We start from the raw sequence: 199108 nt of genomic DNA on the forward strand, positions 1-199108 counted from the left end.
TACACGATCTGGCGGAACCTGCCGAATGCAGCCTATAGCTTGCGCAAGGTGCGTGAGGGCAAGCCCGGCATGCTGCTCTGGCCGGTGCTGATCATGGTTCTGTTGGCCGGTGTGCAACTGGCGTTGAATGATCCCCTGGTGACGCAACGCGTGGTGACGGGCTTTTGCTGCTTTTTCCTGATCATCATGTTCCTTGGCATGCGGCGGGAACAGGATCTGCTGGAACGTGTCGCGCCGTCACAGGGCCCCAATGCGCAACCGGTTCAGCGGGTCAGCCTGTTGCGGGTGAATGCATTTGCCGCAGCCGTCGTGATCATCGTTAATGAAATACTGATCGCCACCGAAACGCTGGCCGTCTGGATCACGGTGGTGCCGGTGTTCGTGCTGTTCCTGCACGCATTCTACTGGTTCATGGTTCTGATGGTGCTGCCCATGGAAGAGCCGCTGGACGAAGGGGCGGCCTAGGGAAGGGCCGCCGTTTCCGGCCGTGCCACGGGCAGGATGCGCGGTGCCAGTCCCCGCAGTCGCGTCCAGTGCGGATCGGGCTGATAGGGCAGGGCGGTGCGCAATTCGCTTATCGGCCAGTCGTCGGGGTGGCGCAGAATGTCACGGTAAAACGGAAATACTCCGGGTCGCAGATAGGCGGACCAGTGGCAGATGCGCGTTTTGGCGGGGGCGATCGAAAACCCTGCCCGTGACAGTCGGGCCAAGGTCGCGGGATGGTCCAGTTGCAGGTTCAGTGTGTTGGGCAGGTCAGGCAGGCCACGCCCCAGGCTGCGGTTCTCGCGGAAACGGGCAGGCGGGATCAGCCGCTCCAGCAGGAAGTCGAACAGGTCGTTTTCGCGCGTCGTGACATTGATGATTTCGGCGGTGCGTCCGGCATCCGTGGACAGCGCGGTCTTTGCGGTTTCGATATACTCCGCGCCACACAGGAGGATCGCACGCCTTATGCTGTCCCCTGGCAGATCGTGCAGGGCGCTCAGGACGACGCGGGCGCCAAGAGAGTGCGCGATCAGGTGGACAGGCCTGCCGGGGGCGATTTGATGAATCGTGCGGATCAGGCGGGCCAGGGAATGACCTGCGTTTCTGGCCTGTCGGTAGGCCTGCCAGATCGTGCCGCGCCCGGCCCAGCCAAAGGCGATGCCAAGACCTTCGCCGCGATGCCCTGCACCATAGCCAAGGTGACGCGGCCAGCTGAGCGTTTTCCAGCACCGGCTGAGGGGCGAAAGCGACAGGATGTGATTGTGCGGGCAATCCAGCCCTTGTCCGGGGGCGAACTTGAACCCGTGCGTCATGATGATGATTGGCCCCTGTGCGCGCAAAGCCTGCGTCAGGGATGGGCGCAAGGGCCGGGGCGTTCCGTGCAAGGCTGGCCCTTCGGGTCCGGCATTGATTTGCAAAAACGGCATGCGATCGGGTTCCCACAACATCTTGTGGCCTCTCGATAGGAAACACATACGAAACTTTCTTGAAGAGCAGGTTAAACCCGCGTGACGGTGTTGACCTGCAACAGCAGGGCGGCTAATCCGTTTCGCGTGGCGATTTGTTACCGGATTGCGGGCCACGTTAAACAACACCGCTAAAGAGGTCAGGATGAAAGCCCCCTTTCGCTTGACCGCGTCGGGGGTTTTTTTATTGGGGCCTGCAAGGCCCGTGGAGGTCGGATATGGACAGTGAATGGAAAGCGCGCACCAAGCTGGTGCATGGTGGTACGCGGCGCAGCCAGTGGAACGAGGTCAGCGAAGCGATTTTCCTGACTCAAGGGTTCGTTTACGAAACGGCCGAGCAGGCCGAGGCGCGTTTTCTGAACGCGGGACCGGATGAATATATCTATGCCCGGTACGGCAATCCCACCGTGGCCATGTTCGAGGAGCGGATCGCGGCTCTCGAAGGGGCCGAGGACGCTTTTGCCACGGCCAGCGGCATGGCGGCGGTCAGCGGCGCGCTGACCTCGATGCTCAAGGCCGGGGATCACGTGGTTTCGGCACGGGCGCTGTTCGGATCGTGCCTGTATGTTCTGGAGGAAATCCTGACGCGCTATGGCGTCGAGGTGACATTCGTCGATGGCACCGACCTGGAGCAATGGCGCGACGCCATCCGCGAGGACACCACGGCTGTATTTTTCGAATCGGTGGCCAACCCGACGCTGGACGTTGTCGATTTGCAGAGCGTCGCGGAAATTGCCCATGCGGTCGGGGCGACCGTCATTGTGGACAATGTCTTTGCCACGCCGGTGTTTTCGCGCGCGATCGAACAGGGGGCCGATGTGGTGGTCTATTCGGCGACCAAGCATATCGACGGGCAGGGCCGCGCCCTTGGCGGCGTGATCCTTGGCACGCGCGATTTCATTCGCGGCACGGTCGAGCCCTACATGAAGCACACCGGCGGTTCGATGTCGCCGTTCACGGCGTGGATCATGCTCAAGGGGCTGGAAACGATCTCGCTGCGGGTCAGGGCGCAGGCCGACAGCGCATTGGCCATTGCCGAGGCGCTGCAGGGGCAGGCCGGGCTGGCACGGGTGATTTATCCGGGGCATCCGTCGCATGGCCAATACGATCTGGTACAACGTCAGATGGGCAAGGGCGGCACGGTGATCGCACTGGACCTTGACGGCGGGCAACCGGCGGCGTTCCGGTTCCTGAACGCGTTGCAGATCGTCCTGATCTCCAACAACCTTGGGGATGCCAAATCCATCGCGACCCATCCCGCAACCACCACCCATCAGCGGTTGCCCGATGACCAGAAAGTGGCGCTCGGCATCACGCCTGGGCTGGTGCGCTTGTCGGTGGGGATCGAAGATACCGAAGACCTGGTGGCGGACATCCTGCAAGCCGTGGCCGTCGCGCAGGCCGGGAAATGATCCGGAGTGTCGGTTCCGGCGTACTTCCTTTCGAAATTGGAAATACGCCAGCGGCGTGATTAGATATCACGGGCACCACTGAACAAGGGGCCGGAAATGAACGTTCATACGCGGGAACCGTCGGATATGCCGGATCGTGAAGAAGCCAGGGCGGCGCTCGAGCGTCTGCGCGCGTGGGCCGAAAAGGTCACGCCCGAAGAGGTGGCCGATCTCGACCCGGCCATCGCGCGCCTGCTGCCGGGGCGGCAAAGCGTGAACTATCCCGATCTGGCGCGTGTGTATGACGGCGATTTCGAGGCGGGCGATGCCTACAAGGCCACGATGCCCGATTTGCAGAACGGCCCCAGTTCGCTGATCCGGGGTGCGAAAAAGCAGTTGCAGCATGTCGGTATCTCGAATTTCCGCCTGCCCATCCGTTTCCATACCCGCGATGATGGCGACCTGTCGCTGGAAACCAGCGTGACAGGAACGGTCAGCCTTGAGGCCGGCAAGAAGGGCATCAACATGTCGCGCATCATGCGCAGCTTTTACCGTCATGCGGAAAAGACCTTCAGCTTCGAGGTGATGGAGGCCGCGCTGGACGATTATATCAGCGATCTGGAAACCATCGACGCGCGCCTTCAGATGCGGTTTTCCTACCCGGCCAAGGTGAAATCCCTGCGTTCGGGGCTGGAGGGCTATCAGTATTACGATATCGCGATGGAACTGGTCGAACGGGACGGTCAGCGGCGCAAATTCATGCATCTGGATTATGTCTATTCCTCGACCTGCCCGTGTTCGCTGGAACTCAGCGAACATGCCCGGCAGGTGCGTGGGCGGCTGGCGACACCGCATTCGCAGCGTTCGGTTGCGCGCATTTCGGTCGAATCCAAAGGCGATGACATTTTGTGGTTCGAAGACCTGATCGACATCGCGCGCAGCGCGGTGCCGACCGAAACGCAGGTCATGGTGAAGCGTGAAGACGAACAGGCGTTTGCGGAACTCAACGCGTCGAATCCGATCTTCGTCGAGGATGCCACCCGGCTGTTTTGCGAGAAACTGCACGATGAGCCGCGTATCGGGGATTTCCGGGTGATCGCGAGCCATCAGGAAAGCCTGCACAGCCATGATGCCGTCAGCGTCCTGACCGAAGGCACGACCTTTGCCGCCGACAGCATCGACCCCAAGCTGTTCAATACGCTGTTTCACGTCGGCTAGGCAGTTTTCAGAGCCTGGTTTTTTCGGTTTGCCCGGTTTTTGTGCCGTGGAGCGCATTTTTGCGTTTGAAATGGGCGTCTGGCGGTTCTGCAGACCGGCGGAGTGGTGCGCGTGGGCGGGACCGGGCCGGACTGCGTTACCGTTTTGTCATCCGGTGCGGGTACGCGTCGGAATGGGCATAACAGGGAAAGGATCATGACCATGACCCAACTTATCACGCCTTTGGCAATGTCGGCTGCCGGAATGCGATTGGCAGGGTATGTCATCGAAACCCATATGCGCGTGGCGCAGGAATTCGGCCGTGCCGCCATTGGCGCCAATCCTTTCATTCCGAAGACCAAAACGGTGCGTGCACCCGCGAAGGCCGCCGCGCCCGCCAAGCCGGCCGCGCCGAAGGTCGATGCGAAGCCACCGGCCCCCAAGGCCGAACCCGTTGTGGCCAAGCGGTCCGGGACGGCGGTCGCCACCAAAGCCGAGCCGGACAAACCGGTTGCCGATACCGTAAAACGCCCGCGTCAACCTTCGCCGCCTCCGGCGATGCCTGCCCCGGCGGCCAAGGCCGCAACCACGCCGGGCAAGAGCTGATCCCGCGATGTGCGGATTGCGCGAGGTGCAACGCAGGCATGACGAATTGGCGATGGTAAGGTCAGCTTTGATGACCTAACTTTGGGTCAGGGAGGAAACCTGAAAGCCGAAAGCGAGGTTTCCAATGGCAACACTGACCACAAATATTTCCGAGGCACCTGCTGCCCTGCGCAACTGGTTGGCATCAATCGGTACGGCACTGCAATGCGGGCTCGAAGCGCATATGAATGCTGCCTCTCGCCGCGACAAGATCGAAGCGCTCGAAGCGAAAAGCGACGAGGAACTGGCGCAAATGGGTCTGACGCGCGATCAGATCATTCACTATGTCTATCGCGATCTCTTTTACACCTGATCGGCGTTGATCGCATGAGATGCGGGGCGGCCCTGGAGCCGTGGTTGCAAATGCGACATGGCTGGCCGCCCCGCCCGTGCTCCCGGCACGAGGCCGACGATCCTGCGCAGGTCCGCCCGTGGCGGTGACAGCGCTTGTCCGTATTGTCCTTTGTGGCGCGGCAACTGGCGCTTGACACTCTGCCGGGCCAAGGCCAACTCTGCGCCTCATGTTGGATTTGCGCCCTGTTGGATATGTGGTGGGATTATTGGTTGCGACCCTCGGTCTGACCATGTTCTTCCCCATGCTCGTCGATATCGCCGAGGGGCGCGAGCACTGGCCCGTTTTTGCCGAAAGCGCGATCCTGACGATCCTTGTGGGCGCTCTGGTGTCGGTGGCCTGTCACAACCGGGTGGCCGATGCTCTGAATATCCAGCAGGCGTTTTTACTGACCGTGGGGGTATGGGTGATCCTGCCCGCGTTCGGTACGCTTCCGTTCATGCTGGGCGAGACGCAGGCCAGTTTTACCGACGCCATGTTTGAGGCCATGTCAGGCCTGACCACGACGGGATCGACCGTGTTCGTGGGGCTGGATGACCTGCCCAAGGGGTTGTTGCTGTGGCGAGGTATCCTGCAATGGCTGGGCGGTCTGGGGATCGTGATCGTCGCGCTGGCCTTCTTGCCCGTGATGCGCGTGGGCGGGATGCAGTTTTTCCGCTCGGAGGGGTTCGATACCTTTGGCAAGGTGTTGCCCCGGACCATCGACATTTCCAAGGGTGTGCTCAATGTCTACCTGGCGCTCACGCTGATGTGCGCGGTCAGCTATATCCTGTTGGGGCTCGATCCGTTCGAGGCCACGGTACATGCGCTGACCACCGTATCGACGGGTGGATTTTCAACCAGAGACGATTCCTTTGCCGCCTTTCCGGGACTTCCGCAATATGCCGGTATCGTTTTCATGGTTCTGGCCAGCATGCCCTTTGTGCGCCTGATGCAGGGGATGCGGGGCGACCTGAAACCGTTTTTCGCCGACTCTCAGGCGCGCGCGTATTTCCGATGGATTGTCTATGCTTGCGGCGCAATCGTTTTCTATGAATTCCTGGTATCGGAAACCCTGAGCGAGACGGCGGTGCGTGAACGTCTGTTCAACGTCGTGTCCATCTTTTCGGGCACGGGCTATGGCGATGGCGATGTCACGGCGTGGGGGGGGATGCCCTTTGTGGTCCTGATTATCGTCGGGGCGATTGGCGGGTGCACCGGATCGACCGGATGTTCGATCAAGGTGTTCCGCTATCAGCTTTTGTTTCGCGCGGTGGGGATGCAGGCGGCGCGGATTTTCAGCCCGCACAAGGTGACCATTCTGCGCCATGACGGGCGTGCCGTGGGCGATGATGTGTTGCAGTCGGTGATCCTGCTGTTCACCACATATATTCTGTTCTTCGGGCTGTTCTCGGTCGCGTTGGCGCTGACGGGGCTTACGATGTCGGATGCGCTGACCGGGGCATGGACCGCGATTTTCAACATCGGTCCGGCCTTCGGGGACCTGGTCGGCCCTACCGGAGCTTTGAATGCCTATCCATCCGAGTCGAAATGGGTCATGATCGTCGCCATGCTGATGGGACGGCTGGAGGTGGTTGCGGTCGTCGTCCTGTTTATGCCCGTTTTCTGGCGCGACTGAACATTTCGGTTCCGACGCCTGCGATTTTGCGACGAATGACAGGAGTGCTCATAGATGACGACATCTTCTCGCGGAACGACACGCCCGCTTGGTGCCCAGATCAGCCATATGTTGAAATCGCGGGGTGTCGATACGGTGTTCGGCATTCCCGGTGTTCACAATCAGGAAATGTATCGCGGGATTGACGAGGCCGGAATCACCCATGTTCTGGCCCGTCACGAACAGGGGGCGGGCTTCATGGCCGATGGCTATGCCCGTGCCAGCGGCAGGCCGGGGGTGGCCTATGTGATCACCGGGCCGGGCCTGTGCAATATCATGACCCCCATCGGGCAGGCCTATTCGGACAGTGTGCCGCTATTGGTGATTTCCTCTTGTCTGGATGAAACGGCGGCGCGGCGCGGGCAGCTTCACCAGATGAAGGATCAGGCCGGGGCGGGGCGATGTGTGGCCGACTGGTCGGAAACGGCGCTGTCGCCGGATGCGGCCTATGCGTTGATCGACCGTGCCCTGTCCGAGTTTGAAACGTCGCGCAAAAGACCCAAGCAACTGTCGGTTCCCATTCGCGTGCTGGAGGGCGAGGCACAGGCCGCTGCGCCGACACGCGCCGCCCTGGTGCGGCCTGTTCCGTCAGCGGACGAGATCGCGGCGGCGGCAGACGCGTTGCGCGGCGCTAAGCGCCCTTTGATCATTGCCGGTGGTGGCGCGCGACATGCGGCGGAGGCGCTGAATATGTTGCGCGATCGGCTGGGGGCGGCGGTAATGACCACCTTTGCCGGTCGCGGGATTTTCGCACCCGATTGCCCCCTGTTCTACGGCAGTTTCCTGATGCGGCCCGGTTCGGTCGAGGAGATCGCGAAGGCCGATGTGGTTCTGGCCGTGGGCACGGAACTGGCCGAGGTCGATACGTGGCGGGGGCATCTGGGGCATACGGGCACGATGATCCGTGTCGATCTGGATGCCGAGGTTCTGGCCGATCAGCAACGCGCCGAAATCCCCGTGATTGCCGATTCCCTGCTGGCGGTGGAGGCGTTGTGCAATGCGATGCCGCAGATGCAGGACAGCGATTGGAGCGCCGAGCAGGTCGCGGCAAGGCGTGCAGGCTGGCGGGCCGAGGTCGACTCCCGCCTGCCCGGAATCGGGGCCATCTGCGGACATCTTCAAAACAGCTTGCCACCCGAAACCATGATGTTTTCGGACATGACGCAGTTTGCCTATGCCGCGAATGAAATATGGGACATGCCGCGCCCCGGACATTGGCATCATCCCAGCGGATTCGGCACGTTGGGCTATGCCTTGCCTGCAGCTATCGGCGGGGCGGTCGCCCGACCGGGGGTGCCGACCATGTGCATCGCCGGGGATTACGGCTTTCAGTACACGTTGCCGGAACTCGGCGTTGCGGTTGAACTGGGACTGCCGTTGCCGATCCTGCTTTGGGACAATGGCAAGCTGAGAGAGATCGAACAGCACATGATCAGCTCTCAGATCGCGCCCAAGGCGGTTGTGGCGCGAAATCCGGATTTCCTGGCTTTGGCGAGGGCCTATGGCGCCGGGGCCGAGCAGCCGGACAGTCTCGACGTCCTGTCAGGGGCGATCCTCAAGGCGTTCAAGGCCGACGGGCCGACCCTGATCCGGGTCACGCCCGATATCGCCTGACAGGGCTGACGATCCTCAATCCCAGCAACTGACCAGAACCGTCATACCCTTGGCGTGGTCGGTCAGGGCCTCGGGTTGCAGCGGTGCGCTCGCTGCGGGAGTCGCCGGGGTGATCCCGGCCTCTTCCAGCACTTTGCGCAATGCCCCGGCGTCCAGGGCAAAGCTCACGCCTTCGGGCAGGGTGCGCCCGTTGCCGCCATCGGGCAGCAGCATCCCCAACACGGACCCGGCGGCATCCACGACCGGGCCACCGATATCGCCGTCCAGAGCGTTCAGCGCCAGCCGGTTTATTCCGCTTTCCCCGTCGAGCCCCTTGAGGTCGGCCAATTGCCCGAACGTCACGGTCGGCGCGCCCAGAATGCCGCCGTAGGAATAGCCGGCAACGGCGACTTCCGATTGCAGGCGCGGAACGACGTTCTGCAACGTGGCCACGGCCAGCGGCGCGAGCGTTTCCAGAGGGCGCAGAACCGCGATTCCAAGGCCGTCCTGTTGTGCGGCGATTTCCGCCTCGTGATCCTGATCTATGGTGATCCGGCGGCAATCCCGAACCACGTCGGCGGTGGTGGCGACCATGCCGTTGCCATCCACGTAGAACCCCGACCGCGACAGGCGCGGCTTGCGGATTTCCAGGCCCGAAACAAGGTCGATGCTTTGCGTGCCCGCGTTGCCTGCGGTGGGGTCAAGGGCCCCGTCGAGGCGGGTGAAACTTTCCTGCATTTCCCCCAACAGGCGTGTGCGGCGTTCTTCGTCACCGGCGGGCCAGATCAGGGTAAAGCCCTTGATCTCTCCATCCTGCAGCCAAGCCTGTGTATGCGAGATTACGAGGGCGCTTTCCCCGATCAGGGTAAACGCGTTGTCATTCAACGAGCGCGGGCCGGTTTCAGGCACGATCTCCAGCGTCTGCATGATGTCATACAGCCCGGCCAGCGTGTTGTTGTCGCCCCGTTGGCTGATCAGCAGAACGCGCGCGTCAACGTCGCCGACTGGCGTGTAATGGGCAAAGGGCGGTTCGTATTTTTCGAACCCGACAATATCGGTGGGCAGTTTGATTTCGATTCCGGCCTCGGTGTCGCGCACGATATCCAGCCCAAGATCGGCCAGAACGGCATTGTAGTCCTGCAAAAGCTCGGCGCGTTGCCGGGTGGTCAGGATGCCGGTGCCCTGATAGCCCTGCGCCGCCTGCCAGCGGGCCATCGCCCCGCGCGTGCCCCGGCCAAAGGCCGCGTCGATGCCGCCGTCGTAGAACCCGGCCCATTTCAGCGCTTCCTGCAATTCGGCGCGGTCTTCGCGGGTCAGGGTGCGCTCGCTGGCGCGGGCCTCAGCCGGGGTTTCGTCGATCGGATCGGGATCGGGAAGGTCGGGAATCGCGGCGTTTTCGGGGGGCGTATCGGGTGCGGGCGGCGTGGGAACCAGCGCAGGGCTGGTCAGGAAGTTCGCGCCGATGGGCCAGAATTGTTGGCGATAGTCGTTGTTGTCGGCGATATAGCTGTCGCGCGGGATCACGCCCTCGGCGCGATAGACCTGCAGGACACGCGCCGCATCGTCGGGGGAATAGGGGCCAAGCGCGATGGCGTACCATCCCCCGCCCAACGAGAACCCGTTCACATCCTCAAGCCGGGTGGCATAGCCGCGGATGCTGTTGCGGGCCTGTGCAAGACTGGGCTGCGCTTCGATCTGGACCCATGCGGTCGGGCCCTGCTGTTGCGCCTGCGCCGTTCCGATCATCAGGATTGCAAACAGCGTTGCCCAAAAAATGCGTGTCATGAATTTCCCTTAATCCTTGCCCGATCGTGTTTTCCGCGCCTCTTTTTGCGCTTGAGAGGTGTTTTAACAAATCTGTATCTGCGTGCACCCAAAATATGCCCGGTCATGCAATTGACCCTGCCGGATCGGAGCCGTAGGTAAGAGCGGCGATTTCGACGGCCCGAGCCCGGAGACGACCATGGCGGACAAGACAAGCAAACCACGCAGTTTTCAGGAAGTCATCCTGCGGCTTCAGACCTACTGGGCCGGGCAGGGCTGTGCCATGATGCAGCCCTATGACATGGAGGTGGGCGCCGGTACATTCCATCCGGCCACCACGCTGCGCTCGCTTGGGTCGAAACCCTGGGCGGCGGCCTATGTGCAGCCCTCGCGCCGCCCCACCGACGGGCGTTATGGGGAAAACCCCAACCGGCTGCAGCACTATTACCAGTACCAGGTCCTGATCAAACCCAGCCCGCCCAACCTGCAAGAACTGTATCTCGGCAGCCTCGAGGCCATTGGCATCGACATGGCTCTGCACGATATCCGTTTTGTCGAGGATGACTGGGAAAGCCCCACTCTGGGGGCCTGGGGCCTTGGCTGGGAAGTCTGGTGCGATGGCATGGAAGTCAGCCAGTTTACCTATTTCCAGCAGGTCGGCGGCCATGATTGTCAGCCCGTTTCGGGCGAATTGACCTATGGTCTGGAGCGTCTGGCAATGTACGTCCTGGGGGTCGATCACGTGATGGAGATGCCCTTCAACGATCCCGATGCGCCGATTGCGCTGTCTTATGGTGATGTGTTCCGCCAGACCGAGCAGGAATACAGCCGCTGGAATTTCGACGTGGCCAATACCGATGTCCTCTTGAAGCAGTTCGAAGAGGCCGAGGCCGAATGCGAGGCGATCCTGAGCCACGAACATGAAGACCCCAAGACCGGCCATCGGATCATCATGGCGCATCCCGCCTATGACCAGTGCATCAAGGCCAGCCATCTCTTCAACCTGCTGGATGCGCGCGGTGTGATTTCCGTGACCGAACGGCAGGCTTATATCGGCCGGGTGCGTGCGCTGGCCAAGAAATGCGCCGACGCCTTCGTTCAGACCGAGGCCGGGGGGCATGCGGCGTAATGGGAAAATTTCTGGCGGGGCTGATCTTGGTTACGGCAATCGTCGCGGGCGCGGTACTTTACTACGTCCAGATCTATGCGTTTTATGACGAGGTGTCGGGCAACGGCACCGATGACGTTCTGATGACCTCGATGGTGTCCGGCCAGCCCGAGCCGGTGCTGTATGACGATTTCCGTGCGATCGATTCCGACAGTTCGCCCATCCGCTACCGGGCCTGCTTTACCACCACCATGAGCCAGGCCATGCTGACGGAAACCTATGAACCCTACGAGCGGGCCGAACCGTTGGTTGCGCCGGGCTGGTTCGACTGTTTCGACGCCGATGCGCTTGGCGCCGCTCTGGAAGACGGTCGCGCGCTGGCCTTTTTGGGCCAGAAGGATATCGAGTACGGCATCGACCGGATCGTCGCCATTACCGAAGACGGGCGCGGTTATGTCTGGCACCAGATCAACCATTGCGGCGAGGTCGTCTTTGACGGTCAGCCCGCGCCCGAAGACTGCCCTGAACCCCCGAATGGGAACTGACCGATATGCCTGATCTCCTGATCGAACTGTTTTCCGAGGAAATCCCCGCCCGCATGCAGGCCCGCGCCGCGGATGATCTGCGCAAGCGCATGACTGACGGTCTGGTCGAGGCCGGTCTGACCTATGCCGGTGCGCAGGCCTTTTCCACCCCGCGCCGGTTGACCTTGGCGGTCGAGGGGCTGCTGGCCGAAAGTCCGACCATCGAGGAAGAGCGCAAGGGGCCGCGTGTGGACGCACCGGAAAAGGCGATCGAGGGCTTTTTGCGCGGTGCAGGCGTTTCGCGCGACGATCTTGAGGTGCGGGACGAGAAAAAAGGGCAAGTGTATTTCGCCACCATCACCAAGCCGGGCCGTCCGGCGGATGCCATCGTGGCCGAGGTTCTGGAGGGTGTGATCCGCAACTTCCCTTGGCCGAAATCCATGCGTTGGGGATCGGGCAGCCTGCGGTGGGTGCGGCCTTTGCATTCGATCCTGTGCATTCTGACGGACGAGGCGGGTGAGGCGCGGGTGGTCGATCTGGATGTCGATGGCATCAAGGCGGGCAACACCACCGAGGGGCACCGTTTCATGGGCGATGGCCGTTTTGCGGTGACCTCGTTCGAGGATTACGAGGCCAGGCTGAAGCGCGCCAAAGTCATTCTTGACCCTAAGGAGCGCGCCGATCACATCTGGCAGGACGCAACCAATCAGGCCTTTGCTGCCGGGCTGGAAGTCGTGGAAGATCAAGGGCTTTTGGCCGAGGTGTCCGGGCTGGTCGAATGGCCCGTGGTCCTGTTGGGCCGGATTGACGACGAGTTTCTGGAGCTGCCGCCCGAGGTTTTGCAGACCTCGATGAAGGAACATCAGAAGTTCTTTTCGGTACGCAATCCCAAGAGCGGGCGGATCGAATCCTTCGTGACCGTGGCCAATATCGAAACCGCCGATCACGGCGCGACCATTCTTGCGGGCAACCAGAAGGTTCTGTCGGCGCGGTTGTCGGACGCAAAATTCTTTTGGGAGAATGACTTGCGTGTGGCGCGGTCCGGTATGGATGCGTGGATCGAGCAGTTGGGCAATGTCACGTTCGAACGTCAGTTGGGAACGCAGGCGGCGCGGATTGCGCGGATTGCATCGCTGGCGCAGGAAATTGCGCCGGAGGTCGGGGCCAAGCCCGACCTGGCAGGGCAGGCCGCGCGGGTGGCCAAGGCCGATCTGAGTTCCGAAATGGTCTATGAATTCCCGGAATTACAAGGGCTTATGGGGCGTTACTATGCCGCCGCTGCGGGCCTTCCGGCCGAGGTGGCCGCCGCTTGTGAAGAACATTACGCGCCGCTCGGGCCATCCGACGATGTGCCGACCGCGCCGGTTTCGGTTTCGGTGGCGCTGGCGGACAAGCTGGATACGCTGACGGGGTTCTGGGCGATTGACGAAAAGCCGACCGGATCGAAAGACCCGTTCGCGCTGCGCCGGGCTGCGTTGGGGGTGATCCGCATCATTCTGGATGGCGGATATCGCGTCAAACTGGATAGATATATTGATGCACAACTGCTGCGCCACAAGATAAGCCTCAATCACGCCCGTGCGAGCGAAGGCGAAATCGACACGCTGGAAGAGATTCTGGAAGAGGTTGCGGAGCGCGGGGTGTTCGGGGCGGCGTTTCATGCGGTGATGGATCGGTTGCAGGGGAAAGACGGTGCGCCGGATATGGGCGAGGGCAGTTTGCTGCGCACGGTGGGCGATCTGGTGCCGGATCTGAGCACCGATTTGCTGGCGTTTTTCCATGACAGGCTGAAAGTTTACTTGCGTGATCAAGGGCTTAGGTATGACGTGATCGACGCCTGCCTGACACTGGACGGGGGTGACGACCTGAGCCTGATCGTGGCGCGGGCCAAAGCGTTGGATGACATCCTGAAAACGGAAGACGGTGAAAACCTGGTGCAGGGGTTCAAGCGGGCCAACAATATCCTGACCCAGGCCGAGGAGCGCGATGGGGTGGAATACTCGTTCGGGGCCGATCCGAAATTTGCGGAAGTCACTGAAGAAAAAGACCTTTTCGCCGCTCTCGACACGGCCGAGGCCAAGATCGCCAAGGCCAACGAGGCCGAGGATTTTGTGGGGGCGATGGCTGCGATGGCTGCGATGCGCCCGGCGGTGGATGCGTTTTTCGAGGCGGTGCAGGTCAATACGGAGAACGAGATCGTTCGTCGTAACAGGCTGAATTTGCTTGGGAAAATCCGTGATATTTGCCTGAAGGCCGCCGATCTGACCAAGCTGGAGGGCTGAGCGGGCTGCGTTTTGTACGTTTTGTACGAAGTGTACGCGCGTTTTGTACGAAAATCGGGGCCTCGGCGCGAAATTGCGTCCATCATGGACCTTCGTGCCGTCCGGTCACCTGTCGCCCGTGACCGGCTTTTCCTTGCCATGCGCGGGCGGGCGCGTATTCTGCGGCCACGCAGCGAAAGGTGCCGCAGTGCAGCATAACGACCCGGATATCACCCTGATCACCCCCTCGGCCCCGATGGCGGCGGAAACGCATGGCGGGCGCGCCAAGTGTCTTCAGCGGCTGGTGCGGCTGGACCTGCCGGTGCCGCGCACCATCGCTTTGTCGTTCCGGGCGGTTCACGGAATCGCTGCGGGCGAGTTGCCCGACATGACGCGGATGCTGGCGCCGTTTCAGGACGAGGCGTTGCTGTGCGTGCGCCCGTCTTCGGAAGACCCGGACTGGGGCGGGCCGGGGGCGGTTCTGAATATCGGGATGAACGACGCCAAGTTCGTGGAACTGAGCGACCGTCTGGGCAAGGAGGCGGCTTCGGATCTGTATCTGCGGTTCGTGCAGGCCTATGCGATTCATGTGGCGCGGCTGGACCCGGACATGTTCGACGAGATTTCCGAAGACCCCATCGAAGGGCTGGGGCAGGCGCTGCGCGCTTATGAGGACGAAACCGAGGAAGATTTCCCGCAGGATACGGGCGTGCAACTGGCCGAGGTGCTGCGCTCGATGGCGCGGGCCTGGGAGGGCACGACGGCGCGGCTGCTGCGGCAGGCCAAGGGCGCACCGGCGGATGCCGGGCTGGGCCTTGTGGTGCAGGAAATGGCGTTCGGGCTGGGGCAGGGCGAATGCGGCTCGGGGGTGATTCAGCTTGTGGACAGCGTGACCGGCGCGCGCCAGATCACCGGGCGCTACCTGAGCCAGAGCCAGGGGCGCGAGGCGCTGCATGGCGGGTCGGACGCATTGTATCTGGAGCAGGACCCGCGCGGCCCGTCGCTGGAAGAACTGGCCCCCGAGGCGTTTGCGGCGCTCAAGGAGTATACCGCCCTGATGCGCGTCAAGCTGCGCGAGGAAATGCAGGTGGAGTTCACCATCGAGAACGGCGCGGTGTTCGTTCTGGACGGGGTGCGCGTGGCGCGCAACGCCCGCGCGGCGGTGGCGATTGCCGTGGCGCTGGCCGAGGACGGGATCATCGCGCGTGAAGAGGCGCTGATGCGGATCGAGCCGCGGGCGCTGAACGAACTGTTGCACCGGCAGGTCGATCCGGAAGCGCCGCGCGACGTGCTGGCGCGGGGCGTGGCGGCCAGCCCCGGCGCGGCGACGGGCCGGATCGTCTTTACCGCCGAGGCGGCGCAGGCCGCTGCGGCGCGGGGCGAAGCCTGCGTTCTGGTGCGGCGCGAAACCAACCCCGAGGATATTCGCGGGATGCATGCCGCGGTGGCGGTGCTGACCGAGCGGGGCGGGATGACCAGCCACGCGGCGGTGATCGGGCGGGGCATTGGCCTGCCGTGTGTGGTGGGTGCGTCGGAGATCGGATTCGATCCGGCGCAAAAGCAATTGAAGATGCCCGACGGCCGGATACTGAAAAAGGGTGATACGATCACCATCGACGGCAGCAACGGCGAGGTTCTGGCGGGCGAGGCCCCGTTGCTGGAAGCGGCGCGCGACGAATCGTTCCAGACCCTGATGACCTGGGCCGACGAGGTGCGCGACATCGCCGTGCGCGCCAATGCCGACACCCCCGCCGATGCCGAGGTGGCGCGCAGGTTCCGCGCGCAGGGGATCGGGCTGTGCCGGACCGAGCACATGTTTTTCGAGACCGACCGCCTGACCGTGATGCGCGAAATGATCTTTGCCGATTCCAGCGAGGACCGCGCGGCGGCGCTGGAGCGGCTGCTGCCGATGCAGCGGGCGGATTTCATCGACCTGTTCCGCATCATGCAGGGCAAGCCGGTGTGCATTCGCCTGTTCGACCCGCCGCTGCATGAATTCCTGCCGTCGGACCGCAGCGGTATGCGCGAGCTGGCCGAGGCGCTGGACCTGCCCTTGTCGGACGTGACGCGCCGGGTGGATGCGCTTGGCGAATACAACCCGATGCTGGGGATGCGGGGGGTGCGGCTGGGCATCGTGGTGCCGGAAATCTACGAGATGCAGGCGCGGGCGATTTTCGAGGCGACCATCGAGGCCAGCCGCGAGGGGGCGCCGGTGGTGCCCGAGATCATGATTCCGCTGGTGTCGGCCTGTCGCGAAGTCGAACTGGTCAAGACGCGGATCGACCTGGTGGCGGCGTCGGTGCGCAACGAGACCGGGCAGGCGTTCACCTATCGTCTGGGCGTGATGGTGGAAACGCCGCGCGCAGCGCTGCGCGCCGAAGAGATCGCGCCGCATGTGGCGTTTCTGAGTTTCGGCACCAACGACCTGACGCAGATGACCTATGGCCTGAGCCGCGACGATGCGGGGCGGTTCATGTCGGCCTATGTGCAGCAGGGGGTGTACCCCGAAGACCCGTTCCACACGCTGGATGTGGACGGTGTGGGCGAACTTTTGCGTATCGGGGCGGAACGGGGTCGCAGGGCCTCGCCCGATCTGGTTTTGTCGATTTGCGGCGAACATGGCGGCAACCCCGAATCAATCGCGTTCTGCCGGGATGCGGGATTCGACTATGTTTCGTGCTCGCCCTTCCGGGTTCCGGTGGCGCGACTTGCTGCCGCACAGCTGGCGGTGAAAGACAAGATCGGGTAGCGCGAGAGGCGTTTCGCGCAAGATACGGCATGTCGGCCACGGGAGTCGCGACGGGAAATGTTGTCGTGAACTCGCGTGATTTGTCGTGGGCTGGACCTGCGCAGGCATTTTGTCTATGTGACGCGGATCAATCCGGGGCCCGGTGGGGGGTCATGAAAGGAGAGATCCGATGTTCAGGTTTGCTGCCATTGTGTTGATTTGTCTGGGGGGGATGGCCGCGGCGGACACGCCGGTGAAGCGGTTGTTCGACCAGGAGACGCGTGCGCTCAATCAGATGTCGCAGGCGCGTCTTGCCAGCTACATGGAACGTCCCGAGGCCGAACTGCGCTATTCGCGCGACTGGCTGGCGGGGCAATCGTTGAAACAGGGGGGCGCCCAGTGGCGGTGCCTGGCCGAGGCGCTGTATTTCGAGGCGCGCGGCGAAAGCGTGAAGGGGCAGTTCGCGGTGGCCGAGGTCATCATGAACCGCGTCGACAGCGCCGAATTTCCCGACAGTGTCTGCGGTGTGGTCAAACAGGGGACGGGGCGCAAATACGCCTGCCAGTTCACCTATACCTGTGACGGGCATCCCGAGGTGATCAGCGAGCCGCGCGCCTTCGAACAGGTGGGCAAGGTGGCCAAGCTGATGGTGGACGGTGCGCCGCGCCACCTGACGGCGGGGGCGACGCATTACCATACCCGTGCGGTCAACCCGCGCTGGGCGCGCAAGTTCCCGCGGACCGCGTCGATCGGGGTGCATTATTTCTATCGTATGCCCACGCGTTTGTCGTCGAACTGACAAACGGCACGGTCCGGGCGGCAAAAACCGGTTGACTCGGGCGCGCGCGCCATTAAAAGGCGGGCTTCATGACGAATTTCACGGGCGCGCTGCGCGTCCGGTGCAGGAGACAGCAAAATGGCGAAGCCGACGACCATCAAGATCCGTCTGAACTCGACCGCGGGCACGGGCCATTTCTACGTGACCAAGAAAAACGCACGCACCATGACCGAAAAGATGGTCGTACGAAAGTATGACCCGGTGGCGCGCAAGCACGTCGAGTACAAGGAAGGCAAGATCAAGTAAGATCGCCCGACTTTGACAGACTGACGAAAGCCGCGCCGCCCGATGCGCGGCTTTCTTGATTCCGGAGGCAGGCGAACGGGCGGCGGGGCGGTGATCCAACAGCCCGAGGCCCGTTTCATGAGTTCTCTTCAGATCCTTCCCGCAAGTGCGGCCTGTCCGGCCGATATCGACGATATGTTACGGCGCAGCTGTGCTCGGCTGCTGTGCGCCGATTACCCGCCCGACCTGTTGCGCGCGGTGCTGCCGGTGCTGGGCCGGGCGCGGCCCGAGTTGCTGAGCGCGGCGGAGTATTTCGTGGCGGTGAGGGCCGGGCGCGTGGTGGGCGCGGGCGGCTGGAGCCGGGAAACCCCGTTCGGTCGTCCCGGCGTGGCGGGGTTGGGCCATATCCGGCATGTGGCGGTGTGCCCCGATCACCAGCGGCAGGGCATCGGGCGGGCGCTGTTCGGGCGGATCGAAGCGACGGGGCAGGCGGCGGGGGTGAGGAGCTTCCTGTGCCTGTCCACGCGCAATGCGGTGCGGTTTTACGGGGCGATGGGATTTGCCGCGCAGGGCGAGGTGGAGCTGCATCTGGGGCCGGGGGTGTATTTCCCGGCAGTGCAGATGAAACGCGAGATGTAGCGTTTTCATTTTGTTGGGGGGGCTTTGCGCGACGTGCAGCGAGTGACCGGACTTGAGGCCATGAGAGACGTTCGTGCAGAGCGCCTAGCCGGTTAACCGCCGCGAAGCGGCCCGGCTATCGTCAGCCCCTGCCTTGGGCTGGCGATTTGTCTGAACTGGGCGCGCTGTTCGTTCTGTGGATGTGTTTTGCGGCCATAAAGCACTTCAAAACTACAGTTGCATCGCCACCCCAGGGGCTGACGTCAGCCTTCGTCGCGAACTTCAGCTTGGTTCGCACGGCAGCTTTCCGCTTTCCCCGAAGGACGGCGGCACGGGCGGGACGCACTCCATGCGGCAGGTTTCATCGGATGCGCCGGAGTGTGCGAGGCAAAAGAAAAGGGCCGGTCGATGTGACCGGCCCTTTGGCGTTGTCGGTATGGGGCGCGATTACTCGCGCTGGCCCAGCAGGTTCAGGAGCATCATGAACATGTTGATGAAGTCCAGGTAGAGGCGCAGCGCGCCCATGATGGCGGACTTGCCCATCCACTCGCTGTCGCCGTGATGGGCGTGGGCGAGGTATTCGTTCTTGATGTCCTGCGTGTCATAGGCCGTCAGACCCGCAAAGATCAGCACGCCGATGATCGAGATCGCGAACATGATCGCGGGCGAGCCGAGGAAGATGTTGATGATCGACGCCACGATCAGGCCGATCAGACCCATGATCAGGAAACTGCCCCAGCCGGAGATGTCCTTTTTCGTGGTGTAGCCCCACAGCGACAGGCCCGCGAAGGCGATCGCGGTGATCAGGAAGACCTGCGCGATGGAGAAATCGGTGAAGACCACGAAGATGTAGCTGATCGAAACGCCCATCACCGCCGAAAAGGCGTAGAAAAACAGTTGCGCGCCGGCCGCCGACAGGCGGTTGATGGCCGCGCCGAAGGCGAACACCATGATCAGCGGGGCAAACATGACGATGTAACGGGTAAACCCGGTGAACAGGGCGTTCATCATCGTCGCGTTGTTGCCCACGGCCCAGGCCGCGGCAAAGGTCAGCAACATGCCGATGGACATGGTGCTGTAGACCTTGTTCATATGGGCGCGAAGTCCCTGGTCAATCTGGGCGGAACGGGTGCCGGCCGCCGTCCGGATTGTATCAAATTCAGCCATCAAAGCCTCCGATAAATGTCAGACCAAACCCGTTGTCGGGCTTTGCCTGACAATATCGGTTAGCTTTGCGCCTATTTCAAGCTTTACCGGCGCAAATCGTACAGCGCGATGTCAGCTTTCGCGCCAGGTGTCGGGCACGTCCCAGAAGGGGCGGCGGGCCTCGGCCTGAGCGGCCTTGCGGGAGATGCCGATATCGCGCAGGGCGGTTTCATCGAGCCGGGCCAATGTCCGCCGCTGGCGGCGCAGCACCAGGACGGCGCGCAGTTTGCGGGCCAGCGACAGCGGGCGCAGTGCGAGGCGGGTGCGGTGTTCGGACAGGTAAGCCATAGCGATATTCTTTCGTAAACGTGATGTATTCAGTGACATTCATCTTGCATGGTGATAGTTATGCCGGACAGAAGGGCATTCGGAAAACGAATGTTTGTGGTTTCGATCATCAAAATGGGTGATGAATGAGAAATCTGGATACAACGACCCTGCGATCCTTCGTGGCTGTGGCCGATTGTGGCGGGGTGACGCGGGCCGCCGGGATGCTGCACCTGACGCAATCGGCGGTGTCGATGCAGATCAAGCGGCTGGAAGAGTTGCTGGGCCTGTCCCTGTTCGACCGGAACAACCGGCGCGTGACGCTGACCGCCTCGGGCGAGCAATTGCTGGGCTATGCGCGGCGCATTCTGGAACTGAACGACGAGGCCGTGGGCCGGTTGACCGAGCAGACCTTCGAGGGCGAATTGGTGTTGGGCGTGCCCAACGACATCGTTTATCCGGTGATCCCGCGGGTTCTGAAATCGTTCAACACGGCCTTTCCGCGGGTGAGCGTCAACCTGAGATCGTCCAGCACGGTCAGGTTGCTGGAGGGGCTGAAGAAGGGCGAGTTGGACCTGATCCTGACCACCGAAGAGGATGTCGGCCCCGGTGGCGAAACCCTGTGCGAGATGCAGTTGCGCTGGACCGGGGCGGTGGATGGCACGGCCTGGAAAAAGCGGCCCCTGCGGCTGGCCTTTTGCAAATACTGCATTTTCCGCCCGCTGGTGTTGCGAAAACTGGAGGCGGCGGGGATCGACTGGGAACTGGCGGTGGATTCCGATGACGACCGCGCGGTCGAGGCCCTGACAAGCGCCGACCTGGCGGTGGGGGCCTATTTGGTGGACAGCATTCCACCGCATCTGGAGCCGGTCACGGCAGGCGCGGCGCTGCCCGACCTGGGGGTGCAGAAAGTGAACCTCTATACCCGCAGCGGACGCGATGAGGTGCTGGAGGAACTGGCCAACATGCTGCGCAAGGGCTATGGCGCGGTGCGGCCCGTCGCCAGCGTCAACGCGGCGTGACCACGACCTTGCCGGTGGATTTGCGGGCGCGCAGCAGCTCCAGCGCCTCGGCGGCACGGTCGAGCGGCAAGACGTGGCTGACATGGGGTTTGATCTTGCCCTCTTCGTACCAGCGCATGAGCGTGGCGAGGCTGTCCGTCACCACCGAGGGGCGGAATTTCAGGAAGCCGCCCCAGTAGAGCCCCATGACGCTGAGATTCTTGACCAGCAGGTGATTGGGCTTGATTTGGGGCATCTTGCCGCTGGCGAAGCCGATGGTCAGAAGGCGCCCTTCGGGGTTGGTGGCGCGAAAGGCGGCCTCGAACTGATCGCCGCCGACGGGATCGTAGACCACGTCGACACCGCCCAAGCGCTTGCATTCCTCGCGGATGTCCTGCGTTTCGGCGTCGATCAGGTGGTCGGCCCCGGCGCGTTCGGCCACCGCGAGCTTGGTCGCGCCACGGGCGCAGGCGATCACGCGCGCGCCCATCACCTTGCCGATTTCCACCGCCGTCAGGCCGACGCCCCCCGCCGCCCCGAGGACGAGAAGCGTTTCGCCCGGTTGCAGCCGCGCGGTGTGCGACAGCGCGACATGGCTGGTGCCATAGGCGATCTGGAAGGCGGCGGCGTCGATATCGGACATCGCATCGGGCAGGGGCACGGCGCGTTCGGCGGGAAAGCAGCCCATTTCGGCCAGCCCGCCCTGTCCGGCGAACACCGCGACACGGGTGCCGATGGCGGGGCCGTCCACGCCGGGGCCGAGCGCATCGACGGTGCCGGCCACCTCCATCCCGAGGGTAAAGGGGGCCTCGGGCGTGTCCTGATAGTCGCCGGTCATCATCAGGAGATCGGCGAAATTCAGGCCGCAGGCCCCGATGCGCAAGCGCAACTCACCCGGTCCCGGTTCCGGGTCGGGCAGGGTGCAGAGGGCCGGTTCGGCCCCGGCCGATTCGATGTGGAACGCGCGCATGAAAGGCCCCCGATGGCTGTCTGATGGGTGTGCAAGTGTCTGACATGGTTAACCGAATTGCCTTTTTCATGTCAATTCACGGTCGGGCCGCCGATTGTATACTTCCAAAGAATAGGTGCCCGTTTAAATTGTCGGGCAAATGGCCGCGTCACGTTTTCGGGGTGCGAAAAATCTTGTAATTCTGCCGACGTCTGCATAACATCCTTAACGCGCCGTTGGGGTATACAGCGCCAATATGATCATATTTATTAACGTAGCTGGTGATTTCTTTTTACTGTTCTGTAGCAATTCTAGAGAAGGAAAAATCATGCCGCACCCTGTTGACGTGCATGTCGGGAAACGTATTCGCCATCGCCGGTGGCTTGTGGGGATGACGCAACAACAACTGGCTGAACATGTCGGGATCAAGTTTCAGCAAATTCAGAAGTACGAAACAGGAGCGAACCGCGTCAGCGCCTCGCGCTTGTGGGACATCGCGGACGCGCTGGGCGTCGAAGTAAGCTTTTTCTTCGAGGGTCTGGCCCCCGAGGGCAGCGCCGGCAAGGATGCCGAGAACATGCCGGCGGACCTGCTGGGGGACAAGGAAGCGCTGGATCTGGTGCGGTCGTATTACGCGATCCCCGAAAACCAGCGCCGCCGTCTGTTCGACCTGGCGCGGGTGCTGAGCGACGTGACTTGAGATTGACGCCGGGGCGGTCTACCCATGACGCGACATGCGGCATGGCAGAGGGTGGCCCGGCAGATGGATATCGACAGCATCGTAACAACGGCCCACGCCATGGCAGATGCGGCGCGGGCCGCTGTTCTTCCTTACTTCCGATCCGACAATCTGAGCGCTGATAACAAGGCGGAGGCCGGGTTCGACCCGGTGACGGCGGCGGATCACGCCGCCGAGCGGGCGATTCTGGCCGTGCTGAAGGCGCATCGCCCGGATGATGCCCTCTACGGCGAGGAATTCGGCGCGCGCCCCGGCACCAGCGGCCTGACCTGGGTGATCGACCCGGTGGACGGCACGCGCGGGTTCCTGTCGGGCACGCCGACATGGGGCGTGCTGATCGCGCTGAGCGACGCGAGCGGCCCCATCTATGGCCTGATCGACCAGCCCTATATCGGGGAGCGGTTCGAGGGCGGGTTGGGCCGGGCGCGGCTGACCGGGCCGCAGGGCGAACGGGTTCTGAAAGCGCGCGGCGGTCGCCCGCTGGCGCAGTCGATCCTGTTCAGCACCTTCCCCGAGGTGGGATCGTCCGAGGAGGGCGAAGCGTTCGGCCGGGTGGCCGGGGCGGTGCAACTGGTGCGCTATGGCATGGATTGCTATGCCTATGCGCTGTTGGCTGCGGGCCAGATCGATCTTGTGATCGAAGCCGGGTTGCAAGCCTATGACATTCAGGCCCCCATCGCGGTGATCGAGGCCGCGGGCGGGATCGTCACCGACTGGCAGGGCCGCCCGGCCCATGCGGGCGGGCGCGTTCTGGCGGCGGCGGGGCGTGAACAGCATGAGGCGGCGCTGGCGTTGCTGTCGGGCGTCTGAGCGGCGTCGATCCGGTGCCTTCCCGGATCGCTTGCGATCCGGTTCGCGCCCGACCCCGCCCCCCAGGGCGGGCGCGACCCTCTTGTTGCCCGAAGGGAATGGTGTCAGCCGGTCAGGACAATGCGCGTCCCGCGATATAAACCTGTCTGACCGCGCGATCATCGCCCATCATGATCGTGGGAAAGAGCGCCTGCCAGGTGTCTTCGGCGCGGGCGTGGCGTTGGGCGATGGCCGGGGTCGAGGCGAGATCGAGCACCACCAGATCGGCCTCCATCCCCGGTGCGATGGTGCCGATGTGATCCTGCATGTGCAACGCGCGGGCCGATCCGGCGGTGGCCAGCCAGATCAGCTGTGCGGGATGCAGGGCGGTGCCGGTCAACTGGCCGATCTCGTAAGCCGCCGCCATGGTGCGCAGCATCGAAAAGGATGAGCCGCCGCCGGTATCGGTGGCAAGGCCGATCCGCTGGCCTTCGGCGACGCGCCTGCCCATGTCGAACAGCCCCGAGCCGATGAAGGTGTTGGAGGTGGGGCAGTGGATGAGGGCGGCACCGGTTTCGGACAGGCGGGTGGTTTCGCGCTCTGTCAGGTGGATGGCATGGCCGTAAAGGCCGCGCTCGCCCAGAAGGCCGTGGGTTTCGTAGACATCGAGATAATCGCGCGATTGCGGGAAAAGCCGCTGGACCCAGTCGATTTCCTCGGTCTGTTCGCTGAGATGGGTCTGCATCAGACAGGTGGGGTTTTCGGCCCAGAGCGCGCCGAGCGCATCAAGCTGTTCGGGCGTGGAGGTGGGGGCGAAGCGCGGCGTGATGACATAGTGCAGCCGGTCCACCCCGTGCCAGCGGGCGATCAGGGCGGCGCTGTCGTCATACGCGCTTTGGGCGGTGTCGCAGAGGGGGGCGGGTGCGTTGCGGTCCATGCAGGTCTTGCCCGCCGCGGCGCGCAGGCCACGCGCCTGTGCGGCGGCAAAGAAGGACTCGGCGCTTTGGGGGTGCGAGGTGCAGTAGCTGGCGGTTGTGGTGGTGCCGTTTGCCAGCGTCAGGTCAAGGTAGCGGTTGGCGATTTCGGTGGAATAGGCAGGATCGCCAAAGCGCATTTCCTCGGGGAAGGTATAGCCGTTCAGCCAGTCGATCAGGCGTTTGCCCCAACTGGCGATGATCGCGGTTTGCGGGTAATGCGCGTGGGCGTCGATGAAGCCGGGCGAGATCAGGCAGCCCTCGTGCCGGGTGATCGTGGCCTCGGGCGCCTGTGCCGTGAGGGTATCGAGCGGGCCCAGCGCATGGATGCGTCCGGCGCGGATCAGAACGGCCTCGTGCAGCTGCGCGGCGCGCTCCGGGGCGTCGTCGAACGGGGAGCCGGTGAACGACAGGACAGTGCCGGTGAGAATCGTGTCGTCATGCATCGGGAAGGGCCTTTTGCGGTTGCCGTGTGATCGGCCTGACGATAGGCGGCGATGAACGCGGGGTAAATCGCGCAAGTCGATTGTCATTATGTGCGGTCTTGCTAGAGTCTGCCGCGATGACGCGTAACAGTGGAGGGGCATATGGCTGAAGACGACGATCAGGCAGAGCCCGATACCGAACGCGAACCCGAGCGCGAAGAAGATGCGTATTCGCTGAGCCCGCAGGCGGTGGCGCGCATCATCTATGCGGTCGACATAGGCGATCACGATCTGTTGCTGCGGGAATTGTCCGGGTTGCACGCGGCGGACGTTGCCGACCTTCTGGAACAGATCAACGCCTTTGACCGGCGCCGCCTGATCGAGCTGTACGGCAGCGATTTCGACGGTGATGTTCTGTCGGAACTGGACGAGGGGCTGCGCCAGGAGGTGATCGGGCTGTTGCCGCCCGACGTTCTGGCCGATGCGGTGCGCGATCTGGAATCGGACGATGTGGTCGATCTGGTCGAGGATCTGGAGGATCACGAACAAGAGGCGATCCTGAGCGCGCTGGAGGCGGGCGACAGGATCGCGGTGCAGCAATCGCTGACCTATCCGGAATATTCCGCGGGCCGCCTGATGCAGCGCGAAGTGGTGATGGCGCCCGAGCACTGGAATGTGGGCGAGGCCATAGATTACCTGCGCAATCAGGAGGACCTGCCCGAGCAGTTCTATCATATCATCCTTGTCGATCCCCGCCTGCGCCCGGTGGGCAACGTGACCCTGGGCAAGCTGATGGCGGCGCGGCGCGAGGTGTTGCTGAGCGACCTGGTGGAGGAGACCTTCCATGTCTTTCCCGTCACGCAGGACGAAGAGGACGTGGCCTATGCGTTCAACCAGTATCACCTGATCTCGGCCCCGGTGGTGGACGAGGACGACCGGCTGGTCGGGGTGATCACCATCGACGACGCGATGGCGGTTCTGGACGAGGAACACGAAGAGGACATCCTGCGCCTTGCCGGTGTCGGCGAGGGGCGGCTGAGCGACCGGGTGATCGACACCACGCGCCGCCGGTTCCCGTGGCTGGCGGTGAACCTCGTGACGGCGATCCTGGCCTCGATGGTGATCGCGCAGTTCGAGGAGGCGATCACGCAGGTGGTGGCGCTGGCGGTGCTGATGCCCATCGTGGCGTCGATGGGCGGAAATGCGGGCACCCAGAGCCTGACGGTGGCGGTGCGCGCCATCGCCACCAAGGACCTTACCGGATCGAACGTGTGGCGCTTCATCCGGCGCGAGGTGCTGGTGGGGCTGGTGAACGGGGTGATCTTTGCCGTGGTGATGGGGGTGGTCGGCGTGCTGTGGTTCGGGGGGCCGGAACTGGGTTATGTGATCGGTGCCGCCATGGTGATCAATCTGGTCGTGGCCGGGCTGGCCGGGACGGTGATTCCGGTCATACTGGAGCGTATCGGCGTTGATCCGGCGCTGGCCTCGGGGGCGTTCGTGACCACCGTGACCGATGTCGTCGGGTTCTTCGCCTTTCTGGGGCTGGCGGCGGCGGTGTTGCTATGAACGATCTGACAGAGGTCAAGGCGCAGGCGCGCAAGGCGGCCTTTGCCCGGCGCAAGGCGGCGCATGAGGTGGCCTTGCCGGGGGCGGCGGCGCATCTGTCCGAGGTGCTGGCCGGATACAGGGGCGTGCCGCTGGCAGGCTATATGGCGATCCGCACCGAGATCGACCCGCTGCCGGCGATGGAGGAAGCGGCGGCGCATGGGCCGGTGTGCGTGCCGGTGATTCAGGGGGCGGGGCTGGCGCTCAAATTCGCGCGCTGGTCGCCGGGCTGTGCGCTGAAGGACGGGCCGTTCGGGGCGATGATCCCCGAGCTTGACGATTTCTTCGAGCCCGAGATCGTGATCGTGCCGCTGGTGGCGTTCGACCGGCGCGGCGGGCGGCTGGGCTATGGCGGCGGGTTTTACGACCGGACGCTGGAGATGCTGCGCGCGAAACGCCCGACGCTGGCGATCGGTTTTGCCTATGCGGCGCAGGAGGCCAGGGCGCTGCCGCTGGAGCCCACGGATCAGCCGCTGGACATGATCGTGACCGAAGCCGAGGTGATCGAACCCGGCCCGGTCTGAAAGCGCCGTCCGGCGATGCGCGGTGGCCCTCGACCGCTGTTTCGCGCCTGAAAGAACGATGAGGCCCCCAAGCGACCCTCAAGATTTCCATGAAAGGCCCAGCCGCGTGGCGGGGGCGGATAAGGGGGCTGCCCGCTGGTGGCGGGCAAGCCGGGCCGGGGGGCGGCGGCACCTGAAGGGCAACTGCCCTAGCTGTCGACCGTCCGTGGCGGCGTTGCGCCTGACCTCAGTCCGTTTCGTCCCAGGGAACGCCGCCGGTGTAGCTGCGGTAGATCGTGGCTGCCTGCCAGCCCGCATCGACCGGAAGCAGCACCCCGGTGATGGCGCGGGCGGCGTCGGAGCACAGGAAGGCGGCGGCGTTGGCGATGTCGTCGGGCAGGACATAGGTGGTCAGCGCCCCGGCCTTGCGGATCGCTTCGCCGTCGCGCAGGCCCTCGGCGATGCGCTGTTTCAAGGTGTCGCTCAGGACATAGGTGGGGGCGACGCAGTTCACCCGGATATCGAACCGCCCGAGTTCGACCGACAGGATCTGGGTCAGGCGTGTGATGGCGGTTTTGCCGGGGCTGTAGGCGGGCAGGGGAAAGGCCCCCATGCCGGTGATCGAGCCGAGGGTGACGATCCTGCCCTTGCGGCGGTCTTGCATGGCGCGGGCAAAGGCGCGCACCGCGTAGACCGTGCCGTGATAGTTCACGTCCCAGACCTGACGGTGACGGTCGAGATCCATGTCCATCAGGGTTTCCGTGTTGCTGATGATCCCGGCCGAAGTGACCAGGGTTTCGACCTGGCCATGTTCGGCCTCGACCCGGTCGGCGATGGCGCTGAGGGCTTCGGCGTCTGTCACGTCGCAGGGGATGCCGGTGGCGTTGACGCCTGACGATTGCAGATCGCTTACGGCCTGTTCCAGCGCCTCGGCGTTGAGATCCAGCAACACGACGGTGCCATGATCCGCCGCCATGCGTTTCGCGCAGGCCAGGCCGATGCCATTGCCGCCGCCGGTCACGACCAGTACGTTTTCTGCCTTCGATGTCATCTTGCTCTTCTCCGTCGTGTTTCTGATCATGCTATGCGCGGGGGCCGCTGCGCCGTGTGGTCCGCAGCATCGCCGAAGACCTCGTCAAAGCGGCGTTTCAGGGCCACGTCCAGGTCGCCCATCGTGACGGGCAGGCCCAGATCGACAAGGCTGGTAACGCCATGTTCGGTGATGCCGCAGGGGACGATGCCGGTGAAATGGTCCAGATCGGGCTCTACGTTGATCGAGATGCCGTGGAAGCTGATCCATTTGCGCAGGCGGATGCCGATGGCGGCGATCTTGTCTTCGGGGTGTTCGCCCCTGGCGGTCAGGGGTTTGTCGTCGCGCGTCACCCAGACTCCGACGCGGCCATCGCGGATTTCGCCGGTGACGTTGAAGTCGTCCAGCGCGGCGATGACCCAGTTTTCGAGCTGCTGGACGAAGGCGCGCACGTCGCGGCCGCGCCTGTTGAGGTCGAGCATGACGTAGACCACGCGCTGACCGGGGCCGTGATAGGTATATTGCCCGCCGCGTCTGGAGGGATGCACCGGGAACCTGTCGGGATCGGTCAGGTCGGCGGGGTTGGCCGAGGTGCCTGCGGTGTAAAGCGGCGGGTGTTCGAGAAGCCAGATCGCCTCGGGGGCTTCGCCGCGGGCGATTCGGTTTGCCCGGTTTTCCATGGCCGCAACGGCCTGTTCATAGGGGACCAACCCGTCCGACACATGCCACTGGACCGAATTTTTGTCGTGAATCTGTGGATCATAGGGCAGCACGGCGGCAAAACTCTCCATCGGGGCCGGGGGGGTATGCTATACTAAAGTTATAAAACGAGTTCCATTTACGGGAGAGATAGAATGTTTTCAAAACGAATTGTCATGTGCGGGGTCGCTGCTAGCCTGCTGTCGGCCCCGGCTGCGCCGGTTTCGGCGGATATCGGCGACGGCATTGTCGGCGGTTTGGTCGGCGGGGCGGTCAGCGGGATCATCGTGAACGAAAGCGCCAAGGCGCGCGAGCGCAAGCGCGCGACGACGACCCGCACGCGCACGATCTATCGCTCCGCGCCGCAGAATACGGCGAAACGCGCCGAGGTGCGTGAAACCCAGACCGCGCTCAATTATTTCGGATTCCCTGCCGGGACACCGGACGGTGTGAGCGGGCGCAACACGCGCAACGCGGTGTCGCAGTACCAGGCGCATATGGGGTATCCGGTGACGGGCTATATCACCGATTACGAACGCCAGTTTCTTGTCGGTTCGTATTATCGGGCGCAGTCCAGCGGTGCCGTGACGGCGCAACTGATTGCACAGCGTGGTCAGGGCACCCGTGGGCTGCTGCATGCCTATCGCGACGAGGCGAACGGCACGTCTTCGGGCCAGATGGCGAGCACCCCGGCGGTGCCTGCGGCCCCTGCCGTGCCTGTCACGCAGGAGCAGTCGACATCGACGATGGCCGCGTTCTCGGGGACGAGCGGGGAGGCCGCCAGCGGCGGCAGCACGAAACTGGCCTTGCCGAACCTGATGGGATCGCAGGAAAACACCCGGTCTCTGGCGTCGCATTGCAATCAGGTCAGCCTGTTGACCAATTCCAATGGCGGGTTCGTCACGGAAGCCTCGATCCAGGACCCGCGTTTCGCGCTGAACGAGCAGTTCTGCCTGGCGCGCACCTATGCGGTGGCGGCGGGCGAAAAGCTGGCCAGCGGGCTGCGTGGCGTGAGCGTTGCGGAGATCGAAGAGCAATGCAACGGGTTCGCCCCGGCGATGCGCGATCTGGTGGCGTCGGTGTCGCTCAAGCCGCAGGCCGAAGTGCTGCAAGGCGCGCGCAGCTTCATTCTCGAGGCCGGAGCGCCGCCCGAGCAGCTTGCCGGTACGGCGAAAATCTGTCTGTCGGTCGGGTATCGCACCGACAACATGGATGTCGCCCTGGGATCGGCGCTGTTGCTGACGGCCCTGGGAGAAGGTGCCTATGGCGAGTTGCTGGGCCATCACCTGAACGAGGGATTCGGCACCACCAAGCGCCCCGATCTGGCGCTGGCATGGTATCAGTCCTCGTTCGACGCGCTGGAGCGGGGGGCCGAGCCGGTGTTTTCACCGGGCAATCCCGAGCGCAGTGCGCTGGTTCAGAAAGCGGCCTATCGCCTGAATGGCGTCGAGGATGGCGAGGCGGTCAATTCGGTTCAGCCGGCGTCGACCCTGCCGACATTCAATATCGACAACTGATCTGAATTCGGGGGGCTGCGGGACGCCCGCGGCCCCCTGAACGCGGGCATCCCCGGCGTCGTGCGGAAAGGATGGCCGAAAGTTGAAATTGTGCTTCACATCGCCTTGGCGCGTTGCTATACGCCGCTCACCTACCAGACACGTGCGGTCGTGGCGGAATTGGTAGACGCGCAGCGTTGAGGTCGCTGTGGGGTAACACCCGTGGAAGTTCGAGTCTTCTCGACCGCACCATTTTCATCCTGACATTCGGGCAGATGCCGGGGCCGTCATGTGGCTGGCCGGTGTATTTGTTAGCGTGGGCGAATGAAAAAGGGCCGGTGTGCCCGGCCCCTGGAGTTTATTCTTCGTCCTCGTCTTCGATGCGCTTGGGCGGGTCGTCGTAGACGGACCAGCCGTAATCGCATTCCGTGCCGGGCAGTTCATGGGCGCGGATATTGCCCTGAATGTAGGTCTTGGCGATGAAATTCGCGCTGATCGGGGCGGTCAGGAACAGGAACAGCGTGATCAGCAGTTCGTGGAACGACACCGAGCCCTTGACCAGCAGGAAATAGAGCATCGAGGCGATCAGCACCCCGCCCACGCCCACGGTGGTGGCCTTGGTGGGGGCGTGCAGGCGCTGGATCGTGTGTTCCAGCTTGATCAGGCCGAACGATCCGACAAGGCCGAAAAGGCCTGCGACGACAAGGAAAAAGGAAATCAGGGCTTCGATTGCGACTGTCATGACCTGTCCTTTCGTTACTCGATGATGTCGCCGCGCAGAACGAAGCGGCAATAGGCGACGGTGGAGACGAACCCGACCATGGCGACCAGCATCGACGCCTCGTAATAGATCGACGTGCCCTGCCAGATCCCGTAGAGGATCAGCAGGGCGATGATGTTGATGACCATGGTGTCGAGCGCAAGGATGCGGTCGGCGCTGTCGGGGCCGGTCGCGATGCGCCAGAGATTGAACAGAAGCCCCAGCCCGAAACAGCCGAAGGCAAAGATCAGGGCAGTGGTGATCATTGGAAAATCTCCTTCAGGCGCCATTCGTAGCGGCTTTTGATGGTGTCGCGCACCTCGTCGGGGTCGTCGGTGTGCAGGCAATGCACGAGGATGCTGCCGCCATCGGCGGCCAGCATGGTCGAGACGGTGCCCGGCGTCATGGTGATGGTTCCCGCCAGAACGGTGATCGCCTCGGGCGAGGTCAGGTCCAGCGGGACGGTGATCCAGTGCGAGCGGATGTTTTCGTTGCGCTTGAACATCACGATCAGCGCGACTTCGACATTGGCCACGAGGATATCCCACAGCACGATCAGGATGTATTCGATCACGCGGAACGGGCCGCCGACCTTGGCGCGGCGCGGCCAGTAGGGGCCTGTGAGCATCGGCACGAAAACCCCCAGCACGCCGCCGAGGATCAGGTTGCCGACAGTGACCTTGTTGACCAGCGCGAGCCAGACGATCGTCAGGACGATGCTGAGAACGGGGTGGGGAGAAAGACGCTTCAGCATGAGTTAGCTCTCCTCGCCCTGGCCGAGCACGGCGGTGACGTAATCGGTGCCGTCGAACAGTTGCTCGGAGGTTTCGACAAGGTAGGTGCTGATCGGGCCGGCGAAGACCGACAGGAAGGCCAGAGCGGCCAGCGCGGCCATGGTCGGGGCGAGTTCGAGCGCGCGGGCCGGGGCCGGGGCGTTATCGGGCGGCGGTGTTTCGTCGTCCTCTTGCGGATCGGTGTCTTCGGGGGCCGGCGCGAGGGCGGTGGATTTCCAGAACAGCGTGCTGCCCGCCCGTGCAAAGCCGAGGATGAGCAGCAACGAGCCCACGAGGATGGCGATCCAGCTGATTGCCATTTGCGGCGTGTCGGCCATGGCGTCGAGGATCACCAGCTTGCCCAGGAAGCCGCTGAGCGGGGGCATGCCCGCGATGCCGATGGCCCCGGCAAAGAACAGCGCGGCGAACAGGCCGTTCTGCACGATGGGGGGCTCGGCGCGCAGGAGGTCGCCGCCGGGGCGGCGGCTGACCACCAGATCGGCCAGCAGGAACAGGGCCGCCGCCGAAAAGGTGGAGTGCAGCAGGTAATAAAGCGCCGCGCCGGTGGCATAGGGGGTGAAAGCCGCGACGGCGACCATCATCGTGCCCATCGAAGCGATGACAGAGAAGGACAGCAGCGACATCAGCCGCCGCGCGCCCATGACGCCGATGGCGCCGATGGACAGCGTGACCAGGGCGGCGGGCATCAGCCAGTCGCCGATCAGCCCGTCCAGAACGGCCACGTCGGGGCCGAACACCACCGCGTGAATGCGGATGATCGCATAGGCGCCCACCTTGGTCATGATGGCAAACAGCGCTGCCACGGGGGCGGGGGCGTTGGAATAGGTGGCGGGCAGCCAGAACTGCACCGGGAACAGCGCCGCCTTGATGGCGAAGACCACCATCAGCAGGATCGCGGCGACGCGCACCAGCGAGGCCTCTTCGACCGGAAGTTCGCGCACCTTCACCGCAAGGTCGGCGATGTTGAGCGTGCCTGTCGAGGCATAGAGCGTGCCGAGCGCGAACAGGAAGAGGGTGGAGCCAGCCAGGTTCATCACCACGTATTGCAGCCCCGCCTGAAGGCGCACGCGCCCGCCGCCGTGGATCATCAACCCGTAGGAGGCGATCAGCAGAACCTCGAAGAAAACGAAGAGGTTGAAGGCGTCGCCGGTCAGGAACGCGCCGCAGATGCCCATCAGCTGAAACTGGAACAGCGCGTGGAAGTGACGCCCGCGATTGTCCCAGCCGGTAGCGGTGGCGTGCAGCAGCACGATCAGCGCCAGCGCCGAGGTCAGCAAGAGCATCAGCGCCGACAGACGGTCCAGCACCAGAACGATGCCGAATGGCGCGGGCCAGTCGCCGAGGCGGTAGACATGGGTCGCGCCATCGGCGGACATGAACAGCAGCCCTACGGTGATCGCGGCCAGCGTGATTGTGCCGGCAAAGGATGCGGCCCGCGCCAGCGTGATGTCGTGGCGCATCACAAAGGCGATGATCGGGGCCAGAAGGGCCGGAAGGACGACCGGCGCGATGATCCAGTGACTCATGCTCCGGTTTCCTTCTTGTCGGTGTCGGGCGCGTTGGGGCCGGTCATGTCGATCCTGTCGTGATCCGCTTCGAGATAGGCCCCGAGCGCGATCATCACCAGAACGGCGGTCATCCCGAAGGAGATCACGATCGCGGTCAGCACCAGCGCCTGCGGCAGCGGGTCGGTATAGGTGGCGTCACCGTATTTCGACAGGACGGGCGGCGCATTGATCGCCAGCCGTCCGGTGGCGAACAGGAACACGTTCACCGCGTAGGACAGCAGGGCAAGGCCCAGGATTACCGGAAAGGCGCGCAGGCGCAGGATCAGGTAGACTCCGCCTGCCGTGAGGACGCCGACAGAGCTGGCAACGACGATTTCCATGTTACTCCTCCTCCTGCTTGCTGTCGGCGACCCGCAGCGAGGGGTCGTAGTCCATCGGTTCGATGTTCACGGTTTCACCGGCATAGCGCGCGATCCGCGACAGGCTGTAGAGCATCAGCATCACCGCGCCCAGAACCGTCAGGAACACGCCAAGGTCGAAGGACATGGCGGTGGCCCATTCGAATTCCTCGATCGGGGGCCAGTGGATATAGCCATAGGCGCTGGTCAGGAAGGGTTTGCCGGCCAGCCACGCGCCAGCGCCGGTCAGCCCGGCGATCACCACGCCCCAGCCGATCATCGAGTGGTATTCGATCCGCTGGCGGCTTTGGGTCCAGGCAAAGCCCGAGGCCATGTATTGCATCAGCAGCGCAATCGAGATCACCAGCCCGGCAACGAACCCGCCACCCGGCTGGTTGTGGCCGCGCAGGAAGATGTAGACGCCCACCATCACGGCAATCGGCAGCATGGCGCGGGTGGCGACAACCATCATCAGGGGGTGTCGGTCGCGCGAGCGGTCGGGCGGTACGGGTTGCGCCTTGAGGCGGCTGCCCGCAGGGCCGCGCAGGAGGGCCTCCATCAGGGCGAAGATCGTCAGGCCCGCGATACCCAGGACGATGATTTCGCCATAGGTGTCATAGCCCCGGAAATCCACGAGGATCACGTTGACCACGTTGGTGCCCCCGCCGCCCTTGTAGGAATTGGCGAGGTGGAATTCGGAGATCGGGCTGAGATCGCGCGTCATGAAGGCAAAGGCCAGCCCCGCAACGGCGGCCCCGGCGGCAACGGCGATGATCCCGTCGCGCAGGCGCAGGGTGGCGCCGCTTTCGTTCGGGGTGGATTTCGGCATGAAGTAGAGCGCCAGAAGCAGCAGCATGATCGTGACGGTTTCGACCGAGATCTGCGTCAGCGCGAGGTCGGGCGCCGAAAGATAGACGAACCCGCCCGAGACCATCAGACCGATGATGCCGATCAGGATCAGCGCGCGGAAGCGGTTGCGGTGATTGATCACCACCAGCGCCGTCGCCACGATCAGCAGTAGCCAGCCCACCGCCGCCACCAGCGGGATGGGCAGCGGTTCGCGAGTGGGAGGCGTCATGGTGCCGCTGGTGAAGGCGAAATAGCCCAGCACCACCGTGGCGGAGACGAAGATCGCCAGATAGCGGCTGATCGCGCCGTTGTGCAGGCCGTCGGTCAGTGCGCGGGACAGCCCGGCCAGCGCGCCGTAAAGCGCATCGAAGATCGTCTTGGCTTCGGGGCGCGGGGTGGCCAGCCACAGGCGGTCGAGCGGGCGGTGCATCGCCAGCAGGATCGCGCCGCCCGCCACCGCCGCGATGGACATGAAGAGGGCAGGCGTCACGCCGTGCCAGATTTTCAGATGCGGGTGCAGGTCCTGCCCGGTCACGGCGTTGGCGGCCATGGTCACGACCGGCTCGGCCAGGTGCGGCAGGAGGCCGATCAGCACCACCAGCACGACCAGCAGCGCGGGCGAGGCCCACATGCCGAAGGGCGGGTCATGCGGTTTGTGCGGATAGTCGTCACGCACCGGCCCTGCGAAAACATGGAAGATGAAGCGCAGGCTGTAGGCCACCGACAGGAGCGCACCGAACGTGGCCAGCACCGGCACGATCCACGGGTTGCGGAACCATTCGGTATGCGCGGCCTCCTCCAGCATCATTTCCTTGGAGAGGAACCCGTTGAACAGGGGAATACCCGCCATCGACAGGGCGGCGACCGTGCCGATCAGGGCGGTGATCGGCATCAGGTGGCGCAGGCCGCCAAGGCGCTTGATGTCGCGGGTGTGGGTTTCGTGATCGACGATGCCCGCGGTCATGAAGAGCGCGGCCTTGAACGTGAGGTGGTTGATGATGTGAAACACCGCCGCGATGGCGGCCATTTTCGTGCCGAAGCCCAGGAGCATGGTGAGCAGGCCAAGGTGGCTGACCGTGGAAAAGGCGAGCAGCGCCTTGAGGTCGTCCTTGAACAGCGCGATCAGCGCGCCCAGTATCATGGTGATCATGCCGGTGATCGACACGATATAGAACCACGCGTCGGTGCCCGCCAGAACCGGCCACATCCGGGCCATCAGGAACACGCCGGCCTTCACCATCGTGGCCGAGTGCAGATAGGCCGAAACCGGCGTCGGGGCGGCCATGGCGTGGGGCAGCCAGAAATGGAACGGGAACTGCGCGGATTTGGTGAAGGCCCCGATCAGGATCAGGATCAGAGCGGGCATGTACCACTCGGAGGCGCGGATCGCGTCGCCCTGTGACAGGATGTCGGTCAGGTTGTAGCTGCCCACGATATTGCCGAGGATCAGCATGCCGCCGATCATCGCCAGCCCGCCCGCGCCGGTCACGGCCAGCGCCATGCGCGCGCCCTGCCGTCCCTCGGGCAGGTGTTTCCAGTAGCCGATCAGCAGGAAGGACGACAGGCTGGTCAGTTCCCAGAAAATCAGCAGCAGCAGGATATTGTCGGAAATGACGATGCCCAGCATCGCGCCCTGAAACAGCAGCAGGTAGGTATAGAACTGCCCCATCGGGTCGTCGCCCGACAGGTAGAACCGTGCATAGAGGGTGATCAGCAGGCCCACGCCGAGGATCATCCCGGCAAACAACAGCCCCAGACCGTCCAGAAAGAACGATGCCGACAGGCCCAGTTGCGGCAACCACGCGATTTCGGCCTGCAAGGTTTCCCCGCGCAGCACCGCAGGGGCCAGAAGGCCGAGGCAAACCAGTGCCAGAACGGTCGGAACGGCGGTGAATGTCGCACAGGCGTTACGTCCGGCGCGGATCATGAGGCCGGGAACCAGTGCACCGATAAAGGGAAGGCTTGCGATCAGGGGAAGGAGGTTGCTGCCGTCGTTCATGTCTGTCCCGTTCTGTTTGTCGCCGTTCGCCGTTAAAGCTGACTTTTTGGGTGCGAAACAAGCCTTTTCGTCCGATTTTTGCCGGATTGCCGCAGTGTAGCGGACGGAAGGCCCGTTGTAAGCGTGATCCGGACGCGCCGGTCCGGGAGCCGTCGAAGATGCCGTTTCAGCGAGTATACAATCGCTCGGGCGTGATGTCAGAGGGGGGCTGCCAGCCGGTCGAGCGTTTGTAGGATGTCCTCGCGGGTGGTCAGCGGGTTGATGGTGCAGAGCCGCAGCGCCGAGCGATCCTTGAGCATGGTCGAGGACAATGTGGCGAAACCCGATTCGGACAGCCGCGCGGCCCGTGCGGCGTGACCGGCGGCGTCCGATCCGCGATGAGCGAAACACACCACGCCCAATTGCGCGGGGGTGATCACCTCCCAGGTGTCGGGCTGGCTGCGCAGGTGGGTTTCGGTGAATTCGGCCAGCTCGATGCCCCGCGCCACGGCATCGCGAAACGCCTGAGCGCCGTAGGTGCGCAGCGACATCCAGAGCTTGAGCGCACGGGAGCGGCGGGACAGTTCCAGCGAGCGGTTGCCGTAGTTCACCTGGCCCCCCGTTGCCTGAACGTCGCGCAGGTATTCCGGGTTCATGGAAAAGCAGCGCTCCAGCGCGCCGGGGCGGGTGACGAGGCACAGGCCCAGATCGTAAGGCTGGAAAAACCATTTATGCGGGTCCAGCACCACGGAATCCGCGCGCTCCAGTCCGTGCAGGACGGCGCGGCCCGGTTCGGTGATCGCGGCGGGTGCGCCATAGGCCCCGTCCACATGCATCCACATGCCGTGTTCGGCGCAGATGTCGGCGATGGCGTCCAGCGGGTCGGTTGCGCCGGTATTGGTGCTGCCGGCGGTGGCCACGACCATCATCGGGCGGCGGCCCGCGGCGATGTCGTCCGCGATGGCGTTGCGCAGGGTATCGGCGGACATGCGCAAGGCGTCGTCCGAGGGCAGGATGCGGATTTCGTCCTCGGACAGGCCCATCTGGCGCAGGTTGCGGGGCAGGGAGGAATGCGTCTGATCGGTCAGGTAGGCCACGCCGTGCCCGATCTCGGAGCGTGCGACGCAGAAGCCCGTGAAATTGCCCAGTGAGCCGCCCGACAGCAGGACGCCCTCGGTTCGGTCGGGCAGGCCCAGCATTTGCGCGACCCACGAGCAGACGGTGGTTTCCACCACCGCCGGGCCCGATCCGCCGCCCCAGCTGGCGCAGATGGTGTTGAAGCCGGTGCCCATCCAGTCGCCCAGGATCGCGGCGAAAGAGGCGGGGCCGGGCACGCGGGCGAAATAGCGCGGATGGTCGCCGTGCTGCATGTTCTGCATCACCACCTGCGCCATCAGATCCAGCGTCGCATCGGGATCGACCGGGGCTTCGGGGAGGTCGCCGCCGAGCCGTGCGGTCAGATCGTCGGCATCGCCCGTGGTGATCACGGATTCGGCATTGCGGCGTTCGAACCGGTCGACGACCATATCGACGACCCTGTGACCCAGCCGACGCATCTGCTCGGCGGTCATGCCCATCGTGTCGGGGGGGATGGCGAAAGGATCGGTCTGAGTGGAATCGTCGGGCATCATTGGCGTCCTTGCTTTGCTCAAGGCTTTGCCTGTCGGGCGCCGAATTGCAAGGGGGCGGGCAGGGTGGGACGCCGAGCGCGTGCTGGCATCCCGGCGCAGTGCGCAGGTATTCGCGAATCGCGGTTGTGCGCTCAGGCGACGGTGTCGAGGCAGGGCAGGCAGGTGCGCGCGGGTGGTTGCAACTCGACGGGCTGATGGCCCTGTGCCGCGAAATGGACCAGGACCTGTGTTTCGCGATCGTGGATCAGCGCCTGTGTATTGGTGCGATCGAGGCGGAAGCTTTCAGACCATGTATTGTCGGACAGGATGACCTCGTGCCGGTCGAACAGCACATGGACATAGGTCTGCCGGGCCGGGGCGGTGCGCGAAATACCGGGACGGCCCAGCAGGGCGCGCGCCTCGATCAGGGCTTCGGTTTCGTTCAGGGCGGACAAAAGCGCCGGATCGGTTGTGAGGAACCGGTGCCGGGGGGACACGATCATGTCCTGCGCGGGCAGGCCGGGGCCGAGGGCATCCGCCCGGATCAGAATCGGGGCCTGCGCGGGATCGCTGCGCTGAGTTGCGGCGCTGCATGTTCGCTGACCGATCCAGACGACCGGTTGAAACCCGCTGTCGCGGGTCAGGACACGATCATCGGGTTTCAGATCGTTGACGGCGCAACGACCTGTCGTCGTGGTGATCATCGTGCCCGGTGTGAAACAGGTGACGGCGTTTCCGCCACGGCCTGTTTTTCCAGATATTTCTGGCGTTGTTCTGATTTGCATGCCTTGCCCGAACCTCGATTACTCTTACAACGTGGCGCGGCCGCGCCGGATACACTGCGGAGATTTCTGCAACGTGCAGGGCGTTCCGCCGGACGCGCTTGTCAGTGTGACGTCCGTTTGTGGCGGGAATTGGGACATTTTCGGGACTGGATTTGACGATGCACGGACAGGGCGCATGCCTGAGCCGTGGTGGCGGGCGTTATTCGGCGGGCTGGAAGCCTTCGATCAGCTGGCGCAGGCCGAGGGCCGCGCCGGCGATGATCGCGAGGAACGTCACGGGGGCGGAATAGCTGAGGACGGAAAAGGCCGACAGGCCTTGCCCCACGGTGCAGCCCATGGCCAGCACCGCGCCCGCGCCCATGAGTGCCGCGCCACTCATCTGGCGGCGCAGTTCGCGGGGGTCTTCGCAGGCTTCCCACCGGAAATGCCCCTTGATCAGCGAGCCGATGAAGGCCCCGAGCGCAACGCCCGTGACCGACCCCACCGCGAAGGACGGGGCGCGGGCCGAGGCGGTCATGAGGTAGAGCAGGGATTCACCGACCGGGGCCGAGAAGCTGTGCGAGACCACGGGCATGGCGGTAAAGCCGGTGGTCGCCACCCAATAGCTGCCCGCCCAACCGGCGGTGATCGCCAGACCCACGGCACAGGCCCAGAGGATCGACTTGGGTTCGGTGATCAGCGTGCGCGAGGCCAGCGCGCCCAGGGCGATCAGCGCGCCGATGGCGATCCCCAGCGGGGCCAGCGGCAGGCCGGTCTGCCGGGCGGCCAGATGGATCAGGCCGGGGGGCAGGCCATTTGTGACCTCTTCCTGAAAGAACGCCATGTTCCGCAGGTAGGACACGGGGCCATACAGCACGATATAGGCCGAAACGCCCATCACGATCACGATGACGAAGGCGCGGATATCGCCGCCGCCGAGCCGTGCGATACAGCCGTATCCGCAGTTTCCGGCCAGCGCCATGCCATAGCCGAACATCAGCCCGCCCAGGATCGAGGCCAGCGGCATCCAGCGAATCGAGAGGTAGAACGACTGTTCCGGGGCCATCATTCCGGCACCTGTCAGGGCGAAGGTGCCCATCATGGCGACGCCGATGGCCAGAATCCACATCCGCATCCGCACCGTCGAGCCGCCATAAAGCATGTCTTCGATGGCGCCCATGGTGCAAAAGCGCCCCATCCGGGCCGCCAGCCCCAGCAGAATGCCGGAAGCCGCCCCGATCAGCGCGACGAGCGTATTGTCTGTGATGAATTCGAACATGGCGCGGTCCCCTGGCCCCGAGGTGACACGCGTCAGGCCCGTGCAGCCTCGGAATCTTCGGAGCAGAATAACTCATACACGAGTTCGAGTACACGGCGTGGCCGGTTATCGGCCAGACGATAATAGATCGCCTTGCCTTCGCGCCGGGGCACGACCAGCCCTTCGAGCCTCAGGCGCGACAGTTGTTGCGACACGGCGGCCTGACGCGCCGACAGGAGGTCTTCCAGTTCGGTGACGGATTTTTCGCCGCTGACAAGGTGGCACAGGATCATCAACCGGCCTTCGTGACTGATCGCCTTGAGGAAGTTCGATGCATTGGTCGCGTTCTCGACCATGCGGTCCATCTCGGCGTCGGTCAGCGAAGTGTCGAAAACTGGAAGTGCCATTTGTCCCGGTTCCGTTTTTTTTTGCCCGTTTCGGGCGTTCGTGATCAGTTCGTGCGTGGTTGTTGCGGGTAATCGGTGTGTTTTTCAAGCAGCATCCCGAGAACCCCCCAAAAGAAATCTTCGCCCGGATAGCCTTCGATCCGGCCCAGTTCCTGCCCGCCATCGACCAGAACGAAGGTCGGCGTAAAGGTCACGGGGCGGTTGAACTCAATACCGTCCGGCGGGGCGTCCTGAATCGAAACCATGCGCAGCGGCGCATAGATGCCTTCGGGCGTCTTTGGGTAGATCGGGCCCAGATCGGTTTTCCATTCGATGCAGTAATGGCAGCCCGCGCGTTCGACCATGATCAGTTCGACGGCATGGGAAACAGACGCCATGAGCAGCCAGATGAGCGACGAGAGAACGGTAAATTTACGCAGGGCCATTGAGGAACCGATTGAAGTTGGATATTCACAAAACATAATTTGAATATGTTGAGTTAACAAGGAGCTTCGAGGATGCTGGAAATTTCCTATGCGGGGGCAGCACTTGCCGGGCTCTTGTCATTCTTTACACCCTGCATCCTGCCGATGGTGCCGTTTTACCTGTGCTACATGGCAGGGCTTTCGATGAACGAGCTGCGCGGCGAGGACGACATCGCGCCGGGGGCGCAGAAACGTCTTGTGGTGTCGGCCGTTTTCTTTGCCCTGGGTGTGACGACGATCTTCGTGTTGCTGGGCATGGGGGCGACGGCGCTTGGGCAGGCCTTCGCGCAATGGCGCCAGCCGCTAAGCTATGTCGCGGCGGGCATTCTGCTGCTGTTTGGTCTGCATTTCCTTGGAATCCTGCGCATCCCGCTGCTCTATCGCGAGGCGCGCATGGAAAGCAGCGCCGAACCGACGACGATCATCGGCGCGTATCTGATGGGGCTGGCCTTTGGCTTTGGCTGGACGCCCTGCGTGGGCCCGGCGCTGGCGGCGATCCTGATGGTGGCCAGCGGCATGGGGAGCCTGGCCGAGGGGGCGCTGTTGCTGCTGGTCTATGGGTTGGGGATGACCGCGCCGTTCATCGTGGCGGCGTTTTTCGCGCGCCCGTTCCTGAACTGGATTCAGAGCAAGCGGAAATACATGGGCTATGTCGAAAAGGTCATGGGGGGGATGCTGATCCTGTTCGCTGTTCTGATCGCGACAGACGCTGTTAACCTGATCGCGGATATGATGATTCGATGGTTCCCCGGATTCCAGTCGATCGGATGATCGGATCGCGCAATGACAGAACGATGGGAGGATTGATTATGAAACGTATGATTTTGGCTCTGGCTGTGCTCTTGGGTGGACTGGCAATGCCTGCTGTCGCGGCGGAACTGGGCGATGACGGCCTGCACAAAGAGGACTGGATGCGCGAGACATTCCTCGACCTGCGCGAGGATCTGGCCGAAGCGGGCGCCGAGGGCAAGCGCATGGCGCTGATGATCGAGCAGCGCGGGTGCATCTATTGCAAGAAAATGCATGAAGAGGTGTATCCGCAGGAGGATATCGCGGAATATATTCGGGAAAACTACTTTGTCGTGCAATTGAACCTGCATGGCGACCGGGAAGTGACCGATCTGGATGGCGAATCCATGTCCGAGAAAGACCTGCTGCGTAAATGGGGGATTCTGTTCACGCCGACGGTGATCTACCTGCCCGAAGAAGTGAAAGAGGGTAAATCTGCCAAGGATGCCGCCGTCGCGATCATGCCGGGCGCGTTTTCGAAAAGCACGGCGTTGGATATGTATGTCTGGGTCAATGAAAAGCGTTACGAGATCGAAAACGGTGAGGATTTTCAAAGGTATCATGCGCGGCGCATCAAGGAGCGTCAGGCCGGGCAAGATCAGTAAAGATACGGCGCTGAACGGGAAATAATTCACAAACCTGAATTTGTTGTTGCGTAGCGTGTGGCTGGTAGCCTACTGTATACCGAGCTATCGCAGCAAAGAACATGGTAGCTATGGGAGGAAACATGAAGCTTTCAACAACACTTCTGGCGGCAACGGTGCTTGCGGCCGGCTCTGCAATGGCCGAACCGGTTGCCCCGGCGGATGTGCAGTTTGACGAATATGGCGCTGTCGCCGAATCTCTGACCGGCCAGCCGGGAGATCCGGAGAACGGCGCGATGGTCATGAAGACCAAGTCGATCGGCAACTGTATTTCCTGTCACGAGGTCACCGCGCTGAATGACGCGCCGTTCCATGGCGAAATCGGGCCGACGCTGGATGGCGTCGCCGACCGCTGGAGCGAGGCTGAAATCCGCGGAATCGTGTCCAACGCCAAGAATACCTATCCGGATACGATGATGCCGGCCTATTATAAGGTTGATGGTTTCGTACGGCCGGGCAACGCCTATACCGGCAAAGCCCCTGAGGGTCCGCTGGACCCGCTGCTGTCGGCCCAGCAAATCGAAGACGTGGTCGCCTTCCTTGTCACTCTCAAGGAACAGTGATCCGGTTACGCTCATCAAGGAGATGAAGATGCAATTCACACGACGCGAAACTATGGCACTCGGGGCCGCCGCTGCGGCGGTGACCGTGCTGCCCATGCCTGCCATGGCCTCGGCCGTGGACGACATGATCAATGAATTCACCGGCGGTGCCGACGTGGCCGAGGGCGGTGTCGATCTGGACGCGCCCGAGATCGCGGAAAACGGCAACACGGTTCCGATCGAGGTCGGGGCCGATGGCGCCGAGGCGATCATGGTGCTGGCCGCCGGCAACCCGACCCCCGGTGTGGCGACCTTTACCTTTGGCGCGCTGGCCGGTGCGCACCGCGCCAAGACCCGTATCCGCCTTGCCGGTACGCAGGACGTGGTAGCTGTGGCCAAGATGGCCGATGGCAGCTTTGCCAAGGTTTCGAAGACCGTGAAGGTCACCATCGGCGGCTGCGGCGGCTAAGCGAGAAGGAGACAGTACAATGGCAAAAGGTGTACGCCCCCGCGTGAAAGTTCCCAAGTCGGCAGATGCCGGCGAGGTGATCGTCATCAAGACGCTGATCAGCCACAAGATGGAATCGGGTCAGCGCAAGGACAGCGACGGCAATACCATTCCGCGTTCGATCATCAATCGTTTCACCTGTGAGTTCAACGGCCAGAGCGTCGTGGAGGTCAAGATGGAGCCTGCGATTTCGACCAACCCGTATTTCGAGTTCGAGGCCCAGGTGCCCGAAGCCGGTGAATTCAAGTTCACCTGGTACGATGATGACGGCGACGTGTACGAAGACGTCAAGGCGGTTTCGGTCGGCTGATCGTTGAAAACTATAAAGGCGCCCTGCCGGTCCCGACCGGGCGGGCAGGGCAGCCCAAGGGAGGAAACGTATGAAATTCAATGCAATGACAGCAGTGGCCGCAGTTATGCTGGCTGTGCCAGGCATGGCCTCGGCGGATCCGGACGATGATAAGCTGATCATCAACGGCGAAACCGAGATCGTGACCAAGGCACCGCTGCCCGCTCATATGGAAGAGGCCAACATGGACATGATCATGTCCGGCTGGCACTTCCGCTCGGACGAAACCCAGGTTCTGGAAATGGATGATTTCGACAACCCCGGTATGGTCTTCGTCGAAATCGGCCAGGAGCAGTGGGATACCGTCGAAGGGTCCGAGGGCAAGTCCTGTGCCTCGTGCCATGAAGGCCCCGAAAGCATGACCGGCGTTCGCGCCGTTTATCCCAAGTGGAACGAGAATGCGGGCGAAGTCCGTACGCTCGCCATGCAGATCAACGCCTGCCGCGAAGAAAACATGGGGGCCGAACCCTATGGGTACACCAGCGGCCAGATGGCCAACATGGAAGCCCTGATCACGCTGCAATCGCGTGGGATGCCGGTGGATGTGGCCATTGACGGCCCGGCGAAAGAGACCTGGGAGAAGGGCAAGGAAATCTACTATACCCGTTACGGTCAGCTGGAACTGAGCTGCTCCAATTGCCATGAGGACAATTACGGGAACATGATCCGCGCCGACCACCTGAGTCAGGGGCAGATCAACGGATTTCCGACCTATCGCCTGAAGAACACCAAGCTGAATACGGTTCACGCGCGGTTCAAGGGATGCGTGCGGGATACCCGCGCCGAGACCTTCAAGCCGGGTGGCGAGGAGTTCGTGGCGCTTGAGCTTTATGTTGCGAGCCGCGGTAATGGCCTGTCGGTCGAAGGTCCGTCGGTCCGCAACTGATCTGATACTGGCCGGGGCGGCCCCGTCGCCCCGGCTTGCCGCTGCCTGCATGACATTGAAATTCGGGGCCTTCGGGCCAAGCCGCATCCGGAAGGCCGGGCGCGGGCAGGGTTAACTTTAACTATCGGAGACTGAAATGATCTCTCGTCGCGATTTTCTACAGGTCAGCATGGCGGCCTCGGCGATGGTGGGCGCAAGCGGGTTTGGCAACTGGGCCAGGCTGGCGGCGCAGCAGACGCTGACGCAAGACCAGTTGTTGGAGTTCGACACGTTCGGGAACGTGTCGCTGATCCATGTGACCGATATCCACGCCCAGTTGAAACCGATCTATTTCCGCGAGCCGGAGATCAATATCGGGGTCGGTGGCAACAAGGGCGAGGTGCCCCATGTCACCGGGGCGGATTTCCGCAAGATGTACGGGATCGAAGACGGCAGCCCGTCGCATTACGCACTGACCTACAACGATTTCTCGTCGCTGGCCAAGGAATACGGCCGCGTTGGCGGTCTGGATCGTGTGGCGACGGTAATCAATTCGATCCGGGCCGCGCGCCCCGATGCGCTGTTGCTGGATGGTGGCGACACGTGGCACGGGTCCTACACCTGCTATCAGACCGCGGGTCAGGACATGGTCAACGTGATGAACGCGCTCAAGCCCGATGCGATGACCTTCCACTGGGAATTCACCCTTGGGCAGGACCGGGTGCGCGAAATCGTCGAAGGCCTGCCCTTTGCCGCGCTTGGGCAGAATATTTTCGATGCGGAATGGGACGAGCCGGCGGAAGATTTCAAACCCTATGAATTCTTTGAGCGCGGCGGCGTGAAGATCGCCGTGATCGGTCAGGCCTTCCCGTATATGCCGATCGCCAATCCGGGATGGATGTTCCCCGATTACAGCTTCGGCATCCGTGACGAGCATATGCAGCAGATGGTCGACGAGGTGCGCGAGCAGGGTGCCGAACTGGTCGTTTGCCTGAGCCATAACGGCTTTGACGTGGACAAGAAAATGGCCGGCGTGGTCAAGGGGATCGACGTGATCCTGTCGGGGCATACCCATGATGCGCTGCCCGAGCCGGTGCTGGTGGGCGATACGATCATCATCGCCAGCGGGTCGAACGGGAAATTCATCAGCCGCGTCGATCTGGATGTGCGCGACGGGCGGATGATGGGGTTCCGCCACAAGCTGATCCCGATTTTCAGCGACGTGATCGAGCCCGATGCCGAGGTGGCCGCCCTGATCAACGAACAGCGTGCGCCCTATCAGGCCGAACTGGACGAGGTGATCGGCCAGACCGACAGCCTGCTGTATCGTCGTGGTAACTTCAACGGGTCCTGGGACGATCTGATTTGCGATGCGTTGCTGAGTGAGCGCGATGCCGAGATCGCCATGAGCCCGGGTGTGCGTTGGGGGCCCAGCATCGTGCCCGGCGGCGACATCACGCGCGAAGATATATGGAACGTCACCTCGATGACCTATGGCAAGGCCTATCGCAGCGAGATGACCGGCGAGTTCATCAAGGTGATCCTTGAAGACGTGGCCGACAACATCTTCAATCCCGATCCCTACTACCAGCAGGGCGGGGACATGGTGCGGATCGGCGGTATGGGCTATTCCATCGACGTTTCCAAACCGCAAGGCGAACGGATTTCCGACATGACGTTGCTGAGCACGGGCGAGCCGATCGACCCGGCGCGCAATTATGTCGTGGCCGGTTGGGCCAGCGTGAACGAAGGCACCGAAGGGCCGCAGATCTGGGACGTGGTCGAAAGCCATATCCGCAAGCTCGGCACGGTTTCGCTGGAGCCGAACACAAGTGTGAAGGTCAGCGGCACGTAATTCGTGCCGCGACCGTTTGACGGATACCGTGGATTCATCATATTCACGTAAGCGAATTTGATGTTGTAAGAGGAGGCTAAGGACAGATGACAGCCGACAACGAAAAGAAAGGGGCCTCGCGCCGCGCGTTCCTGAAGGGCGCTGTGGCGGCCGGAGGGGCGGTTGCCGGGGCCGGAATGGCCCGCGCGGCCGGGCCTGACCCGCTGATCACCGAAGTGCAGGAATGGGCGAGCGGACTGGGCGAGGGGGTGGATGCGACGCCGTATGGCATGCCGATCCGGTTCGAGGATGACGTGATCCGCCGCAATGTGGAGTGGCTGACCGCCGATACGATCAGTTCGATCAACTTCACCCCGATCCACGCGCTGGATGGCACGATCACCCCGCAGGGCTGCGCGTTCGAGCGTCACCACTCGGGCGCGATCGAGCTGACGAAGGACGATTACCGCCTGATGATCAACGGGCTGGTCGATAAGCCTTTGGTGTTCACCTACGAGGATCTGGAACGCTTTCCGCGTGAAAACCACGTGTATTTCTGCGAATGCGCGGCAAACACGGGCATGGAATGGGCCGGGGCGCAATTGAATGGCGCGCAGTTTACCCACGGCATGATCCACAACATGGAATATTCCGGTGTGTCCCTGCGCACCCTGCTGACCGAGGCGGGGCTGGCGGCTGCGGGCGATCTGTCGGACAAGTGGGTCTACGTCGAAGGGGCCGATGCCTCGTCGAACGGGCGCTCGATCCCGATGGACAAGGCGCTGGACGATGTTCTGGTCGCCTTCAAGGCCAATGGCGAAGCGCTGCGCAAGGAGCATGGCTATCCCGTGCGCCTGGTCGTTCCCGGTTGGGAAGGCAACATGTGGGTCAAGTGGCTGCGCCGTATCGAAGTGACACATCAGGCCGTCGAAAGCCGCGAGGAAACCTCGAAATACACCGATACGCTGGCCGATGGCACCAGCCGCAAGTGGACCTGGGTCATGGATGCCAAATCGGTCGTCACCAGCCCCAGCCCGCAATCGCCGATCAAGCACGGCCCCGGACCGTTGGTCATCACCGGGCTGGCATGGTCGGGCCACGGTGCGATCACCCGTGTGGATGTCTCGACCGATGGCGGCAAGAACTGGCAGCAGGCCCGCCTTGCGGCAGAGGGCCAGTCCAAGGCGCTGTCGCGTTTCTATCTCGAGATCGAGTGGGACGGCAAAGAGATGCTGTTGCAGTCCCGTGCCCATGATGAAACCGGGTATGTCCAGCCGACCAAGAACGCTTTGCGCGACGTGCGCGGCGAGAATTCGATCTATCACAACAACTGCATCCAGACCTGGTGGGTGAAGGAAAACGGGGAGGCAGAGAATGTCGAAGTCTCTTAAGCTGTACGGGTTGAGCGGGGTCGGCGCGGTCGCTCTTCTGACCGCTGCCTACAATTTCGCGGATCGGAACGTCGCGCCGATGCCGGCCGAGATGCCGATCGTTTCGGCCGATGCCGGGTCGCCGGACATGATGTTCATCGCGGCCGCCCGCGCGGACGAAGCCGCCGAAGCCAAGCGCCTCGGCCTTGGCCGCGAGGCCCTGCCGGAAGAGGTTGCCGCCTGGGATCTGGATGTCAGCCCGGATGGAACGGGGCTGCCCGAAGGGTCGGGCTCGGTCATGGACGGTGAAACGCTGTTCATCGACAACTGCGCGATCTGCCACGGTGATTTTGCCGAAGGCGTGGGCAACTGGCCCAAGCTGGCGGGCGGCGATGACACGCTGGCAGACAAGGACCCGGTGAAAACGGTCGGTTCTTACTGGCCGTACTTGTCGACGGCGTGGGATTATGTGCATCGCTCGATGCCGTTTGGCGCGGCGCAGACCATGTCGGTGGACGATACCTATGCCATCGTGGCCTATATTCTGTATTCCAACTATCTGGTGGACGAGGATTTCGTTCTGACGAACGAAAATTTCCTTGAGGTCGAAATGCCCAATGCCGACGGGTTCATCGTGGATGACCGGGCCGAAACCGAATATCCCCGGTTCAGCGAAGAGGCCTGCATGGAGAACTGCAAGGACAGCGTGGAAATCACCATGCGCGCCGCAGTTCTGGATGTGACTCCCGAAGAAGAAGGGGAAGCCGACGCCGAGGACGCGATGGAAGAGGCCAATGCCGACACCGCTGCCGATGAAAAGATCGAGCAGATGGCGGAGGCCGAACCCGAAGACGCGGCTGCGGAAGAAGCGGTCGCCGAAGAGGTGGCGCTGGACATGGCGCTGGTCGAGGATGGCGAAAAGGTTTTCCGTAAATGCAAGGCTTGCCATCAGGTGGGCGAGGGTGCGAAAAACCGTGTCGGTCCGCAGCTGAATGACGTGATCGGGCGCCACATGGCGGCGGTCGGGGATTTCAAATATTCCAAGACGTTGCAGTCGATGGGCGAGGAAGGTCTGGTCTGGAACGCCGAGACCATGGCGGAATTCCTGTCCGATCCGCGTGGCTATGTCAAAGGCACCAAGATGTCGTTCAACGGCCTGCGCAAGGACGAGGATATCGCCGCGGTGATCGAGTATCTGAAATCCTTTTCGCAATAAGCGGGATGGTGACAGGGCCGGCCAATGTGCCGGCCCTGCTTGATTTGGTCCGGAGCGACCTTCTGGCGTAGACTGTCAGGGTATCCTTTGGGAGGAGGAGATGCCATGCTGACACGCCGTATTTTAATGGCAACGCTGGCCGCCACTGCCGTGGCCGGAAAATGGGCTGTTGCCGCGGAACTGGGTGACGACGGGTTGCACAAGCAGCCGTGGTTCCTGGACAGTTTTCTGGAACTCGGAGACGATCTGGCCCATGCGGCAGACCGGGACAGGCATCTGATGATCCTGTTCGAGCAAAAAGGCTGTCCCTATTGCCGGGAATTGCATCAGGTCAATTTCACCCGCCCCGAGATCACCGAGTACATCAAGTCCAATTTCGATGTCATCCAGCTGAACCTGTGGGGATCACGCGAAGTCATGGATTTTGACGGCGAGGTGCTGGAAGAACGCGATCTGGCGCAGAAATGGGGGGTCAACTATACGCCGACCACCCTTTTGTTCGCGGCTGAATCTGTCGGCGCGCAGAGCGCCCGAGACGCCGAGAGCTTTCGCTTGCCCGGCTATCTGAAGCCGTTCCATTACCTTTCATCGCTGGAATACGTTGAAACCGGTGAATACAGGCAACAACCGTTCCAGCGGTATTTACAGGACAAGTTCGAAGCGCTGGAAAAACAGGGGATTGATCCGGATGTATGGTAATGTGGTGCGGTTTTTGGTGGTGAGTGTGGCTTTGGCGGCACCGGCCCTGGCCGACGAGATCGGCAACGCGGAGCGTGGCAAGGAGATATTTGAACTGTGTGCGGGGTGTCATGAGGTGGGCCGGGGGGCCGAGAACGGCATTGGCCCGCATCTGAACGGACTCTTCGGGCGCAATGCGGGGTCGGTCGCCGAAGGGTTTCGGTATTCCGAAGGCTTGAAGCGTGCCGGGGCGGACGGGTTGGTGTGGCATCTGGACAAACTCGATGCCTACCTGACCCATCCCAAGTTGTTGGTCAGCGACACGCGAATGAATTTCGACGGGTTGGAAGAGCCGCAAGACCGGGCCGATGTGCTGGCCTATCTGCGGATTTACTCGGACAATCCAAGCAACATTCCTGAAGCCGATCCAACGGCGATCCCCGCCGAGGTGGAGTTGCCCGAAGATATCTTGGCATTGGTAGGAGACGCGGAATATGGCGAGTACCTGTCCAGTGAGTGCAAGACCTGCCACCAGGCGGATGGCAACGATGATGGTATCCCGTCGATCACCAACTGGCCGCAAGAGGATTTCGTGATGGCGATGCATGCCTACAAGCGCAAGATCAGGCCACACCCGGTGATGCAGATGATGGCGGGGCGTCTGAGCGACGAAGAGATCGCGGCGCTGGCGGCGTATTTTCGGGACATAGAATAAACTGGAACGATTGGTTGTTTATCACGGGAGGAAACGGAAATGACTCTGAACAGACGAGCCTTTATCGGGACGGGCGCTGCGGCGGCGGCGATGCTGTCTGCCCCGATGCTGGGGGCGCAGAGCAAGCCGCGCGTGGTGGTCGTGGGCGGCGGTGCGGGCGGTGCGACTGCCGCGCGCTACATCGCCAAGGACAGCGATGGTGCGATTGACGTTACGCTGGTCGAGCCCACGCGCGCCTATTACACCTGCTTTTTCTCGAACCTCTACATAGGCGGTTTCCGCGAGTTGAGCAGTATCGGCCATAGCTACGGCACATTGGCTAGCGAGTATGGCGTCAACGTGGTGCATGACTGGGCAGTGGGGATCGACCGCGAGGCGAAAACCGTGACATTGGCGGGGGGCGCGGTGCTGCCTTATGATCGTTTGATCCTGAGTCCGGGCATTGAATTTGTCGAGGGGGCCGTGCCGGGCTGGAGCGTGACCGCGCAGAACAAGATGCCCCATGCCTACAAGGCCGGCAGCCAGACCGAGTTGCTGAAAGCGCAGATCGAATCCATGCCCGAGGGCGGGCTTTATGCCATGATCGCCCCGCCCAACCCGTACCGCTGTCCGCCAGGGCCGTATGAGCGGATCAGCATGGTGGCGCATCTGTTGAAGCAGATCAATCCGACCGCCAAGATCCTGATTGCCGATCCCAAGGAGAAGTTTTCCAAACAGGCGTTGTTCGAGGAGGGCTGGCAGAAGCATTATGGCGGCATGGTCGAACGGATCGGGCCGGATTTCGGGGGTGGCAATGTCAGTGTGAACCCTGATGAGATGACCCTGGATATCGACGGGAGCGTGGAAAACGTCAATGTTTGCAATGTGATACCGGCGCAAAAGGCGGGCCGTATCTGTGACATGGCGGGGATCACCGAGGGGAACTGGGCCCCGGTGGTGCCAGCCACGATGCAAAGCCGGATGGATGAGAACATCCACGTTCTGGGGGATGCGACCAGTCAGGGCGACATGCCGAAATCGGGCTATTCGGCCAACAGCCAGGCCAAGGTCGCGGCGATGGCCGTGCGTGGGGCTCTGACCGCTTCCAAAGTGTTTCCTGCCAAGTTTTCAAACACTTGCTGGAGCCTGATCGACACCGATGACGGGGTCAAGGTGGGGGCGTCCTACGAGGCGACGGAGGAAAAGATCGCCAAGGTGGACGGTTTCATCAGCCAGACCGGCGAGGACGCGGCGCTGCGCAAGGCGACCTACGAGGAATCGGTGGGATGGTATGCCGGGATCACCGAAGACATGTTCGGCTGAGCCTGTCGGGCGTTCGATGAGATCACACCCCCGGCCCGGTGCCGGGGGTGTTTCGTTAACCTTTGGCGCGACTCACCCTGAAACCCCTTGGTTAACAGGATAAATCGCGATCGGTATTGCATCCGTATCACGTCGGTATCGCGTCGGTATTTGTGCCGGTCCGGGCAGATGTTAACAGGGCGCACGGCGGAGGTGCTGGTTTCGCAGGGTCTTTGGGATCGTCCGTGGAATTGGCCCCCCGAGGCAAACCGGGGGCTGACGTTTGAGTGCAAAGATCGTATAGCGGCGCGGGTAAGCAGTACAGGAGCGCGTGAAGCGCATGAGCGACCAGACCGAGCAGACGACGCGCGACGAGGAGGCCGAGGCAAAGGGGCAGGCGATGCAGTCTGCCGATACCGATGCCGACGCAGAGCAAGCCGAGGCTGTGAGTGCAGAGCCGCGCAAGCGCGGGCCGCTGTTTTCCAAAACCGACCGGGTCAACCTGCGCTGGTTCTGGTCCCGGTATCTTCGGCACCGGGTGAAGTGGCTTGTCGTGATCCTGTTGATGATCCTTGTTCAGGGCTTGGTGTATCAGCAGTTCCTGTCGATGACCGAGAACGGGCTGCGGGTGATCTTCGAGTCAGGTGCGGTGAGCGATCTCGTGGTTGTCTGCGTCGTCGTGTTCGGGCTGTTTGCCCTGCGCGGTCTGATGTCGTTTCTGGTGCCCATCGTGGCGATCCGTGTCAGCAATGCCGCGGTTCACGATATGCGCAGCGATATGATCGACCATCTGATGTCGTTGGACCTGGCCTATTTCGAGCGGACACGCTCGGGACAGATCCTGCAGCGTCTGGTGGGGCAGACGCAGGCCATCGGGAGTTTTGTCGGAATTCAACTGGCCAACGCGGTGCGCGACCTGGTGACGGTTGTTATCGTCTCAGGCTATCTGATCTGGAAAAACCCGATCCTGTTCGGCACGGCTGTCGTGGTTTTGCCGTTCATCATCTGGGTGATGAACTATGTCTCGGATCGCGTTAAGGACACGCAGGGTCAGGCCGAACAGGCCCGTGGCGATTACATGAACGGCATCGAAGAAACCGTGAACGGGATGCGCACGGTCAAGATCGCCAGCCAGGAAGAGATGGAATCGGGCCGCCTGAAGGCCGGGACACGCCAATTGCGCGATCTCAGCGCCAGATTGCAAAGGACGCAGGCGCTGGTGATGCCGTCGATCGACCTGAGTTCGGCCTTTGTGTATGTTCTGGTGATCGGCGGCGGCGGCTATATGGTGCTGAGCCCGCAATTCGATGTCGACGGCGCCGGGATCATCACGTTCCTGCTGGGGATGGTGATGGTGTTCGATCCCGCGCGGTTGCTGGCGCAGTTCTTTGGCCAGCTGCAATCGCAACTGGTGATCCTCGACCGTATCCGCAGCATCTATGACGAGACACCCACGATCCATGACGCGCCCGGTGCAGTGTCCGAGTTCGATACGGCAGGCGACATCGAGCTGAAAAACATCCGGTTTTCCTACAGTCCCGATCAGCCCTTGTTCCGCGGGCTGGATATGACGTTCGAGGGTGGCAAGATGTCGGCCATCGTGGGGGCCACGGGATCGGGCAAGACGACGATCCTGTCCCTGTTGTCGCGGCTATACGACGTGCAGGGCGGGCAGATCACCATCGGGGGCAAGCCGATCCGCGATCTGAAGGTGAAGGCGCTGCGCGAAAGTTTCTCGGTCGTGGCGCAGGATATCGTGATCTTCAACAATTCGATCTGGGAAAACATCCGCTACGTCAAACCCGAGGCGAGCGAGGAAGAGGTGTGGCGCGCCGCCGAAGCCGCCGAGATCGCCGATCTGATCCGTGCGCGTGGCGGCGCGGCGGTCGGCCCGAAGGGCGCGCAGTTGTCGGGCGGGCAGAAGCAGCGGATCGCGATTGCGCGGGCGTTCCTGCGCGATGCGCCGATCCTGCTGCTGGACGAGGCCACAAGCGCGCTGGATCAGGCCACCGAAGAGCGGATCAAATCGGCACTGGATCGTCTGACCAAGGGCAAGACGACGATTGTCGTGGCACACCGGCTGTCCTCGATTTCCGAGGCCGACCGGATTTTCGTGCTGGAGGCCGGGGCGCTGGTGGAAGACGGGCGTCACGAAGAGTTGCTTGCGCGCGACGGGCTCTATGCGCGGCTCTACCAGGCGCAGAAAAAGGGCTATGACGGGCGCTGAAGCATCGCGATTGTCGGGTATAAATCCTTGGGGACTGCCCCTTGCAGGGGGGGGAGCGCAAGACTAAGACTCCGTTAGCACCTAGGCGGTAAAGATCGAAACATTCTCACAGGCAGGCGAACATGACAGACCCATATGAAACCTACATGAATACCCTTGTTCCCATGGTGGTCGAACAAACCAGCCGGGGCGAGCGGGCCTATGACATCTTTTCGCGCCTGTTGAAGGAGCGGATCATTTTCGTGAACGGCCCGGTGCATGACGGCATGTCGAGCCTGATCGTGGCGCAGCTTCTGCATCTCGAGGCGGAAAATCCCAGCAAGGAAATCAGCATGTATATCAACAGTCCCGGTGGCGTGGTCACCAGCGGGCTGTCGATCTATGACACGATGCAATACATCAAGCCCAAGGTCAGCACGCTGGTGATCGGGCAGGCGGCCTCGATGGGGTCGCTGCTGCTGACGGCGGGGGAAAAAGGCATGCGGTTCTCTTTGCCCAACAGCCGAATCATGGTTCACCAGCCGTCGGGCGGATATCAGGGCCAGGCGACGGACATCATGATTCACGCCGAAGAGACGCTGAAGCTCAAGCGGCGTTTGAACGAGATTTACGTCAGGCATACCGGCCAGACCCTGAAGAAGGTCGAAGAGGCGCTGGAGCGCGACAATTTCATGTCCCCCGAAGACGCCAGGGACTGGGGCCTGATCGATGAAATCGTCGAGAATCGCGCCAAGTCGGATGACGACAAGAAGTGACGGACCGGCCCGGTGCGGCCCCGGTCGCGCCGGTGATTTTGACATTGTGGTGACCTATCACCTGTCTTAAGCTGGCCAGATAGAGACGATACGACCGGTCTGACGAGGCCGATCAACTGCTGGGCACCGCCCGAAAGGTACGGAATGTCGAACAACAATGGCAGCGACAGCAAGAACACGCTTTATTGCAGCTTTTGCGGCAAGAGCCAGCACGAGGTGCGCAAGCTGATCGCGGGCCCCACGGTGTTCATTTGCGACGAATGCGTCGAGTTGTGCATGGACATCATCCGCGAGGAAACCAAGAACGCCGGGCTGAAATCCAGCGAAGGCGTGCCGACGCCGCAGGAAATCTGCCAGGTGCTGGACGATTACGTGATCGGGCAGGCCAGGGCCAAACGGGTTCTGTCCGTGGCGGTTCACAACCACTACAAGCGCCTGAACCATTCGGGCAAGAGCGACATCGAGTTGCAGAAGTCCAACATCCTGCTGATCGGTCCGACAGGGTGCGGCAAGACCTTGCTGGCGCAGACGCTGGCCCGCATTCTGGATGTGCCCTTCACCATGGCCGACGCCACGACGCTGACCGAAGCGGGTTATGTGGGCGAGGATGTGGAAAACATCATTCTCAAACTTTTGCAATCGAGCGAATACAACGTGGAGCGCGCGCAGCGCGGCATCGTCTATATCGACGAGGTCGACAAGATCACGCGCAAGTCCGAAAACCCCTCGATCACGCGCGACGTGTCGGGCGAAGGCGTGCAGCAGGCGTTGCTGAAGCTGATGGAAGGCACCGTTGCCGCCGTACCGCCACAGGGCGGGCGCAAGCATCCGCAGCAGGAGTTCCTGCAGGTGGATACCACCAATATCCTGTTCATCTGCGGTGGCGCCTTTGCCGGGCTGGACCGGATCATCGCGCAGCGCGGCAAGGGCAGTGCGATGGGCTTTGGCGCGGATGTGCGTGACGAGGATGCGCGGAACGTCGGTGAAATCTTCCAGGACCTGGAGCCCGAGGATTTGCTGAAATTCGGCCTGATTCCCGAATTCGTGGGCCGCTTGCCGGTGATCGCCACGCTGGAGGATCTGGACGAGGATGCGCTTGTCACCATCCTGACCGAGCCCAAGAATGCGCTGGTCAAGCAGTACCAGCGTCTGTTCGAGCTCGAAGACGCGCAGCTGACCTTTACCGACGATGCGCTGAAGGCCATTGCCAAGCGCGCCATCGCCCGCAAGACGGGCGCGCGTGGTTTGCGCTCGATCCTTGAAGATATCCTTTTGAACACGATGTTCGAACTGCCCGGACTGGAAGGCGTGGAGGAAGTGGTGGTCAACGAAGAGGCCGTTACTTCGGAGGCTGCTCCGCTGATCATTTATGCCGACCAGAAAAAGGAAGGCGCCAGCGCGGGCTGAGCATTGATCGTGACAGGATGAAAGGGCTCGCCTTGGGGGCGGGCCCTTTTCGTTTCAGGCCTCTTTCACGGGAACAACAGGGAATTGCTGGCAAACCGGCACTGGACCTTTGAGACCATTTGCGCCATATCGGAATGAGCTATTTCCGGAGGTTCCCCATGGGCATTCTCAACACTCTTCTTCGCGCGGTCACCTGGTGGAACGGGCAGACGCTCAATACCCAGTTCTACACATGGCGCAAGGGCGTGAAGGTGGGCGAAGATGAGCAGGGCAACGTTTTCTACAAGTCCCGCAAGGGCGATCGGCGTTGGGTGATTTACAATGGTGAAGCCGAAGCAAGCCGCGTGAGCCCCGACTGGCATGGCTGGCTGCATCATACGTTCGACGAAATGCCTGCGGACAAGCCTCTGGCGCACAAGCCCTGGGAAAAACCGCACGAAGAGAACCTGACCGGCACTGCGCTGGCCTATGCTCCGGCCGGATCGATCCGCCGTTCGCAGCCTGTCGAGCGCCGCGACTACGAGGCCTGGACCCCCGAATAAGGGCGCAAGACGCATGTCTGAAAGTACGACCGAAGTAATTGTTGGCGGGGCCGTTCTGGCCGCCGCCATTGGGTTTCTGGTTTACGCAGGGCAGGTGACCGGTTTCTCCGGTGGCAGCACTGAATACCCTCTGAGCGCCAGTTTCCGCAGCGCCGATGGCGTGGATGTGGGCACCGATGTGCGCATGGCCGGCGTCAAGGTGGGACGCGTGACCGATATAGAACTGGACCCGGCGACGTATCGTGCGCGGGCCGTTTTTACCGTAACCGAAGGGATCGACGTTCCCGATGACAGTGCCGTGGCCATCAGTTCCGAAGGGTTGCTGGGCGGCAATTACGTGGAGATTCTGCCCGGTGGGTCGCCCTTTGCCTTTGCTCCGGGCGACGAGATCGAATTTACTCAGGGTTCGGTCAGCCTTGTGTCGCTGCTGATGAAATTCGTCGCGGGCGATGATGAAGGCACTGCGGAATGATCTTGCGGGGCGCGGCATTGGCATTGGCGCTGATGGTGCCGCAGATCGCCGGTGCGCAGGAGGTTGCCCTCGGGACCGGCGCGGTCTTGCGTGGGCTCGACAAGCTGAACGGCACCGCCATCGACATGCAGCTGGCCACGGGTGAAAGTGCCGAACTCGGGAAATTGCAGGTCACTTTGCGCGAGTGCCGGTATCCGGCCGGGGATGCGGCGGGGGACGCCTATGCGTTTCTGAGTATTCGCGATGATGGGGCGGACACGCCCGTGTTCGAAGGATGGATGATCGCCTCGTCCCCGGCGCTGAGCGCGATGGAGCACCCGCGCTACGATGTCTGGGTGCTGCGCTGCAAGACCGAGTGAGGATCGCTGTCCAGCGGACGGTCGGTGATCGACACGCTGAGTGGCAAGGCCTTTGACAGACGGTCGTGATAGGCGGCACGGCTGATTTCCACCGCGCCCAAGGTGGAAAGATGCGATGTTATGAACTGTGTGTCGAACAGAACGAATCCACAGCGGCGCAAATGATCCGTCAGATGCGCCAGCGCCAGTTTCGAACCATCGGTCTGGCGGGAAAACATGCTTTCCCCGAAGAAGGCCCCGCCGAGCGTGACGCCATAGACCCCGCCCGCCAGAATGCCGCCGCAGGTGATTTCCAGGGAATGAGCGTGGCCCAACGCGTGCAATTCCAGATATAGGCGGCGGATTTCGGCGCTGATCCAGGTGTCGTGCCGGTCGGCGCAGCCGTCCAGAACCGCGGTGAAATCCCTGTTGAGTGAAACCGTATACCCCCCGCGCCGCATGCGCCGCGCAAGCGAGCGCGAGATATGGAAGCCATCGAGCGGCAGGATGCCCCGGCGACGCGGATCGACCCAGAACATTTCCGGGTCGTCGCGATGCTCGGCCATGGGAAACACGCCGGCGGCGTAGCCCTGGAGCAGAAGATGCGGCGTGATGGCGGATGAGGTGGCGGTCATGCAAATTCTAAACAGATTTCCGTGGAGTGGCGGCAGTGATTAAATCTTCAGTAGCCTCTGTTCTGCTAAAGCTGCAAGGCCGTTGCAGGAAAGGGCCAGAGGCATGACGATTCACGATTACACACCGGCAGGGTTTTTCGAAAACGATATCAACATGATGGCCAACAGGGTTCAGGCGCGTCACGCGATGCTGGTCGATGCATTCAGGCATGTCATAGCCGATTCCTCGGTCTTGTTGCTGGGGGCCGAGGATGGTCGATGGTGTTACAGTTTTGCCGCGGCAGGGGCCTTGCAGGTCGTGGGCGTGGAACCCAGCAGCGAGTTGGTCGAACGGTTTGTACGGCTTCCCGATGTGGGGATGCGGGAACGGATCGACCTGCGCAATGCGGCTCCGATCAGGGAAATGCGGGAAGAAGCCAGGGCAGGCCGCCGGTATGACGTGATCGCGGCATTCGATGTGCTGGAAGGGCCCTTTCCGCTTCATGACTGGTTCAGCGTGTCCGCGGCGTTGAAGCCCAGGCTGGTGGTGGGGGACGGATTGTTTGCCGTTTCGGAAGAACCGATAATGGCACTGGAAAAACCACGCCGCCCGACTCATGGGGCCGCGGCGACGCGGTTGATCCCCAGTCGTGGTGCCATCGAGATGGCCGCGCGGGACACGGGGTTTGAACTGGACTGGATCGACTGGACCCAGTTGAGCGACGATGCGCGTCTGGGGTTATCGGATTATTACCAGTCCGGCCCGATGCGCCGGGGCAGTTTTACACTGATGCCGCGCAGGGAGCCGACCCAGAGGTAAGGCCTCAGCCCGACTGTTCCAGATTCGCGGCCAGCCATTTTTCCAGCCAATGGATCGAGTAGTTGCCTGCCTGAATATCCGGTTCCTGCAGCAGGGCGTGAAACAGCGGTACGGTGGTTTCCACCCCGTCCACGATCAATTCGCCCAAGGCCCGGTTGAGGCGGGTCAGCGCGGCGTGACGATCCTTGCCATGCACGATCAGCTTGCCAATCAGCGAGTCGTAGTAGGGCGGGATCGTATAGCCGTCATAAAGCGCTGAATCCATCCGCACGCCCAGGCCGCCGGGGGCATGGAATTGCGTGATCGTGCCGGGACGGGGGGCGAAATCGGGCAGTTTCTCGGCGTTGATGCGCACCTCGATGGCATGGCCGTTGATTTGCAGATCGTCCTGGGTAAAGGACATCGGATGCCCTTCGGCCACGCGGATCTGTTCCTGCACCAGATCGACGCCGAAAATTGCCTCGGTCACCGGATGTTCGACCTGAAGGCGAGTGTTCATTTCGATGAAGTAGAACTCTCCGTCTTCATAGAGAAATTCGATGGTGCCCGCGCCGGTATAGTCGATGGCGGCCACGGCCTCGGCACAGGTCTTGCCGATGCGCGCACGCTCTTCTTCGGTGATGCAGGGGCCGGGGGCCTCTTCGAACACTTTCTGGTGGCGGCGCTGAAGCGAGCAGTCGCGCTCGCCCAGATGGACAGCGCGGCCCTTGCCGTCGCCAAAAACCTGAATCTCGATATGGCGGGGCTTTTGCAGGTATTTTTCGATATAGACTTCGTCATTGCCGAAAGCCGCCTTGCCTTCGGAGCGGGCGGTCATGAAGGCGTGTTCCATTTCGGCAGCCGAGTTGGCCACCTTCATCCCGCGCCCGCCACCGCCGGCGGTGGCCTTGATGATGACGGGATAGCCGATTTCCTCGCCCAGTTTCTTCGCCTCGTCCAGCGTGGCAACACCGCCGTCAGAGCCCGGTACGCAGGGCACGCCCAGCTTCTTCATCGTGTCCTTGGCGGTGATCTTGTCGCCCATGATGCGGATGTGTTCCGCCGTCGGGCCGATGAAGGTCAGGTCGTGATCCTCGACGATCTGCACGAAATTGGCGTTCTCGGACAGGAAACCATAGCCGGGGTGGATCGCCTGTGCGCCGGTGACTTCGCAGGCGGCGATGATGGCCGGGATCGACAGGTAGCTGTCGGTGCCCGGCGGCGGGCCGATGCAGACCGATTCATCGGCCATGCGCACATGCATGGCGTCGGCATCGGCGGTGGAATGCACCGCGACGGTCTGAATGCCCATTTCGCGCGCCGCGCGGATCACGCGCAGGGCGATTTCGCCACGGTTGGCAATGAGGATCTTGTCGAACATGCGCGCGCCCTTACTCGATGATCATCAGGGGGGCGCCGTATTCGACCGCCGCGCCATCCTCGACAAGGATGCGTTTGACGGTACCGGCACGGGGCGCGGGGATGTGGTTCATGGTTTTCATGGCTTCGACGATCAGCAGGGTGTCGCCCTCGGAAACTGTATCGCCGACGCTGACGAAGGACGGCGCACCCGGTTCGGCCTGCATGTAGACGGTGCCGACCATGGGCGAGATCACCGCGCCGGGATGGCTGGCGGGGTCTTCGTTGGCTTCGGGGGCCGGAGCCGCCGGAGTTTCGGCTGTCTGTGCAGGGGCCGCTACGGGCGCGGGGCCCGGTGCCGGCGCGGCCTGTACTTGTGTGATGACGTCTTTCCGGCGGCTGACACGTACATTCAGGCTGTCGTTTTCACCGTAGTCGCGCTTGACCTGAAGTTCGGTCAGGTCGTTGTCGTTCAGCAGTTCGGCCAGCGCCTTGATAAAGGCCACATCCGTTTCATGGGTTTTGTTCGGCATCGGGTTCCTCGACCGCTGGCGATGGTTTGCCATCGCGTTTGAGTGGTTTTCGCCGCTTATAGGGCAAGCGTTGACCTTAGAAAAGCGGGCAGTTGCACGGTAACATGGGGGAAATGACCCGCAATTTCGAGGGGGAAAAGCCTGAAAGCGAACCCGAGGTCAAGTCTAGAGCGGCATACCCGACAATTTCGCGACCAGTTCGGCCAGTTTGCGGGCCTGGAATTTTTCCAGCAGGCGGGCGCGGTAAACCTCGATCGTGCGATAGCTGAGTCCCAGTTCCAGCCCGATTTCCTTGGAGGTCAGGCCACGGCAGGTCAGGATGGCCACTTCGCGCTCGCGGTGGGTCAGTTCGACCAGCGGGCGTTCGTCCGAGAGATCGGTGAAAGACCAGATGCCGCGTTGAAACGGATCGTCGGGTGTCAGCGACTGGCCGCGGGCGCGGCACCAGAACAGGGTGCCATCGCCGCGTTTCATGATCCGCTCGTCGGTATAGCGCCCGGTGTCGCGCATGGCGTCCAGCGCCCGTGCCCCGATGCGGCTGTAATCCTCGATCGAGGGATAGTAACGCGCGAGGGGAACGTCGCTGAATTCTGCGACCTCGCCGCCGAAGGTTGCCGCGAATTGCCGGTTGCACCGCCGGATGATGCGGTTTTCCAGAACGACCAGCCCGACAGGGGCATAGTCAAAGGCAAGGTCGGTGATCTGCATGTGTTCGTTATGCCCCGTCTGACGGGTTGATCCAAGGGCGCGTTCTTGTCATTAGGCCGCGAAACGCATAGATGCGACGCATGCGGTCGCAGCCTACCCGCTCAAAACAAGGACAAGACATATGAAGACCATCGTTATCTGCTCTGGCGGGTTGGATTCGGTATCGCTTGCCCACAAGGTCGCCGCCGAGCGCGAACTGACCGGTTTGCTGTCGTTCGATTATGGCCAGCGCCATTCAAAGGAATTGGAGTTCGCCGCGGCCTGTGCGAGGCGGCTGGACGTGCCGCATCACGTGATCGACTTGCGCAGCGTCGGCGCGGCGCTGTCGGGGTCGGCGCTGACCGATGATGTGGATGTGCCGGACGGGCATTATGCAGAGGATACGATGAAGGTGACAGTGGTGCCCAACCGGAATGCGATCATGCTGGCCGTGGGATTCGGCATGGCCGCCGCGCAGGGGGCCGATGCGGTGGCCGCCGCGGTGCATGGGGGTGATCACTTCATCTATCCCGATTGCCGCCCGGATTTCATCGACGCGTTTCAGGCGATGGAAAACAAGGCGCTGGACGGTGTGGCCGAGGTTGATCTCTATACCCCGTTCGTCAACATCCCGAAGGCCGGTATCGTGACCGAGGGCGCGCGGCATGGCACGCCGTTTGGCGATACATGGTCGTGCTACAAGGGGGGCGATGTGCATTGCGGGCGTTGCGGCACCTGCGTGGAACGGCGCGAGGCGTTCCATCTGGCGGGTGTGGACGACCCCACCGACTATGCCGACCCGGATTTCTGGCGCAGCGCGACGGGAGTGGCGTGATGTATACGATCACCAAGGAATTCCATTTCTCGGCGTCGCATCAGTTGTTCGGATTGCCGGACGAGCATCAATGCGCCCGGCTGCACGGGCATAACTACATCGTGGTGGTCGAACTGCGCGCCGAAGAGCTGAACGCGCACGGATTCGTGCGCGATTACCTCGATCTGGCCGAATTGAAACGGTATATCGACGAAAAGCTGGACCACCGGCACCTGAACGACGTTCTGGGGGATGACGGGGTCACGGCCGAGCGGATGGCAAAGCATTTCTACGACTGGTGCCTGGCGCGCTGGCCCGAGGTGTCGGCGATCAAGGTCAGCGAAACGCCCAAGACATGGGCGGAATACCGGCCATGAGCGGTGAGCCCACCATCCGGGTGTCCGAAATATTCGGGCCGACCATTCAGGGCGAGGGCGCGCTGATCGGGGTGCCGACGGTGTTCGTTCGGACTGGTGGCTGCGATTATCGTTGCGAGTGGTGCGACAGCCTGCATGCGGTGGATGCCGAATACCGGGGCACATGGACCCCGATGACCGCGCAGGAAATCATGGCCGAGGTGGCGCGTCTGTCCGGTGGGAAGCCCTTGCTGGTGTCCCTGTCGGGGGGAAACCCGGCCATTCAGCCCTTGGGAGAGGTTATCCGGCTGGGCCATGCGCAGGGCTATGGGTTTGCTCTGGAAACGCAGGGATCGGTCGCGCGGGACTGGTTTTCCAATCTCGACATGCTGGTGTTGAGCCCCAAGCCGCCCTCCAGCGGGATGCAGGTGGATTGGCCGGTGTTCGACGCCTGCCTGCAGGCCGGGCAGGGCGCGGATATGGTGATGAAGATCGTGATCTTCGACGATACCGATTATGCATGGGCGCGCGACGTGGCTGCGCGCTATCCGCAGTTGCCGCTGTTCTTGCAACCGGGCAACCACACGCCGCCCCCACCCGAAGACGACAGCGCCACAGTGGATCAGGAGGGCGTGGACGAGCGCATGCGCTGGCTGGTGGATCGTGTGGTGCAGGACGGATGGTATCAGGCGCGCGTGTTGCCACAGCTGCATGTCATGCTGTGGGGCAACAAGCGTGGCGTATGACGGAGAACGCAAATGAGCGAAAATATCTATGAGGGCCTCAAGCAGTTGGGCGGCGCGACCGATATGCCGCAAAGCCCCGAAGAGGCGATGCTGGAACGGGTGCGGAATCCGCAGGCCGATGTGGCCTATAACGTGCGGTTCGTCGCGCCCGAGTTCACCTCGTTATGTCCGATGACGGGGCAGCCGGATTTCGCGCATCTGGTGATTGATTATGTGCCCGGCGAATGGTTGGTGGAAAGCAAGTCGCTCAAGCTGTTTCTGGGAAGCTTTCGCAATCACGGTGCGTTTCACGAGGACTGCACCGTGAGCATCGCGCGCCGCCTGGCCGAGTTTCTGGAGCCGCAATGGCTGCGGATCGGGGGGTATTGGTATCCCCGTGGCGGTATTCCGATCGACGTGTTCTATCAGACCGGGCCGATGCCCGAAGGCGTCTGGATTCCCGATCAGGGGGTTGCGCCGTATCGCGGGCGCGGCTGACGGGCGGCGCATGTCGCGCCGCCTGCCGTTGTGTGATGCGGATCAGGGGCAGCGCGCCCGGTAATAGGTGCCATCGCCGCGCGCATAGGCACACTGGCCGGTTTGCTGATTGCGTGCCACAAGCGCACCGGCGGCAGCCCCGGCAAGTGTCGATACAACCACCCAGTCGTTATCCGCGCCAAGCGCCTTGGCCGTGATCAGGCCAAGGCCACCGCCGATCACGGCGCCGGTTACCTGGCGTTCCTGTTCTTCGTTCACGCAGCCGGCGAGCGCCAGGCTGGCGGCGAGAACTGTTGTGGTAAGAGTTTTGCGCATGGCAGAGGCCTCCTTGTCTGTCGCATTTCGATCAATGCAGGGGCACCGTATCACGAGACACGCGGTCTTGCATCCTTGCGGTGCCGGACAATGTGGTCTCAGCCGGTCGAATGCCTGTCATCGCGTGGCGGCCACCAATCGTCTTCGCTGCCGGGCACCTGTTGGGGCAGGGGGCTGCCGGGGGTGAAGACACCTTCGCCCACGATGGCGGGATCTTGCTCAGTCCGATGTGTTTGCAGTTCGCGATACCCCAGATAGAGCCCGCTTCCGACGATGAGCGCCATACCCAGAACTGTGTTCGCAGGCGGCACCTCGCTCCACAGGGCATAGGCCAGCAGGGCGGCGAAGGGCAGGTAGCTGTAGTCGAAAGGGGCAACGAGACTGGCATTTGCCACCTGATAGGCCCGGGACAGGAACAGGTAGCCGCCCATCCCCAGAAACCTCAGCAGCGCCAGCGCAGGCCAGTCCGCCAGCGGGGCGAATGGCAGCGACCAGTCGAGGTGCTCAAAGCCGGGGCCCAGGGTGATGATCCGGTTGAATGCCCAGCCCATCGGCATGATCATCAGGCCCGAGAAGGCCAGGGTATGAAGCCCGACCGTCAGCGTGCTTTCGCGGTTGCCGATCTTGCGCGCAATGATCTGTGACGCGGCATAGGAGACGGCACAACTGAGCGGCAGGATCGCGATCCACGAGAAATTGTCCCCGGCAGGGTTCATCGCGATCAGGATACCGGTAAACCCCACGGCGAGCGCCCCTATCCTGTGCGGTCCGATGGTTTCCCTGAGCCAGAGCGCCGCCATGATCGCCGTGATCAGCGGAGCCGAGAAGAAGATCGTCGTCACCTCGGCCAGCCCCATGAAGGGGAAGGCGGCATAGAACATCGAAAAGCCGATGGTGAACAATGCGGCACGCGCCAGATGGAGCGGCCAGAGCGGTGTCAGAAGGCGATGCGGTGTGCCCAGAAGGACAACGAGTGGCGTCAGGATGCACACCGATACAAGGGCGCGCACGAAGATCAGCATCCAGATCGAGTAACTGTTCAACATTTCCTTCATCATCGCGTCCTGCGCGACGAAGAAAAGCATACCGAGTTCCACACACAGAATTCCGTGCCATGCACGGGACGGCATGCTGGGGCTGTCAGGGGCCAGCAACGACATGGGGCTATCCGGTTGTTCGAGGTTCGGGTGCCGGATTTGCCGGCACCTGATCCGACTACCATAGCCGTATAGCGACAGGTTTCTCGCCAGCTAGCGACAAATACGAAAAAACCCGCAAGGCGATGACCTTGCGGGTTAATTTACGGGGTTTTGGCCGGTTTCAGCGGTTCATGCGATTTTCGATCAATTCGTCCACCACGCCGGGATCGGCCAGCGTAGACGTGTCGCCAAGACTGCCGAAATCGTTTTCGGCGATCTTGCGCAGGATGCGGCGCATGATCTTGCCCGAACGTGTCTTGGGCAGGCCGGGCGCCCACTGGATCAGGTCGGGCTTGGCGATCGGGCCGATTTCCGAACGAACCCAGGTTTCCAGTTCCTTGCGCAGTTCATCGCTGGGTTCTTCGCCGGTCATCAGGGTGACATAGGCATAAATGCCCTGACCCTTGATGTCGTGCGGGTAACCGACAACGGCGGCCTCGGCCACCTTGGAGTGCGCGACGAGCGCCGATTCCACCTCGGCTGTGCCCATGCGGTGGCCGGAAACGTTGATCACGTCATCGACACGGCCAGTGATCCAGTAATAGCCGTCGGCATCGCGGCGACAGCCGTCACCGGAGAAGTAGTAGCCCTTGTATTGCTGGAAATAGGTCGCTTCGAACCGGTCGTGATCGCCCCAAACGGTGCGCATCTGTCCCGGCCAGCTGTCCTTGAGGCACAAAACGCCTTCGGCTTCGGTGCTGTCGATTTCCTTGCCGGATTCGGTTTCCAGAACCACGGGTTCGACCCCGAAAAACGGGACCGTGGCCGAGCCGGGCTTGGCTGCGGTCGCGCCGGGCAGCGGTGTGATCAGGTGGCCGCCGGTTTCGGTCTGCCACCAGGTGTCGACGATGGGACGTTTCCCGTTGCCGACCACTTCGTTGTACCAGTTCCAGGCCTCGGGGTTGATCGGCTCGCCCACGGTGCCCAGCACCTTGAGGTCGCTGAGATCGTATTTTTCGACAAAGTCGTTTCCTTGCCCCATCAACGCGCGGATGGCGGTGGGGGCGGTGTAGAACTGGTTGACCTTGTGCTTTTCACAGACGGCCCAGAACCGGCCCGCATCGGGGTAGGTGGGGACGCCTTCGAACATGATCGTTGTCGCGCCGTTGGCCAGCGGACCGTAAACGATATAGCTGTGGCCGGTGACCCAGCCCACGTCAGCGGTACACCAGAAGATATCGCCATCATGGTAGTCGAAGGTGTACTGATGCGTCATCGACGCCCAGACCAGATAACCGCCCGAGGTGTGAACGACACCCTTGGGCTGGCCGGTGGACCCCGAGGTGTAGAGGATGAAGAGCGGGTCTTCGGCGCTCATCTCTTCGGGCGGGCAGTCGGCATCGACCTTCTCGATTTCTTCGTGCAGCCAGTAATCGCCTTCCGAGCGCCAGGCGATCTGATCGCCGGTGCGTTTGACCACAAGGCATTTCACATCGTCCACGTCATGCAGCAGCGCCTGGTTGACGTTGTCCTTGAGCTTGGTCTTGCGCCCGCCGCGCGGGGCGGTGTCGGCGGTGATCACCAGCTTAGCGTCGCATCCGTTGATCCGTGCACCGAGCGCGTCGGGCGAGAAGCCGGCAAAGACAATCGAATGGATCGCACCGATCCGCGCACAGGCCAGCATGGCGTAGGCGGCTTCGGGGATCATCGGCAGGTAGATCACCACGCGGTCGCCCTTGCCGACCCCGAGATTCTTGAACACGTTGGCCATCTTGCAGACGTTTTCGTGCAACTGGCGGTAGGTGATGTGCTGGGCCTCGTCGCCGGGTTCATCCGGTTCCCAGATGATAGCCGTCTGATCGCCGCGAGTGGCCAGGTGCCGGTCGGTGCAGTTGGCGGCCACGTTCAGGGTGCCGTCCTCGAACCATTTGATCGCGACATTGCCGAAGTCGAAATTGACGTTCTTCACCTTGCTGAACGGCTTGATCCAGTCGATCCGCTTGCCATGCTCGGACCAGAAACCATCGGGATCGTTGACCGAGGCGGCATACATTTCGTCATAGCGGGCTGCGTCGACATGGGCCTTGGCGGCGAACTCGGCAGAAGGGGGGTATGTTTTATCGGACATGTCTGACCTTTACATTCTGGAATTTACTTCGAAAGGGTAGGTCGGCCCCGGCCCGCATGCAAGCGGCGTGGTGGGGGCCGATGATTTGCGTGTCAGATCGCAAGATACTCGGCGCGCAGCTCTTCGTTCGCCAGCACTTCGGAGGCGGCCCCATCAAACGCGATGGACCCGGTGTCGAGGATGACGGCCCGGTCGGCCAGTTCCAGCGCGCGAACGGCATTCTGTTCCACCAGAATGGTCGTCATGCCCTGTTCCTTGATCACGCGGAGGGTCTTTTCGATTTCGTCCACGATGACGGGGGCGAGACCTTCGTAGGGTTCATCGAGCAGAAGAACCTTGATGTCACGGGCAAGCGCACGGGCCACGGCCAGCATTTGCTGTTCGCCGCCCGACAGAGTCACGCCCTCCTGCTTGCGACGTTCGGCCAGGCGGGGGAAGAGATCGTAAAGTCGGTCGAGAGACCAGCCGATGGGCGGGGCGATTTGCGCCAGTTGCAGGTTTTCCTCGACCGTCAGGCCGGGAATGATGCAGCGATCTTCGGGAACCAGCCCGATTCCGGCGGCGGCGGCATCGTGGCTTTTCATGTTGTGCAGGGGTTGGTGATCCAGCCAGATCTCGCCATGCGTGACCTGCGGGCTGTCCATCCGCGCGATCGAGCGCAGCGTCGTGGTCTTGCCCGCGCCGTTACGGCCCAAAAGCGCAAGGATTTCACCTTCGTGCACGTTGAAGCTGATATTCTGCACGATGTAGCTTTCGCCGTAATAGGACTGCATGTCCCAGACCGACAGAAAGGCCGGGGCGGTTTCGGCGTAGTTCTTGCCCTTGGAGAAATCGGGTTTGACGTTCATCTGGTGATCTCCTTCTTACGCCGTTTCGCCAAGATAGGCTTCGCGGACCTTGGGGTGGCCTTTGATCTTGTCGGGGGTGTCCTCGACCAGCGGGGTGCCCTGGGCCAGCACCGTGATCCGCTCGGCGAGGCTGAACACCACATGCATGTCGTGTTCGATGATGGCGATGGTGATGTCGCGCTCGTCCTTGATCTGCTTGAGCAGGTCGATGGTGTTGTTGGTGTCGGCACGCGCCATGCCGGCGGTCGGTTCGTCCAGCAGCAACAGGCGCGGATTCTGCGCCAGACACATGCCGATTTCCAGCCGCCGCTTGTCGCCCCGGCTCATCGAGGCCGAGTGGAAGTGGCGTTTGTCGGCCATGTTCAGGCTGTCCAGCATGTGTTCGGCCTGATCGACGATCTCTTTTTCGTTTTCGGTGTGCTCGACCGCGTGCATGCGGAAGGCGCCGTCGCGCTTGGCGAAGATCGGGATCATCATGTTTTCCAGCACGCTCAGATCGCCGAAGATCTCGGGTGTCTGGAACACGCGGGAAATACCCATCTGGTTGATCTCGTAGGGTTTGCGCCCCAGGACCGACTGGCCGTCGAACATGACGCTGCCGGTGTCCGGGATCAGCTTGCCCACGAGGCAGTTGAGCAGGGTCGATTTGCCTGCCCCGTTGGGGCCGATGATCGCGTGGCAGGAGTTTTCCGCCACGCTGAGGTTGACGTTGCCCAGAGCCTGGAGGCCACCGAAGCGCTTGTTCACGTCCTTGACTTCAAGAATGCCCATTTCGTGGCTCTCCTTATTCCGCAGGTTCGGTGGTGGTTTCACTCGACGTTTCTTCGGGCTTGCGCCGCTTGAAGGCCCGCATGATCCGTTGTCCGCCTTCGACAAGGCCGCCGGGCAGGAAGATCACCACCAGCATGAACAGGATGCCCAGGGTCAGGTGCCAGCCCTTGCCGATGAAAGGATAGACCAGAGCGACCATCGCGTCCTCGAGGCCGTCGGGCATGAACGAGAACCAGCTGTGCAGGACGTTGTCGTTGATCTTCGAGAAGATGTTCTCGAAGTACTTGATGAACCCCGCGCCCAGAACCGGGCCGATCAGCGTACCGGCTCCGCCGAGGATGGTCATCAGGACCACCTCGCCCGAGGCTGTCCACTGCATCCGTTCGGCCCCGGCCAGCGGGTCCATCGACGCCATCAGGCCACCGGCCAGACCGGCATACATCCCCGAGATGACGAAGGCCGCCAGCGCATAGGGTCTTGCGTTCAGGCCAGTATAGCTCATGCGTGTGTTGTTCGACTTGATCGCGCGCAGCATCATGCCGAAGGGCGACCGGAAAATGCGCACCGCGAGGTAGAACGCCAGAAGCATGATGATTGCACACAGGTAGTAGCCGGTGTTGAACTGAAAGCTCCAGGGACCGGCGACCATTTCATAGGTTCCACGCATCTCGATGCCGAACAGGTTGGTCACGGGGATCGAGCCATCCGCCGTGGCCGACTCGCCCAGAATGCGGGGATCGTCCAGCGTGAGTTGCAGGCCGGTTTCGCCATTGGTGATCGGGGTCAGGACCGAGTAGGCGAGGTTGAAGCTCATCTGGGCGAAGGCCAGTGTCAGGATCGAAAAGTAGATGCCCGAGCGGCGCAGTGAAATGAACCCGATCAGCAGGGCAAAGAGCCCGGCAACGATGACCGAAAGGATAATCGCGGGGACCACGTTCATACTGAGCAGCTTGAACATCCAGACTGCCGAGTAGCTGCCCACGCCCAGAAAGGCCGCATGGCCGAAGCTGAGGTATCCGGTCAGGCCGAACAGGATGTTGAACCCGATCGCGAAGATGCCGAAGATCACGAAGCGCTGCATCAGGTCGGGATAGCCCGCGTTGAACTGCGCCAGGGCGCTGTCGGCGGGGAAAGGATTGAGGATGAACGGCGCCAGCAGGGTCAGGGCCGCCACGATGATCAGAAGCGTAGTGTCTTTTTTGTTGAGACCCAGCATGGATTAGTCCTCCATCACGCCCTTGCGGCCCATCAGGCCACGGGGACGCGTCAGCAGAATGATGATTGCGACGAGGTAGATGATGATCTGGTCGATACCGGGGATGATCGACTTGATCTCGTTCATCGAGGCAAAGCTCTCCAGAACGCCCAGCATGAACCCGGCCAGAACGGCGCCGGGCAGAGAGCCCATGCCGCCGACGACCACAACCACGAAGCTGAGTACGAGGAAATCCATACCCATATGATAGTTCGGTGAGTTGATCGGGGCGTACATGACCCCTGCCAGTCCCGCGACCGCGGCGGCGATGCCGAACATGATGGTGAACCGGCGGTCGATGTTGATGCCCAGAAGGCCCACGGTTTCCCGGTCGGCCATGCCGGCGCGCACCACCATGCCGAAGGTCGTGAACTGAAGGAAGGCGAAGACCGCACCGATGACGATCGCCGCGAAGACGAAATAGACCAGACGCCAGTAGGGATAGATCACCGCATTGGGATCAAAGCCCAGAAGAACGCCGAAATCGAAGCTTCCGGTCAGGGCGTCGGGCGCGGGGGTGGGAATGGGATTGGCGCCGTAGAAATATTTGATGACCTCCTGAAGCACGATGGCCAGGCCAAAGGTCACCAGGATCTGGTCGGCATGGGGACGCTTGTAGAAATGCTTGATCAGGCCGCGCTCCATGATGAAGCCGATCCCGATCATGATCGGGATCGAGAACAGGATCGCCAGTGGCACCGCCCAGTCGATCAGCATGCCGCCGGTTTCCGGCCCGAACCAGGCTTCGACATACGGGGTCTTGACCTTGAGGGGGTTGCCAAGAAAGTCGGTTCTGGTCTCGTCGACGGTTTCAAAGCTGAGTGTCAGGATTTTCGACAGGGTTACCGCGCAGAAAGCGCCGATCATGAACAGCGCGCCATGCGCGAAATTCACGACGCCGAGCGTGCCGAAGATCAATGTCAGGCCAAGCGCGATCAACGCATAAGCCGAGCCTTTGTCCAGCCCGTTCAGAATTTGCAGAATAATAGCGTCCATTGTTCCCACCCGTGGGTTAATAGAAGTGGCGGTTCATCCGGGGGTGACGGATTGTATCCGGCCACGGTTTCGCGTGGCCGGACACGTTGCCGGATCAGGCGCCCGGGTTGCAGCTGCCGAGGTTGCCGCCTGCGAACATCGGGTGATCCGGTTCGTAGGTGACCTGGGCTGCGGGCGTGACTTCGACCACTTCCAGAAGGTCGAACTCGCTGGTCGGGTTCTCTTTCCCGCGCACCACCAGAACGTCCTTGAAGCACTGGTGATCATCCGCGCGGTAGAGCGTCTTGCCGTTGCCCAGACCGTCGAACTCGAAGCCTTCCAGCGCTTCGCCAACACCACAGGGGTTGAAGGTTCCGGCGCGCTCGCAGGCATCCGCGTAAAGCAGCGTCTGGCAGTACACGGTATGAGCCGCCTGGCTGGGCGGGAAGCCGTATTTTTCACCGAAGGATTTCACGAACGCCTTGGATGCGTCATCCTGCAGCGACCAGTGCCAGTTGGTCGACCCGTGAATACCCTTCACGTTCTCGCCGGCGCCCTTGGCCATCAGGCGCGAGTAAAGCGGCACGACGATTTCGAAGTTCTTGCCGTTCACTTGTTTTTCGCGCAGGCCGAACTGCACGGCGTTGGTCAGCGAGTTGACCATATTGCCGCCGTAGTGGTTGAGAACCAGAACGTCGGCCCCCGAGTTCAGAACCGGTGCGATGTAGGACGAGAAGTCGGTCGCCGCCAGCGGCGTTTTTACCGTTTCAACGGTTTGCCAGCCGAGGGCCTCCGTTGCTGCGACAATCGACTCTTCCTGAGTCCAGCCCCAGGTATAGTCGGCGGTCAGGTGATAAGCCTTGCGATCCGATCCGTAGAGTTTCTCCAGCACCGGAGCGAGCGCGGCGCCCGACATGTATGCGTTGAAGAAATGACGGAACCCGTTGGCTTTCTTGTCTTTGCCGGTGGTGTCGTTCGAGTGGGTCAGACCCGCCATGAAGATCACGCCGGCCTCCTGGCACAGGCCCTGTACGGCGACTGCCACACCCGAGGACGAGCCGCCGGTGATCATGATCGCCCCATCTTTTTCGATCATCGACTTCGCCGATGCGCGGGCGGCGTCCGATTTGGTCTGGGTGTCGCCGGTGACGAATTCGACCTTCTTGCCCAGGATGCCGTTCCCTTGCAGCGCCTTGGAACTGAAGGTGTTCATCATGCCGCCGTCGCCGCCACCGTTCAGGTGCTCGACCGCCAGTTCGTAAGCGCGCAGTTCGTCGGCGCCCTCGTCGGCATAGGGACCGGTTTGCGGTACGTTGAAGCCCAGTGTGACCGAACCGCCGGTCGGTTCGTTGGTGTAAGCGGCCGCGGATGACGCCGTAAAGATCGTCGGCAGCGCGACACCGGCACCAGCGACAGCGCTGGTTTTCAGCAGACCACGACGAGTCAGGTTGCTCTTGGACATTGATATCCTCCCGTTAGATTTAGTTTGGGGTTGCACCTCCTCTGTGCTTCCCCAGACAGCACAATTGTGCAAACGCATTATCGCAAGGGCTAAGAAAATTTCGCAACAACTGCTTTTTACAAAACAATTTTTTTGTAAAAATATAGACAAGTGTGGGCTGTATTATGTAAAAATATTGTAGTGACGTCAGGGAAGTCACGCGAAACACAGGAAAAATGCCGATGCCGGGAAGCCTGATGATCGGAACGCGCATTCGCGAAAGGCGGGTGATGAACGGAATCAAACAGTCCGACCTTGCGCGTCAGGTGGGTATTTCGCCTTCCTACCTCAACCTGATCGAGCATAACCGGCGGAGAATCGGGGGAAAAACGCTGTTGCGGCTGGCGGATGCGCTGCATGTCGAGCCGACGCTTTTGTCAGAGGGCGCCGAAGCGACGCTGATCGCCGCGCTGCGGGAGGCAGCGAGCCGGCAGGGCAAGGACGGCGCCGAAATCGACCGCAGCGAAGAATTCGCGGGCCGTTTTCCCGGATGGGCGCATTTGCTGGCCAGTCTGAGCCGCAGGGTGCAGGATCTGGAGCGTACGGTCGAAACGCTGACAGACCGTCTGACCCACGATCCGCATCTGGCGGCCTCGTTGCATGAGGTGATCTCGACCGTCACCGCGATCCGCTCGACCTCGTCCATTCTGGTCGAAACCGAGGAGCTGGAACCGGAATGGCAGAGCCGTTTTCACCGGAATATCAACGAGGAAAGCAGCCGGCTGGCCGAAGGGGCCGAGGCGTTGGTGCGGTATCTGGAGGGGGCGGCCAGTATCGAGGCTGAAATCAGATCTCCTCAGGACGAGGTGCAGGCGTTTCTGGCTGGGAACGGGTTTCATTTTCCGGCCCTCGAGGGGAACGTGGATGAAACGGCGTTGGAGGACATTCTGTCGCAAAGCGATGTGCTGGTGTCCGATGCGGCGCGGCGTTTGGCGCGCGGGACGCTTTCGCAATACAGTGTGGATGCGCATCGTTTGCCTCTGGAGGATATGCTGTCCGTCGTGGCGGAGCACGGCCCATCCCCGGACAGGATCGTGGAGGCGTCCGGGTGCGATCTCCCCGCGTCGTTCCGCCGGCTGGCGGCAATGCCCGAGGATGCGGTCGGGCCGGTCGGGCTTGTGTCTTGTGACGGCTCGGGGGCACTGATTTTTCGCAAACCGTTTTCCGGCTTTGCCATGCCGCGCGATGCGGGGGCTTGCGTACTCTGGCCGCTGTTTCAGGTGCTTGTGCAACCTCAGGTGCCAGTGTGTGCGATGTTGCGTCAGGCGGGCCGGGGGCGGGACAAGGTTCTGGCGCTGGCTGTCGCCGAACAGGTGGCCCCGGCAACGTTCGAGCGCCCCGCGCTGTTGCACGCGCATATGCTGTTGCTTCCCGCCGGTGCTGAAGATGCCGAAACCCCGGCGCGAGACGTCGGGTCCAGTTGCCGGATTTGTCCGCTGCGCGAATGTCCGGCCCGGCGTGAGCCGTCAATCATGGTGGACGGGTTCTGATGTTTTGACACAGGCCCGGACATTGACGATAAATGCTTGGCGGTGAAGGCCGTATTTGATCGGAGGGGAGGCCGGTTGATTGGATAAAAAAGTGCTTCTTATCGAAGACGAACCCAATATCATCGAGGCGGTCAGCTTTATCCTGTCGCGTGATGGATGGAACGTGAAAACCCATTCCAACGGTCATGACGCTCTGGAAGCGGTTCGCAACCGGCAACCCGATCTGATCATTCTGGATGTGATGCTGCCTGGCAAAAGCGGTTTCGATATCTTGCAGGAAATCCGCGCAGACAGTGAACTGACGAAAACCCCGGTATTGATGCTGACCGCGCGCGGACAGGAAAAAGATCGCGATATGGCCGAAAAAGCAGGGGCGAGCCGGTACATGACCAAGCCGTTCTCGAATGCCGAGGTGCTAGAGGTCGTGCGCAGCATGGTCGAGCCATGAGCGCCAAGCTCGGCCCGGTTTTTCTGGAGCGCCGCACCTATCGCCGCCGCAGGGCCGCGGATGCGGCGCGGCTGTTACCGTTTCTGGGTGTCGTTCTGATCGGGGTGCCGCTGTTATGGGGGGACGAAAGCGCGGAGATGGCCAAGACGACCCGCGTGATGCTGTATTTGTTCCTGGTCTGGGTTCTGCTTGCGGGGCTGTCGGCGATCATTTCGCGCAACCTGGACAAAGGAGAAGACGACGCGCCGCCAGGCGAGATGCCGACAAGGGACGATATGTGAATGGCGACACTGAACGTCCTTGTTTTGGTTTGCCTTTTGTACGTGGCGTTTTTGTTTGCGGTGGCTTTTGGCGCGGATCATGCGGCGCGGCGCGGACGCGGGACATGGTTGCGCTCGCCGATCATCTACACGCTGTCGCTGTCGATCTATTGTACGGCCTGGACCTTTTATGGTGCTGTTGGGTTCGCCGCGCGCTCGGGGCTGGAATATGTCACCATCTACCTGGGGCCGACGCTGGTGATGGTCGGCTGGTGGTGGACCCTGCGCAAGATGGTGCGTGTAGGGCGCAGCCAGCGGATCACGTCGATCGCCGACCTGATTTCGTCGCGCTACGGCAAATCGAATATCCTAGCGGTGTTTGTGACGCTTTTGGCGGTGATCGGCACCACACCCTATATCGCGTTGCAGTTGCAGTCGGTGACGTTGTCCTTTGCGACTTTCGCGGCCAATGATCCCACCGCCGCGGAATTGCCCGATCAGCAGTCCACAGCGCTTTGGGTGGCGTTTGGGCTGGCATTGTTCACCATTCTTTTTGGCACCCGCAATCTGGATGCGAACGAGCGGCATCACGGCGTGGTCATGGCCATTGCGCTTGAGGCGGTGGTCAAGCTGTTTGCGCTTTTGGCCGTGGGGGTGTTCGTGGTGTGGGGGCTTGCCGGAGGCGTGTCGGAAACACTGGCGCGTATCGACGCTTCGCCCATCGCCGACTGGAATATGGCGGGCAGCCGCTGGATCGGCCTGACGATGCTTTCGGCGGCGGCCTTCATGTGCCTGCCGCGCATGTTTCAGGTGATGGTGGTCGAAAACGAGAACGAGGATCATCTGCGCACCGCGGCATGGGCCTTTCCCGGCTATCTGATGCTGATGAGCCTGTTTGTCATACCGATTGCGGCGCTTGGGTTGCAAACCCTGCCTGAGGGGGCGAACCCGGATCTGTTCGTTCTGACGCTGCCGCTGCAGGAAGGGCGGGACGGGCTGGCCATTCTGTCGTTTATCGGTGGCTTTTCCTCGGCCACGTCGATGGTGATCGTCGCGGCGATCGCTTTGTCCACGATGGTGTCAAACCATGTGGTGATGCCGGTCTGGTTGTGGGCCACGGGGGGCACCGCCGTTGTTTCGGGCGATGTTCGCAATGTTGCGTTGCTGGCGCGGCGTATGTCGATTGCCGGGATAGTATTGCTTGGATACCTGTATTTCCGTTTGTCCGGCGGCGGCACGGCGCTGGCGGCGATCGGGCTGGTGTCTTTTGCCGGGGTGGCGCAGTTCCTGCCTGCGCTGATGGGCGGACTGTTCTGGCGCGCGGCCAACCGCACCGGCGCGCTGGCCGGGCTTGGAGTGGGGTTCCTCGTCTGGCTCTATTGCCTGTTTCTGCCCAGCTTCGGACCCTCGGCGATCCTGCCGCAGGACGTGTTCGACAATGGTCTCATGGGGCTTGGCTGGCTGCGTCCGCAGGCCTTGTTCGGGACGCAGGGGATGGACCCGCTGGTGCATGCGGTGATGTGGAGCATGCTGTTGAATACGGCCGTGTTCGTCTTCGTATCGCTGGTGACGTTCCCGCAGCCGGTGGAACGGTTGCAGGGTGCGCAATTCGTGAATGTTTTCGAGCATTCCTCGGGAGCCGCCACCGGCTGGTCCGGGCATCTGGCGCGTAGCGAAGACCTGATGATCATGTCGCAGCGCATTATCGGCGCCCGGCAGGCCCAGGCCTTGTTTTCTGGCGCCGCGCAGCGGCAGGGGCTGGCCGGGTATCTGCCCGAGCCGACCCCGGATTTTCTGCAGGAACTCGAACGTGAGCTTTCAGGGTCCGTCGGGGCGGCGACGGCGCATGCTATGATCTCGCAAATCGTGGGCGGCGCGACCGTGTCGGTCGAGGATCTCATGGCTGTCGCCGACGAAACTGCGCAGATCATGGAGTATTCCAGCAAGCTCGAGGCCAAGACACAGGAACAGGAACGCACCGCGCGCCAGTTGCGGGCGGCAAACGAGAAACTGACCCAGCTTTCGGTGCAAAAGGACGCGTTTTTGAGCCAGATCAGTCACGAGTTGCGTACTCCGATGACTTCGATCCGGGCATTTTCCGAGATTCTGCGCGACACCGGTGAACTGAGGCCCGCTGAACAAGCGAAATACGCTTCGATCATCCATGACGAAGCCATTCGTCTGACCCGCTTGTTGGACGATTTGCTGGACCTGAGCGTTCTGGAGAACGGCCAGGTGGTGTTGAATGTTCAGATGGGGCGGCTTGGGGATTTACTGGACCGGGCCGTTTCTGCCGCGGGCGGAGATGATCGTGCGGCGTTGCAAATTCTGCGCGACCGCGACGATGAGGACGTGATGTTGACCACCGATCTGGATCGATTGGTGCAGGTGTTCATCAACGTGATTTCGAACGCGCGGAAGTATTGCGATGCCGCGCAGCCGGTTCTGACGATCTCGCTCAAGCGCGAAGAGGGCTCGTTGATGATCGACTTTATCGACAACGGGTCGGGTATTCCGACCAACCAGCATTCGGTCATTTTCGAGAAATTTTCACGTATCGGTGAAATCAAGGCGGACGGGGCCGGTCTTGGCCTTGCGATTTGCCGCGAGATCATGGCCCGGATCGGCGGTGAAATCACCTATTTGCCGGGGCAGTCCGGGGCTGCTTTTCGCGTGATTTTACCTGACTCGATTGCCAGCGAAGCACATGCCGCGCCGGCGTAAAGACCTTGGTAACCTTCCGTGCGGTAGGGTGTGGCAACACGGCTTCGCAAGGACGGCAGATAGTTGGGGATGGCCAGAGAACAACGCAATTCGGTGATTCACCGCATGGCGCAGGTCGCGCGTGAGGATTTCGACGCGCGTGCGATGTCGGCCTCCAAGGCGCTGCGTCTGGCCTTGTCACGGGTCGCGGAACGTCTGTTCAGCCTTGCGGTGACCGTTTCGACGGTAGAGCAAGTGAGCCTTGCGCAGCCGGCGATCCGGGACGGTCTGGGCGATGACGGGCTTTTATTGTTGCTGGATGGAGATGACGGGCAGCGTGGTGCGCTTCAACTGGACCGGCAGTTTCTGGCATCCTTGATCGAAGTGCAGACCATGGGCGAAGTCCGCTCCGGAGAAGCGCCTTCGCGTATCTTGACACGCACGGATGCGGCGATTGCGGCTCCGCTTGTGGACGGCATGCTGCAGCTGTTCGATGAGCAGATGAGCGAAGGTATTCCCGGTTATGTTCCGTTGGGGATGCGTTTTGGCGACATGATCGAAGACGCACGCACACTGGCCCTGACGTTGGACAAGCCCGATTACGATCTGTTTCGTATTACCGCTGATCTTGGCATCGGGGCCAGAACCGGGGTGTTGAACGTGCTGTTGCCCAGGCTTCAGCCACCCGCCGGCAAAGAGACTGCGGCGTCTTCAGGCGGCGCGGACAGCGCAGGTACACTTGAAAACAGCGCCTTGAATGCTCCCGTGATGCTGGATGCGGTCATGGCGCGGGTGTCGATGCCGCTCGACCGGATTTGCGCCCTGGTCCGTGGCCAGACCCTGACACTCCCGCGCGAGGCGATTTCGGACTCGCAGCTTCTGGGGGCGGGGAACCATCTGGTGGCCCCGGTGAAACTGGGGCAGGTCAATGGCTGGCGCGCTGTTCGGTTGCTCGGCCCGGAGGTCCTATCCGGGGCGAACCCGGCGTTGAAAAATATGGAAAAATCAGTGCGGCATACGGAAGGCGACGAAGCAGACCCCCCAACCCCAAGCGGGATGATTGCCGAGTCGCCCAAGGATGCGACATCACTTCCCTCTGCCGGTCGGCAGATCGAAGAACAGGCAGCACACTCCCAACACAGCGCATAGACGGTGGGCGAAAGCCAATGAGGTGAAACGCCGAAAGTCTACAGTTTGTTGACCGGGACCTTCAGGAAGACATTGCCTTGTTCATCCTCTGGGGGCGTTTGCCCGGCGCGCATGTTGACCTGTAGCGACGGGATGATCAGCCTCGGCATGGCAAGGGTCGCATCGCGCGCATCGCGCATCTTGACGAAGCTGTCCTTGTCTTGTCCGCCGCCGATATGAATATTGCGCGCCTTCTGTTCGCCGACAGTGGTTTCCCACGCATATTCATCGCGCCCCGGTGCCTTGTAATCATGGCCCACGAAGAGACGTGTGTCGTCGGGCAGGGACAGGATTTTCTGGATCGACCGGTACAGGGTTTCCGATGATCCACCGGGAAAATCGCAGCGCGCCGTGCCGAAATCGGGCATGAACAGCGTATCGCCCACGAATGCCGCATCGCCAATCACATAGGTCAGGCAGGCGGGGGTATGGCCGGGTGTGTGCAGGACATCCCCACGCAACTGACCGATATGGAAACTGTCCCCTTCACGAAACAACCGATCGAATTGCGAGCCGTCGCGTTGAAATTCCGTACCTTCATTGAAGACCTTGCCAAAGGTATCCTGCACGATGCGGATATTGTCACCGATGCCGATCTTGCCGCCGGTCTGCTGCTGGATATAGGGCGCCGCCGACAGATGATCGGCGTGAACATGGCTTTCCAGAAGCCACTGGACCTCAAGCCCTTCGGCCTTGACATAGGCAATGATTTCATCGGCTGATCCGGTATCGGTTCGCCCCGACGCGTAGTCGAAATCGAGAACCGAGTCGACCACGGCGCAGGCGCTGCCAGCGGGATCGCGCACCACATAGGAAACGGTATTGGTGGCATCATCGAAAAATGCCGTGACCTCTGGTGACATCTCAACCTCTCATTTTCGACTGTCGTTATATCGGATATATTGCATATGACGCAAACCCTGCGTCTTGACCTGTGTCAAGGTTATATGCCGTCCTGCGTGCAAGAGTACCTGTTGCTGACGGAGGATCGCAATGAATTCCAAAACGACTTATCGCGAACTACTGATGTCCCGGCTGGCCGAACTGGACGGTCGGTTGCATCGGATCGAATCCGAGTTGGACGAGGAGCACTCGAAAGACTGGGAGGAAGCCGCAGTCGAGCATGAGAGTGACGAAGTTCTCCAGCAACTCGGGCAAAGCGGACAGGAGGAAATTGCGCGCATCCGGGCCGCATTGCAGCGGCTGCGCGATGGTACATATGGTGAATGTGTACGCTGCGGTGATCAAATTTCCGCCGAACGGCTGAAAACGCTGCCCGAAACGCCTTTATGCAAGGACTGTGCGGCAGCCGTGTGATAGGCTGGGTCCACCGGTGTCCCCTGGTTTCGAAGCTGCCGGTATCGATACGGAGGAGAGTCGAATGGCCGATCTGAACGACCAGCTTGCAAAGCTGAAGGATGAAATCCTGAATGGTGATCCTGACACACGCCATGGTTACGAACCGCAGTTGGCGCAGTTGATCGAGGATATGCAACAGCAAGGTATGGCCGTGCCGTCCGATATTCGGTGTTTGCATGAAGAACTGGTGAGCGAAGCCATCGAAGCGCAATTCGACAACATGCCCGTTTGACATCGTTCGGTTAACGCCGGGGCAATCCGATGCTTGCGTAACGCGATTTTCTTCGTACTAATTCGTACAGATCGTGATTGTCATGACAAGCGGGGGACAGTTTGACGTCAGAAGTTCACCACGAATTGCGTGATGGTGTTGCTCTCGTCACTCTGGATCGCCCTGTCGCCAATGCGTTGGCCCCGTCCTTGCGGGCCGAATTGCGCGATGTTCTGGCAAATGTGATGGCCGATGATGCGGCGCGGGCTGTGGTGCTGCGTGGTGCGGGCAACGGATTTTCTTCGGGGGTCGATATTTCGGAATATGACGGGCCACTTGCCAGTCCGTGGATTTCCGATTTGTGCACCCTGATCGAAAACGCGCCCAAACCGGTGGTGGCCTGTTTGCATGGCGCGGTTCTGGGCGCGGGGTTCGAACTGGCGCTGGCGGCACATGCGCGTGTGGCGTCGCGTCAGGCGCGGTTGGCCTTGCCAGAGGTGACATTGGGCCTGATCCCGGGCGGGGGAGCCACGCAAAGGCTGCCCCGCATCGTCGGGGCGCAGGCTGCGTTGGAGTTCATGCTTTCCGGACAGATCGTTGCAGCCGATGACCCGCGCATGGCGCGGCTGTGCGATCGTATCGTCGAGAGCGACCCTTTGGACGCGGCGCTGGATCTGGCGCGTGATCTGGCCGGTCGCGGCACATGGCGGCGGACCTGTGATTTCCAACGCGGGTTTTCCGATCCCGAACGCTATCGAAAGGCCGTTGGGGGGATCGCGGCGCAACTCGCTGCTGTCGAGGGGCCCGAGCATGATGTGGTCAAATGTGTCGAGGCCGCGCAGCTTCTGCCCTTTGATCGGGGCCTGGAATTCGAAGGGGCGCTGTTTCAGGACCGGTTGAACAGCTCCGAGGCGCGCGCGCGCCGACATCTTTATACCGCCGAGCGCCGGGCTGCGATCTTTCCCGAAGTGGCCCGCGTGCCCCAGCCGCTGCCTTTGAATCGCATTGCTCTTTTGGGGGATGGCGCGCTGCTGGCCGAATTGGCGGTGGCATTGCTGGATGGTGGCAAGCATGTCGATTTGATCGCCTCGTCCGAGGGCGCGCCCGACGCCGTGCTGAAGCGTGTGGCGGGTATCTATGAAGGGGCGGTCGCGCGCAAGCGGCTGGATGCCAGTGAACGCGATGCCCGGCTTGCGCGACTGGCCCGGCAGGATGGTGCGAAAGAACCGCCAGCGGTGGATCTGGTGATGGATAGCGGACAGGTCGCGTTTTCGGATGACTTGTCCAGGTCATATGCAGGGGCGATATGGGCGGTATTGGGCGACGGGCATCGCGTGGCATCGCGGTCGGAGCACGTTGCAGGCCCTTCACGCTGTTTGGGGCTGCGGTTGTATCGCCCGGCGCATTCTGTGCGCCTGGCCGAAATCGCGGTTCCCGATGGTGCGGAACCGGCGGCTGTTTCGGCTGTGGCGCGCATGCTGATGGGGCTGGGCCGGACGGTGATCAGGTGTTCGGGTGCTCCGGGCGGAGTGGGCGATACGATGCACGCGGCGTTGTGCCGGGCCGGGCTGGCACTGGCGCAGGCGGGGGTGTCTCCTTACGAAGTGGATGCCGCAGCACGTGATCTGGGGTTTTCCCAGGGGCCTTTCCGAATGATGGATGCCGAAGGGCTGGAGCCTGAACTGGAGCGGATCAACCGCCTTGCGAGCCTCAAGGAGGCGCCGCCTTTGCCCGATGGGGGAGTGTTGCAGGCGCGTGTCGCCGACGGAGCGACAGGGCAGGCCGTTGGCCGTGGATTTTACCTTTATCCCGAAACGGGCGGTCCGCAACCTGACGCGGCGGTGTCGGCCTGGAGCGATGCGCAGGATACGGATGCCGATCTGAGCAATATCAGCGTGCAAGAGGCGCTTCATGCCGCGTTGGTGAATGCAGCGGCGCGTCTTGTGGTGGACAAGGTGGTGCAGCGTGCCTCGGACATAGATGTGGTGATGGTCAAGGGGCTGGGCTTTGACAGCAAACTGGGCGGCCCGCTGTTGCAGGCCGACTTGCAGGGTATGCTGCATCTGTTGCGGGTGATGCGGGAATTGGAAACGCTGGACCCGGCGCTTTGGCGCCCTGATGCCCTGATCGAGGATATGGTCAAGAATGGCCGCGGCTTTTTCGGTCGCTCGGTTTGAGACTCAAACAGAACAAGGGCCTCAGCCCAGCAGAATCCCGACAACCACCAGCATCAGTCCCAGGACCGACAGGAAAAGCGCGCCGGTGTTGATCGGCACCACTTTGCGGATTTCTTCGCGCAGCGTGTCATCGTCCAGCCCGGCCTTGCGGGCCTTCCAGACCTTTACGATGCACCATACAAGCCCCGCGAGTCCGATGAGCGAGACCAGCGCCCCAAGCCAGATCAGCCATTCCATAGCGTGCCCCTTTCGCGTTGCCATGCGCCGTCAAGCGCCTAGACGACCGGGCGCGAAACTGCAACCGTCAAGACGGATGCAGATGTATCTTGCAGGTGCCGTTTGGCGCGGTTAGGAGAGGAGCCTCTAGCGATCGGAGGACTTCATGGACGATACCAACCCACAGTCGAGCTATCGTGTCACTGCGGACGAACTGCGCCAGTTCATCGAACGGTTCGAGCGGCTGGAAGCCGAGAAAAAGGACATCGCCGATCAGCAGAAGGAAGTCATGGCCGAGGCCAAGGCGCGCGGCTATGACACCAAGGTCATGCGCAAGGTCATCGCGCTGCGCAAGCGTGACCGTGACGATATCGCCGAGGAAGAGGCGGTTCTTGAAATGTACAAGGAAGCGCTCGGGATGAGCTGACCGCCAGCAGCTTGTGCGGCCCTGCCTCGATCCCGGTCACGGTGTGATCAGCGTCACGCCCGGAATGCGCTGAATTTCCAGTACGTCGTCGTCATAGATATCGCTCAGGTGCTGGATGAATTCCTCGGTCCAGCCGGGGATGTCCAGCTCTTCTTCGATGGCCTCTTCGTCGGCGAACTTGTCCAGGAATGCCGCGATCACACGCCTTTTCTGCGTTTCGCTCATGTCGGGATGGGTTTTCAGATAGGCCTGAAAGCGTTTCCTGCCTGCTTGGGTCATGATTTCCGACAACAACGAGAATTCACCTTTGAAACCTTTGGCCGGGTCCAGTCCGGCCAGTTCCCGAACGACTTCGGCCCAGATCAGGGGTGTGTCCTCGTTGCACCAGACCGTGATCGGCAAATCGGGACAGGCGGTACGTATGCGCGCGATCATTTCCGACCAGCGAAAGCCGGCGGGGTCGCTGCCCCGCAGGAACTCGGGGAATGTCGTGAACGGTGTATGTTGAAAAATCGCGGGCAGGAAGGTGGCCGGATTGCAGATGGCCAGGAACAATTCCAGCTGGTCCTTGTGAAATATCCTGTCCAGCGTTCTGAGCCGCTGGTCGGCCGCGCCGTAAAACACCCCGGAGGATGCGGCCATCTTGGGGGTGCCGAAAAAGCCGGGGTTGGAGAGCACGATCCTGTCGGCGCTGTCGTCTTCCAGGAATGAATCGAGCAGGACTTCGCGGACCTCGGAAGACAGGCCGCCATGTTGCGCCTCCTGCAGGGTGTCGCGGATCAGTTTGCGATAGGTGGACGGGGGCGGTGCGAAAGTGCCCGCTTCGGCCAGCATGTCACTGTTGGCGTCCAGGCATCTTATCAACCGGTCCTCATCGGTCATGTGCGCGCCTGCGTGAAAAACGACGTGCATTCCTGTCCTTATCTCCTGCTTGAAACACGGCTAATATAAGCGGTTTCTCAGGTAGTTAAACCGTTTTGACATCAGCCCGGCCTGCATGCCGAATGACGCCTGAGAGCGCGCGATTCTTCGATGGCAGAGGTCCGGGCAGCCGGAAGCGCAAGGGGGGGGGCCAAGCGCATCGGGGCAGGCCGGATGCCCACCACACAATGGGAGGCTACTTGCCGAAAGAGGCAGCTATTTGGAAAACCAAAGGCATTCCGGTGTCGTTTTGTTGATAGGCCGGCTGTCTGCTGTGGTGGATAATGTAATGAAAACAGTTAATTATGGTGCCCCCACACGGACTCGAACCGCGGACCTACTGATTACAAATCAGTTGCTCTACCAGCTGAGCTATAGGGGCATACCGCCTGATCTGGGTCGGTCGAGCCGGGCAGGCCTGTTTTCGCGGTCGCTTATTGTCATAGTCGGACCGCCGTGTCGATATCTTTTTCGACCCGGAATGCAGGTTTGTGTCGCGTGGCCTGTGGATGGTTGGGGCTTGTGGTAGGCGGGATGTTCCCGCAGATTGATCCGCGGTTGCCTGTGCCGGACGGGGCGGGCGCGAAACGGGGATGACGGGACATGACGATCTGGACGGGCGAAGCGGAACCGGGGCGGCCCTGGTGGTGGGAGGCGGCGGCGCCGGTGGCGGAGTCCGACGATCTTCCGGGAACGTGCGATGTGCTGGTGATCGGTGCGGGGTATACCGGGCTGTCCGCGGCCATTGCCGCGCATGATTGCGGTGCGCGGGTCGTGGTGGTCGAGGCCGGGGTGCCGGGGCAGGGCGCGTCGAGCCGCAATGGCGGCATGTTCGGGGCGCATCCCCGGCTGGGCTGGGCGGATCTGGAACGCCGGTTCGGGGCGCAGACGGCGGATGCGTTGTTTGCCGAGGCGGGACCGGCCCTTAACTGGGCGCGCGGTCTGATCGAGCGCGAGGGAATCGACTGTGATTTTCAGCAGACGGGCCGCATTCAACTGGCCTGGACGGCGGGCCATTTCGAGAACCAGAAGAAACTGGCGCAGAGCGTGCGCGACAAGAGCGATGTCGCGGTGCGGATGGTGGAACGCTCTGATCTGAAACAGGAAATCGCGACCGAAAGCTATTTCGGCGGGCTGATTTTCCCGGAACATGGCGCCTTGCATCCGGCCAAGTATCACCGTGGATTGCTGGAGGCGGTGCGCCGTCGCGGCGTGCCCGTGGTGACGCAGGCGGCGGTTACCGGGCTGGAGCGTGCGGCGGGCGGGTTTAACGCAACGACCGCCAAGGGCCGGGTGCAGGCGGACAAGGTGATTCTGGCCACCAACGGCTACACCACCAAACCTTTCACCTGGCATATGGCGCGGGTGTTTCCTCTGTCGAGCTACATGATCGCGACCGAGGAACTGCCCTCGAACCTGATCGGGCATATCGCGCCGGGGCGGCGGATGATGGTCGAGACGCGGGCGCGGCACAGTTATTATCGCATCTCACCGGATGGAAAACGGGTGCTGTTCGGGGGGCGTGCGGCGATGGTTGAAGTGCCCCCGGAGCGTGCCGCCGAGCGGCTGTGCCGGACCATGTGCGAGATCTGGCCCGAGTTGCGGGGTGTGAAAATTTCCCATTCATGGCAAGGCTTTACCGGATTCAGTTTCAATCACATGCCCAAGGTGGGCGAACGTGACGGGGTGCATTACGCGATGGGCTTTTCCGGGTCGGGCACGGTGATGGCTCCCTATCTGGGGGCCAAGGCGGCGTATAAGGCGCTGGGCGATGCGCGGGGGGAGACGGCTTATGCCGATACAACGTTGAAACGGCATGTGTTGCATCCGTTCCGCAAGCCGCATTTCCTGAAGGCGGCGGATGTCTATTATCGCGAATGGGTGGACCGCTGGGAAACCCGGCAGGGGCGTTGAGGCGCGTTTCGTACGTTTTGTACGATGTGTACGCGCGTTTTGTACGAAACTTCGGGGGCTGACGGTCATATGTGTCCAACAGGGACGCACACCGGGGCGGCGCACGGGCCTTTAACCCAATTGCAAGACAGTCCGGGGCAGGGTGGAGCGGTGACAATTCCCGCGTAAGGACCGGACCGTTTTGACCACTTGTAAAATACCTGAGCCGATCATCGCATGGCTGGCGATCCTGTGCGGACAGGTGGCGATGGCCCGCACACCCGCGCGCAAGGCCCTGCAAAGCGGTGTGGCCGGGCGGCAACGGGGGGATGGAATCACCGGGTTCGGGCGGTGTGGTCGCCGTATAAAGAAGAAGAGTGCGGCCCGAAGGCGGAAACCGGTCCATGCGGGCGATATGGCGTTTAAACCCCCGGAAAACCTGCAACATGCCTGTTTTTCAAGGATAAGCGGCAGGCCCGTCCGGGGCGTGTGTGGTTTAAACGTCACAGACCGGACAACAACGCCACGGGCGGGGGCGGGTTCGTTGACACCTGAGGGGTGTTTGGAGCATTCCATCATCCAAGCCGTGTCCATCTTGGGCGGCGGTGGAACATGAAACTTCCTGCTTTGATGGAGGGACACCTTGAAAAAGCAACTTCTCTGCACCAGCGCGATCGCTCTCGGCGTCGCAGCTGCACCCGCAGCAGCCCAGGAATGGAACCTGGATTGGGGCGGTTATTACAACGTTGACGTTCTGTTCAACAGCACGAGCGGCAACAACATCCCGGCCAACGTCGATCTGGACGGTGCCAACATTCACCAGAACGGTGAAATCATCTTCACCCCGTCGGTTACGCTGGACAACGGCCTGACCTTCGGTATCAACGTTCAGATGGAAGCTCTGAACGCTGGCGGTGGTGCTGACGGCATCGACGAATCGTACATGTTCATCGAAGGCGACACCATGGGTCGCGTCGAAGTGGGTTCGGAAAACTCGGCTGGTTACAAGCTGATGACCGGCGCACCCGGCGTTGGCTTCGGCATCAACTCGCCGTCGCCGTCGGCCTTCCACCCGACCGCGTTCTCGCCGGCTGGCTTGCCGGGCGTCTATGGTATGGCCCGCAACGCATTCGGTTCGTCCTACACTGAAGTTGCCGGTAACAACGACACCGCGCGCATCAGCTACTACACGCCGAGCTTCAACGGCCTGACCCTGGGTGTTTCGTACGCACCGGGCAACACCAACGCCGCCAACTCGGGCCTGGTGAACCGTAATGTCGCTCTGAACGACATCTTCGACATCGGTGTGAACTACAGCCAGACCTTCGGCAATGTCGACGTCGAACTGGCCGCTCGCTGGGGTACCGGTGACGCAGGTCAGAACCTGGTGTTCGTTGCCAACCCCGGCGGTCTGCCCGGTACGGCAATCTTCACTCCGGCCGTTACCCAGCCGGGTGACCCGGAAACCTGGGGTGTCGGTGCGCGTCTGGGCGTTTCCGGTTGGACCTTTGGCGGTTCGTACGCTGAAAACGACAGCGGCCTGGCAAATGGCGTTGGCGACACCGAAGGCTGGAGCCTGGGCGTGACCTACGACCTGGCCGGTCCGTGGACCATCGGTTTCGACACCTATCAGGGTGAAGGCACTGCTGCTGCAGCTGGCTTTGTTAAAGCGACCGACGAGTACGAAGCCTACCAGCTTGGCGCAGAGCGTGAACTGGGCAACGGCGTTGCATGGCGCATCTACGCCATCCAGTCGGAAACCTCGCGTTCGGTCAACGTTCCCAACGCTTTCGCACCCGGTGTGTCGAAGCTGAAGGTTGAATCGACCACGATCGGTACTGGTATCCGCCTGAACTTCTAATCCGAAGTTTAGCAGGATCTAATGGGAAGAGCGGGCCTTGTGCCCGCTCTTTCTTGTTTCGGAGGGCCGGCTTTTCGCATAGACATGGCCCGACTGCGATGTCGCCCGTTGCGACCGCGATGCACGAACCAAAGACGCGAGATCATGAAGAAAAGCATTGTCTGGCTGGCCAGCTATCCCAAGTCGGGGAATACGTGGACCCGGGCCTTTCTGGCCAATTACCTGGCCAACGCGAAAGACCCCATCGGAATCAATGATATCCACAAGTTCGGTGTGGGCGATAACATTGCCGAGATGTATCGCCGCGTGGCGGGCGGACAGTTCGACCTGAACGATGTGGAGCAATCGGTCAGGTTGCGCGGGCGTGTTCTGGGCGGGATCGTGGCGAACAATGCCGACGTGAACCTGGTCAAGACGCATAATATCAATCGCGATGTCTATGGCATTCAGTTGATCCCGGTCGAGGTCACGCGCTCGGCCATCTACATCATGCGAAACCCGCTGGACATGGTGACGAGCTATGCGCGCCATTTCGGGCTGACGGTGGACGAGGCCGCGCACAGAATCTGCCATCCGCATAACGGCACGTCGCCTTATGAAAAGAATGTCGCCACCTTCATGGGCTCGTGGTCGGAACATGTAAGAAGCTGGACGCAGCGTTTGCCCTATCCGGTTCTGGTCATGCGATACGAGGATATGCTGGCCCAACCCGAGGTGGAATTCGCCAGGGTCGTCGAGCATTTCGGGATGCCCGTGGACCGGGAGCGGCTGGACCGCGCGATCCGGCATTGCAGCTTTGACGAGTTGAAGCGGCAGGAGGACGAGCAGGGGTTCATCGAAGGGTCGGAATACACGGATCGCTTTTTCAACAAGGGGAAAAGCGGGCTGTGGAAGGATGAATTGAGCCGCCGCGTGATCAAGGAAATCAAGCGCGGCAACCGGGATGTCATGAAGAAATACGGGTATTACGATGAGTGATCTCAAACGGATCATCTGGCTGGCCAGTTATCCCAAATCGGGCAATACGTGGATGCGCAGCCTGCTGGCGCATTATTTCATGCCGGTGGAGCACGCGCCGGACATCAACCATTTGCCGAATTTCACCACGGGCGACGTGCGCAAGGATTTCTTCAAGCGCGCCAATGGCGGTGTGCCGTTCCAGACCGACAGCGAAGAGGAATGGATGCGGGTGCGCTCCAAGGCGTTGCGTCTGATCGCGGCGTCCAAGCCGCATCATCACTTCGTCAAGACCCATTGCCAGACGATCCGCCTGTTCGATCAGGATGTGATCCCGCCGGACCTGACGGCGGCGGCGATTTACGTGATGCGAAACCCGTTCGATCTGGCGCCATCCTTTGCGCGCCATCAGTCCTGCGACATTGATACGGCCATCGACCGGATGACGAACCCGACCATGATGACCAAGACCGACGAAGGTATTTTCGAGGTTCTGGGCAGTTGGGACGATCACGTGAATGTCTGGACGCAGGCCCCCGGTTTGCCGCTGCAGGTGGTGCGCTATGAGGATTTGCAGACGAAACCCGGCCCGACCATGCGTGCGTTGCTGGGCAAGTTCCTGAAAGTGTCGGTGGATACGAAGAAGCTGACCTATGCGATCAAATCCACCAGTTTCGACGCGATGAAGAAGCAGGAAGACACCCTCGGATTCAAGGAACGCCCGCCGGGAATGGAGCGGTTCTTTGCCAAGGGGCGCGCGGGTGTCTGGCGTGAGGATCTGACCCCGGCGCAGGTGGGGCGTATCCGCGAGGCGTTTCTGCCGACGCTCGAGAAATGGTATCCCGAGATGCTGGCCGAGACCGAGGCGTTCGCCGCCGCGGGCTGAGGCAGGGGCCGCTTGCGCGCGCAGCCGGATGTATTACCTTGTGTACAGGCCCCCGATCGGCGGGGGTGATGGAAAGGCCGTGACATGAGCATTTACAAAGCGATTTCAGTGGCTTGCCTTTCAGGGCTGGCTGCCTGCGTGAGTCTGGAACCCGCCGGGGTGGCCCGGCTGGGCAGCGATCCCGCACTTGGCGGGGGCAGTTACACCTCGGGCGGGGGTATCACCGTGGCCGCCGATCTGCGCAATCAGGGCGGGCGCACGATGGTGTGCGGGGTCTGGGCGCAAAGCCGTCAGCAATCCATCCTGACCAAGCTGGTCGAGCGCAAGGTGCTGGGCACCGGAGCGGTATTTCTGGGCGACGAGCCCGTTGTGCGCGGGCTGGTGTTCATGCGCGAGGTCGAGCCGCGTGCCGATTACGGCGGGGCCGAGGCGCAATGCGTGATCACCGAGCGGCCCTGGCGCGCAGGAGACGAAATGCGCCGGCCAACCGTGCGCATCCCCGGACAGATCGTTGCCGACGAGAGTGATGAAAACGGGACGATGATCGTCGAGTTCAGACCGACGGGGCCGGGCGCGGGGCTGTAGGCCGGGGCCTGTCGGCCTGTCCGAAACCTGTTATCCTGCGGGCAGGCAATGGTGAGGCATGGCAGGATGCAGGCAATACCCCGTGGCAGGATCGCCGCCATCGACTATGCGCGGACTGTCGCGCTGCTTGGGATGGCGGTGTATCATTTCACCTATGATCTGACGGTGTTCGGGGCGCTGCCGCCGGGCATGGCCTCGCAAGGGGTGTGGCGCGAATTCGCGCGGCTGGTGGCGGGCAGTTTTCTGGCCCTTTCGGGGGTCAGCCTGTTTCTGGCCCACGGGCAGGGGCTGCGGCTGCGACCCTTTTTGCGGCGGCTGACGCTGGTCGGGCTGGCGGCGGGGGCGGTCAGCCTTGCGACCTGGGTGATGATGCCCGAAGTCTTTGTTTTCTTTGGCATTCTGCATTCCATTGCGGTGTCCAGCGTGTTCGGTCTGGCATTCCTGCGCGCACCGGGTGTGGTCACGCTGTTGGCTGCGGCGCTGTTTCTGGCGCTGCCTGCGGTGTTTCGCGCCTATGGGCTGTCACCGGACTGGCCGGTCTGGCTGGGCCTGTCCGGCCTGAACCGCCCGACCATGGATTTCGAGCCGGTTTTCCCGTGGACGGGTGTGTTTCTGGCCGGGCTGGGGGGGGCGCAACTGACCGCCCGTCCGGGAGGATTGGATGCGCTCTGCCGCTGGAGGCTGCGCGGGGGGCGGGTTCACGCGGCGATGGCGTGGCCGGGGCGGCACAGTCTGGCGATCTACCTGATTCATCAGCCGGTGCTGTTCGGCGCGGTTTATGTCTGGGCGAATTTTATCCGCTGATCGGGGGTGATGAGGCTTGCGACTCATTTATATTTCCAATATTCATGAAATATGGAAAAAGAAATCGCCTCCCGCCTCGCCACGTTAGGCCATCCGCAAAGATTGTCGATTTTTCGGCTGCTGATGCGCCGCTATCCCGACCGTGTGCCGGCGGGGGAGTTGGCGCAGGCCCTCGGGCTGAAGCCCAGTACGTTATCGGCCTATTTGTCGGCCCTGACACAGGCCGGGCTGATCACGCAGGATCGCGCGGGTACGTCCCTGCGATACGCGCCGGATATGACAGAGGTGCGACGCACCTTCGATTATCTGCTGATGGATTGTTGTCGCGGGCGGCCGGACATCTGTTCGCCCGTGTCCCTGTTTTCCCCAGAAGGACCAGAGACCATGGACCACCGGAAATACAATATTCTGTTCATCTGCACCGGCAATTCCGCCCGGTCGATTTTTGCCGAATCCATCCTGCGCCAGGTGGCGGGGGATCGGTTCAACGCCTATTCGGCAGGAACGCGGCCCTATTCCGAACTGAACCCCTTTGCTCTGGAGGTGTTGCAGGCCAAAGGGCACGATACCGACGCGTTGCGATCAAAGAACCAGACCGAGTTTCAGGGGGCGGACGCGCCGCGGCTGGATTTCGTCTTTACCGTCTGCGATCAGGCGGCGAACGAGGAATGTCCGGCCTGGGACGGGCAGCCTGTCAGCGCCCATTGGGGAATGCCGGACCCGGTGCAGGCCGGGGGATCGGATGCCGAGAAAAGTCTTGCGTTTCAGGCGGCTTACGGAACGCTTTTGAACCGGATCACCGCGTTCGTCTCGTTGCCCATCGACTCGCTTGACCGGATGTCGTTGCAGCGGGCGGTCGATGATATCGCCCGCGATGACGAGGTTTCGGCATGACTGTCTATGCGCTGAACGGACTTGGCCGGATGGGCAAGCTGGCGCTGCGGCCCTTGCTGGAGCGTGGCGCGCAGGTGGCGTGGATCAACGATGCGGTGGGCGATGCGGAAATGCACGCTCACCTGCTGGAGTTCGACACGGTGCATGGCCGGTGGGATGCGGAATTTTCCCATGACGATCAGTCGATTACAATCGACGGGGTGCGCATTCCGTTCATCGGGACGCGCGACTTGTCGGCGCTGCCGCTGGACGGTGTCGATGTGGTGATCGACTGCACCGGCGCGTTCAAGACCGAGGCGAGGCTGGCCCCGTATTTCGAGGCGGGCGTGAAAAAGGTGGTGGTTTCGGCCCCGGTGAAGGACGGGCCGACGGCGAATATCGTCTATGGCGTGAACGAGGAGACCTACGATCCGGCGCAGCACCGCATTGTCACGGCGGCCAGTTGCACCACCAATTGCCTGGCGCCGGTGGTGAAGGTGATACATGAGGAAATCGGTATAAAGCATGGGTCCATAACGACAATTCACGATGTCACCAATACGCAGACCATCGTGGACCGCCCGGCCAAGGATCTGCGGCGTGCGCGCTCGGCGTTGAACTCGCTGATCCCCACGACCACCGGCAGCGCCACGGCGATCACGCTGATCTATCCCGAGCTCAAGGGGCGGCTGAACGGCCATGCGGTGCGGGTGCCGTTGCTGAATGCTTCGATCACCGATTGCGTGTTCGAACTGGAGCGCGCGACCACGGCGGAGGAGGTGAACGCGCTGTTCAGGGCCGCTGCCGAGGGGCCGCTCAGGGGCATTCTGGGCTATGAGGAGCGCCCGCTGGTCAGTGCGGATTACACCAACGACACGCGGTCCAGCGTCATTGATGCACCTTCGACCATGGTGATCAACGGCACGCAACTGAAGGTCTATGCGTGGTATGACAACGAAATGGGCTATGCCCATCGCCTGATCGACGTGGCGCTGATGGTGGGGGGCAGCCTGTGACGGCACGGGCGCGCCCCGAGGGGATGTCGGCCTATGTCGCCGTGACGGCGGCCTATTGGGCCTTCATGCTGAGCGATGGCGCGCTGCGTATGCTGGTGCTGCTGCATTTCCACACGCTTGGGTTTTCGCCCGTTCAACTGGCCTATCTGTTCGTGCTGTATGAAATCGCTGGCATGATCACCAACCTGTCGGCGGGCTGGATCGCGGCGCGGTTCGGGCTGACGGCGACGCTTTATGCGGGGCTGGGGATACAGGTGCTGGCGCTGCTGGCGCTGGCGCAGCTCGATCCCGGCTGGGCGATCGGCGTTTCGGTCGCCTATGTCATGTGTGTGCAGGGGGCCTCGGGGGTGGCCAAGGATCTGGCCAAGATGTCGTCGAAATCGGCAGTCAAGCTGCTGGCCCCGCGCGACGGGGCGGGGCTGTTCCGGTGGGTCGCGGTGCTGACGGGGTCGAAAAACGCGGTCAAGGGCGTGGGGTTCCTGCTGGGCGCGGCGCTGCTGGCGGGGCTTGGCTTTGCCGGTGCGGTCTGGGTCATGGCCGCCGTGCTGGCGGCGACCCTGTTGGCGGTGGCGCTGGCCATGCCGCCGGGCCTGCCGCGCGGGCGCAAGGGGGCGAAATTTTCCGAGGTGTTTTCGGATTCGGCCAATGTGAACTGGTTGTCGGCGGCGCGGGTGTTCCTGTTCGGGGCGCGCGACGTGTGGTTCGTGGTGGGCATCCCGATCTATTTCTACGCCGTTTTGTCGGACGGGTCCGAGGCCGGGAACCGCGCGGCGTTTTTCCTGATCGGCAGTTTCATGGCGGTGTGGATCATCCTGTACGGGGCCGTGCAGGCCGCCGCGCCGCGCCTGTTGCGCGCCGCCAGCCGGTCCGAGGGCGACTTGATCGCGGCGGCGCGGGGTTGGGCGCTGGCGCTGTGCGTGGTGCCGGGGCTGCTGGCCGTGGCGGCATGGCTGGCCCCGCAACCCGCCGGGTGGCTGACCGTGGTGCTGGTGGCCGGTTTGCTGGCCTTTGGCGCGATCTTTGCCGTCAACTCATCGCTGCATTCCTACCTGATCCTCGCCTTCACGCGGGACGAGCGGGTGACGATGGATGTGGGGTTTTACTACATGGCCAATGCCGGTGGGCGGTTGATCGGAACGCTGCTGTCGGGGCTGACCTATCAGACGGGCGGTCTGGCGCTGACATTGGGCACGGCGGCGGTGATGGTGGCGCTGTCGGCGCTGGCGGCGGGGCGGTTGTGCCCGGTGTCAGCGGGATAGGGCGGATGCCATCGCCGGGGTCGGGAAACAGGTGGCGGGCTTGCCCGATGCCTCCTGCCAGCGGCCGATGGAGCGGCGGGTCTTGAACCCCGGCAGCCCGTCGGCACCGCCCACGTCATGCCCCATGCCGATCAGCGCGCGCTGCATCGCCGCGATGTCCGAGCGGTACATGCGCCCCACGTCGCCCCACCGGCCCTGAAAATCGCCGCTGCCGAACCGGATGCGGTCGCCCACATGGCCGACGAAGAGGGCGTAAAGATCGCTCATGTTGTAATCCTTCAGCACGTAGAAATTCGGCGTGACGACGAAGGCCGGGCCGTGGCGGCCCGCCGGCATGAGCAGAAAGCCCTGGCCGCGCCGTTCATGCGCCGGGAAGGGGCGGCCCGAGACGCGGGCGATGCCCATCGCCTCCCACTCGGAAATCCGGCGGCCCTGATCGGGGCCTTCCAGCGTGCAGGAGACCTGCGGCGGCACGCGCACCTCGAACCCCCAGTCGCGCCCGGCGATCCAGCCGTGACGCGCCAGATAGGTGGCGATGGAGGCGATGGTGTCGGCCTCGGAGCGCCAGATATCGGCGCGCCCGTCGCCATCGCCGTCGGCGGCGTATTTCAGGAAGCTGGAGGGCATGAATTGCGGCTGGCCCAATGCGCCCGCCCAACTGCTTTTCATGGCCGCGCCGGGGGCATGGCCCGCCTGCGCGATTTGCAGCGCGGCGATCAGTTCGTCGGTGAAATAGGGGGCGCGGGTGCTCATGAACCCCTTGGTGGCAAGCACCTGAAAGGCGTTGTGCGGGATCGCGGCGCGGCCATAGGCGCTTTCGCGGCCCCAGATGCCCAGAACGAAGCGTCCCGGCACGCCGGTGGTGCGCTCCACGCGGCCGAGGGTGGCGGCGTGGCGTCTGGCCATGGTCCGCCCTGTGCTGGTGGCCGCGTTCAGGTTGCCCGCGCTGAAATAGTTTGCGGGCGCGCCGAATTCCGATTGCCGTTGTGCCTTTGGGGTGCGCGGTGCGCTGCCGGGCGGCACCAGATCGGGCAAATCCCAGTTCAGCCGGACACCCGAAAACGCGCTGTCGAAGGTGGCGCGGCTGACACCCTCGGCGCGGGCGCGGGGCCAGATCGTTTGCTCCAGCCATGTGCGAAACTGCCGCTCGATGGCGGCGCGGTCCTGCGCGATGGCAGGGCCGGGGAGGGTGGTCAGGGCCACAAGCAAGAGAAGGGCGCGCAGCATGGCAAGCTCCGGTATCGGGACGCGGCCAGCATGGCGCAACCGCCCCCCGAGCGCCAGCAGGTAACGGGTGGGTCCGCCTGCCGGATGATGTCGCACTGCCCTGATCGTCGGCCCGTGGCGGCGGAGCGCACGGCAATGTGATTGTTCCGGTGGTAGACGTATTCCGATTGTGCAATATGTCCTTGCGCGGGCGACGACACCCGGATGTCAAACGGTAACGAAACCGAAACACCGGGTCTTGTTCACCATCCCTGACCGCCCGCCCGAAGGAGAGCTTGCCGATGCATCCGCTTTTGCGCCGCTACATGCCCATTCTCGATTGGGGCCGGTCTTATAACCGTGCGGCTCTGTCGAACGACCTGCTGGCGGCGGTGATCGTGACGATCATGCTGATCCCGCAATCTCTGGCCTATGCGCTGTTGGCGGGGTTGCCGCCGCAGGCGGGGATTTATGCCTCGATCCTGCCGATCGTTCTCTATGCGATATTCGGCACCAGCCGGGCGCTGGCCGTGGGGCCGGTGGCGGTGGTGTCATTGATGACGGCCTCGGCCATCGGGCAGGTGGCCGAACAGGGCACCGCCGGGTATGCGGCGGCGGCGCTGACGCTGGCGCTGATGTCGGGCGGATTCCTGGTGATGCTGGGGGTGCTGCGGCTGGGGTTTCTGGCGAATTTCCTGAGCCATCCTGTGATCGCCGGGTTCATTACGGCCTCGGGCATCCTGATCGCGGCCAGCCAGCTCAGGCATATCCTGGGCGTGCCGGCGCATGGGCATACCCTGTTTGACATGGTCAATGCGCTGCTGGCCCATATGGGGCAGATCAACGGGCCGACCGTCCTTATCGGGGCGGGCGCGACGGCCTTTCTGTTCTGGGTGCGCAAGGGGCTCAAGCCGCGCCTGCGTGCGCTTGGGGTGGGGCCGCGCATGGCCGATACGCTGACCAAGGCGGGCCCGGTTCTGGCCGTGGTGCTCAGCACGCTGGCGGTGTGGGCGTTCGATTTGCAGGCGCGCGGCGTGGCTATCGTGGGCGAGGTGCCGCAGGGGTTGCCGCCGCTCACGATGCCGGGGCTGTCGCCCGATCTGTTGGGGCAGCTATTGGCCCCGGCGATCCTGATTTCGATCATCGGGTTCGTGGAATCGGTTTCGGTCGCGCAAACGCTGGCGGCGCGCAAGCGTCAGCGGATCGACCCGGATCAGGAGCTGATCGGGCTGGGTGCGGCCAATATCGGCGCGGCCTTCACCGGCGGGTATCCGGTGACGGGCGGGTTTTCGCGCTCGGTCGTGAATTACGATGCCGGGGCCGAAACCCCGGCGGCGGGGGCGTTCACCGCGCTTGGGCTGGCGGTTGCCGCCGTGGCGCTGACGCCGCTGGTCCATTACCTGCCCAAGGCCACGCTGGCGGCGACGATCATCGTTGCCGTTCTGGGGCTGGTCGATCTGTCGATCCTGCGCAGGACATGGGCCTATTCACGCGGCGATTTCCTGGCGGTGGCCATCACCATTGTCCTGACGCTGGCGCTTGGGGTGGAAACCGGGGTGGCCGCCGGGGTCGTCACGTCGGTTGGGCTGCATCTTTACAAGACATCCAGACCGCATGTGGCCGAGGTGGGGCTGGTCCCCGGCACGCAGCATTTCCGCAATATCCACCGCCATGACGTGCTGACCGATCCGGGCGTCGTGACCCTGCGGGTGGATGAAAGCCTGTATTTCGTGAACGCCCGGTTCCTCGAGGATCTGGTGCAGGACCGTATCGCGCGGGGCGGTGGGCTGCGGCATGTGATCCTTATGTTTTCGGCGGTGAACGAGGTGGATTTCTCCGCGCTCGAAAGCCTCGAAGCGATCAACCGCCGCCTTGGCGAGTTGGGGATCGGGCTGCATCTGAGCGAGGTGAAGGGCCCGGTGATGGACCGGCTGAAAATGGTGCACTTCCTGCAGGAGCTGAACGGTCAGGTGTTCCTCAGCCAGTACGACGCTTGGATGGCGTTGACGGGCGGGCGATCGGACGCGACGGCCCGCGCCTGAGCCTTGCGCCGCCGGGGGACGGTTGCACAATGGCGCAACTGGGATATATGGGGCGTTCGTGATATGTTGCACCGCCCCGCGCCCTGACGAACTGACCGCATGATCGTAAACCGCCACGCCAAGCTTTCCGTCGCGCCGATGATGGACTGGACCGACAGGCATTGCAGATACCTGCATCGCCTGCTGTCGCGCGATGCGCTGCTGTATACGGAAATGGTGACCGCCCCGGCTCTGGTGCGGGGCGGGGCGCTGCATCTGCTGGAATACACCCCCGAGGAACATCCCGTCGCCCTGCAACTGGGCGGGTCGGACCCCGCGGAACTGGCGCAGGCGGCAAAGCTGGGCGCCGAGGCGGGCTATGACGAGATCAATCTCAATGTCGGCTGCCCCAGCGACCGGGTGCAATCGGGCACGTTCGGCGCGGTGCTGATGAAAGACCCCGGCCTCGTGGCCGAGTGCTGCGCGGCGATGATCGCGGCGCAGCCGGTGGAGGTGACCGTCAAATGCCGGATCGGCGTGGACGAACAAAACCCCGAAGAGGTGCTGCCCGAATTCCTGTCGCGCATCGTCGCTGCCGGGGTCGAACGCGTCACCATCCACGCGCGCAAGGCCTGGCTGCAAGGACTCAGCCCAAAGGAAAACCGTGATGTGCCGCCGCTCGATTACGATCTGGTGCAGCGGATGAAGGGGCTGTTTCCCAACCTGCATATCAGCGTCAATGGCGGGATTGCGTCGCTGGAACAGGCGCGCGGTTTTCTGGATGCCGGGCTGGACGGGGTGATGATCGGGCGTGCGGCCTATCACCAGCCCGCCGATGTCCTTTGCGCCGCCGACCGGGTGATCTTTGGCGCACAGGGGCCGGACAGCACGCCCGAGGGCGCAGTGCTGGCCATGCTGCCTTATATCGAGGATCACCTCGCGGCAGGCGGCAAGCTCAACCAGGTCACGCGGCACATGCTGGGCCTGTTCGCAGGCCGCCCCGGCGCACGGGCGTGGCGGCGCATCCTGTCCGAAGGTGCCACGCGCCCCGGCGCGGGCCCGGAGCTTGTCGAGATGGCCCTGGCGCAGGTCACCGATCCGGCGCGGGCCGCAGAGTAGCCCCGCCGTTTTCTTCTTGCCCGAAAATATCCTGGGGGGAGGCCGCAGGCCGGGGGGCAAAGCCCCCCTCACACCGTCAGACCAGCCGCGAGGTTTCCACCGCCGCGCGCACGAAATCGGCGAACAGCGGGTGCGGGTCGAAGGGTTTGGATTTCAGTTCGGGGTGGAACTGCACGCCGATGAACCACGGATGATCGGACCATTCCACGATTTCCGGCAGGCGGCCATCCGGGGACATGCCTGAAAATGTCAGCCCGACCTCTTCCAGTTTCTCGCGGTATTTCACGTCCACCTCGTAGCGGTGGCGGTGGCGTTCGTCGATGGCGGTGGTGCCGTAGACCTGCGCCACGCGGCTGCCCTCTTTCAACGTGGCGTCATAGGCCCCGAGGCGCATCGTGCCGCCCTTGTCGTCGCTGACCTTGCGCTTGACCTTCTCGTTGCCCTGCACCCATTCCTTGAGGTGGTAAACCACGGGGGTGAAACGCTTTTTCCCGGATTCATGGTCGAATTCCTCCGAGCCTGCGTCGCTCAGCCCGGCGAGGTTGCGCGCGGCCTCGATCACGGCCATCTGCATGCCAAGGCAAATGCCCAGGTAGGGGATCTTGCGCTCGCGGGCGAACTGGGCGGCCTTGATCTTGCCCTCGGTGCCGCGTTCGCCAAAGCCGCCGGGCACGAGGATCGCATGGAACCCTTCCAGATGCGGGGCGGGGTCCTCGGTGTCGAAAATCTCGGCATCCACCCATTCGACATTGACCTTCACCCGGTTGGCCATGCCGCCATGAGTCAGCGCCTCCTTGATCGACTTGTAGGCGTCTTCGAGCTGCGTGTACTTGCCGACGATGGCGATGTTTACCGTGCCGTCGGTGTTGTGGATGCGGTCCGAGACATCCAGCCATGTGCGCAGGTCGGGTTTGGGGGCGGGCGATATGCCGAAGGCGTCCAGCACGGCCTGATCCAGCCCTTCGCGGTGATAGGCCAGCGGCGCCTTGTAGATCGAATTCAGGTCATAGGCGGCGACCACGGCCTCTTTGCGGACATTGCAGAACAGGGCGATTTTCTCGCGTTCCTTTTCCGGGATGGGCTGCTCGGAGCGGCAGACAAGGATGTCGGGCGCGATGCCGATGGATTGCAACTCCTTGACCGAGTGCTGGGTGGGCTTGGTTTTCAATTCGCCGCTGGCGGCAAGGTAGGGCAGCAGCGTCAGGTGCATGAAGATGCATTCGCCGCGCGGGCGGTCATGGCTGAACTGGCGGATCGCCTCGAAAAACGGCAGGCCCTCAATGTCGCCCACGGTGCCGCCGATTTCGCACAGCATGAAATCGACCTCGTCGTCGCCGATACCGATCCAGTCCTTGATCTCGTTGGTGACGTGGGGAACGACCTGGATCGTTTTTCCGAGGTAATCGCCGCGGCGTTCCTTTTCCAGCACGTTGGAATAGATGCGCCCGGAACTGACCGAGTCGGTCATCCGCGCGGGCACCCCGGTGAAGCGTTCGTAATGGCCGAGGTCCAGATCGGTTTCGGCCCCGTCATCGGTGACGAACACCTCGCCATGCTCGAAGGGCGACATCGTGCCGGGATCGACATTGAGATACGGGTCCAGCTTGCGCAGGCGAACGGAAAAGCCGCGTGCCTGCAACAACGCGCCCAGGGCTGCCGAGGCCAGGCCCTTGCCCAGAGAAGACACAACGCCGCCAGTGATGAAAATATACCGTGCCATGCGCTGGCATCCCCCGTGATTGCAGGCCTGAAATTCAAGCCGGTGACGAGCCCTGACCGGCCGGATTCGACCGCAGCACCACGGGACTCAATATGTAATGGATTCGCGTGACCAAGGCAAGCAGACCGCAAGATGCTGTTGCGGCCTGAAAATCTGCCTCAAGTCGTTGTGTTCAGTCGGCGCTCGGCGTCAGCGGGGCGGTATCGTCCGCCGCCGGCGGCAGGAGCGAGTCGCCGCTGTCCGGCGCGGCGGGATCTTCGGCTGCGGGAACCGGCATGTCGGTGAGCCGGTCCAGAACCGACGAATCGGCCGATTGCTGTGCCGCCAGAATGGTCAGCGTCAGCGAGGTGACGATAAAGGCGATCGCCAGTCCCCATGTCACCTTGTTCAGCGCCGTTGCCGCCGAACGGCCCGAAATGGCACCACCGCCGCCACCGCCCATGCCAAGGCCGCCGCCTTCCGAGCGTTGCAGAAGCACCACGCCGATCAGGGCGAGGGCCAGAAGAAGGTGGATGATCAGGACGACGTTTTCCATGTGGGGCGGCCTTTGTCGGATGCGTGTGGCGTCTCGCGCGGTATCTATGCAATTCCGTGCGCGCCCGCAACCCGGCAATGTGCCGTGTCCGAATCCCGTGGTGATCCCGTGCTGCAGGGGGGCGGGTCACATCCTGTGGCGGGAAAACCGTTCGCGTTTGTCGTCATACATGCGCGCATCGGCCTGCGCCAGGAGGTGCCGGCCCGATTCGCCATCGGTCGGGAAACAGGCGCAGCCCATGCTTGCCGTCATGTGCAACGGCCCGTCGGGCAGGTCGAACGGTTTTGTGAAGGCCGTGCGCAGGCGGGCCGGAATATCGCACGGGGCCTGCCCTTCGTCGCAGCGTTGCGACAGGACGGCAAATTCGTCCCCGCCGATACGCGCGATGATGTCGCGCGGTCCGCAGGCCGCCCTGAGCCGCTGCGCCGCCTGCACCAGCAGGGCATCGCCCGCCGCATGGCCTTGGATGTCGTTGATGCGCTTGAACCCGTCGAGGTCGATCAGCGTCAGCGCGAATCTCTGTCCCGTGCGCTGCGTCCGGTGCAGGGCGGCGGCCAGTTGTTCGTCGAAGGCGCGGCGGTTCAGAACGTCCGTGACCGGATCATGGTTGGCCCGCGCGTGCAGGTCGCTCAGGACATCGCCGTCGATCCGGGTGCGCCGGATATGCGAAATGAAATGTGCCGGTGCGCCGTGCGGGTCGCATTTCAGCGTGACGTTCAGTTCCGCCCAAAGGTAATCGCCCCCGGGGCGCCAGTAGCGTTTGAGCATCGAATACCCGCCCATGCCCCGCTGGCGCAGGTCTTCGACATGCGCCTCGTCGCGCAGCAGGTCGTCGGCATGGGTGATGTCCTGAAAATACATGCGCCGCAGGGTGTCGGGGGAATGACCCAGCACCCTGGACAGCGCGCTGTCGACGGTCAGGAACCGGCCATCGAGGCTGACATTGGCCCGGCCAGCAGATGCAGAAGCGGAAAGTCGGGACAGCCATTCGAACACGAAATTCACCTCCCCCAGCAAAGGTGTTGTGTAAAATAATCTTAAGGTTTCATGATCTTCTGAAAGCGTTAACGAATGGTTAACGCGTCACGGTCCGGGCGTATCCGGCCATTGCATGGCTGTCGGGGCCGGGGCCGAACCAGCTGTGGTGTCGTGACCGCACCGGCCTGTTCCGAATGCCGCGCGAATTTCCGGTTTCACAGGCCGCGCCACCCGGCTATACCGGCGCGGGTTTCAATCTGACCACCATAGCAACCGACCACCAAGAGGATCAGCATGGCAAATGTCGTCGTCGTAGGCGCCCAGTGGGGTGACGAGGGGAAAGGCAAGATCGTTGACTGGCTCAGCGAGCGGGCAGACGTGATCGCTCGGTTTCAGGGCGGTCACAATGCCGGCCATACGCTGGTGATCGACGGTAAGACCTACAAGCTGAACGCGCTGCCCTCGGGGGTCGTGCGCGGTGGCAAGCTTAGCGTGATCGGCAATGGCGTGGTGCTGGACCCCTGGCATCTGGTCAACGAAATCGCCTCGATCCGCGAACAGGGGGTCGATATTTCGCCCGAAACGCTGATGATCGCCGAAAACACGCCGCTGATCCTGCCGATCCACGGTGAGCTGGATCGCGCCCGCGAAGAGGCTGCCAGCAAGGGCACCAAGATCGGCACGACGGGCCGCGGCATCGGCCCGGCCTATGAGGACAAGGTGGGGCGGCGCTCGGTGCGGGTGGCGGACCTGTCGGACGATGCCACGCTGGAGGCGCGCGTGGACCGCGCCCTGCAACATCACGATCCTCTGCGGCGCGGTCTGGGGATCGACCCGGTGGACCGCGATGCGCTGATCGCCAGCCTGAAAGAGATCGCGCCGCAGATCCTGCCCTATGCCGCGCCGGTCTGGAAGGTGCTGAACGAAAAACGCAAATCCGGCCAGCGCATCCTGTTCGAAGGGGCGCAGGGCGCGTTGCTGGACATTGATTTCGGCACCTATCCCTTTGTCACATCCTCGAACGTGATCGCCGGGCAGGCGGCCACCGGCGTGGGCATGGGGCCAGGATCGGTGGATTACGTTCTGGGCATCGTCAAGGCCTATACCACCCGCGTGGGCGAGGGGCCGTTTCCGACGGAGCTGGACGACGATGACGGGCTGCGCCTGGGGACGCGCGGGCACGAGTTTGGCACCGTTACGGGCCGCAAGCGCCGCTGCGGCTGGTTCGATGCGGCGCTGGTCCGTCAGACCTGCGCCACCTCGGGCGTCAACGGCATTTCGCTGACCAAGCTCGACGTTCTGGACGGGTTCGAAACGCTGAAAATCTGCGTCGGCTACGAGCTTGACGGCAAGCGGCTGGATTACCTGCCCACCGCCGCCGACCAGCAGGCCCGTTGCGTTCCGGTCTACGAGGAAATGCCGGGCTGGAGCGAGTCGACCGAGGGCGCGCGCAGCTGGGCCGAGTTGCCCGCCAATGCCATCAAATACGTGCGCCGGGTCGAAGAGCTGATCGACTGCCCCGTCGCACTTCTGTCCACCTCGCCCGAACGGGACGACACGATTCTCGTCACCGACCCGTTCGCCGACTGACCCGACCCGGCGGAGGCCCCATGGCACTCAGTTACAAGGCGCGGCGACGCTGGTCGCTGATCATCCTGCTGATCGGGCTGCCGCTGTATATTGTGGTGGCGGTGAATGTGGTCGACCTGTTCGACCGCCCGTCGATCTGGATCGAGTTCCTTGTCTATGTCGGGCTTGGCATCCTGTGGATACTGCCGTTCAAATTCGTTTTCCTGGGGGTGGGGCAGGCCGATCCGGACGTGCAGCCGGAGGATGACGACCGGCACGCGGGGGAATAGCCGCCGGCTTTCCGCGCCGGGGCACTGGGCGGCATACGGCCAAGGCATATCAGGCGGGTGTTGAGGCAGGCCGGTGTGCCACCTTGCGCTCGTTATGGTTGCATCCGTTCGATGCAGCACCTAGTCAGGGTAAAGCCGCGCAGAATCGCGGTTGGTACGGTATTGCGAGTGTGTGTCACGATGAAACGGCTGGTCCTGCATATTGGTACGCACAAGACGGGCACCACCTCGATCCAGTATACGCTGGCCCGATCGGAGCGGGCATTGGCCGATCAGGGCGTGATCTACCCCGCGCATTACGCCAATGCCAACAACCCCGGACATCATTTTCTGGCTCTCGGCACGGGGCGGGAGCGTTACAAGGCGCTGATCGAGACCATCGAAAAGGCCCCGCAAGGCACGGTGATCCTCAGCACCGAATTGCTGTCCACGGTGCCGACGGAGCGTGTTGGCGAGCTTGTCTCGCGCTACGATACGACCGCGATATGCCTGCTGCGGCGGCAGGACGAATACCTGGAAAGCATGTATCGCGAACTGTGCAAATCTTCGTTCTGTGCACAGACGCCCGACAGCTTTGTGGACAGCGTGCTGGCCGATGAGCCGCTTTTGATCTTCAGCGATTTCAAACGCATCGAGTTACGCGCGCCGCTGCCCGCGGGTTACGAACGGCTGCTGGCCGGTTATTCCGATCTGTTGGGCGAGGACCGGGTGATCGGCATTCCTTATGACGATCCGGCCTTTGGCGACGATGCGCTGAACCGGTTCTGCCGTGCCGCCGGGATCGTGGTGGAGCCCATCGGTGGCGGCCCGCGCAATGTCAGCTTTTCGCCCGAGGTGGTGGAACTGCGCCGCAGGCTGGATGCCAGTCTGGAGGACCACGAGAAACCTGCGTTGCGCCCCTTGTTCTGGAAGTTGAACGATACGATTGCGTCAGAGCAAAAAGGTCAAAGCATCCTTGGCACGGATCAGCGACGACGCATCCTGACCCATTATGCCGCTTCGAATGCCCGGCTGCGTAAGCGCTTTATCCCCAGGGCGACAGTCGATTGGCTGACTGCTCCTGAAAGTACCGCCCGCTCGGTCACGGCAACACAAGCGGCGCCGTTGGATGAGGCCCGCGCGATCGACCTGACGGCGCGTCTTTATCAGAGGGCAGACGCCGGGCAGCCATCGGCCAGGACTCACGTTGTTTCCAAACCCGCAGCGCCGCCGCGCAAATCACGTGCTGAACGCAAGACGGAAACATCCGGTCAGATCAATCTCATCGGTCTCAATTTCGCGAACATCAATCAGCTTCTGGACGATCCCGAGCGATTGCAGACCTATATGGATGCGATGGACGAATGCGCATTGAATGCAATTCGTATCCCCTTTTACTGGCGGCACCTGATCGCATATCAGGCGGATGGCACGGCGCGCGTCGATGATCGATTGGCCAGTCATTACCGCAGCTTCGTTGCGAAATTGCCGGAGCATGTGAAGATCACCGGAGTCGTGGTCAATTGTCATCCCGAGCCGGCGCGCATGGCCTATCTCGGGCAGCCGGGCTTTGCCGAGCGATATGCCGAATATGTCAGGCTTATGGTCGAAACCTTCGACTTCATTGACGATATCGAATTGTGGAATGAGCCGAACGCTTCGGATTTCTATGTGTCGGTCAAGGGGGAGGACGGGCTGCATCGCCCCTGGAACGGGTCGGAGTTCGTGGACATGGTGATCCGACCCGGTGTCGAGAGTCTGCGGCGCGCGGGATTTGCAGGGCGCATCTGCGGGGTGACATTCGCCGAGAACGGGCTTGTCGGCCATGTAAAGCGAACGCGCCCGGTCTTTGCCAACACGATGCGCGACTATGCGGATGAATTTGCGGCGGAATTTTCGGACAATCAGGGGCACGGGGCGTTCTATTTCCAGCCGGATTTCGCGCGTGACGTGATGCAGGCGCTGAAATCGCATTACCCGACTGCGCAGGATTTGCCGTTCGAGGCGTTCGGCATTCATCCCTATCCGTATTTCGGGCCGGCCCCGGATGGGTTTGCCGCCCATAGCTGGCATCTGACGCAGGATTTCCTGTCTCTTCTGGAAGACACGGGCTATTCCGGGGTGCCGGTCTGGATTACGGAGGTGGGCGCGCGTTCGCTCGATCTGTCGAAGGGATACGATTTCGACGCCGTGGCGCAGGCGGGTTTCGTAGACGATTTCATGGCGCATGCCGCTGGCGAGGCGAGTATCGAAAAGCTTTTCTGGTACAAGTACCGCGACGAGGCGTGGGATCTGAAACAGGAAAAATCCTTTGGTCTGGTCGATCACGAAGGGCGCAAGAAACCGGCCTATTACAGCTTCCGCAGCCGTGCTCTGGATTGTCTGCCGCCGCAAAGCATACGGGTCTTGCAGGACGATTTTGGCTCTGGTGCCGTGATGCAGGTCTCCAGCGTGGACAAGTCGTTTTGGAAAATCGAAAAGACCGAACCTTTTGCCTATGCGATCCCCGCCCATACCGGCACTGCAGAGGGGACTGCATTGCTGGTCTCGCCGGGGCGGGCGGTGGGCAGTGTCCTGCGGCTGGAAACCAGGCACCACCTCGCGACAGACAAAGCTCAGCGACTGAAGGCGGCTCTGCGATTCCGGCCCAAAGCGACGGGTCCGGGAAAGCCGGAAATGACGTTGGGCTTGCAGATCACCAATCTCGCCAATCCCGAAACGGGGCTGTTTCTTTCGATACGTATCAACGGTGTCAGCGGTGTCGCGGCGTTTGCGTTCGGGACAACCAGAAAGGCGCGAACCCCTGTTGCCGAGGTCGGGTTGGCCGACCTGTCGCAGTTCGCGGAGATAACGCTTGAAACCCGGAAGGGCCGGGTATGGTTATCCTGTGTGGATGGGGATGGTTCGGTTTTGACCGAAATCGACCTGTGCGCCGCGACACAGGCCTTTCTAGGACGTCGTTTGCGCGGCGCAATCGAAGTGTCCCGCACCAAGGGGCCCATTCATTTTATCGAATTGTCACGCTTTGGATTGGGACGCCAGGTCACCATCAATGATGATCGGAAGAGTGGTTCCAAAAAAGGTCCACGGTAGATGGGGGCGCGGGGGATGATCGACGAATGCGTGTTGCATATCGGAACCGGGAAAACCGGGACGACATCCATTCAAAAAGTTTTCAGCAGGAACCGGCAGTTACTTTTGGATCACGGGATTTGCTATCCCAACCCCGAAAATCACTGGGTCTGGGCCGCCGCATTTACTGATGGTGTGAAATCGCCCGGAACATTGCGTTTGCAGGAAAACAAGAAAGTTTCCTACGGCGAAGCACGTGAACTTGGGCAAAGGTTCCTTTCGAATGCTGTCGATCTGGCAAGTAAAAGAAAATCGCGGCAGTTGGTGATTTCAAGCGAGTTTTTCTTTCCCGAGTCTCCCGCTTCGATCGCAAACGCGTTCGAACTTTTGAAACAGCAGGCAGAGTCGGTAAAAATCCTGTGCTATGTGCGGCACCCGGTAGCGCGGGGCGCGAGCGTCTTTCAGCAGCGGCTGAAAATGGGAAAGATCACTTTAGAAAGTTATGCAGATTTGTCCGAGCAACTTGTTGTGGCCGACAAGTTGCTGAAAATATCCGAGGCGATTGGGCGTGAGAATTTGATCGTTGCGGCATTTGACCGTCATCAAATGCTAAATGGCGACGTTGTGGATGATTTCTTTGGATTGATGGGGCGGAGCGATGTTTTAAACCACCTCGAGCGAGGCTTGAAAACCAACGAGAGCCTTTCCAGAGAAGCCGCAACAATCGCAAACGCCTTGAATGAACTCGTTTTGAATTGCAACAAAGCCGAGCCAACGATACCCAGGGCAAGCAAGATACAGCATAGCCTGATGAAAATCGGAGGGAGCAAATTTATCCCTCCGGCGCATTTTGTGGAAGAGTCCCGGAAAATCGCGCGTGATGAGCTTTTCAAGTTGAAAGAGTATTTCGGAGTCGTATTGCCTGACGTTCAGGAGACACAGCCGGATGCGATACCCGGTCATTCGTTTTCAACAGACGCTGTAAAGGATATCGCCATTATCCTGAACCAGCTACATCTCGAAAACGACAGGTTGCGCAAGGCAAATGCCAGTTCGGACAAGTAAACAGCGCCCATTTGCACCCTTGCCCATGGCGCGGGATTTTGGAATAACCGGGGCGTAACAAGGAGTCCGCCCGAATGTCCGCGCGTATTTACAAACCTGCCCGCAGCACCACGCAATCCGGCATGGCCCGGACCAAGCACTGGGTTCTGGAGTTCGCCCCCGAAAGCCGCCGTGAGGTCGATCCGCTGATGGGGTGGACCAGTTCGGGCGATACGCAGGCTCAGGTCAGGCTGCGGTTCGACAGCAAGAAGGCGGCGCTGGATTATGCGCAGGAACATGGCATCGACGCCGTGGTTCTGGAGCCGCATCGCCGCAAGGCCAACATCCGCCCCGGTGGCTATGGCGAGAATTTCGCGACCAATCGGCGCGCTGTCTGGACGCACTGACATCCACTGATGTAAATGCGCCACAAGACCGCGCCACCTGCGGTTTTTTGACACGGATCAAGGCGGTTTTGCGTCGTCTGCACTAGCCCCTTCACCTGCATGAGTGAAGGAGACGCAACATGAGTACATCGGCCACCGCCAAGACGCAGGTCAAGTCCGCGCAGGGTGTTCCCGCCAAACCGGACACCGCCGCCAAGCCCGTTCCGGCCAGTCCCGAAAAAGAAGAACGAGAGGTCAAGTCGACCGACAAGGTGGCCGAGTACCGGCAGACCTTTGAACAGGGTGAATACCCTTACACGGACAAGCTGGGGCGCAAGGAATACGAGGCGCAAAAAGCAATGCTTCAGGCCGAGTTGCTGAAGGTTCAGCACTGGGCGCAGGAAGCGAATGAGAAGTTCGTCCTGATTTTCGAGGGGCGCGACGCCGCGGGCAAGGGCGGGACCATCAAGCGCTTTACCGAACATCTCAACCCGCGTCAGGCGCGTGTCGTCGCGTTGAACAAACCCACCTGTGAAGAACGGGGGCAGTGGTTTTTTCAACGCTATATCAGCGAGTTGCCCACGGTGGGTGAGATGGTGTTCTATGACCGGTCGTGGTACAACCGCGCGGGTGTCGAGCGTGTGATGGGCTTTTGTGAGCCGTGGGAATATCTTGAATTCATGCGCCAGACCCCCGAGTTGGAGCGGATGCTGGTGCGCTCGGGTATCCGGCTCTACAAGTACTGGTTCTCGGTCACGCAGGACGAGCAGAAACGCCGGTTCGACAGCCGTGCCAACGATCCGTTGAAGCAGTGGAAGCTCAGCCCGATCGACAAGCAAAGCCTCGACAAATGGGACGACTACACCGAGGCGAAAGAGGCGATGTTCTTCTATACCGACACCGCCGATGCGCCGTGGACCGTGGTGAAATCCAACGACAAGAAACGCGCGCGTCTGAACTGCATGATGCATTTCCTCAATTCGCTGGATTATCCCGGCAAGGATCGTTCGGTCATCACCGGTCCCGATCCGCTGATCGTTGCCACCGCGCAGCATGTTCTGCACAGCACCGATCATATTCTGGGCAAGTCCCTGCACCCGGAAGTGCGCAAGACCTGACACGCGGTAAGCCGCGTATTGCCTTGGGCCGGCTTGCCGATGGGGCGGGCCGGCCCTAAACATGCCGCATGACCCGCTGGATCGTCCTTGGCTGTGCTTTGCTGGCTGCGCCCGTTGCGCAGGCGCATCCGCATGTGTTCGTCGAGGTCGGCCTGCGCTTTGTCTCCCAGCCCGATGGTCGTCTGAGCGGTGTCGAGGTGACCTGGAGCTATGACGATTTCTTTTCCCTGCTGGTGCTGGAGGATCGCGGTCTGGACCCAGATGGCGACATGGTTCTGACAGAGGATGAGCGCGCCGAACTGACGGGGTTCGACCTGACCGACTGGCCAGACGGGTTCGAGGGCGCGCTGTTTCTGTATGACGGCGCGCGCAAGATCGCGCTTGGCCCGCCGACGCCCACCCATATCGGGATGGAGGGCGGGCGGATCGTCAGCCGTCATATCCGCCATTTCGATCCGGTGGCCGCCGATGGTCTGGTAGGGCGCCCTTACGATCCATCCTATTACGCCGCCCTGACGCTGAAAGAGGTCACGGGGTTGAGCGACGGGTGTGCGGTGAGCGTCGAGCGTGCCGACAGCAAGGCCGCCGACGCCATCGTGGCCAAGATGGGCAACAGCGCCGAAGAGGGCTTTTTCGAGGAGGCGCATGTGGGGATTCATTATGCCGATGCGTTCGAGGTGACATGCGCGCCCTCCTCCTGATCGGTGCTTTGTCGGTTCTTGCGCTGGCTGTCTGGCTCTGGGGGTTTGGCGGTGCAGGCGATGTGATGCGTTGGGCCTCTGAGGGCCAGCGCGAGGTGCAGCAAGGCATGGCCGGATATCTGCGTCGCCTGCGCGCCGGGGACTGGGCGGCGCTGAGCGGGCTGTGGGGGCTGTGTTTCGCCTATGGGTTCTTTCATGCGGCGGGGCCGGGCCATGGCAAGCTGTTGATCGGTGGCTACGGTCTGGGGGCCGGGGTGCCGGTGATACGCCTGTCGGGGCTGGCCCTGGCATCGAGTCTGGCGCAGGCGGCAACGGCGGTGGTGCTGGTATATGCCGGTGTGTTTTTGCTGGGGCTGACGCGTCAGGCCATGACGGGTGTGGCCGAGCGGATCATGGAGCCCGCCAGCTATGGCGCGATTGCGCTGGTCGGGCTGTGGCTGGCGTGGCGCGGGCTGCGCCGGTGGCGGCGTGCGGGGCGGGTGCAACTGCAAGGCTGCGGTCATGACCATCCTTCCCACGGAGATCACCACGATCATGATCACGAAGGCGATGGCACCTGCCCAAGCTGCGGTCATCGCCACGGCCCCACGGCGGAGGAGGCCGCGCAGGTCCATTCGCTGCGCGAGGCGCTGGCGCTGGTTGCCGCCGTGGCGATCCGGCCCTGCACCGGAGCGCTGTTCCTGCTGATCCTGACGTGGCGCATGGGGCTGGATCTGGCGGGGATCGCCGGGGCCTTCATCATGGGGCTCGGCACGGCCAGCGTGACGGTGGCCGTGGCGGTGGCCTCGGTCACGTTGCGCGCGGGGCTGCTGGCGCGGCTGGCGGGCGGGCGGGGGCGCAGCGCCGCCCGTGCCCTGCCGCTGATCGAGATCGTGGCCGGTGTTCTGATTGCCGCGCTTGCCCTGCAATTGCTGCGCGCGGCGGTGTAGCGGGCCTTCGTTCTTGCGCTGTGGCGTGCCCGCGCCTAAGGGCAGGGCATGACGACCCGCATGACATATCGCCAGCACGCCCGCGCCATCCTTGGCCTTGGCCTGCCGCTGATCGGCAGCCATGTGGCGCAGTTCGCCATCACGCTGACCGACGCGCTGATGCTGGGCTGGTATTCGGTCGAGGCGCTTGCCGCCGAGGTGCTGGGCGGCACCCTGTTCTTCGTGTTGTTCATCATGGGATCGGGCTTTGCCTGGGCGGTGATGCCGATGGTGGCCTCGGCGCAGGCGGCGGGCAATGAGACCCAGATCCGCCGCGTCACGCGCATGGGGGGATGGGCCTCGGTCATGTTCGGGCTGGCCTGCCTGCCGGTGATGGTGTGGTCAACGCCGGTTTTTCTGATGCTCGGACAGGATGCGAACGTGTCGGTCCTGGCGGGGCAATATCTGGGGATCATGGGCTGGGGCATTTTGCCTGCGCTTCTGGTCATGGTGTTGAAATCCTACCTTGCGGCGCTCGAGCGCACGCAGGTCGTGCTGTGGGTGACGGTGGCCGCTGTCGGGCTGAACATCCTGGTCAACAACGCGCTGATCTTCGGCAACTGGGGCTTTCCCGAACTGGGGGTGCGCGGCGCGGCAATTGCCTCGCTCTCGGTCAATGTCGCTTCGCTTCTGGCGCTTGCGACCTATGTCGCGCGGGCCACGCCGGAACATGCGCTGTTCCAGCGTATCTGGCGCGCTGATTCCGAGGCGCTGATCTCGGTCTTTCGTCTGGGCTGGCCCATCGGGATCACTAACCTGGCCGAGGTCGGGTTGTTTGCAGCGTCCTCGGTGATGATGGGCTGGCTGGGGGCGTTGTCGCTGGCGGCGCACGGCATCGCGCTGCAAATCACCTCGGTGATGTTCATGGTTCATATGGGGCTCAGCAATGCCGCGACGGTGCGCGCGGGGCAGGCGCATGGACGGGGGGACGGGCAGGCATTGCGCGACGGTGCGGCGGTGGTTCTGGTCCTGTCCTTCGTCGCGGCGGCGGTGACGGTATGCCTGTTCCTGGCCTTGCCCGAGCCCCTTATGGGCCTGTTCATGAGCCCCGACGATCCCGACCGTCCGGCGGTGATCGGGATCGGGGTGGGGCTGCTGGCGGCGGCGGCGCTGTTCCAGCTGGTCGATGCCGGACAGGTCATGGCGCTTGGCCTGCTTCGTGGCGTGCAGGACACGCGTGTGCCGATGGTCATCGCCGCGCTCAGTTATTGGGCCATCGGCGTGCCCGCCAGCTATGTGCTGGGGTTTGCGCTCGGGTTGGAGGGCATCGGTATCTGGCTGGGTCTTGCCATCGGGCTGGCCTGTGCCGCTGTGTTCATGCTGGCCCGTTTCTGGGGCTGGTCGGCGCGCGGCGTGTCGGCTGGACAAGGGCGGCGCGGCAGGCCTTGATCGGGAGTGCTCTGTCGGGGTTTTCCAGAATAGGGGGCGCGTCCGGAAGGCAATAAGCGCTTTGGTAAGTGCATGAATTTAAATGATATAATTTTCTTGCAAAAAAACACATTCTGCTGAACGATTGTTTCGGGTTCAAATGCGAACCTGAAAATATAATGAGCAAAGAGGCTCTCCGACCGTAGCAATCCAGCTGCGTTGGAGGGCCTTTTTTGTTGCCGTTTCAAATGGCCGCTCAAAAACAACAGAGGAGATAACTAAATGAAACGCCGCGATTTTCTTGGTGGGGTTGGTGCTGTCGGAACGGCTGGCATTCTCTCGACACCGGCACTTCTGACCTCGGCAAGTCGCGCTTTGGCGCAGGGCAACGATATCCCCGTCGGCCTGCTTTTCTCGCTCACCGGCGCTGTGGCCGTGGTGGAAAGCACCTTGCATGACGCTGCCCTCATGGCGATCGAAGAGATCAATGCGGCAGGTGGGATTCACGGCCGGCAACTACGTCCGATCATCGAGGACCCCGCCTCGGACCCCGCGACCTATGCCGACCGCGCCCGGCGTCTGATGATCCGCGACAAATGCGTCAGCGTCTTTGGATCGTATACCTCGGCCAGTCGGCAGGCTGTCTTGCCGGTGACGGAACAGCGCAAGAACCTCTATTGGTATCCGACACTCTATGAGGGGCGGGAGTGTTCCAGGAATGTCATGTATGGCGGCGCCGTGCCGAACCAGCAGCAGGACGAACTGATCCCCTGGGCCATCGAGAATTTCGGTCCGCGGTTCTACATGATCGGGAACAATTATGTGTATCCCAAGGAAGAGAACAACTATTGCAAGACGCTGCTTGCGAAATACGGCGGGGAAGTGGTGCACGAGGAATACGTGCCTCTGGGGCACTCGGATTTCAGTTCCGTAATCAACCGGATCCGCTCTGAGCAGCCCGATGTCATCTTTGCCACGGTGGTGGGCGATTCCGACGTGGCGTTTGCGCGCCAGTATCATGCGGCGGAACTCGATCCCGCCAAGATGCCGGTTGTCAGCCTGACGCGCTCGGAAGTCGAGGTAAAAGCGATCGGCGGCGACGCCGCGGCGGGGCACTTTTCCTCAGCGCCATATTTCATGGGGCACGGCACCCCGGAAAACGAGAAATTCGTGGAAGCCTACAAGTCCCGCTACGGGGCCGATCAGGTCACGCATTTCGTCAGCGAGGCGGCCTATTTCCAAGTCTATCAGTTCAAGGCGGCGCTCGAGAAACTGGACACGGCAAACATCACGCCGGAAACCATTCGCGATGCGGCGGTCGGGCTGACACTCAACGCTCCGCAGGGTGAAATCCTGATCGACGAAAACCTTCACACGCATCTTTGGCCAAAAATCGGCCAATGGCAGACCAACGGTCAGGCCGAGGTGCTGGTGGAGTCGACGGAGCGGGTCGCGCCCAAGCCCTATGCCGCCTACGAGGGCCAGACCTGCACGGGTGAAGGCCTGGTCAAAGCCTGAACATCTCGAGCAATTCCAGACAGGAAACAGTGTCCGGCTCTGAAACATGGGCCGGACCCGTGGGAAAGGCGTTTTCATGGACGTGATAGCTAATCAATTGTTTGCCGGGCTGAGCATGGCGTCGATCATGCTCATGATCGCCCTTGGCCTCGCGATCATCTATGGCGCGATGGGGGTCATCAATCTGGCTCATGGCGAGTTCGTCATGCTTGGCGCCTACGCGACATGGGCGCTCCAGACCTATGCGGGCCTTGGCATTCTTCCGGCACTGCCCCTGGTGTTCGTCGCCGTGGCGGCGGTCGGCTGGGTGATTGAAAAGGCGGTCGTTCAGAACCTGTATCACAGGCCACTGGACACGATCCTCGCGACATGGGGTATCGGGATCATTCTGCAACAGGCCGTTCGCCTTGGCGTCGGGGCCGAATCGCGTTTCGTCAAAGGGCCAGAATTGCTTGCCGGGAACACGGAAATCGGCCCCCTGATCATGTCGAATTATCGCTTGTTCGTGATTTTCTTTTCGATTGCCGTCCTCTGGGGAAGCTGGCTTCTGATGACGCGGACCGAGTTCGGTATGAAACTCCGGGCCATTATCCAGAACCGTAGCATTTCGGAATGCTACGGGATCGAGTCAAAGCGCGTCTACTCGATCACCTTTGCCTATGGGGCAGGGCTGGCGGGGATCGCCGGGGCGTTGATTACCCCGCTGTTCAGCACGATCCCGACAATGGGAACGGGTCTGGTTGTGGATGCCTTCCTTGTCGTGATCGTCGGTGGGCTCGGAAGCCTGATCGGTGCGGCGACGGCCTCGGTTCTGATCGGCGAAGCGACAGCGCTGTTCTCGATGATCATGAACGACACCCTGGGCCGCATTGCGGTTCTGGCGGGCATCATTCTCCTGATCCGCTTCCGTCCGCGCGGGCTTTTCCCAACAGAAACACGTCGCTGAGGAAACCAGTATGACTTCCAGATTCCACTACGATCTCGTGGCGCTCGTGATCTTTGCGATCGTGATTGCATTCGGAGTTCCGGCTCTGATGAACTACGACGGTTTCGAACTCAACACGTTCGCGCGATACCTCGCACTGGCGATCGTATCCATGGCTCTGGCGCTGTCATGGGGCACGGCTGGGCTGCTCAACCTAGGGCAGGCCGCGACCTTTGGCATGGGATCATATGCAATGGCCATGCACCTGAAGCTGCGTGCCAGCAATGGGCTGCCGGATTTCATGGGATGGAACAATGTCCCGGAGCTTCCCTTGATCTGGGTGCCGTTCGAATCCCTTGCCTTCACGTTGCTGGCCGGATTGCTGATCCCTGCTTTCGTCGGGGGGCTGATCGCGATTTTCATGTTCCGCGCCCGGATTGCCGGTGTTTTCGTGGCGATCATCACGCTGGCTTTCCTCGTGGCGTTCCAGCTTCTGGTCATCAATCAGCAAGGGCTGACCGGAGGACAGAACGGGCTGACCGGTCTGGCGCAATTGTCGCTTCCGGGCTGGACGGTCGATCCCTACAGCATGGGGTTTTACTATCTCGTTGCAGGGTGTCTGACCGTTGCGCTTGCCGCTGGTGTTTACCTGACCCACAGCAAATTCGGTCTGGTCCTTCGCGCCATTCGCGAGGATGCCGATCGGACGCGTTTCTTCGGCTACAACGTCGCGACGTATCAGACTGCGGTTTTCTGCATCTCCGCCGCGCTCGCCGGGTGGGCGGGGATGCTCTACACGATGGTGCTGGAATTCGCGTCGCCAACCTACATGGGCGTTTCGTTCAGTCTGGCGATCGTCATCTGGTGCGCTGTCGGCGGGCGGGAGTCGGTCATTGCCGCGGCGTTCGGGGCGATTATCGTCAACCTGCTGGAGGGGCGGCTTTCGGACGTCTTCGTCGAAGGCTGGCACCTCATGCTGGGCGTGATCTTCGTGCTTGTCGTCATGTTCATGCCGCGCGGCATCTACGGATTGCTGTCCGAACTCGCAACGAAACTTCGGCGGACGGGACGGCAGCAAAATGCCGCCAGCATAGACCCCTCGTCAAAAACTCAACTCGAAACCGGGCAGGAGCAATAACCATGCAGCAACTGCAAGTCACCGATCTGCATGTCGAATTCGGCGGTCTGCGCGCCGTGGACGGGCTCAGCTTTGCCGTGGAGGAAGGAGAGATCCTTTGCCTGCTGGGGCCGAATGGCGCGGGGAAGTCCACGACTTTGGATCTGATCTGCGGCAAGACCCAGCCAACGGGCGGGTCCATTCGGCTGAACGGGGTCGAAATTTCACAGATGCTGGAGTTTCGCCGTGCCCGTCTTGGAATTGGCCGCAAGTTTCAGGTTCCCTCAGTCTACAAGGATCTGACCGTCGCCGAAAACCTGTCGGTCGCAAGATCGCGGCGACCGGGGCTGTGGAGCGCATTGACGCGTTTCTCTCTTTCGGACGTGCGAGAGACGGAAGGGATACTGGAACGGGTCGACCTGAGTTCGAAGCGCGAAGAACTGGCAGGCAACCTGTCACATGGTGAGACGCAATGGCTGGAGATCGCCATGCTGATTGCGCAGGACAGCCGGCTGATCCTGATGGATGAGCCCACCGCGGGCATGACGATTCAGGAAACCGAGAAAACCGCCGAAATTTTCCGATCCCTGAGCGACAGCCACACCCTGATTGTCGTCGAGCACGACATGTCGTTCGTCCGCACCGTCGCCGACCGGATCATCGTTATGAACCGTGGCGCGATGCTCGCGGAGGGTTCGATCGAGGAAATCGAAACCAATGAAGACGTGAAAACAGCGTATCTGGGGCATTGATCATGGAAAATATGCAAGCGAGAGACCTGTATTCCTTTTACGGAAAGAGCCCGGTGATCCAGGGGGTGTCTTTCGATCTGGACCCCGGTGAGTTCCTGGCGGTGCTCGGACGGAACGGCGTCGGGAAAACCACGCTTCTCAAATCCATCATGGGGCTGACGGATCGTTGCGAAGGCGGGCTTGCCTTCGGGAGCCAGGACATACTGGGCCTGTCGACGCCCCAGAGATCGAAGCTCGGGATCGCGTATATCCCGCAAGGCCGCGAAGTCATTCCCCAGTTCACGGTTCGCGAAAATATACTCATGGGCACATTTGCCCGACCGGACGGCAAGCGAGAAATACCGGACTACCTGTTCGAGATGTTCCCGATTCTCGACGAGTTCATTTCACGCCGCGGCGGCGATTTGTCCGGCGGTCAGCAGCAACAGCTGGCGATTGCCAGAGCGCTGGCCATGGACCCCAAGATTCTCATCCTCGATGAGCCCACGGAGGGCATTCAGCCCAATATCGTGAAACAGATCGAGGATGCGATTGTCCGGCTCAATCGGGAACGCGGGCTGGGCATCATCCTTGTCGAGCAAAATGTGCCGTTTGCACGAACAGCATCGGACCGCTTTCTGGTGCTGGACAAGGGACGCGTCGTTCTGAGCGGAAAATCCGAAGACCTCACCGACGACGTTGTCGAAAAACACCTGACATTCTGACCGGTCAGGGCAACCCACCATCAAGGACCAACAGGAAAGGACCAGAAAATGAGACATGGTGACATTTCAAGCAGCGACAACACGGTTGGCGTCGCGGTTGTGAACTACAAGATGCCAAGGCTTCATACCAAGGCCGAGGTCATGGAGAACGCAGAGAAGATTGCGGACATGATCATCGGAATGAAGCAGGGCCTGCCCGGCATGGATCTGGTGATCTTCCCGGAATACAGCACGCAGGGCATCATGTACGACCCTGACGAGATGATGGAAACGGCCGCCAGCATTCCCGGCGACGAAACGGAAGTGTTCGCCAGAGCGTGCCGCAAGGCCAATACCTGGGGCGTTTTTTCGCTTACCGGGGAGCGTCATGAAGAGCATCCGAAAAAGACGCCCTACAACACGCTTATCCTGATGAACAACAAGGGTGAGGTCGTGCAGAAATATCGCAAGATCCTGCCCTGGAACCCGATCGAAGGCTGGTATCCCGGCGATCAGACATATGTCGTCGAAGGTCCGAAAGGTCTCAAGGTCAGCCTGATTATTTGCGACGATGGCAACTATCCCGAAATCTGGCGCGATTGCGCGATGAAGGGGGCGGAACTGATCGTTCGCTGCCAGGGATATATGTATCCCGCGAAAGATCAGCAGGTCATCATGGCCAAAGCCATGGCTTGGGCCAACAACAGCTATGTCGCGGTGGCCAACGCCGCGGGCTTCGACGGTGTCTACAGCTATTTCGGGCACTCGGCGATCATCGGATTTGACGGGCGTACCCTGGGCGAATGCGGCGAGGAAGAGATGGGTATCCAGTATGCCCAGCTTTCGATCCCGGAAATTCGCGATGCGCGCGCCAACGATCAATCGCAGAACCATCTCTTCAAGCTGCTGCACCGCGGATATACCGGCATTCATGCCTCGGGTGACGGCGACAAGGGCGTGGCGGAATGTCCGTTCGAGTTCTATCGCAACTGGGTCAATGACGCGGAAAAAACGCGCGAGCATGTCGAGTCCTTCACGCGTTCGACGATTGGCGTGGCCTGCTGCCCCGTCGGGGGGTTGCCGACAGGCGCCAAAGAAAAAGAAGCGAAATGATCTTTCATGAGCTATATGGGCGGCCCGGCCGGGCCGCTCATCCTCAGTTTAATTGGTAGGAGCGGACATGCCTTTCCTGACGGACCGGATGCGTGACAGCCAGAGACAACAAAAGCTCGAAGCCGCCTTGGCGGATGAAAATGCCGGCGTTGTCGGGAGGGCCGATCACAAAGCGGCTTCTGCGCGTGCTCTTGCATCGCGCTTTTCATTCGATCTCGATCTGGTCGAGGCCGAGCTGCGCGCGGCGATCATCGGGCAGGACGAGGCGATCGGGCAGGTGTTGGAAATCCTGAAGGTCGTTCGTGCCGATATCGGCGATCCGCGAAAACCTCTGGCATCCGTTCTCTTTTGCGGCCCGACGGGGGTGGGCAAGACGGAAACGGTCCGCACGATTGCACGGGCGATGTATGGCGATGCGGATGCGTTTTGCAGGATTGATATGAACACGCTCTCGCAGGAACATTATGCCGCCGCGCTTACAGGCGCACCGCCGGGATATGTGGGGTCCAAGGAAGGGACGACCATTCTGGATCAGGAAAAGATCGAAGGAACCCGGAACCTTCCGGGGCTGGTTCTGTTCGACGAACTCGAAAAAGCGAGCAACGAAGTGGTGCTTGCCCTGATGAACGTATTCGACAATGGTATCCTGACCGTAGCTTCGGGGGAACGTACGTATTCCTTCAGAAACAGCCTGATCTTCATGTCGTCCAACCTTGGGGCGCGGGAATTGATGGCGCTCGACGATGCGGTCGCGTTTACCCCGCGTGCGATCTGGGCGCGGCTGACCAGCGTCTCCAAACTGCGGAGCGAACGCGCGCATGACATCGTCATGCGTTGCCTGCTGGAGCGATTTCCGCCTGAACTGGTGAACAGGATCGATCATATCGATACGTTCAACTGGATCGGCAGCGACAAGATGCCGGCGCTTGTCGATGTGGAACTCGAACGTTTGAACCGGCGCCTGAAGAAACATGACCTCTGGCTTGAAATTTCCGACGAGGTTAGAGGTTTCGTTGCCTCGAAAGGCTATGATAAACGCTTTGGCGCACGGGGGCTTCGGCGTGCGATAAGGCGCCACCTGGAGTTTCCTCTGGCCGGGTATCTGCTTGGCGATCACGGAGATTTCTCGCCTCCTGACGGAAGCGCCGTAACCAGGATCCAGGCCCAGTACCGAGATGGAATTGTTTCATTTCGACAGTTTTGAAAGGGATTTCTTCGTTGGAAAGTTGGAAAATCGGGCTGCTGTTTTCGGTGACGGGGGTAACGTCGATTATCGAGCGATCGCAACTGAACGGTGCGTTGCTTGCGATCGACCAGATCAACGCCAAAGGCGGCGTGCTCGGCCGTCCATTGGAGCCCGTTCGCTATGATCCCGCCTCAGTCGTCAAACGATACGGGGAACTGGCGGAAAAACTGATTGTCGAAGACAAGATCAGTGTGATTTTCGGTTGCTACATGTCGTCATCGCGCAAAGAAGTGCTGCCCGTTGTCGAACGCCGGAACGCGTTGTTTTTCTATCCGACCCTTTACGAAGGCTTCGAGTATTCTCCCAACGTGATCTATGGCGGTGCATGTCCGAACCAGAACAGCGTTCCGCTGGCCAATTTCCTGATGAACACCTATGGGAAACGCGTTTTCTTTGTCGGGTCAGATTACATCTATCCGAGGGAATCCAACCGCGTCATGCGCAATGTCCTTCGCCAGGGCGGCGGGGAAGTCACGGGAGAAGTCTATTTCGACCTCGGGGCGGAAGCCGCGGATTTCTCTGGCGTCGTCGACGAGATCATGAAGGTGAAGCCCGATGCAATTTTTTCGACAGTTGTCGGACAAGCCTGTATTGAGTTCTATAAAGCCTATCATCTGGCCGGTGGGGACGGTCGAAAATGTCCAATTGCCAGCCTGACCACGAATGAAGGGGAGATCGACGCCATAGGTCCTGAAGCTTCGGTCGGGCACATCACCGCCGCACCGTATTTCCGCTCGGTCAATTCACCGGCCAATCGCCGGTTCCTCAAGGCATACGAGGAAAAATTCGGTTCGACAGTGGATGTCACCAGTTGTTGCGAAGCGACCTATAGCCAAGTCCATATGTTTGCTCTTGCGCTTGAAGAAACGGGTGAGGTCGATACCGAATGCCTGCGAGAGGCGTTGCTCGGCGCGAGCTTTGACGCCCCCCAGGGGCAGATCAAGATCGACCCCGACAACAATCACACCTACCTGCAGTCGCGAATTGCGAAGGTGGATGACAACGGTGAATTCGTCATCGAGGCCAAGGTTCGCCGCGCGATCAAGCCAGACCCCTATCTGGTGTTTCCAGCCATCCATGACTGGAGCTTCCGGACGCTGAAAGTAGCCGGAGGCGGGCGTTAGGATGAGTGATCCGATCCAGGATCTCAGGGATCTTCATGCGCTTGTCGTCCATCCGAGGGACAGAAGCGCCGACGAGCTGATGCAGCAAGTCAACAGGATCGGGTGTAATTTTGACCATATGTGGCCGGTGCCCAAAACGCTGCCGGAGAAGTTCGATCTGGTCTTTGTCGATGTGACGGATCAAAACGCGCAAAGGCTGAAGTCATTTATCGGAAGCAGCTCGAAATCGCCTTCGGTCGTGGCCATTATCGGCTATGAAAATCCTTCGGTTCTCGACCTCATTTTCGAGATCGGGGCGCATTCGGTTTTGATGAAACCCGTGCGTGCCGCGGGTGTGTTGAGCAGTATGCTGATGGCGCGCCGGTTCCAGCAGGAGCAGTTGCGCTTTGAAAAAGACCTCACCAAGCTGCGCGAGAAACTCGACAACGTGCAGAAGGTGAATGACGCCAAGTTCATTCTGATGCGGCATCGCGGAATTACCGAGAGGCAAGCCTACGATCTGATACGCAAGCAGGCGATGGCGAAAAGGGCGACCACCACAGAGATCGCGCAATCAATCATCAATGCCGAGAGTATCCTTAGCAATATGGGGGATACGTGACCGGGTGAGTTGCTGCCCGGTCGGGGTGTTCCGGGACGGTCTCGGGCGGCGATCATATCTGGCCGATAACGAAATCCGGCGCGATGCCGGACCGGCGTACCGCCGTGTCGGCGTCCATCCCGGCCAGCAGGCCGTGATTCATGACCAGCGCCGTGGCAAACCCCATGTGCCGCCCGCCAAGGACATCGGTGTGCAGCGTATCGCCGACCATCAGCACGCGGGCAGGGGGCGGTGGCGGATCGTGGCGTGCCAGCGCAAGGTCGTAGATTTCACCAAAAGGCTTGCCCAGAAACCGCGGTTCGATCCCCGTGACATCGGCGAGCCGGTGCGCGAAATAGCCGGGCTCACGTGACAGCCCGCCCTCGCGCGGGGCGACGATATCGGGGTTGCCGACGATCACCGGCCGGGGATTTTTGCGCAGCGAATTTTCGAGCATGTCCTGGCGCGCATCCGTCCAGCCATCCGAGCCGACCAGCAGGATGCCTTCGGCTGCGTCATAGGCGGCGGGGTCGTCCGCAAGGACATGCGCGTCGATCCCGTTCAGGTCGTCGCTCCCGTTGGACACGTTAAGCATCATGCCCCATCTCCGGCGTGGCAAGTCGGCGAGATGCGCAAGCAGCGCTTCGCGGCTTGTGACCACCTCGGACGGGGTGAAATCGAAACCGAGACGGGCATAGCGCTGCATCATCCGCGCCTTGGGATACCCTGCGGAGTTCGACACCACCATGACCCGCTTGCCCGCCGCCCGCAGCGCTGCAATCCTTTCGACCGCCCCCTCAATCGGGGTTTCGCCGACATTCAACACGCCATAGGCGTCGAGCAGGATCAGATCGAACGTCTCCGCGATCTTCTCCAGCGATGGCACGACTGTCCAGCTTGTGCCGAACGTGGCGTTGGGCAGGCGATGGCGGACCGAGAGATAGGCGTTGAATGCGGTCTCGGCGTCTGTCGTCATCATCCGGTTCAAAGGATACGCCGCCGCAGGAAGGCCGAGACGATCTCACCCAGTACCACCAGCGCCAGGATCGCCAGAAGAACGGTCGCCGCTTCGGGCCAGTTGAAAGTGTCGATTGCGCCTTGCAGGATGATGCCGATCCCGCCAGCCCCGACGAGGCCAAGCACGGTGGATTCCCGCAGGTTGATATCCCACCGCAGGATCGCGACGGCCCAGAAGGTCGGCATGACCTGCGGTATGATCGCATAGACGATCACCTTGAAACGCGAGGCGCCGGTGGCTTCGAGCGCCTCGACCGGGCGCTTGTCGATTTCCTCGATCGCTTCGCCGAGAAGCTTGCCGATAAAGCCGATGGACCGGAACATGATGGCGAGGATACCGGCGACGACGCCAGGGCCGAAGATCGCGACGAAAAGCAGTGCCCAAATGATGGTGTTGACGGAACGCGACGTGACCAGGATCAGCCGCCCGAACCATAGTGTGGCGCGGTTGGGGGTGGTGTTCTGCGCCGCTAGATAAGCCACCGGCAAGGACATCAGAACACCGAGGGCCGTCGCGAAGGTGGCGATATTGACCGTTTCCATCAGCACGTTCAGGATCGTGCCGAGGTTGGACGGGTCGGGGGGATACATCCGGCCCAGAAGGTCGCCCATCTGTTCCGGCGCATCCCAGACCCAGGCCCAGATGACGTCGATCGAACTCAGCGCCCAACCGAGCGCCAGCGCGCTGAAGGCGAATGCGGCGTACCGCTGCATCCGTTGTTTCGGGGTAAAGCGAGACCAGTCCTCACGCCCGAATTTTTCGGCAATGGTGCTCATCCGATGCGCTTCCTTATTACGCCGCTGATCCCTTCGGAAATCAGGATCACGCCGACGATGACGATGGTGATGGCCAGTGCGAAATCATAGTCATAGCGCCCGAAGGCGTTGGCGAGCGTCGCGCCGATCCCTCCGGCGCCGACGATTCCCACGACAGCCGAAGCGCGCAGGTTGGAATCGAGCTGATAGATCGAAAGGCCGATCTGGCGCGGCATGATCTGCGGGAAGATCGCGTAGAACAATGTCGAGAGGTAAGGTGCTCCGGCGGCGCGCATTGCCTCGACCTGGCCGAAATCTATCTCTTCTATCCGCTCGGCCAGCATCTTGGCGACGAAGCCGATGGAGTAGACGATCAGCGTCAGCACCCCTGCGAACGGGCCGAAACCCACTGCCTTGACGAAGATGATCGCAACGATCACCGGGTGAAAGCTGCGGGCGATGATGATGATCGCGCGACCGAGATAGTAGATCGGCAGCGGTGCGATGTTGCGCGCGGCCATGAAGGCAATGGGGATCGACAGCGCCACGCCGCCCGCAGTGGCCAGCAGGGCGATTTTCAGGCTTTCGAGAAACCCGTCGATCAGCAGGCCGCTGCGCTCGAAGCTCGGGGGGAAGGCCCCGCCGAAGATTCGTTTGGCCCGGCCGAGTCCGTCGGCGACCCGTTCCCAGTCGACGGGCAGGCTTGTCCCGACCCAGAGGATATAGGAGATCACTCCGAGATAGACCGTCCAGCGCACCCAGCGGTTGGCGATGAAGGGCGGTTTGCGCCAGGTGTCGGGTGTGCCGCTCATGACGCTTCTTTCAGGTCTTCGCTGCGGTCGGCATGGGGGCTGCCGGAATAGATCTGGTCCATCGCCTCCTGATCCAGCTTGTCGGGCGTGTCGTCAAAGATGATCCGGCCATAGCGCATGCCGACGATCCGGTCGGTGTAAATCTTGGCTTCGGTGACGTTGTGGATGTTGATGAGTACCGGCAGTTTCAGCTCACCCGCCAGGTCGCGCAGCAGCCCCATGATCTGCTCGGACGTCTTTGGGTCGAGCGATGCGGTGGGTTCGTCCGCCAGCAATATTTCGGGGTCTTGCATCAATGCGCGAACCACGCCGACGCGCTGACGCTCGCCGCCGGAAAGCTCGTCGGCGCGTTTGTTGGCGTAATGCGCGATGCCGACCCGTTCCATCAGTTCATAAGCGCGACGGATGTCTTTTGGGGGATACCGGCGCATCACCGCCGCCCATGTGGGGATATAGCCGAGCCGCCCGGACTGAACGTTTTCCATGACCGTCAGGCGATCGACCAGATTGAACCCCTGAAACACCATCCCGATCTTGCGCCGGGCCGCGCGAAGCTCGCGACCGCGCAGTCGGGTCAGTTCCGTGCCGTTCAGTTCGATACTGCCCGAGGTGGGTTCCACCAGCCGGTTGATGCAGCGCAGGAGGGTCGATTTGCCCGCGCCGGAAGAGCCGATGACGGACACGACGCTTTCGCCCTCGATGGTCAGGTCGAGGCTTTTCAAAACCGGGCTTCCCGTGCCGTATCGTTTGACCAGGTCGGTGATTTTCAACATGTATTGGCTCCTTGAAAGGGGCCGATGCCGTGGCACCGGCCCCTGTCGCACAGGTTTTATTCCGCGGCGAGTCCTTCGGGCGTGTATTCGACGCCGTTCGCCTTCTGAATCTGGCGGATGACCTTCCACTGATCCTTGTAGGTGATCGGAATGAATTTGCTGACGCCCGTGAATTCCTCACCCAGGGCCGTTCCCGCGAAATCGAAGCTGAAGAAGGCTTCTTCGATCTTCTTCTTGAGTTCGGGCGCAAGGTCGTGGGCATAGCCATAAGACGTGGTCGGGAAAGGGTCGCTTTCCCAGACGATGCGAACGTCTGCGGGATCGTAGAGGCCGCGTTCCGCCATCCGGTCGACAACCTCGGAGGCCACCGGGGCCGCGTCGTAATCGCCCGCCACGACACCCAGCATCGACTGATCGTGCGAGCCCGAATAGGTCACTTCGTAATCCTCGTCCGGCACGACGCCGAGGTCCGGGAACAGCGCCCGCGGCGCGAGGTTGCCGGAATTCGAGGTCGGTGAGGTGTGTGCGATGCGCTTGCCGGCCATGTCCGCCACTTCCTTGATGTCGCTGTCGGCCTGCGTGTAGATTTGCAGCTTGTAGCCGAACTGGCCGTCATCACCGCCCATGATCGCAAAGGGCACGGCCCCGGCGAGGTTCACCGCGAAGGGTGTGGGGCCGGTTGAAAAGCCTGCGATATGCAGACGGCCCGAGCGCATGGCCTCGACCTCGGCCGAGTTCGACTGCACCGCGAAGAACTGCACGTCCTTGCCGGTCACCTCTTCCAGATGTTCGATGAAGGGGTTCCAGATGTCTTCGTAGATCGCCGGATCTTCGACCGGCGTGTAGGCGAACACGAGCGTGTCGGGGTCTTTCAGCGCGCTCGGGTCTTCTGGCGCGTCGGCCACGAGATCGCCGTCCGCGTCGGTATATTGACTGTCGAGCGCTGCCATCTCCGTCTCTTGTGCAAAGGCGGACCCCGCCACAAGGGCAAGTGTCGCCAGGAACGTCGTTCCCAATGCCGTCTGTCTGAGCATGGTCTTCTCCTCCCATATATTTTGTCCTGCGCCCGGTTGGCCGGGCTCAGTCGGGGGGATGACAGCATTGATATCTGCGATATGCAAGATAAATTCTCTGGAAATTTTGGAAAACCAAAGTATTTTTTGGGAAGAGCCACAACACGACAATATGTCGGGGAGTTTCCCACCGTGACCACACGGCGATACAAGAAGCAGGAACGGCACGAGCAAATCCTGCTGGAGCTGAAGCTCAAGCCGCATGTCAGGGTTGCCGAACTGGCCAAGCAATTCGGTGTGACCACGGAAACGGTACGGCGCGACATCGAAGACCTTGGACGCGACGGACTTTTGCAGCGCGCGCATGGGGGGGCGTCGGCGCGGCATGCGGGGGCGCATCACGATCTGGATGCGCGGCGGCATCAGCGGGTGGCGGAGCGTGAGCGTCTTGGGCGGTTTGCGGCCTCGCTGGTGGCGGAGGGGAGTTCGATCATGGTCGATGCCGGGGCCACGACGATGGAGTTCGCACGCTTCCTGGCCTTTGCGGAAACGCGGGTGACGGTGATCACGAACAGCCTTCAGGTGGCGATGATCCTGGGGCAAAGCCCGGCGACGGATGTGCGTCTTGCGCCCGGTGAGTACCTGCCGCGCGAAGCTGCGGTGGTGGGAACGGAAACCTGCGAATACCTGGCCGGTTATAACGTAGACGCTTGTTTTATTGGGGCTGCGGGGCTGAGCGAGGTCGGCGTCACCGAGGCGATTGCCGGGTTCGGCGCGGTCAAGCGGGCCATGATGCGCCAGAGCCGGGTGCGCCATTTCCTGATCGACGCCAGCAAGTTCGGGCAGACCCATATGACGCGGGTTGCGAGTCTAGACGAGATTGGATCGCTCGTCAGTGACCGGCACCCCACGGCGCCGCTTTCCGGGGTACTGCGGGAGCGGGGGGTGCGGATGCTGAGCCCCGATATTCAGAAATCCGCACCTGCCAGAGCGTAGTCCGGCGGGGTTGCGTTTCGTACAAAACGTACGAAGTGTACGCGGGTTTTGTACGAAATTCGGGCCCCACGGGCAAAGCTGCGTACAACATGGACGCAAGCGTCAGGTGTTTTCCAGAATCTCCGGCGGGGAATAGGCCTTTACCTCGGGCAGCGGACCGGTGTGAGCCTCGACGCGCACGAGACAGGAATGCGCGGTGGGGCCCTGCGCCAGCCGCGAGGTTCCGGCGTCGCGCGTCACGGCGTTGGGATTTCCCACACGGCACTGGCCGTCGAGCGGATCGAACCATGCGCCGGTCGCGATCTGGATGACGCCGGGACGGAGCGTTTCGCTGAGACAGAGCCCCGCGAGGAAGGCGCCCCGGTCGTTGAAGACGCGAACGATGTCCCCTTCGGAGAGATCCCGCGCCGCGGCATCGGCCGGGTGCATGGTCAGGGGCACGCGCCCCCGGATGCGGTCCGATTGGCTCACGCTGCCGTGGTCGAGCTGGCTGTGCAGCTTGGTGCGTGGCTGGTTGGAGATCATGTGCAATTCGCCGAGGCGCGCGGATCCGAGCCATTCGACCGGCGCGGTCCAGGCCGCATGGCCGGGCACATCGTCATAGCCGAACCCGGCGACCGTTTCGGAAAACAGTTCGATCCGGCCCGACGGGGTGTCGAGCGGGTTGGCCTCGGGATCGGCCCGGAAGGCCGAGAGCAGGACCGGCTCGGATTCGGGCGGGGGCAGTTCGGCCCAGCCTTTTGACTGGAATTCCTCCCAGCCGGGCAATTCGATGCCCGATGCCGCAACCTGCTGCCGGGTGACATCGTAGAGGTGACGTTGCCAATCGTCCGGTGTGCGGCCTTCGGTGAAGGCCTCTTCACAGCCCAGCCGGGCCGCGATGCCGCGAAAGATGTCGTGATCGCTTTTGGCGTCGCCGACGGGGTCGATGGCCTGGTCCATCGCGACCTGATATGTATCGCGCGGGTTCAGGCCCAGATCGCGGCGTTCCAGCGTCGTGGTGCAGGGCAGGACGATATCGGCGTGTTTGGCGGTGGCGTTCCAGCACCATTCGTTGACGATGAATGTCTCGCATTGGGGCAGGGCGCGGCGGAACCGGTTCAGATCCTGATGGTGGTGGAAGGGATTGCCCCCGGCCCACCAGATCATGCGGATATCGGGGTAGGTGCGCCGCTGACCATTGAAATCATAGGCCCCGCCCGGATTTTCCAGCATGTCGCTGATCCGGGCGACGGGGATGAAATCGTCAACCGGGTTCCGCCCTTGCGGAAAGGCGGCCATGTGCGGCCAGCTCAGGGACGCGCCAATGAAGTTTTCGGCGGAATAGCCGAACCCGATGCCGGTGCCGGGCAGTCCGATCTGCCCGAGCATGGCGGCAAGGGAAATGGCGGCCCAATAGGCCATTTCGCCGTGATCCTGCCGGGTCAGGGCCCAGGCGATGGAGGTCATCGTCCGATGCCCGGCCATGCGCCGGGCGAGGGCGCGGATCGTGTCGGCGGGCAGATCGCAGAGGTCTGCGGCCCAGTCGGCGGTTTTGGCCTGCCCGTCGGTCTCGCCGGTCAGATAGGCGGCGAAACGGTCGAAGCCGTGGCAGTAGCGATCGAGGAACGCGCGGTCATGCAGGTCTTGGGCCAGAAGCGTGTGGCACAGGGCCAGCATCAGGGCCGTGTCCGACGAGGGGCGCGGCGCGATCCAGTCCGCGCCGGTTTCCTCGAGAAGGTCGGATTTGAGCGGCGAGACATTGACGAATTGCACGCCGTTGGCATGTGCCGCGCGCAGCCCGGCCCTTTGGACGTGCCGACCGGTGCCGCCCTGATTGATCTGTCCGTTCTTCAGCGGGACACCGCCAAACGCGACGAACAGTTCGGCGTTCTGCGCGACGGAGGCCCAACTGGTCGTGTCCTGCACCAGTTTGGTGAAATCGCCGATGACATGCGGGACCGTCACCTCGGCGGCGGCATAGCTATAGCTGTTGACCGAGCGCACGAACCCGCCGTTCAGGTTCAGGAAGCGTTTGAGCTGACCCTGGGCGTGGTGAAACCTGCCCGCGCTGGCCCAGCCATAGGAGCCTGCGAAGATCGCGCCGTTGCCGTGTTGTTCCCGGATGCGGCGCAGCTCCTGCGCGACGATGTCGTTGATCCGGTCCCAAGTGACGGGGACGAACGCGTCCTCGCCGCGCCGTTCGGACGCGGCGCCGGGGCCGTGTTCCAGCCAGCCCTTGCGCACCATGGGCCGGGTGATCCGGGTCGGGCCGTCGAGCACGCCGACAATCCCGTGGCCGATGGGGGACGGGTCCGGGTCGTGTTCGAAATCGCGCAGGGCGATCACGCGACCGTCCTGGACATCGACCCGGTAGGTGCCCCAATGGGCGGTGGTGAATATATCGCGATCCCGGTGAGTCACGTTGGTCATTCCTGCTGAACCTGATCGCCAGCCGCTGTGGCGGGGCCGATGGGAGAGGGTGCAGGTCAGTTCAGGGCCAGTGGACGGGAAAGTCAAGGCTTTGGCGGCGGGGTGTTGCGGGCGGCTGTTTCCCGGTATAGGCGGTCAAGACCTCGTCGAAAGCCGATTGAAAATCCTGCATCTGCGCCTGTGGGCGTTTCAATCATCGCTGAACGTGCGTTTCAAAAGCCGTCTGCCAAGACGTGATCCGGTCAACGCTTTGCCTCATCTATGAAGCTGGCGATGGCGCGCTTGTTGTCTTCGTCGATCCTCGTTTCGCCATCCGCCACCAGATCGGTAGGGCCGTTCATGTTCATGTTCACGTTCACGCTCGTGTTCCGTGGCGCCTGCTGGCATCATGGGATCGGGCACGCCCGGCCAGGCGGCAGGATGAGCGGGTTTCGGTATGGCCCTGAACGGAACTGACAGGACAGGATATCTGAATGGAACATGACTACACCTCCCAAGTGGTCTGGACGGGAAACCGTGGCGAGGGCACGTCGGGCTATCGCGGCTATGATCGCACATGGGACATCGCCGTGCCGGGCAAGGTCGTTGTGCAATGTTCGAACGATCCGCTTCTCGGGGGCGATCCGGCAAAGATGAATCCCGAAGACCTTCTTCTGTCGGCGTTGTCGGCCTGTCATATGCTTTGGTATCTGCATTTTGCCTCGGACGCGGGAATCGTGGTGACCGCTTATGAGGATACCCCCGTGGCCACGGGCGAAGTCGCTGCCGGAGGCGCGGGGCGCTTCGTGTCGGCAACCCTGCGCCCGCGCATAACGGTCCTGCCGGGGACGGACATGGAAAAAGCGGCCGCCCTTCACGAGCGTATCCACGATGTCTGTTTCATCGCGCGTTCGGTCAATTTTCCCGTCAGGTACGACCCCGCATTCGAGATCGCGGACCAGAGCGCGCGGCGCCAGCCGGGCGATGCGGCGCCTGAATTGTAGAAAACTATGGTATGTTAGCCTCAGAGTTGTGACCCAATTCAATTTCATGAGGCCAATATGTTTTACCGACTATCCTTTTATGCCCTTGCCGCGCTGGTGCTCGGCGCGCAGGCCGCCGCGAGCCTCGATCTTGGCCAACTGGGTGAGAAGCTGAAGGCGGAACTGGAGAAAAATCAGGATTTCCGGGCCCTTACGCCGGCCGGGCACAGGCTTGGACGGATCGAACTGGAAAGCGACATTTCGCCGGGGCCGCTGGTGTGGGGGGAGAGTGCCGAGCCGCTGGGGCTGATCCCCGTCGGGAAGGGCTCTACGCCGTTCATGAATTGTGCCTATGACAGTACGCGGATCGGCCGCAAGCTGATCGAAGCGTCGCATACCGATACCTATTCCTTTTCGACAACCGACAGCAGTTCGCTTGCTGTCGAAGTCGGGGTGGAAGCCAACTGGCCCCTGGTCAGCGTGTCGGGGAAGGTGACCGGCACGGTGTCCTCGTCGTCCTCGGAAAGCACCGGGCAGGGCAAGACCCTGGTGCTTTCGAGCCAGATCGAAGGGCCGATTCCGCCCCGGCATTATTTCGAGGTGAGCGTGGTGGCCTATGAGCGGCGGATCGCGAACCAGCCCTTTCACGTCGATGTCGAAATCACCGGCAATGCCCGTCTGCATTATGTGCCGACGACAAGCTGGCGCGCCGCGGGCAGCGCGCCGCGAAGCACCTATGTCCTGGCCGGAGACGAACCTGTTCCCGATCGCAACACGCGCCGGGATCTTTACATCTGCGGTGTCGGGGAGCATCCCGGCAAGGTGGTCGCGGGCAAATGCAACTGGACCTATGCGGGCGAAGAGAGAGAGGCCAGCAGCTATACGATGCTGTCGGCCCCTGCCGGCAGCTATGAGTGGATGACCCGCCGCGCGTTCGAGGAGGCGTGGAGCGACGACGAGGTTGCCAAGGGCGAAAGTCCGGCAATCTTCTCGGGGCAGGAAAACCGGGACGACCGGTATCATGGCCGGCTTCTGGTGTGCCGGGCCAAATACAAGGGCGGTGTCCATCCCGGCAAGGTCGTCATCAACGATTGCATGATCGGGTATGACGGGCGGGAGGTGCAGATCGGCGATTACGACGTGCTTGTGCGCACCGAAGGGCGCGACCGGCAAGAGCTCATCGCGCTCAGGGATTATTTGCCGGATGGGTTGCGGTCCTTTCGCATCGAGGGCGTGTTCGAGGGCGCGCGGGCCATGTACATGACCGCCATCGCCAGTCAGAACCATCCCGTTGACGGCAAGTTCTGCCCGGAGGGCCTTCCTGCCACCGATGATCCGGTCGTGGCGCAGGGGGCGGCCCCCGAGCCGGTGGCCCGCGTCGCACGGGCTCCGGCGCGTGGGCTGGCCGTCAAGGCGGCGTTGACGAAGGAGCCGGTGCCACGGGATACGGCGGGAACGGATGGCTCCGATTCCGGGGAAGAGCCGTCGCTCGACGGGCAGACCGTGGCGCGTTTCGATCTGTCGCAAGACGGGGACGAAGCCAGGGTCCGGATGGTGTACCGCGTTCTCAGCGTGGAGGAGCCGTTGCTGTTCGGGATCGACGTGCTTGCGCTGCAGCGCAAGCTGGACGCGGCGGGCTGGCCGTTGCGGCAGGACGGGTTCTACGGGATCAATACGCGCCGGGCGGTCACGCTGTTTCAGGCCGCCCACGGGCTTGAGGCTGACGGCGTCTTCGGCCCGGCGACCGAAGCGGTGCTGGAGCGCTATTTCAGCGGGTGAGTGCCGTCGGGATGTGATGTGCGCCGCCGCAGGTTTGGCCACCGTTCCGGAGGCTGATGGAAGCGGGCGGGTTTGTGGCTTGTGCCATGCAGTCTATTCCAGCATGTCCAACAGTTCGTAGCCGAACGTCACGGCCCGTACGCCGAGTGAGCGCAGGGGATAGAAGGGCAGTTTGAGCGGGCGTTCCCGGTGAATGAGGCCGAGTTCGACGGGGCGGCCCGTCATCGCTCCGGCGATCCGGTGGCCGACATAGCCGGACATGGCGACACCGGCGCCGTTGAACCCGGCGGCATAGCTGACATTGGGCGCGAGGCGGCCCGCCTGGGGCAGGCCATCGAGCGTCAGCGCGACATGGCCCGACCAGCGATATTCGGTGCGCAGGTCGCGCAGTTCCGGGAATGTGTGGTGCAGGGCCTTTTCGAGCCGGCGAAAGGCGGCTGGAGAGTCGACAGCCCCCAGGGCGCCCCGGCCGCCGAAGAGAACCCTGCCGTCAACCTTGCGAAACCAGCGCATCATCCGATGGGTTTCGGTATAGCTTCGCTCGGATGGCAGTATCTGACGGTCAAGCTGGTCGGGCAGCGGTTCGGTGGCGATGATGGCGCTGCGGAACGGAACGAGGCAGCGCGCAACGGTGTCGGATGCGCCGGTGAGGGAAGAATAGGCATTGGTCGCCAGAAGCACCTGAGCGGCGCGCACGCGTCCGCCCGGCGTTTCGAGGATCACGCCGGTCGGGTCTTCTCTCAGGGTTTGAACCGGGGTTCGGGTATGCAGCGCAATGCCCTGTTTCGTAACGGCCCCGGCCAGGGCATGGAGATAGCGCAGGGGGTGGATCGTTCCGGCGTCGTCCTGCAGGATGCCGCCGTGGAAGATGGAACTGCCGGTTTCCTCCCGGACCTCTTCGGAACTCAGGATGCGACCGGCGCGGCTTCCGAAGGCGTTTTCCAGCCAGTCGGTTTCGTCCTTGATGCGGGCAAAGGCCTTGTCGGTATGGGCGCATTTGAGCGCGCCGGACTTGCGAAATCCGGTATCGGCAAGGCCGAAGCGGTCCAGTGTCTCTTGCAGGTGCCGGACGCTGGCATGGGCGATGTCATACATGCCCCTTGCGGTTTCGAGACCGTGTTGGCGGGCGAGGTCGGGGTAGCTTCTGCGGAATTTTGCAGAAACCACGCCGCCGTTGCGCCCGCTGCCGCCCGCGCCGAGATCTGCCGCCTCGAGGAGGACCGGGCTCAGCCCCGCCGCAGCCAATGCCAGTGCGGCGTGGAGGCCGGTATACCCGGCCCCCACGATGGCGACATCACATGTGATGTCCCGGTCAAGCGCCGCCGTCTGCGGTGGCTGGCTGGCGGTGTCGCTCCACAGGGAAAGCGCGGCGGGGGGCTGGGGAGGCATCGGGGTGTTCCTTATGAGGCCTCGACCGCGTCTGCCAGTTGGCCGAGGCTGTGGAAATGGAAATCCGGGGTTGTTTTCTGCTCGGGGTCCGGGGTGCCGCCATAGCCTTGCTGATCGTGGCGCCGTTCGATCCAGCAGACCTTGTAGCCCAATTGCCGGGCGACGCCGATATCGTGATACTGGCTTTGGGCGACGTGCAGGATTTCGTCCTGCTTGTAGCCGAGGGCGGATTGCCGGCCGCGATTGAACTCGAAAAACCGGGGGTCGGGTTTGGCGAGGCCCGCGTCGTCCATCGTGACGGCGTCGTGGAAGGGGTTGCCGAGGCAATGCGCATAGGCGGTGTAGGCCGTGCGGTCTGCATTGGTCATGGCGACAAGGCGGAAGCGTTTGCGCAGCCGGGCGAGCGCATCGGCGGAATCGGGGAAGGCGGGCCATTCGAGCACGGACAGCTGGAAATCGCGCGCCGCGGCTTGTGTGGCGGGCAGACCGAGTTCGTTGGCAAGGTGCAGGTAGACATCGCCGAACACCTGGCTCGAGCGTTCGTAGTTGCGTTCGCGCCCTGCCAGGTAGGGGGCAAAGATATCGTCGTCGGACAGGCCGCTGGCGGCATCGCCCCCGATCCTGCGAACTGCGTCGAGGACGCCTTTTTCGAAATCTATACAGGTGCCGACAATGTCGAATGTCATGACCTTGAAGCGGGAAAAGTCCATATGAGCCTCGTGTCTTGGGGGTCGGGCCGGTGGTGGGCCGGGATGAGCGTTTGATGAGGTCAGAGTGTTGCAAGAGGCAGAGTCGAAGCAATTGCAAAATAGTTTCTCATGTCATAATCTGAAGTAATGAATGGATTGCGTCGCAAATTGCCGTCTTCCGGGTCGCTTTTCGTTTTCGAGGCGGCGGCACGGCATCAGAATTTCACACGCGCTGCGGATGAACTGAACGTCACGCAACCCGCTGTCAGCCGGTCCCTGGCCGCGCTGGAGGCGCATCTGGGGGCGCGGCTCTTTTTGCGCGGCAAGCTGGGTGCGCAGCTTACCGAGGACGGCGTGATGCTGAAAAATGCCATAGTTTCAGCGTTTTCGCAGATCGAGGATGCGTTGCGCGAGGTGGAGGCGCGGCGCACCGGGAAGTCCCAGGTCACGCTTTCGGTTTCGACGGCCTTTACGACGCATTGGCTGATGCCGCGAATATCGCGTTTTCAGGCGGCGTTTCCGGAGGTGGATTTGCGGTTTCAGTTGATCTCGGGGGCTGTTGCCGGACCCCTGGGAGATGTCGATCTGGCGATGCGGTATTGTGCGCCCGGCGATGAGCAGGGGCGTTTTGTCATGCAGGAGGCTTATGTTCCCGTGGCTGCGCCGGGTTATGAGGAGGCGCTTGGGGAAGGTGAGCTTCCGGCACTTATTCAGCTGGAGGGAAACGAATGGAACCGGCTGCCGGGGGACGAGGGCTGGACCAGCGGCGACCCCGAACCCCAGCTTTCCTTTTCCGATTATTCGGTTGTCGTTCAGGCCGCGCTGGTCGGTCAGGGGGTGGCGGCGGGGTGGCTGAATGTCGTCGCGCACTGGATCTGCGAAAACCGGCTGCGTCCTGCCGAGAACAGCGGACTCGTCAGGCCGGGGCGCGTCTGTCGGCTGATCCAGCGGCATGACGGCCCGCAGGTGGACATTGTCGACCGCGTGGCGGAGTGGCTCGTTCACGAACTGCGCGAGGATGTCGCCAGGATGCACGGGCAATATCCGAAACTCGGGATCGGTGCCTTGCTCGATCCGGTGCAGAGCGAAGGAAACAGGACATGAGCCTTCATCCGGCGATCCACGAGTCCTTCCAGGTGGTCATGCGCTCGGGCACGATATCCGGCGCCGCCGAGATGCTTGGGCGCAGTCAGCCGGCGGTGAGCCGAATGATCGACAAGCTGGAAGAGGACATGGGCGTCAAGCTGTTCGAGCGCCGCAAGGGCCGCGTGGTTGCCACGCATGCGGCGCACCTGCTGCTGGAAGAGGTGGAGCGGCTGTTCGTGTCGCTTTCGTCGCTGGACGATTTCGGCAAGCGGCTGGCCGAGGGGCGCGAGGCCGGGGTGGGGGTGGCCTGCCTGCCCGCGCTGGGGCTGGATTTCATGCCCGAGGTCATCTCGCGGTTTTCGGTGGGGCGACCGCAGGCGCGTGTCATCCTGAATGTGCGCATGTCCGTGAGCGTGGAAAAATGGGTTGCGACCCAGCAGGTCGATTTCGGTCTTGCCGAAACGCCGTTCCAGTTGTCAGGGTTCAAGACCAGCCTGTTTGCCGATACGTCCTATGTTGCGGCGGTCCCGGCCTCGCATCCGCTTGCCGGGGAAGAGGTGCTGAGGCCGGAGCATCTGGAAAACGAACGGCTGATCGCGTGGACCGCGTTCGTGTCGGCGCGGCGGATTTTCGACGATGTCATGCAGGGGGCCGGGGTGGTGCCGCGGCAGGTGACGGAATGCACGATGTCCGCGCCGATGTGCAGAATGGTCAATCGCGGGTTGGGGATCGCGATTGTCGATCCGTTCACGGCGTGGTCGCACCGGGATGCCGGCGTGGTGTACCGGCCATTCCTGCCGCGTATTCCGTGCCGTTTTGCATTGCTTCAGTCGGAAATGCGCTTGCAGACCGAACTGACCGGCGAGTTGATCGGCTATGCCGAAGAGCTGCGCGACGAAGTGTTGTCGGACATGACGTGAGGCGAGTCCTTTCATTATGCGTGTGACGCATAATGAAAGGCAAATTTTGCATTTTGCTTCTAACTTGGCATGGTTTCTAATCGTCGCCATGCAGACCGAATGCGCCCCCTTGCCCAGTGACCAGAAATACGACGCTGTCGTCATCGGCGGCGGCGTGAATGGAACGGCCGCGCTGAAAGAGCTTGCGCGTGCGGGGTATCGTGTATTGCTGGCCGAGGCCGAGGATTTCGCGGCGGGGGCAAGCAGCCGGTCGTCACGGATGTTGCATTGCGGTTTGCGGTATCTCGAAAGCGCCCACCCGGTTCGGGACGCGATCACCCATCCGTTCCGGTTTGCGCGTGCCCTGGGCATGGCGCGGGACGCGATGGAGGCGCGGGCGGAACTGGCCGGGGATGCCGGGGTTGCCACGCGTGCCATCGAGTTGAGCTTTCCGGTATGGCGTGACGGGCCGTTTCCGCGTTGGCAGCTGGATGCCGGGCTGCGCCTTCTGGAGATGCTCGGCCCAGGAGAGCCGGGGCTCGACCGGCGCAGCTTGTCCGCTGCGGAGGCGCGCAACCATCCCATCGGGCGCCATTTGCGGGATCGGGACGGCTTGCGCGGGATGGTGAGTTTTCGGGAATACCTGTTTGCCGCGCCCGAGCGTATCTGCGTCGACAATGCTCTGGATGCCGAGGCGCATGGCGCGGACCTGCGGCTGCGCAGCCGTGCCGAATTGCGGGGCCGGGATGCCGACGGGTTTTGGCGCGTCGCGCTCGAAGGCGAGGACGGCGGGACCGCGACGGTGCGGGCGCGCGTCGTGCTGAACATGGCGGGGACCTGGGCGGATGAGGTCGGATCTTTCGGCAAGCGTCTGATACGTGGGACCAAGGGCGCCCATATCGTGATCCGCCTGCCCGAAGGATATGCCGACCGGGGGATCGCCACCCTGCATCGTGGCGGTCATCCGTTCTATGGCCTGCCATTGGGGGAGGACCGTTTCTATTTCGGGCCGACGGAAACCCTGTTCGAAGGCGATGCGCGCGGGGTTCATGCCGACCGCGACGATGTCGATTTCCTGTTGGCCGAGGCAAATCATCTACTGCCCGGTCTTGATCTGAAACATCGGGATGTCGAGCAATGCTGGGCCGGGGTTCGCCCGCTGACGGAGGACCCGGCGCAGCCCATGGGCGCGCGTGAGCGGCGGATTCACGATCTGGCCGACTCCGGGTTCGGGAATGTCCTGGCGATGACGGCTGGCCCGGTCATGAGCCATCGCAGCGCCGGGCGCCGGTTGCTCGAAGAGGTGCGCGGCAGGATCGGCGCACCGAGGGCCGCCGCCGGGGATGGGCGGCCAATCGCGGTGTCGGGGCAGGGCGACCCTGAAACGGATATGGCCAGCCGCGAACATGCGCAGGATCTTTTCGGCGTGCTGGTGCAGCGCAGCGGGCGGGTCTGGTCGGGGCTGGTTTCGCGCGAGGACGCAATGCATACCGCCCGGACGCTGGCGCCCGGTCTGGGCTGGACCGAGGACCGTGTCGCGCAGGAGGTCGAGACATTCATGACGCGCCAGGCGCGGGAATTCCACGTGCCGTGGCACGGGGGAAATGGCCCGGATCATCCGGGTCCAACGATCGGAAAAAATCAGTGAACCAACCAACAAGGAGACAGAAATGAAAATGTTGAAAAGCACCGTCGGGGCGCTGGCCCTGACCGCCATTACGGCGACCACGGGTATTGCCCAGGACGACGTCCAGAACAACCGCTTCATGGAGGTCATGGAGCGCGGCGTTCTGCGCGTCGGTGTTCAGGGGGCGTTTCGCCCCTGGGCTTTCCGTTCGCCTGACGGCGATCTTCAGGGCATCGAAGTGGACCTTGCCCAGACCGTCGCGGACCGTATGGGGGTCGAGCTTGAGACCGTGCAGATTTCATCGGCGAACCGGATGGAATTTTTGCAGCAGGGCAAGGTCGATCTGTTGATCGGGGCCATGTCGGACAGGCCCGACCGCCGCAAGGTCGTGGGGATCGTCGAACCGGCCTATTGGACATCGGGGCCGACCCTGATGGCCAAGGAGGGCGTGATCTCGTCCTGGGACGACATCGCGGGCAAGCCGGTTTGTGGCAAGCAGGGCGTCTTCTACAACAAGATCGCAGAAGTCGAGTTCAAGGCCAATGTCGTGGCGTTCGGTGGCAATACCGAGGCCAAGGAGGCGCTGCGCTCGGGCAAATGCGTGGCGTGGGTCTATGACGACACCTCGATTGCCGCGGATTTGGCCAGCGGTGACTGGGAAGGCTACGAGATGCCCGTCGAGACGGTGTTCTCCAACCCCTGGGGTGCGGCGGTTCCGCTGGAAGAGAAAGACGGCATCTGGGGCGCGTTCATGTCCGGGATGGCCTACAAGTGGCACGAAGAGGGCACCCTGATCGAACTGGAAGAGAAATGGGGTGTGAAATCCTCGCCCTGGCTGGCGGGAATGCATGAAAAGCTCCAGTATGACGACTCGTACCTGGAGAACTGATCCGGGCGCATACTGAACAGGCTTTCTGAAACTTCCGGGCGGCGTTTGCCATATGCGGACACGCCGCCCGTGCATCCAGGGAATACGCATCTGTGCTGGATCTCATCGCACCCTATTTCGAACGGCTTTACGATACGACCGGTCTGAACTTTTCGCCGTTCTACGATTCCTATGACTGGTCGCGCCTGCTGGAGGGCATGTTCGTGTCGGTCAAGCTGATCGCCGCCATTGTCGCCGTCTCGCTGGTGATCGGCGTGATCGGGGCCGGTGCGCAGACCTCGCGATTGCGGCCGGTGCGCTGGTGCGTGGCCGCCTATATCGAGATTTTCCGCAACACGCCGCCCATCGTGCAACTGCTGTTTTTCTATTTCGGTCTCGGGGCGATCACGCCGCAGGTCGATATGGGGGGCTGGTACGAGCCGATGATCGGCTCTTTCGGCTGGGCGGTGATCGCCATCGGCATTTTCGGCGGAAGCTACAATGTCGAGATTTTCCGCTCGGGCGTGGAGGCGGTGCCGACGGCAACGACGGAGGCCGCGGAATCGCTCGGGTTTTCCAGCTTCAAGATTTTCGTCTATATCACCCTTCCGCTGGCCTTCCGGTTCTGCCTGCCGGCGCTGACGAACAATATCGTCAGCCTCGCCAAGACGGCGTCGCTTGCCTATGTGATCGCGGTGCCGGAAATCACCTATTCGCTGAGCGGCATCTGGTCGGACAATGTGAACGTGCCCGAAATGATGCTGTTGCTGTTCACCTATTACATCGTTCTGGTCGCGATCATCGCCAAGGCGATGGCGTTGCTGGAGCGCAAGCTGGCATTGCCGGGGTACGGACAATGACGGCATATTCGGTGACACGGCTGACATGGCGCGCCCCGGCGCTGGCGGCGGGGCTGTGCGTGGCCGCAACGGTGGCGGCAATGGCTCAGCAGAGTGGCGGCGAGGCCCGTCCGAGTGCCGTGGCAACGCTGGTGACGTGGATTCCCTTCATCATGGAAGGGTTCGTTCTGAACCTCGTGATGAGTGTTCTGGCGATGGCGATTGCAACCGTGACCGGCGTGATCCTCGGGTTCATGCAGATCAGCCCTCGGGGGATCGTTCGTGTTCCGGCCAAGCTGATCACGCATCTTTTCCGCAACTCGCCTTGGCTGGTGATCCTGTTCGCGATCATGTTCCTGATCCCGTTCCAGATCCGTCTGCCGGGCGGCGATACGGTGATGGTCCCCGACTGGGTCAAGGCGACCATCGGGTTCGCCTTGCCGGTGATGGCCAATATCTCGGAAATCCTGCGCGGGGCGGTGGCTTCGATCCCGTCGGGCCAGTGGGAAAGCGCCGAGAGCCTTGCATTTACCCGGATTCAGACATTGCGTCACGTCATCCTGCCGCAATGTATCCGCCGGATGATGCCGCCCTGGATGAACTGGTATGCGTTGCTGACGCTGATGACGCCGATGGCCGCGATCCTTGGTGTGAACGAGGCGCTGGGCAACACGCAGGCGGCGATGGAGGCCGCAGGCGCGCGCCCCGAGTTGCTGATCCCGTTTTACCTGTTCCTGATGACGATCTTCTTCGTCTTCATCTACCCGATTTCGCTTTATACCCGCCGGCTTGAACGCCGTTTTTCCACCGGGTCCTGAGACAGGAGAGTTTGACGCATGACTCCATCAGAAAACTGGACGCCCGATCAGCCGATCGTCGCCCTAAAGGATGTTCACAAGAGCTTTGGCACCTTCGAGGTTCTCAAGGGCATCGACCTGACGGTGATGAAGGGCGAGGTGGTGTGCATCATCGGGCCGTCCGGGTCCGGGAAATCCACCCTGATCCGCACCATCAACGGGCTGACGCCGGTGACCCAGGGCTCGGTGCAGGTCGAAGGGCAGGAGGTTCACGACGGTAATCTCGACAAGCTGGCGTTGCGCCGCAAGGTCGGGATCGTCTTTCAGCAATACAACCTGTTCCCGCATCGCACCGTTTTGCAGAACGTGATGATGGCGCCCCTTCTGGTGCTTCGTGAAGACAGGAAAGAGGTCGAGGCGCGTGCGCGCGAGTTGCTGGCCAAGGTCCAGTTGCACGGCAAGGAGAATGCCTATCCGGCGGAGTTGTCCGGCGGGCAGCAGCAGCGCGTGGCCATCGCGCGCAGCCTGTGCATGCGGCCCGATGTCATGCTGTTCGACGAGGTGACCGCCGCGCTGGACCCCGAAACCGTGGGTGAGGTGTTGCTGACGATCAAGCAACTGGCGGCGGATGGCATGACCTGCATTCTCGTCACGCATGAGATGGGCTTTGCCCGTGAGATTTCCGACAGGGTGTATTTTACCGACGCGGGCAGGATTTGCGAAAGCGGCCCGCCAGCCAGCCTGTTCGACAACCCCCAGGACCCCAGAACCCAGGAGTTCCTGTCAAAGGTCCTCTGAGGTGCGTGTCCGATACGTGTGAACCAACGGGGCAGGAAAGCAGCCTGCCGCCCGACAGAAGAGGTGTGCCATGACCCAACAATCGACCGTACGCGCCAGCGATCCGCTGCTGAAGCCGCTGAGCATCAAGAAACTCGTGCTGCGCAACCGGATCATGAGCACATCGCACGCCTGCGGGCTGGAAAGGGACGGTTTTCCGCAGGATGCCTATCAGGCCTATCACGAGGAAAAGGCGAAAGGCGGGCTTGCGCTGACCATGTTCGGCGGGTCGTCCAATGTGGATATAGACAGCCCGAGCATCTTTCAGCAGCTCAATGTGGGAACGGATCAGATCATCCCCTATTTCCAGAGGTTCTCGGAGCGGATTCATGCGCAGGGGGCGGCGCTGATGTGTCAGATCACCCATCTCGGTCGGCGCGGCGACCCCTATGCGCAGGACTGGCTGTCGCCGATCGGGCCGTCGCCGATCCGCGAGACCTTGCACCGCGGTATCCCGCGCGAAATGGACGAGCATGACATCGTGCGCGTGGTGCGCGCCTATGGGCAGGCCGCGCGCCGCTGCGAAGAGGGCGGGCTGGACGGGATCGAAACGCTGGCGTCGGGGCATCTGATCGGGCAGTTCCTGTCGCCCAAGACCAACCACAGAACCGACCGTTTCGGCGGGTCGCTGCAAAACCGCATCCGGTTTGCCCTGATGGTGCACGAGGAAATCCGGCGCAATGTCAGCGACGATTTCATCGTGGGCATGCGCTATGTCGTGGATGAGGGGATCGACGGGGAACTGTCGCCCGAAGAGTGTATCGAAGCCGCCCGCATCCTTCAGCAGGAGGGGGCGGTCGATTTCTTCAATGCGCTTTACGGGTCGATGGATACGTCGCGTTCGCTGTCCGAGGAGGTGTTTCCGGGCATGGGCGTTCCCGCGGCCCCGTGGGTCGGTGCGGTCGGGCGGTTCAAGCGCGAGGTCGATCTGCCGGTGTTCCATGCCGCGAAACTGTCGGACATGGCCTCGGCCCGGTTCGCGGTGTCCGAGGGGCATGTGGACATGGCCGGGCTGACGCGCCCGCAGATTGCCGATCCGCATATGGTGTCGAAGCTTCTGGCCGGTGAAGAGCACCGGATTCGCCCCTGTGTCGGGGCCGGGCATTGCCAGTCGCCGCATCGCCCCAAATGCCTGCATAATGCCGCGACGGGGCGCGAGCTGAGCCTTGGGCACGGCATCGCAAAGGCCGAAACGCGCAGGCGTGCGGTGGTTGTCGGGGCCGGGCCGGGGGGGCTTGAGGCGGCGCGCGTCCTGGCCGAACGGGGCCACGACGTTTCGATATTCGAAGCCGCGCCGCAGCCGGGGGGGCAGTTGCTTTTGGCGGCAAGCGGCTGGCGAAAGGATCTTGTCGGGATCGTCGACTGGCGGTTGGGCGAACTTGAACGGCTGGGGGTGCCTGTTCAGTGCAATCGTTTCATGGAGCCCGCAGACATTGTCGCGCTCGACCCCGACCTGGTGATCCTGGCCACCGGGGGCATCCCGCAGACCGAGTTCGGCGACGGGGCCGATCTGGTGCTGTCGGCATGGGATGTGGTGGGCCGCCAGGTCAAGCCGCAGGGCGATGTGCTGATCTGGGACGGAACGGGCCGTCATCCGGCGCTGTTGGCCGCGTTTAGCGCGATGGAACAGGGCGCCGAGGTTCAGCTTGCGACGATCGACACGGGCGTGGCCGAAGATCTGGTCTATCCCGAGGCGACGCGCTGGCAGAAAGACATGGCAAAGGCCGGGTTGAAATCCGATGGGCATTTGCGGCTGATCCGGGTGAACAGGCAGGGGAACCGGCTTGAGGCGACGTTGCTGAACGAGCTGACCCATGATCACGAGACGCGGCTGGTCGATCAGGTCGTGGTGGAGATGGGGACGCTGCCGATGGGCGATCTGTTTGACGGCTTGCGGGATGGGGCGGCGAATGACGGCGTGACCGACCTGCATGCGCTCAAGGAGTTGCGCGCGCAGCCGCGCCCGCGTGCCGGGTTCGAACTGCACCGTATCGGGGATGCGCTGTCATCGCGCAACGTCCATGCGGCGATCTATGACGCCTTGCGGCTGTGTTCCGTGTCCTAGGGGGGCGATGATCGGCAACGGTCCGATGCTTTCGTGCGACGGGGTTCCGGGGTGGCGTGGTTGAAGGCGGCAGGGGGAATGTTGGCGACGGGGTGCGGTGTTGCTAATGGAAATCCCGGCTCGGGAACAGGCGCTTGGCCTGCTCCCTCGGATGCGTGGCGCGGGGGGCTGGCAAGGGGCGTGGGGCGGTGTCGGTTTGCGGAGTCGTCTGGCCAATGGTGTTTTCCATCGGATGGCCGAGATCGGACAGGCGGGGCGAGAGGTCTTCGATCTGTCGGGCGATCAGATGCACGACGATGCCTTCGCGTTGCAGATGGCCCGTTACACGCAACAGCCGCCCGCCCATGACGATCCGGCGGAAGCGTTCATAGGTTTTGGGCCAGACCACCACGTTCGATACACCTGTCTCGTCCTCCAGTGTCAGGAAAATCACGCCGGATGCCGTGCCGGGGCGCTGACGGGTGATGACGAGGCCGCAGACGCTGACCTGTCCGGGGGGGACGGTTGCCAGCTTGTCGTGCGGCGTCAGGCCGGGGATCGTGGGGCGCAGCAATTCCACCGGGTGCGCCCGCAGGGTCAGGCGCATGGAGACATAATCCTCGACCACCTCTTCGCCCAGATGCATCGGCGGCAGCACCACTGACGGCTCGTGGATGGTTTCCCCGTCAATCGGATCGTTGAACAGGGGCAGGGGGGCCTGCCCCCGGATCGCGCGCACCTGCCAGAGCGCATCGCGCCGGGTCAGGCCCATATCCGCGAAGGCATCCGCCTCGGCCAGCCGTTCCAGAGCCGAAGGGGCCACCCCGGCCCGCAGCCAGACGGATTGAGGATCGCGATAGCCATTGCCGCGGGCGGCCACGATCCAGCCGGCGTCTTCTTCCTTGAACCCCTTGATCTGGCGGAAGCCCAGACGCAGGGCCAGCGCCCCGTCGGCGCGGCGTTCCAGCGTGTTGTCCCAGTGGCTGGCGTTCACACAGATGGGGCGCAGCTCGACCTGATGGTCGCGGGCATCGCGCACGATCTGGGCGGGGGCATAGAACCCCATTGGCTGGGAGTTCAGCAAGGCGCAGGCAAAGACCGCAGGGTGATGGCATTTCAGCCAGGCCGAGACATAGGCGAGCAGGGCAAAGGCCGCCGCGTGGCTTTCGGGAAAGCCGTAATCGGCAAAGCCTTCGATCTGCCCGAAACAGCGTTCCGCGACCTCTTGGGCATAGCCGTTGCGGAGCATTCCGGCGATGAACTTGTCCCGATGCGTGCCAATCGTGCCCATGCGCCGGAACGAGGCGAGCGAGCGGCGCAGGTGATCGGCCTCTTCGGCGCTATAGCCCGCCCCGACCACGGCGATTTGCAGCGCCTGTTCCTGAAACAGCGGCACACCGAGCGTGCGCCGCGTCACCGCTTCCAGTTCGGGGCCGAACGGTTCTGCCTTTTCCAGCCCTTGCCGCCGTTTGACATAGGGCTGCACCATGCCGCCCTGAATGGGGCCGGGGCGCACGATGGCGACTTCGATCACCAGATCGTAAAAGGTTCGGGGCTTCATCCGGGGCAGGAAATTCATCTGTGCCCGGCTTTCGACCTGAAACACGCCGACCGCATCGGCCACGCAAAGCATGTCGTAGGTGGCGGTGTCCTCTTGCGGAACGGCGGCGATGGTGAGGGTTTCGCCCATATGTGTCTGCATCAGGTCGAAGGCCTTGCGGATGCAGGACAGCATGCCCAGCCCCAGCACGTCCACCTTGAGGATGCCCAGCGTGTCGATGTCGTCCTTGTCCCACTCGATGATGGTGCGATCCTCCATCGCCGCATTCTCGATGGGGGCCAGTTCATCGAGCCGTCCCTTGGTGATGACGAAGCCGCCGACATGCTGCGACAGGTGACGGGGAAAGCCGATGATCTCGCCGATCAGGCGGATGGTCTGGGCAAGGCGGCGGTCGGTCGGGTCGAGGCCGAGTTCCCTGATGCGCTCGAGGTCAGCGCCGCCATTGGATATGCCCCAGATTTGACCGGAGAGGCCTGCCGTCACGTCCTGCGACAGCCCCATGACCTTGCCGACCTCGCGGATGGCGGCACGGCTGCGGAAATGGATCACCGTTGCGCAGAGCCCCGCGCGATGGCGGCCGTATTTTTCATAAATCCACTGGATCACCTCTTCGCGCCGCTCATGTTCGAAATCCACGTCGATATCGGGCGGCTCACCGCGGTATTTCGAGATGAACCGTTCGAACACCATGGCGATCTGGTCCGGCGACACATCGGTAATGCCCAGCAGATAACAGAGGATCGAATTGGCCGCCGAGCCGCGCCCCTGGCAGAGAATGCCGCGTGAGCGGGCGAACTGAACGATATCATGGACGGTCAGGAAATAGGCCGGAAAGCCCAGCTCCGTGACGAGTTTCATTTCCTTTTCCATCAAATCGTGCACCCGTTGAGGCGCGCCATTCGGATAGCGCCGTTTCAGGCCATCCTGTGCCAGTCGCTCCAGCCGTGCTTGCGGGGATTCGCCCTTGGATATTTCATCCGGGTATTCGTAGCTGAGTTCGCTCAGGCAGAAACTGCACCGGGCGGCGATATCCAGCGTGCGGCGCAGGGCGGCGGGGTGATTGCGAAACACCCGTTCCATATCGGCGTGACCTTTGAGGCGGCGCTCGGCATTGGGCAGGGCGCGGGTGCCGATCCGATCAATCGTGATATGTTCGCGCATGCAGGTCAGCACATCGGCCAGTTGACGGCGTGAGGCCCGGTGCATGAGCACGTCCCCGACCGCGACCATCGGGGCCGACGTTCCGAGCGCCAGACGGGCGCAGGCGTTCAGATAGGCCTGATCGGACCCGTCATAGCGCGGGGCCGCCCCCAGAAAGACGTGGCCGGGGAAATGCCGCTGCATCTGCCGGATATGTGGCGCGGCGGCGGCCAATCCGGCCTGTGGCAGGGCGATCAGGATCATACCGGTGCAGCCATCCTGCAAATCGGCCCGGTCAAGGTGGCAATCCCCTTTGCCCGCCCGCCGCTTGCCCAAGGTCAGCAGGCGGGTCAGCCGCCGATAGGCCGCGCGATCCCGTGGCAGGGCGATCCAGTCCACCGGGCTGTCGCGCAGCACCAGACGGCATCCGACGATCAGTTTCGGCAAGCGCACCGCATCTGGCCGCTCAATCGGGGTGGTCTGGCCGATTTCCCGGCGTGAACATTGGTCGATCCGGTGTTGCGAGCGGATGCGAACGGCCTTTTCGACACCCCGCCGAAGCTCTGTCAGCGCCCGATAGGCGCGCACCACGCCGGCCAGGGAATTGCGATCTGTAACGGCAATGGCGGACAGGCCGAGTTCTGCGGCGCGAACGATCAGTTCCTCGGGGTGGGACGCCCCGGTGAGGAAGGTGAAATTCGTCGTCACGCAGAGCTCGGCGTAACCGGCTTTTGCCTGTTTCATGAGCAAGTCATCGAAACGGTCCGCCTCGATCTGTCGCTGATCCCGGACGATTTCGATCATGCGAATTCCCCCTGTACGAACCAGCCCGGATTTTGCGGTGTGTAGACCAACCAGAGCCGCCGCCCCTGGCGGGTTTCCACATGCCAGTAATCGCGCAAACCGCTGCGCCAGTTTTCATCCGGGAGCCACCATTCCGGGGCGATGCGTTCCGGCCCCGTGGCCCGTGCCGTGGTCAGGGATATGCGCCGCCAGCGAAACCGCTCGGGGGGGCGCGGCCCGGTTCCGGCGATGGGGTCCGGCGGGAACAGGCGCACAGGGCGCGGGCGCAGCGCGACCCACGGCCCGCCCGGTTTTGAAAAGGCCGCTGCGGCAATGATGAAGCCGCGTTCGGGGATGTGGCTGTCGGCGGGCAGGAAGCGTTGCACGTTCTCCAGGCCGATCCGGGTGCCGATGCGGCTGATGAGGTCGTTGAGCCTGTCCGTCCGGCCCGAGGACATATGGCTGATCTGATGCACGGGCAGCGGTTCGACCTGCGTCGCCTCGAGGCGCATCTGGTCGATACCGTAGCCGGCGTCGATCTCGCCCACGCCACGTTCGAACAGCGGCAGGATACGGGCCGCATCCCGCAGCGGGCCTGCAAGGCGCAATTCGACGGTCAGGGCCTCCTGATCGACCCGGCGCAGGGTCAGGCGCAATACCCGCGCGCCGGTTTCCCGTGCCTTCAGCCCGGCACAGAGCCGGTCCAGCAGGCGGGATGTTCCGGCCATGACATCATCGAACAGGCCAATCGGATCGGGCAGGCTTATCCGTGCGGCGTAATGGGGCGGCTCTTTCAGCGGGGTGACCTGTTCCGGCTGGCGGCCAAGGGCCTGATCCAGCCGCAGCAACAGGTCCGGCCCGAAACGGCGGGCCAATGGGGCACGCGCCGCGCCTTCCAGATCGCCGATCGTGCGCAGGCCAAGACGTTGCAGGGCGGTGACCGTCTTGCCGTCCAGCCGCAGCGCGGTGACGGGCAGGCCTGACAGCGTATCGAGGGGCTGCCCTGTCTCTGCCCGGCCTTCTCCGAAACGGGCCAGCGCCCAGGCCGCCCCGCGCGTATCGCCCAGCCCGATCCGGGCGGTCAGCCCGGCGCGGTTCAGCCGTTGGCGCATGTCGGACAGCATCATCGGTTCACCGCCGAACAGATGCGCCGATCCGGTGATGTCCAGCACCAGCCCATCGTCACCTTCGATGCCGACCCACGGGCAATAGCGCGTGGCCCAGCGGCGCAGCACGTGCAGGAACCGGGCGTCGCGGGCCGGGTCCGCCGGGCGGCTTTGCAGGGCGGGGCAAAACGCCCGCGCATCGGCAAAGGGCATTCCCCGGTGCAGCCCTTGCCGCTCGGCCTCGGGATTCAGGCAATAGAGCCGCTCCGCATTCGCCTGCCTGAGCGTCAGGGCAAAGGGGTCATCAATCGGACGCGCCCGCAGAACCCGGTCGCTCGCCAGCCGGGGAAACCACATCGAGACGATGCGACGTTGCATTCCATCGAACATGCCAAGATCCAAGTGTTCCTGATTTGTTCTTGATAATTTTCCAGCGCATCAGAGTCGAGTCCCCGGCATCGAAAACCGGCGTGCAGTGCCACCGTGTTTCCGCCGCGTTGCTTCCCATGCCTTCGGGAATCAGGCACAGCCCCGTCGCGTTTCCCGCCTTCGCGGCAAGCTGCAAGCGCCGCCCTTCGCGCAGATTGAGCGGGCGGGTGATTTCGAGGGTGACAAGCGGCACCGATCCATCCCTGAGCGCCTCTTCCGCGACGGCCAGAGTTTCCGTCTGGTCCCCGGTCCGGGCCAGAAGCAAGTGCGCCGGATCGAAAAACACGGACAGGCCCACAGGGTTTATCATCTCTCCCAGCCACCTTTCGCGCACCCAGAGCACAGGCCCGGCCCGGCTTGCAGCGATAGCCGCAAAACTCACGGCGCCCGGTCCGTATGCTTCGTGAACACGCGCTTTGCGTAAGGGCAGGGGGATGTCGGCGGTCGAGGTCATGTGGAGCATCATAACGAGAGGCGATGCCCCTGTGCCACCATGAATGCGCCCGGCGCCATCATAGTCATGATTGACCCTTGTTATGCCGGGCGTCTAAACTTTGGGCAGAACCCGCCATTTCGCATAAAGAGTAGTCTTGGGCTTCGACTTGTGACCATTGGCGCGGCCTACTATTGGCAGACGCCCGGTTTGCGTTTACCATTTGGTCAAACAATCGAGGCACGCCTCGTTCAACAGGGGGATCAGTTCCATGAATCAATCACGCAATACCAAGTCGTTCGGCCTGACGCGCCGGCGCTTTCTGGGCACCACCGCCGGCACCGCGCTGCTGGTTGCCGCGGGCATGCCCGGTGCGCTCGAGGCGGCGGAGCCTCTCAAGGTGGCGGGCATCTACACCGTGCCGGTCGAACAGCAATGGGTCAGCCGCATTCACAAGGCGGCGGGCATCGCGCAGGAGCGCGGCGATATCGACTATGTCTTTTCCGAAAACGTATCGAACACCGACTATGCGCGCGTGATGCGTGAATATGCCGAACAGGGCTATCAGCTGATCATCGGCGAGGTCTTCGCCGTCGAGCAGGAGGCGCGCGAGGTGGCGGCCGAATATCCCGACATCGCCTTCCTCATGGGGTCCAGCTTCAAGCAGGACGAGGCGCTGCCGAATTTCGCGGTTTTCGACAATTACATTCAGGACGCCTCGTACCTGAGCGGAATCATTGCAGGTTCGATGACCGAAACCGGCAATATCGGCATGGTCGGCGGTTTCCCGATTCCCGAGGTCAACCGGCTGATGCACGCCTTCATGGCGGGGGCGCGCGAGATGAACCCCGATATCACCTTCCAGGTCAGTTTCATCGGCAGCTGGTTCGATCCGCCGAAGGCCAAGGAAACCGCCTTTGCGATGATCGAGAACGGTGCCGACATGCTGTATGCCGAGCGTTTCGGCGTGTCCGACGCGGCGAAGGAAAAGGGCGTTCTGGCAATCGGCAACGTGATCGACACGCAGGCCGATTATCCTGAAACGGTCGTCGCCTCGGCCATCTGGCATTTCGAGCCGACCCTGGACAAGGCGATTGCCGAGGTGCGGGCGGGTACGTTCGCGGCGGCGGATTACGGTGTGTATTCCTTCATGAAAGAGGGCGGGGCTTCGCTGGCGCCGCCCGGGACGTTCGAGGGCAAGGTTCCGCAAGAGGCGATGGATCTCGTCAAACAGCGGAGCGAGCAGATCAAATCGGGTGAATTCACCGTCGAGATCAACGACGAAGAACCCAAGTCCTCGTAAATGACGGGCGCAGAGGCCGCGCAGGTCGTCCTGCGCCTTGACTCCATTACCAAGCGGTTTGGCAAGCTGGTCGCGAACGACGCGGTCAGCTTGTCGCTGCGCGAGGGCGAGGTGATTGCCCTTCTGGGTGAAAACGGCGCGGGCAAGACCACGCTGATGAATATTCTTTTCGGCCAGTACACGGCCGATGAGGGCTCGGTCGAGGTGTTCGGGCAAACCCTGCCTCCGGGCAATCCGCGCGCTGCGCTGGATGCCGGGGTGGGCATGGTGCACCAGCATTTCACGCTGGCCGACAACATGACCGTTCTGGAAAATGTCACGCTCGGGACGCGGTCGCTTTTTTCTCCGAGGCTCGACCGTGCGGTGGCGCGCGACAAGCTGGCGAAGCTGTCTGCCGATTTCGGCCTTCAGGTTCATCCCGACGCCAGGGTGGGCAGCCTGACAGTGGGTGAACGTCAGAGGGTGGAAATCCTCAAGGCGCTCTATCGCGATGCCCGCGTCCTGATCCTGGATGAGCCGACCGCCGTATTGACCCCGCAGGAGACCGAGGATCTTTTCGCCACCCTGCGCAAGGCGGTGAAGCTGGGCCTGTCGGTGGTGTTCATCTCGCACAAGTTGCACGAGGTGATGGCGATTTCCGACCGGGTGCTGATCCTGCGGCATGGCAGGCTGGTGGCCGAGCGCCCGATTGCGGAGGTGGACGAGGAAACGCTGGCCGCGCTGATGGTCGGCTCGGACGTCAGCGCCCCCAAGGTTGCCGCCGGGCAACCCGGTGCGGCGCTGTTGCGATTGCATGAGGTCACGACGCCGGACCGTGGCAGCGCGCCGGGGCTCAAGCGGGTGTCGCTGTCGCTTCATGGCGGTCAGATCACCGGCCTTGCCGGCGTGTCGGGCAACGGGCAGGGAGAACTGGCCGACCTGATCGGGGGCTTGACCGGGCCCGATACCGGGCGGCTGGAACTCGACGGCGCCCATCTGCAAAGCTGGTCCCCGCGCGAGGCGGTGCATGCGGGCATCGCCCGCATTCCCGAGGACCGCCACAAGACCGGCACCATCGCCGAATTCGACCTGATCGAAAACGCGATCCTGGAATCCTATGCGCGGCCCCCCTATAGCCGCTCGGGCTGGATGAACTGGGGACGGGCCGAAGCGTTCACGCGCGAGATCATCGACACTTATGACGTGCGCTGCCCCGGACCGGGCACGCGCATCCGGCTTTTGTCGGGGGGGAACATGCAGAAACTGATCCTCGGCCGCGTGCTCGAGGCGGGCCCGCGCATCATCCTTGCCAACCAGCCGGTGCGCGGCCTCGACATCGGCGCGGTGAACTATGTGCATTCGCAACTGCTGGCGGCGCGTGACCGTGGTGCCGCCGTGCTGCTGATTTCCGAAGACCTCGACGAGATCATGGCGCTGTCGGACGTGATCCATGTCATTTCCGAGGGCCGCCTGTCCCCCGGTTTTGCCCGCGGTACGATGACGCCTGCGGAGCTGGGCGTGTGGATGGCGGGCCAGGGGTTCGAAAAGGAGACGGCCCATGCGTCTTGAACCCGTCGCCAACCCGTCGCTTTTGCGGACCACCGTGCCGCCGGCCATCGCCATCGGTTCGACCGTGGTGATCGCGTCGCTTCTGGCGATGGCGGCGGGGGCCAATCCGTTTTCGGTGCTCGGCCTGATCCTCAAGGGCGCGTTCGGATCGAAATTCGCGCTTCTGGAAACGCTCAACCGCGCCACGCCGCTTATCTTTACCGGGTTGTCCGTGGCCGTCGCCTTTCGGGCGCGGCTGTGGAATATCGGGGCCGAGGCGCAGCTTTATGCCGGGGCGCTGATCACCGTGGTTCTGGGCACGGGACTGCTGCAATGGGGCGCGTTCGCGCTTTTGCCGACATTGGTTATCGCCTCGGTTCTGGCGGGGGCGCTGGTGCTGCTGGTGCCTGCGCTTCTGAAGGTGCGTTTCGGCGTGGACGAGGTGGTGACCACGCTCTTGTTCAACTTCATCTTCCTGCTGTTCATTTCGATGCTGCTGGAGGGGCCGCTCAAGGACCCGATGGGCATGGGTTGGCCCAAGTCCGAGCGCCTGATTTCCGAGGCCCGCCTGCCGCGAATCGTTGACGGGTTGCGCCTGCATTGGGGGTTTGCGCTGGCGCTGATCGCCGCAGTGGTGGTCTGGGTGATCGAGCGCCGCACGACGCTTGGGTATGAAATGCGGGCTGTGGGGCTCAATCGCGAGGCGGCGGGGTTTGCCGGTATTCCGGTCAATACCGTGCTGATCAAGACGGCGCTCTTGTCGGGCGGGCTGGCCGCGCTGGCCGGGTTTTCCGAGGTGGCGGGGCTGAAGGGGAACCTGACGCTCGATCTCAGCCCCGGCTTTGGCTACACCGGAATCGTCGTGGCGATGCTGGCGCTGCTCAATCCGCTGGCGGTGATCGCGGCGGCGCTTTTCGTGGCCGGGATTTTCGTCGGGGCCGACAGCATGAGCCGCGCCGTCGGCGTGCCGAGCTATCTGGCCGATATCATGCTGGCCACGGCGCTTTTGCTGATGGTGCTGGCGATCCTGCTGACCCGGTTCCGCGTGGTGAGGGAATAGGCGATGGACATCTTCGAAATCCTGCTCTCGGCCAGTTTCTGGACCGCCGCGATCCGCATCGCCAGCCCGCTGATCTTTGCCACTTTGGGCGAGTTGATCTGTGAGCGCGCGGGCGTTTTGAACCTTGGGATCGAAGGCATCATGGTCGCCGGGGCCTTTGCGGGCTGGATGGCGGTTTATTCCGGTACGGGGCTTTGGATGGGGGTGGCTGTCGCGATGGCCGTGGGCATGTTGTTCGGGCTGGTGCACAGCCTGCTGACGGTGCCGTTCGGCCTGTCGCAGCATGTGGTGGGGCTGGGGGTCACGCTGCTGGCCACGTCGCTGACCTATTACGCTTACCGGCTGGCGCTTCCCGAGGTGACGAGCCCGCCCAAGATCGAGGCCTTTCAGCCCTACGAGGTTCCGCTTCTTTCCGATATTCCGCTGATCGGGCCCGCGCTGTTCGCGCAGACGCCGCTCACCTATCTGGCGTTCATCCTTGTGGGGGTCGTGGGGCTGGTGCTGTATCGCACGCCGCTTGGCCTTGCGCTGCGGGCCGTGGGGGAGAACCCTTCGGCGGTGGCGGCGCAGGGGCTGTCGGTCACAGGCATCCGCATGGGCGCGGTGATCGTGGGCAGTGGGCTGATGGCCGTGGGGGGCGCGTTCCTGACCATGTCGGCCTTTGACAGTTTCTTTTTCGAGATGGTCAACGGGCGCGGCTGGATCTGTATTGCACTGGTGGTGTTCGGCGCGTGGAAGCCGGGCAAGGCGCTTCTGGGTGCGGTTCTGTTCGCCGCGTTCGATGCGCTGCAGATCCGGGTGCAGCAGATGCCGCTTGGCGCCGATATCCCTTATCAGGTTTTCCTGATGATGCCCTATTTCCTGTCCATTCTCGCGCTCATCGTCATGTCGCGCCGGGCCGAGGTGCCTGCCGCGCTGATGGTGCCGTTCAACAAGGGGGAACGCTGATGTTCGATCTGATCGTCAAGGGAGGCACGCTGCCCGATGGGCGGGTGGCCGATATCGGGATCGAGGGCGATGTGATTTCGGCGGTCGAAGACCTGTCCGGCGCAGAGGCGGGCGAGGTGATCGACGCGGCGGGCGATCTGGTCAGCCCGCCTTTTGTCGATCCGCATTTCCATCTGGATGCGACCCTGTCCTACGGGCTGCCGCGTATCAATGCCTCGGGGACGTTGCTGGAGGGGATCGGGCTTTGGGGCGAACTCAAGCAGATCGTCACGCAGGACGAGATGGTTGAACGCGCGCTGTCCTATTGCGACTGGGCGGCAAGCATGGGCCTGCTGGCGATCCGCAGCCATGTGGACACCTGCGACGACCGGCTTCTGGGGGTCGAGGCGATGCTGGAGGTGCGCGAGCGCGTTCGCGACTATATCGACCTGCAACTGGTGGCGTTTCCGCAGGACGGGTTTTACCGCGACCCGACGGCGCGGGCCAACACGATCCGGGCGCTCGACATGGGCGTCGATGTGGTGGGCGGCATCCCGCATTTCGAGCGGACGATGAGCGACGGGGCGGCATCCGTGCGCGAATTGTGCGAAATCGCGGCGGATCGCGGGCTGATGGTCGATCTGCATTGCGACGAATCCGACGACCCTCTCAGCCGCCATGTGGAAACGCTGGCCTGCGAGGCCCAAAGGCTGGGGCTTCAGGGGCGGGTGGCGGGGAGCCACCTGACCTCGATGCATTCGATGGACAATTACTATGTTTCCAAGCTGCTGCCGCTGATGGCCGAGGCGGGCGTGGCGGCGATCCCCAACCCGCTGATCAACATCACCCTTCAGGGCCGTCACGACACCTATCCCAAGCGTCGCGGGCTGACGCGGGTGAAGGAAATGCAGGCCCACGGCATCTCCGTCGGGTGGGGGCAGGATTGCGTGCTGGACCCGTGGTATTCTCTGGGCACGGCCGACATGCTGGATGTGGCGTTCATGGGGATGCACGTGGCGCAGATGACCAGCCCGGAAGACATGGCGCGCTGCTTTGACATGGTGACCAATCAGAACGCGCAGATCCTGGGGCTTGACGGGTATGGTCTGGCTCCGGGCAAGCGCGCGTCGCTGGTGGTGCTGGATGCGGGGACGCCCATCGAGGCGCTGCGCCTGCGCCCCGCGCGCCTGGCGGTGGTGTCGAACGGCAAGGTCATCAGCCGCATGCCGCGTGAGGATGCGGCGCTGGCACTGCCGGGACGGCCCGAAACCGTGCGCCGCCGTCACAAGGCCGGAAGGTGAAACTGCCCCTTATCCGGTATAGCCGGACGAGTGGATAGGATCGTTTTTTACCTCTGCGCCGGCGAGAAACCTAAAATTGGCAGATTGCGACCAGGTTCCGATCAGTTCGCCCATGATATAGCGTTTTCGTTCCTTTGAAGGGGCGATCCGTCCCGGCGGTGGCGTTTTCACAGAGAAACATCACAGGCTTCAAAAAGGGCAGGTGGCGTGGAAACGGACCCCTGGGTCATCCCCTGATAAAACACTATTGACCGAATCAAAAAAACAAACCAGTCTGTTTGTAAATGAGGGAAGTATGACAATTACCACACGCAGAACCCAGGACCAGCGCAGTGCGAAGACACGCCAGCTTCTGTTGGAGGCGACGATTCAATCGCTGATGGAGGTCGGCTATGCGAATACCAGCACGGCGATGATCGCCAAGCGGGCAGGGGTGTCGCGTGGGGCGCAGACGCATCATTATCCGGGCAAGATGGACCTGATCGTCGCCGCGACCGAGGAGATGTTCGGAAATTTCGCCAGCGGTCTTGAAACGCTGGCGGGTGAGTTGCGGGCGGGGCGGTTGAGCTATGACGCCTTTTTCGATGCGGTCTGGGACGGTGTACTGAATGGCGACTGGTTCTACGCGTCGCTTGAAATCATTGTCGCGGCGCGTGGGGACGAGGAATTGCGGCGCCAGCTTGCGCCGCTCATTCTGGACCTTCACGAGCGGTTCGAGACCACTTGGTCGCGCAGCTTCGTTGCGGTCGATCCCGATGTCGTTTCTTCGCGCGTGGCGCTGAACCTGGCGATGAATTTTTTCCGCGGCATGGCGGTGCAGGCGGTGTTGCGGCGGGACGATGCCTATTTTCTTGAAATGATCACTGCCCTCAAGGCTGTGATCGCTGTCCATGTCCGCCCGCTGGAGGCGGGGTGACGGAAAGGTGAACGTGAGATCGGCTGAGAATAAAACAAACAAGCCAGTCGGTATTTATTATACAATATCCACGTATTGAAGAATGCGGCGCCAGACCGCAGCAACACAACCGAAAGTCCAACAGGAGAAAAACATGAAACGATTTATGCCACTACTTGCAGCCGCGACACTGGCCGCAACGCCCCTGTTTGCCCAGGACGACGACTGGGAAACCACGGGCCTGACCGACGATGCCATTACCATTGGCGTCATGGGGCCGTTTTCCGGCAACGCCTCGTCCTACAGCAAGGCGCTGATCGGGATGATGGCCTTTTACGAGAAGGTCAACGAAGAGGGCGGTATCCACGGGCGCAAGCTTGTGGCCGTTCAGGAAGACACGGCATGCGACAGCGCAAAGGGGCTGGCCGCCGCCAAGAAGCTGATTTCGCAGGACGAGGTCTTCATGTTGCAGGGCAATTCCTGCTCGGGTGTGGCGCTGGCGCTTCGACCGACCATCGAAGAGGCCGGGCTGCCGTGGATCGTCGCGCATGCGGTGAGCGACTCGATTTCCGATCCGCTGGTCAGAAACATCTTCCATGGCGTTCCCACCGGGCGGGCGAATGGCCGTGCCATGGCGGCTTTCGTTCTTTCCAAACCCGAAACGTCGAATGTGGCGATTATCGAACACTCCAATGACTGGGCGCACAGCTATTCGAACCCGGCGCGGGAGTATCTGACCGAGAACGGCGTTACGCCGTCGATCGAACTGACGATGGAACGCGGGCAGACCGACGCGACCGCACAGGTGCAGAAAATACGGCAGGAAAAACCCGATTTCATCATCGCGGCGCTGTATGAGGCCGAGACGGCGATCTTTTTGCGCGATCTCAAGAAATACGGGATGGGGGACATCCCGGTCATGGGCACTGCGGGCACCGATCTGGAGAATACGCTCAAGCGCACCGGCGATTTCGACACGGTCAGGAACTATTACGTGATCCACTCCTATGTCGATAACCTCGACGGTCCGCTCATGCAGCCTTGGGGCGACATGATCCACAAGTATTATCCGGACGAAGAGCTTTCGACCTTCTCCTTCGTGTCGATCGGGTCCGCCGAGGCGCTGGTGGCGGCGCTGAAGGCTGTCGGGCCCGATCTGACCCGTTCAAAGCTGATGGCGGCGCTCGAAGAGGTGCGTGACTTCGATACCGGCATTCTGTCTGACGCGATCACCTGGACGCCGGAGGACCATCAGGGCGTCAAGGGCTCTGCGGTGGCGGGGTTCGTCGATGGCGAGCCGACGGTGCTGAAGGCCTGGAGCCAACCTTACTGATCCCCGACTGCCGGGTGCCGCAGTCACGGCGCCCGGCCTTTTCCTGGAGCAGACACTATGTTGATGCAGTTGACTTTGGGAGGTCTCTCCCAGGGCATGATCTATGCGCTCATCGCGCTGTCGCTGACGGTGGTCTATCGCTCGACCACGGTGGTGAACTTCGGGCATGGCGATTTCGTCATGGCGGGCGCCTTCCTGTCCTACATACTGGTCCTGCTGGTGGGGGTGGCCTTTCTGCCCGCGGCGGCGCTGGCCATGATCGCCATGTTCGTGCTGGGGGTGATGTTCAATCGCGGGCTCATACGTCCGATCCGGGGCGGTCCGCATATCGGTCTTGCGCTCATGTGCATCTCGGCGGGGTATGTGCTGCGCGGGATTGCCCGCATGGTCTGGGGGCGCGAGGTGCTGCCCATGCCGCCGGTGTTTGACATGGACCCGATCTTTTTCGGCGATCTGGTGATTACCGGAGACGCGGTTTTCATCATCGGCACGGTGCTGGTGCTGTTGCTGGTCTTCTTCGGGCTCATGGCCATGACCGACCTCGGCAAGATGGTGCAGGCGGTTTACCAGAGTGCCCGCGGAGCGCGGCTGATCGGTCTCAATGTGGATCGTTTCAACGACTTTTCCTGGGGCGTCGGAGCGGCGCTCGGGGCGCTGGGGGGCATCCTTGTGGCGCCGGTCTCGTTGTTGCATCCCGATCTTGGGGCCTCATTCCTGATCAAGGGGTTCGCGGCCATGACGCTGGGCGGATTCGGCTCGCTCGGTGGTGCGGTGCTGGGGGGTGTGTTGCTGGGCATCGCCGAGCAATATGCCGGGGCCTATATCGACACCGCGCTGATCGAGATCACGGCCTATGTAACCATCGTCCTGGTGCTGTTTGTCCGCCCGCAGGGGCTGTTTGGCCGCAAGGCCGTGGTGAAGGTGTGATTCGATGAGCCAGACCATGCCTTCCGCCCGCCAACGCAAGCTGCGCACCTGGATTTTCTGGATGGTGCCGGCACTCCTGCTGCTTCTGCCGCTGGGCACCAATCCCTATACGCAATTCATCGTGAACGGGATGCTGATTTCGGTGCTGGTGACCCTGGGCTTCACCCTTGTCATCGGCAATCTCGGCCAGCTTGCCTTTGCCAACACGGCCTTCTTCGGAATCGGGGCTTATGGATCGGCCATCCTCGCGGCGAAGTTGGGGGTGCCGTGGCTGCTGACCATCCCGTTTGCCGGTGCGCTTGGGGCGTTGGGCGGGTTTCTTGCCTCCTCCGCCGCGCTGAGGGGTATCCGGAGCTATTATCTCGCGATCATCACGCTTGCCCTGGGCGAGCTGCTGCGATGGTCCTACCTGCATGCCAAGCCGCTCACCGGCGGGACCGACGGGATGCCGATGCCGCGCGAGGTGTTTTTCGGCATCTCGCTGACCGATGACACGCTGAAGTTCTATATCTTCCTGATCATCACCGTGTTGCTGGTGAAGGCCACGCTCAACCTCATGCGCTCGCGGTTCGGCCGTGCGGTCATGGCCGTGCGCGAGAACGAGATCGCCACCGCCTCGCTGGCCATTCCCACGTCGCGGGTGATCCTGATCTGCTTCATGTGGTCGGGCTTTGTCGTGGGTTGCGCCGGTGCGCTTTTTGCGCGCCATGTCGGGCATGTCTTTCCCGAGAGCTTCGGGATGCTGCATCTGATCGCGTCCTTCGCGATGGTGCTGGTGGGCGGGCTCGGGTCGGTTCTCGGATCGGTTCTGGGGGCGGTGCTGCTGACGGCCTTGCCGGAATATCTGCGTGCCTTTCCGGGTATGGAAGAGTTGTTCTTCGGTCTCATTGTCGCCGGTGTACTTGTGGCCATGCCGATGGGGCTGGCCAGCCTGCTGCGCCGCATTTCGCCCATTTTCGTCGAATGTTTCTATCGGGAGGCCCCATGACCACACTTCTGACAGTCGAGGGGCTTAGTGTGCGCTTCTCGGGTCTCACGGCGCTCGACGACGTGTCATTCTCGCTGGAGGAGGGCAATGTGCGCGCGGTGATCGGCCCGAACGGCGCGGGCAAGTCCACGCTTTTCAACGCGATTTCCGGCTATGTCACCCCGACCTCGGGAACCGTGCATCTGAGAGGCCGAGACCTGACGCGGCTTACGCCACACGAGATCGCCGAGCAGGGCGTTCGCCGGACCTTTCAGAACGGCGGGCTTTTCCCGGCGCTCACGGTTCTGGAGAATGTGCTGACCGGCCTTCACGCGCAGACCGAGGCATCGTTCCTCGATATCCTGCTGGGCCGCTCGACGGCCCTGAAATCCGAGGCCGAGAACATTCATCGCGCCCGCGAATTGCTCAAGCTCATGTCGATGGATCACATGGCCGACACGCGGGCCGGGGATTTGTCGGGCGGCCAGCAGCGTATCGTTGAAATCGTGCGCACGGTCGCCTCCGATCCGCCTGTGCTGCTTCTGGACGAACCGGCGGTCGGGCTGTCGCCGGTCGCGCGGGCGCAGATGATGGATATCATTCACCGGCTCGCTGGTGAAAAGGGGGTTGGCATCCTGCTTATCGAACATGCGGTGGAACTGGTTATGGCCGCAGCCGACCGTATCCTGGTGATGGCGGCGGGGGCCCGCATCGCCGAGGGTACACCAGAGGAAATCCGCGAAGATCGCGCCGTGCTGGAGGCTTACCTTGGACACTCCTGAACCGCTTCTCAATATCCGCGACCTGCACGTGGGATATGGCAAGAAGCCGATCCTGCGGGGCGCGTCCTACGATGTGCTGCCGGGTGAATGCCTGACGCTTCTCGGGGCGAACGGCTCGGGCAAGTCGACCTCGCTGAATGCCATCTGTGGCTTCGTGAAGCCCAGTTCGGGCTCTGTTCTCTTCGATGGCGAAGAGACCGCGGGGCTGCCGCCGCACCGGATTTTCACGCTTGGGATCGCGCAGGTCAGCCAGGCCCGCGATCTCTTTCCCGATCTCACCGTCGAGGACAACCTGCGCCTTGGCGCCATGCGGCGCGGCGGCAAAACCCTGAGCAAGACGCTGGGGCAGGTCTATGAGCGCTTTCCGCGTCTAGCCGAGCGCCGCAAGCAGGCGACGCGCACGCTTTCGGGGGGCGAGCAACAGATGGTCGCCATCGGGCGCGCACTGATGTCCCGGCCACGGCTGCTCTTGCTGGATGAGCCATCGGGCGGGCTGTCGCCGCAATTCTGCGAGGAAATCGCCCGGATCATCGACACGCTGAAGCAAGACGGCGTGACCATGCTGATGGTCGAACAAAACCTCAATCTCGCCTTCCGCGCCGCCGACCGCTTCATCGTTCTGCGTGACGGCCAGGTTGTCGATGGCGGCGATGTCCGCGCCATGGCAGGCGATCACGACGCAATCGTGCGCAACATCTATCTCTGAAATCAAGGACTACCAAATGACCACGCTGCATGACGATCTTATCGTATTCGATGGACTTATCATTTCTGACTGGGGTCGCCCGATCTTCGAGGCGATGGCGCAGGGCGGGCTTACTGCAGCCAACTGTACCTGCTCGGTCTGGGAGAATTTTCGCGACACGATGACGGCCATCGGGGAGTGGAACGCCCATTTCCGCGACAACGCCGACCTGATCGTGAAAGCCAGGAGCGTCGCGGATATCCGGCGCGCCAAGGCCGAGGGCAAGACCGGCATCGTTCTGGGGTTCCAGAACACCAGCGCCTTCGAGGACCGGCTGGAGTTCATCGAACTCTTCAAGGAGCAGGGGGTCGGAATCGTCCAAATGACGTACAACACCCAGAACCTTGTCGGTTCGGGGTGTTATGAAAGCACCGACAGCGGGTTGTCCGATTTCGGCAATGAGGTGGTTGCCGAGATGAACCGCGTGGGGATGCTCTGCGATCTGAGCCATGTGGGCCCGAAAACCTCGGAAGAGGTTATCCGCGCCTCGAAGAAACCCGTGGCCTATTCGCATTGCCTGCCCGCTGGGCTGAAGCCGCATCCGCGCAACAAGACCGACGAGCAGTTGCGCTTTATCGCGGATCATGATGGTTTCGTCGGTGTGACGATGTTCCCGCCGTTCCTTGCCGCCGGCAATGGCGCGACGGTCGACGATTATGTCGCCGCGATCGACTATATCGTGAACCTCGTGGGGGAGGAGCGCGTGGGCTTCGGCACCGATTTCACGATGGGCTACGGGGCGAGGTTCTTTGAATATCTGAACCGGGACAAGGGATACGCCCGGCAATTGACCGAAATCTGGGAGGTCGAATTTCCCGACGGTCTCGGGTCGATTGCCGATTTTCCAAATCTCACCGCGGCGATGGAGCGCGCGGGCTGGTCGGACGTGAAAATCCGGCGGGTCATGGGAGAGAACTGGCTGGCGCTTCTGGATCGCGTCTGGTGAACGGGTCCGCGCGGCCCTGTTGCGGGGCCTTCGCGGGCGTCAGAGGGGCAGGGTAGGGACCGCCCCGCCTGGCGAGAGCGGCGGCGCGCTGTCGCCGGCTATCGTGCCTTGAGCGGAGGCCGTGCCCGGAGGCGGGCGGGAGGCGTCCTTGCTGCCATTCGAAAGGACAGGCTTTGCATTGTTGGCAAATTGCCGCATATTCGTGCAACTTGGCGCAAGTGTCCTGCAGCGAAGGGAGATCGGGGGAGGGCCATGTCCGACGCGTTGCGGATCAGAACAGGCGAATTCGGCCGTGTTGCCCTGCTCGACATGGATCGCTCGCTGGTGCGCCATGCCCATCCGCATTGTCATGTGCTGCTGAAGGTCGATGGCGCGGACACGTCCTTTCTGGTCGGTGACGAGGTCGCCCCCCTGACCGACGACAGCGCGGTCCTGATCAACGCCTGGACGCCGCATGCCTATGTTCATCGGCAGAATGCGCCCCGGACGATCATTCTTGCCTTGTATATCGAGCCCTCGTGGCTGGCGGGGTTCCGCCCCAACTGGGCCGCGAGCGCAGGTGCGGGGTTCTTCGAGAAGACGGTCGATGCGATCACACCGGCTATCCGCAAGCAAACCATGGATCTCGCGGCGAGCATGGTACATACGCCAACCGCGATAGCAGAGCATGAAAGCCAGCTTGGCGAGCTCATGATCGCAGTCATCGAACGGTTCACCGAATGGCGCTCGGTCGGCGACAGCCTGCGCGATGCCGCCCGCAACCACAACATAGACTGGCGCGTTGCCAAGGCCGTCAGCGAATTGCGCCGCAACCCCGGTGGCGTGACGAATATCGACAGCCTTGCGGACACCGCGGGCATGAGCCGGGCGAATTTCTTTCGCGTCTTTGAAAGTTCGACAGGTGTTACCCCCCGAGTCTTTCTGAACATGATCAGAATCGAGCGCGCGGTGAGCGCGGCGGTGACCAGCGATATCAGTTTCGGTGCGCTGTCGGATACGCTCGGGTTCACCACCCAGGCGCATTTCACGCGGTTTTTCCGCGATCATTCCGGTGTCACGCCTTCGAGCTTCCGCTCGATTTCCCGGCTTGGGAATGTGTCGGGTTTCTTACGTATTTGAGACTCCTCGGTAAATTCTGCGCTCCCTGACAATCGGTTTCCGCCCTCTCACTGCCTAACCTCTCTTCCAATGACATGACGGGTCTTGGAGGAGGGCCTCGATGGCGAAGGATGTGCCGCATCAACCGATGTCGCGGCTGGAAGACGCACCCCTTTTGACGGGGCGCGGGCAGTTCTTTGACGATCTGCCGGTGCCGCATGGCACGCTTTATGCCGCCATTCTGCGCAGCCCGCATGCCCATGCGCGTTTGCGCGCGATCCATGTGGATGCGGCGCGCGGCCTTGCCGGTGTGCATTCGGTTCTGACCGGGGAGGATTATGCAGGGGTCGCGGCTCCGCTCATGGTTGGGGTCAGGCTTCCGATCGAATGCTGGCCGATTGTGCGGCACAAGGTTCGCTATGCTGGCGAACCCGTCGCCGTCGTACTCGCCGGAGACCGCTATACCGCCGAGGATGCGCTCGATCTGATCGAGGTGGATTACGATCCGCTTGCGCCGGTGCTCGACCCGGTCGAGGCGCTCGGCGCGGATGCGCCGGTTCTGCATGACGAGATGGGCGGCAATCTTGGATCGGACCGGCAGTTCACCTATGGCGATCCGGGCGCGGCCTTTGACAGTGCAGAGCATGTGGTGGATATCTCGGTGCGGTATCCGCGCAATTCCTGCACCCCCATCGAAACTTATGGCGTTCTTGCCCAATGGGAGCCACATGGCCAATCCTTTGACATCACGGCAAATTTCCAAGGGCCTTTCTCGATCCATCCGGTGATTGCACGGGCCTTGCAAGTGCCGGGCAATTGCCTGCGCCTGCGGACGCCCGAGGATTCGGGCGGCAGCTTTGGGGTCAAACAGGGCGTGTTTCCTTACATTGCGCTGCTGGCTGCATGTGCGCGGCTTGCGGACCGGCCCGTGAAATGGGTTGAGGATCGGCTGGAACACCTCACAGCGTCTGTCTCATCGACCAATCGCGCCATCACACTGCGGGCGGCGGTTCGGGGAGACGGCCGGATCACCGCGCTCGATTACGATCAGGTCGAGGATGTGGGTGCCTATCTGCGCGCGCCGGAACCGGCGACGCTGTACCGGATGCATGGCAATCTGTGCGGCGCCTATGACATCGCGAACCTGTCGGTGCGCAACAGGATCGTAATGACCAACAAAACGCCGACGGGGTTGAACCGCGGCTTTGGCGGGCCGCAGATATACTTCGTGCTCGAACGGCTGATGCAGCGTATCGCGGTGAAACTGGACCTCGATCCGATCGATGTGATCCGGACGAACCTGATCCCGACGGGTGCATTCCCCTACAAGACCGCCAGCGGAGCGACCTATGATTCCGGTGATTACGTCAGGGCTTTTGAGCAGGCGTTGAGAGACGGGCGGTACGATGCGCTTGTGGCTCGTCGGAACGAGATGCGCGCCGAAGGCCGGATGTACGGTATCGGTTTGTCGGTCGCTGTCGAACCCTCGGTGTCCAACATGGGGTATTTGTCGACTGTGCTGACGCCCGAAGAGCGCGCCAGATCGGGCCCCAAGAACGGCGCGCAGTCGAGTGCCACGGTCCATATCGACCCGGTGGGCACGATTACCGTGCAACTCGATTCCGTACCGCAGGGCCAGGGACACAAGACCGTTGCCGCGGGGATTCTTGCCGAGCGTTTCGGGCTGTCGCCGGGCAATATCAAGGTTGTCGCCGCGCTCGATACCACGAAAGATGCCTGGTCCATCGCCGCAGGCAATTACGCCAGCAGGTTCGCGGCGGCCTCGGCCGGGGCCGTGCGCATCGCGGCGGATCGCTTGCGTGACCGGCTCGCGCGGATCGCGGCGGCGCAACTGAACGTGGTAGCGGACGATCTGCGGTTCGAGGGGGGCAGGATATTTGCGACCGGCAATCCCGATGCGGCGCTTCCTTTCGCGCGTGTGGCCTCGGCGGCCCATTGGGCTCCGGCGACCCTGCCGGAACTCGATGGTTCGCCGATCCGGGAAACAGCCATCTGGACAGCCCCCGAACTGAGCGCGCCAAACGAAGCGGACGAGATCAACTCGTCGCTGTGCCATGGATTCATTTTCGATTTTTGCGGGGTCGAGATCGACCCGATCACCCACGAGGCGCATATCGACCGCTACGTGAGCATGCATGACTGCGGCACGATCCTGCACGAAGGCATGGTGGAGGGCCAGATTCGCGGTGCCTTTGCCCATGCAATCGGCGCATCGCTTTATGAAGAATACTCTTATGACGAGGACGGGGCGTTTCTTGCGGGCACTTTCGCAGATTATCCCGTTCCGACGGTTCACGAGATCCCGGATCTGGAAATTTACCATATCTGCACCCCCTCTCCGGTCACACCTCTCGGGGCGAAAGGCGTGGGCGAAGGCAATTGCATGTCGACACCGGTTTGCGTGGCGAACGCGGTTGCAGATGCGTTGCGTCCCGGTTGCGGAGAGGTCGATCTGGTGCTGCCGCTGATCCCCGCACGGATCGCAGGGTTTCTGCAAGACGAGCCCAAGGCGCCCGAGGGCCAGGAAAAGCGCCGGGAGACTGGCGGCAAGGGGCTGTCCGGGACGGGGGAGGCGCGCGTCGATGCGGCACCGCAAGACATCTGGGATTTGTTGATGGATGCTGACCAGCTTGCCGCGATCATTCCCGGCGCGCATGCGGTCAAGCGCCTGTCGCCAACGCGGTTTTTGGCGGATGTCACGCTTGGCGTCGGCCCGGTGAAGGGGCGTTATCGCGTGGATGTGGCGCTGTCGAATCTGGATGAGCCGCGTTCGGCGGTTCTGACCGGCAAGGCCAGCGGCGCGCTGGGTACGGGCATGGGGGAGGGCAAGGTAACTCTTGCGCCGGACGGAGCGGGCGGCACCATCATCGGCTATGCCTACGACGCTTCGGTCGGCGGCAAGGTCGCGTCCGTGGGTGGGCGCTTGCTCGACGGGGCGGCAAAGATCGTCATTGGCCAGTTCTTTTCGGCGCTGGGCCGCAGGGCGGGCGCCCCTACACACCGTCAGGGAATCTTCGCGCGGCTGCGCGCGCGGCTGGGAGGTGCATCGTGAAGCCGGCACCGTTTGACTATATCCGCTGCGACAGTCTGGACGAGGCCGCCGGCCTGATCTTCGAGACAGGTGACGAGGCCCGTGTGATCGCCGGCGGCCAATCTCTGATGGCGATGCTCAACATGCGTCTTGCGCGGCCTTCCGTGTTGATCGACTTCATGAATGCCGAAGAAACACGCAGGGTCGAGACCGGGGAGAACATGTTGCGGATCGGTGCCGGGGTGCGTCAGGCAGAGTTGCTGGTGCGCGAGGATCTGGAGGCGCTCAATCCGCTTCTTGCGAAGCTGCTGCCTTGGGTCGGGCATCCGCAGACACGCGCCCGCGGAACGATCTGCGGTTCGATCGCCCATGCAGACCCGTCGGCTGAAATCCCGCTCGCTCTGTGTGCGCTCGACGGCAAGGTGGTTCTGCGCAAGGGGCGAAAGCTGCGCCGTGTCAGCGGTGCGGAGTTTTTTCTGGGGATGATGCTCACCGACAAGGCCGAGGACGAATTGATCGTGGCGGTCGAATTCCCCGATCTGCCTACCGGAAGCGGCACGGGGTTCGGTGAGGTCGGTCGCCGCAAGGGCGATTTCGCCATCGTTGCCTGCGCCGCTGTCGTCACGAAATCCCGTGTCCGCCTGGCCGTTGGTGGGGTCAACGACACACCTGTGGTCAAGGATTGGGATGCGCTTGCCCCCGAGGACGAGGCGGACGCGCTCAATGCGCTTGCCTGGTCGCTCGACGCGCGCGGCGATCTGCATGCAACGGCCCGGTATCGTCGCGACCTGGTGCGTGGCCTTGGCTCCCAAGTGCTGAAGGAGGCCCGCGCATGCGCCGGTTAGATGCCACGCAATCCCATGTGATACGGTTTACGCTGAACGGGCGTGCCGTCGAAACGCATTCCTCTCCGCGCATGCTGCTCAGCGATGTGCTGCGCGGTGAATTGGGCGCAACCGGAACGCATGTCGGCTGTGAACACGGTGTTTGCGGCGCGTGCACCGTGCGGATCGACGGAATGATGGCGCGTAGCTGCCTGACGCTTGCCGTTCAGGTCGAGGGAGCAACCGTCGACACGGTCGAAGGCGTTGCCCCGGCGCCGGGCCGTCTCTCGGTGCTGCAAGACGCATTCCGAAAACATCACGCCCTGCAATGCGGGTTCTGCACAGCGGGGATCGTGATGTCGCTCGACACGTTGCTGCGCGACGCCCCCGACGCCGATGAGGCGCGCATCCGCGATGTGCTTTCGGGGCATCTGTGCCGCTGCACTGGCTATCACGCCATCGTTCAGGCCGCTCTAGAGGCGGCTGAAACTTTGCGGAAGGAAACCGATCATGCTTGATCTCGGACGCTCACTTGTTGCGAGCGTGTCCCGCGCGCCCGATGCGCTCGCCTTGGTCGATGGCGAGATCCGCCTGACCTATGGTGAATGGTACGGTCAGATTTCGGCCCTGACGCAAGGGCTTGCGGATATGGGCCTGAAACAGGGCGACCGTATCGTAACGACGCTTCAGAACAACCGTGCCGCGGCCTCGGTTCACTGGGCCTGCCAACTCGCGGGGATTGCAATCGTGCCGGTCAACTGGCGCGCGACACCTGATGAACTCGGCTTTTTCGTCGCCAACAGCGATGCGCGCTCGATCATATTCGACGCTTCCAGCGAAAAATCGGTTCGGGAGGCGGAGGGCGTCACGGGCCTGCCGAAGATCGCCTATGGTGTCGCGGTCGAGGGTGGTGCGTCCTTTGACGATATCGTCACGCAATCCGCACCCGATGCGACACCGCAAGCCAGCACCGAAGATTGCTCGGTCATGCTATACACGAGCGGGACGACGGCCAGACCCAAGGGCGTACCGCGCCGCCATCGCGCGGAACGTGCAGGCGCTGTGGCGCATGTCGCGCAGAACATGATGCCGATGGGCGATACGACCCTCGGGGTCATGCCGCTCTATCACACGATGGGCGTACGGTCGCTTCTTGCGATGACATTGCTGAACGGGACTTTCGTTTGTCTGCCGCGGTTCAACTGCGCCGATGCCCTGAACCTGATCGCGCAGGAACGGATCGGCAGCCTCTACCTTGTCCCGACGCTCTATCATGACCTGATAGATCATCCCGATTTTGAACAGACCGACCTGTCGTCGGTGAAGCGTCTCGGTTTTGCGGGGGCGTCGATGACCGAGGGCCTGCTCAAACGCATCAATGCTGCGTTCAGGCCCGATCTGTTCGTGAACCATTACGGCTCATCGGAGGTTTATACCTTTTCGATCGAACAGGACGCGGTCGCAAAGCCCGGCTCCGCCGGCAAAGCCGGGCTCAATCAGCACTTGCGCGTGGTTGAAATGGGGGCGGGCGATCCCGATGCCATCCTGCCCCAGGGCGAAGAAGGCGAGATTATCGCGACACTCAGTGGCGACGAGGCCTTTGAAGGCTACTGGAAACGCCCCGAAGCCAACGAGAAATCGCTGTGCAGGGGATGGTTCTTTACCGGCGATTGCGGCCATTTCGATGCCGACGGCGATCTGTTCGTTACCGGACGGGTGGATGACATGATCATCACCGGCGGCGAGAATGTCTCGCCGGTCGAGGTCGAAAGCTGTCTTTCCATGCATCCCGGTGTGGCGGAGTGCGCCGTGGTCGGCCTGCCCGACGAACGCTGGGGCAAGATCGTGACCGCGTTCATCAAGCGGCGGGGCGATGTGACCGCTGAAGAGCTCGACCTTCACTGTCGTACTTCGGCCCTCGCCAATTTCAAGCGCCCGCGCCGTATCGTTTTCGTTTCCGAACTTCCGAAATCACCGGTGGGCAAGTTGCTGCGTCGCGAACTGGTTGCGGGAAACTTCACCCCTGAACACGAACAAGCCACAGCGAAATAAGCTGTTCAAAAGGAGACTACATTCATGACCAACCCCTATTCAGACCTGCCACTGCTGGCCGAACCCGATGGGTTTCGCATCGAAGTCGATGCCGATAGCGAGCGTGGCGACATCGTTCTTGAGCGCCCGCCAATGAACGTGATCTCCATGGGCCAGCGCGATCAGTTGCGCGCCGCCTTCGAAGCGCTCGATGCAGACGATCGCGTACGCGTGATCGTGTTGCGTGCCGAGGGCGAGCATTTCTCGTCGGGCGGTTACATTCATGGATTTCTCGACGCGTCCCCTGAGCATGTAAGCCATCTGGCCGACAACGTCGCCGCGCCGTGGCGCTGCGCCAAGCCGGTGATCGCGGCGAACAAGGGGTACACCTTTGGCGTTGGTTTCGAAATTTCGCTCGCTTGCGATTTCCGGATCGCGGCCAAATCCACGCGCTACGCCTTGCCCGAGCAGAAACTCGGCCAGATTCCTGGCTCGGGCGGTTCGGCACGCCTGCAGGCCATTGTCGGGCTGGCGCGCACCAAGGATGTCGTGATGCGTTCGCGCCGGATCACCGGCCAGCAAGCGCACGACTGGGGCATTGCCGTCGAACTGGTGGAGGATGACGCGCTCGAACAGGCCACCGCCGATCTGGTCAACGAACTCCGCAGTTTTTCGCCCATGGCACAACGCACGGCGAAGAAACTGCTCAACGACAGCGAAAACGCGACGGTCGCCATTGGCATCGAACTCGAGGGCCATTGCTACAGCCGCCTGCGTCAATCCGAGGATTTCGCGGAGGGCGTCAAGGCTTTCCACGAAAAGCGGAAACCGACTTTCGTCGGCCGCTAATCAAAGTTCACAGGGAGGAACTACAATGACTATCAAAGGACTGATGACAACTGCAGCCTTGACTGCGCTTTTCTCGGGCTCGGCCATGGCCCAGGACGAGCCGATCCGTATCGGTGTCGTCACCCCGATTTCCGGCACGTATGCCGGTATCGGCCAGCAGGTGACCTGGGGGCTCGACATGGCCACCGAGGAGATCAACGAAGCGGGCGGCATCATGGGCCGTCAGGTTGAACTGATCTACGAGGACAGCGAGGCCAACCCTTCGGTCGCCGTGCAGAAGGCCGAGAAACTCATGACCGCCGAGAACGTCGATTTTCTCACCGGGACGGTGAATTCTGGCGCGACTTTGGCTGTCGGTCAGGTCGCCGAGCGGGCGGGCAAGCTTCTGGCCACGACCGTATCCTTCTCGGACGCGATTACCGGCGACAAGTGTTCACCCAACGTGTTCCGGGTGAATGCGCGTGCGGGTCAGCAATCGGCCGCGCTTGCCGCTTGGATTCAAAAGGAAAAGCCCGAAGCCAAGGTGTTCTATCTCGGGCCGGACTATGAAATGGGCCGGTCTACCGTGGCCGCGTTCAAAAGCAACGCCGAGAAGGTGGGCGCCAAATCCACAGGGGAGGTATTTGCCCCGCTCGACGCCAAGGATTACAGCCAGTATTTCGGGCATATCCGCGCGGCTCAGCCCGAGGTGCTTTACACGTCGGTAGCCGGCAACGACACCGTGCGCCTCTTTACCCAGATGAAGGATTTCGGTGTGCGTGACGGCCTGACCATTCTTGGCGCATCGGGTACGGTAACTAGCCAGAATATCGGCGCCATTGGCGATGCGGCTGAAGGCTTCATCACCGGTGTGGGCTATTCCACGTTGATTGACACGCCCGAGAATGCGGAATTCGTCAAGGCGTTCAATGCCCGCAACGGCGCCGATCCGGATCTTTACGGTGCGGACAGTTATGGCTTGCTCTTTGCCTACAAGAAGGCGGTAGAGGCGGCTGGTGGCACAGGAACCGATGAGGTTCGCGCGGCCCTCGAAGGGCTCGAATGGCAGACGCCGCAGGGCGTGAAATCCATCCGTGCGGGGGATCATCAGGCGGTGCAGCCGATGTACGCCGTGCAGGTCAAAGACGGAGCTTTCACCATCGCCGATACGATCGACGGCGAAGCGGCGATCGGTCCCGACACATGTGAACGTTTCTGAGCGGGGCGCGGAGAGAACGCATGGCGGATTATCTGCATTTCGTTCTGGCGCCGCAGATGCTCAATGGCTTGGCGCTGGGGATCTCCGTGATCCTCGTGGCGCTGGGCCTCACGATCATCTTCGGTTTGCTGGATGTCATCAATATGAGCCATGGCGAGTTTTACGCTGTGGGCGCCTATGGCGCGCTGGCGCTGAGCCTTACGGGGCTCAACTATTGGGTCCTCATCGCGCTGGTCCCGATCCTGATGCTGCCGTTGGGCGTCATCACGGAGCGCTATCTGATCCGTCGGGTCTATGATGGGGCAGACCGGCATGTCTCGACGTTGCTTTTGACCTTCGGGCTGGGGCTGATTGCCGAGGATGTGCTGAAAATTCTCTTCGGGCCGAACACGCACCGGCCCGAAAACCCGCTTCCGGGCGCGACCGATCTGCTCGGGGTGTATATTCCGACCTATCGGCTTTTCCTGATCGGTATCGGGGCGGCGGTGATCCTTGCGGTTGCTTTCGTCACCTATCGCACGCGGCTCGGCGCGATCGTTCGGGCCGCCTCGTTCGACCGCAACATGGCGGCGAGTCTCGGTGTCCGTGTGGGCTGGGTCTATTCCGGGGCTTTCGCCTTCGGCGTGGCTCTGGCAGGGCTTGCGGGGGTTTTGCTTGCGCCTGTTTACTCGGTCTTTCCCACGATGGGGCGCGACTTCATCCTGATGGCCTTCACGGTGGTGATCGTCGGCGGCATGGGGTCGATCTGGGGCGCAGTCATCGCGGGAATTCTGCTCACACAGGTTCAGGCGATCTCGAGCCTCGTCATCTCGCCTGTCTGGTCCGATCCGATCGTCTTTGGCGTGATGGTCGTTGTGCTCATGTTCCGCCCTCAGGGACTGTTCGGGAGGATCGGCCATGCATGACCGTCTAGACATCTCCATGCGGGCCAACCATGTGTTCTTTGCCCTGCTGCTGGTCGTGGCGGTGATCGGCATGGTCCTCGCCGCGGTAACCAACGACGTGTTCTATCTGAGACTCGCGACCGAAGCCCTCATCCTTGGCGGTCTCGCTCTTTCGGTCGATATCCTGCTTGGCTTCGGCGGGCTGTTGAGCCTCGGGCAAGCGCTCTATTTCGGAGTGGGTGCCTATGTTTCCGCTCTGGTTTTGCGCGAAGTGCCGTCCTTCTGGCTTGCGATGGGCGCGGCCATCACAGCGTCGCTTTTGGCAGGGATCATTGGCGGGCTGATCGCCAACCGGGTCCGCGGCGTGTATTTTGCGCTCATCACCTTCGGTATGGCGCAGGTCGTTGCCAAGGTGGTCTACAACACGCGTGAACTCGGCGCGTCTGACGGGCTGATCGGTGTGCCGGTGCTCGACATTCCGCTCGGGTTCGTCACGATTTCGGCGGGTAGTCCGCTGGCGTTTTTCCTGCTGACCTTGGTGATCATCACGCTCCTTTATGCGGCAGTGGCGTATCTGCTCACCACTCCGTTCGGCAGGCTGGTCATCGCCCTCAAGGCCAACGAGAACCGTATCCCGTTTCTGGGCTATTCCACATGGGGACCAAGAATGGTGTCCTATGTGGTCGCTGCGCTCATCGCGGGGATCACTGGCGCGCTGTACCCGATGCTGCGCGGCTTCGTGTCGCCGGAGCTGATGTACTTTGCCGCGTCGGGCAATGCCGTCATCATGGTCATTCTCGGTGGGGCCGGGACACTGGTCGGCGCGCTTTATGGCGCGGTCATTCTGACCTTTCTCAAATCGGTCGTGGGCAGCTTTACTGAACACCACCTCATCGTGATCGGCCTGATCTTTATCTGTGCAATTCTCTTTATGCCGAAAGGGCTTGTGGGGCTTGTGAAGCCTAGGCTCGAAACCCGTATGCGCAATTCGGAGCGGCGTCATGCCGCTGCCCAAGCCAAGACGAAAAGAGCGACGTGATGAAACCGATCCTGAACACAGATGCGCTCAGCATCGCATTCGGTGGGCTCAAAGCGGTCGATGCGGTCACCATTGCCGCGATGCCCAACGAGATTACAACGGTGATCGGGCCGAACGGCGCGGGAAAAACGACGCTGTTCAATCTGATCTCCGGTGCGCTCAGCCCCAGCGGCGGTGCGGTGTATCTCGATGGCAAGGACGTTACCCGCGACGGGCCTGCGGCGCTTCAAAGGAACGGGCTGGCGCGGTCGTTCCAGATCACCAACCTGTTCTTTGAGATGACCGTGCGCGAGAATCTGAGATTGGCGGCCCAGGTGCTGGAACCTGTTTCGCATGCCTTGCGCCCGCTCCGGCGCACCGGGCGCGCGGCGCAGAAGGTCGACGAGTTGATAGATCGCTTCGAGTTGCACGCGAAGACCCATGAGCAGGTTGGCTATCTGAGCCATGGCGAGCAACGCCGCCTTGAGATCGCGATGTGTCTGGCTTGTGAACCCAAGGTTCTCATGCTTGACGAGCCGACCCAGGGGATGAGCCACGCCGATACCGAAGAGACGGAAGAGATGATCCGCAGCCTTACGGACAGCGTTTCTATTCTCTTGATCGAACACGACATCGGCATCGTGATGGCAGTCTCGAACCATGTCGTGGTCATGCATCAGGGCCAGAAAATCGCGGATGGTACACCCGACGAAGTGCGCGCCAACCCGGCTGTCCAGGCGGCATATTTCGGAAATGGATGAGACAATGCTGCATATCAGAGATATTAACAGCCATTATGGCCTGAGCCATGTGATTCAGGGCATTTCTCTTGACGTTCAGAAAGGCGAAATCCTGGGTGTTTTCGGGCGCAACGGGGTCGGGAAGACCACCCTTCTGAAAAACATCGCGGGTTGGGTGAAGCCAAGCTCCGGTTCGATTCAGCTTGACGGGAAAGACATCGGCGGGAGCGAGCCGGACGCGATCAATCGTGAAGGGCTTGCAATCGTGCCGGAAGATCGGCGGATCTTTCCGGGGCTGACGGTTCAGGAAAACCTCGAACTCGGCCTGCTCGGCCTCAAGGGGCCGAAGCCCGCTTCGAAACTCGATCCGGTGCTCGAACGATTTCCGCGGCTGGCCGAACGCGTCAGGCAACCGGCCACGACCCTGTCGGGCGGCGAGCAGCAGATGCTTGCCATGGCCCGCATCATGGTGGCTGATCCCAGGGTGGTCCTGATTGACGAGCCCTCCGAAGGGCTTGCCCCGATGATTGTCGCCGAGATTTTCGCGATCGTACGCGAAATGCGGGATGCGGGCTGTGCCATCGTCCTTGTCGAGCAAAATATTCACGAGGCGCTTGCCGTCTGCGACCGTTTCGTTCTCATCGAACGTGGGACGGTCGTGTTCGAGGGCGATGCGGAGGACGAGCCGACCCGAGAAAAGCTGCTTCAAAAGCTTGCAGTATGAAGACCTTGCGCCATACGTCTGTGGGGCCGCTCGAAGTCGTTCGATGCGGCCCTGAACAGGCCGAAACGGTGATTTTCCTTCATCATGGTTTCGGGACGGCTGCGTCGATGCAGGCTGTCATGGAGGTTTTTGCGGTCCGCTGGCCCGATCTGCGCCTGATTGCCTATTCGCGACCCGGCTGCGGGTTGTCGCCGAAGCGTGCCGCTGCCAAATCCGTCGATTATCTGCATATCGAAGCAACGGAGGTTCTTCCGGCGCTTCTCGATGCGGAGGGCATCAATATCGCGCATGTTGTCGGTCACAGCGATGGAGGCAGCATCGCGTTGATCGCGGCTGCGCAACCGGATGCACGGGTGGCGTCGGTCACGGCGATCGCCCCCCATAGTTTCGTCGAGCCCCATACGATCTCCGGTGTTCGCGCGTTGGCGGATAAACGCGAAGATCCGGCGTTGCGCAAGGCGCTTGCCCAACGGCATGCCGACTCTGGTTTCGCCTTTGAAAGCTGGCTCGATCTGTGGTTGTCGGCCGGGATGCATCGATGGAGCATCCGGGATTTGATGGATCGAATATGCTGTCCTCTGGGCTTGCTTCAGGGAACCGAAGACGCGTTCGGCACACGCGCCCAACTCGACGCCATCCTGCCCCGAGCCCGTTCGCAGAAGGTCGGTCTTCACATGGTTCGCGGCGCGAGCCACGAGTTGCACAAAGAGCACCCGGACGCTGTAGTGGATATGTGGCAATTCTTGACGGCCTGAGGGCCAAGCCGGGCGTCGTAAACGGCAAGAACCTGCTGCGCAGCGGCCGGGACGGCGAGGGCCATGACGACGGCGCAGCCAAACAGGGTTGCTCTCATAGCCATGCCCTCTCAATTCGACACGACGTTTCCCAAATGAAACGCTTCGATCCTAAACGTCCTGCGGTTTTATGTACCGGTCAAGTGTTGCGGGCGACTGAGCGACGGAACTGGCTGACATGGGGTGCTGCCAGACGGATTCAGGTCAGCCCCGGCACAGGTGCGCATTCGTTGAAACAGGTAGTGTTGAATTTCGGAGGTGAATTCTGGGCCGACCCTACTCCCCTAGAATCGGACGGTGTCAGACGAATTCGAACCAGTCTCTGCAAGGGCAGGGTAGCCGCCCCTTATGCCATGCAAAGACCACGCCACTCAGCGAGAGCGGCGGCGCGGTTGAGCTTGAAATTTGATCTTGAATAGAGGCTGCGCTCCGAGTTGAACAGATAGTAGACTGAGGCGTGGACGGCGGCGAATTTCTGCAGACTTCGTAGTCGCCGGAAGCGCAACATCGCCCGCTCTCGCCTTCGGAACGGCAGGTGGGAATTCTCGACGCGATTGTTCAATCAGCGGCCGGTTTCCTGTCGATCTGCATTGCCGATCTCTTTCAATGCGGCGCCATATGAACGCAGCCGGTCCGTGACAATTACGTCTGGGCGACCGTGCTCGCGCATTGCTTTCTTCAAGAATTTCAGTGCCGCCTTCTTGTCGCGGGTTTTCGTCACGAAGCTTCCAGGATTTCTCCCTCGTGATCCACCGCGCGCCAGAGGTAGTGCCTCTCGCCGTTGATCTTCACGAACATCTCGTCCAGGTGCCAGCGCCATCGGCTGGATTTCATTCCGGCCACGCGGCGCTTCTTGATCTCCACCGCGAAGAGGGGGCCGAAGCGATGCCACCAATACCGCACGGCTTTGTGGCTGACATCAATGCCTCGCTCGTGAAGCAGGTCCGCGACGTTCCGCAGCGAAAGCGGAAACCTGACATACAGCATAACGGCCAGGCGGATGATGTCCCGGCTGGTTTTGAAATACTTGAATGGGTCGCGTTTTGTCATCCGGGCAGGCTAGACCGCCGCCGATTGCGTCTCATCCCGGTTTTATTTGACAGTGCCCCTTTATGTCTTCGGCCGCGAATTCGATCAATGCGCGGACTTTCCGTGGCAGGGTCCGTCCTTCCAGGTAGACCGCCCCGATCGGGGCGATTTCCGAATGATGATCTTCGACAAGTGGGACGAGGGTGCCCGCTTCGACAAGATCACTCAAGGCAAAGCTTGGCACGTTGGCTAAGCCAAGGCCGCTGATAGCGAGTTCTACGGCAGCACGCGCGGAGTTGACCTGAAAGCGGCCCTTTATGGTGACAACAGTTTCCTTGCTGTCTTTGTGGAACACCCAGCGACGGGGGTTGCGTCTGTTGGTATCGACGATACAGGCGTGGTCCGAAAGGTCCTCGAGCGTCGTTGGCGTACCGTGGTGCGCAAGGTACTCAGGGCTTGCCACAAGCACACTGCGAAACGTGCCAAGCCGGCGGACCTTGAGCGATGCCTGATCGAAATGGCCGAGGCGGAAGGCCAGATCGAGGCCTTCGGCAGCGAGGTCCTGATGTCGGTCGTTCAGGCGCAGATCGATGGACAAAGCCGGATGGGCCGCCGCGAAACGGGCCAGCATGCCCACCACGTAGACCTCACCGAAAGTCACCGGCGCGGAAACGCGCAACATGCCCGAGAGTCCTTTCGAGCCCTCGGCAATCCCGCTGAGGACGTCGTCGAAATCGTCCAGCAGCGCAGGTGCGCGCGCAAGCAGGTCCGCTCCGGCGGGCGTCAACCCCACCTTGCGGGTCGTGCGTTGAAGAAGGCGGACGCCGAGCCGCGCTTCTAACTCGCCCACGTATTTGGATGTCAGCCGATTCGAAATGCCCAGCTGATCGGCGGCAGCCGTGAAGGACCCGGTCTGGGCGGTGGCGACAAAGGCGCGGATCTGGTCGATGCGGTCCATGGTTAAATTGAGAACATTTTGGCGATAGTCATTCTATAACATCGCCATTTTGTTGTCGGTATGCAAGGCGTAGTTTGGCTGCAGATCGAAACACACCGTCATACCTGGCGGTAAAGAGATGGAGAAGACCATGAAGATCGCAATCATAGGGAACGGCAATGTGGGCTCAGGCCTCGCCAAGGCCCTTTCTGGAATATCGCATGACGTGGCCGCTTACGGTCGCGAAGCTGATATTGGCGCCGCAGTTGCAAGCGCAGATATCGTCATTCTGGCCACACCCTACGAGGCCGCGGCGGACCTGGCGACGAAGGCGGATTACGCCGGCAAGATTGTCGTCGATGTCTCGAACCCTGTCTCAGAGGATTTCTCGGGCTTGCAGGTCGGACACGACAGCTCGGCCGCCGAGGAGATCGCTGCTGCATTGTCCGGTGCCCGGGTCGTAAAGGCCTTCAATACCGTCTTCGCGCAACACTATGGCGGGGACCTTAAACTGGGCGAAACGCCGATCCAGACCTTCGTTGCCTCCGATGACGATGACGCCAAGGAAACGGTGAAGGCGCTGGCCGTTGAAGCCGGGCTCGACGCACTCGATGCCGGTCCGCTGAAAAACGCCCGTTACCTCGAGCCGCTCGGTTTCTTGAACATTCAATTCGGATACGTGCTCGGCAAGGGCACGGAGATTGCACCGCGCTGGCAAACGGCCTGAACAAGATCCCATGGAGTGATTGACATGTCTATCGAATCCGCAACCATCAAAGCTGACCTCGCCGCCCTTATCCTTCGCGTCACAAGCGGTGTGGCCTTCCTCGCCCATGGCTGGATGAAGGTGAGCCTGTTCACCATCCCCGGCACCGTGGCCTTCTTCGAAAACCTCGGTCTGCCAGGGTTCTTCGCCTACTTGACGATTCTCGGCGAGTTGGCTGGCGGTCTCGCGCTGATCCTCGGCGTAGGTGTCCGCGCCGTCTCAATCCCGCTCATCGCGATCCTGCTGGGATCGGTCTGGGCGCACTCCGGTTACGGCTGGAGCTTCTCGAATGAAGGCGGCGGCTGGGAATTCCCGTTGTTCTGGACCGTCGTCCAAGGCGTGATCTTGCTGCTCGGCGCCGGGGCCTACGCACTGCGCCTCCCGGTCCTCGATCGCATCTTCGGCAGATTCGCCTAAGGAGAACACTACTTCCGGGTCGCCGTGGGCGACCCGGCATAGACAGGAGATACCTCATGCAGACTCATAGCCTTCAAGACCTCCGCGACAAGTTCGCGCCGACCGATCGGATGCCGGTGGTGTTTCTTGGACACGGCAGCCCGATGAACGCGATCGAAGATACTGCGTTCAGCCGCGCCTGGACCGAGTTGGGCCAGAGCCTGCCCCGTCCAAAGGCCATTTTGGTGGTCTCGGCACATTGGATGACCCGAGGAACGACGCTGGTTGATGTCTCGGCAATGCCGAAAACGATTCACGATTTCTACGGCTTCCCGCAGGCGCTGTTCGAAGAACAGTACCCGGCGCACGGCAAGCCAGAGTTGGCCCGCGAGGTGGTGACGCTGCTCAAAAGCCACCGCGCGCAGGAGGATGACCGCTGGGGCCTGGATCACGGTGCCTGGGCCGTTCTGAAATTTCTCTATCCCGAGGCCGACGTGCCGGTCTTCCAGGTCTCGATCGACATGAGTCGCGAGCTCACACATCAACTCGAGATCGGCAGGACCCTGTCGGAGTTGCGCGACCGCGGTGTGCTGATCCTCGGTTCGGGCAATGTTGTCCACAACCTGGGAGCCATGCGACCTGGCGGCAAGCCGCTGGATTTCGCGCTGGAATTCGACAGGCTTTTTGCCGACCGCCTCGCGGACCGCGACTTTGCCGCGCTAGCCGACACCGAAAGCCTAGGCTCGCTTCTGCGCGCCGCTCATCCCAGTGTCGATCACTACCTGCCCGCGCTCGCCATCGCTGGCGCGTCGGATGCGCGCGACGATCTGACCTTTATGACCGATGCCATCGACCTCGGGTCGGTGTCGATGCGGTCCTTCATCTTTCACGCGAATTGAGGAGACGCGATCATGCTTGTCGACGGAAAATGGGTGGAAAATTGGCAGCCGGTGCAGAAGGCCGACGAGAAGGGCCGCTTCGTACGTCAGGTCTCCAGTTTCCGCAACTGGATCACGCCGGACGGTCGCCCCGGTCCAACCGGGGAGGGCGGTTTTGAGGCCGAGCCCGGTCGCTATCGGCTCTATGTCGCGCTGATCTGCCCTTGGGCGTCGCGTACGCTGATCGCCCGCAAGCTGAAGGGGCTCGAGAATGTGATTGCGGTGACCGTGGTGAATCCGGCCCTAACCGATCAGGGTTGGAGCTTCGGCGGCTTTCCCGGTGCGGATGAGGACCCGCTCTTCGGGGCCAGCTACATGCACGAGCTCTACACGCGCGCCGATCCGCAATTCACCGGACGCGCGACCGTGCCTGTACTCTGGGACACGAAGCGGAACGTGATGGTGAACAATGAAAGCGCCGACATCCTGCGCATGCTGGACACGGCTTTCGAGCACCTCGTGCCCTCGGAGATCTGCCTGTATCCGGAAGCGCACGCGGTAGAAATCGACGTGCTCAACCCGCGGATCTACGATCTGCTGAATAACGGCGTCTACAAGGCTGGCTTTGCAACGTCGCAAGCGGCTTATGACGAAGCGATGGACGGCGTGTTCGCGATGCTCGACGAGCTCGAGGTCAGCCTGACTGGCGATTACCTCTTGGGCGAAACGCTGACGGAGACGGATATCCGGGCCTTCGTGACGCTGATACGGTTCGACGCGGCCTATCACGGTCTTTTCAAAACCAACCGCCGTGAAATCCGCGACTATCCGCGCCTGTCGGCCTATCTCGCCCGCATCCTGGCCGTCCCCGGCGTCCGCGAAACCGTAAACATGGACCACATCTTGCAGGGATATTACTCGATCAAGGCGCTCAATCCGCTTGGCGTTGTGCCGAAACCGCCGGCCCATGTCGCCGCACTGCTTGACGCGGCCACAGGCAGTGCCCGTCAGTAACAAAGATAGATGCGCCCGGTCCTGGTAGTGGCCGAAAACCACGCGCCACCTGGCGCTCCGGGTGTCATCCCGGCCATAGTTGCGACGACACCGCCAATGGCCGCCATAACGGCATGAACACATCAAATCAGTAAGAGGAAAGACCATGACTATTGCAGTAACCGGAGCAACCGGACAACTCGGACGGCTCATCATCAAGCGGCTGAAAGAGAAGGCGGGAGATGAGGCGATCATCGCGCTGGCCCGGACCCCTGCGAGGGCGCAGGATCTGGGTGTCGACCTGCGCGCGAGTGACTACGAGGACCGCGAGAGCCTTGATGCCGCTCTCGAAGGCGTTGACACACTGATGTTCATCTCGGCCAGCGAGATCGGCAAACGCGTGTCTCAGCACCGCAATGTGATTGAAGCCGCCAAGTCGCGAGGCGTCAAACGCGTCGTCTACACGAGCCTGTTGCACGCCGACAGGAGTCCCATCTCGCTGGCCGACGAGCACCGCCAGACCGAAAAAATGCTGGCCGAGTCCGGCCTGGAAGTCACTCTGCTGCGCAACGGCTGGTATACCGAGAACTACGCAGCCGCAGTTCAGGCGGCGGTCGCACATGGCGTGTTGGTCGGCAGCGCAGGAGAAGGGCGTATCTCTTCGGCGACGCGGGACGACTACGCCCAAGCCGCAGTCGTGACCCTGACCACGGGTGGTCATGCCGGCAAGACCTACGAATTGTCGGGCGACGAGGCCTACACACTTACTGATCTGGCCGCTGAAGTTTCCCGCCAGACTGGCCGGGAAATTCCCTACAAGGATTTGCCACGCGACGAATACGCACATATTCTGACCGGCGCCGGGCTCGACGCCGGCTTTGCCGCTGTTGTGGCCGATTTCGATGTCGCTGCCTCTGAGGATGCACTCTATGACGAAGGCCGCACGCTGTCGCAGTTGTTGGGTCGTCCAACAGTATCTCTTGCCCAGGCTGTCGATGCTATGTTGAATTGATCCAGATGGACGGCCCGCAGGAGCGGGCCGTTTCGCCTCTTTAAATAGCTAAATGCGTCGGACAAATAACGGTATTTCGGTAAGCGGCCATTTGAACCCGTGCGCGTAGGGAAAGCAGACCACACAGACCTAAAGTGCTGCTCTGTATCCGTCTTCTGACAGCCGCTCTGATCGTACCTATCACGCTCATCGTCCGTGTCTTGAGCATTGCATAGCTTTGAGCCGATCGGCGGCCCAATCTGACTGGTCCTGATCGAACCTGAGTGCATGGCTGGCCGGGCTACGGCCGGGATGAGGGTTGAGGTGCCCCTAGTTTCCTAGACACCTGCCTGGTTCAGTTTGTGCTGTCTGTTTTCGAAACCTGACATACAACATAACGGCCAGGCAGATGATTTCCCGGCTGGTTTTGAAATACTTGAACGGGACGCGTCTTGTCATCCGGGCAGGCTAGGCTGCCGCCGATTGCGTCTCATCCCGGTTCTATTTGACAGTGCCCGCCGTTACGTCGATTTTCTCGGCTCCGCTTTCGTCAAGGCACTTGGTTTCGATCTGGAGGGTAACGAAGAAGAAGCCGAATTCCGATTTCAGCATCGCCTGCGCCTTTTCCAGAAGATCATGCGATTCTACACTGTCTGACACGCGCAGGTGACCGGAAAAGACGTTGTGGCCACTGGTCAGCGTCCATGCATGGACGTGATGGACATCTTTCACCCCGTCCAGGTTCTCCAGCTTGTCGATGACCTCGGACAGGTCGATGCCGTCAGGTGTTCCTTCCATCAACAGGCGCATGGAATCCCGCAGGATGCCCCAACTGGCCCATAGCAGGACAAAGCCGAAGGCCATGCCCAGGATCGGATCGATCAACAGGAAGCCCGTGAACTTGATCACAAGGGCTGTCACGATGATCAGCAGGCTTCCGACAAATGTCTGAATGATATGCCAGAGCGCTCCGCGCACATTTAGGTCGCTTTTGCTCTGTTTCCAGATCAGGCCGAGCGAAATGAACTCGGTTACAAGACCGCCCGCCGCGGCAAGCAGCATCGGCCCCGTCGGCAAATCGATTGGAGAGCCCATGCGCATTGCCGCCATGTAGATCACGATCAGGGCCATACCCAGAAGAAAGCCGCCATTGACCAGCGCACCAATAATTTCCGAGCGATACCAGCCAAAGCTGAAATCCTTGTCAGCGGGGCGTTTGGCCAGGCGTGCCGCGATGATCGCTACAAGTACGCCACCGACGGCTGAAAAGGTGTGGAAGGCATCCGAGATAACCGCAATCGAGCCCGTCCAGAGCCCTATACTCATCTCGATGATGAAATAGATGCCGGTCAGCCAAGCCGAAATCGCCATGCCACGTCCGCTTGACGGCATGTGCCCGGCGTGAGGGTTTCCATGATCGTTCATTCCACTTCCTTTCCACGCAGGGTTTTGTTGCCAAAGCGCATGTTGCGTAAGTGTCCGATTGTTTCGACTGGCATGTGTCTGGTGCGTGATGTTCGGGCACCAGGGCCGCCCCGGTGGCGTGCCTGCCAACGGGGCGGCTCTTTCTCAGAACATCAGGCGCGTACCGAACACCACTGAAAACGCATCGGTTTTTTCGCCGCTTGCGCGCCGCCAGTCTGCCGTACCGCCATAGGCCTTTTCGTAGTTGACGCCGATATAAGGCGATACAGCGCGATCAATGAGATCATAACTCAGACGGGCCCCGATTTCGAGGATCGGCCCCCCTGCGCGGCGACCTGCGGCAAGGTCATCCTTCAGGGGGATGTCGATCTCGATACTGGGCGTCAGGATCAGCCTGTTGGTAAGTAGGGCTTCGTAATCGGCCTCGACCCGGAAGAACGGATGGTCCGACAGGTAAAGATCGGCATCGATTTCGAACCATTGCGGGGCAAGGCCTTTGATACCGAGAACGCCATTGAAACGGTCAGGGCCGTTGTCGGGTGTGCTGGCTTGAATCCCGATGACCGCATCAAAGAAATCGGAGACCGGCATTTGCAGGCGCAGCTGGTTTTCCAGTCCCTCGAATTCGTCCGAAGTGAGGCCGAATTCGCCCTTGCTGCGCCATACAAGCTTGAGTTCGTCCGATCCGACAAAGGCATCGAAATCCCATGCGAAGGCATCTTCTCCGTCAAGCGAGCGGTATTCCAGTTGTTCGGCCTGGAACCCGTATATCAGGGGTTCAGCCGTTGCGGTCGTCGGCATTGCCACTGACAGGGCCATAAGGGCCGGGGGCATTGTTTTAGGGAATATCATATTCGTTTTCCTTGGATTCTTGCCGGATCAGGCCGGGCGGCCCTTGACCACCACCTTGCGGAACATGCCGCCATCGGCGTGGTAGGAGAGGTGACAGTGAAAGGCCCATTGGCCGGGCGCGTCGACTTCGACCTCGATGTCGGTCGTGGTTCCGGGCTGGACGCTGACCGTATGCTTGATCGGGTCGTGCGCACCTTTGCCGGTATCGAGGATTGACCACATGCCATGCAGGTGCATCGGGTGCGCCATCATCGTTTCGTTGATGAACCGGATACGTACCCGCTCGCCGTGGTTCAGTATGATCGGGTCGGCGTCGTCGAATTTCACCCCGTTGATGGACCAGATGTATCGTTCCATGTTGCCGGTCAGGCGCAGTTCGATCGTTCGTGATGGCGCGCGGTGGCGATAGCGTGGCCTTGCGGCCCGCAGATCCGAGTAGGACAGGAACCTGCCGCCGTTGTATGCCTTTGGTGTCAGGCCGCTGCCCGGCGCATAGAATGGTTCGCCGTCTGCCATGCCTTGCTGCATGGACATGCCCGACTGGGTCATACCCTGCATGGGGGTTTGATCTGATTGCGCCATGTTGGCATGGTCCATGCCGCTCATATCGCTCATGCCATTCATGCCGGGCATGTCATGGGCGTTCTGCATGACGTGATCGCCCATATCCATGCCTCCCATCATGCCGTTCATATCGGCCATGGTCAGCAGGGGTTTCGTCCTGAGCGGCGGAACGGCCCCGGCGTGTCCCTGTTTGGGGGTCAGCGTCCCCCGAACCAGGGCGGTGCGGCCCATGGATTCGGCGATGATGCTGTAAACCTTGTGTTCGCGTGGTTCGACGATCACGTCATAGGTTTCCGCCACCGCGATCCGCAATTCATCTACGGTAACGGGTCTGACGTCATTGCCATCGGCCTGAACGACGGTCATCCCGAGGCCCGGAATACGAATATCGAAATAGGTCATCGCAGACGAGTTCACGAACCGCAGGCGGATTTTCTCGCCGGGTTTGAACAGTGCTGTCCAGTTCTGCGCTGTGCTGCGCCCGTTGATGAGCGGTGTGAACCCCTGAACATCCTCGATATCCGTGGGCATCATCCGCATCCGTCCCCACATGCCGCGCTCTTTCAGGGCTGCCTTGAGGCCGGATTGCCGGGTGTCGTTGACCAGGTCCTGAAAGGTGCGTTGCGAGCGGTTGTAATAGTCCGGCATCATCTTGAGGTTACGCATGATACGCCGCCCCGGATGGGGGTGCTTATCGGCGAGTTGCACCACGTAATCGCGATCCGCACGGAAGCGTTCGCCGTTTTTCGGTTCGATCACGATGGCCCCGTATGCGCCGTCGGGTTCCTGAAAGCCCGAGTGGCTGTGGAACCAGTAGGTGCCGGCCTGAACGATCGGAAAGCGATAGGTGAAGGTTTCGCCGGGCGCGATGCCGTTGAAGCTGATGCCCGGGACGCCGTCCTGACGGAAGGGCAGGATCAACCCATGCCAGTGGATCGACGTGCTTTCGCGCAGGTTGTTGGTGACGTTGATCGTGACCTCTTCGCCTTCTTTGAACCGCAGAACGGTGGGAATCTGGCTTTGGTTATAACCGACGCCCATTTTCCGGAAACTGCCGGTATCGATCCGAATGCGATCAACCGTAATGTCATATGTCCCGGTCGAGGTGGTCCTGGGTGATCCGTGTGCTTTCAGAATGGTCGGGGTGGCAATGGCCGCCGCAGCGGCCAGTCCGAAATTGCGCCGTGAAAGGTGGTGGTTTGACTTGGCGGATGACGTGAGGGCGGTGCCCGATAAGGCACTTCGTTTGCTTGCGAAGAAACGCATCGTGTTTCCTTCCAGATGTATCGTTTACCGCGTGTTGAAATTTCACGCGCTGTTTTGGGGAGGTTTTTTGAAGTTCGGCCACGGTCAACGGGCAAGCAGCCTGTTTTCTGGCGCGGCCCGCAGGACCGTCTGGATATCAGACGCAGTTGCTCAGCCCCGCGGTATTGGCCGCATGGGGGCGTTGCCGAAGGGGGCGATTACGCGCGTGGCGGTGGAAAGCTGGCTTGCGGTGAAATACCGATGGCTCGAATTTCGATGCGAGGGTGGTATTGAACCGAAACGCTGTGGATACGCCCGATCGGGGCGACATCCAGAACGACGAATGACAAGCAATGCAAGGACATGCCGGGGCAATCGGCGCCGTTTCCATGTATGGCGGCAAGGCTATCGCAGTCCGTGGATTGCATGGCCGCGTGTTGGCTTTGATCGCCGCCGGGCGCAGGCATGTCGGGCAGGACAAAGGGGATCGCCACAGCGATCAGGGCCGCAAGCGCGGCCATGTGAAACCGTCGTGCAAGTCTGAAAAACCGCATCCGTTACAAGCCCATTTGCCTTTGCGCCGAAAAGCATGCGCGGTTTCAGGAAAATGGCAAGCCGGTTTCCGGTTACATCCGATCAGGAGATTGTGATCGCATTCGGCTTGACCTTCCAGCGCTGGAATCTGGGCAGTTAGCCAAAACACGGGAGTCGCCATCGTCCTTAAGAAGCGCGACCGGCAGAATGTGGAATCGCTGAGCATGAGCAGACATTACTGGATAATCGCTTTGATATTGATCGTGGGTGGTGGCGCACTGATTTGGCGTTCTGTCACCCCCGGCCAGTCTCCGGCAGAGTACAGCATGACACCGGCTGACACGTCGGGAATTGCCGAGGGGGCCGCACTGGTCGAGGTGCGTTTGCCGGGCGAACTGTCGCCTCAAGCGCAAATCGGTGAACGTGCCTTTGAAGCGAAATGTTCAACTTGCCACGGAACCAGCGCCTCAGGGCGGGCAGGCAAGGGGCCGCCGCTGGTTCACAGGATTTACGAACCCAACCATCACTCGGACATGGCGTTCGTTCTGGCCGCGAAGAATGGCGTGCGGTCGCATCATTGGACATTCGGCAACATGCCTCCGGTCGATGGGCTGACTGATGGCGAAGTCAAGGCCATTGCGACATATGTCCGGGAACTCCAGAAAGAAAACGGTATCCATTGATGACCTTCGGGGGGCGATTGCGCCGGATCGTTATGGGCCTGTTGCCGGGGCTTGCGGTGCTATTGCTTCTTTTCGCCCCGCAGGCCGCCGAGACTGAGGGCCTGGCCAGCCATGTCCTTCATCACGCCAAATCCACGGGCGTGGCCGTATCCGGCCTGTCAAATGGCGGGCATCCGAACGAGATCTGTCATAAGGGGCCGGTTTGTTCCCCGATTGATCTTCGCATCGCGCAAAGCACGTCCTGCTTTGTACAACGGTCATTTGACATCGTGGCTCATGTCGCTGCGGTCCATGCGCGTGAGGTCATTCTCACCTTCGATCCTCCACCGCCGCGAACGTTTGCCTGATCCACTCATCAGCCAACCAATTCGCAAGATCAAAAGGATCAACAGATGATCACCAAAAGCAAGACAGTTATCGTATTCGCCGCGGCGCTGGCCGCGTCCACCTCTGTGACGTTCGCAGGCGGAAGCCATGGCGGCGGCCACGGCGAAAGCGCCGGGATCGGCAAACCCGGCACGCAGGAAAATGCCAGCCGCACGGTTGAGGTCAGTATGACCGAGATGAAATACAGCCCTTCAAAGATCGAGGTGAAACAGGGTGAGACCATCACCTTTGTCGTCAGCAATGACGGGCGCATGGTACATGAATTCAATCTCGGGACGCATGACATGTGGAACGGTCATTCGCACGAAATGCGCTCCATGATGCAAAAGGGCATGATGACCACGCGCAAGTTGTTCCACGACAAGATGAAATCTGCCGGTATGATGCATGACGATCCCAACAGCGTCCTGCTGGAGCCGGGCGAAACCGCCGAAATCACCTGGACGTTCAGCGAAGACAGCGAAATGGGTTTCGCCTGCAATGTGCCAGGCCATCGCGAAGCTGGTATGGTAGGTGAAGTCAGGTTCGGCGGCGGTTGATCCCCAACCGCACCCGATAAAAGCGGCAACCTGTTTTGGAGGGGCGCGGCATGCGCCCTTCCACCTCTTTGAAAAGGATGACAGTGCGTGACGACACGAAGAGCATTTCTTGCAGGTGGGGCGGCTTTGGCCTCGTCTACTGCGGTCCCGGTGGCCGCATGGGCCGGTGCCCAAGGCAAAACGGTACTGGAAGCCAAAGAGGGAACGGCGCAGATCGCACCCGCGGGGTACGCCAGGACCGCGATATGGGGGTACGATGGTGGCGTGCCCGGCCCGGAAATCCGGCTGCGACAGGGCGACCGGCTACAGCGGACGTTCCTGAACGGTTTGCCCCAGCCCTCCACTGTGCATTGGCACGGGCTGCGTATCGACAACGCAATGGACGGCGTTCCGGGCCTGACGCAGCAGGCGGTGCAACCCGGTCAGACGTTCGACTATAGCTTCACCGCGCCGGATGCGGGAACCTATTGGTATCACGCGCATGAACGCTCGACCGAGCAGGTGGCGCGTGGCCTGTATGGTCCGCTGATTGTCGAGGAACCGGAGCAACCGGATGTCGACCGCGAGGAGGTGCTGGTTCTGGACGACTGGCTGCTGAACCCCGAAACCGCCCAACTGGACCCTGACTACATGGCGCGCCACGATCGCAGCCATGCAGGACGGCGCGGCAATCTGATCGTGACCAACGGGCGATACGACCTGTCCATTCCCGCCCGCCGTCACGAACGGCTCAGGCTAAGGCTGATCAACGCGGCCAATGCCCGGATTTTCGAACTCGGCCTTGCGGGATTCGAGGGCTGGGTTCTGGCTGAAGACGGGATGCCGCTGGCGGCACCACGAAAGATCGCTGGCACGTTCCTTTTGGGGCCGGGACAGCGGATGGACCTGTTCGTGGATGTCGTTGCCGAAGCCGGGGACATGGCTCATCTGGTGCATGTCGTCGATGGCGAAGGGCTGGCGCAGGTATCGTTTCCGGTTCAGCGCGACAACAGCCGCACACGCCGCGCGCCGCCCACGGCGCTTCCTGCGAACCCGGCGATGGAGATATCCGGCCTCGAGGCCGCGCAAAAGGCCCGGCTTCACATGGAAGGCGGCGCGATGGGCCGGTTGCAAACGGCTGTTCTGGACGGAAAGGAAAGGACATTCCGCCAGCTTGTGCAGGCCAATCAGTTCTGGTCCTTCAACGGAACGGTCGGCATGACGGACACGCCTTTGGTCGCGGTCGACAAGGGCAGGGCTGTCAGGCTTGAAATCTTCAATGACACGGTATTTCCCCATGCGATGCACCTGCACGGGATGCATTTCCGCGAGGTCATGACAGACGGGCAATTTGGCCCGCTTCGCGATACGTTGCTGATGATTGGCGGCCAGAACCGCGAGATCGCCTTTATGGCGGACAATCCGGGGGACTGGTTGTTTCATTGTCATATGCTGGGCCATGCGGCCTCGGGGATGATGACATGGGTCAGGGTGGCCGCATGACGATGCGCCGTACAATAGTCGCGGCATTGGCCGGGGGTGTCATCGCGTTCCTTTGGGGGACGATGGCAAGTGCTGAAACGGCGAAGGCTTCTGTCGAAATGGCCAGCGACCCCGCGCAGGGGGAACGTCTTTATGGTGAATATTGCGCATCCTGTCATGGTGCCAATCTTGAGGGGCAACCGAATTGGCAAAGCGCGGGCGAAGATGGCCGCTTTCCGGCGCCACCGCATGATGCAAGCGGACACACCTGGCACCATAGCGATGCCTTGCTTTTTTCCTACACGAAATTTGGCGGTCAGGCGGTCATGGCCGAACAAGGGGTTGCGTTCGACAGTGCAATGCCGGGGTTTGGCGACCGTCTGAGCGATCGGGACATCTGGGACATACTCGCGTTCATCAGATCCACATGGCCAGAGCGCATGCGTCAAATTCAGGAAGAACGCACGAATCTTGGCAGCGAATAGATGGAAGTCCGGTGAGGGGCGCGCGATGAAGAGGTGGTCGAATTCCAAGTGGACCATCCGAGCTGACGAAATATCATGTTTGTAATCATGTAAAGCGGGTGGTGCTTGTTCACTGAAGGCTTCGGTATCTGGGCACCTCGGGGCGATAGCCAGTATCAAGCCGTCAGTGTTGATTGTTTCAGCGAGATATCGATATCTGACCGGGTACATATGTCCAAATCATGCGTCGTGCATATTGGTGAAGGTGGGTTCACAGAAAGATTGGCGGACAGCAGACCTCCACTGCGCTCACCGAGAACGTCTGCTATCCCTCACTCTGCGGCACGGTGGACGACTCGAGAACTAGCCCGCGTCGCCTAAATTCTAGCGAGAATCTCAATTAAAGATCGCTTGCAGCGATATGCATGATCGCTGGCCACTTGGCCTCGGCACCTGCTATGACCCCCGCAGGGTCTTCTTGGTATTTCGCCAGGATGGCGGCATTCACGAAAAGATAGAGTTTGCCATCCTTGATATCGGCATAGCGGACATCGCCGTCGAGTTTCGCGCCAACGAAGACGCCGAATGCGCAGAATCCTCCGAACTGGGGCAGGTAGCCTGCCGGGTTCGCCTCGAACATCTTCTCGGCCTCGGCAGAGGCGAAGTAGTAGTCAACACCATCATGCGTCATGGCATGCGTGGCGTTCCCGACAACTGGGCCCTGGTCGCCGAACATCGAAACCGGATCAACGCCGTGCAGTCCAAGCGGGTGCCCGGAAAGGGTGAGGCCGTTAACAACATTGTATTCGTCGGCAGCATTGGCCCAAGTGGCGAGGGCGAAGGTGGCCGCGGAGGCGACGGCTAGGATAGTGGTCCAGGTGGCGATGCCCTTAATGAGTTGGGAAGTCATTGGAAGTCTCCTTCAGGTTTAGATGAAAGGTGGGTCTTGGGAAAATCAGCTTGCGGCGGCGATGCGCTTCACGGCGTGGTCCGTCCACCAGACGCCGTTGGCAACCATGCGGAAATTGATGATGGCGGCGAGATACCCATCGCCCTTGGGCACTTTGGCTCCCGCCGTTGCGACGCGGACCACGGCCACTTCGTAGCCTAGCTCCAGCAACTCGTAGAGGTGCGCTTGTGAGCAAAGGTTTGCGGACATGCCGGCCAGGATCACCTTGTCGATCTGCGGCAGGCCAGGTGTCTTGGGTTCGGCGCAATAGGCACGGGCCTCGTCGGTAGCCGCCAAGGCGGCACCACCAGTAAAGGCCGCGGTCCCAGCAGTGGCGCTGGCCGCAGCCCCGGTAAGAACCCGGCGGCGAGCCAGATCGACGTATTCGGGCGTGATGCCGCAGCCGCAGTTGGGGCCGTGGTCATGTTTATGGTCGTGTTTCATGGTCAGTTTCCTATTCAGGGGTGAGGACAGCGCGGCGTCATTGCCGCGATGCCAGGTTGCCGGGATCACACCGACCGCATCAGGAGACAGCTGTCACTTGGTCACGGTCGTGGATCACGCCGCGGGCGAGAGGGAGCGATGTCCGCTTTCCTTCGGAGCCGGCACCGTCGGGGCTGCCGGTATCGGGGTCAGTTCGCTGGCAATTCGGTCAATGCGAGGGCGCAGGCGGCTGTTTTCATGGGCGCGTGGCCGTCGTGGGCGGCATTGGCGGCCACCCCTATATGGGCTGGATCGAGTTCCGTCATGGCCGACGGTATCGCGATGTTGCCGACGGCAATCGCCATGGCCAAGGCCGAGATGAGACGCGAGTTTCTGTCTTTCATTTTAATGATCCACTTCGTGGCTTGAAATTCGGGCCTGCGCCCTTGGGATTGATCCTTCCGGTCAGGTCGGGGAAATCCCGGCCTTGATCAGTTGTCCTTCAAGTGCCTGAATGCGCTCCTCCAGGCGGAGGATTTCGCCACCATGTTCGGTATCGGTGCGGCGCACCGGGATGTGCTGGGGACAGTTCCAGTCATAGGCTTCAATACGAATGATGATCGCGCGCTCCGCCGGTGGGGCAACGGGCGTGGAGAGCAAACCGATCACTCTGGCATTTTCGGAAATTTCGACAGTTCCCCAGAGCTTCAGCCGCTTGCGCGCCATGTAGTCGACGGCAATGATCGCCACGCGGGGATTGGTGCGCAGGTTGCCGGTGCTGATATACTGCCGATTACCACGGTAATCGGCATAGGCTATGGTCTGCGGGTCGAGCACCCTGAGAAACCCGGGGACGCCGCCACGGAACTGCACGTAGGGCCAACTTGTTTCCGAGACAGTAGCTTGGAACATCCCGTCGCGTGCCTCAAGGAAGGTAGCTTCGCGCTCAGTAAGGCTACGCCCGCCGTCGCGGTCGGGCGAGAGGGCACTCGCGTATAGCGTGGCAGAACCAAGGCGCTCCTGTTCGGCGCGCACGGTCGGCGTGAAGGCGATATCGGCAACTCCGAGAGGCATGGCTCCACTCCTATAGGCCAAGGGCCGACAGGCCGGGGTGCTCGTCCGGGCGACGCCCAAGAGGCCAATGAAAGAGACGCTCTTGTTTCGTTATTGGCACGTCGTTGATCGAAGCGATGCGTTGACGCATCAGGCCGTTTTCGGCGAATTCCCAGTTCTCGTTGCCATAGGCGCGGAACCATGAACCGGTGTCATCGTGGTATTCATAGGCGAACCGCACAGCGATCCGGTTGCTATGGTAGGCCCACAATTCCTTAATGAGCCGGTAGTCCAGCTCTCGCGCCCATTTGCGGGTAAGAAACTCTATGACCCTTTCGTGCCCTCGGAAGATCTCGGCGCGGTTGCGCCATCGACAATCGGGCGTATAGGCCTGGGCGACTTTTTCCGGGTTGCAGCTATTCCAGCCATCCTCGGCCATGCGGACCTTGGTGATGGCGGCACTTTCGTCGAAGGGCGGGAGAGGAGGGAGTGTCATGAAAATTCTCCGATAAGAGGAAATACTGGCGCCCCGACCGGGGGACAGGGAGCAATCCGGGGAGAGGATGCCGGGGCGCCTCGGGGTCAGGCCACCTTGGGGCTGACCACCGGAAAGTCGATTGGCGTGTCGAGCGCCGAATTGAGGTAGTTTGTCAGCGTGTTGATCGCGACATGAGCGACGATCTCGACAATCTCCGCCTCCGAGTATCCCGCGGCCTTGATGGCTGAGACATCGGCGTCAGCGACATGGCCGCGTTCGATCACGAGAGCGACGGCAAAGCGAATGGCGGCCTCGGCCTTCACATCCTGTGACTTACCGGCGCGGTTTGCGGCGATCTCCGCCTTGTCGAGCTTGGCCACGTGCGTGCCAAGATAGGTATGGGCGGCCAGGCAATAGTCGCAGCCGTTGACCTGTGCCACGGCGAGCGCGATGCGCTCGCGGGTCCTGGTGTCGAGGCTGCCCTTGGCGAGCGCGCCGTTGAGGCCGAGATAGCCTTCGAGCGCGGCGGGGCTGTTCGCGGTAATGCGGAACAGGTTCGGCACGCTGCCGAGCATTTTTTTCACGCCTGCAAGAAGCGGCTGAGCCGCAGTCGGGGCGGTTTCGATCGAAGGGGGAAGTGCGATGCGGGTCATGGTGTTGCCTCACTCTGATTGGTTCGAATGGATAGAATATATACAGACAAGTCTGTCTATGAACAAGATCAGGAATCTTAAATACTTTCAAAATGCCATCACTTAATCGCTTGAAAATTTGCGTTAGTTGCGCCATAATTATACAGAACTGTCTGAATATGTTATGAATTATGCCAAAGTCTCGTCGTGACGATCTTATAGAAACCGCCTTGAAACTTTTTTATTCGGGCGGCTTCAACGCCACAGGAATCGACAAAATTCTGGAAGAATCCGGCGTTGCGAAGATGACGCTCTACAATCACTTCCGCTCCAAGGATGAACTGATTCTCGCGGTGCTGCACCGGCGTGACGAACAGTTCCGCAACTGGCTGATGGGGGAAATGGACAAGTCCTCCGCCGAACCGCGCGGGCGTCTGCTGGCGATGTTTGACGCGCTCGAAACTTGGTTCGAGGGTCGGGCGTTCAAGGGGCTGGGCTTTCACGGCTGCGCGTTCATAAACGCCGCCGGAGAATTCAGCGATCAATCCCATCCTGCGCACCGCGCCGCAGCCGAACACAAGCGCAGTATCTTGGAATATCTGGAACGTCTCTGCATCGAGGCCGGCGCGTCCGATCCGGCAAAGCTCGCCGAGCAACTGGCCTTGCTTAAGGAAGGGGCCATCGCCACCGCCCATGTGCGCGGGATGCCCGAGGTGGCGCAGGTCGCCAAGGAAATGGCCGCTGGGGCGATCGACGCAGCCCTCGCCGAGGTATAGGTGGCTTCACGGGGCGAGCTTGTGAGATCATTTCCGGCGAGTTGGATGCATCTCCCAAAATGCGCATCATTACCGAAACCTTGATGAAGGCCCGAGCCTCGGTTTGCTATCAGATAAGGGTGATGGAAAAGAGGCTTTGAGCAATCGCGAAAGAGAGCTCTATACCTGCCCGACCCAAACTGTATTCAAAGTCCCCTCGCCAACCGCTTGGCGAGGGGTATTTAAAAACGGTGAGCCGAAACTATTTACCGACCACGAGGCCCTTGTTTGGCATCCAGATGATCTAGGCTGGGCGTTTCGAATGACGTCAGCTCGCGGGAGACGGTATTGGAGCTCAACGCCTCGTCAACGAGCTCGCGACTTTCCGAAGCAGAGTGCCCTCCGATGAGAACACGCTCGCCAAGCTTCTGAGCATGGTCAATCTCATAAATGTCATAATCGTCCATGGCGGCAAAATTGCTTTCACTGATCCAGTTGGGCACTTGGTCAGATGGGTTACGCTCTGTGGCATTTGCCGAAATTGCCGTCGCTGCTAGCGCTCCGGCAAATGCAAAGGCTGCCAAGCGGAGCATAGGTGTTTTGGTTGCGTAGGTCATGTCAGTTTCCTTCTGTGTTCTAAGGTTGTGTCAGCTTTGTTGAATGCGGGTCGGCCCGCTTGCTGTGGGGTAGAAATGCGCCCTCAAAGCTGGCCACAAAAGGCGTGTCTACGCGATGTGAGAAGATGGTAACGTCAAATCTCATGTGCGTGAAAAAACAGAACGACGTAGATCAACCCGGCGTGAACGACGCCATAAAATTGTTAATAAATTTATTTATTTTCAAATATTTACATTATTACAATCCGCCCTGCGAAAATGCACGAATACTGTGTCAATATGCAGTCCAAACCAACTCTGTAACATATCTGAGAAACGCCAGCGTAACTTCGGTGGAGACGACTGAACGAAGCGCTGGCCCGCATGGATCTTTCACAAGAGGCGACCCACGCCTATCCTGTCCAATTTGGATCTTTGGCAACCAACTCGACGGTGTTGCCGTCGGGATCAAAGGTGAAGACCCCGCGCCAACCGACCCAATCGAAGGTCTCGATGCGGGTCTCCAACCCAAGTTCCCTATACCAACCGATTGCCGCATCCTGTTCGGCCCAAGGCAAGCTGAGCGCGATATGATGCAGCGATGATCTTGGACCAGTCTCAGGCGGTTGGTCGCAGGCCCGGGTCTGGCCGGCGCTCTCGATGTCGTGGCGAAACAGGGCCAAAACGGCGGTGTGGCCTTCAAAGCCGTCGGCGATCCGGAAAAAGGCGATCGGAGCGTCTTGCAGGTCCCTCATCGGCTCAAGCCCGATCACATCGCGGTAGAACGCGACCATGGCGCTGTGATCGATGCAGCGGATGGCGATTTCGCCGAGCGCGCGGATGGTAAAGCCTCGTTCGGTCATTTGTTTATCTCCGGGTTGCTGTGATTTGGGGGGAAAGAAAGTTCTCATGTTACTTCGGCGCCTTCTGCAGAAGTAGACGCAGACAGAATGCCGTCTCGGCGAGGATCGTCAGCCCGTAGGCGGGTAGGAAGACCGGCAGTATTTCGGGTGGGAAGAACCGCAGGCAGCTGCCGCTGAGATAGACCACTCCGGCAAGCGCGAGCCCCGCACCGAACGCCTTGTCAATGAGACCCGAGCCCCAGACGAGAACGCCCATGATTAGGCTGTTCACTCCGAAGAAGACAAGTCCGAGATCGTAGCCGTGTGCATGCAGGTCGAGGAACATCAGCGCGAGCACCGGAGCTTCGGTCAGCCCGTCGGCGTACTTCAGCACCAACCAGGTTGCCAGCAGAGTCATGAGGCTCGTGGCGATCAGCGCCGTCTGGATCAGGTGGAACACCATTGCCGACAGCGCAAGGCTTGGTGCCACGGTGCGAAAGATCAGATAAAGTAGGATCGCAAGACCTGCATCGCTGAACGCCATCACGAGATCTACGGCGATGGCGAGGCGGAACTGGACCGGTGCCGCGAGGATCGCGGCGGCGGTCGCGTCAGCATCGCTGAAGTCGATCAGCGGACCGCGAAGGCCAAGCTCCGCCCAGAGACCCGAGATAATGATGACGAGGTAGAGAAGTCCGGCAAACCGGGCCTTCCGGGCGAGGTCGTCTGTGGGTGCAAGGGGGGTCATAAGGCGTTTACCTTTCCGAAAGAGTGATCAGACATATTATGCGCAGCTTTTGACCGGGCTCGTAGTGGCGACACCGACGGATGGGCGGTTCGCTCGCTGCCCGGCCCAGACAGAGCCGAGAATGATTGCTGCGCCAAAGCACTGTACGAGCGTGAGGGATTGGCCCAGCACCAGCCAGCCAAGCAACACGGCTGTCATGGGGCTCATCATGCCGAGCATCGAGACCGCGCCGGGCTCGATCCGGGCAATGCCCCGGAACCAGAGCGCATAGGTGGCCGCCGCGCCGATGAGCCCAAGCCAGATCAGCCCGGCCAGGTTCGTCGCTGTAAGCGGCGGCAGAGCGGGTTCCATGATTAGCGCCAGCGGCAACAGGATCAAACCTCCGGCAGTCAGCTGCCACGCGGTAAAGCTAAGGGCCGATACCGGCGGCTGCCATTTACGGCTGAGAACCGTGCCGGCTGCCATGGAAGCGGCACCACCAAGCCCTGCGGCGATACCCACGGAGTCGAGTGTGGCGTTGGGGCCTATCAGCAGCAGCGCCACGCCCAGAACGCCGGTGGCTGCAGCGGCGACCGCCCCCGCCCGGATCGGGGTGCCAAGCCAACCGCGCGCCATCAGGATCACCAACATGGCCTGCAAAGATCCCAGCGTGGCGGCGACGCCACCCGGAAGCCTGTAGGCTGCCACGAACAATAGCGCCCAGAACAGCGCAAAGTTGAAACTGCCAAGCAGGAAGGTCCGCCCGAGCCACGCGCGGGGTGGCAGGCGTCGCGTAAGGAGCAGCAGCAGCAGCCCAGCCGGCAGGGCGCGCAGCGCGGCAAGAGTTACGGGATAACCTGCTGGCAGCGCCTCGGTCGTGACGAGATATGTGCTTCCCCAGACGGCCGGGGCGAGCGCCGTGAGAAGAATGTCGGTTGTGCGGGACATGGGGTGTCTCCTGTCTATGGCTCACCAAAGCGGGTGAAGGGGCAAGCGCGGACGATGTGGCCAAGGGTCGAGGCCGATGTCGCGCATCAGGTGAGGCGGCAGATCGCGCGGAACGCCGCGCGGGATGCGGTGGAGGTGCCGGGCTGCAGTGTGTAGGAACGAGAGGGTCATGGCATTTCCTTTCAGGCGACGAGGCGGAGGGCGGCGCGCAGTTGCATGGCCAGATCCTCGCGCGGTCCGTTGACGAGGCGGGAACCGGTCTCGCGGACGAAGAGGGTCGGGATGGACCGGACCTGGAGGGCACGGGCGTATTGCCGGTCGGTCTCTACGGTACGAAGGGTTTCCGGGTCTTCGAGAACATCGGCGAAGGCTGCAGTTTCGAAGCCCAGTTCCTGCGCGGCGTGAAGCACGACCTCGGGATCCGCGATGTTCCGCGCCTCCGTCAGATGCGAGCGCTGCAGGTGATCGAACATGTCCCAATGGGCGGCCTGTCCGCCAAGCTGTTCCGCCGTCTTGCATCCCAACGCGGCAATCAGCCCGTGGGGATAGTCGAAGGGCGCGGCCCGCATGGCGTCGATATCGACAAGCTCCGGTCGGTCGCTGACTTGGCGGCAGACGGCCCAGTGCCCGAGGATGGTCTCGCGGGCGTCCTCGGGTGTGCCCCAGCGCGCGGTCATCTCGGCTGGGCTGGCCTGCAGGACGAAGGTCCGGTGCCGGATGTCGAGGTCAAACTCGGCGGCAAGCGCCCGCATCCGTGACGAGATGTTGAAGCACCAGCAGCAGACGACGTCGTGGAAGAAATCGATGGTGAGCGCGGGCATCAAGCTGCCTCCTCGGTCAGGGTGGCCCCCGAGAGGCGCGCGGCGATCCGCGCCACATGCGCGCCCTGGAAACGTGCGCCGGCGAGGTCGGTCTCGGTGGGCGCGCGCGAGCCATCGGCTCCGGCGATGGTGCCTGCGCCATAGGGCGCCCCGCCGACGATGCCTTGGGCCGTTGTCTGACCGGCGAAGGTGTAGGGCATGCCGACGATCAGCATCCCAAAGTGCTGGAGCGGAATCTGGGTTGAGAGCAGCGTCGCCTCATGCCCGCCATGCTGCGAGCCGGTGGAGGCGAAGACGGCTGCGACCTTGCCGACCAGTGCATTCCGCGCCCAGAGTCCACCGGCCTGATCGAGGAAGGATTTCATCTGCCCGGCCATCATGCCGAATAGCGTCGGCGTGCCGAAGATAATGGCGTCATATGTTTCCAAATCGGCAGGCGTGGCAATGGGCGTGTCATCCACTGCGAAGCCAGCCGTCTTCCGGACCTCATCCGGAACGGTTTCAGGCACGCGACGCAAGTCGACATGGGTGCCGGGCACACTGCGTGCCCCGTCGGCCTCGGCCTGTGCAAGGGCACGGACATGGCCGTAGCTGGAATAATAGAGAACGAGAACGTGGGTCATGGGATCCTCTCGGAGTTGGGGTTGCGATGCCCAAGAGGATCGGGTATGGGGGCGGCGGGAATAACCGGCCGGCTGTCACTTCATTCTTTACGCCCGTTGAAGAATGTCAGGGCCGAAGCGTCGCGCGCAGGTAATCGAGAAATGCAGTTACCTTCGCGTCCATGCCGAGGCGCGAGGCCGTCACAGCGAAGATCTCGGGCGCGGGAAGTTCCCAGTCGGGCAGCACCCGGACAAGATCGCCCCGTATCTCGGGCTCTTTCGAGACGAAATCCGGCAATGTGCCGATGCCCTGACCTGCGATCAGCAGGTCGCGCAGCACTAGGCTGTTACCGACCCGAACCGGCGGATCGAGATCGATCGTGGCCGTCCCGGAAGAGCCGTGCAGCTCCCATGATGTAAGGTGGTCCGCGAGCAGGAAGCCAATCACGCGGTGCCGTGCAATGTCATCGGGTGTCGACGGAGTACCTGCCCGTTTTAGGTAGGCGGGTGCGGCGAAGACCCTCTGATGCATTGTCCCAATCTTGCGCGCGACGAGTGCCGAGTCGGGAAGTCCGGCCCGGATGCGGATCGAAACGTCGAATCCACCCTCGACCATATCTATGACGCGATCATCCATTGATAGGGTGAGTCTGACGTCGGGATAGGCTTCGAGAAACTCAGGCAATATTGGGGCAATGACCGTCTGTCCGAAGGAACTGGACGCATTGACCTTCAGGTGCCCCCGCACTGACCCGGCGCCTTCGCGTATGCGCGTCTCGACCGTGGTCACGGCATTGAGAACGACGGTCGCCTCGTCGAGGTAGAGCCGCCCGGCATCGGTCAGCGACATGGAACGTGTCGTGCGTGTGAGCAATGTGGTCCCGAGGGATTCCTCAAGCAGCTTTATCTCGCGGCTCAGAAGGGCGGGCGAAACGCCCAGATCCTCCGCCGCCCGAGCGAAGCTGCCGCGTTCGACGATGCGGCGGAAGGCGTGCATGACCGAGAGCTTGTCCATTCCGGGTCTCCAACTCCTCACTAAAGACTGCTTGATACAGGAAGGCTGCGCCACGATACCATGTTCCGCGCCAAAGAACCGTAATCATTGAAACACTGGGCCCGAGAGATCGTAATGCACGCAATGGCCAGCGCAAGCTTTGGCGTCGAACCCGACGTTTTCTGCGCACAGCGTGAAAGGCAGCTATGGGCCGTATTCACCGAAACAACCAAACACTCAGATGGAAGAGAGTAGGATCGGAACCGACGGTTCTTCGTCCCCGAGATCTTCCGAGCCGATCTGCGCCGGAGACATCTGGCCAAATTATGCGCCGCATTTTGAGCAGAACGGGATTGAAGATAAACTGGCGCGGGCCAAACGCCTCAAAAAATGACCGGCTTGTGAGAGCCGGCCAGTCTAACAGGGAGGTAGGAGATATCGTTTCTCCATGCTTCACCTTACCATGAAACCGCCGTTGCGCTTGCTGCCTGAATGGTCAAATGCCACACCTGTGCTTTTCCGACATCACCTGCGACGGTGTAATGGTTGCTGCGCATGCCGTCTTTTCCCGCCCCCCGACTGGACTTCAGCGCCACGACGAGCATTGCTGTGCCCGCGCCCGAGCGATGCTTCGGGCTTCTGCCGGTAGCAGGGCTGACAACGGGTCGGCCCCCAAACCGGGAGACCCTCATGATCAAAACCAAGCCTCAAACCAAACCCTCGCGCAAATCCAAGGCAGAGCTTCTGCGCGACATGCTCACGCGCGCAGATGGTGCAAAGCTCGACGACCTGTGCAAGGCCACCGGCTGGCAGGCGCATACGGTGCGCGCGGCGC

At 62.0% G+C, this 199108-nt stretch carries 195 protein-coding genes, 2 tRNA genes, 2 pseudogenes and 1 riboswitch (1 of these 200 running past the window's edge); of the genes and pseudogenes, 129 read left to right on the forward strand and 70 right to left on the reverse strand.

Annotated elements, in window-relative coordinates; translation table 11 throughout:
• Nucleotides 1–465, forward strand: the 3' portion of a protein-coding gene (locus KPG71_RS05000) for a hypothetical protein (RefSeq protein WP_216337019.1). The gene continues 171 nt to the left of window position 1, outside the view; only the last 465 of its 636 coding nucleotides appear in the window; its start codon lies beyond the left edge, outside the window; the stop codon is at nt 463–465.
• Here the strand turns inward: KPG71_RS05000 and KPG71_RS05005 are convergent.
• Nucleotides 462–1409, reverse strand: coding sequence for an alpha/beta fold hydrolase (locus tag KPG71_RS05005; protein WP_216337020.1), 948 nt, complete (start codon nt 1407–1409; stop codon nt 462–464). The two genes, KPG71_RS05000 and KPG71_RS05005, sit on opposite strands and share 4 nt — an antisense overlap.
• A gap of 116 nt (nt 1410–1525) precedes the next feature.
• Nucleotides 1526–1604: riboswitch (SAM riboswitch) on the forward strand.
• 62 nt (nt 1605–1666) lie between these two features.
• Between KPG71_RS05005 and metZ the strand changes: the two genes are divergently transcribed.
• The 6 genes from metZ (at nt 1667) to KPG71_RS05035 (ending at nt 8304) form a co-directional block, all read left to right on the forward strand.
• Complete coding sequence (metZ, locus tag KPG71_RS05010; protein WP_216337021.1) at nt 1667–2860, forward strand: O-succinylhomoserine sulfhydrylase; 1194 nt, start codon at nt 1667–1669, stop codon at nt 2858–2860.
• 96 nt (nt 2861–2956) lie between these two features.
• On the forward strand, nt 2957–4057 hold the full coding sequence (gene folE2, locus KPG71_RS05015) for a GTP cyclohydrolase FolE2 (RefSeq protein ID WP_216337022.1): 1101 nt from the start codon (nt 2957–2959) through the stop codon (nt 4055–4057).
• Nucleotides 4058–4258: 201 nt separating this feature from the next.
• Complete coding sequence (locus KPG71_RS05020) at nt 4259–4642, forward strand: hypothetical protein (protein ID WP_216337023.1); 384 nt, start codon at nt 4259–4261, stop codon at nt 4640–4642.
• A 124-nt stretch (nt 4643–4766) separates the two neighbouring features.
• The gene (locus KPG71_RS05025) at nt 4767–4994 is read left to right on the forward strand and encodes a hypothetical protein (protein ID WP_073034835.1); all 228 of its coding nucleotides are present in this window, start codon (nt 4767–4769) and stop codon (nt 4992–4994) included.
• Between the two features lie 208 nt (nt 4995–5202).
• Nucleotides 5203–6651: a TrkH family potassium uptake protein gene (locus tag KPG71_RS05030; protein WP_216337024.1), complete on the forward strand. Its 1449-nt coding sequence runs from the start codon at nt 5203–5205 to the stop codon at nt 6649–6651.
• Between the two features lie 54 nt (nt 6652–6705).
• The gene (locus tag KPG71_RS05035; protein WP_216337025.1) at nt 6706–8304 is read left to right on the forward strand and encodes a 5-guanidino-2-oxopentanoate decarboxylase; all 1599 of its coding nucleotides are present in this window, start codon (nt 6706–6708) and stop codon (nt 8302–8304) included.
• 15 nt (nt 8305–8319) lie between these two features.
• On the opposite strand, the gene KPG71_RS05040 is transcribed toward KPG71_RS05035, so the two are convergent.
• On the reverse strand, nt 8320–10068 hold the full coding sequence (locus KPG71_RS05040) for a serine protease (protein WP_216337026.1): 1749 nt from the start codon (nt 10066–10068) through the stop codon (nt 8320–8322).
• 178 nt (nt 10069–10246) lie between these two features.
• Here KPG71_RS05040 and KPG71_RS05045 point away from each other — a divergent pair, with 178 nt between their 5' ends.
• From KPG71_RS05045 to KPG71_RS05075, 7 genes are all read left to right on the forward strand, one after another.
• The gene (locus KPG71_RS05045; protein ID WP_073034838.1) at nt 10247–11176 is read left to right on the forward strand and encodes a glycine--tRNA ligase subunit alpha; all 930 of its coding nucleotides are present in this window, start codon (nt 10247–10249) and stop codon (nt 11174–11176) included.
• Nucleotides 11176–11700: a DUF6446 family protein gene (locus KPG71_RS05050; RefSeq protein WP_216337027.1), complete on the forward strand. Its 525-nt coding sequence runs from the start codon at nt 11176–11178 to the stop codon at nt 11698–11700. The genes KPG71_RS05045 and KPG71_RS05050 overlap by 1 nt, the downstream gene beginning before the upstream one ends.
• A 5-nt stretch (nt 11701–11705) precedes the next feature.
• Nucleotides 11706–13961 carry a glycine--tRNA ligase subunit beta gene (gene glyS / locus KPG71_RS05055; RefSeq protein WP_216337028.1) on the forward strand — a complete coding sequence of 752 codons (2256 nt, stop codon included), beginning with the start codon at nt 11706–11708 and terminating at the stop codon, nt 13959–13961.
• Between the two features lie 187 nt (nt 13962–14148).
• Nucleotides 14149–16689, forward strand: coding sequence for a pyruvate, phosphate dikinase (gene ppdK / locus KPG71_RS05060; RefSeq protein WP_216337029.1), 2541 nt, complete (start codon nt 14149–14151; stop codon nt 16687–16689).
• Nucleotides 16690–16858: 169 nt separating this feature from the next.
• The gene (locus KPG71_RS05065) at nt 16859–17467 is read left to right on the forward strand and encodes a cell wall hydrolase (protein ID WP_216337030.1); all 609 of its coding nucleotides are present in this window, start codon (nt 16859–16861) and stop codon (nt 17465–17467) included.
• A gap of 117 nt (nt 17468–17584) precedes the next feature.
• Nucleotides 17585–17752 (forward strand): 50S ribosomal protein L33, encoded by a 168-nt coding sequence (rpmG, locus tag KPG71_RS05070; RefSeq protein ID WP_039682682.1) that lies wholly within the window; start codon nt 17585–17587, stop codon nt 17750–17752.
• A 117-nt stretch (nt 17753–17869) separates the two neighbouring features.
• A complete protein-coding gene (locus tag KPG71_RS05075) occupies nt 17870–18370 on the forward strand; it encodes a GNAT family N-acetyltransferase (protein ID WP_216337031.1) in 501 nt (166 codons plus the stop codon).
• A 426-nt stretch (nt 18371–18796) separates the two neighbouring features.
• On the opposite strand, the gene KPG71_RS05080 is transcribed toward KPG71_RS05075, so the two are convergent.
• Nucleotides 18797–19516, reverse strand: coding sequence for a Bax inhibitor-1/YccA family protein (locus KPG71_RS05080; protein ID WP_216337032.1), 720 nt, complete (start codon nt 19514–19516; stop codon nt 18797–18799).
• A 111-nt stretch (nt 19517–19627) separates the two neighbouring features.
• Nucleotides 19628–19843: a DUF1127 domain-containing protein gene (locus KPG71_RS05085; RefSeq protein WP_216337033.1), complete on the reverse strand. Its 216-nt coding sequence runs from the start codon at nt 19841–19843 to the stop codon at nt 19628–19630.
• Between the two features lie 125 nt (nt 19844–19968).
• Between KPG71_RS05085 and KPG71_RS05090 the strand changes: the two genes are divergently transcribed.
• The gene (locus tag KPG71_RS05090) at nt 19969–20844 is read left to right on the forward strand and encodes a LysR family transcriptional regulator (protein WP_216337034.1); all 876 of its coding nucleotides are present in this window, start codon (nt 19969–19971) and stop codon (nt 20842–20844) included.
• On the opposite strand, the gene KPG71_RS05095 is transcribed toward KPG71_RS05090, so the two are convergent.
• Complete coding sequence (locus KPG71_RS05095) at nt 20831–21793, reverse strand: NADPH:quinone oxidoreductase family protein (protein ID WP_216337035.1); 963 nt, start codon at nt 21791–21793, stop codon at nt 20831–20833. The two genes, KPG71_RS05090 and KPG71_RS05095, sit on opposite strands and share 14 nt — an antisense overlap.
• A gap of 307 nt (nt 21794–22100) precedes the next feature.
• Between KPG71_RS05095 and KPG71_RS05100 the strand changes: the two genes are divergently transcribed.
• Complete coding sequence (locus KPG71_RS05100; protein WP_216337036.1) at nt 22101–22472, forward strand: helix-turn-helix domain-containing protein; 372 nt, start codon at nt 22101–22103, stop codon at nt 22470–22472.
• A gap of 63 nt (nt 22473–22535) precedes the next feature.
• Nucleotides 22536–23321 carry an inositol monophosphatase family protein gene (locus KPG71_RS05105; RefSeq protein WP_216337213.1) on the forward strand — a complete coding sequence of 262 codons (786 nt, stop codon included), beginning with the start codon at nt 22536–22538 and terminating at the stop codon, nt 23319–23321.
• Between the two features lie 112 nt (nt 23322–23433).
• Here the strand turns inward: KPG71_RS05105 and guaD are convergent, their stop codons facing one another.
• Entirely contained in the window at nt 23434–24720 is a 1287-nt protein-coding gene (gene guaD, locus KPG71_RS05110) for a guanine deaminase (protein ID WP_216337037.1), read from the reverse strand.
• Between the two features lie 141 nt (nt 24721–24861).
• Between guaD and mgtE the strand changes: the two genes are divergently transcribed.
• Both mgtE and KPG71_RS05120 read left to right on the forward strand, forming a co-directional pair.
• Nucleotides 24862–26265, forward strand: a complete 1404-nt coding sequence (gene mgtE, locus KPG71_RS05115; protein ID WP_216337038.1) for a magnesium transporter — start codon at nt 24862–24864, stop codon at nt 26263–26265.
• Nucleotides 26262–26828, forward strand: coding sequence for a 5-formyltetrahydrofolate cyclo-ligase (locus KPG71_RS05120; protein WP_216337039.1), 567 nt, complete (start codon nt 26262–26264; stop codon nt 26826–26828). Before mgtE ends, KPG71_RS05120 begins: the two co-directional genes overlap by 4 nt.
• A gap of 226 nt (nt 26829–27054) precedes the next feature.
• On the opposite strand, the gene KPG71_RS05125 is transcribed toward KPG71_RS05120, so the two are convergent.
• Both KPG71_RS05125 and lipB read right to left on the reverse strand, forming a co-directional pair.
• Nucleotides 27055–27858 (reverse strand): SDR family NAD(P)-dependent oxidoreductase, encoded by an 804-nt coding sequence (locus KPG71_RS05125; protein ID WP_216337040.1) that lies wholly within the window; start codon nt 27856–27858, stop codon nt 27055–27057.
• Nucleotides 27859–27884: 26 nt separating this feature from the next.
• Nucleotides 27885–28628: a lipoyl(octanoyl) transferase LipB gene (gene lipB, locus KPG71_RS05130; RefSeq protein WP_216337041.1), complete on the reverse strand. Its 744-nt coding sequence runs from the start codon at nt 28626–28628 to the stop codon at nt 27885–27887.
• 63 nt (nt 28629–28691) lie between these two features.
• On the opposite strand from lipB, the gene KPG71_RS05135 reads away from it, so the two are divergent.
• The gene (locus KPG71_RS05135; RefSeq protein WP_216337042.1) at nt 28692–30053 is read left to right on the forward strand and encodes a peptidoglycan-binding domain-containing protein; all 1362 of its coding nucleotides are present in this window, start codon (nt 28692–28694) and stop codon (nt 30051–30053) included.
• 144 nt (nt 30054–30197) lie between these two features.
• Nucleotides 30198–30284: transfer RNA gene (locus KPG71_RS05140), tRNA-Leu, on the forward strand.
• 106 nt (nt 30285–30390) lie between these two features.
• Here the strand turns inward: KPG71_RS05140 and KPG71_RS05145 are convergent.
• The 11 genes from KPG71_RS05145 to KPG71_RS05195 form a co-directional block, all read right to left on the reverse strand.
• Nucleotides 30391–30774 (reverse strand): Na+/H+ antiporter subunit G, encoded by a 384-nt coding sequence (locus KPG71_RS05145; RefSeq protein WP_216337043.1) that lies wholly within the window; start codon nt 30772–30774, stop codon nt 30391–30393.
• Nucleotides 30775–30788: 14 nt separating this feature from the next.
• Complete coding sequence (locus KPG71_RS05150; protein WP_216337044.1) at nt 30789–31058, reverse strand: K+/H+ antiporter subunit F; 270 nt, start codon at nt 31056–31058, stop codon at nt 30789–30791.
• A complete protein-coding gene (locus KPG71_RS05155) occupies nt 31055–31546 on the reverse strand; it encodes a Na+/H+ antiporter subunit E (protein WP_216337045.1) in 492 nt (163 codons plus the stop codon). The genes KPG71_RS05150 and KPG71_RS05155 overlap by 4 nt, the downstream gene beginning before the upstream one ends.
• Nucleotides 31547–31549: 3 nt before the next feature.
• Nucleotides 31550–33112: a monovalent cation/H+ antiporter subunit D gene (locus KPG71_RS05160; protein WP_216337046.1), complete on the reverse strand. Its 1563-nt coding sequence runs from the start codon at nt 33110–33112 to the stop codon at nt 31550–31552.
• Complete coding sequence (locus KPG71_RS05165) at nt 33109–33474, reverse strand: Na+/H+ antiporter subunit C (RefSeq protein ID WP_073034860.1); 366 nt, start codon at nt 33472–33474, stop codon at nt 33109–33111. Before KPG71_RS05165 ends, KPG71_RS05160 begins: the two co-directional genes overlap by 4 nt.
• A gap of 1 nt (nt 33475) precedes the next feature.
• Nucleotides 33476–36340 (reverse strand): monovalent cation/H+ antiporter subunit A, encoded by a 2865-nt coding sequence (locus tag KPG71_RS05170; RefSeq protein WP_216337047.1) that lies wholly within the window; start codon nt 36338–36340, stop codon nt 33476–33478.
• Between the two features lie 197 nt (nt 36341–36537).
• Nucleotides 36538–37947, reverse strand: coding sequence for an aminotransferase class I/II-fold pyridoxal phosphate-dependent enzyme (locus tag KPG71_RS05175; protein WP_253196101.1), 1410 nt, complete (start codon nt 37945–37947; stop codon nt 36538–36540).
• Nucleotides 37948–38081: 134 nt separating this feature from the next.
• Complete coding sequence (locus KPG71_RS05180) at nt 38082–38714, reverse strand: Hint domain-containing protein (protein ID WP_301182885.1); 633 nt, start codon at nt 38712–38714, stop codon at nt 38082–38084.
• Between the two features lie 199 nt (nt 38715–38913).
• A complete protein-coding gene (locus tag KPG71_RS05185) occupies nt 38914–39972 on the reverse strand; it encodes a YeeE/YedE family protein (protein WP_216337051.1) in 1059 nt (352 codons plus the stop codon).
• A 32-nt stretch (nt 39973–40004) separates the two neighbouring features.
• A complete protein-coding gene (locus tag KPG71_RS05190; RefSeq protein WP_216337052.1) occupies nt 40005–40358 on the reverse strand; it encodes a helix-turn-helix transcriptional regulator in 354 nt (117 codons plus the stop codon).
• Between the two features lie 44 nt (nt 40359–40402).
• Nucleotides 40403–40783 (reverse strand): thioredoxin family protein, encoded by a 381-nt coding sequence (locus tag KPG71_RS05195; RefSeq protein WP_253196102.1) that lies wholly within the window; start codon nt 40781–40783, stop codon nt 40403–40405.
• Between the two features lie 72 nt (nt 40784–40855).
• Here KPG71_RS05195 and KPG71_RS05200 point away from each other — a divergent pair, with 72 nt between their 5' ends.
• The 18 genes from KPG71_RS05200 (at nt 40856) to KPG71_RS05285 (ending at nt 57375) form a co-directional block, all read left to right on the forward strand.
• A complete protein-coding gene (locus tag KPG71_RS05200) occupies nt 40856–41593 on the forward strand; it encodes a cytochrome c biogenesis CcdA family protein (protein ID WP_216337053.1) in 738 nt (245 codons plus the stop codon).
• Nucleotides 41594–41631: 38 nt separating this feature from the next.
• Nucleotides 41632–42216 (forward strand): thioredoxin family protein, encoded by a 585-nt coding sequence (locus KPG71_RS05205; protein ID WP_216337054.1) that lies wholly within the window; start codon nt 41632–41634, stop codon nt 42214–42216.
• Nucleotides 42217–42338: 122 nt separating this feature from the next.
• Entirely contained in the window at nt 42339–42818 is a 480-nt protein-coding gene (soxX, locus tag KPG71_RS05210; protein WP_216337055.1) for a sulfur oxidation c-type cytochrome SoxX, read from the forward strand.
• A gap of 28 nt (nt 42819–42846) precedes the next feature.
• The gene (gene soxY / locus KPG71_RS05215) at nt 42847–43266 is read left to right on the forward strand and encodes a thiosulfate oxidation carrier protein SoxY (RefSeq protein ID WP_216337056.1); all 420 of its coding nucleotides are present in this window, start codon (nt 42847–42849) and stop codon (nt 43264–43266) included.
• Between the two features lie 19 nt (nt 43267–43285).
• The gene (gene soxZ / locus KPG71_RS05220; protein WP_073034869.1) at nt 43286–43615 is read left to right on the forward strand and encodes a thiosulfate oxidation carrier complex protein SoxZ; all 330 of its coding nucleotides are present in this window, start codon (nt 43286–43288) and stop codon (nt 43613–43615) included.
• 70 nt (nt 43616–43685) lie between these two features.
• Nucleotides 43686–44540 (forward strand): sulfur oxidation c-type cytochrome SoxA, encoded by an 855-nt coding sequence (gene soxA / locus KPG71_RS05225; RefSeq protein WP_216337057.1) that lies wholly within the window; start codon nt 43686–43688, stop codon nt 44538–44540.
• Nucleotides 44541–44676: 136 nt separating this feature from the next.
• Complete coding sequence (soxB, locus tag KPG71_RS05230) at nt 44677–46374, forward strand: thiosulfohydrolase SoxB (protein ID WP_216337058.1); 1698 nt, start codon at nt 44677–44679, stop codon at nt 46372–46374.
• A gap of 86 nt (nt 46375–46460) precedes the next feature.
• Nucleotides 46461–47744 (forward strand): sulfite dehydrogenase, encoded by a 1284-nt coding sequence (gene soxC, locus KPG71_RS05235; protein ID WP_216337059.1) that lies wholly within the window; start codon nt 46461–46463, stop codon nt 47742–47744.
• Nucleotides 47728–48939, forward strand: a complete 1212-nt coding sequence (locus KPG71_RS05240; protein WP_216337060.1) for a c-type cytochrome — start codon at nt 47728–47730, stop codon at nt 48937–48939. The genes soxC and KPG71_RS05240 overlap by 17 nt, the downstream gene beginning before the upstream one ends.
• A gap of 105 nt (nt 48940–49044) precedes the next feature.
• Complete coding sequence (locus tag KPG71_RS05245; RefSeq protein ID WP_216337061.1) at nt 49045–49638, forward strand: thioredoxin family protein; 594 nt, start codon at nt 49045–49047, stop codon at nt 49636–49638.
• Nucleotides 49628–50332 (forward strand): c-type cytochrome, encoded by a 705-nt coding sequence (locus KPG71_RS05250; protein ID WP_216337215.1) that lies wholly within the window; start codon nt 49628–49630, stop codon nt 50330–50332. The genes KPG71_RS05245 and KPG71_RS05250 overlap by 11 nt, the downstream gene beginning before the upstream one ends.
• 39 nt (nt 50333–50371) lie before the next feature.
• On the forward strand, nt 50372–51634 hold the full coding sequence (locus KPG71_RS05255) for an NAD(P)/FAD-dependent oxidoreductase (RefSeq protein WP_216337062.1): 1263 nt from the start codon (nt 50372–50374) through the stop codon (nt 51632–51634).
• Between the two features lie 319 nt (nt 51635–51953).
• Nucleotides 51954–53840: an ABC transporter ATP-binding protein gene (locus KPG71_RS05260; protein ID WP_253196103.1), complete on the forward strand. Its 1887-nt coding sequence runs from the start codon at nt 51954–51956 to the stop codon at nt 53838–53840.
• Between the two features lie 122 nt (nt 53841–53962).
• Nucleotides 53963–54595: an ATP-dependent Clp protease proteolytic subunit gene (locus tag KPG71_RS05265; protein ID WP_216337063.1), complete on the forward strand. Its 633-nt coding sequence runs from the start codon at nt 53963–53965 to the stop codon at nt 54593–54595.
• A 144-nt stretch (nt 54596–54739) separates the two neighbouring features.
• Nucleotides 54740–56002: an ATP-dependent Clp protease ATP-binding subunit ClpX gene (clpX, locus tag KPG71_RS05270; protein ID WP_216337064.1), complete on the forward strand. Its 1263-nt coding sequence runs from the start codon at nt 54740–54742 to the stop codon at nt 56000–56002.
• A 158-nt stretch (nt 56003–56160) separates the two neighbouring features.
• Nucleotides 56161–56544 carry an NADH:ubiquinone oxidoreductase subunit NDUFA12 gene (locus tag KPG71_RS05275; RefSeq protein WP_073034878.1) on the forward strand — a complete coding sequence of 128 codons (384 nt, stop codon included), beginning with the start codon at nt 56161–56163 and terminating at the stop codon, nt 56542–56544.
• A gap of 13 nt (nt 56545–56557) precedes the next feature.
• Complete coding sequence (gene mlaD, locus KPG71_RS05280; RefSeq protein ID WP_216337065.1) at nt 56558–57016, forward strand: outer membrane lipid asymmetry maintenance protein MlaD; 459 nt, start codon at nt 56558–56560, stop codon at nt 57014–57016.
• Nucleotides 57013–57375, forward strand: coding sequence for a DUF2155 domain-containing protein (locus KPG71_RS05285; protein ID WP_216337066.1), 363 nt, complete (start codon nt 57013–57015; stop codon nt 57373–57375). The genes mlaD and KPG71_RS05285 overlap by 4 nt, the downstream gene beginning before the upstream one ends.
• Here the strand turns inward: KPG71_RS05285 and aat are convergent.
• Entirely contained in the window at nt 57339–57989 is a 651-nt protein-coding gene (gene aat / locus KPG71_RS05290; RefSeq protein WP_216337067.1) for a leucyl/phenylalanyl-tRNA--protein transferase, read from the reverse strand. The two genes, KPG71_RS05285 and aat, sit on opposite strands and share 37 nt — an antisense overlap.
• A 103-nt stretch (nt 57990–58092) precedes the next feature.
• Between aat and KPG71_RS05295 the strand changes: the two genes are divergently transcribed.
• Complete coding sequence (locus KPG71_RS05295) at nt 58093–58788, forward strand: bifunctional 2-polyprenyl-6-hydroxyphenol methylase/3-demethylubiquinol 3-O-methyltransferase UbiG (RefSeq protein ID WP_216337068.1); 696 nt, start codon at nt 58093–58095, stop codon at nt 58786–58788.
• Between the two features lie 4 nt (nt 58789–58792).
• On the opposite strand, the gene accC is transcribed toward KPG71_RS05295, so the two are convergent.
• The 3 genes from accC to KPG71_RS05310 form a co-directional block, all read right to left on the reverse strand.
• Complete coding sequence (gene accC, locus KPG71_RS05300) at nt 58793–60148, reverse strand: acetyl-CoA carboxylase biotin carboxylase subunit (protein ID WP_216337069.1); 1356 nt, start codon at nt 60146–60148, stop codon at nt 58793–58795.
• Between the two features lie 10 nt (nt 60149–60158).
• Nucleotides 60159–60659, reverse strand: a complete 501-nt coding sequence (gene accB / locus KPG71_RS05305; RefSeq protein ID WP_216337070.1) for an acetyl-CoA carboxylase biotin carboxyl carrier protein — start codon at nt 60657–60659, stop codon at nt 60159–60161.
• Nucleotides 60660–60824: 165 nt separating this feature from the next.
• Entirely contained in the window at nt 60825–61361 is a 537-nt protein-coding gene (locus KPG71_RS05310) for a helix-turn-helix transcriptional regulator (RefSeq protein ID WP_216337217.1), read from the reverse strand.
• Nucleotides 61362–61488: 127 nt separating this feature from the next.
• On the opposite strand from KPG71_RS05310, the gene queC reads away from it, so the two are divergent.
• From queC to queF, 4 genes are read left to right on the forward strand one after another with little or no spacing between them, the layout of a single operon-like run.
• Nucleotides 61489–62181: a 7-cyano-7-deazaguanine synthase QueC gene (gene queC, locus KPG71_RS05315; protein WP_216337071.1), complete on the forward strand. Its 693-nt coding sequence runs from the start codon at nt 61489–61491 to the stop codon at nt 62179–62181.
• The gene (queD, locus tag KPG71_RS05320; RefSeq protein WP_216337072.1) at nt 62181–62537 is read left to right on the forward strand and encodes a 6-carboxytetrahydropterin synthase QueD; all 357 of its coding nucleotides are present in this window, start codon (nt 62181–62183) and stop codon (nt 62535–62537) included. Before queC ends, queD begins: the two co-directional genes overlap by 1 nt.
• Nucleotides 62534–63262: a 7-carboxy-7-deazaguanine synthase QueE gene (queE, locus tag KPG71_RS05325; RefSeq protein WP_253196105.1), complete on the forward strand. Its 729-nt coding sequence runs from the start codon at nt 62534–62536 to the stop codon at nt 63260–63262. Before queD ends, queE begins: the two co-directional genes overlap by 4 nt.
• A 12-nt stretch (nt 63263–63274) precedes the next feature.
• Nucleotides 63275–63739, forward strand: a complete 465-nt coding sequence (gene queF / locus KPG71_RS05330) for a preQ(1) synthase (RefSeq protein WP_216337074.1) — start codon at nt 63275–63277, stop codon at nt 63737–63739.
• Between the two features lie 42 nt (nt 63740–63781).
• Here queF and KPG71_RS05335 read toward each other — a convergent pair whose 3' ends face one another.
• The 8 genes from KPG71_RS05335 to KPG71_RS05370 all read right to left on the reverse strand — a co-directional run bounded on the left by KPG71_RS05335 (nt 63782) and on the right by KPG71_RS05370 (nt 72632).
• Entirely contained in the window at nt 63782–64054 is a 273-nt protein-coding gene (locus KPG71_RS05335; RefSeq protein WP_216337075.1) for a glycine zipper 2TM domain-containing protein, read from the reverse strand.
• A gap of 98 nt (nt 64055–64152) precedes the next feature.
• Nucleotides 64153–65214 (reverse strand): DMT family transporter, encoded by a 1062-nt coding sequence (locus KPG71_RS05340; protein ID WP_216337076.1) that lies wholly within the window; start codon nt 65212–65214, stop codon nt 64153–64155.
• 160 nt (nt 65215–65374) lie between these two features.
• Nucleotides 65375–67321 carry an acetate--CoA ligase gene (gene acs, locus KPG71_RS05345; RefSeq protein WP_216337077.1) on the reverse strand — a complete coding sequence of 649 codons (1947 nt, stop codon included), beginning with the start codon at nt 67319–67321 and terminating at the stop codon, nt 65375–65377.
• A 92-nt stretch (nt 67322–67413) separates the two neighbouring features.
• Entirely contained in the window at nt 67414–68169 is a 756-nt protein-coding gene (locus tag KPG71_RS05350; RefSeq protein ID WP_216337078.1) for an ABC transporter ATP-binding protein, read from the reverse strand.
• 15 nt (nt 68170–68184) lie between these two features.
• Nucleotides 68185–68940: an ABC transporter ATP-binding protein gene (locus tag KPG71_RS05355; protein WP_216337079.1), complete on the reverse strand. Its 756-nt coding sequence runs from the start codon at nt 68938–68940 to the stop codon at nt 68185–68187.
• Nucleotides 68941–68953: 13 nt separating this feature from the next.
• Entirely contained in the window at nt 68954–70156 is a 1203-nt protein-coding gene (locus KPG71_RS05360) for a branched-chain amino acid ABC transporter permease (RefSeq protein WP_216337080.1), read from the reverse strand.
• A 3-nt stretch (nt 70157–70159) separates the two neighbouring features.
• The gene (locus KPG71_RS05365; RefSeq protein WP_216337081.1) at nt 70160–71191 is read right to left on the reverse strand and encodes a branched-chain amino acid ABC transporter permease; all 1032 of its coding nucleotides are present in this window, start codon (nt 71189–71191) and stop codon (nt 70160–70162) included.
• Nucleotides 71192–71285: 94 nt separating this feature from the next.
• Entirely contained in the window at nt 71286–72632 is a 1347-nt protein-coding gene (locus KPG71_RS05370) for a substrate-binding protein (RefSeq protein ID WP_216337082.1), read from the reverse strand.
• Nucleotides 72633–72853: 221 nt separating this feature from the next.
• On the opposite strand from KPG71_RS05370, the gene KPG71_RS05375 reads away from it, so the two are divergent.
• The 5 genes from KPG71_RS05375 to KPG71_RS05395 all read left to right on the forward strand — a co-directional run bounded on the left by KPG71_RS05375 (nt 72854) and on the right by KPG71_RS05395 (nt 78721).
• Nucleotides 72854–74161 (forward strand): helix-turn-helix domain-containing protein, encoded by a 1308-nt coding sequence (locus KPG71_RS05375; RefSeq protein ID WP_216337083.1) that lies wholly within the window; start codon nt 72854–72856, stop codon nt 74159–74161.
• Nucleotides 74162–74240: 79 nt separating this feature from the next.
• Entirely contained in the window at nt 74241–74609 is a 369-nt protein-coding gene (locus KPG71_RS05380) for a response regulator transcription factor (RefSeq protein WP_216337084.1), read from the forward strand.
• Complete coding sequence (locus tag KPG71_RS05385; RefSeq protein WP_216337085.1) at nt 74606–74890, forward strand: hypothetical protein; 285 nt, start codon at nt 74606–74608, stop codon at nt 74888–74890. Before KPG71_RS05380 ends, KPG71_RS05385 begins: the two co-directional genes overlap by 4 nt.
• Entirely contained in the window at nt 74891–77593 is a 2703-nt protein-coding gene (locus KPG71_RS05390; protein ID WP_216337086.1) for an ATP-binding protein, read from the forward strand.
• Between the two features lie 69 nt (nt 77594–77662).
• Nucleotides 77663–78721 carry a FliM/FliN family flagellar motor C-terminal domain-containing protein gene (locus tag KPG71_RS05395; protein ID WP_216337087.1) on the forward strand — a complete coding sequence of 353 codons (1059 nt, stop codon included), beginning with the start codon at nt 77663–77665 and terminating at the stop codon, nt 78719–78721.
• 38 nt (nt 78722–78759) lie between these two features.
• On the opposite strand, the gene KPG71_RS05400 is transcribed toward KPG71_RS05395, so the two are convergent.
• Nucleotides 78760–79623 (reverse strand): MBL fold metallo-hydrolase, encoded by an 864-nt coding sequence (locus KPG71_RS05400; protein WP_216337088.1) that lies wholly within the window; start codon nt 79621–79623, stop codon nt 78760–78762.
• 130 nt (nt 79624–79753) lie between these two features.
• Between KPG71_RS05400 and KPG71_RS05405 the strand changes: the two genes are divergently transcribed.
• From KPG71_RS05405 to KPG71_RS05415, 3 genes are all read left to right on the forward strand, one after another.
• On the forward strand, nt 79754–80077 hold the full coding sequence (locus KPG71_RS05405; RefSeq protein WP_216337089.1) for a TraR/DksA family transcriptional regulator: 324 nt from the start codon (nt 79754–79756) through the stop codon (nt 80075–80077).
• A 64-nt stretch (nt 80078–80141) separates the two neighbouring features.
• A complete protein-coding gene (locus KPG71_RS05410; protein WP_216337090.1) occupies nt 80142–80351 on the forward strand; it encodes a hypothetical protein in 210 nt (69 codons plus the stop codon).
• Nucleotides 80352–80452: 101 nt separating this feature from the next.
• Complete coding sequence (locus tag KPG71_RS05415) at nt 80453–82507, forward strand: enoyl-CoA hydratase-related protein (RefSeq protein ID WP_216337091.1); 2055 nt, start codon at nt 80453–80455, stop codon at nt 82505–82507.
• Between the two features lie 21 nt (nt 82508–82528).
• Here KPG71_RS05415 and KPG71_RS05420 read toward each other — a convergent pair whose 3' ends face one another.
• Nucleotides 82529–82744 (reverse strand): hypothetical protein, encoded by a 216-nt coding sequence (locus KPG71_RS05420; RefSeq protein WP_216337092.1) that lies wholly within the window; start codon nt 82742–82744, stop codon nt 82529–82531.
• 145 nt (nt 82745–82889) lie between these two features.
• Here KPG71_RS05420 and KPG71_RS05425 point away from each other — a divergent pair, with 145 nt between their 5' ends.
• Nucleotides 82890–83150, forward strand: a complete 261-nt coding sequence (locus KPG71_RS05425) for a DUF2312 domain-containing protein (RefSeq protein ID WP_216337093.1) — start codon at nt 82890–82892, stop codon at nt 83148–83150.
• 36 nt (nt 83151–83186) lie between these two features.
• On the opposite strand, the gene KPG71_RS05430 is transcribed toward KPG71_RS05425, so the two are convergent.
• Complete coding sequence (locus tag KPG71_RS05430) at nt 83187–84032, reverse strand: hypothetical protein (RefSeq protein WP_253196106.1); 846 nt, start codon at nt 84030–84032, stop codon at nt 83187–83189.
• Between the two features lie 345 nt (nt 84033–84377).
• Nucleotides 84378–84453, reverse strand: a tRNA-Thr gene (locus KPG71_RS05435).
• A 221-nt stretch (nt 84454–84674) separates the two neighbouring features.
• Between KPG71_RS05435 and KPG71_RS05440 the strand changes: the two genes are divergently transcribed.
• The 9 genes from KPG71_RS05440 to arsJ all read left to right on the forward strand — a co-directional run bounded on the left by KPG71_RS05440 (nt 84675) and on the right by arsJ (nt 94205).
• The gene (locus KPG71_RS05440) at nt 84675–85985 is read left to right on the forward strand and encodes an FAD-binding oxidoreductase (RefSeq protein ID WP_216337095.1); all 1311 of its coding nucleotides are present in this window, start codon (nt 84675–84677) and stop codon (nt 85983–85985) included.
• A gap of 622 nt (nt 85986–86607) precedes the next feature.
• Nucleotides 86608–87825, forward strand: a complete 1218-nt coding sequence (locus KPG71_RS05445) for a porin (protein ID WP_216337096.1) — start codon at nt 86608–86610, stop codon at nt 87823–87825.
• A gap of 144 nt (nt 87826–87969) precedes the next feature.
• Nucleotides 87970–88803 (forward strand): sulfotransferase domain-containing protein, encoded by an 834-nt coding sequence (locus KPG71_RS05450; protein ID WP_216337097.1) that lies wholly within the window; start codon nt 87970–87972, stop codon nt 88801–88803.
• The gene (locus KPG71_RS05455; RefSeq protein WP_216337098.1) at nt 88796–89668 is read left to right on the forward strand and encodes a sulfotransferase domain-containing protein; all 873 of its coding nucleotides are present in this window, start codon (nt 88796–88798) and stop codon (nt 89666–89668) included. Before KPG71_RS05450 ends, KPG71_RS05455 begins: the two co-directional genes overlap by 8 nt.
• A gap of 84 nt (nt 89669–89752) precedes the next feature.
• Nucleotides 89753–90253 (forward strand): hypothetical protein, encoded by a 501-nt coding sequence (locus tag KPG71_RS05460; RefSeq protein ID WP_216337099.1) that lies wholly within the window; start codon nt 89753–89755, stop codon nt 90251–90253.
• Nucleotides 90254–90319: 66 nt separating this feature from the next.
• A complete protein-coding gene (locus KPG71_RS05465) occupies nt 90320–91057 on the forward strand; it encodes a heparan-alpha-glucosaminide N-acetyltransferase (protein WP_216337100.1) in 738 nt (245 codons plus the stop codon).
• 51 nt (nt 91058–91108) lie between these two features.
• Nucleotides 91109–91951 (forward strand): helix-turn-helix domain-containing protein, encoded by an 843-nt coding sequence (locus KPG71_RS05470; RefSeq protein ID WP_216337101.1) that lies wholly within the window; start codon nt 91109–91111, stop codon nt 91949–91951.
• A complete protein-coding gene (locus tag KPG71_RS05475; RefSeq protein ID WP_216337102.1) occupies nt 91948–92946 on the forward strand; it encodes an ArsJ-associated glyceraldehyde-3-phosphate dehydrogenase in 999 nt (332 codons plus the stop codon). The genes KPG71_RS05470 and KPG71_RS05475 overlap by 4 nt, the downstream gene beginning before the upstream one ends.
• A 23-nt stretch (nt 92947–92969) precedes the next feature.
• On the forward strand, nt 92970–94205 hold the full coding sequence (arsJ, locus tag KPG71_RS05480; RefSeq protein WP_216337218.1) for an organoarsenical effux MFS transporter ArsJ: 1236 nt from the start codon (nt 92970–92972) through the stop codon (nt 94203–94205).
• Here the strand turns inward: arsJ and KPG71_RS05485 are convergent.
• Complete coding sequence (locus KPG71_RS05485; RefSeq protein WP_216337103.1) at nt 94194–95432, reverse strand: lytic murein transglycosylase; 1239 nt, start codon at nt 95430–95432, stop codon at nt 94194–94196. The genes arsJ and KPG71_RS05485 overlap by 12 nt on opposite strands.
• Before the next feature lie 281 nt (nt 95433–95713).
• Here KPG71_RS05485 and KPG71_RS05490 point away from each other — a divergent pair, with 281 nt between their 5' ends.
• Complete coding sequence (locus KPG71_RS05490) at nt 95714–97453, forward strand: SulP family inorganic anion transporter (protein WP_216337104.1); 1740 nt, start codon at nt 95714–95716, stop codon at nt 97451–97453.
• 99 nt (nt 97454–97552) lie between these two features.
• On the forward strand, nt 97553–98551 hold the full coding sequence (dusA, locus tag KPG71_RS05495) for a tRNA dihydrouridine(20/20a) synthase DusA (protein WP_216337105.1): 999 nt from the start codon (nt 97553–97555) through the stop codon (nt 98549–98551).
• Nucleotides 98552–98627: 76 nt separating this feature from the next.
• Here the strand turns inward: dusA and KPG71_RS05500 are convergent, their stop codons facing one another.
• From KPG71_RS05500 to KPG71_RS05510, 3 genes are all read right to left on the reverse strand, one after another.
• The gene (locus KPG71_RS05500; protein ID WP_216337106.1) at nt 98628–100271 is read right to left on the reverse strand and encodes a CTP synthase; all 1644 of its coding nucleotides are present in this window, start codon (nt 100269–100271) and stop codon (nt 98628–98630) included.
• 172 nt (nt 100272–100443) lie between these two features.
• Nucleotides 100444–100806, reverse strand: coding sequence for a preprotein translocase subunit SecG (gene secG, locus KPG71_RS05505; protein WP_216337107.1), 363 nt, complete (start codon nt 100804–100806; stop codon nt 100444–100446).
• A 126-nt stretch (nt 100807–100932) separates the two neighbouring features.
• Complete coding sequence (locus KPG71_RS05510) at nt 100933–101802, reverse strand: GGDEF domain-containing protein (RefSeq protein ID WP_216337108.1); 870 nt, start codon at nt 101800–101802, stop codon at nt 100933–100935.
• Nucleotides 101803–102078: 276 nt separating this feature from the next.
• Between KPG71_RS05510 and KPG71_RS05515 the strand changes: the two genes are divergently transcribed.
• The 18 genes from KPG71_RS05515 to KPG71_RS05600 all read left to right on the forward strand — a co-directional run bounded on the left by KPG71_RS05515 (nt 102079) and on the right by KPG71_RS05600 (nt 121358).
• Nucleotides 102079–103374 (forward strand): adenylosuccinate synthase, encoded by a 1296-nt coding sequence (locus KPG71_RS05515; protein WP_216337109.1) that lies wholly within the window; start codon nt 102079–102081, stop codon nt 103372–103374.
• Between the two features lie 20 nt (nt 103375–103394).
• On the forward strand, nt 103395–103643 hold the full coding sequence (locus tag KPG71_RS05520; RefSeq protein ID WP_216337110.1) for a DUF2842 domain-containing protein: 249 nt from the start codon (nt 103395–103397) through the stop codon (nt 103641–103643).
• Between the two features lie 180 nt (nt 103644–103823).
• On the forward strand, nt 103824–106715 hold the full coding sequence (locus KPG71_RS05525; protein ID WP_216337111.1) for a hypothetical protein: 2892 nt from the start codon (nt 103824–103826) through the stop codon (nt 106713–106715).
• Nucleotides 106716–106730: 15 nt separating this feature from the next.
• Nucleotides 106731–107759, forward strand: coding sequence for a hypothetical protein (locus tag KPG71_RS05530; RefSeq protein ID WP_216337112.1), 1029 nt, complete (start codon nt 106731–106733; stop codon nt 107757–107759).
• A gap of 74 nt (nt 107760–107833) precedes the next feature.
• Nucleotides 107834–108145, forward strand: coding sequence for an ETC complex I subunit (locus tag KPG71_RS05535; protein WP_073033822.1), 312 nt, complete (start codon nt 107834–107836; stop codon nt 108143–108145).
• A gap of 119 nt (nt 108146–108264) precedes the next feature.
• Entirely contained in the window at nt 108265–109242 is a 978-nt protein-coding gene (ppk2, locus tag KPG71_RS05540; RefSeq protein WP_216337113.1) for a polyphosphate kinase 2, read from the forward strand.
• A gap of 68 nt (nt 109243–109310) precedes the next feature.
• Nucleotides 109311–109943 carry a DUF1007 family protein gene (locus KPG71_RS05545; RefSeq protein ID WP_216337114.1) on the forward strand — a complete coding sequence of 211 codons (633 nt, stop codon included), beginning with the start codon at nt 109311–109313 and terminating at the stop codon, nt 109941–109943.
• Entirely contained in the window at nt 109925–110872 is a 948-nt protein-coding gene (locus KPG71_RS05550) for a nickel/cobalt transporter (RefSeq protein WP_216337115.1), read from the forward strand. The genes KPG71_RS05545 and KPG71_RS05550 overlap by 19 nt, the downstream gene beginning before the upstream one ends.
• Nucleotides 110873–110920: 48 nt before the next feature.
• Nucleotides 110921–112300, forward strand: coding sequence for an MATE family efflux transporter (locus KPG71_RS05555; protein WP_216337116.1), 1380 nt, complete (start codon nt 110921–110923; stop codon nt 112298–112300).
• A 261-nt stretch (nt 112301–112561) separates the two neighbouring features.
• A complete protein-coding gene (locus KPG71_RS05560; protein WP_216337117.1) occupies nt 112562–113797 on the forward strand; it encodes a transporter substrate-binding domain-containing protein in 1236 nt (411 codons plus the stop codon).
• Between the two features lie 76 nt (nt 113798–113873).
• Complete coding sequence (gene urtB / locus KPG71_RS05565; protein WP_216337118.1) at nt 113874–114743, forward strand: urea ABC transporter permease subunit UrtB; 870 nt, start codon at nt 113874–113876, stop codon at nt 114741–114743.
• 10 nt (nt 114744–114753) lie between these two features.
• The gene (urtC, locus tag KPG71_RS05570; RefSeq protein WP_216337119.1) at nt 114754–115860 is read left to right on the forward strand and encodes an urea ABC transporter permease subunit UrtC; all 1107 of its coding nucleotides are present in this window, start codon (nt 114754–114756) and stop codon (nt 115858–115860) included.
• 2 nt (nt 115861–115862) lie between these two features.
• Nucleotides 115863–116591, forward strand: coding sequence for an urea ABC transporter ATP-binding protein UrtD (gene urtD, locus KPG71_RS05575; RefSeq protein WP_216337120.1), 729 nt, complete (start codon nt 115863–115865; stop codon nt 116589–116591).
• A gap of 2 nt (nt 116592–116593) precedes the next feature.
• Entirely contained in the window at nt 116594–117295 is a 702-nt protein-coding gene (gene urtE / locus KPG71_RS05580) for an urea ABC transporter ATP-binding subunit UrtE (protein WP_216337121.1), read from the forward strand.
• A 48-nt stretch (nt 117296–117343) separates the two neighbouring features.
• Nucleotides 117344–118387 carry an aliphatic amidase gene (locus KPG71_RS05585; protein ID WP_073033831.1) on the forward strand — a complete coding sequence of 348 codons (1044 nt, stop codon included), beginning with the start codon at nt 117344–117346 and terminating at the stop codon, nt 118385–118387.
• A gap of 67 nt (nt 118388–118454) precedes the next feature.
• On the forward strand, nt 118455–119591 hold the full coding sequence (locus KPG71_RS05590; protein ID WP_216337122.1) for an AAA family ATPase: 1137 nt from the start codon (nt 118455–118457) through the stop codon (nt 119589–119591).
• A gap of 14 nt (nt 119592–119605) precedes the next feature.
• Nucleotides 119606–120757, forward strand: a complete 1152-nt coding sequence (locus KPG71_RS05595; RefSeq protein ID WP_253196108.1) for a transporter substrate-binding domain-containing protein — start codon at nt 119606–119608, stop codon at nt 120755–120757.
• A 1-nt stretch (nt 120758) separates the two neighbouring features.
• Nucleotides 120759–121358, forward strand: a complete 600-nt coding sequence (locus KPG71_RS05600) for an ANTAR domain-containing response regulator (RefSeq protein WP_253196109.1) — start codon at nt 120759–120761, stop codon at nt 121356–121358.
• A 52-nt stretch (nt 121359–121410) separates the two neighbouring features.
• Here the strand turns inward: KPG71_RS05600 and KPG71_RS05605 are convergent, their stop codons facing one another.
• The 5 genes from KPG71_RS05605 to phnD are packed head-to-tail and all read right to left on the reverse strand — an operon-like array spanning nt 121411 to nt 125729.
• Entirely contained in the window at nt 121411–122313 is a 903-nt protein-coding gene (locus tag KPG71_RS05605; protein WP_216337123.1) for an HAD-IIA family hydrolase, read from the reverse strand.
• An 8-nt stretch (nt 122314–122321) separates the two neighbouring features.
• Nucleotides 122322–123131 carry a phosphonate ABC transporter, permease protein PhnE gene (gene phnE, locus KPG71_RS05610; RefSeq protein WP_216337124.1) on the reverse strand — a complete coding sequence of 270 codons (810 nt, stop codon included), beginning with the start codon at nt 123129–123131 and terminating at the stop codon, nt 122322–122324.
• Complete coding sequence (gene phnE, locus KPG71_RS05615) at nt 123128–123922, reverse strand: phosphonate ABC transporter, permease protein PhnE (protein ID WP_216337125.1); 795 nt, start codon at nt 123920–123922, stop codon at nt 123128–123130. The genes phnE (KPG71_RS05610) and phnE (KPG71_RS05615) overlap by 4 nt, the downstream gene beginning before the upstream one ends.
• Nucleotides 123919–124695 carry a phosphonate ABC transporter ATP-binding protein gene (gene phnC, locus KPG71_RS05620; RefSeq protein ID WP_216337126.1) on the reverse strand — a complete coding sequence of 259 codons (777 nt, stop codon included), beginning with the start codon at nt 124693–124695 and terminating at the stop codon, nt 123919–123921. The genes phnE (KPG71_RS05615) and phnC overlap by 4 nt, the downstream gene beginning before the upstream one ends.
• Nucleotides 124696–124751: 56 nt before the next feature.
• Nucleotides 124752–125729, reverse strand: a complete 978-nt coding sequence (gene phnD / locus KPG71_RS05625; RefSeq protein WP_216337127.1) for a phosphate/phosphite/phosphonate ABC transporter substrate-binding protein — start codon at nt 125727–125729, stop codon at nt 124752–124754.
• Between the two features lie 171 nt (nt 125730–125900).
• Here phnD and KPG71_RS05630 point away from each other — a divergent pair, with 171 nt between their 5' ends.
• Nucleotides 125901–126704, forward strand: a complete 804-nt coding sequence (locus KPG71_RS05630) for a DeoR/GlpR family DNA-binding transcription regulator (protein WP_367397306.1) — start codon at nt 125901–125903, stop codon at nt 126702–126704.
• Between the two features lie 102 nt (nt 126705–126806).
• On the opposite strand, the gene KPG71_RS05635 is transcribed toward KPG71_RS05630, so the two are convergent.
• On the reverse strand, nt 126807–129116 hold the full coding sequence (locus KPG71_RS05635) for a molybdopterin guanine dinucleotide-containing S/N-oxide reductase (RefSeq protein ID WP_216337129.1): 2310 nt from the start codon (nt 129114–129116) through the stop codon (nt 126807–126809).
• A gap of 473 nt (nt 129117–129589) precedes the next feature.
• On the opposite strand from KPG71_RS05635, the gene KPG71_RS05640 reads away from it, so the two are divergent.
• Together KPG71_RS05640 and KPG71_RS05645 are read left to right on the forward strand one after the other, a co-directional pair.
• Nucleotides 129590–130099 (forward strand): OsmC family protein, encoded by a 510-nt coding sequence (locus KPG71_RS05640; RefSeq protein WP_216337130.1) that lies wholly within the window; start codon nt 129590–129592, stop codon nt 130097–130099.
• Nucleotides 130100–130156: 57 nt separating this feature from the next.
• Nucleotides 130157–131857 (forward strand): DM9 repeat-containing protein, encoded by a 1701-nt coding sequence (locus KPG71_RS05645; RefSeq protein ID WP_216337131.1) that lies wholly within the window; start codon nt 130157–130159, stop codon nt 131855–131857.
• Between the two features lie 93 nt (nt 131858–131950).
• On the opposite strand, the gene KPG71_RS05650 is transcribed toward KPG71_RS05645, so the two are convergent.
• Nucleotides 131951–133246: an FAD-binding oxidoreductase gene (locus tag KPG71_RS05650; RefSeq protein ID WP_216337132.1), complete on the reverse strand. Its 1296-nt coding sequence runs from the start codon at nt 133244–133246 to the stop codon at nt 131951–131953.
• 11 nt (nt 133247–133257) lie between these two features.
• The gene (locus KPG71_RS05655) at nt 133258–133932 is read right to left on the reverse strand and encodes an HAD-IA family hydrolase (protein WP_253196111.1); all 675 of its coding nucleotides are present in this window, start codon (nt 133930–133932) and stop codon (nt 133258–133260) included.
• A 150-nt stretch (nt 133933–134082) separates the two neighbouring features.
• Between KPG71_RS05655 and KPG71_RS05660 the strand changes: the two genes are divergently transcribed.
• The 8 genes from KPG71_RS05660 to KPG71_RS05695 all read left to right on the forward strand — a co-directional run bounded on the left by KPG71_RS05660 (nt 134083) and on the right by KPG71_RS05695 (nt 142953).
• Nucleotides 134083–135039, forward strand: coding sequence for a LysR family transcriptional regulator (locus tag KPG71_RS05660; protein ID WP_216337134.1), 957 nt, complete (start codon nt 134083–134085; stop codon nt 135037–135039).
• Nucleotides 135036–135941: a LysR substrate-binding domain-containing protein gene (locus tag KPG71_RS05665; protein ID WP_216337135.1), complete on the forward strand. Its 906-nt coding sequence runs from the start codon at nt 135036–135038 to the stop codon at nt 135939–135941. Before KPG71_RS05660 ends, KPG71_RS05665 begins: the two co-directional genes overlap by 4 nt.
• Nucleotides 135942–136005: 64 nt before the next feature.
• Nucleotides 136006–137568, forward strand: a complete 1563-nt coding sequence (locus KPG71_RS05670) for an FAD-dependent oxidoreductase (RefSeq protein WP_253196112.1) — start codon at nt 136006–136008, stop codon at nt 137566–137568.
• Between the two features lie 22 nt (nt 137569–137590).
• Nucleotides 137591–138436: a transporter substrate-binding domain-containing protein gene (locus KPG71_RS05675; RefSeq protein ID WP_216337136.1), complete on the forward strand. Its 846-nt coding sequence runs from the start codon at nt 137591–137593 to the stop codon at nt 138434–138436.
• Between the two features lie 92 nt (nt 138437–138528).
• Nucleotides 138529–139275 carry an amino acid ABC transporter permease gene (locus tag KPG71_RS05680; protein WP_216337137.1) on the forward strand — a complete coding sequence of 249 codons (747 nt, stop codon included), beginning with the start codon at nt 138529–138531 and terminating at the stop codon, nt 139273–139275.
• The gene (locus KPG71_RS05685) at nt 139272–140072 is read left to right on the forward strand and encodes an amino acid ABC transporter permease (RefSeq protein ID WP_216337138.1); all 801 of its coding nucleotides are present in this window, start codon (nt 139272–139274) and stop codon (nt 140070–140072) included. The genes KPG71_RS05680 and KPG71_RS05685 overlap by 4 nt, the downstream gene beginning before the upstream one ends.
• Before the next feature lie 18 nt (nt 140073–140090).
• Nucleotides 140091–140849 (forward strand): amino acid ABC transporter ATP-binding protein, encoded by a 759-nt coding sequence (locus KPG71_RS05690; RefSeq protein WP_253196113.1) that lies wholly within the window; start codon nt 140091–140093, stop codon nt 140847–140849.
• Nucleotides 140850–140919: 70 nt separating this feature from the next.
• Entirely contained in the window at nt 140920–142953 is a 2034-nt protein-coding gene (locus KPG71_RS05695; protein ID WP_216337139.1) for an NAD(P)-binding protein, read from the forward strand.
• Nucleotides 142954–143056: 103 nt separating this feature from the next.
• Here KPG71_RS05695 and KPG71_RS05700 read toward each other — a convergent pair whose 3' ends face one another.
• Genes KPG71_RS05700 through KPG71_RS05710 form a run of 3 tightly spaced genes read right to left on the reverse strand, consistent with a single transcriptional unit; the run spans nt 143057 to nt 148405 of the window.
• Nucleotides 143057–146377 (reverse strand): error-prone DNA polymerase, encoded by a 3321-nt coding sequence (locus KPG71_RS05700; protein ID WP_253196134.1) that lies wholly within the window; start codon nt 146375–146377, stop codon nt 143057–143059.
• A gap of 56 nt (nt 146378–146433) precedes the next feature.
• Entirely contained in the window at nt 146434–147912 is a 1479-nt protein-coding gene (locus KPG71_RS05705; RefSeq protein WP_216337141.1) for a DNA polymerase Y family protein, read from the reverse strand.
• Entirely contained in the window at nt 147827–148405 is a 579-nt protein-coding gene (locus KPG71_RS05710) for an ImuA family protein (RefSeq protein WP_216337142.1), read from the reverse strand. The genes KPG71_RS05705 and KPG71_RS05710 overlap by 86 nt, the downstream gene beginning before the upstream one ends.
• 250 nt (nt 148406–148655) lie before the next feature.
• Here KPG71_RS05710 and KPG71_RS05715 point away from each other — a divergent pair, with 250 nt between their 5' ends.
• The 24 genes from KPG71_RS05715 to KPG71_RS05830 all read left to right on the forward strand — a co-directional run bounded on the left by KPG71_RS05715 (nt 148656) and on the right by KPG71_RS05830 (nt 174270).
• Entirely contained in the window at nt 148656–149687 is a 1032-nt protein-coding gene (locus KPG71_RS05715; protein WP_216337143.1) for a BMP family protein, read from the forward strand.
• Nucleotides 149688–151235: an ABC transporter ATP-binding protein gene (locus tag KPG71_RS05720; RefSeq protein WP_216337144.1), complete on the forward strand. Its 1548-nt coding sequence runs from the start codon at nt 149688–149690 to the stop codon at nt 151233–151235. It begins immediately after the preceding gene.
• Nucleotides 151225–152274 (forward strand): ABC transporter permease, encoded by a 1050-nt coding sequence (locus tag KPG71_RS05725; RefSeq protein WP_073033876.1) that lies wholly within the window; start codon nt 151225–151227, stop codon nt 152272–152274. The genes KPG71_RS05720 and KPG71_RS05725 overlap by 11 nt, the downstream gene beginning before the upstream one ends.
• A 3-nt stretch (nt 152275–152277) precedes the next feature.
• Nucleotides 152278–153222 carry an ABC transporter permease gene (locus KPG71_RS05730; RefSeq protein WP_216337145.1) on the forward strand — a complete coding sequence of 315 codons (945 nt, stop codon included), beginning with the start codon at nt 152278–152280 and terminating at the stop codon, nt 153220–153222.
• Nucleotides 153222–154502, forward strand: coding sequence for an amidohydrolase family protein (locus KPG71_RS05735; protein ID WP_216337146.1), 1281 nt, complete (start codon nt 153222–153224; stop codon nt 154500–154502). Before KPG71_RS05730 ends, KPG71_RS05735 begins: the two co-directional genes overlap by 1 nt.
• A 295-nt stretch (nt 154503–154797) precedes the next feature.
• Nucleotides 154798–155418 carry a TetR/AcrR family transcriptional regulator gene (locus KPG71_RS05740; RefSeq protein WP_216337147.1) on the forward strand — a complete coding sequence of 207 codons (621 nt, stop codon included), beginning with the start codon at nt 154798–154800 and terminating at the stop codon, nt 155416–155418.
• Between the two features lie 133 nt (nt 155419–155551).
• Nucleotides 155552–156730, forward strand: coding sequence for an ABC transporter substrate-binding protein (locus KPG71_RS05745; protein WP_216337148.1), 1179 nt, complete (start codon nt 155552–155554; stop codon nt 156728–156730).
• 63 nt (nt 156731–156793) lie between these two features.
• Entirely contained in the window at nt 156794–157657 is an 864-nt protein-coding gene (locus KPG71_RS05750) for a branched-chain amino acid ABC transporter permease (protein WP_301182887.1), read from the forward strand.
• A 4-nt stretch (nt 157658–157661) separates the two neighbouring features.
• Nucleotides 157662–158645, forward strand: coding sequence for a branched-chain amino acid ABC transporter permease (locus tag KPG71_RS05755; protein ID WP_216337150.1), 984 nt, complete (start codon nt 157662–157664; stop codon nt 158643–158645).
• On the forward strand, nt 158642–159406 hold the full coding sequence (locus KPG71_RS05760) for an ABC transporter ATP-binding protein (RefSeq protein ID WP_216337151.1): 765 nt from the start codon (nt 158642–158644) through the stop codon (nt 159404–159406). Before KPG71_RS05755 ends, KPG71_RS05760 begins: the two co-directional genes overlap by 4 nt.
• Complete coding sequence (locus KPG71_RS05765; RefSeq protein ID WP_073033905.1) at nt 159393–160112, forward strand: ABC transporter ATP-binding protein; 720 nt, start codon at nt 159393–159395, stop codon at nt 160110–160112. Before KPG71_RS05760 ends, KPG71_RS05765 begins: the two co-directional genes overlap by 14 nt.
• A gap of 16 nt (nt 160113–160128) precedes the next feature.
• Nucleotides 160129–161097, forward strand: a complete 969-nt coding sequence (locus tag KPG71_RS05770; RefSeq protein ID WP_216337152.1) for a dipeptidase — start codon at nt 160129–160131, stop codon at nt 161095–161097.
• A gap of 252 nt (nt 161098–161349) precedes the next feature.
• Nucleotides 161350–162216 (forward strand): AraC family transcriptional regulator, encoded by an 867-nt coding sequence (locus tag KPG71_RS05775; RefSeq protein WP_216337153.1) that lies wholly within the window; start codon nt 161350–161352, stop codon nt 162214–162216.
• Nucleotides 162217–162316: 100 nt separating this feature from the next.
• A complete protein-coding gene (locus KPG71_RS05780; RefSeq protein WP_216337154.1) occupies nt 162317–165268 on the forward strand; it encodes a molybdopterin cofactor-binding domain-containing protein in 2952 nt (983 codons plus the stop codon).
• The gene (locus KPG71_RS19820) at nt 165265–166092 is read left to right on the forward strand and encodes an FAD binding domain-containing protein (RefSeq protein WP_216337155.1); all 828 of its coding nucleotides are present in this window, start codon (nt 165265–165267) and stop codon (nt 166090–166092) included. The genes KPG71_RS05780 and KPG71_RS19820 overlap by 4 nt, the downstream gene beginning before the upstream one ends.
• Complete coding sequence (locus tag KPG71_RS05790; RefSeq protein WP_216337156.1) at nt 166080–166589, forward strand: (2Fe-2S)-binding protein; 510 nt, start codon at nt 166080–166082, stop codon at nt 166587–166589. The genes KPG71_RS19820 and KPG71_RS05790 overlap by 13 nt, the downstream gene beginning before the upstream one ends.
• Nucleotides 166582–168123 carry an AMP-binding protein gene (locus KPG71_RS05795; RefSeq protein WP_216337157.1) on the forward strand — a complete coding sequence of 514 codons (1542 nt, stop codon included), beginning with the start codon at nt 166582–166584 and terminating at the stop codon, nt 168121–168123. The genes KPG71_RS05790 and KPG71_RS05795 overlap by 8 nt, the downstream gene beginning before the upstream one ends.
• 24 nt (nt 168124–168147) lie before the next feature.
• Nucleotides 168148–168951 (forward strand): enoyl-CoA hydratase/isomerase family protein, encoded by an 804-nt coding sequence (locus KPG71_RS05800; protein ID WP_216337158.1) that lies wholly within the window; start codon nt 168148–168150, stop codon nt 168949–168951.
• A 25-nt stretch (nt 168952–168976) separates the two neighbouring features.
• Entirely contained in the window at nt 168977–170149 is a 1173-nt protein-coding gene (locus KPG71_RS05805) for an ABC transporter substrate-binding protein (protein WP_253196115.1), read from the forward strand.
• 20 nt (nt 170150–170169) lie between these two features.
• Entirely contained in the window at nt 170170–171054 is an 885-nt protein-coding gene (locus KPG71_RS05810) for a branched-chain amino acid ABC transporter permease (protein WP_216337159.1), read from the forward strand.
• The gene (locus tag KPG71_RS05815) at nt 171047–172072 is read left to right on the forward strand and encodes a branched-chain amino acid ABC transporter permease (protein WP_216337160.1); all 1026 of its coding nucleotides are present in this window, start codon (nt 171047–171049) and stop codon (nt 172070–172072) included. The genes KPG71_RS05810 and KPG71_RS05815 overlap by 8 nt, the downstream gene beginning before the upstream one ends.
• The gene (locus tag KPG71_RS05820) at nt 172072–172812 is read left to right on the forward strand and encodes an ABC transporter ATP-binding protein (RefSeq protein WP_216337161.1); all 741 of its coding nucleotides are present in this window, start codon (nt 172072–172074) and stop codon (nt 172810–172812) included. Before KPG71_RS05815 ends, KPG71_RS05820 begins: the two co-directional genes overlap by 1 nt.
• Nucleotides 172813–172816: 4 nt before the next feature.
• On the forward strand, nt 172817–173515 hold the full coding sequence (locus tag KPG71_RS05825; RefSeq protein WP_253196116.1) for an ABC transporter ATP-binding protein: 699 nt from the start codon (nt 172817–172819) through the stop codon (nt 173513–173515).
• Nucleotides 173512–174270, forward strand: a complete 759-nt coding sequence (locus tag KPG71_RS05830; RefSeq protein ID WP_216337163.1) for an alpha/beta fold hydrolase — start codon at nt 173512–173514, stop codon at nt 174268–174270. Before KPG71_RS05825 ends, KPG71_RS05830 begins: the two co-directional genes overlap by 4 nt.
• Nucleotides 174271–174655: 385 nt before the next feature.
• Here KPG71_RS05830 and KPG71_RS05835 read toward each other — a convergent pair.
• A pseudogene (locus KPG71_RS05835) lies at nt 174656–175359 on the reverse strand (IS6 family transposase).
• 31 nt (nt 175360–175390) lie between these two features.
• Nucleotides 175391–176296, reverse strand: coding sequence for a LysR family transcriptional regulator (locus tag KPG71_RS05840; RefSeq protein ID WP_216337164.1), 906 nt, complete (start codon nt 176294–176296; stop codon nt 175391–175393).
• A 130-nt stretch (nt 176297–176426) separates the two neighbouring features.
• Between KPG71_RS05840 and KPG71_RS05845 the strand changes: the two genes are divergently transcribed.
• The 5 genes from KPG71_RS05845 to KPG71_RS05865 all read left to right on the forward strand — a co-directional run bounded on the left by KPG71_RS05845 (nt 176427) and on the right by KPG71_RS05865 (nt 180320).
• Nucleotides 176427–177002, forward strand: coding sequence for an NADPH-dependent F420 reductase (locus KPG71_RS05845; RefSeq protein ID WP_216337165.1), 576 nt, complete (start codon nt 176427–176429; stop codon nt 177000–177002).
• Between the two features lie 24 nt (nt 177003–177026).
• Nucleotides 177027–177458, forward strand: coding sequence for a DoxX family protein (locus KPG71_RS05850; RefSeq protein WP_216337166.1), 432 nt, complete (start codon nt 177027–177029; stop codon nt 177456–177458).
• A gap of 56 nt (nt 177459–177514) precedes the next feature.
• Nucleotides 177515–178336 (forward strand): 4,5-DOPA dioxygenase extradiol, encoded by an 822-nt coding sequence (gene ygiD, locus KPG71_RS05855; protein ID WP_216337167.1) that lies wholly within the window; start codon nt 177515–177517, stop codon nt 178334–178336.
• Nucleotides 178337–178348: 12 nt separating this feature from the next.
• Complete coding sequence (locus KPG71_RS05860) at nt 178349–179329, forward strand: glutathione S-transferase family protein (protein ID WP_216337168.1); 981 nt, start codon at nt 178349–178351, stop codon at nt 179327–179329.
• Nucleotides 179330–179474: 145 nt separating this feature from the next.
• Complete coding sequence (locus tag KPG71_RS05865) at nt 179475–180320, forward strand: SDR family oxidoreductase (protein ID WP_216337169.1); 846 nt, start codon at nt 179475–179477, stop codon at nt 180318–180320.
• Nucleotides 180321–180677: 357 nt separating this feature from the next.
• Here KPG71_RS05865 and KPG71_RS19615 read toward each other — a convergent pair.
• From KPG71_RS19615 to KPG71_RS05885, 5 genes and pseudogenes are all read right to left on the reverse strand, one after another.
• Nucleotides 180678–180758: pseudogene (locus KPG71_RS19615) on the reverse strand (IS6 family transposase); the annotation flags it as partial.
• Nucleotides 180759–180800: 42 nt separating this feature from the next.
• Nucleotides 180801–181724 (reverse strand): cation diffusion facilitator family transporter, encoded by a 924-nt coding sequence (locus KPG71_RS05870; RefSeq protein WP_216337170.1) that lies wholly within the window; start codon nt 181722–181724, stop codon nt 180801–180803.
• A gap of 144 nt (nt 181725–181868) precedes the next feature.
• Entirely contained in the window at nt 181869–182525 is a 657-nt protein-coding gene (locus tag KPG71_RS05875; RefSeq protein WP_253196117.1) for a copper resistance protein B, read from the reverse strand.
• A gap of 78 nt (nt 182526–182603) precedes the next feature.
• The gene (locus KPG71_RS05880) at nt 182604–184406 is read right to left on the reverse strand and encodes a copper resistance system multicopper oxidase (RefSeq protein ID WP_216337172.1); all 1803 of its coding nucleotides are present in this window, start codon (nt 184404–184406) and stop codon (nt 182604–182606) included.
• A 197-nt stretch (nt 184407–184603) separates the two neighbouring features.
• A complete protein-coding gene (locus KPG71_RS05885) occupies nt 184604–184906 on the reverse strand; it encodes a hypothetical protein (RefSeq protein WP_216337173.1) in 303 nt (100 codons plus the stop codon).
• A 237-nt stretch (nt 184907–185143) separates the two neighbouring features.
• Here KPG71_RS05885 and KPG71_RS05890 point away from each other — a divergent pair, with 237 nt between their 5' ends.
• The 5 genes from KPG71_RS05890 to KPG71_RS05910 all read left to right on the forward strand — a co-directional run bounded on the left by KPG71_RS05890 (nt 185144) and on the right by KPG71_RS05910 (nt 188474).
• Nucleotides 185144–185602 (forward strand): cytochrome c, encoded by a 459-nt coding sequence (locus KPG71_RS05890; protein WP_216337174.1) that lies wholly within the window; start codon nt 185144–185146, stop codon nt 185600–185602.
• Nucleotides 185602–185949 (forward strand): hypothetical protein, encoded by a 348-nt coding sequence (locus tag KPG71_RS05895; protein WP_216337175.1) that lies wholly within the window; start codon nt 185602–185604, stop codon nt 185947–185949. Before KPG71_RS05890 ends, KPG71_RS05895 begins: the two co-directional genes overlap by 1 nt.
• Before the next feature lie 45 nt (nt 185950–185994).
• Nucleotides 185995–186528, forward strand: coding sequence for a plastocyanin/azurin family copper-binding protein (locus KPG71_RS05900; RefSeq protein ID WP_216337176.1), 534 nt, complete (start codon nt 185995–185997; stop codon nt 186526–186528).
• A gap of 87 nt (nt 186529–186615) precedes the next feature.
• Nucleotides 186616–188010 carry a multicopper oxidase family protein gene (locus KPG71_RS05905; RefSeq protein WP_216337177.1) on the forward strand — a complete coding sequence of 465 codons (1395 nt, stop codon included), beginning with the start codon at nt 186616–186618 and terminating at the stop codon, nt 188008–188010.
• Nucleotides 188011–188072: 62 nt separating this feature from the next.
• Nucleotides 188073–188474 carry a cytochrome c gene (locus KPG71_RS05910; RefSeq protein WP_253196137.1) on the forward strand — a complete coding sequence of 134 codons (402 nt, stop codon included), beginning with the start codon at nt 188073–188075 and terminating at the stop codon, nt 188472–188474.
• Between the two features lie 379 nt (nt 188475–188853).
• Here the strand turns inward: KPG71_RS05910 and KPG71_RS05915 are convergent, their stop codons facing one another.
• From KPG71_RS05915 to KPG71_RS05940, 6 genes are all read right to left on the reverse strand, one after another.
• Entirely contained in the window at nt 188854–189363 is a 510-nt protein-coding gene (locus KPG71_RS05915; protein WP_253196118.1) for a YHS domain-containing (seleno)protein, read from the reverse strand.
• A gap of 45 nt (nt 189364–189408) precedes the next feature.
• Complete coding sequence (locus KPG71_RS05920; protein WP_216337179.1) at nt 189409–189846, reverse strand: isochorismatase family protein; 438 nt, start codon at nt 189844–189846, stop codon at nt 189409–189411.
• A gap of 188 nt (nt 189847–190034) precedes the next feature.
• Entirely contained in the window at nt 190035–190229 is a 195-nt protein-coding gene (locus KPG71_RS05925; protein WP_216337180.1) for a hypothetical protein, read from the reverse strand.
• 61 nt (nt 190230–190290) lie between these two features.
• Nucleotides 190291–190899, reverse strand: coding sequence for a pyridoxamine 5'-phosphate oxidase family protein (locus tag KPG71_RS05930; protein ID WP_216337181.1), 609 nt, complete (start codon nt 190897–190899; stop codon nt 190291–190293).
• A gap of 10 nt (nt 190900–190909) precedes the next feature.
• Complete coding sequence (locus KPG71_RS05935; RefSeq protein WP_216337182.1) at nt 190910–191374, reverse strand: nuclear transport factor 2 family protein; 465 nt, start codon at nt 191372–191374, stop codon at nt 190910–190912.
• Between the two features lie 86 nt (nt 191375–191460).
• On the reverse strand, nt 191461–192009 hold the full coding sequence (locus KPG71_RS05940; RefSeq protein WP_216337183.1) for a carboxymuconolactone decarboxylase family protein: 549 nt from the start codon (nt 192007–192009) through the stop codon (nt 191461–191463).
• Nucleotides 192010–192179: 170 nt separating this feature from the next.
• Between KPG71_RS05940 and KPG71_RS05945 the strand changes: the two genes are divergently transcribed.
• Nucleotides 192180–192764: a TetR/AcrR family transcriptional regulator gene (locus KPG71_RS05945; protein ID WP_216337184.1), complete on the forward strand. Its 585-nt coding sequence runs from the start codon at nt 192180–192182 to the stop codon at nt 192762–192764.
• A gap of 245 nt (nt 192765–193009) precedes the next feature.
• Here KPG71_RS05945 and KPG71_RS05950 read toward each other — a convergent pair whose 3' ends face one another.
• From KPG71_RS05950 to KPG71_RS05980, 7 genes are all read right to left on the reverse strand, one after another.
• Nucleotides 193010–193360 carry a hypothetical protein gene (locus KPG71_RS05950; RefSeq protein ID WP_216337185.1) on the reverse strand — a complete coding sequence of 117 codons (351 nt, stop codon included), beginning with the start codon at nt 193358–193360 and terminating at the stop codon, nt 193010–193012.
• A gap of 392 nt (nt 193361–193752) precedes the next feature.
• A complete protein-coding gene (locus tag KPG71_RS05955) occupies nt 193753–194202 on the reverse strand; it encodes a VOC family protein (RefSeq protein WP_216337186.1) in 450 nt (149 codons plus the stop codon).
• Nucleotides 194203–194251: 49 nt separating this feature from the next.
• Nucleotides 194252–194929 (reverse strand): DUF4386 domain-containing protein, encoded by a 678-nt coding sequence (locus KPG71_RS05960; RefSeq protein WP_216337187.1) that lies wholly within the window; start codon nt 194927–194929, stop codon nt 194252–194254.
• Nucleotides 194930–194965: 36 nt separating this feature from the next.
• Nucleotides 194966–195856 (reverse strand): EamA family transporter, encoded by an 891-nt coding sequence (locus tag KPG71_RS05965; RefSeq protein ID WP_216337188.1) that lies wholly within the window; start codon nt 195854–195856, stop codon nt 194966–194968.
• A gap of 182 nt (nt 195857–196038) precedes the next feature.
• Complete coding sequence (locus KPG71_RS05970; RefSeq protein WP_216337189.1) at nt 196039–196677, reverse strand: DsbA family protein; 639 nt, start codon at nt 196675–196677, stop codon at nt 196039–196041.
• Complete coding sequence (wrbA, locus tag KPG71_RS05975; RefSeq protein ID WP_216337190.1) at nt 196677–197300, reverse strand: NAD(P)H:quinone oxidoreductase; 624 nt, start codon at nt 197298–197300, stop codon at nt 196677–196679. Before wrbA ends, KPG71_RS05970 begins: the two co-directional genes overlap by 1 nt.
• A gap of 106 nt (nt 197301–197406) precedes the next feature.
• Nucleotides 197407–198294, reverse strand: a complete 888-nt coding sequence (locus KPG71_RS05980) for a LysR family transcriptional regulator (protein ID WP_216337191.1) — start codon at nt 198292–198294, stop codon at nt 197407–197409.
• Nucleotides 198295–198963: 669 nt separating this feature from the next.
• Between KPG71_RS05980 and KPG71_RS19825 the strand changes: the two genes are divergently transcribed.
• Nucleotides 198964–199108 (forward strand): DUF3489 domain-containing protein (locus KPG71_RS19825; protein ID WP_367397309.1); only part of this gene is annotated, 145 nt, incomplete at its 3' end.

Source organism: Roseovarius sp. PS-C2 (genome assembly GCF_018862045.1).
Classification (GTDB): domain Bacteria; phylum Pseudomonadota; class Alphaproteobacteria; order Rhodobacterales; family Rhodobacteraceae; genus Roseovarius.

Coding starts and splice junctions, on each gene's coding strand:
- KPG71_RS05005 (WP_216337020.1), bottom strand. CDS start 1,409: ATGCCGTTTTTGCAAATCAATGCCGGACCCGAAGGGCCAGCCTTGCAC.
- metZ (WP_216337021.1), top strand. CDS start 1,667: ATGGACAGTGAATGGAAAGCGCGCACCAAGCTGGTGCATGGTGGTACG.
- folE2 (WP_216337022.1), top strand. CDS start 2,957: ATGAACGTTCATACGCGGGAACCGTCGGATATGCCGGATCGTGAAGAA.
- KPG71_RS05020 (WP_216337023.1), top strand. CDS start 4,259: ATGACCCAACTTATCACGCCTTTGGCAATGTCGGCTGCCGGAATGCGA.
- KPG71_RS05025 (WP_073034835.1), top strand. CDS start 4,767: ATGGCAACACTGACCACAAATATTTCCGAGGCACCTGCTGCCCTGCGC.
- KPG71_RS05030 (WP_216337024.1), top strand. CDS start 5,203: ATGTTGGATTTGCGCCCTGTTGGATATGTGGTGGGATTATTGGTTGCG.
- KPG71_RS05035 (WP_216337025.1), top strand. CDS start 6,706: ATGACGACATCTTCTCGCGGAACGACACGCCCGCTTGGTGCCCAGATC.
- KPG71_RS05040 (WP_216337026.1), bottom strand. CDS start 10,068: ATGACACGCATTTTTTGGGCAACGCTGTTTGCAATCCTGATGATCGGA.
- KPG71_RS05045 (WP_073034838.1), top strand. CDS start 10,247: ATGGCGGACAAGACAAGCAAACCACGCAGTTTTCAGGAAGTCATCCTG.
- KPG71_RS05050 (WP_216337027.1), top strand. CDS start 11,176: ATGGGAAAATTTCTGGCGGGGCTGATCTTGGTTACGGCAATCGTCGCG.
- glyS (WP_216337028.1), top strand. CDS start 11,706: ATGCCTGATCTCCTGATCGAACTGTTTTCCGAGGAAATCCCCGCCCGC.
- KPG71_RS05065 (WP_216337030.1), top strand. CDS start 16,859: ATGTTCAGGTTTGCTGCCATTGTGTTGATTTGTCTGGGGGGGATGGCC.
- rpmG (WP_039682682.1), top strand. CDS start 17,585: ATGGCGAAGCCGACGACCATCAAGATCCGTCTGAACTCGACCGCGGGC.
- KPG71_RS05075 (WP_216337031.1), top strand. CDS start 17,870: ATGAGTTCTCTTCAGATCCTTCCCGCAAGTGCGGCCTGTCCGGCCGAT.
- KPG71_RS05080 (WP_216337032.1), bottom strand. CDS start 19,516: ATGGCTGAATTTGATACAATCCGGACGGCGGCCGGCACCCGTTCCGCC.
- KPG71_RS05085 (WP_216337033.1), bottom strand. CDS start 19,843: ATGGCTTACCTGTCCGAACACCGCACCCGCCTCGCACTGCGCCCGCTG.
- KPG71_RS05090 (WP_216337034.1), top strand. CDS start 19,969: ATGAGAAATCTGGATACAACGACCCTGCGATCCTTCGTGGCTGTGGCC.
- KPG71_RS05095 (WP_216337035.1), bottom strand. CDS start 21,793: ATGCGCGCGTTCCACATCGAATCGGCCGGGGCCGAACCGGCCCTCTGC.
- KPG71_RS05100 (WP_216337036.1), top strand. CDS start 22,101: ATGCCGCACCCTGTTGACGTGCATGTCGGGAAACGTATTCGCCATCGC.
- KPG71_RS05105 (WP_216337213.1), top strand. CDS start 22,536: ATGGATATCGACAGCATCGTAACAACGGCCCACGCCATGGCAGATGCG.
- guaD (WP_216337037.1), bottom strand. CDS start 24,720: ATGCATGACGACACGATTCTCACCGGCACTGTCCTGTCGTTCACCGGC.
- mgtE (WP_216337038.1), top strand. CDS start 24,862: ATGGCTGAAGACGACGATCAGGCAGAGCCCGATACCGAACGCGAACCC.
- KPG71_RS05120 (WP_216337039.1), top strand. CDS start 26,262: ATGAACGATCTGACAGAGGTCAAGGCGCAGGCGCGCAAGGCGGCCTTT.
- KPG71_RS05125 (WP_216337040.1), bottom strand. CDS start 27,858: ATGACATCGAAGGCAGAAAACGTACTGGTCGTGACCGGCGGCGGCAAT.
- lipB (WP_216337041.1), bottom strand. CDS start 28,628: ATGGAGAGTTTTGCCGCCGTGCTGCCCTATGATCCACAGATTCACGAC.
- KPG71_RS05135 (WP_216337042.1), top strand. CDS start 28,692: ATGTTTTCAAAACGAATTGTCATGTGCGGGGTCGCTGCTAGCCTGCTG.
- KPG71_RS05145 (WP_216337043.1), bottom strand. CDS start 30,774: ATGACAGTCGCAATCGAAGCCCTGATTTCCTTTTTCCTTGTCGTCGCA.
- KPG71_RS05150 (WP_216337044.1), bottom strand. CDS start 31,058: ATGATCACCACTGCCCTGATCTTTGCCTTCGGCTGTTTCGGGCTGGGG.
- KPG71_RS05155 (WP_216337045.1), bottom strand. CDS start 31,546: ATGCTGAAGCGTCTTTCTCCCCACCCCGTTCTCAGCATCGTCCTGACG.
- KPG71_RS05160 (WP_216337046.1), bottom strand. CDS start 33,112: ATGAGTCACTGGATCATCGCGCCGGTCGTCCTTCCGGCCCTTCTGGCC.
- KPG71_RS05165 (WP_073034860.1), bottom strand. CDS start 33,474: ATGGAAATCGTCGTTGCCAGCTCTGTCGGCGTCCTCACGGCAGGCGGA.
- KPG71_RS05170 (WP_216337047.1), bottom strand. CDS start 36,340: ATGAACGACGGCAGCAACCTCCTTCCCCTGATCGCAAGCCTTCCCTTT.
- KPG71_RS05175 (WP_253196101.1), bottom strand. CDS start 37,947: ATGCCCGACGATTCCACTCAGACCGATCCTTTCGCCATCCCCCCCGAC.
- KPG71_RS05180 (WP_301182885.1), bottom strand. CDS start 38,714: ATGCAAATCAGAACAACGCCAGAAATATCTGGAAAAACAGGCCGTGGC.
- KPG71_RS05185 (WP_216337051.1), bottom strand. CDS start 39,972: ATGTTCGAATTCATCACAGACAATACGCTCGTCGCGCTGATCGGGGCG.
- KPG71_RS05190 (WP_216337052.1), bottom strand. CDS start 40,358: ATGGCACTTCCAGTTTTCGACACTTCGCTGACCGACGCCGAGATGGAC.
- KPG71_RS05195 (WP_253196102.1), bottom strand. CDS start 40,783: ATGGCCCTGCGTAAATTTACCGTTCTCTCGTCGCTCATCTGGCTGCTC.
- KPG71_RS05200 (WP_216337053.1), top strand. CDS start 40,856: ATGCTGGAAATTTCCTATGCGGGGGCAGCACTTGCCGGGCTCTTGTCA.
- KPG71_RS05205 (WP_216337054.1), top strand. CDS start 41,632: ATGAAACGTATGATTTTGGCTCTGGCTGTGCTCTTGGGTGGACTGGCA.
- soxX (WP_216337055.1), top strand. CDS start 42,339: ATGAAGCTTTCAACAACACTTCTGGCGGCAACGGTGCTTGCGGCCGGC.
- soxY (WP_216337056.1), top strand. CDS start 42,847: ATGCAATTCACACGACGCGAAACTATGGCACTCGGGGCCGCCGCTGCG.
- soxZ (WP_073034869.1), top strand. CDS start 43,286: ATGGCAAAAGGTGTACGCCCCCGCGTGAAAGTTCCCAAGTCGGCAGAT.
- soxA (WP_216337057.1), top strand. CDS start 43,686: ATGAAATTCAATGCAATGACAGCAGTGGCCGCAGTTATGCTGGCTGTG.
- soxB (WP_216337058.1), top strand. CDS start 44,677: ATGATCTCTCGTCGCGATTTTCTACAGGTCAGCATGGCGGCCTCGGCG.
- soxC (WP_216337059.1), top strand. CDS start 46,461: ATGACAGCCGACAACGAAAAGAAAGGGGCCTCGCGCCGCGCGTTCCTG.
- KPG71_RS05240 (WP_216337060.1), top strand. CDS start 47,728: ATGTCGAAGTCTCTTAAGCTGTACGGGTTGAGCGGGGTCGGCGCGGTC.
- KPG71_RS05245 (WP_216337061.1), top strand. CDS start 49,045: ATGCTGACACGCCGTATTTTAATGGCAACGCTGGCCGCCACTGCCGTG.
- KPG71_RS05250 (WP_216337215.1), top strand. CDS start 49,628: ATGTATGGTAATGTGGTGCGGTTTTTGGTGGTGAGTGTGGCTTTGGCG.
- KPG71_RS05255 (WP_216337062.1), top strand. CDS start 50,372: ATGACTCTGAACAGACGAGCCTTTATCGGGACGGGCGCTGCGGCGGCG.
- KPG71_RS05260 (WP_253196103.1), top strand. CDS start 51,954: ATGAGCGACCAGACCGAGCAGACGACGCGCGACGAGGAGGCCGAGGCA.
- KPG71_RS05265 (WP_216337063.1), top strand. CDS start 53,963: ATGACAGACCCATATGAAACCTACATGAATACCCTTGTTCCCATGGTG.
- clpX (WP_216337064.1), top strand. CDS start 54,740: ATGTCGAACAACAATGGCAGCGACAGCAAGAACACGCTTTATTGCAGC.
- KPG71_RS05275 (WP_073034878.1), top strand. CDS start 56,161: ATGGGCATTCTCAACACTCTTCTTCGCGCGGTCACCTGGTGGAACGGG.
- mlaD (WP_216337065.1), top strand. CDS start 56,558: ATGTCTGAAAGTACGACCGAAGTAATTGTTGGCGGGGCCGTTCTGGCC.
- KPG71_RS05285 (WP_216337066.1), top strand. CDS start 57,013: ATGATCTTGCGGGGCGCGGCATTGGCATTGGCGCTGATGGTGCCGCAG.
- aat (WP_216337067.1), bottom strand. CDS start 57,989: ATGACCGCCACCTCATCCGCCATCACGCCGCATCTTCTGCTCCAGGGC.
- KPG71_RS05295 (WP_216337068.1), top strand. CDS start 58,093: ATGACGATTCACGATTACACACCGGCAGGGTTTTTCGAAAACGATATC.
- accC (WP_216337069.1), bottom strand. CDS start 60,148: ATGTTCGACAAGATCCTCATTGCCAACCGTGGCGAAATCGCCCTGCGC.
- accB (WP_216337070.1), bottom strand. CDS start 60,659: ATGCCGAACAAAACCCATGAAACGGATGTGGCCTTTATCAAGGCGCTG.
- queC (WP_216337071.1), top strand. CDS start 61,489: ATGAAGACCATCGTTATCTGCTCTGGCGGGTTGGATTCGGTATCGCTT.
- queD (WP_216337072.1), top strand. CDS start 62,181: ATGTATACGATCACCAAGGAATTCCATTTCTCGGCGTCGCATCAGTTG.
- queE (WP_253196105.1), top strand. CDS start 62,534: ATGAGCGGTGAGCCCACCATCCGGGTGTCCGAAATATTCGGGCCGACC.
- queF (WP_216337074.1), top strand. CDS start 63,275: ATGAGCGAAAATATCTATGAGGGCCTCAAGCAGTTGGGCGGCGCGACC.
- KPG71_RS05335 (WP_216337075.1), bottom strand. CDS start 64,054: ATGCGCAAAACTCTTACCACAACAGTTCTCGCCGCCAGCCTGGCGCTC.
- KPG71_RS05340 (WP_216337076.1), bottom strand. CDS start 65,214: ATGTCGTTGCTGGCCCCTGACAGCCCCAGCATGCCGTCCCGTGCATGG.
- acs (WP_216337077.1), bottom strand. CDS start 67,321: ATGTCCGATAAAACATACCCCCCTTCTGCCGAGTTCGCCGCCAAGGCC.
- KPG71_RS05350 (WP_216337078.1), bottom strand. CDS start 68,169: ATGAACGTCAAACCCGATTTCTCCAAGGGCAAGAACTACGCCGAAACC.
- KPG71_RS05355 (WP_216337079.1), bottom strand. CDS start 68,940: ATGGGCATTCTTGAAGTCAAGGACGTGAACAAGCGCTTCGGTGGCCTC.
- KPG71_RS05360 (WP_216337080.1), bottom strand. CDS start 70,156: ATGCTGGGTCTCAACAAAAAAGACACTACGCTTCTGATCATCGTGGCG.
- KPG71_RS05365 (WP_216337081.1), bottom strand. CDS start 71,191: ATGGACGCTATTATTCTGCAAATTCTGAACGGGCTGGACAAAGGCTCG.
- KPG71_RS05370 (WP_216337082.1), bottom strand. CDS start 72,632: ATGTCCAAGAGCAACCTGACTCGTCGTGGTCTGCTGAAAACCAGCGCT.
- KPG71_RS05375 (WP_216337083.1), top strand. CDS start 72,854: ATGCCGGGAAGCCTGATGATCGGAACGCGCATTCGCGAAAGGCGGGTG.
- KPG71_RS05385 (WP_216337085.1), top strand. CDS start 74,606: ATGAGCGCCAAGCTCGGCCCGGTTTTTCTGGAGCGCCGCACCTATCGC.
- KPG71_RS05390 (WP_216337086.1), top strand. CDS start 74,891: ATGGCGACACTGAACGTCCTTGTTTTGGTTTGCCTTTTGTACGTGGCG.
- KPG71_RS05395 (WP_216337087.1), top strand. CDS start 77,663: ATGGCCAGAGAACAACGCAATTCGGTGATTCACCGCATGGCGCAGGTC.
- KPG71_RS05400 (WP_216337088.1), bottom strand. CDS start 79,623: ATGTCACCAGAGGTCACGGCATTTTTCGATGATGCCACCAATACCGTT.
- KPG71_RS05405 (WP_216337089.1), top strand. CDS start 79,754: ATGAATTCCAAAACGACTTATCGCGAACTACTGATGTCCCGGCTGGCC.
- KPG71_RS05410 (WP_216337090.1), top strand. CDS start 80,142: ATGGCCGATCTGAACGACCAGCTTGCAAAGCTGAAGGATGAAATCCTG.
- KPG71_RS05420 (WP_216337092.1), bottom strand. CDS start 82,744: ATGGAATGGCTGATCTGGCTTGGGGCGCTGGTCTCGCTCATCGGACTC.
- KPG71_RS05425 (WP_216337093.1), top strand. CDS start 82,890: ATGGACGATACCAACCCACAGTCGAGCTATCGTGTCACTGCGGACGAA.
- KPG71_RS05430 (WP_253196106.1), bottom strand. CDS start 84,032: ATGACCGATGAGGACCGGTTGATAAGATGCCTGGACGCCAACAGTGAC.
- KPG71_RS05440 (WP_216337095.1), top strand. CDS start 84,675: ATGACGATCTGGACGGGCGAAGCGGAACCGGGGCGGCCCTGGTGGTGG.
- KPG71_RS05450 (WP_216337097.1), top strand. CDS start 87,970: ATGAAGAAAAGCATTGTCTGGCTGGCCAGCTATCCCAAGTCGGGGAAT.
- KPG71_RS05455 (WP_216337098.1), top strand. CDS start 88,796: ATGAGTGATCTCAAACGGATCATCTGGCTGGCCAGTTATCCCAAATCG.
- KPG71_RS05460 (WP_216337099.1), top strand. CDS start 89,753: ATGAGCATTTACAAAGCGATTTCAGTGGCTTGCCTTTCAGGGCTGGCT.
- KPG71_RS05465 (WP_216337100.1), top strand. CDS start 90,320: ATGCAGGCAATACCCCGTGGCAGGATCGCCGCCATCGACTATGCGCGG.
- KPG71_RS05470 (WP_216337101.1), top strand. CDS start 91,109: ATGGAAAAAGAAATCGCCTCCCGCCTCGCCACGTTAGGCCATCCGCAA.
- KPG71_RS05475 (WP_216337102.1), top strand. CDS start 91,948: ATGACTGTCTATGCGCTGAACGGACTTGGCCGGATGGGCAAGCTGGCG.
- arsJ (WP_216337218.1), top strand. CDS start 92,970: ATGTCGGCCTATGTCGCCGTGACGGCGGCCTATTGGGCCTTCATGCTG.
- KPG71_RS05485 (WP_216337103.1), bottom strand. CDS start 95,432: ATGCTGCGCGCCCTTCTCTTGCTTGTGGCCCTGACCACCCTCCCCGGC.
- KPG71_RS05490 (WP_216337104.1), top strand. CDS start 95,714: ATGCATCCGCTTTTGCGCCGCTACATGCCCATTCTCGATTGGGGCCGG.
- dusA (WP_216337105.1), top strand. CDS start 97,553: ATGATCGTAAACCGCCACGCCAAGCTTTCCGTCGCGCCGATGATGGAC.
- KPG71_RS05500 (WP_216337106.1), bottom strand. CDS start 100,271: ATGGCACGGTATATTTTCATCACTGGCGGCGTTGTGTCTTCTCTGGGC.
- secG (WP_216337107.1), bottom strand. CDS start 100,806: ATGGAAAACGTCGTCCTGATCATCCACCTTCTTCTGGCCCTCGCCCTG.
- KPG71_RS05515 (WP_216337109.1), top strand. CDS start 102,079: ATGGCAAATGTCGTCGTCGTAGGCGCCCAGTGGGGTGACGAGGGGAAA.
- KPG71_RS05520 (WP_216337110.1), top strand. CDS start 103,395: ATGGCACTCAGTTACAAGGCGCGGCGACGCTGGTCGCTGATCATCCTG.
- KPG71_RS05525 (WP_216337111.1), top strand. CDS start 103,824: ATGAAACGGCTGGTCCTGCATATTGGTACGCACAAGACGGGCACCACC.
- KPG71_RS05530 (WP_216337112.1), top strand. CDS start 106,731: ATGATCGACGAATGCGTGTTGCATATCGGAACCGGGAAAACCGGGACG.
- KPG71_RS05535 (WP_073033822.1), top strand. CDS start 107,834: ATGTCCGCGCGTATTTACAAACCTGCCCGCAGCACCACGCAATCCGGC.
- ppk2 (WP_216337113.1), top strand. CDS start 108,265: ATGAGTACATCGGCCACCGCCAAGACGCAGGTCAAGTCCGCGCAGGGT.
- KPG71_RS05545 (WP_216337114.1), top strand. CDS start 109,311: ATGACCCGCTGGATCGTCCTTGGCTGTGCTTTGCTGGCTGCGCCCGTT.
- KPG71_RS05550 (WP_216337115.1), top strand. CDS start 109,925: ATGCGCGCCCTCCTCCTGATCGGTGCTTTGTCGGTTCTTGCGCTGGCT.
- KPG71_RS05555 (WP_216337116.1), top strand. CDS start 110,921: ATGACGACCCGCATGACATATCGCCAGCACGCCCGCGCCATCCTTGGC.
- KPG71_RS05560 (WP_216337117.1), top strand. CDS start 112,562: ATGAAACGCCGCGATTTTCTTGGTGGGGTTGGTGCTGTCGGAACGGCT.
- urtB (WP_216337118.1), top strand. CDS start 113,874: ATGGACGTGATAGCTAATCAATTGTTTGCCGGGCTGAGCATGGCGTCG.
- urtC (WP_216337119.1), top strand. CDS start 114,754: ATGACTTCCAGATTCCACTACGATCTCGTGGCGCTCGTGATCTTTGCG.
- urtD (WP_216337120.1), top strand. CDS start 115,863: ATGCAGCAACTGCAAGTCACCGATCTGCATGTCGAATTCGGCGGTCTG.
- urtE (WP_216337121.1), top strand. CDS start 116,594: ATGGAAAATATGCAAGCGAGAGACCTGTATTCCTTTTACGGAAAGAGC.
- KPG71_RS05585 (WP_073033831.1), top strand. CDS start 117,344: ATGAGACATGGTGACATTTCAAGCAGCGACAACACGGTTGGCGTCGCG.
- KPG71_RS05590 (WP_216337122.1), top strand. CDS start 118,455: ATGCCTTTCCTGACGGACCGGATGCGTGACAGCCAGAGACAACAAAAG.
- KPG71_RS05600 (WP_253196109.1), top strand. CDS start 120,759: ATGAGTGATCCGATCCAGGATCTCAGGGATCTTCATGCGCTTGTCGTC.
- KPG71_RS05605 (WP_216337123.1), bottom strand. CDS start 122,313: ATGACGACAGACGCCGAGACCGCATTCAACGCCTATCTCTCGGTCCGC.
- phnE (WP_216337124.1), bottom strand. CDS start 123,131: ATGAGCACCATTGCCGAAAAATTCGGGCGTGAGGACTGGTCTCGCTTT.
- phnE (WP_216337125.1), bottom strand. CDS start 123,922: ATGAGCGGCACACCCGACACCTGGCGCAAACCGCCCTTCATCGCCAAC.
- phnC (WP_216337126.1), bottom strand. CDS start 124,695: ATGTTGAAAATCACCGACCTGGTCAAACGATACGGCACGGGAAGCCCG.
- phnD (WP_216337127.1), bottom strand. CDS start 125,729: ATGCTCAGACAGACGGCATTGGGAACGACGTTCCTGGCGACACTTGCC.
- KPG71_RS05635 (WP_216337129.1), bottom strand. CDS start 129,116: ATGACCAACGTGACTCACCGGGATCGCGATATATTCACCACCGCCCAT.
- KPG71_RS05640 (WP_216337130.1), top strand. CDS start 129,590: ATGGAACATGACTACACCTCCCAAGTGGTCTGGACGGGAAACCGTGGC.
- KPG71_RS05645 (WP_216337131.1), top strand. CDS start 130,157: ATGTTTTACCGACTATCCTTTTATGCCCTTGCCGCGCTGGTGCTCGGC.
- KPG71_RS05650 (WP_216337132.1), bottom strand. CDS start 133,246: ATGCCTCCCCAGCCCCCCGCCGCGCTTTCCCTGTGGAGCGACACCGCC.
- KPG71_RS05655 (WP_253196111.1), bottom strand. CDS start 133,932: ATGACATTCGACATTGTCGGCACCTGTATAGATTTCGAAAAAGGCGTC.
- KPG71_RS05660 (WP_216337134.1), top strand. CDS start 134,083: ATGAATGGATTGCGTCGCAAATTGCCGTCTTCCGGGTCGCTTTTCGTT.
- KPG71_RS05665 (WP_216337135.1), top strand. CDS start 135,036: ATGAGCCTTCATCCGGCGATCCACGAGTCCTTCCAGGTGGTCATGCGC.
- KPG71_RS05675 (WP_216337136.1), top strand. CDS start 137,591: ATGAAAATGTTGAAAAGCACCGTCGGGGCGCTGGCCCTGACCGCCATT.
- KPG71_RS05685 (WP_216337138.1), top strand. CDS start 139,272: ATGACGGCATATTCGGTGACACGGCTGACATGGCGCGCCCCGGCGCTG.
- KPG71_RS05690 (WP_253196113.1), top strand. CDS start 140,091: ATGACTCCATCAGAAAACTGGACGCCCGATCAGCCGATCGTCGCCCTA.
- KPG71_RS05695 (WP_216337139.1), top strand. CDS start 140,920: ATGACCCAACAATCGACCGTACGCGCCAGCGATCCGCTGCTGAAGCCG.
- KPG71_RS05700 (WP_253196134.1), bottom strand. CDS start 146,377: ATGAAACAGGCAAAAGCCGGTTACGCCGAGCTCTGCGTGACGACGAAT.
- KPG71_RS05705 (WP_216337141.1), bottom strand. CDS start 147,912: ATGTTCGATGGAATGCAACGTCGCATCGTCTCGATGTGGTTTCCCCGG.
- KPG71_RS05710 (WP_216337142.1), bottom strand. CDS start 148,405: ATGACCTCGACCGCCGACATCCCCCTGCCCTTACGCAAAGCGCGTGTT.
- KPG71_RS05715 (WP_216337143.1), top strand. CDS start 148,656: ATGAATCAATCACGCAATACCAAGTCGTTCGGCCTGACGCGCCGGCGC.
- KPG71_RS05720 (WP_216337144.1), top strand. CDS start 149,688: ATGACGGGCGCAGAGGCCGCGCAGGTCGTCCTGCGCCTTGACTCCATT.
- KPG71_RS05725 (WP_073033876.1), top strand. CDS start 151,225: ATGCGTCTTGAACCCGTCGCCAACCCGTCGCTTTTGCGGACCACCGTG.
- KPG71_RS05730 (WP_216337145.1), top strand. CDS start 152,278: ATGGACATCTTCGAAATCCTGCTCTCGGCCAGTTTCTGGACCGCCGCG.
- KPG71_RS05735 (WP_216337146.1), top strand. CDS start 153,222: ATGTTCGATCTGATCGTCAAGGGAGGCACGCTGCCCGATGGGCGGGTG.
- KPG71_RS05740 (WP_216337147.1), top strand. CDS start 154,798: ATGACAATTACCACACGCAGAACCCAGGACCAGCGCAGTGCGAAGACA.
- KPG71_RS05745 (WP_216337148.1), top strand. CDS start 155,552: ATGAAACGATTTATGCCACTACTTGCAGCCGCGACACTGGCCGCAACG.
- KPG71_RS05750 (WP_301182887.1), top strand. CDS start 156,794: ATGCAGTTGACTTTGGGAGGTCTCTCCCAGGGCATGATCTATGCGCTC.
- KPG71_RS05755 (WP_216337150.1), top strand. CDS start 157,662: ATGAGCCAGACCATGCCTTCCGCCCGCCAACGCAAGCTGCGCACCTGG.
- KPG71_RS05760 (WP_216337151.1), top strand. CDS start 158,642: ATGACCACACTTCTGACAGTCGAGGGGCTTAGTGTGCGCTTCTCGGGT.
- KPG71_RS05770 (WP_216337152.1), top strand. CDS start 160,129: ATGACCACGCTGCATGACGATCTTATCGTATTCGATGGACTTATCATT.
- KPG71_RS05775 (WP_216337153.1), top strand. CDS start 161,350: ATGTCCGACGCGTTGCGGATCAGAACAGGCGAATTCGGCCGTGTTGCC.
- KPG71_RS05780 (WP_216337154.1), top strand. CDS start 162,317: ATGGCGAAGGATGTGCCGCATCAACCGATGTCGCGGCTGGAAGACGCA.
- KPG71_RS05790 (WP_216337156.1), top strand. CDS start 166,080: ATGCGCCGGTTAGATGCCACGCAATCCCATGTGATACGGTTTACGCTG.
- KPG71_RS05795 (WP_216337157.1), top strand. CDS start 166,582: ATGCTTGATCTCGGACGCTCACTTGTTGCGAGCGTGTCCCGCGCGCCC.
- KPG71_RS05800 (WP_216337158.1), top strand. CDS start 168,148: ATGACCAACCCCTATTCAGACCTGCCACTGCTGGCCGAACCCGATGGG.
- KPG71_RS05805 (WP_253196115.1), top strand. CDS start 168,977: ATGACTATCAAAGGACTGATGACAACTGCAGCCTTGACTGCGCTTTTC.
- KPG71_RS05810 (WP_216337159.1), top strand. CDS start 170,170: ATGGCGGATTATCTGCATTTCGTTCTGGCGCCGCAGATGCTCAATGGC.
- KPG71_RS05815 (WP_216337160.1), top strand. CDS start 171,047: ATGCATGACCGTCTAGACATCTCCATGCGGGCCAACCATGTGTTCTTT.
- KPG71_RS05820 (WP_216337161.1), top strand. CDS start 172,072: ATGAAACCGATCCTGAACACAGATGCGCTCAGCATCGCATTCGGTGGG.
- KPG71_RS05825 (WP_253196116.1), top strand. CDS start 172,817: ATGCTGCATATCAGAGATATTAACAGCCATTATGGCCTGAGCCATGTG.
- KPG71_RS05830 (WP_216337163.1), top strand. CDS start 173,512: ATGAAGACCTTGCGCCATACGTCTGTGGGGCCGCTCGAAGTCGTTCGA.
- KPG71_RS05840 (WP_216337164.1), bottom strand. CDS start 176,296: ATGGACCGCATCGACCAGATCCGCGCCTTTGTCGCCACCGCCCAGACC.
- KPG71_RS05845 (WP_216337165.1), top strand. CDS start 176,427: ATGAAGATCGCAATCATAGGGAACGGCAATGTGGGCTCAGGCCTCGCC.
- KPG71_RS05850 (WP_216337166.1), top strand. CDS start 177,027: ATGTCTATCGAATCCGCAACCATCAAAGCTGACCTCGCCGCCCTTATC.
- ygiD (WP_216337167.1), top strand. CDS start 177,515: ATGCAGACTCATAGCCTTCAAGACCTCCGCGACAAGTTCGCGCCGACC.
- KPG71_RS05860 (WP_216337168.1), top strand. CDS start 178,349: ATGCTTGTCGACGGAAAATGGGTGGAAAATTGGCAGCCGGTGCAGAAG.
- KPG71_RS05865 (WP_216337169.1), top strand. CDS start 179,475: ATGACTATTGCAGTAACCGGAGCAACCGGACAACTCGGACGGCTCATC.
- KPG71_RS05870 (WP_216337170.1), bottom strand. CDS start 181,724: ATGAACGATCATGGAAACCCTCACGCCGGGCACATGCCGTCAAGCGGA.
- KPG71_RS05875 (WP_253196117.1), bottom strand. CDS start 182,525: ATGCCGACGACCGCAACGGCTGAACCCCTGATATACGGGTTCCAGGCC.
- KPG71_RS05880 (WP_216337172.1), bottom strand. CDS start 184,406: ATGCGTTTCTTCGCAAGCAAACGAAGTGCCTTATCGGGCACCGCCCTC.
- KPG71_RS05885 (WP_216337173.1), bottom strand. CDS start 184,906: ATGGCCGCGCTTGCGGCCCTGATCGCTGTGGCGATCCCCTTTGTCCTG.
- KPG71_RS05890 (WP_216337174.1), top strand. CDS start 185,144: ATGAGCAGACATTACTGGATAATCGCTTTGATATTGATCGTGGGTGGT.
- KPG71_RS05895 (WP_216337175.1), top strand. CDS start 185,602: ATGACCTTCGGGGGGCGATTGCGCCGGATCGTTATGGGCCTGTTGCCG.
- KPG71_RS05900 (WP_216337176.1), top strand. CDS start 185,995: ATGATCACCAAAAGCAAGACAGTTATCGTATTCGCCGCGGCGCTGGCC.
- KPG71_RS05910 (WP_253196137.1), top strand. CDS start 188,073: ATGGCAAGTGCTGAAACGGCGAAGGCTTCTGTCGAAATGGCCAGCGAC.
- KPG71_RS05915 (WP_253196118.1), bottom strand. CDS start 189,363: ATGACTTCCCAACTCATTAAGGGCATCGCCACCTGGACCACTATCCTA.
- KPG71_RS05920 (WP_216337179.1), bottom strand. CDS start 189,846: ATGAAACACGACCATAAACATGACCACGGCCCCAACTGCGGCTGCGGC.
- KPG71_RS05925 (WP_216337180.1), bottom strand. CDS start 190,229: ATGAAAGACAGAAACTCGCGTCTCATCTCGGCCTTGGCCATGGCGATT.
- KPG71_RS05930 (WP_216337181.1), bottom strand. CDS start 190,899: ATGCCTCTCGGAGTTGCCGATATCGCCTTCACGCCGACCGTGCGCGCC.
- KPG71_RS05935 (WP_216337182.1), bottom strand. CDS start 191,374: ATGACACTCCCTCCTCTCCCGCCCTTCGACGAAAGTGCCGCCATCACC.
- KPG71_RS05940 (WP_216337183.1), bottom strand. CDS start 192,009: ATGACCCGCATCGCACTTCCCCCTTCGATCGAAACCGCCCCGACTGCG.
- KPG71_RS05945 (WP_216337184.1), top strand. CDS start 192,180: ATGCCAAAGTCTCGTCGTGACGATCTTATAGAAACCGCCTTGAAACTT.
- KPG71_RS05950 (WP_216337185.1), bottom strand. CDS start 193,360: ATGACCTACGCAACCAAAACACCTATGCTCCGCTTGGCAGCCTTTGCA.
- KPG71_RS05955 (WP_216337186.1), bottom strand. CDS start 194,202: ATGACCGAACGAGGCTTTACCATCCGCGCGCTCGGCGAAATCGCCATC.
- KPG71_RS05960 (WP_216337187.1), bottom strand. CDS start 194,929: ATGACCCCCCTTGCACCCACAGACGACCTCGCCCGGAAGGCCCGGTTT.
- KPG71_RS05965 (WP_216337188.1), bottom strand. CDS start 195,856: ATGTCCCGCACAACCGACATTCTTCTCACGGCGCTCGCCCCGGCCGTC.
- KPG71_RS05970 (WP_216337189.1), bottom strand. CDS start 196,677: ATGCCCGCGCTCACCATCGATTTCTTCCACGACGTCGTCTGCTGCTGG.
- wrbA (WP_216337190.1), bottom strand. CDS start 197,300: ATGACCCACGTTCTCGTTCTCTATTATTCCAGCTACGGCCATGTCCGT.
- KPG71_RS05980 (WP_216337191.1), bottom strand. CDS start 198,294: ATGGACAAGCTCTCGGTCATGCACGCCTTCCGCCGCATCGTCGAACGC.